177 protein-coding genes and 4 pseudogenes (1 of these 181 running past the window's edge) are annotated in these 230686 nt (G+C 61.8%); 82 read left to right on the top strand and 99 right to left on the bottom strand.

Annotated features, from left to right (window positions below):
* Positions 1–580, bottom strand: partial view of a LysE family translocator gene (locus E8E68_RS19275; RefSeq protein WP_280343824.1) — the 5' portion only. Its footprint begins 35 nt before the window's first position; the window shows 580 of its 615 coding nt (coding positions 1–580); its start codon is at positions 578–580; its stop codon lies off the left edge, out of view.
* 111 nt (positions 581–691) lie between these two features.
* Between E8E68_RS19275 and E8E68_RS19270 the strand changes: the two genes are divergently transcribed.
* Positions 692–1144 carry an Lrp/AsnC family transcriptional regulator gene (locus tag E8E68_RS19270; RefSeq protein WP_133972560.1) on the top strand — a complete coding sequence of 151 codons (453 nt, stop codon included), beginning with the start codon at positions 692–694 and terminating at the stop codon, positions 1142–1144.
* 653 nt (positions 1145–1797) lie between these two features.
* Positions 1798–3210: a cytosine permease gene (locus E8E68_RS19265; protein WP_110743166.1), complete on the top strand. Its 1413-nt coding sequence runs from the start codon at positions 1798–1800 to the stop codon at positions 3208–3210.
* A 64-nt stretch (positions 3211–3274) separates the two neighbouring features.
* On the opposite strand, the gene E8E68_RS19260 is transcribed toward E8E68_RS19265, so the two are convergent.
* From E8E68_RS19260 to glnT, 5 genes are all read right to left on the bottom strand, one after another.
* Positions 3275–4576: an ammonium transporter gene (locus E8E68_RS19260; protein ID WP_266031912.1), complete on the bottom strand. Its 1302-nt coding sequence runs from the start codon at positions 4574–4576 to the stop codon at positions 3275–3277.
* A gap of 52 nt (positions 4577–4628) precedes the next feature.
* A complete protein-coding gene (locus tag E8E68_RS19255; RefSeq protein WP_016715698.1) occupies positions 4629–5954 on the bottom strand; it encodes an FMN-binding glutamate synthase family protein in 1326 nt (441 codons plus the stop codon).
* Positions 5955–5969: 15 nt separating this feature from the next.
* The gene (locus E8E68_RS19250; protein ID WP_110743169.1) at positions 5970–6644 is read right to left on the bottom strand and encodes a protein glxC; all 675 of its coding nucleotides are present in this window, start codon (positions 6642–6644) and stop codon (positions 5970–5972) included.
* A gap of 27 nt (positions 6645–6671) precedes the next feature.
* Positions 6672–7577 carry a glutamine amidotransferase family protein gene (locus E8E68_RS19245; RefSeq protein WP_110743170.1) on the bottom strand — a complete coding sequence of 302 codons (906 nt, stop codon included), beginning with the start codon at positions 7575–7577 and terminating at the stop codon, positions 6672–6674.
* A gap of 66 nt (positions 7578–7643) precedes the next feature.
* Positions 7644–8978, bottom strand: coding sequence for a type III glutamate--ammonia ligase (gene glnT / locus E8E68_RS19240; RefSeq protein ID WP_110743171.1), 1335 nt, complete (start codon positions 8976–8978; stop codon positions 7644–7646).
* Between the two features lie 346 nt (positions 8979–9324).
* Between glnT and E8E68_RS19235 the strand changes: the two genes are divergently transcribed.
* Both E8E68_RS19235 and E8E68_RS19230 read left to right on the top strand, forming a co-directional pair.
* The gene (locus E8E68_RS19235; RefSeq protein WP_110743172.1) at positions 9325–9918 is read left to right on the top strand and encodes a helix-turn-helix domain-containing protein; all 594 of its coding nucleotides are present in this window, start codon (positions 9325–9327) and stop codon (positions 9916–9918) included.
* Positions 9919–10211: 293 nt separating this feature from the next.
* The gene (locus tag E8E68_RS19230) at positions 10212–11141 is read left to right on the top strand and encodes a DMT family transporter (protein ID WP_266031911.1); all 930 of its coding nucleotides are present in this window, start codon (positions 10212–10214) and stop codon (positions 11139–11141) included.
* A gap of 570 nt (positions 11142–11711) precedes the next feature.
* Here the strand turns inward: E8E68_RS19230 and E8E68_RS19225 are convergent.
* On the bottom strand, positions 11712–14120 hold the full coding sequence (locus tag E8E68_RS19225; protein WP_280343812.1) for a membrane-bound PQQ-dependent dehydrogenase, glucose/quinate/shikimate family: 2409 nt from the start codon (positions 14118–14120) through the stop codon (positions 11712–11714).
* A 340-nt stretch (positions 14121–14460) separates the two neighbouring features.
* Complete coding sequence (locus tag E8E68_RS19220) at positions 14461–15465, bottom strand: LacI family DNA-binding transcriptional regulator (RefSeq protein WP_266031909.1); 1005 nt, start codon at positions 15463–15465, stop codon at positions 14461–14463.
* Between the two features lie 234 nt (positions 15466–15699).
* On the opposite strand from E8E68_RS19220, the gene E8E68_RS19215 reads away from it, so the two are divergent.
* The gene (locus E8E68_RS19215; RefSeq protein WP_266031908.1) at positions 15700–16572 is read left to right on the top strand and encodes a sugar phosphate isomerase/epimerase family protein; all 873 of its coding nucleotides are present in this window, start codon (positions 15700–15702) and stop codon (positions 16570–16572) included.
* Between the two features lie 84 nt (positions 16573–16656).
* On the opposite strand, the gene mmsB is transcribed toward E8E68_RS19215, so the two are convergent.
* From mmsB to E8E68_RS19185, 6 genes are all read right to left on the bottom strand, one after another.
* Positions 16657–17847: a multiple monosaccharide ABC transporter permease gene (gene mmsB, locus E8E68_RS19210; protein WP_266031907.1), complete on the bottom strand. Its 1191-nt coding sequence runs from the start codon at positions 17845–17847 to the stop codon at positions 16657–16659.
* Positions 17844–19379, bottom strand: a complete 1536-nt coding sequence (gene mmsA, locus E8E68_RS19205) for a multiple monosaccharide ABC transporter ATP-binding protein (RefSeq protein ID WP_280343807.1) — start codon at positions 19377–19379, stop codon at positions 17844–17846. The genes mmsB and mmsA overlap by 4 nt, the downstream gene beginning before the upstream one ends.
* A 55-nt stretch (positions 19380–19434) precedes the next feature.
* Positions 19435–20502, bottom strand: coding sequence for a multiple monosaccharide ABC transporter substrate-binding protein (gene chvE / locus E8E68_RS19200; RefSeq protein WP_280343804.1), 1068 nt, complete (start codon positions 20500–20502; stop codon positions 19435–19437).
* A gap of 93 nt (positions 20503–20595) precedes the next feature.
* Positions 20596–21681, bottom strand: coding sequence for a Gfo/Idh/MocA family oxidoreductase (locus E8E68_RS19195; protein ID WP_280343802.1), 1086 nt, complete (start codon positions 21679–21681; stop codon positions 20596–20598).
* Between the two features lie 51 nt (positions 21682–21732).
* A complete protein-coding gene (gene iolG, locus E8E68_RS19190; RefSeq protein ID WP_004576112.1) occupies positions 21733–22728 on the bottom strand; it encodes an inositol 2-dehydrogenase in 996 nt (331 codons plus the stop codon).
* A 43-nt stretch (positions 22729–22771) separates the two neighbouring features.
* Entirely contained in the window at positions 22772–23638 is an 867-nt protein-coding gene (locus E8E68_RS19185) for a sugar phosphate isomerase/epimerase family protein (protein WP_280343799.1), read from the bottom strand.
* 318 nt (positions 23639–23956) lie between these two features.
* Between E8E68_RS19185 and E8E68_RS19180 the strand changes: the two genes are divergently transcribed.
* The 3 genes from E8E68_RS19180 (at position 23957) to E8E68_RS19170 (ending at position 26500) form a co-directional block, all read left to right on the top strand.
* A complete protein-coding gene (locus E8E68_RS19180) occupies positions 23957–24871 on the top strand; it encodes a LysR family transcriptional regulator (RefSeq protein WP_266031902.1) in 915 nt (304 codons plus the stop codon).
* 105 nt (positions 24872–24976) lie between these two features.
* Positions 24977–25360 carry a nuclear transport factor 2 family protein gene (locus E8E68_RS19175; RefSeq protein WP_197898951.1) on the top strand — a complete coding sequence of 128 codons (384 nt, stop codon included), beginning with the start codon at positions 24977–24979 and terminating at the stop codon, positions 25358–25360.
* Positions 25361–25429: 69 nt separating this feature from the next.
* A complete protein-coding gene (locus tag E8E68_RS19170) occupies positions 25430–26500 on the top strand; it encodes a maleylacetate reductase (protein ID WP_266031901.1) in 1071 nt (356 codons plus the stop codon).
* A 57-nt stretch (positions 26501–26557) separates the two neighbouring features.
* Here the strand turns inward: E8E68_RS19170 and E8E68_RS19165 are convergent, their stop codons facing one another.
* Entirely contained in the window at positions 26558–27472 is a 915-nt protein-coding gene (locus E8E68_RS19165) for a LysR family transcriptional regulator (RefSeq protein WP_266031900.1), read from the bottom strand.
* A 156-nt stretch (positions 27473–27628) separates the two neighbouring features.
* Between E8E68_RS19165 and E8E68_RS19160 the strand changes: the two genes are divergently transcribed.
* The gene (locus E8E68_RS19160) at positions 27629–28501 is read left to right on the top strand and encodes an intradiol ring-cleavage dioxygenase (RefSeq protein WP_266031899.1); all 873 of its coding nucleotides are present in this window, start codon (positions 27629–27631) and stop codon (positions 28499–28501) included.
* Positions 28502–28561: 60 nt separating this feature from the next.
* Positions 28562–28867, top strand: a complete 306-nt coding sequence (locus tag E8E68_RS19155) for a Dabb family protein (RefSeq protein WP_004576104.1) — start codon at positions 28562–28564, stop codon at positions 28865–28867.
* Positions 28868–29010: 143 nt separating this feature from the next.
* Here the strand turns inward: E8E68_RS19155 and E8E68_RS19150 are convergent, their stop codons facing one another.
* The 4 genes and pseudogenes from E8E68_RS19150 to E8E68_RS19135 all read right to left on the bottom strand — a co-directional run bounded on the left by E8E68_RS19150 (position 29011) and on the right by E8E68_RS19135 (position 33448).
* Complete coding sequence (locus E8E68_RS19150; protein ID WP_266031898.1) at positions 29011–30369, bottom strand: carbohydrate porin; 1359 nt, start codon at positions 30367–30369, stop codon at positions 29011–29013.
* A gap of 216 nt (positions 30370–30585) precedes the next feature.
* Entirely contained in the window at positions 30586–32049 is a 1464-nt protein-coding gene (locus E8E68_RS19145; RefSeq protein ID WP_266031897.1) for a sugar porter family MFS transporter, read from the bottom strand.
* A gap of 267 nt (positions 32050–32316) precedes the next feature.
* Positions 32317–32444, bottom strand: a pseudogene (locus E8E68_RS19140) (OprD family outer membrane porin); the annotation flags it as partial.
* A gap of 113 nt (positions 32445–32557) precedes the next feature.
* A pseudogene (locus tag E8E68_RS19135) lies at positions 32558–33448 on the bottom strand (LysR family transcriptional regulator).
* 102 nt (positions 33449–33550) lie between these two features.
* On the opposite strand from E8E68_RS19135, the gene E8E68_RS19130 reads away from it, so the two are divergent.
* A complete protein-coding gene (locus E8E68_RS19130; protein ID WP_110743175.1) occupies positions 33551–33994 on the top strand; it encodes a cupin domain-containing protein in 444 nt (147 codons plus the stop codon).
* 41 nt (positions 33995–34035) lie between these two features.
* On the opposite strand, the gene E8E68_RS19125 is transcribed toward E8E68_RS19130, so the two are convergent.
* Both E8E68_RS19125 and E8E68_RS19120 read right to left on the bottom strand, forming a co-directional pair.
* Positions 34036–34341, bottom strand: coding sequence for a winged helix-turn-helix domain-containing protein (locus E8E68_RS19125; RefSeq protein ID WP_266031896.1), 306 nt, complete (start codon positions 34339–34341; stop codon positions 34036–34038).
* 241 nt (positions 34342–34582) lie between these two features.
* Positions 34583–34948, bottom strand: a complete 366-nt coding sequence (locus E8E68_RS19120) for a LysR family transcriptional regulator (protein WP_266031895.1) — start codon at positions 34946–34948, stop codon at positions 34583–34585.
* Positions 34949–35098: 150 nt separating this feature from the next.
* On the opposite strand from E8E68_RS19120, the gene E8E68_RS19115 reads away from it, so the two are divergent.
* A complete protein-coding gene (locus E8E68_RS19115; RefSeq protein ID WP_280343784.1) occupies positions 35099–36199 on the top strand; it encodes an alkene reductase in 1101 nt (366 codons plus the stop codon).
* A 130-nt stretch (positions 36200–36329) separates the two neighbouring features.
* Here the strand turns inward: E8E68_RS19115 and E8E68_RS19110 are convergent, their stop codons facing one another.
* From E8E68_RS19110 to E8E68_RS19055, 12 genes are all read right to left on the bottom strand, one after another.
* Positions 36330–37253, bottom strand: coding sequence for a LysR family transcriptional regulator (locus E8E68_RS19110; protein WP_108078684.1), 924 nt, complete (start codon positions 37251–37253; stop codon positions 36330–36332).
* Between the two features lie 161 nt (positions 37254–37414).
* Positions 37415–38629, bottom strand: a complete 1215-nt coding sequence (locus E8E68_RS19105; RefSeq protein WP_280343779.1) for an MFS transporter — start codon at positions 38627–38629, stop codon at positions 37415–37417.
* A 214-nt stretch (positions 38630–38843) separates the two neighbouring features.
* A complete protein-coding gene (locus tag E8E68_RS19100; protein ID WP_280343777.1) occupies positions 38844–40268 on the bottom strand; it encodes an efflux transporter outer membrane subunit in 1425 nt (474 codons plus the stop codon).
* A complete protein-coding gene (locus E8E68_RS19095; RefSeq protein ID WP_280343774.1) occupies positions 40258–43410 on the bottom strand; it encodes an efflux RND transporter permease subunit in 3153 nt (1050 codons plus the stop codon). Before E8E68_RS19095 ends, E8E68_RS19100 begins: the two co-directional genes overlap by 11 nt.
* 10 nt (positions 43411–43420) lie before the next feature.
* Positions 43421–44551, bottom strand: a complete 1131-nt coding sequence (locus E8E68_RS19090) for an efflux RND transporter periplasmic adaptor subunit (RefSeq protein ID WP_110743182.1) — start codon at positions 44549–44551, stop codon at positions 43421–43423.
* 509 nt (positions 44552–45060) lie between these two features.
* Positions 45061–45789, bottom strand: coding sequence for a hypothetical protein (locus tag E8E68_RS19085; RefSeq protein WP_280343770.1), 729 nt, complete (start codon positions 45787–45789; stop codon positions 45061–45063).
* Entirely contained in the window at positions 45779–46852 is a 1074-nt protein-coding gene (locus tag E8E68_RS19080) for an MsnO8 family LLM class oxidoreductase (protein WP_280343768.1), read from the bottom strand. Before E8E68_RS19080 ends, E8E68_RS19085 begins: the two co-directional genes overlap by 11 nt.
* Positions 46853–46854: 2 nt before the next feature.
* The gene (locus E8E68_RS19075) at positions 46855–47331 is read right to left on the bottom strand and encodes a nuclear transport factor 2 family protein (protein WP_110743184.1); all 477 of its coding nucleotides are present in this window, start codon (positions 47329–47331) and stop codon (positions 46855–46857) included.
* Positions 47332–47649: 318 nt separating this feature from the next.
* On the bottom strand, positions 47650–50037 hold the full coding sequence (locus tag E8E68_RS19070) for a membrane-bound PQQ-dependent dehydrogenase, glucose/quinate/shikimate family (RefSeq protein WP_280343765.1): 2388 nt from the start codon (positions 50035–50037) through the stop codon (positions 47650–47652).
* A gap of 135 nt (positions 50038–50172) precedes the next feature.
* Positions 50173–51687 (bottom strand): aldehyde dehydrogenase family protein, encoded by a 1515-nt coding sequence (locus tag E8E68_RS19065; RefSeq protein ID WP_110743186.1) that lies wholly within the window; start codon positions 51685–51687, stop codon positions 50173–50175.
* Positions 51688–51933: 246 nt separating this feature from the next.
* The gene (locus E8E68_RS19060) at positions 51934–53031 is read right to left on the bottom strand and encodes an alkene reductase (protein ID WP_280343761.1); all 1098 of its coding nucleotides are present in this window, start codon (positions 53029–53031) and stop codon (positions 51934–51936) included.
* 39 nt (positions 53032–53070) lie between these two features.
* Positions 53071–53577, bottom strand: coding sequence for a nuclear transport factor 2 family protein (locus E8E68_RS19055; protein ID WP_110743187.1), 507 nt, complete (start codon positions 53575–53577; stop codon positions 53071–53073).
* Between the two features lie 186 nt (positions 53578–53763).
* On the opposite strand from E8E68_RS19055, the gene E8E68_RS19050 reads away from it, so the two are divergent.
* The gene (locus E8E68_RS19050; protein WP_218278940.1) at positions 53764–54723 is read left to right on the top strand and encodes a LysR substrate-binding domain-containing protein; all 960 of its coding nucleotides are present in this window, start codon (positions 53764–53766) and stop codon (positions 54721–54723) included.
* Positions 54724–54795: 72 nt separating this feature from the next.
* Here E8E68_RS19050 and E8E68_RS19045 read toward each other — a convergent pair whose 3' ends face one another.
* The 4 genes from E8E68_RS19045 to E8E68_RS19030 form a co-directional block, all read right to left on the bottom strand.
* On the bottom strand, positions 54796–56145 hold the full coding sequence (locus E8E68_RS19045; protein ID WP_280343752.1) for a carbohydrate porin: 1350 nt from the start codon (positions 56143–56145) through the stop codon (positions 54796–54798).
* 121 nt (positions 56146–56266) lie between these two features.
* Positions 56267–57121: an acyl-CoA thioesterase II gene (locus tag E8E68_RS19040; protein ID WP_110743189.1), complete on the bottom strand. Its 855-nt coding sequence runs from the start codon at positions 57119–57121 to the stop codon at positions 56267–56269.
* Positions 57122–57217: 96 nt separating this feature from the next.
* Positions 57218–57994: an enoyl-CoA hydratase-related protein gene (locus E8E68_RS19035; protein WP_266030234.1), complete on the bottom strand. Its 777-nt coding sequence runs from the start codon at positions 57992–57994 to the stop codon at positions 57218–57220.
* 8 nt (positions 57995–58002) lie between these two features.
* Positions 58003–59523: an AMP-binding protein gene (locus tag E8E68_RS19030; protein WP_177410702.1), complete on the bottom strand. Its 1521-nt coding sequence runs from the start codon at positions 59521–59523 to the stop codon at positions 58003–58005.
* A gap of 266 nt (positions 59524–59789) precedes the next feature.
* On the opposite strand from E8E68_RS19030, the gene E8E68_RS19025 reads away from it, so the two are divergent.
* Together E8E68_RS19025 and E8E68_RS19020 are read left to right on the top strand one after the other, a co-directional pair.
* Complete coding sequence (locus E8E68_RS19025; RefSeq protein ID WP_110743192.1) at positions 59790–60557, top strand: SDR family oxidoreductase; 768 nt, start codon at positions 59790–59792, stop codon at positions 60555–60557.
* A 70-nt stretch (positions 60558–60627) separates the two neighbouring features.
* Positions 60628–61188: a TetR/AcrR family transcriptional regulator gene (locus tag E8E68_RS19020; protein WP_280343744.1), complete on the top strand. Its 561-nt coding sequence runs from the start codon at positions 60628–60630 to the stop codon at positions 61186–61188.
* Positions 61189–61234: 46 nt separating this feature from the next.
* Here E8E68_RS19020 and E8E68_RS19015 read toward each other — a convergent pair whose 3' ends face one another.
* From E8E68_RS19015 to E8E68_RS19005, 3 genes are read right to left on the bottom strand one after another with little or no spacing between them, the layout of a single operon-like run.
* Positions 61235–62182, bottom strand: coding sequence for a hydroxymethylglutaryl-CoA lyase (locus E8E68_RS19015; RefSeq protein ID WP_110743193.1), 948 nt, complete (start codon positions 62180–62182; stop codon positions 61235–61237).
* A gap of 4 nt (positions 62183–62186) precedes the next feature.
* Positions 62187–62588, bottom strand: coding sequence for a cupin domain-containing protein (locus tag E8E68_RS19010; protein ID WP_266030228.1), 402 nt, complete (start codon positions 62586–62588; stop codon positions 62187–62189).
* A gap of 12 nt (positions 62589–62600) precedes the next feature.
* On the bottom strand, positions 62601–63989 hold the full coding sequence (locus tag E8E68_RS19005; RefSeq protein ID WP_110743304.1) for a biotin carboxylase N-terminal domain-containing protein: 1389 nt from the start codon (positions 63987–63989) through the stop codon (positions 62601–62603).
* A gap of 186 nt (positions 63990–64175) precedes the next feature.
* On the opposite strand from E8E68_RS19005, the gene E8E68_RS19000 reads away from it, so the two are divergent.
* From E8E68_RS19000 to E8E68_RS18970, 7 genes are all read left to right on the top strand, one after another.
* Positions 64176–64952: an enoyl-CoA hydratase/isomerase family protein gene (locus E8E68_RS19000; protein ID WP_110743195.1), complete on the top strand. Its 777-nt coding sequence runs from the start codon at positions 64176–64178 to the stop codon at positions 64950–64952.
* Complete coding sequence (locus E8E68_RS18995) at positions 64949–66481, top strand: acyl-CoA carboxylase subunit beta (protein WP_110743196.1); 1533 nt, start codon at positions 64949–64951, stop codon at positions 66479–66481. Before E8E68_RS19000 ends, E8E68_RS18995 begins: the two co-directional genes overlap by 4 nt.
* A gap of 28 nt (positions 66482–66509) precedes the next feature.
* On the top strand, positions 66510–66722 hold the full coding sequence (locus tag E8E68_RS18990) for a biotin/lipoyl-containing protein (RefSeq protein WP_047602697.1): 213 nt from the start codon (positions 66510–66512) through the stop codon (positions 66720–66722).
* 18 nt (positions 66723–66740) lie between these two features.
* Positions 66741–67586, top strand: coding sequence for a fumarylacetoacetate hydrolase family protein (locus E8E68_RS18985; RefSeq protein WP_266030225.1), 846 nt, complete (start codon positions 66741–66743; stop codon positions 67584–67586).
* 72 nt (positions 67587–67658) lie between these two features.
* Positions 67659–69008, top strand: a complete 1350-nt coding sequence (locus E8E68_RS18980; RefSeq protein WP_266030224.1) for an MFS transporter — start codon at positions 67659–67661, stop codon at positions 69006–69008.
* Between the two features lie 74 nt (positions 69009–69082).
* Complete coding sequence (locus E8E68_RS18975; protein WP_266030222.1) at positions 69083–70237, top strand: acyl-CoA dehydrogenase family protein; 1155 nt, start codon at positions 69083–69085, stop codon at positions 70235–70237.
* Positions 70238–70430: 193 nt separating this feature from the next.
* Positions 70431–71783, top strand: a complete 1353-nt coding sequence (locus tag E8E68_RS18970) for an OprD family porin (RefSeq protein WP_280343735.1) — start codon at positions 70431–70433, stop codon at positions 71781–71783.
* A 116-nt stretch (positions 71784–71899) separates the two neighbouring features.
* On the opposite strand, the gene E8E68_RS18965 is transcribed toward E8E68_RS18970, so the two are convergent.
* Positions 71900–72787, bottom strand: a complete 888-nt coding sequence (locus E8E68_RS18965; protein WP_266030219.1) for a LysR family transcriptional regulator — start codon at positions 72785–72787, stop codon at positions 71900–71902.
* A 111-nt stretch (positions 72788–72898) separates the two neighbouring features.
* On the opposite strand from E8E68_RS18965, the gene E8E68_RS18960 reads away from it, so the two are divergent.
* Positions 72899–73960, top strand: a complete 1062-nt coding sequence (locus E8E68_RS18960) for a YeiH family protein (protein ID WP_266030218.1) — start codon at positions 72899–72901, stop codon at positions 73958–73960.
* A gap of 100 nt (positions 73961–74060) precedes the next feature.
* Positions 74061–75434, top strand: a complete 1374-nt coding sequence (ppnN, locus tag E8E68_RS18955; protein WP_266030217.1) for a nucleotide 5'-monophosphate nucleosidase PpnN — start codon at positions 74061–74063, stop codon at positions 75432–75434.
* A 150-nt stretch (positions 75435–75584) separates the two neighbouring features.
* Here ppnN and E8E68_RS18950 read toward each other — a convergent pair whose 3' ends face one another.
* The 5 genes from E8E68_RS18950 to E8E68_RS18930 form a co-directional block, all read right to left on the bottom strand.
* Positions 75585–77120 carry a DHA2 family efflux MFS transporter permease subunit gene (locus E8E68_RS18950; protein WP_266030216.1) on the bottom strand — a complete coding sequence of 512 codons (1536 nt, stop codon included), beginning with the start codon at positions 77118–77120 and terminating at the stop codon, positions 75585–75587.
* Entirely contained in the window at positions 77117–78310 is a 1194-nt protein-coding gene (locus E8E68_RS18945; protein WP_266030215.1) for an HlyD family efflux transporter periplasmic adaptor subunit, read from the bottom strand. The genes E8E68_RS18950 and E8E68_RS18945 overlap by 4 nt, the downstream gene beginning before the upstream one ends.
* A gap of 30 nt (positions 78311–78340) precedes the next feature.
* A complete protein-coding gene (locus tag E8E68_RS18940) occupies positions 78341–78814 on the bottom strand; it encodes a MarR family transcriptional regulator (protein ID WP_110744100.1) in 474 nt (157 codons plus the stop codon).
* 145 nt (positions 78815–78959) lie between these two features.
* Positions 78960–79589 carry a response regulator gene (locus tag E8E68_RS18935; RefSeq protein ID WP_280343725.1) on the bottom strand — a complete coding sequence of 210 codons (630 nt, stop codon included), beginning with the start codon at positions 79587–79589 and terminating at the stop codon, positions 78960–78962.
* 16 nt (positions 79590–79605) lie between these two features.
* A complete protein-coding gene (locus E8E68_RS18930) occupies positions 79606–81012 on the bottom strand; it encodes an ATP-binding protein (RefSeq protein ID WP_280343723.1) in 1407 nt (468 codons plus the stop codon).
* A 193-nt stretch (positions 81013–81205) separates the two neighbouring features.
* Between E8E68_RS18930 and E8E68_RS18925 the strand changes: the two genes are divergently transcribed.
* The 3 genes from E8E68_RS18925 to E8E68_RS18915 all read left to right on the top strand — a co-directional run bounded on the left by E8E68_RS18925 (position 81206) and on the right by E8E68_RS18915 (position 85846).
* On the top strand, positions 81206–82828 hold the full coding sequence (locus E8E68_RS18925) for an acyl-CoA synthetase (RefSeq protein ID WP_280343721.1): 1623 nt from the start codon (positions 81206–81208) through the stop codon (positions 82826–82828).
* A 38-nt stretch (positions 82829–82866) separates the two neighbouring features.
* Positions 82867–84636 carry an acyl-CoA dehydrogenase C-terminal domain-containing protein gene (locus tag E8E68_RS18920; RefSeq protein ID WP_280343718.1) on the top strand — a complete coding sequence of 590 codons (1770 nt, stop codon included), beginning with the start codon at positions 82867–82869 and terminating at the stop codon, positions 84634–84636.
* A gap of 202 nt (positions 84637–84838) precedes the next feature.
* Entirely contained in the window at positions 84839–85846 is a 1008-nt protein-coding gene (locus E8E68_RS18915) for a FecR family protein (RefSeq protein ID WP_266030209.1), read from the top strand.
* 13 nt (positions 85847–85859) lie between these two features.
* Here E8E68_RS18915 and E8E68_RS18910 read toward each other — a convergent pair whose 3' ends face one another.
* Entirely contained in the window at positions 85860–87179 is a 1320-nt protein-coding gene (locus E8E68_RS18910; RefSeq protein ID WP_266030207.1) for a Na+/H+ antiporter NhaC family protein, read from the bottom strand.
* Positions 87180–87384: 205 nt separating this feature from the next.
* Between E8E68_RS18910 and E8E68_RS18905 the strand changes: the two genes are divergently transcribed.
* The 6 genes from E8E68_RS18905 to E8E68_RS18880 all read left to right on the top strand — a co-directional run bounded on the left by E8E68_RS18905 (position 87385) and on the right by E8E68_RS18880 (position 94204).
* Positions 87385–89529 carry a methyl-accepting chemotaxis protein gene (locus E8E68_RS18905; protein ID WP_280343713.1) on the top strand — a complete coding sequence of 715 codons (2145 nt, stop codon included), beginning with the start codon at positions 87385–87387 and terminating at the stop codon, positions 89527–89529.
* 83 nt (positions 89530–89612) lie between these two features.
* Positions 89613–90629: an ABC transporter substrate-binding protein gene (locus E8E68_RS18900; protein WP_280343710.1), complete on the top strand. Its 1017-nt coding sequence runs from the start codon at positions 89613–89615 to the stop codon at positions 90627–90629.
* Positions 90626–91474, top strand: a complete 849-nt coding sequence (locus E8E68_RS18895) for an ABC transporter permease subunit (protein WP_110744109.1) — start codon at positions 90626–90628, stop codon at positions 91472–91474. Before E8E68_RS18900 ends, E8E68_RS18895 begins: the two co-directional genes overlap by 4 nt.
* Before the next feature lie 36 nt (positions 91475–91510).
* Positions 91511–92428, top strand: a complete 918-nt coding sequence (locus E8E68_RS18890; protein WP_280343707.1) for an AEC family transporter — start codon at positions 91511–91513, stop codon at positions 92426–92428.
* Positions 92429–92462: 34 nt separating this feature from the next.
* A complete protein-coding gene (locus E8E68_RS18885) occupies positions 92463–93074 on the top strand; it encodes a cell wall hydrolase (protein WP_266030202.1) in 612 nt (203 codons plus the stop codon).
* Positions 93075–93352: 278 nt separating this feature from the next.
* The gene (locus tag E8E68_RS18880) at positions 93353–94204 is read left to right on the top strand and encodes a CAP domain-containing protein (protein ID WP_266030201.1); all 852 of its coding nucleotides are present in this window, start codon (positions 93353–93355) and stop codon (positions 94202–94204) included.
* Positions 94205–94251: 47 nt separating this feature from the next.
* Here the strand turns inward: E8E68_RS18880 and E8E68_RS18875 are convergent, their stop codons facing one another.
* Positions 94252–95226, bottom strand: coding sequence for a helix-turn-helix domain-containing protein (locus tag E8E68_RS18875; RefSeq protein WP_110744113.1), 975 nt, complete (start codon positions 95224–95226; stop codon positions 94252–94254).
* 102 nt (positions 95227–95328) lie between these two features.
* Here E8E68_RS18875 and E8E68_RS18870 point away from each other — a divergent pair, with 102 nt between their 5' ends.
* A complete protein-coding gene (locus E8E68_RS18870) occupies positions 95329–95940 on the top strand; it encodes a LysE family transporter (protein WP_280343703.1) in 612 nt (203 codons plus the stop codon).
* Between the two features lie 56 nt (positions 95941–95996).
* Here E8E68_RS18870 and E8E68_RS18865 read toward each other — a convergent pair whose 3' ends face one another.
* Both E8E68_RS18865 and E8E68_RS18860 read right to left on the bottom strand, forming a co-directional pair.
* Positions 95997–97196: an MFS transporter gene (locus E8E68_RS18865; protein ID WP_280343701.1), complete on the bottom strand. Its 1200-nt coding sequence runs from the start codon at positions 97194–97196 to the stop codon at positions 95997–95999.
* 114 nt (positions 97197–97310) lie between these two features.
* Entirely contained in the window at positions 97311–98207 is an 897-nt protein-coding gene (locus tag E8E68_RS18860) for a LysR family transcriptional regulator (RefSeq protein ID WP_266030198.1), read from the bottom strand.
* A gap of 117 nt (positions 98208–98324) precedes the next feature.
* Between E8E68_RS18860 and E8E68_RS18855 the strand changes: the two genes are divergently transcribed.
* The 3 genes from E8E68_RS18855 (at position 98325) to E8E68_RS18845 (ending at position 102714) form a co-directional block, all read left to right on the top strand.
* Entirely contained in the window at positions 98325–98675 is a 351-nt protein-coding gene (locus E8E68_RS18855) for a cupin (RefSeq protein WP_280343698.1), read from the top strand.
* A 243-nt stretch (positions 98676–98918) separates the two neighbouring features.
* The gene (locus tag E8E68_RS18850) at positions 98919–101336 is read left to right on the top strand and encodes a glucose/quinate/shikimate family membrane-bound PQQ-dependent dehydrogenase (protein ID WP_266030194.1); all 2418 of its coding nucleotides are present in this window, start codon (positions 98919–98921) and stop codon (positions 101334–101336) included.
* 109 nt (positions 101337–101445) lie between these two features.
* Complete coding sequence (locus E8E68_RS18845) at positions 101446–102714, top strand: carbohydrate porin (RefSeq protein WP_280343696.1); 1269 nt, start codon at positions 101446–101448, stop codon at positions 102712–102714.
* A 26-nt stretch (positions 102715–102740) separates the two neighbouring features.
* On the opposite strand, the gene argE is transcribed toward E8E68_RS18845, so the two are convergent.
* Both argE and E8E68_RS18835 read right to left on the bottom strand, forming a co-directional pair.
* A complete protein-coding gene (gene argE, locus E8E68_RS18840) occupies positions 102741–103901 on the bottom strand; it encodes an acetylornithine deacetylase (RefSeq protein WP_110744119.1) in 1161 nt (386 codons plus the stop codon).
* Complete coding sequence (locus E8E68_RS18835; RefSeq protein WP_280343690.1) at positions 103894–104571, bottom strand: DUF1028 domain-containing protein; 678 nt, start codon at positions 104569–104571, stop codon at positions 103894–103896. The genes argE and E8E68_RS18835 overlap by 8 nt, the downstream gene beginning before the upstream one ends.
* Positions 104572–104911: 340 nt before the next feature.
* Here E8E68_RS18835 and E8E68_RS18830 point away from each other — a divergent pair, with 340 nt between their 5' ends.
* Together E8E68_RS18830 and E8E68_RS18825 are read left to right on the top strand one after the other, a co-directional pair.
* Positions 104912–106231: an NAD(P)/FAD-dependent oxidoreductase gene (locus E8E68_RS18830; RefSeq protein ID WP_280343687.1), complete on the top strand. Its 1320-nt coding sequence runs from the start codon at positions 104912–104914 to the stop codon at positions 106229–106231.
* A complete protein-coding gene (locus tag E8E68_RS18825; protein ID WP_016713864.1) occupies positions 106231–106647 on the top strand; it encodes a RidA family protein in 417 nt (138 codons plus the stop codon). Before E8E68_RS18830 ends, E8E68_RS18825 begins: the two co-directional genes overlap by 1 nt.
* On the opposite strand, the gene E8E68_RS18820 is transcribed toward E8E68_RS18825, so the two are convergent.
* From E8E68_RS18820 to E8E68_RS18805, 4 genes are all read right to left on the bottom strand, one after another.
* Positions 106638–107468 carry a TIM barrel protein gene (locus E8E68_RS18820; RefSeq protein WP_266030189.1) on the bottom strand — a complete coding sequence of 277 codons (831 nt, stop codon included), beginning with the start codon at positions 107466–107468 and terminating at the stop codon, positions 106638–106640. The two genes, E8E68_RS18825 and E8E68_RS18820, sit on opposite strands and share 10 nt — an antisense overlap.
* A complete protein-coding gene (locus E8E68_RS18815; RefSeq protein WP_280343680.1) occupies positions 107465–108205 on the bottom strand; it encodes an SDR family NAD(P)-dependent oxidoreductase in 741 nt (246 codons plus the stop codon). Before E8E68_RS18815 ends, E8E68_RS18820 begins: the two co-directional genes overlap by 4 nt.
* A complete protein-coding gene (locus E8E68_RS18810; RefSeq protein WP_280343677.1) occupies positions 108202–109551 on the bottom strand; it encodes an MFS transporter in 1350 nt (449 codons plus the stop codon). The genes E8E68_RS18815 and E8E68_RS18810 overlap by 4 nt, the downstream gene beginning before the upstream one ends.
* Positions 109552–109642: 91 nt before the next feature.
* Positions 109643–110470 carry an amidohydrolase family protein gene (locus tag E8E68_RS18805; RefSeq protein WP_266030186.1) on the bottom strand — a complete coding sequence of 276 codons (828 nt, stop codon included), beginning with the start codon at positions 110468–110470 and terminating at the stop codon, positions 109643–109645.
* Between the two features lie 147 nt (positions 110471–110617).
* Between E8E68_RS18805 and E8E68_RS18800 the strand changes: the two genes are divergently transcribed.
* The gene (locus E8E68_RS18800; protein WP_266030184.1) at positions 110618–111553 is read left to right on the top strand and encodes a LysR substrate-binding domain-containing protein; all 936 of its coding nucleotides are present in this window, start codon (positions 110618–110620) and stop codon (positions 111551–111553) included.
* A gap of 39 nt (positions 111554–111592) precedes the next feature.
* Here E8E68_RS18800 and E8E68_RS18795 read toward each other — a convergent pair whose 3' ends face one another.
* From E8E68_RS18795 to pgm, 4 genes are all read right to left on the bottom strand, one after another.
* Positions 111593–113998, bottom strand: coding sequence for a TonB-dependent receptor (locus tag E8E68_RS18795; protein WP_280343673.1), 2406 nt, complete (start codon positions 113996–113998; stop codon positions 111593–111595).
* Positions 113999–114064: 66 nt separating this feature from the next.
* The gene (locus tag E8E68_RS18790) at positions 114065–115009 is read right to left on the bottom strand and encodes a FecR domain-containing protein (protein WP_280343671.1); all 945 of its coding nucleotides are present in this window, start codon (positions 115007–115009) and stop codon (positions 114065–114067) included.
* Complete coding sequence (locus tag E8E68_RS18785) at positions 115006–115518, bottom strand: sigma-70 family RNA polymerase sigma factor (RefSeq protein ID WP_280343668.1); 513 nt, start codon at positions 115516–115518, stop codon at positions 115006–115008. The genes E8E68_RS18790 and E8E68_RS18785 overlap by 4 nt, the downstream gene beginning before the upstream one ends.
* 78 nt (positions 115519–115596) lie before the next feature.
* On the bottom strand, positions 115597–117234 hold the full coding sequence (gene pgm, locus E8E68_RS18780; RefSeq protein ID WP_266030180.1) for a phosphoglucomutase (alpha-D-glucose-1,6-bisphosphate-dependent): 1638 nt from the start codon (positions 117232–117234) through the stop codon (positions 115597–115599).
* A 231-nt stretch (positions 117235–117465) separates the two neighbouring features.
* On the opposite strand from pgm, the gene E8E68_RS18775 reads away from it, so the two are divergent.
* Together E8E68_RS18775 and E8E68_RS18770 are read left to right on the top strand one after the other, a co-directional pair.
* A complete protein-coding gene (locus E8E68_RS18775) occupies positions 117466–118113 on the top strand; it encodes a DUF1345 domain-containing protein (protein WP_110744131.1) in 648 nt (215 codons plus the stop codon).
* Between the two features lie 275 nt (positions 118114–118388).
* Entirely contained in the window at positions 118389–118649 is a 261-nt protein-coding gene (locus E8E68_RS18770) for a DUF1652 domain-containing protein (protein WP_266030176.1), read from the top strand.
* On the opposite strand, the gene E8E68_RS18765 is transcribed toward E8E68_RS18770, so the two are convergent.
* The 6 genes from E8E68_RS18765 to tpx all read right to left on the bottom strand — a co-directional run bounded on the left by E8E68_RS18765 (position 118646) and on the right by tpx (position 130779).
* Positions 118646–120736 (bottom strand): EAL domain-containing protein, encoded by a 2091-nt coding sequence (locus E8E68_RS18765; protein WP_266030174.1) that lies wholly within the window; start codon positions 120734–120736, stop codon positions 118646–118648. The genes E8E68_RS18770 and E8E68_RS18765 overlap by 4 nt on opposite strands.
* A gap of 257 nt (positions 120737–120993) precedes the next feature.
* Positions 120994–122487 (bottom strand): efflux transporter outer membrane subunit, encoded by a 1494-nt coding sequence (locus tag E8E68_RS18760; protein WP_110744134.1) that lies wholly within the window; start codon positions 122485–122487, stop codon positions 120994–120996.
* Positions 122484–125591, bottom strand: a complete 3108-nt coding sequence (locus E8E68_RS18755; RefSeq protein ID WP_280343663.1) for an efflux RND transporter permease subunit — start codon at positions 125589–125591, stop codon at positions 122484–122486. The genes E8E68_RS18760 and E8E68_RS18755 overlap by 4 nt, the downstream gene beginning before the upstream one ends.
* Positions 125588–128686, bottom strand: a complete 3099-nt coding sequence (locus E8E68_RS18750; RefSeq protein ID WP_280343660.1) for an MdtB/MuxB family multidrug efflux RND transporter permease subunit — start codon at positions 128684–128686, stop codon at positions 125588–125590. The genes E8E68_RS18755 and E8E68_RS18750 overlap by 4 nt, the downstream gene beginning before the upstream one ends.
* Positions 128683–129993 (bottom strand): MdtA/MuxA family multidrug efflux RND transporter periplasmic adaptor subunit, encoded by a 1311-nt coding sequence (locus tag E8E68_RS18745; protein WP_266030167.1) that lies wholly within the window; start codon positions 129991–129993, stop codon positions 128683–128685. Before E8E68_RS18745 ends, E8E68_RS18750 begins: the two co-directional genes overlap by 4 nt.
* 285 nt (positions 129994–130278) lie before the next feature.
* On the bottom strand, positions 130279–130779 hold the full coding sequence (tpx, locus tag E8E68_RS18740; protein ID WP_280343657.1) for a thiol peroxidase: 501 nt from the start codon (positions 130777–130779) through the stop codon (positions 130279–130281).
* A 425-nt stretch (positions 130780–131204) separates the two neighbouring features.
* On the opposite strand from tpx, the pseudogene E8E68_RS18735 reads away from it, so the two are divergent.
* Positions 131205–132391 (top strand): annotated as a pseudogene (locus tag E8E68_RS18735) (MFS transporter).
* A 70-nt stretch (positions 132392–132461) separates the two neighbouring features.
* On the opposite strand, the gene E8E68_RS18730 reads toward E8E68_RS18735, so the two are convergent.
* The 3 genes from E8E68_RS18730 to E8E68_RS18720 all read right to left on the bottom strand — a co-directional run bounded on the left by E8E68_RS18730 (position 132462) and on the right by E8E68_RS18720 (position 136594).
* Complete coding sequence (locus E8E68_RS18730; protein ID WP_280343654.1) at positions 132462–133742, bottom strand: serine/threonine transporter; 1281 nt, start codon at positions 133740–133742, stop codon at positions 132462–132464.
* 383 nt (positions 133743–134125) lie between these two features.
* A complete protein-coding gene (locus tag E8E68_RS18725; protein WP_266030160.1) occupies positions 134126–135322 on the bottom strand; it encodes an amino acid aminotransferase in 1197 nt (398 codons plus the stop codon).
* A gap of 246 nt (positions 135323–135568) precedes the next feature.
* Positions 135569–136594 (bottom strand): Ldh family oxidoreductase, encoded by a 1026-nt coding sequence (locus tag E8E68_RS18720; RefSeq protein ID WP_266030159.1) that lies wholly within the window; start codon positions 136592–136594, stop codon positions 135569–135571.
* A 143-nt stretch (positions 136595–136737) separates the two neighbouring features.
* On the opposite strand from E8E68_RS18720, the gene E8E68_RS18715 reads away from it, so the two are divergent.
* The 11 genes from E8E68_RS18715 (at position 136738) to E8E68_RS18665 (ending at position 149373) form a co-directional block, all read left to right on the top strand.
* On the top strand, positions 136738–137610 hold the full coding sequence (locus E8E68_RS18715; protein WP_110744143.1) for a MurR/RpiR family transcriptional regulator: 873 nt from the start codon (positions 136738–136740) through the stop codon (positions 137608–137610).
* 22 nt (positions 137611–137632) lie between these two features.
* Positions 137633–138385, top strand: coding sequence for a transporter substrate-binding domain-containing protein (locus E8E68_RS18710; RefSeq protein WP_110744144.1), 753 nt, complete (start codon positions 137633–137635; stop codon positions 138383–138385).
* Positions 138386–138490: 105 nt separating this feature from the next.
* A complete protein-coding gene (locus E8E68_RS18705) occupies positions 138491–139210 on the top strand; it encodes an ABC transporter permease subunit (RefSeq protein ID WP_280343648.1) in 720 nt (239 codons plus the stop codon).
* A complete protein-coding gene (locus tag E8E68_RS18700) occupies positions 139207–139917 on the top strand; it encodes an ABC transporter permease subunit (RefSeq protein ID WP_110744146.1) in 711 nt (236 codons plus the stop codon). Before E8E68_RS18705 ends, E8E68_RS18700 begins: the two co-directional genes overlap by 4 nt.
* 16 nt (positions 139918–139933) lie before the next feature.
* Positions 139934–141178 carry an FAD-binding oxidoreductase gene (locus E8E68_RS18695; RefSeq protein WP_280343645.1) on the top strand — a complete coding sequence of 415 codons (1245 nt, stop codon included), beginning with the start codon at positions 139934–139936 and terminating at the stop codon, positions 141176–141178.
* A 22-nt stretch (positions 141179–141200) separates the two neighbouring features.
* Positions 141201–141983, top strand: a complete 783-nt coding sequence (locus E8E68_RS18690; protein ID WP_280343643.1) for an amino acid ABC transporter ATP-binding protein — start codon at positions 141201–141203, stop codon at positions 141981–141983.
* Between the two features lie 354 nt (positions 141984–142337).
* Positions 142338–143141: a type 1 glutamine amidotransferase gene (locus E8E68_RS18685; protein WP_110744149.1), complete on the top strand. Its 804-nt coding sequence runs from the start codon at positions 142338–142340 to the stop codon at positions 143139–143141.
* Between the two features lie 583 nt (positions 143142–143724).
* A complete protein-coding gene (gene kdgD / locus E8E68_RS18680; protein ID WP_110744150.1) occupies positions 143725–144636 on the top strand; it encodes a 5-dehydro-4-deoxyglucarate dehydratase in 912 nt (303 codons plus the stop codon).
* A 102-nt stretch (positions 144637–144738) separates the two neighbouring features.
* The gene (locus E8E68_RS18675) at positions 144739–146103 is read left to right on the top strand and encodes an MFS transporter (RefSeq protein ID WP_266030152.1); all 1365 of its coding nucleotides are present in this window, start codon (positions 144739–144741) and stop codon (positions 146101–146103) included.
* A 79-nt stretch (positions 146104–146182) separates the two neighbouring features.
* A complete protein-coding gene (garD, locus tag E8E68_RS18670; RefSeq protein WP_266030150.1) occupies positions 146183–147736 on the top strand; it encodes a galactarate dehydratase in 1554 nt (517 codons plus the stop codon).
* Positions 147737–147792: 56 nt separating this feature from the next.
* Positions 147793–149373 (top strand): aldehyde dehydrogenase (NADP(+)), encoded by a 1581-nt coding sequence (locus tag E8E68_RS18665; protein ID WP_280343638.1) that lies wholly within the window; start codon positions 147793–147795, stop codon positions 149371–149373.
* Between the two features lie 67 nt (positions 149374–149440).
* On the opposite strand, the gene E8E68_RS18660 is transcribed toward E8E68_RS18665, so the two are convergent.
* Positions 149441–150190, bottom strand: a complete 750-nt coding sequence (locus E8E68_RS18660) for a FadR/GntR family transcriptional regulator (protein WP_110744154.1) — start codon at positions 150188–150190, stop codon at positions 149441–149443.
* 198 nt (positions 150191–150388) lie between these two features.
* On the opposite strand from E8E68_RS18660, the gene E8E68_RS18655 reads away from it, so the two are divergent.
* The gene (locus E8E68_RS18655; RefSeq protein ID WP_266030148.1) at positions 150389–151039 is read left to right on the top strand and encodes a DUF998 domain-containing protein; all 651 of its coding nucleotides are present in this window, start codon (positions 150389–150391) and stop codon (positions 151037–151039) included.
* Between the two features lie 74 nt (positions 151040–151113).
* Complete coding sequence (locus tag E8E68_RS18650) at positions 151114–151443, top strand: hypothetical protein (protein ID WP_266030147.1); 330 nt, start codon at positions 151114–151116, stop codon at positions 151441–151443.
* Positions 151444–151532: 89 nt separating this feature from the next.
* On the opposite strand, the gene E8E68_RS18645 is transcribed toward E8E68_RS18650, so the two are convergent.
* Complete coding sequence (locus E8E68_RS18645) at positions 151533–152747, bottom strand: YeeE/YedE family protein (protein WP_280343634.1); 1215 nt, start codon at positions 152745–152747, stop codon at positions 151533–151535.
* Positions 152748–152888: 141 nt separating this feature from the next.
* Between E8E68_RS18645 and E8E68_RS18640 the strand changes: the two genes are divergently transcribed.
* The gene (locus E8E68_RS18640) at positions 152889–153797 is read left to right on the top strand and encodes a LysR family transcriptional regulator (protein ID WP_280343631.1); all 909 of its coding nucleotides are present in this window, start codon (positions 152889–152891) and stop codon (positions 153795–153797) included.
* Here E8E68_RS18640 and E8E68_RS18635 read toward each other — a convergent pair whose 3' ends face one another.
* The 4 genes from E8E68_RS18635 to E8E68_RS18620 form a co-directional block, all read right to left on the bottom strand.
* Positions 153798–154316: a DMT family transporter gene (locus E8E68_RS18635; RefSeq protein ID WP_280343628.1), complete on the bottom strand. Its 519-nt coding sequence runs from the start codon at positions 154314–154316 to the stop codon at positions 153798–153800.
* 146 nt (positions 154317–154462) lie between these two features.
* Positions 154463–155044 carry a hypothetical protein gene (locus E8E68_RS18630; RefSeq protein WP_266030141.1) on the bottom strand — a complete coding sequence of 194 codons (582 nt, stop codon included), beginning with the start codon at positions 155042–155044 and terminating at the stop codon, positions 154463–154465.
* Positions 155045–155141: 97 nt separating this feature from the next.
* Positions 155142–156434 (bottom strand): sorbosone dehydrogenase family protein, encoded by a 1293-nt coding sequence (locus E8E68_RS18625; protein WP_280343626.1) that lies wholly within the window; start codon positions 156432–156434, stop codon positions 155142–155144.
* The gene (locus E8E68_RS18620) at positions 156431–156859 is read right to left on the bottom strand and encodes a DUF2231 domain-containing protein (RefSeq protein WP_110744162.1); all 429 of its coding nucleotides are present in this window, start codon (positions 156857–156859) and stop codon (positions 156431–156433) included. The genes E8E68_RS18625 and E8E68_RS18620 overlap by 4 nt, the downstream gene beginning before the upstream one ends.
* A gap of 249 nt (positions 156860–157108) precedes the next feature.
* Between E8E68_RS18620 and E8E68_RS18615 the strand changes: the two genes are divergently transcribed.
* The gene (locus tag E8E68_RS18615; RefSeq protein WP_280343623.1) at positions 157109–157399 is read left to right on the top strand and encodes a hypothetical protein; all 291 of its coding nucleotides are present in this window, start codon (positions 157109–157111) and stop codon (positions 157397–157399) included.
* Between the two features lie 15 nt (positions 157400–157414).
* On the opposite strand, the gene E8E68_RS18610 is transcribed toward E8E68_RS18615, so the two are convergent.
* Together E8E68_RS18610 and E8E68_RS18605 are read right to left on the bottom strand one after the other, a co-directional pair.
* Positions 157415–158227 carry a methyltransferase domain-containing protein gene (locus E8E68_RS18610; RefSeq protein WP_266030137.1) on the bottom strand — a complete coding sequence of 271 codons (813 nt, stop codon included), beginning with the start codon at positions 158225–158227 and terminating at the stop codon, positions 157415–157417.
* A gap of 284 nt (positions 158228–158511) precedes the next feature.
* Positions 158512–160698, bottom strand: a complete 2187-nt coding sequence (locus E8E68_RS18605; RefSeq protein ID WP_280343619.1) for an OsmC domain/YcaO domain-containing protein — start codon at positions 160696–160698, stop codon at positions 158512–158514.
* A gap of 243 nt (positions 160699–160941) precedes the next feature.
* Between E8E68_RS18605 and E8E68_RS18600 the strand changes: the two genes are divergently transcribed.
* The 4 genes from E8E68_RS18600 to E8E68_RS18585 are packed head-to-tail and all read left to right on the top strand — an operon-like array spanning position 160942 to position 166076.
* Entirely contained in the window at positions 160942–161397 is a 456-nt protein-coding gene (locus tag E8E68_RS18600) for a (2Fe-2S)-binding protein (protein WP_012271943.1), read from the top strand.
* Complete coding sequence (locus tag E8E68_RS18595; RefSeq protein ID WP_280343615.1) at positions 161397–163646, top strand: molybdopterin cofactor-binding domain-containing protein; 2250 nt, start codon at positions 161397–161399, stop codon at positions 163644–163646. Before E8E68_RS18600 ends, E8E68_RS18595 begins: the two co-directional genes overlap by 1 nt.
* Before the next feature lie 17 nt (positions 163647–163663).
* Positions 163664–165007, top strand: a complete 1344-nt coding sequence (locus E8E68_RS18590; RefSeq protein WP_266030135.1) for a cytochrome c — start codon at positions 163664–163666, stop codon at positions 165005–165007.
* 49 nt (positions 165008–165056) lie between these two features.
* A complete protein-coding gene (locus E8E68_RS18585) occupies positions 165057–166076 on the top strand; it encodes an XdhC family protein (protein ID WP_280343612.1) in 1020 nt (339 codons plus the stop codon).
* Between the two features lie 16 nt (positions 166077–166092).
* Here the strand turns inward: E8E68_RS18585 and E8E68_RS18580 are convergent, their stop codons facing one another.
* From E8E68_RS18580 to E8E68_RS18570, 3 genes are all read right to left on the bottom strand, one after another.
* Positions 166093–166881: a transporter substrate-binding domain-containing protein gene (locus tag E8E68_RS18580; RefSeq protein ID WP_280343609.1), complete on the bottom strand. Its 789-nt coding sequence runs from the start codon at positions 166879–166881 to the stop codon at positions 166093–166095.
* A gap of 185 nt (positions 166882–167066) precedes the next feature.
* The gene (locus tag E8E68_RS18575) at positions 167067–167267 is read right to left on the bottom strand and encodes a DUF1289 domain-containing protein (RefSeq protein WP_280343606.1); all 201 of its coding nucleotides are present in this window, start codon (positions 167265–167267) and stop codon (positions 167067–167069) included.
* 8 nt (positions 167268–167275) lie between these two features.
* The gene (locus E8E68_RS18570) at positions 167276–167593 is read right to left on the bottom strand and encodes a hypothetical protein (protein ID WP_266030129.1); all 318 of its coding nucleotides are present in this window, start codon (positions 167591–167593) and stop codon (positions 167276–167278) included.
* A gap of 316 nt (positions 167594–167909) precedes the next feature.
* Here E8E68_RS18570 and E8E68_RS18565 point away from each other — a divergent pair, with 316 nt between their 5' ends.
* Positions 167910–169655, top strand: a complete 1746-nt coding sequence (locus E8E68_RS18565) for a BCCT family transporter (protein WP_266030128.1) — start codon at positions 167910–167912, stop codon at positions 169653–169655.
* A 51-nt stretch (positions 169656–169706) separates the two neighbouring features.
* Here the strand turns inward: E8E68_RS18565 and E8E68_RS18560 are convergent, their stop codons facing one another.
* Together E8E68_RS18560 and E8E68_RS18555 are read right to left on the bottom strand one after the other, a co-directional pair.
* A complete protein-coding gene (locus E8E68_RS18560; protein ID WP_280343603.1) occupies positions 169707–170369 on the bottom strand; it encodes a response regulator in 663 nt (220 codons plus the stop codon).
* A complete protein-coding gene (locus E8E68_RS18555) occupies positions 170366–171760 on the bottom strand; it encodes an ATP-binding protein (protein WP_280343600.1) in 1395 nt (464 codons plus the stop codon). The genes E8E68_RS18560 and E8E68_RS18555 overlap by 4 nt, the downstream gene beginning before the upstream one ends.
* A 150-nt stretch (positions 171761–171910) precedes the next feature.
* On the opposite strand from E8E68_RS18555, the gene E8E68_RS18550 reads away from it, so the two are divergent.
* From E8E68_RS18550 to E8E68_RS18540, 3 genes are read left to right on the top strand one after another with little or no spacing between them, the layout of a single operon-like run.
* Entirely contained in the window at positions 171911–173110 is a 1200-nt protein-coding gene (locus E8E68_RS18550; RefSeq protein WP_280343597.1) for an efflux RND transporter periplasmic adaptor subunit, read from the top strand.
* A gap of 1 nt (position 173111) precedes the next feature.
* Positions 173112–176246 (top strand): efflux RND transporter permease subunit, encoded by a 3135-nt coding sequence (locus E8E68_RS18545; protein WP_280343594.1) that lies wholly within the window; start codon positions 173112–173114, stop codon positions 176244–176246.
* Positions 176246–177622, top strand: a complete 1377-nt coding sequence (locus E8E68_RS18540; RefSeq protein ID WP_280343591.1) for an efflux transporter outer membrane subunit — start codon at positions 176246–176248, stop codon at positions 177620–177622. The genes E8E68_RS18545 and E8E68_RS18540 overlap by 1 nt, the downstream gene beginning before the upstream one ends.
* A gap of 58 nt (positions 177623–177680) precedes the next feature.
* On the opposite strand, the gene E8E68_RS18535 is transcribed toward E8E68_RS18540, so the two are convergent.
* Entirely contained in the window at positions 177681–178160 is a 480-nt protein-coding gene (locus tag E8E68_RS18535; RefSeq protein ID WP_266030121.1) for a VOC family protein, read from the bottom strand.
* A 253-nt stretch (positions 178161–178413) separates the two neighbouring features.
* Here E8E68_RS18535 and E8E68_RS18530 point away from each other — a divergent pair, with 253 nt between their 5' ends.
* Positions 178414–179064, top strand: coding sequence for a TIGR04211 family SH3 domain-containing protein (locus E8E68_RS18530; protein WP_266030120.1), 651 nt, complete (start codon positions 178414–178416; stop codon positions 179062–179064).
* Between the two features lie 45 nt (positions 179065–179109).
* Here the strand turns inward: E8E68_RS18530 and E8E68_RS18525 are convergent, their stop codons facing one another.
* Both E8E68_RS18525 and E8E68_RS18520 read right to left on the bottom strand, forming a co-directional pair.
* Positions 179110–180015, bottom strand: coding sequence for a LysR family transcriptional regulator (locus tag E8E68_RS18525; RefSeq protein WP_110744181.1), 906 nt, complete (start codon positions 180013–180015; stop codon positions 179110–179112).
* A gap of 150 nt (positions 180016–180165) precedes the next feature.
* A complete protein-coding gene (locus tag E8E68_RS18520) occupies positions 180166–180351 on the bottom strand; it encodes a hypothetical protein (protein WP_266030119.1) in 186 nt (61 codons plus the stop codon).
* Between the two features lie 162 nt (positions 180352–180513).
* Between E8E68_RS18520 and E8E68_RS18515 the strand changes: the two genes are divergently transcribed.
* Positions 180514–180900 (top strand): VOC family protein, encoded by a 387-nt coding sequence (locus E8E68_RS18515; RefSeq protein ID WP_266030117.1) that lies wholly within the window; start codon positions 180514–180516, stop codon positions 180898–180900.
* A 44-nt stretch (positions 180901–180944) separates the two neighbouring features.
* The gene (locus tag E8E68_RS18510) at positions 180945–181514 is read left to right on the top strand and encodes a hypothetical protein (protein ID WP_266030116.1); all 570 of its coding nucleotides are present in this window, start codon (positions 180945–180947) and stop codon (positions 181512–181514) included.
* Positions 181515–181865: 351 nt separating this feature from the next.
* Here the strand turns inward: E8E68_RS18510 and E8E68_RS18505 are convergent, their stop codons facing one another.
* From E8E68_RS18505 to E8E68_RS18495, 3 genes are all read right to left on the bottom strand, one after another.
* Positions 181866–183545, bottom strand: coding sequence for an MFS transporter (locus E8E68_RS18505; protein WP_266030115.1), 1680 nt, complete (start codon positions 183543–183545; stop codon positions 181866–181868).
* Positions 183546–183824: 279 nt separating this feature from the next.
* Positions 183825–184259, bottom strand: coding sequence for a VOC family protein (locus E8E68_RS18500; RefSeq protein ID WP_266030114.1), 435 nt, complete (start codon positions 184257–184259; stop codon positions 183825–183827).
* Between the two features lie 74 nt (positions 184260–184333).
* Entirely contained in the window at positions 184334–185260 is a 927-nt protein-coding gene (locus E8E68_RS18495; protein ID WP_266030112.1) for an alpha/beta hydrolase, read from the bottom strand.
* Positions 185261–185456: 196 nt separating this feature from the next.
* Here E8E68_RS18495 and E8E68_RS18490 point away from each other — a divergent pair, with 196 nt between their 5' ends.
* Entirely contained in the window at positions 185457–190244 is a 4788-nt protein-coding gene (locus E8E68_RS18490) for an NEL-type E3 ubiquitin ligase domain-containing protein (RefSeq protein ID WP_280343581.1), read from the top strand.
* Between the two features lie 6 nt (positions 190245–190250).
* Here E8E68_RS18490 and E8E68_RS18485 read toward each other — a convergent pair whose 3' ends face one another.
* On the bottom strand, positions 190251–192767 hold the full coding sequence (locus E8E68_RS18485) for a UvrD-helicase domain-containing protein (RefSeq protein ID WP_280343578.1): 2517 nt from the start codon (positions 192765–192767) through the stop codon (positions 190251–190253).
* Positions 192768–192942: 175 nt separating this feature from the next.
* On the opposite strand from E8E68_RS18485, the gene E8E68_RS18480 reads away from it, so the two are divergent.
* Both E8E68_RS18480 and E8E68_RS18475 read left to right on the top strand, forming a co-directional pair.
* On the top strand, positions 192943–193641 hold the full coding sequence (locus E8E68_RS18480; RefSeq protein ID WP_266030108.1) for a pirin family protein: 699 nt from the start codon (positions 192943–192945) through the stop codon (positions 193639–193641).
* 291 nt (positions 193642–193932) lie between these two features.
* A complete protein-coding gene (locus E8E68_RS18475) occupies positions 193933–196698 on the top strand; it encodes an amino acid adenylation domain-containing protein (RefSeq protein WP_280343575.1) in 2766 nt (921 codons plus the stop codon).
* A 17-nt stretch (positions 196699–196715) separates the two neighbouring features.
* Here the strand turns inward: E8E68_RS18475 and E8E68_RS18470 are convergent, their stop codons facing one another.
* Both E8E68_RS18470 and E8E68_RS18465 read right to left on the bottom strand, forming a co-directional pair.
* Positions 196716–197201 carry an isochorismatase family cysteine hydrolase gene (locus tag E8E68_RS18470; RefSeq protein ID WP_110744192.1) on the bottom strand — a complete coding sequence of 162 codons (486 nt, stop codon included), beginning with the start codon at positions 197199–197201 and terminating at the stop codon, positions 196716–196718.
* 160 nt (positions 197202–197361) lie between these two features.
* Positions 197362–208188, bottom strand: coding sequence for a peroxidase family protein (locus E8E68_RS18465; protein WP_280343571.1), 10827 nt, complete (start codon positions 208186–208188; stop codon positions 197362–197364).
* Positions 208189–208734: 546 nt separating this feature from the next.
* On the opposite strand from E8E68_RS18465, the gene E8E68_RS18460 reads away from it, so the two are divergent.
* From E8E68_RS18460 to E8E68_RS18440, 5 genes are all read left to right on the top strand, one after another.
* Positions 208735–210471, top strand: coding sequence for a type I secretion system permease/ATPase (locus E8E68_RS18460; RefSeq protein WP_266030105.1), 1737 nt, complete (start codon positions 208735–208737; stop codon positions 210469–210471).
* A gap of 6 nt (positions 210472–210477) precedes the next feature.
* Positions 210478–211818, top strand: coding sequence for an HlyD family type I secretion periplasmic adaptor subunit (locus E8E68_RS18455; RefSeq protein WP_266030104.1), 1341 nt, complete (start codon positions 210478–210480; stop codon positions 211816–211818).
* Between the two features lies 1 nt (position 211819).
* Positions 211820–213148: a TolC family outer membrane protein gene (locus tag E8E68_RS18450; protein ID WP_110744196.1), complete on the top strand. Its 1329-nt coding sequence runs from the start codon at positions 211820–211822 to the stop codon at positions 213146–213148.
* Between the two features lie 128 nt (positions 213149–213276).
* Positions 213277–214140: a GGDEF domain-containing protein gene (locus E8E68_RS18445; protein WP_266030103.1), complete on the top strand. Its 864-nt coding sequence runs from the start codon at positions 213277–213279 to the stop codon at positions 214138–214140.
* Between the two features lie 12 nt (positions 214141–214152).
* Positions 214153–214821, top strand: a complete 669-nt coding sequence (locus tag E8E68_RS18440; protein ID WP_266030102.1) for a class I SAM-dependent methyltransferase — start codon at positions 214153–214155, stop codon at positions 214819–214821.
* 10 nt (positions 214822–214831) lie between these two features.
* On the opposite strand, the gene quiC is transcribed toward E8E68_RS18440, so the two are convergent.
* A complete protein-coding gene (gene quiC / locus E8E68_RS18435; protein ID WP_110744199.1) occupies positions 214832–216739 on the bottom strand; it encodes a 3-dehydroshikimate dehydratase QuiC in 1908 nt (635 codons plus the stop codon).
* A gap of 290 nt (positions 216740–217029) precedes the next feature.
* On the opposite strand from quiC, the gene E8E68_RS18430 reads away from it, so the two are divergent.
* On the top strand, positions 217030–218403 hold the full coding sequence (locus tag E8E68_RS18430; protein WP_266030100.1) for an MFS transporter: 1374 nt from the start codon (positions 217030–217032) through the stop codon (positions 218401–218403).
* 35 nt (positions 218404–218438) lie between these two features.
* On the opposite strand, the gene E8E68_RS18425 is transcribed toward E8E68_RS18430, so the two are convergent.
* The 5 genes and pseudogenes from E8E68_RS18425 to E8E68_RS18405 all read right to left on the bottom strand — a co-directional run.
* Positions 218439–219851, bottom strand: a complete 1413-nt coding sequence (locus E8E68_RS18425; RefSeq protein ID WP_280343565.1) for a DOPA decarboxylase — start codon at positions 219849–219851, stop codon at positions 218439–218441.
* Positions 219852–219931: 80 nt separating this feature from the next.
* A complete protein-coding gene (locus E8E68_RS18420) occupies positions 219932–220876 on the bottom strand; it encodes a LysR family transcriptional regulator (protein ID WP_110744202.1) in 945 nt (314 codons plus the stop codon).
* Between the two features lie 138 nt (positions 220877–221014).
* Positions 221015–221725, bottom strand: a complete 711-nt coding sequence (locus E8E68_RS18415; RefSeq protein WP_051097568.1) for a YebC/PmpR family DNA-binding transcriptional regulator — start codon at positions 221723–221725, stop codon at positions 221015–221017.
* A gap of 98 nt (positions 221726–221823) precedes the next feature.
* Positions 221824–223215, bottom strand: a complete 1392-nt coding sequence (locus E8E68_RS18410; RefSeq protein ID WP_266030094.1) for an FAD-dependent oxidoreductase — start codon at positions 223213–223215, stop codon at positions 221824–221826.
* A gap of 82 nt (positions 223216–223297) precedes the next feature.
* Positions 223298–224545: pseudogene (locus E8E68_RS18405) on the bottom strand (MFS transporter); the annotation flags it as partial.
* Between the two features lie 243 nt (positions 224546–224788).
* Here E8E68_RS18405 and E8E68_RS18400 point away from each other — a divergent pair.
* The gene (locus tag E8E68_RS18400; RefSeq protein ID WP_064490792.1) at positions 224789–225658 is read left to right on the top strand and encodes a LysR substrate-binding domain-containing protein; all 870 of its coding nucleotides are present in this window, start codon (positions 224789–224791) and stop codon (positions 225656–225658) included.
* Between the two features lie 57 nt (positions 225659–225715).
* Positions 225716–226087: a DUF2784 domain-containing protein gene (locus E8E68_RS18395; RefSeq protein ID WP_266030091.1), complete on the top strand. Its 372-nt coding sequence runs from the start codon at positions 225716–225718 to the stop codon at positions 226085–226087.
* Here E8E68_RS18395 and tam read toward each other — a convergent pair.
* The gene (gene tam / locus E8E68_RS18390) at positions 226077–226853 is read right to left on the bottom strand and encodes a trans-aconitate 2-methyltransferase (protein WP_280343550.1); all 777 of its coding nucleotides are present in this window, start codon (positions 226851–226853) and stop codon (positions 226077–226079) included. The genes E8E68_RS18395 and tam overlap by 11 nt on opposite strands.
* A 114-nt stretch (positions 226854–226967) precedes the next feature.
* Here tam and E8E68_RS18385 point away from each other — a divergent pair, with 114 nt between their 5' ends.
* Positions 226968–227147 (top strand): hypothetical protein, encoded by a 180-nt coding sequence (locus E8E68_RS18385; RefSeq protein WP_280343547.1) that lies wholly within the window; start codon positions 226968–226970, stop codon positions 227145–227147.
* A gap of 3 nt (positions 227148–227150) precedes the next feature.
* On the opposite strand, the gene E8E68_RS18380 is transcribed toward E8E68_RS18385, so the two are convergent.
* A complete protein-coding gene (locus E8E68_RS18380; protein ID WP_004575400.1) occupies positions 227151–228563 on the bottom strand; it encodes an amino acid permease in 1413 nt (470 codons plus the stop codon).
* 325 nt (positions 228564–228888) lie between these two features.
* On the opposite strand from E8E68_RS18380, the gene E8E68_RS18375 reads away from it, so the two are divergent.
* Positions 228889–230313 (top strand): PLP-dependent aminotransferase family protein, encoded by a 1425-nt coding sequence (locus tag E8E68_RS18375; protein ID WP_266030089.1) that lies wholly within the window; start codon positions 228889–228891, stop codon positions 230311–230313.
* The last annotated feature ends 373 nt before the right edge of the window (positions 230314–230686 follow it).

Below are 230686 nucleotides of genomic sequence, written 5' to 3'. Positions count from 1 at the left end.
CGGTAATCATCGCCACGCCCGACACCCGCCCTACCAGCTTTGCCGCGCCCGGCCGAGTGCTCAGCACGGCCTTGGCGCCATAACCCACCAGCGAGTAGATCACCAGTGAGCTGCACAGGTGCACCAGCCCCAGCAGCAAGATCTGCACCGGTACCGGCCAACTGGACTGGGGGTCGGTGAACTGCGGCAGCAGGGCCAGGAACAGCAGGAAAACCTTGGGGTTCAGGCCACTGACGCAGAATCCCTTCAACGCCCAGCGCGAACCCGACTCCCCGGCCCCGCCCTGCCCGGCTGACGGCAATACCGGGCTCAGCAACAGGTTGCCACCCAGCCACAGCAGGTAGCTACAGCCAGCCAGGGTAAGCAAGGTGAGCGCCAACGGGTGGCCCGCCAGCAGGCTACCGACCCCAGCCGCCACCACAAGGGTGGCGAGAAAGTGCCCCGACAACATCCCCGCCACCGCGGGCATCACCCAACGCCCGCGCATGCCTGCCGAGATGGCATAGGCCCAGTCTGCACCAGGGGTAATCACGAATAGCATCGACACAGCCCAGAACGCCGTCAGCACACTGATAGCCACTTGAATCTTCCTTATCTACTGCTTGGGGATGAGGAAAGATTACGGATTCCGCCTGGGGATTTTCTTTCGTATATTCCCCGCCAACATTCATTTACTGGAAGATTCTTGCCAATGGACAGAACTGACCGAAAAATCCTTGCCGAGCTGCAAAAAGACGGTCGGCTGTCGGTGACCGAACTGGCCGACCGCGTGGGGCTCAGCCTGTCCCCCTGCCATCGGCGCCTGAGGGCACTGGAAGAGTCCGGGGCGATTCTGGGCTATCACGCTCGCCTGGCACCGAGCGCCCTGGGGCTGAACTTTGCCGCGTTGGTGTTCGTCACCCTGCGCGAAGTCACCCGCCAGCCGGTGGCTGACTTTGAAGCGGCGTTGGCTGAGATCCCGCAGATTGTCGAAGCGCAGCGGTTGTTCGGTGACCCGGACTACCTGCTGCATGTGGTGGCCAAGGACCTGCCGGCGTTTCAGAAGCTGTACGACGAGCAACTGACCAGCATTCCCAATGTGAAGCGCTTGAGTTCCACCCTGGTGATGAAAGAGGTGATTCAAGACCGGCTACTGCCGATGTAGTTGTTTCCTCTCGGCCGGCCCCTTAGCGGCTAAATCCACCCCGATACACCACAGGTTCATGCTTGTAGGCGCAACTGTCTTGCTCAATTTCCAGGATCTCGCCCAATCCCTGTGGGAGCGGGCTTGTCCCGCGAACACGGGCAAAGCCCGTGCCAGGCACCGTGTTGAATTCTTCGCGGGCAAGCCCGCTCCCACAGGTACCCCGCAGGCCTGAGGCTGATGCAGTACTTGGAGAAACAACTGGCTTGCTCAACACCTGAAAACCGGCGCGATCATGGTGGAAGCAACTGATTTGCTCAATTTCCAGGATCTAGCCCAATCCTTGTGCGGCTTCAGCCGCGAAGGGGCCGCTACAGGCAACCTTTTCACCTGCACTGTAAACGTGCACACCGCACCACCCCAGCCCACCACAAACCTGCACGCCCCCAAGCAAACCCTTCTACCCCAAGCCTCCCGACCAGCTGGCACCCTCCTTGCTACCGTCAACCGCTTAAGCTTTTGTCAGCCTTAGGTTTTTTAACGCTTATGGGTACATATTTACTAATTTCCCCTTACCCCAGCGCCCCGCATCATCGCTCCAACAAGAACGCGTCGCCCTTCGCCGGCACGCCCCCGGGCAGCTCCCTATGCCCTACCTTGCCTTGGAGTCAGTCATGACCAGTGCAGCCAATTCGGCACCCTTGATAGAAAAACACACCATCGGCTATGTGCCGCCGGAAGACCGCCATGGAAAGGTAAGGGATCTATTCACACTGTGGTTCGGCGGCAATATCGCGCCACTGCCCATCGTCACCGGCGCGCTGGGGGTGCAGTTGTTTCACCTGAACCTGGTATGGGGCATCGTCGCCATCCTCGTCGGTCACCTGGTCGGTGGCGTGCTGATGGCCTTGCACTCGGCCCAGGGCCCGCAGATGGGCATCCCGCAGATGATCCAGAGCCGCGCCCAGTTCGGCACCCTTGGTGCGCTGCTGGTGGTGGTGATCGCCGGGGTCATGTACATCGGCTTCTTCGCCTCCAACATCGTGCTTGCCGGCAAGTCGCTGCATGGCGTGGTCGACGCCGTACCCGTCCCGGTCGGCATCGTCATCGGTGCGCTGGGTTCGGGCATCATCGGCATCATCGGCTACCGCTTCATCCACGTACTCAACCGCATCGGCACCTGGGTGCTGGGCATCGGTATCGTGGTCGGGTTCGGCTACATCTTCACCCATGTGCAAAGCGACGACTTCCTCACCCGCGGCGGCTTCAACCTGGCCGGCTGGCTGGCCACCGTGTCGCTGGCGGCGCTGTGGCAAATCGCCTTTGCACCCTATGTGTCGGACTACTCGCGCTACCTGCCGGCAGACGTGAAAGTCAGCTCGACCTTCTGGACTACCTACCTGGGTTCAGCCCTGGGTTCAAGCCTGTCGTTCATCTTCGGCGCCGTGGCGGTGCTGGCAATCCCGGCCGGTATGGACACCATGGACGCGGTCAAGCTGGCCACCGGCACCCTCGGCCCGATCATGCTGGTGCTGTTCCTGCTCAGCGTCATCAGCCACAACGCCCTCAACCTGTATGGCGCAGTGCTTTCGATCATCACCCTGGTGCAGACCTTCGCTTACCGCTGGATTCCGACCGCCAAGAGCCGCGCGGTGCTGTCGCTGATCGTGCTGTCGGCCTGCTGCGTAGTGGCGGTGTTCGCCTCTGCAGACTTCATCGGCCATTTCGTCGACATGGTGCTGGTGCTGCTGGTGGTGCTGGTGCCATGGACGGCAATCAACCTGATCGACTTCTATGCCATTCACAAGGGCGACTATGACATTCAGTCGATCTTCCAGGTGGATGGCGGCGTCTACGGGCGTTACAACCCGCAGGCATTGATCGCCTATGCGATCGGCATCGTGGTGCAGATCCCGTTCATGAACACACCGCTGTACGTCGGGCCGATTTCCGAGCACATCAACGGGGCTGACCTGTCGTGGCTGGTGGGCCTGGCAGTGACCTCGCCGCTGTACTGGTGGCTGGCCAGCCGTGACAGCGCCTACCGCCGTCGGCAGACCAGTGCGAAGTTGGCCATGGGGCACTGATCGAATCGGTGCCGGCCTTTTCGCGGGTCAAGCCGCGAAAAGGCCGGCACAGGCACCGCATCAATCAGAGGTTGTACGCCCGCTCATTGTGCTCCGCCAGGTCCAGCCCCTGCTCTTCCTCTTCTCGGCTGGCCCGCAGCCCCACGGTCAGCTTGATGGCCCCGAGAATCGCCCAGCTCACCACGAAGCAATAGACAAAGGTAAACGCCACGCCCTTGAGCTGTATCAGCGCCTGCCCGAGCGGCGAGGCCCCTTCCACATATCCGCCCAGCGACGGCGCGGCAAACACACCGGTCAACACGGCCCCGATCATCCCGCCAACACCATGCAGCCCGAATACATCGAGGCTGTCGTCATACCCCAGCGCCTGCTTGAGCCGGGTCACGGCAAAGAAGCAGATCGCCCCAGTCAACAAGCCGATTACCATCGCGCCCAACGGCCCGACAAAAGCACAGGCTGGTGTGATTCCGACCAGTCCGGCCAGCGCGCCGGAAGCCGCACCCAGCGCTGTCGGTCGACCATGCATCACCTTTTCGGTCAACAACCAGCCGACAATCCCGGCACAGGCCGCCACCATGGTCGCCAGCATCACCACCCCTGCCCCTTGGTTGGCCGCAAGCCCTGAACCGACGTTGAAGCCGAACCAGCCCACCCACAACAACCCTGCCCCTACCAGGGTGAAACCGAGGTTGTGCGGCGGCATCGCCACCTGCGGGTAACCCTTGCGCTTACCCAGCATCAACGCCGCCGCCAGGGCTGCCACACCAGAGTTGATGTGCACCGCCGTACCGCCAGCAAAGTCCAGGACACCCCAGTTGACCATCAATGCCCCCGGCCCGCCCCATACCATGTGGGCGATTGGCGCATACACCAGCACGAACCACGCCGCCATGAACAGCAGCGAAGCGCTGAACTTCATGCGTTCGGCAAACCCACCGGCAATCAGCGCCGGCGTGATGATCGCGAAGGTCAGCTGGAACACCGCGAACACGCCTTCGGGGATGGTGCCGACCAGGCTGTCATGGCCGATGTCCAGCATCAGGGCCTTGTCCAGCCCGCCGATGAAGCTGTTGACGGTGATCTGCCCTTCGACCATGCCGCTGGTATCGACCACTAGGCTGTAGCCGAACAGCACCCAGAGAATGCCGATGACACCGGCCACAGCGAACAGCTGGGTGAATACAGACAGAAAGTTCTTCGCCCGCACCATGCCGCCATAGAACAGCGCAAGGCCAGGGATGCACATCATCAACACGAACATCGCGGCGCAGATCATCCACGCGGTATTGCCGGTGTCCAGAGTGGGTTCGGCGGCGTGGGCCAATGGCGTCAACGCGAGCAGCACAACAGCAAGGGCATGCTTCATGGGTCACTCCTGTGCGAATGGGGGGCTGCTTCGCAGCCCCCCGAGGGTCAACTCAATACTGCGCCTGGCCCGGCACCCACGCGGTCCCTGCCAACGGCACCCGGGCCATGGCCGCCGCCTCGACGGTCAACGCCACCAAGTCCTCCGGATCAAGGTTGTGCAGATGCGACTTGCCACACGCCCGCGCCATGGTCTGCGCCTCCAGCACCAGTACCCGCAAGTAGTTGGCCAGCCGCCGCCCGGCTTCCTCCGGGTTCAACCGCTTGGCCAGCTCCGGGTCCTGAGTGGTAATCCCGGCCGGGTCGCGACCGTTCTGCCAGTCGTCATAGAACCCTGCCGCCGAACCGATCTTCTTCAGCTCGCTGTCCAGCCGCGGGTGGTTGTCGCCCAGGGCAATCAGCGCCGCCGTGCCAATCGCCACCGCATCCGCCCCCAAGGCCATGGCCTTGGCCACATCGGCACCGTTGCGGATACCCCCCGAGACGATCAGCTGCACCTTGCGGTGCATACCCATTTCCTGCAGCGCCTGCACCGCCTGGGGAATAGCCGGCAAGATCGGGATGCCAACGTGCTCGATGAACACTTCCTGGGTTGCAGCCGTACCACCTTGCATGCCATCGAGCACGATCACATCGGCCCCCGCCTTCACTGCCAGCTTGACGTCGTAGTACGGGCGGCTGGCACCGATCTTCACGTAGATCGGTTTTTCCCAGTCGGTGATCTCGCGGATCTCGGCAATCTTGATGGCCAAGTCATCCGGGCCGGTCCAGTCCGGGTGGCGGCAGGCACTGCGCTGGTCTACGCCGATCGGCAAGGTACGCATGCCGGCCACCCGCTCGGTCACTTTCATGCCCAGCAGCATGCCGCCACCGCCCGGCTTGGCACCCTGGCCAAGGACGATCTCGATGGCGTCGGCCTTGCGCAAGTCGTCGGGGTTCATGCCGTAGCGTGACGGCAGGTACTGGTACACCAGGTGCTGCGACTGGCCGCGCTCCTCCGGCGTCATGCCGCCGTCGCCGGTGGTGGTACTGGTACCAGCGATCGTCGCGCCACGGCCCAGGGCCTCCTTGGCGTTGGCCGACAGCGCGCCGAAGCTCATGCCGGCGATGGTCACCGGGATCTTCAGGTGGATCGGCTTTTTGGCAAAGCGGTTACCCAGCACCACGTCGGTACCGCACTTCTCGCGGTAGCCTTCCAGCGGGTAGCGCGACACGCTGGCACCGAGCAGCAGCAGGTCGTCAAAGTGCGGCACGCGGCGCTTGGTGCCGCCGCCGCGGATGTCATAGATGCCGGTTTCGGCGGCACGCTGGATTTCCTGGATGGTCAGGCGGTCGAAGGTGGCCGACTCACGCAGTACCGGGGGGAATTGCTCGCTCATGGGAATGCTCCTGGATCAGTACGCGCTGGCGTTGTCGACTTTGAAGTTGTACAGCTGGCGGGCCGAGCCGTAGCGTTTGAAATCGGCGGCCTTGTGCGTCAGGCCGGCCTTGTCCAATAGCGCCTGCAACTCTTGCAGGTGCTCGGCGCGCATCTCTTTCTCGATGCAGTCCGAACCCAGCGACTGCACTGAGCCCTTGACGTAGATACGCACCTCGTACAGCGAATCGCCCAGCGCATCGCCGGCATCACCGCAGACCACCAGGCGCCCGGCCTGGCCCATGAAGCAGCTCATATGGCCGATGCTGCCGCCCACCACAATATCCACGCCCTTCATCGAGATGCCACAGCGCGCACCGGCATCACCCTCGATCACCAGCAGCCCGCCATGGGCAGTCGCGCCAGCGGCCTGCGAAGCGCTGCCCTTGACCCGTACCGAACCGGACATCATGTTCTCGGCCACGCCGACACCCACGTTGCCATGCACCGTGACGCTGGCCTGCTGGTTCATGCCGGCACAGTAGTAGCCAGCGTGGCCTTCGATATCCACGGCCACCTCAGCATTAATGCCCACGGCCAGGTTGTGCTTGCCGTCAGGGTGAGTCACCCGCCATTCGTGATCTTGCACCTCGCCGTGCAAAGACTCGTTCAGGACACGCACCGAAGTGCTGGAAAGGTCAATCGTCTTCATAAGGTTCTCCAGGGGTTCGGTGGGAAGTCAGGCGCTTTCGCGCTCCCAGACGTACAAGGTGGCCGGCGCCGGCTCCCAGACCTTGGCGTGCTCGATGCCCGGCAGGCCGGCCAGGGCCTGGTACTCCGAGGCCATCGCCACATAGTCGTCGGTCTCGGCCAGCACGGCCGGCTTGCAGGCAATCGGGTCGCGAATCACGGCAAAGCCATTGCGAGTGCCGATGGCGAAAGTGAAGAAGCCGTCCAGGTCCTCCAGCGCGCCGTCCAGGGCCTGGGCCAGGCTGTCGCCCTGCTGCAGGCGCCAGGTCAGGTAGCCGGCGGCCACTTCAGTGTCGTTGTCGGTTTCGAAACTGATGCCTTCGCGCTTGAGCACCTGGCGCAGGCGGAAGTGGTTGGACAGCGACCCGTTGTGCACCAGGCACAGGTCGGCGCCGGTGGAAAACGGGTGGCTGCCTTCCATGGTCACGGCACTTTCGGTGGCCATGCGGGTATGGCCGATGATGTGGCTACCCTTCATGCTCGCCAGGCCGAAGCGGCTGGAAATTTCTGCCGGCAGGCCCATGCCCTTGAGAATTTCGATGCTCTGGCCGGCGCTCATGATGCGTACGTCCGGCGCCAGTTCGCTCAAGGCCTGGCGCGCTGCGGCCTCGCCGGTATGTACTTTCAGCACCGCGGCGCTGGCATTCTGGAACCAGTCCAGCGAGCAGCCCAGGCGCCCTTCCAACTGGCCCATCAAGCGGGTCCAGGGGTAGTCGGGATCCGTGGCTTGCAGGGTCAGCTTGACCCAGCCATCGGCCACTTCATCGCCGTAGATGGCAAAACCGGCGCTGTCCGGGCCTCGGTCGGTCATGGCTTCGAGCATGGGTTCGAAGAGCTTGCCAAGCTGGGCTTCCAGCTCAGGCTTCTTCAGGTAAAGACCTACGATTCCACACATGGTGATGCTCCTTCTAGGCAGTGGGTGGCCGCCGCGTACGCGGCTACCCAGGGATAGGGTTGGCGGTCAGAAGAACTCGGTGTAGCGCTGGATCTCCCAGTCGGAGACATGGCGGCAGTACTCCACCCACTCCATGCGCTTGAGCTTGATGAACTCGTCGACGATCTCGGCGCCGAGGACCTCGCGGAACAGCGGGTCCGCCTCCAGGGCATCGGCGGCTTCCTTCAACGACTGCGGCAGGGTCTTGATCCCGCGCGCGGCGATCTCCTCCAGGCTCAGGTTGTAGAGGTTCTCGTTGCACATCTCGCCCGGCTCCAGCTGGCGGTCGATACCATCCAGGCCGGCTGCGATGATCGCGGCGGTGACCAGATACGGGTTGCAGCCGGCGTCCGGCAGGCGGAACTCCAGGCGGCCATAGGGAATGCGCACCATCGCCGAGCGGTTGTTGGCACCGTAGGCGACGAACGCCGGAGCCCAGGTGGCTCCAGACAGCGAGCGGCCAACCACCAGGCGTTTGTAGGAGTTCACCGTCGGTGCAGCGAAGGCGCACAGCGCCGGCCCATGGGCCAACAGGCCTGCGGCAAAGTGATAGGCCAGTTTTGACAGGCCCATGCCACTGCTGTCCGACGGGTCGTGGAACAGGTTCTTGTTGCTACTGCTGGCCAGTGACAGGTGGAAGTGCATGCCATTGCCGGCGCGCTTGGGGTCGGGCTTGGGCATGAACGAGCAGATCATCCCCAGGTCATTGGCGATCTCGCCGGCGGCCATGCGGAAGAATGTGAAGCGGTCGGCCGACTCCATGGCGTCGCTGTAGGTGTAGTTGATTTCGAACTGGCCGTTGGCGTCTTCGTGGTCGATCTGGTAGATGTCGAAGCCCACTGGTTGCAACGCTTCGGTCAGGCGTTCCAGGAACAGGCGCGAGCGTGAAAGGCCTTTGTAGTCGTAGCAAGGCTTGTCGAGGTTGTCGGAAGCGTCTACCAGCTGCAGCTTGCCGCCCTCGTCGCGGCGGAACAGGCTGAACTCGGGCTCGAGGCCGGTGTTCAGGGTCCACCCCTTGTCAGCCAGGCGCTGCACCTGCTGCTGCAACACAAAGCGGCTGTCGTAGGGCCAAGGCTGGCCGTTGACGTGGCCCACGCAAACCACCCGGCCATAACCGGGTTGCCATGGCACCGGAATCAAGGTCGACAGGTCGCCGCGTGCCATGAAGTCCGGGCCGTGCGGCTCCATGCCCATGCCGCAGATGGCGAACCCGGCAAAACCGGCGCCCTCCTCGGCGACCATTTTCAGGCCCGAGACCGGCACCGACTTGGTCTTCGCCGAGCCATGGATATCGACGAACTGTGCCAGCACGTACTTGATACCGTGCTGGTCGAGGGTGCGCTGGGTGTCTGCTGGCAACATGGGGTGAACACTCCTGGGTGAGGGGCAATGATTCCGCTTGGGAAACTTACTTTCCTCACAGGAATGCAATGCGCTTGCCAACTTCGTCCTGGGTGCGCGTTCGGTGCTGCCTGGCCTGGGCTCTTTGCGGTTGAACCAGCGCCCCCGCAGGCAGTGCAGGCCCCTGCAGGGGCGGGTTTACCCGCGATGAGTCCAGCCTGGGTAACACAAAATCCAGACAGGTTTTTATGCTCGGGTTATGGGAAACTTGTTTTCGTGCGAGGAAAGCCACAGCAGATGCCAATGCATTGCGCACTTTCCCAGTGCGAAATCTTTATTCTTGAACTGAAACCGTGCAGGACCTTCGATGTCGACCGAAACCGAACCGCGCCTTCGCCTGGAGCAATACCTGGGCCTGCAGATCAAGCGCCAGCGCCAGGCCCAATCCCTCAAGCTGGCTGATGTAGCCCGCATTGCCGGCATCAGCCAAGGCATGTTGAGCAAGATCGAGAATGCGCAGGTATCCACCAGCCTCGAAACCCTGAGCCGCCTGTGCGATGTGCTCGGCATGCCGATGGCCAAGCTGTTCAGCCAGTACGACCAGCCCGATGGCAATGCCCTGCTGGTAAAAGCAGGTGAAGGCCTGGAAGTGGTCCGCCGCGGCACCGAGAAAGGCCACACCTACCATTTGCTCAATCACGCCAGGGGGCCGAAGAAGAATTTCGAGGCTTATATGGTGAGCATGGACGACGCCAGTGAGGAGTTTCCAACCTTCGCCCACCCGGGCACCGAGTTCCTCCATTTGCTGGAGGGTGAACTGGTGTACCGGCACGGCAACCAGCTCTACCACATGCACGCCGGCGACAGCCTGACCTTCGATGGCGAAACCCCGCACGGCCCTGAGCGGCTGGTGCAGGTGCCGATCCGCCTGCTGTCGATCATGAACTACGGCGACGAGTGACGCGGCGCTGCAAGGCAACATCCGATGTCGTGAACAGACAAGCACACGGCGCCCGCAATCGGCTTTGAACCCTGTATACAAAGATAATACACACATCGACCAGCCCCGCGCCGTGGGCTGATCGGTGTGGTATTCGCGAGTAAAACAGCCTCGCTTCACAATTCCAACGCTGTGGCGCCCTTTTGCACCGGGCAATTCGTCCGGGCTCATAACGATAAAACTCCCAGTATTAGAGACCTGCGTAGCGCAACCGGGAGTGTATGCGCGCGCCACCTTGTGAAGACTTGACTGCCATGATCGCGACTTCAATCCCTGTAGCCGGTGCTGCCACCGGCCACCGTAACGCCCTGTGCGTTGCCCACATCGCCGCTGTACTGTTCGGCCTGACCGGTATTCTCGGTCACCTGATCGAGGCCGACGCCAGCATCATCACCTTCGGCCGCGCCACTTTCGCTTTCATCGCCCTGGGCTTCGTTGCCGGGCTCAAAGGCACGCGCCTGCTCGACGCACTGACCCTGCGCAACCTCCCGGTTCTGGGGTTGACCGGCGCCCTGCTGGCTACCCATTGGGTAACGTTCTTCATTGCGGTGAAAGTTGGCGGCGTTGCCGTGGCAACCTTGGGCTTTGCCAGCTTCCCGGCATTCATCGCCATGATTGAGCGCGGCGTGTTTGGCCAGCGCATCGGTGCCGTGCAAGGTTTGCTGTTGCTGATGGTCACCGCAGGCCTGGTGCTGGTGGTGCCAACCTTCGACCTGCTCGACAAGGGCACCATCGGCCTGCTCTGGGGGCTGGGTTCGGGCCTGGCGTTCGCCCTGCTGACTGTGGCAAACCGCCGTAACGGGTCGAGCATGAATGCCATGCAGGTAGCGTTCTGGCAGAACGTGGTGGTGGCTGTGCTGGTGGCGCCGTTTGCCTTTACGCACCTGGGTAATACCAGCCTGGGCGGCAGTGACTGGGTCAACCTGGCATTGCTGGGGGTGTTCTGCACCGGGCTTTCGCAGTTCCTGTTCGTGAAAAGCCTGGAGGGGCTGGAGGCGCGTACTGCCGGTATGATCATTGCGCTGGAGCCGGTGTACGCGATCATCGGGGCGTGGTGGTTGTTTGGTGACCAGCCAAGCCTGCGCATGGCTGCGGGTGCAGCGCTGATCGTGCTGGCGACCATTCTGGCGGCGGCGCGCAAGGCACCTGCCGAGCAAGGGGATACGAGCCGCTGCGCGCATTGATGCGCTTCGCTCTCGGGCAGGATCCGGTTTTTTGGTCTTGGCGCGTGTGACTGGAAACGGCGCAGACCTTCACTGACGCGGGGGCGCGAGGTACCTTTGCGCCCTACGACGGGTTACTTTGGTCTTGGCCAAAGTAAGTGATTGATAGCGTTCATGCGCTGAATCCATTTTAAGGCGGGTTACTGCTGTCCATGTAAGCTGAGACCGATACCACGATACGTATGAATCCGTAGGCTACAGCCCAGGGCGATGAGAACCTTGCGTAGATAGCTTAGCTGTACTTCCAGCACCTTAGTCCCAGGGTCGAAATGGATACCCCAGACCGCCTCGAACAGGGCGGATCTCGACACGATTTTCTCAGGATTTGCTATGAGAGCTTCCAATAGCCTGCATGAAGTCGCTTTGAGGATGATCCGCCTACCGCCGCAGCTAACCTCACGACGAGTAGGATCCAGATGGAGGTCTGAAAAGGCTACGTGAGCTACGTGACCTGCAGGAGCGGCAATTCTGTTCAAGATTCGCAATGTCTCGGAGGGTTGCAGGTCATTGACCTGCAACCAGGGAGGGATATTACTTGCCTGCGCCCGGCAAAGCATAAGCGATCACATAGTCGCCACGGTTTTCGTTGGAACCTGTACGGGTTGCCCCGCCCACGGTAACAACGATGTACTGCTTGCCGTCACGACCAATGTAGGACATTGGAGCGCCTTGACCACCAACCGGTAGACGACCGCGCCACAGTTCTTCACCCGTGTCGTTATCCAGGGCTCGGATGTAGTAATCCAGGGTGCCGTGGAAGAAGGTCAAACCGCCTTTAGTAACCAGCGGCCCGCCCATGGTGGGCATGCCAAGCGGCATGTAGACACCAGGCACGATGCCGTGCACGGGTGCATCCTGAATACTGCCCATCGGCACCTGCCATTTGGTTTCACCCGAGGTGAGGTCGATGGCAGTCATGGTGCCGAATGGGGGCTTGAAGCATGGCACGCCCAGCGGCGACACAAACATCGAACGTTCTACACCCCACGGCGTGCCCAGCTGCTCGGAGTATTCGCCTTCGGTAGTGGGTACCAAGCCAATGCGCTTGGCCTCATCCTGTTTGATGAAACGACCCCACTGAGCCATACGGATATCGTTGACGATCAGGGTACCGGTGGATGCATCAATTGCACCGCCGCCCCAGTTGAAGCCCCCATAGTAACCTGGGTATATCAGTGTGGCCTGGCCTTCAACCAGCGGCGTAAACTCCCCTTCCCAACGCATGCCTTTGAAATCGATTCGGCACATCAGCTGATCAAAGATCGTACCGCCCCACATGTCCGACTCTTTGAGGCGATCCGCTCCAACGGACAGCTGGGAGTAAGGCTGGGTCGGCGAAATCCGCATACCTGGGACGCCATCGGTTGCCACCTTGCGCTGCTCCACCGGGAACACCGGGGTGCCATCGCGTCGATCGAGAACGAAGATCTGCCCACGTTTGGTCATCGCAATCACAACCGGAGTCGTGTCACCCTTTTTGTTCGGGAGGTCGTACAGAATCGGTTGGGCGGACACGTCGTAGTCGAACATGTCGTTGTTAGCAGTTCGGAAGTGCCATTTATCGACACCGGTCTTCACGTCGATTGCAACGATCGAATCGTTGTATTCATCCGAGCCAGGCTTGCGATCACCGTTCCAGAAGTCCGGGGTCTGATTGCCTGTAGGAATGTAGGCCAACCCCAGCTTTGCATCATACGAGGCAGTACCCCAGAAGTTGGGCGACTCTGCAGGATAGTTTTCACCCGCAGGTAATGGCACGCCCCGCTTTGGGTTCAACGCCTCCCAAGCCCAGAGCAATTCGCCGGTGCGAACATTAAAGCCGCGCGTCACACCTGACGGTTCACCGGTCTTCAGGTTGTCGTTGATCTTACCACCGACAATGATCACGTCCCCGGCCACAAGCGGAGCCGAAGTCAGATAGTATGAGCCGTCGGTGTTCGGGCCAATGCCTTTGAGCAAATCAACGGTACCGTGATCACCAAAGCTATCGCAGGTCTTACCAGTATTCGCATCGAGCTCAATCAGGCGAGCATCCACTGTCGTCATGACGATACGGCGACGACATTCAGCAGGCTGAGCAGCTACCGATGGGTCATCTACCGTATCCCCGTTCGCTACGACAGCTTGAGCTTTGTCTACGTCGTAGTAGGCAAGTCCACGACACCGTTTCCAGGTACGGTTAGACGGTGTTTCCTGAATCACCGGGTCGTACTTCCACTTTTCAGCACCAGTGACAGGATCAAGTGCAAAGACTTTGTTGAGTGGCGTGCACAGGTAAACCGTGTCATCAACCTTGAGCGGTGTGCCCTGATACTCGGCGCCGTTAATTGCCATGTCGCCGGTACGGAAAGTCCACGCCACCTGCAGATCTTTGACGTTGGATTTGTTGATCTGGTCGAACTGAGCGAAACGCTCACCATGGGTATTGCGGCCATACGCTGTCCAATCATTACCGTCTGATTGACCTGCATCCGGCACGACCACTGGGGAGGTGTCGCCCTTCTTCGCCACTACAGTTGCATGTGGCTGGAACATACCGTAGCCAAAGCCAACCAGGCTGATGATGAGGAGCGAGCTGATAGCGGCGCGTGCCGGATTGCCCATCAGTCGACGATTACCCTCAAGCAGCGGCACGATCAGCACCAGTACCAATGCAATCACGATGAAGGTGATCAAGCGCGGTACAAGCTGCCAGAAATCAAAGCCAACTTCCCAGAATGCCCAGCACGCGGTAGCCACCAGCAACGCCAAGGAAATCCAGGTCGCAACGATCTTCTTTTTGACCAGGGTGAGACCAGTAGCCGCCATGGCTAGGCCAGCCAAGAGGTAGTACCAGCTGCCGCCCAGCGATATCAGTTTTGCTCCCCCAAAGGCGAGCCCTGCGCCAAGCAACGTCAACACGACACCGATGGCTATCGGTAAGACGCTCTTAAATCTCATGCGTTTTCCTACATTCACGCGAGGGGCCAGGCCCCTCAATCAAAAACCGTCCAAAGCGCTGCGCCAGACCCTCTCCCGAGGCTCCTTCCAAGCGTCCCTAAACCAGACTTTCGAACATCCATGCTCTATGAGAGCGCTCTCATCTGCACGCCGAACGACCCGCAGACTAGAGCACGTCACCGCAAATGAGAGCGCTCTCATTCGACGATCAAAAAACGGCGCTCTCCGAGCGCCGCCTACGAAACGGGCGCATGGTATGTCCTGTAACAAAGTGAGTCAATGTGACGCACATCAAAAGATGAGAATTATTTGCATCTCGGACAGTCACGGGGCTACCCGCTTAGCCTGAGCTTGGCCCAGTTGACTTTCGAGTTATGAGAGTGACCGGCATGTCCACACGGCGGGGATGGGTAGCATTGCCCGCCAACATCGCCTGCAAGGCCACAACAGCTGCCTGGGCCTGGGCATCTGTATCCTGCTTTAAAGTCGTCAGCGAGAAGAGGCTGTTTTCCGCATCAGGAATGTCATCAAAACCGACAACCGATACGTCAGATGGGACGCTTAACCCCATGCCCTTCAACCTGTCCAGAACACCCAAAGCGATGAAGTCGTTCGAGGCGAAGATGGCGCTTGGACGCTCATCCCGGGCAAACAGCGCATCCACTCCTCGCCTACCGAACGCGGCATTGTGCTCGCCTCTGATCAGGATCGGATTCAAACCAGCAGCCTTCATGATTTCACAGTAGAACCTTGCCCGGTCTTTGGAGGAAGGCTCGCGCCCCCCTGCCAGGTGAGCAATTCTTCGGTGCCCCAATGCGAACAGATGATCCATCGCAAGGCGCACTCCCGTCTGGTCATCGACCGCGATTGAGATGACTTTTTTGTGAGCGACCCGTTTGCTTCCAATAAAAACGCAAGGGAGCTTATCGGCGATCTCGCCAATGACCTTGGGATGATGCGGAGTACCCAGGAGGATCACCCCGGCTGCTCGAAGCGTCAGCAACCTTTCTATCTCGAAAGCTGCTGAATTACCTTCAACCGGCCGTAGGGAAGTGACAGGTTCGAAGCCCGCAGCCAGCAATCTCTTGTCGACCGACTGGGCCAACTGGATATGGAAAGCGTTGTTGGGGTCTCCGATCACCAACCCAACGATGGATGATCGGGCGGAGACTAAACTCCGAGCAGCCAGGTTCGGACGATACTCGAGCTCAGAAGCAATCTGATCGATCCGCTCACGCGTTTCAGGCCGAACACCAGGATCCCCTCGAAGCGCCCTCGACACCTGAGCACGTGACATCCCAGCAGCTTTAGCTACGTCATCAAGGGTAGTGAAGGGCTTTGCCATGATCTACAGACAGCTCCGAGCATGATGCCCGCAGGCTTCGTCGGTAGACGCGCAAGCCGAGAACTAGGCATGAAAGTGTTCGAGCCGAGGATAACACACACCCTAAGCAAGGACTTCGCTGCGCATAGCCAGGCGGGTTGTTCCATGCCGTTTGTGGAAAATTGTTTTCCAAATCCAGCCCTTACATCCCCTGAACCGCGCGAATACATTGGGGTTTTATGTTGAGATGCGCGGATGACGCACAGAGAAGAAGACCTGAAGCCCGGCCTGACATTCACCATGCCGTTTTCTAATGTCCTCCACCTGCCCTTCCCGGACAAGGTAAGAGCTACTCGGTTGGCGGGTTTCCACGAACTTGCTATCCAACCACAGGAGGTGGCCAGGATCGCGGCATCCGGTCTTTCCATTCAGAACATGCGACTGATCGCTGAGGATAACGGGATCAAGATCAGCCGCCTGGATCCTCTCTGCACATGGAATCCTAATTGGCACCCCAATAACATGGATGACAGCTTCATCTCGGATCACTCGACTACTACCCTGGAATTTTTCGAGATCGCGAGCGAGCTTGGCTGCACCCATATGAGCTTGAACGCTACATTCACAGCCAATGCCTATGCACTGGATGAACTGGTCTCGCACTACGCCGAGATCTGCCGTCTGGCCCACGAGGAAGGCATAGTTTGCGACCTTGAACCTATCCCTATGTGGGGAGTGACGTCTCTTGAACAGGGCTGGGAGATCGTCGAGCGTGCCGGTGCCCCTAACGGCGGCCTTGTGCTCGATACGCTCCATTTCGTTCGCAGTGAATCCAAGCTCGAGACTCTGGCAACGATTCCAGGCAGCTCGATTCACTGCGTGCAGATCTGCGATGGCATCCATCCGTTGAAATCCGGCGTGACCCTGGAGGCCGATTGCTTTGAACGCATGTGGCCTGGCACCGGTAACTTCCCACTGGCAGACATTGTCTCCGGTCTGCACAAGATCGGTGGCCTGAATGATGTCGGGCCAGAGGTTTTCTCTGTGCTGAACCAAAATATGGCGACAGAGGACGTTGCCAGACTCTGCAAGCAGTCGCTTTTGGCGTATCCGGAGCTCAGGGCCTAACCACGGCTACTAGCTTTTCCGCCACTACACAGCAGAAAAAAATCCCGGCTCAATAGCCGGGATTTTTCCATCAGATTTGAGCCTCTACGCCCTGTTCTTCTGGTACACGTCTACGAACACGGCGGCCAGCAATACTGCCCCCTTAATCATTTGCTGGTAGTCAACGCCGATGCCCATGATCGACATGCCGTTGTTCAGCACCCCCATGATGAAGGCACCGATCACCACGCCCATTACCTTCCCTACCCCACCGGATGCCGAGGCTCCCCCGATGAATACGGCAGCAATGACGTCCAGCTCGAAACCGCTGCCGGCACGGGGCGTTGCGCTGTTCAGGCGTGCCGCGAAGATCAGGCCCGCCACAGCAGCCAGTACGCCCATGTTCACAAAGGTGAAGAAGGTCACTCGGGCGGTGTTGATACCGGAAAGCTTCGAGGCCTTCAGGTTACCGCCCACTGCGTAGATCCAACGCCCGATCACCGTCCGATTCATGATGAACGTGTACAGGCCGATGAGTGCACACATGATGACCAGTACGGTAGGAAGCCCTCGGTAAGTCGCCAACATGAAGCAGAAGGCGATGATGGCGCCACCCAGGATTCCATGTTTGAGCGCAAACAAAGACAGGGGCATAACCTCCCCACCAGCTTTGCTGACCCTCCTACGAGCACGCCATTCAATCCAAAGGAAGCACGCAACTACCAATACACCGAGCACCAGAGAGGTGACTTTGAGACCTTGGCCTTGGAAGGGGTCAGGCAGGAAGCCCGCGCTGAGGGCGACGAACTCTGCTGGGAATGGCCCAATCGATTGCCCTTCACCAATGGCGATGGTGGCCCCACGGAAGATCAGCATGCCGCCCAGTGTCACGATGAATGAGGGCATTCCCCAGAACGCCACCCAGTAGCCTTGCGCAGCACCTATGAGGCCGCCGATGAACAAGCAAAGCAGTGATACCGTGATGAAGTCGAACTGGTACTGCACCATCAACACAGCTGCTATCGAACCGATTACCCCAACGATGGAGCCAACTGATAAATCGATGTGACCGCAGACTATGACCATGAGCATGCCCAAGGCCATGACCACGATGTAGCTGTTCTGCAAGATCAGGTTGGTCAGGTTGAGAGGCTGGAGCAATGCGCCGCCCGTGGCGATTTGGAAGAATACGATGATGACGAGCAAAGAGCTCAACAACCCGTACTCGCGGGCGCCTCGTTTGATAGCAGGAAGCAAGCTCGGTTTTGCCGCCACAGGGGCGATGACATCAGTCATTGGATCACCTCATTTTTCATGATGGCGTGCATGATTCGCTCCTGAGACGCCTCTTTGATTGGGAACTCCCCGACGAACCGTCCCTCGTTCATCACATAGATCCGGTCGCAGGTGCCGAGCAGTTCGGGCATCTCCGAAGAGATCATGATCACAGTCTTGCCTTTCGCCACTACCTGGTTAACCACCCCATAGATCTCGTACTTGGCACCCACGTCGATACCCCTGGTGGGTTCATCCAAGATCAGGACTTCGGGGTCGGAGAACAGCCATTTCGCGAGCACCACCTTCTGTTGGTTGCCCCCAGAGAGACGCTCTACAGGCTGGCGAAGATCGGGGCTTCGAATGCGCAGGGTCTTCTTGTAGCCATCACCAACACCGAGCTCCTCGGTTTCGTTGATGATCCACCGGCGTGCCAGGGATTTCAGACTGGCCAGGCTTACGTTCCGACCGATGCCATCGGCCAGCAATAGCCCAGCGCCCTTGCGATCTTCGGTGGCGTAGGCGATGCCGTTATCAATGGCTTCACGCACACTGCGCACGCGAAGCTCCTGCCCATTCAGGCGAACGGTTCCTCGAATGTTCTTGCCGAAAGAACCACCAAAAATGCTCATTGCGAGTTCTGTACGACCAGAGCCCATGAGGCCTGCGATACCCACCACCTCACCTTTGCGAGCATAGAAACTCACGTTGCGAATGAAGTCCTCGCCCGGGCGCTCCGGATGCTCTACCGACCAGTTTTCCACCTCAAGCTGCTTCTCGCCGAGGTTTGGCTCTCTGCTCGGGTAACGGTCAGCCAGCTCACGACCAACCATTGCCTGGACGACTCGGTTTTCGCTCAACGGCGACTCACGACAGTCAATGACGTCGACCGTCGTCCCGTCCCGGATGACCGTAACCCCGTCCGCTACACGTGATATTTCGTTGAGCTTGTGGGAGATGATGATTGACGTGATGTCCTTCGCTTTCAGCTCGAGCATGAGCTCCAGAAGCCGCTCGCTATCCTTCTCATTGAGGCTGGCGGTAGGCTCATCAAGGATCAAAAGGCGAACGTCCTTGCCGAGCGCTTTTGCAATCTCGACGAGTTGCTGCTGTCCGATGCCCAGTTGGTTTACACGGGTCTGGGGCGAAACCTCCAGGCCTACTTTCTCCAGCAAAACCTTCGCTTTGCGATGTGCAAGCGACCAGTCGATAACTCCCCTGGTAGCAACTTCGTGGCCAAGGAAAAGGTTTTCAGTGATCGAGAGCATCGGCACAAGCGCAAGCTCCTGGTGGATGATGCAGATCCCCAAGGCCTCGCTGTCACGCAGGTCGCTGAACTGGCGTACCTCACCGTCAAAACTTATCGCCCCATCGTAACTTCCGGCAGGATAGACACCACTCAGGATCTTCATCAGGGTGGATTTCCCAGCGCCGTTCTCACCGCAAATGGCGTGGATTTCACCCTTGCCCACCTGAAGATTCACACTGGTGAGGGCTTTAACCTGGCCAAAACTTTTTTGAATGCCGCGCATGTCAAGAAGATGAGGTGACATGGCTCTCCTCCTATCTCAAAAGCGGCCCGGAGACCGAGCCGCTGACATTGGGCAATTACTGCAGACGGTCTTTGGTGTAGTAGCCGGAATCGACCAGAACCTTCTGCACATCCTTGGCTTCTACGGAAACTGGAGAGAGAAGCTGGGTAGGAACGACCATGGAGCCGTTGTTATACGAGGTGGTGTCGTTTACCAGCACATCCTTGCCTTGAAGAGAGCTGTCCATCATCACGGCTGCAGCTTCAGCCAAGGCGCGAGTGTCCTTGAACACGGTCGAATGCTGGTCACCCCGGATGATCGCCTTCACGCTAGGAATTTCCGCATCCTGGCCCGTCACGACAGGCATCGGGTTGCCGCCGCTACCGTAGCCGACCCCCCTCAGCGAAGAGACCACACCCACCGCGAGCTGGTCGTTCATCGCAAGCACGGCATCGAGATGAGATTTGCCGTAGAAGGCGCTGAGAATGTTGTCCATCCGGGACTGGGCAAGTGCCCCATCCCAGTTCAGCGTGGCGACCTGGTCGAGCTTGACCTGCCCGCTACGGATCACGAGCTTGCCGCTATCGATGTAAGGCTGCAGAACGGACATCACCCCGGCGTAGACGACATGAGCGTTGTTGTCGTCAGTGGAGCCCGCGAAGATTTCGAAATTGAATGGCCCGGTACCTTCGTTCAACTTCAAGGCACTGACAATGGACTCCCCCTGGAGCACGCCAGTTTTATAGTTGTCGAAAGTAGCGTAGTAGTCGAAGTCTTTGGAGTTTCGGATAAGACGGTCATAGGAAATGACCGTGATGCCCTTTTCCTTGGCCTGGCGAAGCAAGTCCGTCATCGTGGTACCATCGATAGGAGCGATGATCAATCCCTTGACACCTTTTACCAACAGGTTTTCCAGCTGGGACAACTGAGTGGAAACTTCGTACTGGGCATATTGAATATCGGTTTTGTAGCCAAGCTTGGTAAGCGCATCCACCATGCTTTGGCCATCGGAAGTCCAACGCGCCTCAGCTTTAGAGGGCATTGAAATACCGATCAAACCTTTAGTGCTTTCTTCTTTCTTCGAGCAGCCGACAACCGCAATCGCCACGCACAGAGTCGCAGCAAGCCTCATGAACTTGTTCATAACTTTCACCTATTACTGTAGCCATTATTTTTCTTTTTACTCAGAACCGCCCCCATTGCGGGGGCGGTACAGCAAGGTGGCGCGACTAACTACTTAGCCGAGCTTAACTTCCTGACCTGCTTTATCGGAGGACTCGAAAATTGCCTCCAGCAGGATGTTGATGTTGTGAGCCTGGCTAGCTGGCACTTGCGACGGTGTACCGTTCTGCAAGGCCTGGACGAACGCCGCAGCTTCACGGTCGAAGTACACCGGATTACCGATTTCAGCGATCTCGGGGGAGTACACGGTTTTGCGCACAGCCCAGATTTCAGGGAAGCTGGTTTCGTTCCAGTGAGTCCAACCTTGCGGATGGCCGTTTTTGCCGTCGTGGTACAGCTTGTAGGACGCCGGCATTGGAGTGGAATGCATCACGCCATGGGTACCGTAGGCCGTGATGTCCCAGGTTTCAGTCCACGGCATCGGATCCCACGACATGAAGTCGATGGTGACCATCTTGTCGTCGTAGTTCAGAACAGCAGCAGCCGCATCTTCACGAGCAGAATCGCTCATCTGGCCAGCGAACTTGCTAATGCGGGCGTTAACGGAGCGCGGCATGCCGAAGTGCAGGAGGATCCGGTCGATGGTGTGGCAACCAATCACATAGAACGCACCGCCACGGTCACCTGGCTGCTTCATGTGGTTGGTATCAGCTTCATCATGGGAGCAGCCGGCGTGGGCACGTACTTGAAGTACCTTGCCGATCTCTCCGTTGTCGAGAACCTTCTGCATTTTTTCCACCGAAGGAGCGAACCTCCAGCAGTAGCCGACCTGGAACAGACCACCGGTACGCTCAACGGCCTCGACGATGCGCTGGGTGTCCTGCGGCCCACGACCGGCTGGTTTCTCACACAGCACAGCCTTACCTGCTTCCAGGGCTTCAATTGCCCAATCGGCCATCAGGTAGCTCTTCGGGTGAACCAGCACTACGTGAACATCAGGGTCGGCCAGGATTTCGTCCTTGGTGCGAGCCTCGAGCTCAAGCGCATCAACGAACGGCTGCAACAGCGGGCTATCGTCATAAGCGCCGAGGAAGCGAACGCCTGGGATACGCTTGAAGGCTTTGACGCGTCCCGAAGTATGCGGGTGGGTGATGCCCAGGCAAGCGACGCCCAGTGGTTTGCCATTCAGATTCAGCGACATTGTTGTTCTCCTATCTCACGAAATCGGGCGCCCGAAGGCGCCCGTCGTCAATCAAAGCTTTACAGCGCGACCAGTGCTTACGGACTCGACACAAGCATCAGCCAGGCGCAGGGCCTGGAGGCCGTCAAACGGGGTAACCGGCAGCGGCTTCTCTTGCACCAGAGCTGCAACAAAAGCGTCCAGTTCGGATTTGTAGGCCTGCTGGTAGCGCTCCAGGAAGAAGTTCAGCAGCGGCTCACGGGAGTCAGTTGCTTCCTGAGTCCAGCGGCGCATGGTAGTTGGGCGCAGGTTGTCTTGGAGCAGCATGCCTTTGGAGCCGAAGACTTCGATACGCTGGTCGTAGCCGTAGACGGCCTGACGGCAGTTGTTGATGTGGCACTGCTTACCGCTGGCGGTCTTCATGTGCACCATCGCGGTGTCGTAGTCGTCGTACTTTTCCATCAGGGGGGAGTCGACCAAACGGCTACCCATGGCGGTGATTTCCACCGGCTCTTCACCCAGCAGCCAGCGACCGATATCCAAGTCATGGATGGTCATGTCGCGGAAGATACCGCCGCTGTGTTGAATGTAATCTTCTGGAGCGAGGCCAGGGTCGCGGCTGGAGATGATGACCTGGCGCACTTCACCGATTTCACCGGCGATGATCGCTTCACGCATCGCTGCGAAGGTGGTTTCGAAACGGCGGTTGAAGGCCAGCATAACGCGACCGTTCAGGCCTTCGATTTCTTCGACGGCTGCCTGGCTTTTCAGCAGATCCAGATCAATCGGCTTTTCGCACAAAACAGCTTTACCCTGGCGAACCGCACGCATCATCAGCTGGATGTGGGTATTGGTTGGGGTACCGATGACGATGGCGTCAACGTCATTGCGGTCGATTGCGGCTTCGCAATCGGTCATCGCGTCAGCACCCAGAGCGCCGGCCAGGGACTGAGCTGCGGAAGCATAGGGATCGGCCACAGCGATCAGACGAGCATTTGGGTTTGCGGCAACGTTGGCTGCGTGAATTTTACCGATACGGCCTGCGCCCAGAACTGCAATTCCAACCATGATGAATTCCTCGTTGTTCTTAAAGTGATGGTTAAACGCGGGCTCAGAAGCGCGCCTGTACGAATTGGGCCATCGTCGAGTCGAAGGCACGCTTGGCCACGACATCCAAGGGCAGCTTGCGCAGCTCAGCCGAGATGAGCTCCACACCCCATGGGCCGCGATAGCCGGTGTCGAGAATTGCCTGAACGAAGTGCGGGAGATCCAGCTGCCCCTCACCGCAGCATTTACGGTGGTGGGTGGAGTCGTTGAACACATCACCGACCAAGGCCAGGTCAGCGTCATCGATCTCGACGCCTTTGATCAGCTCAAGAGGAATCTTGCTGATCTCATCAAAGCCCATTCCACCACGAGCGATGTGCCAGCTATCGACCATCAGGCCACCGTTAGGGCGAACGCCCTCGGATACAGCCAGCGCCTTATCGATGGTGTTAACGCTGGAGAACGGCAGAAACTCGATAGCTACGTTGACGTTGTACTCAGCAGCCTTGTCGCACAGGATTGCGAACGAGTCACGCATCAGAGGCACATCTACATCGCCCTCTTCAAAGAGCCCTGCCGCACATTTCAGGCGAGTGGCGCCGACATCTGCAGCGATGTCAAGCAGCTCTTTGCACATACGATCCGACACCGAACGACGCTCGCAAGCCAGGTGCCAGTCGATCAGAAACTCGACCTCCAGGTGCTTCATGCCGTTGTCCTGGAAAATCTGGCGAACGGTTGGCAGCCCAAGTTTTTCGATGGAGTGAACGATGTCGGAGTACACCAACCCCATGCCCCGCCAGCCGGCTTTGGAAGCTGCTTCGGCGCGTTCCTGCAAGGTGTAAGGACTGATTTCACTCTGCGCACCTGGGTAGGTGTCACCTGCGATAGTCCAGTAGGAGGCGATCAGATCAACTTGATTACTAGGCATGTCGAATCACTCAAATTACGAGGGAAAAGCGAACGGTGTTCGCGAAGCACGAAGCTCCATCCAGGTGAATACCGCCCACGGGAAGCTGGGTAAGGCGTTCAGGAAGATGAGAGTTGTTGAGGTCGAGCAACAAGAAGGACGAGCGGAAGCCTCGGAACGGCTGACCGCGAAAATATGAAGTGCACGAAGCTTGGGCTTGGCGTCTCATGGTTTGTACCAATTCTTGTTTTTGTGACGTTGAGGTGAGTCTAATTTCTCCCATGGAAGGAAAAAACCCGTAAGATCGGGATACAGCTTCCCACCTAGCGGGAGAATCGCGTGGATCCGTTCAAAGAAGTCGAGTTTTTTATCCAAGTGGCCGAGGCAGGCAGCATCAGCAAGGCAGCCGAGCGACTTGGATTGTCTGTCTCTGCGGCAAGCCGGCACCTAATCGCTTTGGAAACGAGGTTGGGTGTTCGCCTTGTGCAGCGCACAACAAGGCAACTGTCACTCACCGAGGTGGGAGAGGAGTTCTACAGGCGCACCAGGTCTGTGATGGCAGACCTGAAAGAAGCCGAGAGCGTGGCCAGGGACGCGGTAGTGCAGCCACGTGGTGTGCTCCGGGTTACTGCCTCCCTTTCATTCTGCCTGCTTCACATCGAACCGCTGCTTCCTGAGTTCACTCGGCGCTACCCCGAGATCAGTGTCGACGTGATCGCTGCCAACCGATACCTGGACGTGATGGAAAACAACGTAGACGTCGCCATCCGCACCAGGCAGTTCGAAGCAGATAACAACCTCACGATCAGGCGCCTGGCAGAAACCCGTAGGATCCTCGCCGCCTCCCCCGCTTACCTCGAGAAGAACGGCACTCCCAAGCATCCGATGGATCTTATCCGCCACAAAATGCTGGTCTACGACTATGCGATCAACCCGACCGAGCTGCCATTCAAGCGGCGTGATGAAAACGCGACAGTGAATGTGAGATCTTTCATTTCTGCCAATGACGGCCAGTTTGTATTGAAGGCAGCACTCGATGATCTCGGGATTTTGATCCAGCCGAAATACATCGTGCAGGATCACCTGGAGCGTGGAGAACTCGTCTCGGTGTTGGACGACTGGGATCTTCCACGCCTCACCATGAACATCGCCTTTCAGACACGCCGGCACATGCCTGCAAAAGTGCGGCTGTTCATTGAAGCCTTGGCGGAACGGTTCCGGAAAAACGACTACGAGCGCCTTTGGACTAAGTAGGCAGTTTTTCACAGGTGAAATAAAGATTTCCCGGAAATCGGTTTTTAACCGATAACGGTAAATATACGCTGACCCGACCACGCACAGGATTCAGGTCAGCCCAGCATGATCCACATCACCGAAGAGATCAGATCTCACATTCATGATCTGGAAGGTCGTCGATATCGCGCCATGCTTGAGGGCGATATCGATACCTTTATCGCCCTCTCCCACCCGGGCCTCACCTATACCCACTCCACAGGTGTCGTCGACTCGCTGTCGAGCTACGTGGCCAAGTGCAGGGACGGCTACTACCAGTACCTCAACCTCGACGTCCCAATCGACAACATTCAAGTCCTCGGCAACGTTGCGATTGTGCATGGTCGAATGGCCGGTGAGATCGTAGCCGGCGGCACACACAAAACGCTGAATAACCGGACCCTTTCCATATGGGCGTCATTGGGTGGCGAGTGGAAGTTCCTGGCCTACCAGCCCACCCCGATCAAGTAGCGCACCGTAATTCATCTGCAGCGCTCAGCCTGCTGCCATTTGCAGTCAACAACAATAGGACTAGAACCCGTGGCTATCGCGAATTTCACCTACACCGGTCTTCCTTCCCGCGTCATCTTCGGAAAAGGCTCTCTTCAGCAACTCGAAGCTGAAATTGATCACCTGGGATCGCGCCGTGCGTTGGTACTCTCGACTCCAGAACAGCGTAGCCAGGCAGAACGCATCGCCGACATCTTGGGCTCTCGCGCTGCCGGCATCTTCGACAAAGCCGTCATGCACGTCCCAATTGAAACTGCTCGAGAGGCCCGCCAGGTCGCTCAAGAACTAGGGGCTGACTGCGCAGTGGCCATCGGCGGCGGCTCTACCACCGGCCTGGGTAAAGCGATTGCCCTGGAATCCGGCCTGCCAATTCTTGCTATCCCGACCACCTACGCCGGTTCGGAGATGACCTCGGTTTATGGCCTGACTGAAAACGGCATCAAGCGGACGGGCAAAGATGTGCGCGTTCTGCCGAAGACCGTCATCTATGACCCTGAGCTGTCGGCGACTTTGCCAGTCGAACTGTCCGTAACCAGTGGTATGAACGCCATCGCGCACGCAGCAGAAGGTCTGTACGCACAGGACGGTAACCCTGTGATGTCGCTCATCGCTGAAGAAGGCATCCGCGCAATGGCCGAAGGCCTGAAGCTGATTCTCGAGAATCCGGAAGATCTGGATGCTCGCTCGGACTGTCTGTACGGCGCCTGGCTGTGCAGCACCGTCCTGGGCAACGTCGGGATGGCGCTTCACCACAAGCTCTGCCACACCCTGGGCGGCAGCTTCAACCTGCCTCACGCACCAACGCACACTATCGTGCTGCCGCACGCTATTTCCTACAACTCAGAAGCAGCACCTGATGCGGCTGCCCGCATCGTTCGGGCCCTGGGTGGGAAATCTGCCTCGGCAGGCCAAGCGCTGTACGACCTGTCCAAGTCCTTGGGTGCGCCCCTGGCGTTGAAATCCTTGGGCGTCAACGAAGCCGACATGGATCGCGCTACTGAAATTGCGCTGGCCAACCCTTACTGGAACCCTCGCCCAATCGAACGTGGTGCGATCCGCGAGCTGCTTCAGAACGCTTATGAAGGTAACCGCCCAGTTTAAGTTGCGGATTTGCCTTAACCCACTCAATCCTCGTGCGGGGGGTTGAGTGGGTCTTTTTTACCTCGTCCAATACCGCTCGTAGCCTTCCTTCTTGAAATGCTCTAGCAGGAAATCGATGAACAGTCGGGTCTTCGCAGGCATGTAGCGACGATCCTGGAAGGCAAGGTTGATCGTCAATCGCGGCAAATCCCAGTCATCAAGAACAGGGAGCAATCTGCCGGCAACCAAGTCGTCGTAGATGATGTACTTGGGCTGCACCAAAATTCCTGCACCGGCAAGCGCCGCAGCTCTAACTATCTGCCCGTCGTTCGACTCCATTGAAGGCTGAATCTTGACCGAAGCCCTCTCCTCCCCCTTGGTGAACTCCATCGAGTTGGGATGATTGGCGTGGCTGTAAATAAGCAGGTCGTGATTCTCGAGGTCGGCCACTGTTTTTGGATACCCACGTTGGGCCAGGTATGACGGTGATGCTGCAAGCACTCTCCGTGTTTCCGCCAAGCGCCGAATCGTGATGTTGGAGTCAGCCTCAAATTCTCGGGTACGAATAGCGAGGTCAATCTCGGTATCCATGATGTCGTAGTACCGGTTGGCACCGATGATCTTCACCTTGATACCTGGGTACAGACGCTTAAATGCCGGCACCAGAGGCGCTAGGTGGAGCATGGAGAAGGAAATCGTCGCCGTGATAGTCAGGGTACCGGTGGGCTCGACCAACGCCGCATTCACCGATGCTTCGGCCTCAGCCCATTCAGCAAGCAAGGCCTTACAACGCCCGTAAAAATCATGCCCCGCGTTGGTCAACGCTAAGCGCCGAGTATTTCGGTCGACCAGACGCACTCGAAGCCGACTCTCGAGCGCTGCCAGGTGTCGGCTCGCTGCAGCATTGGAGATGTCCAATTTTTCAGCGGCCTTGCTCAGCGTTCCCAGCTCTGCTGTTTGAACGAAGAGCTCTATCTCGGTGTAGCGATCCACGGGATGCCTCTCAGTTTTTCACAGGTGAAACAAAGAATTTCATTGTCAGTATTTTATTCCACTGGGAAGCACTTTAGCGTAGTTACACCAATTCGAAAATGCTGGGGAACCCCCCGACATCGCCGATTACAAGAAAGAAGGAACCAGGGGCAACCAATGAGAAATCTGGACGAACACACTATTACCCAGGCCGTTTTGACTCGAAACGCCAACGCTGATGACGCGCGCCTGCGCGAGATCATGACCAGCCTGGTTCAGCACCTTCACGCTTTCGCTCGTGAGACAAAACTCACCGAGCCCGAGTGGGAGAAAGGCATAGAATTCCTGACCGCAGTGGGCCAGATCTGTTCTCCGACGCGCCAGGAATTCATCCTTCTCTCGGACACGCTGGGCCTGTCCACCCTCGTGACGGCACAGAATCACAAGAAGCCAGACGGCTGCACTGAAGCCACCGTGTTCGGCCCATTCCACGTGCAGAATGCCCCGCAGTACGATCTCGGCGCCGACATCAGCGATGGTTTGCCGGGCGTGCCGTGGTATGTGCGTGGCTCGATTAAGGACATCGATGGGAACCCAGTGCCTCACGCAGTCATCGAGGTATGGCAAGCTGACGACGCCGGCTTCTACGATGTCCAGAAACCCGAGCTCGGCCAGGAGACCTATCAGGGCCGCGCGGTGCTGCAGGCCGACAGCCAAGGCCTCTACCACTTCAAAACCATCGTTCCTGAGTGCTATCCGATTCCCCACGATGGCCCGGTAGGCAAAATGCTGCAGGCGCTAGACCGCCACCCGTGGAGACCGGCGCACCTGCACTTCATGATCATCTCGCCGAACCATGAGCGCCTAGTAACCCACGTCTTCCGTGAGCAGGGTGAGTACCTAGACTCCGACGCCGTATTCGGTGTCCGCTCTTCGCTCATCGCGGACTGGGTGGAGCATCAGCCTGGCCTCGACCCCTACGGCCAACAAGTAGATTCCCCGTACTACACCCTCGACTTTGACTTCGTTCTGAACCCAGTCACCCGATAAGAAATTCCACTACAGCCCGAGCACGACTGCTCGGGCTTTGCCCTTCTCTGGAGCACCAACATGCAACCTGTAAAACACATTGTCATGTGGAATTTACGCGGTGACAGCGAACAAGAACGCACCGATAACATTCACAAAGTGAAGAGCGAGTTCGAGTCGATCCGACACGAGATCCCAGGCCTCAAGCTTCTCGAAATCGGTGTCGACTTCAGCAAAATCGACTACGCATGCCATGTCGTGCTGTATTCGGAGTTCGAGTCGGTTCAGGCGCTCCAGGACTACGCAACCCACCCCGCCCACATCCGCGTGAAAGAGGCCCTGGGCAACCTGCGTACCCATCGGTACCAGGTCGACTACGTAGGCTAAACCCACGTGACAGGAGCCCGTCCAATCAACGGGCTTTTTATTGCCTGTTGGTTCTCTACATGCAGCCTCATGTGACACTGCTCACAACTCGTAGCCCAAAAAAAGCCCGACATTGATGTCGGGCTTGGCGCTCTTGAATCGGCTTAGAACTTAACCGCCATCTTCAAGCCTGCAACCACTGCACTGTCGACCTCATCCACACCACCCGGGTGACGGATGTATTGAAGGTTCGGCCTGAGGGTGAGCCAAGGCGTTACGGCAAAACCGTAGTAGATCTCGGCATCGTATTCGGTATCACGGACGGGCATGAACGCCGGGTTTTCGAAGTTATTGATGCCCGCGAGCTGGTTAGTGAGGCTGGCGTGCTTGGCGACCGCTGGGTTGACGTGGATACGTGCGACGCCGAAACCGAAGTCGTCCTTCGGACGTGAGTCGAACGGGCCCTTATACGAAACACCTGCCTGAACGAAATTGTCGACCAAGTTGGTTTCCTTATCGTGCATTGTGGCATTGAAGAAGACAGACAGACCGCGATCAGTGGAGCCACCGCGAGACGTCAGCTGTTGCTGGATGACTATCCATGAGCCGTGCTTGCTGCCGTGGCTCTGGAATGCTCCGCCTGAGACCGGCTGTGGCTGGCCGTCGGCGCCGTCGAAGACATCGTCAGCCTTCGCATTGCTGTAGTAATACCCGGCTCGATATTCGCCTGGCAGGCCATTTACCTTCGGTGTCCAGACCAGCTCTACAGGGAACAAGGCCCCCTCAGCACCACTGCCGCTTAGCTTGAAGCCATTGCCGGTCTCAAGGTAGGAAGAGTTGACCTCAAAGGCCCCCACCTGCGCATAGACCTCTGGCGTGATCTTGTATTTCACACGCGCAGCCCACTGGCTTACAGGCCAGTTGTACCAAACGGAGCCCGCCCAGTTCGCCACCTGGGCACCGCAGAAGGCGTTGTTCTGGAAATCGCAGGGGAAGGTGTTGAAGTCCTCACCTTCGCCGAAGCGCCCGAATTTCACATCGAGGTCACCGTCCAGAAGCTCCTGGCTCAACCACATTTGCGTAAGGCGCCAGGTCTGACCTCGACCATAAACCTCTTGGGTAGAGCTGAGCATGCCGGCACGAGGATCTCCGATGCGGTCGCCTGCGAGATTACGGCCACTGCGCTCGGTGACCATCAACTGGAATTTGGCGCCCTGCCATCCAGCGAGCTTGTTCAAGTCCAGCGTTGTGCCCAGAGCAACCTGGTCGGTGTAACGCGCTGTCTTGTCCTTATTGTACCCACCATGCAGATTTGCTGCTGCCTCCCCCACATACTCAACGGTGAAGTCTGCCCCTTTGTCATGGAGCTCAGAACGCAGACCTCCCCAATCACCAGTCATATAGTTTGAGGCATCAAATTTTTCATCTGCCCTAACATGATCCGATATCAAGCCGATCAAACCCAAAACTGAGACGCCAAGCAGAACACGTGGATTTACGGGATGAAGATAAACGACTGACATACACTCTCCTACTTTTATTATTTTAACAAAGTGCAAGCTTATTAAGCAGAAGCTTCACTGCTTCAATCGCACGCGGACGAGCGTACCTCCATGCACTAGGCATCGAAGCGCGCAATTAGAATTAGGTTTTTAGATATTGGAATGAGACCAACTGGGGCTTAATCAAGTGATGCTACCGTCCTGGTAGCATCACTGTGAATCAACTACCTGATCAGATCACCACGAAGCACCGGCAGTGGCCTTCACTCTGGCCTGTTCTCCCAGGCTGGCCTTGCCCCCAAAGCGGCGCTCCATGAGTCGCTCAATCTCTTCCAGGGAAAGACCCTTCGTTTCTGGAACGAAACGCATACAGAAAATGATCGAGAAGACGTTCACCACAGCGAATAAAAAGAAGGTCATGCCGCCGAAGTAGTTCAGTGCAATTGGGAACACGAACGCAACGATGGCGTTGAAAATCCAGAACAGTCCGACCGCAATACCATTCATGACACCGCGAGAGTGAGTCGGGAAGATTTCAGACATCAGAACCCAGTACACCGGGCCAATGCACATTTGCATGAAGAAGAGGAAGACAAGAATACCAGACAGCGCCAGGTAGCTCTGAGTGAGAGAGCCCGGCATGAAGTTGATAACGACGCCCAGGAAGATCTGAGTCAGAACTACGACAGCGAGCCCCAAGAGCAGCATCGGGCGACGGCCCATCCGGTTAATGGCCCACATGCCGATCATGCATGCAACGACAGAGATCACGCCGTTACCGATGGTTGCCACCAGAGCAGCGCTGGTGCCCATACCAGTAGCCTTGAGGATGCTTGGCGTGTAGTACATGAAGGCGTTGACACCGGTAGCCTGAATCACGAAGCCCAGACCGCTACCTACCAGGAGCAGCTTGATCAGCCATGGCTCACTCAGCTTGCTAACGATGCTGGTATGAGTACGCTCATAGCTGCACTGCTCGACGATTTCTTTAACTTCTTGGTCAGTCTCTTTCTCGGTGTCACGCAGACCGAGAAGCACTTTTCGGGCCTCATCCACGCGGCCTTTGGTAACCAACCAGCGAGGAGAAGTCGGAACGAAGTTGGTGCCCATGTACAGCAGCGCTGCTGGTATCAAGGCAATCGCCAGCATGTAGCGCCAAATGGCAGGGTTTTCGAAAAGGTGGGCCAGGATGGCACTGGAGATATAGGCCAGACATTGACCAGAAACGATCATCAGCTCACTCTGGCAGACTAGGCGGCCTCGATGCTTCGGGCCTGCGAGCTCTGCAATGAAGACTGGAACAATCGAAGATGCACCACCGACAGCGATGCCCAGGGCGAAGCGAATCATGATCATGGCCCAGATGCTTGGGGCCAGGGCGCTACCAATTGCACCGAAAGCGAACAGCAGCGCCAAGAGCTTGAGAACAAGCAGACGACCATAACGATCAGCTAGCTGACCAGCAGCGAACGCACCTACTGCACCACCGAAAATCAGAGAAGATGCAACCGCACCTTCAGTGACTGGTGTCAGACCGAGTCCACCTTCACTCGGATCTAGGGTCATGAATGGGAGGGCACCCGAGATCACACCCGTGTCGTAACCGAAGGCGAGAGAACCCATGGTTGCGATGGCCGCTACGCGCCAGAGGATCTTGGATTTTTGGCTAGGCAAGGCATGGTCGCCAGGTTGCATGAGCATCTACCTTTTTTAGATTTATGGAGTTGGTAGTGGCAGGCTATCCGCGCTACATGCAAAAAAAAACAGGCGAAAGGGAAATGTGTTTTTCTGGCATGAAATTCTGGGGGAAGATGCGCGGTCATTATTTCACTAACCCCCGATCTCAACCGAGTACAAGGTGATGCGATTTAGCGCTTGGGTGCACCGTACCGGAGCTACATTCACATGCTGCATTGGCTGAGCAGGCCCCATCAAAGTCCGCTTGAAGACGCCCGCTTGGAGGAGCGTTTACAGCAAAGACAAAGGGTAGGAGATGCTCAATCGATTCTCATCAAAGCTGGAGTTGGTGCCCCAGTTTCGCCGGAGGGGGAGTTGCGCCATTTGACGCTGCGAACCTTCAACGACCCTGACTGAATCGGCAAGATCAAAAAACCCATTGGTCTGGCTCAAGTGCTCGAGGACGGCGAAGTCCGGATGAAGTTTTTCGGACGCTGATGAGCTGTCGGAAATGCAGACGTCACGGCCGCAACTATTCCCTGCGCAGCGCGTCCAGGACTACCCTGAACGCCGCCGTTTGCTGTCGGCGTGTGGGGTAATAGAGGTGATAGCCAGGGAACATTTCTGACCAGTCCGCCAATACCTCTTCAAGCGCGCCGCTGTTGAGGTATTCCTGCGCGTGCGCATCGGTAACCTGGGCCAGCCCGACCCCAGCCAGACAGGCATCGAGTATCTGCAGCGAGCTGTTCATGATCAGGGGCCCTTGCACGCGAACACGAAACTCGCTGCCATCGCGGGTGAACTCCCATGGATAGACGCCGCCGTGCGTAGGCAAGCGCAAGTTGATGCAACGATGGGTTATCAGCTCTTCAGGTCGCCGGGGTGCGCCGTAACGCTTCAGGTAGTCGGGTGAGGCTAGTGTAACCATGCGCATGGGCGGCCCAATGGGCACAGCCACCATGTCGGCATCAATGATCCCGCCCAAACGTACACCCGCGTCAAATCGGGCGGCAACGATGTCAGTCAGACCATAATCCGTCATCAATTCAATCGCGATATCTGGGTAGGACTCAATCACGGGTCGCAGCTTTGGCCAAAGCACGTGCCGGACGGCGTACTCGTCGGCAGTAATGCGCACCGTCCCTGACGGGTGTTGCCCGAACGCTGACAGCGCACCAAGGTGACCATTGATTTGATCCAACAGTGGCGCGATATCGCGTAGTAATCGGTCCCCCGCCTCCGTTCACGTGACGCTCCGGGTGCTGCGGGTGAGGAGCCGAACGCCGAGACGCTCCTCCAGGCCCCGTATCGTCTGGCTAACGGCTGAGGGTGACACACCCAACCATGCCGCCGCCCGGGTGAAATTGCGCTCCCTGGCCACCGCCACGAAGACCACTAGATCGCTCAGATTGCCTGTCTTCATTGTTAAGCTCAGCTTCAAACCGACTTCTGGATTTTGCTAATTATCGAATTAAACCGCGCTCGGTACAGTTCCCTCAATCCGTTTTCGAGAGATTTGACCACCATGACAGATAACAGGCTTCCCAACGCCGACATGCAAATTCACCGTGCTGGCTCGACCAAGGCGATCCAAGGGCCTGCTGAGTGGTTCACCGGACGCGTGCGCATTGACTGCGTCTTCACCGCTCCAGCCCCTGCGCGCATTGGTATTGCAGTGGTCAACTTTGAGCCGGGCGCTCGTACTCACTGGCACAGCCACCCTCTCGGCCAAGCCTTGCTGGTCACCGATGGCGTAGGTTGGACGCAATGCGAAGATGGGCCTAAGACCGAGATCCGAACCGGCGATCTTATCTGGTGCAATTGTGGCCGACGTCATTGGCACGGTGCGACCGACACCACGGCATTGCAGCACATCGCGATCAATGAGTTGCTGGAGGGGAAGGCAGTGGATTGGCTGGAGCCGGTAAGTGATGACGTCTTCCTGGGCAGCGCTGCGAAAAAGGACTGAGCCAAAACAAGGCGTTGCTTATTCCGGCCTGGAGAAACAGATCATGAATGCTCGACCAGCCTGAGGCCTTTACCACGGTGCGTTTCGATGACAGCAGTGGAACCCAATAGTCGCAACGTTTTACGCAGGTAGTTGAGCTGCACTTCTATGCGCTTGGTTCCCGGGTCGAAATTAAAACCCCACACATCCTTGAAGATACTTTGGCGGCTGACAATATGATTGGCGTTAATGACGAGAAGCGAGAGCAACCTAAAGGAGGTACCCTTGACTACAACACGCTTGTTTTTACAGATCGCTTCCCGTTTAAGGGCGTTCAGGTTCAGGTCAGCGTAGGCAAGATCATTCATGGTAGGAGGTATGGCTCTCATGCAATCCCATCACCGGCAGTTACGCCAAATACTCACCACCTACAAGCCTTCATCGAAACGAACCGCTTGTTAACATTCGCTGACCCGCAGATGCACAAGCCCAGGTGTGATGCAGCCGACAATACCCCCGATCAGCCCTGTGCAACTATTGCAAAAATGCGCCTGACCGATTCATTTTATGAATCGATCAGGGCGTTTAGGGGCGACGCTGGGTGTGCACTCAGCGAGGCGAGGCTGAGAACTTACCAAGTGCTTCACCCAACAGGCTCAACGAGCGCTCGAGGTGCCCGGCAATCGCGTTAGCGTGCGAAGTGGCGTGCAATTGCCTGCCTCGTCGGACAAAAAGTTCATCACCAAAAAACGTTCTTAGATCCCTGAGCGTATTGCTAATAGCAGGCTGAGTGACACCGAGCATAAGCGCTGCACAGCTCGCACTTTTCGAGCGGTGAACAACCATGAAAACGACCAACTTATTAAGATCAAGGCAACGCAGGCGGATGGGGTCAAAATCGGTACGCACAGTAGACAATCGAACTTCCCTCAGCAGGCGGCGGTTCTCATCAGGACGGCTGGATATACACCGCATTTCAGGCTACAGGCGGTGAACCCGCAGGACAACGCCTTATTCTGGAAGCTGAGTCCATAATGCCTGGAATCGGGGAGCAGTTATCAGCAGCGATATCCCGCGTATATTTCCCTGATCAGCGCATCGGAGCGCTCCCTAGAGAGGATCCTAATGAGCATGCTTTTCACGCCCTATACCTTGTCAGGCCTCAGCTTGAAAAACCGCGTGGTCATGGCCCCCATGACGCGCGCACGCGCCGAAACGACAGTTCCCGATGACCTGACTGTGCTGTACTACCAGCAGCGCGCTGGTGCCGGACTGATCATCACCGAAGGTGTACCCGTTTCGGTGCAAGGGCGGGGATACCTGTTCAACCCTGGGTTGTATACGCAAGAACAAGTCGAAGGATGGAAAAGGGTCAACGCAGCCGTTCACCAGAAACAGGGCTGCATTTTCGCCCAGTTGTGGCATGTGGGCCGTGTATCACACACCACCTTGCAACCAAACGGTGAAGCGCCTGTCTCGTCGAGTGCGAAGCTGGCAGCTAACTCCAACGCATACGCCTACGATGAAAATCATCAGCCTGGCCCGATCCAGGCCAGTAAGCCGCGGGCCCTGACGGTCCCTGAAATTGCTGACATCAAAGGCGATTTCGTCCGTGCTGCATGCAGGGCGATGGAAGCCGGATTCGACGGTATTGAAATCCATGGCGCCAATGGATACTTATTCGAGCAGTTCATCAATCCAACTGTGAACGACCGTACTGATGAGTATGGAGGCTCGATCCAAAATCGAATCAGGCTTCTCCTCGAAACCATCGATGCAGTCGCGGCAGAAATTGGCCGAGAGAAAGTGGGCGTACGTATCTCCCCATTCGGACGGCTTTTTGACATGGCGCCATTTGAAGATGAAGCCGAGACATGGGTAACGGTTGCGGCCGAGCTGCAAAAGCGAAACATCGCGTATGTGCATTTGAGCGACCAACTGACCATCGGTGCGGAACGGATGCCTGAAGGATTCGCCAAGCAATTCAGAGCATCGTACCGAGGCACGCTCATTGCGGCGGGAGGGTTTGATCGCGAATCCGCTGAAGCCGCTCTGGAGGCGGGCGAGCTCGATTTAATCGCCTTTGGCCGCCCCTTCATCGCCAACCCTGATCTAGTTGAGCGCATGAAGAATGGCTGGCCCCTTGCCACTCCTGACCGTGAGACGTTCTACGGCAACAGTGGCGAAAAAGGATATGTCGATTATCCATTCTACAACCCAGCCTGAAGAGCATCTGCGCGCTGAACCTGCCTGAGCCCAGTCCCTGGCCGTGGTGGCATGCGTCGGCCAACACGCACGCTGCGAACAAAAAGGCGACCTCAACGTGGGTCGCCTTTTTCATATAGAAAGTCACGCATCATCTGTCAGGACGGAAAATTTTCGAGTCCCGTTGAGCAAGTTCGAGGAGCGCATCGACGATCATCCGCACCTTGGGCTGAATGTAGCGCGTACGCGGCCAGATGACATGGATTGGCATTTCAGCCCCCTCATACTGCTGAAGGACGGGAATCAAGAGGCCTTGCTCGATCTGATCATGAACGAGCCACGTTGGAAGTTGCGCCAGCCCTCCCCCCGCAAGTGTCATCTCCAACAACATCTCTCCATCACCCATCTCGTGCTTCACGCATACCTCTTGCTCGCTGACATGCCCTTTGTCATCCAGCAGCATCCAGGTTTTTCGAGTGCCGTTTCGCCAACCGACTATACAGTCGTGAGACAGTAAATCTTCTCGGGTCTGCGGGACACCGCGCCGCTCAAGGTAACTGGGTGTGGCGCAAATCAGCAAGCTCTGGCTACCGAGCTTTCGCGCGACAATCTCCCCGTCATCTTTGAGCGTTCCAATCCTTACCACCAAGTCGACCCCCTCATTGATGATATCGACAAGCCGCTCACTAAAGCTCACTGACAGATCAAGCTTGTGGTATCGAACCGAAAGATCAATCAGTGTCGGCAAGATGTGCCGGCGGCCAAACGCAGCGGGTAGATCGACACGCAGCCGACCAACGGGCTCCTGCTGGCCGGTGGTAAGGAAACTTTCCGATTCTGCCAGCTCGTCAATTGCCCGAAGGCAACTGGCGAGAAATGCCTCTCCTTCACTCGTCAATATAAGACGCCGAGTCGTGCGATGCAGAAGCTTCACACCGAGTCGGGCCTCCAGGCGAGTAACACTTTTACCCACTGCAGAGCTGGTCACTCCCAGTTCCAGCGCTGCTGCAGTAAAGCTGAGCGTTTGAGCTGAGGTGACAAACTCCCTGATTCCGTCAAACGTGTTAACCGCCATTATGGAGCCCCGAGCTGAAAGGGGTGGAATTTACGCACCCTAATGGTGAAATTGTACCGAAATACACAGCCCTTGCTGCTGCCTTGCAAGCGCCCGGACACCGAATTTTCGGGGTGAGGTTTACCTGCCTCAGCGGCATTGCCTTGGCGGGCCGCAGCGCGCTACTTCTTAGGCACACCCACCCTGTCCTTGCCCACTAGCAGATACCCCAGCGACATCGCGACTACCCCCAACATTACCGCTGAGGCGTTCTCCATACCTAAGGCATCCACCAACGCGCCCATACCGATGATGCCGATCGCACTCCCCAAATATCCTGCGAGATAGAAAAGCGATCCCAAAGCAGCTCTGTGAGTACCTGGAGCAAGCGATGTGAAAACACCCATTGCGCCCACGAACGTCGCGCCATATCCCACCCCTGCGAGGACAGTAAAGAGTACGAAGATTGATGGCTGATGTACGTACAAGGCGACCAGGCACCCCACCCAGGCCGCGCATATCAACGCCCCACCACTGCCCATGGCGAGTTCAGGCCTGACGCGTCGGCAGAAGAACTGCGTTATCCCCGCTGTCGCCTGGAACGCGGTAACAAGTAAACCCGCCGAGGCATGACTGTGCGCTGAGACCTCCCTCAGCGTGCTGATGATCATCGAAGGCCCTAATGCGACGAAAACCGATCCAACTGACCATGCGACCACCAGGATCAATGAGATCCGAGTGAACGCCCGCCAGCTACCTCGCATTTGTTCGTCGAGGGTCAAGCGCTCACTGCCGTCACTTGCTTTGGGAATGTGATGCACAACCTCCCCGCTCCACTGCACGCGACACAACCCAATTGCAGTCAATATGGCCAGGCAAGCGTTAAGTACAAAGGGACTGAGCGTAGGGTAAAAATCAACGGCGATGGCAGCTGAGCTCAGCACCGGCCCCAAGGCTGCGCCGGACGTGAAGGACACGGTGGCCAATACCGCTGCATGCCGCTTGCGGTCTTGAGCATCAAAACCAACCAGCGCCGCATTGGCGCTGCCCGTAAGTGCACCCGTACCTACCCCGGCCAAAAAGCGTCCCAGGAAGAGCCCATCAAGCTCCGTCGAAAATGCGAATACCCATGACCCTGCCGCCACAGCAAACAGTGCCGGTACCAAGACACAGCGGCGATCCTCCAAGCGGTCGGAAAGCCTTCCCAGGACTGCCAATGCCAACAAGACGCCGATGGCGTAAACGGCAAAAAGCGAGGTCAGGGTTGTCGACGAGAAATGCAGGTTCGCTTGATAAAGACCGTACAAGGGGGATGGGGCTGTACTGCCTACGAGCGCGCTCAAAATGGCCAGGGAAACAAGCAAGCGAGCTTTAGCCAAAGAGTGATGTGCAGACACGAGTTAACCACTTCGCTAATCGGGGATGCGCTGACTATACCGATGCTTAGCCTGCTAAGCATTAGCCTGAAGGTTAATTCTGCTCGCTCGAATCGCACTGAACCCTTCCCCGGGGTGGGCGTTGTATGGACGGACTACCCTGGCGAAAGCGCGCAAAAAAGAAGGCGCCCCTTAGGCGCCTTAAAGAGACTCCCACCAAAGGAGATCGGGAGTTTTACTGCTGTGCTACAGGTGGTTTCTGGGAGACCTCAGACCACCCTCCCCCCAGCGCTTTGTACAGCTGGACTTGGGACGTAAGTTGAGCAAGGTGGTCGGTCAACAGCTGTTGCCGTGCAGACAAGAGTTGACGTTGGGCATCAAGTAGAGCCAGGTAGCTATCCACCCCCTCGTCATAGCGCTGCTGCGCCATCTGGTTGTATTCCTCGAAGGTGCGCACCAGGTCACGCTGGCTCTCTATCTGCTCCCCCCAGGTTCCCAACGCAGCCAGGCCATCCGCCACTTCGCGGAAGGCGGTCTGGATTACCGACTCATAGTTTGCAATGCCAAGATCCTTCTGGATTTTCGCGTAGTCCAGACTCGCCTTGAGTCGCCCGCCATTGAAAATGGGCAGATTGATTTGAGGGGCAAAGCTCCAGCTTTCCGAACCTGCATCAAACAGGCCGCTAAGTCGGCTGCTGGCGGTCCCTGCGGCCCCGGTCAACGTGATGCTCGGGAAAAACGCCGCACGAGCAGCGCCAATATTTGCATTGGCCGCAAGCAGCTGATGCTCGGCAGCACGGATGTCCGGGCGCTGCTGTATCAGCTCCGCGGGTAGACCTGCTGGTATGTCTGCGAGCAAGGGTTTGTCCAGATCTACGCCGCTCAGGTTTGCCGGCAGATCGGTCCCTAGCAACAGCCGCAAAGCATTCGCGTCCTGGGCAACCTGGCGGGTGAATGCTTGAACCTGCCCGCGTGCGCTGTCTACGAGCGTCCTTGCCTGTCGCACATCGAGATCCGACGCAGTACCTGCCTCGCTACTGGCTTGTACCAGATCCAGGTTGTGCCTGTAGTTTTGCAGTGTCGACTGGGTAACCTCCAGAAGCTGCTGATCCGTGCGCCATGTGAAATAAGCGATCGCAACGTTGGCGACCAAGCCCAACTGCACGCTCCGTTGCGTTTCTTCGCTCGCGAGATACGTTTCCAGCGCACTCTGATCAAGGCTACGTACTCGGCCCCAAACGTCCAGCTCGTAGCTCGTCAGCCCTACCTGAAGACTGTTATCTCCCGAGGTGATGTGTTGACCCGTTGTTGAAAGGTCCCCCGGGGTTCGGGAGCGCCCAGTGCGCCCGTCAACGCCAATCTCAGGCAGCAGCGCCGCCCCTTGGATGCGGTACTGGGCGCGGTATGCGTCCACATTCAGTGCCGCTTTGCGCAGGTCGCGGTTGTTGGACAGAGCCAAATCCACCAGCTCATGCAAGGCGGGGTCTTTGAAGAAGGTTTTCCAACCGATCCTCGCGACGCCTCCTGAAGATGGGGCCGCATAAGCGGCGCCCTCAGGAAAGGTGCTGGGAACCGGGGCCTCGGGCCGTTGATAATCGGGGATCAGGCTGCAGCCACCCAATGTCATCGCCAATACCAACAGCAGGGGTTTATGCGTCATGATGAGCGCCCTCGTGGATAGCTACGCGCACAGCCCCACGCTGCCTTGACTTGAACACTTTCGTCACAGCCACGTAGAACAACGGCACAAAGAAAATGGCCAGGAATGTTGCTGCGAGCGTACCTCCGACCACCGCAGTACCAATCGAATGCTGACTGCCACTGCCCGGCCCGTAAGCGCGTGCAAGAGGCAACGTACCCATCACGAACGCGATGGAAGTCATGATGATTGGACGCAGCCGCAGACGCGCTGCCTCAGTTGCAGCCTGCACCAGAGTGCGGCCCTGGTTTTCGTAGAGGTCTTTTGCGAACTCGACGATCAGGATGGCGTTTTTCGCTGCAAGCCCCATGGTCGTCAACATGCCGACCTGGAAGAACACATCATTGGAAAGGCCTCGCCCGAGGGTTGCGGCGACCGCACCAAGCACCCCGAGCGGCACAACGAGCATGATCGATACGGGCACCGACCAGCTTTCATAAAGAGCTGCAAGGCAGAGGAACACGATCATCAGTGAAAGCACATACAGTGTGATCGCTTGAGAACCTGCCGCTCGTTCTTCATAAGAAAGCCCAGTCCAGGACACTCCAAAGCCATTTGGCAGCTGCGAAGCGACCCGTTCAATCGCTGCCATGGCATCCCCTGTGCTGTAGCCCGGTGCTGGCTGTCCCAGCAACTCAACGGAAGGAATGCCGTTATAGCGCTCCAGCTTGGGCGAGCCATAGACCCACTGACCACTGGCGAACGAGGAGAATGGCACCATCTGCCCAGCCGCATTTCGCACGTACCATTTGTCAAAGTCTTCCGGCGAAATCCGAGCGTCCATTTCACCTTGGACATACACCTTTTTCACACGCCCCTTGTCGACGAAGTCGTTGACGTAGGTGGAACCCCAAGCAACAGACATCGTGTCATCGATCGACTCGATCGAAACCTGCAGTGCCCGCGCCTTCTCATCATCAATGGTCACCTGGTACTGAGCCTCATCAGCGAGCCCGTTAGGCCTGACGATGGCCAGCGCAGGCTCTTTGGCCACCAGCTTGAGCAACTGATCACGCGCCTCCATCAGCGCAGCATGGCCTCGAGCACCGTTGTCCTGGAGGAAAAGGTCAAAGCCCGTCGCGTTACCCATTTCCATGATGGCAGGGGGGACGATTGAAACGACATTCGCATCTCGGACAGTGCTGGCAAAGCGCGTTATCCGCTGAGCAATGGCAAAGGCTGAGTTTTCACTGTCAGTACGCGCCTCGAACGGCTTGAGTCGCACCCAGATCACGGCAGAGTTCTGCCCGCGACCCGCGAAGTTGAAACCACTGATATTGAACGCGGAGACGACACCGTCTTTCTCCTCTTCCAACAGATACGTTCGAACTTTATCGATGACCGTCTGGGTGCGTTCAGCACTGCTGTTGGGCGGTGTCTGAATCTGCACAATCAGCAATCCTTGGTCTTCATCCGGTAGGAAGGCAGACGGCAGATTTCTGAACATGGCGACGACGCCAAGCAGCAGCAATGCATAAATCACGAAGGTTCGTTTGGGGTTGCGCAAGATCCTGGAAATCGAGGACGCATAGCGATCAGTGTTTCGTTCGAAGACGCGGTTGGACCACGCGAAGAAACCGGTTTGCTTCTTCTGACCACCGGCATGCGCCTTGAGCATGGTTGCGCAGAGTGCCGGGGTGAAAACCAACGCGACCAGTACGGAGAGCCCCATCGCGGTGATGATCGTAATGGAGAACTGCCGGTAGATGATCCCTGCGGAGCCGCCAAAGAAAGCCATCGGCATGAACACGGCACTAATCACCAAGCCGATGCCTACTAGCGCTCCGGAGATTTGCTGCATCGATTTGTAGGTGGCGTCACGTGGCGACAGATGCTCTTCTTCCATCAGTCGCTCGACGTTTTCCACGACCACGATGGCATCGTCCACAAGCAGCCCGATCGCCAGCACCATGGCGAACATCGTCATCACGTTGATAGTGAACCCACAGGCGTACAGCACGCCAAAGGTACCGAGCAGCACCACCGGCACCGCCAGGGTTGGAATCAAGGTCGCACGCATGTTCTGCAAGAACAGCAGCATGACCAGAAACACCAGAACGACTGCCTCGAACAGGGTATGCACCACCGAGTCGATCGAGGCTTTCACCGAGGGGCTGGTGTCGTAGGGGTAAACGACTTCTACGCCGGGCGGCAGGTAAGGTTTAAGCTGGTCGACAGTATTTTTGACGCGTTCGACGGTCTCCAGCATGTTCGCGCCGGTGGCCAAGCGCAACGCAATACCGGCTGCAGGTTTACCGTTGTAGTTGACGTCGTAGGAGTAGGTTTCATTGCCCAGCACCACTTCGCCCAGATCCTTCAAGCGAATCTGAGAACCGTCCGGCTGCACCTTGACCAAAATTTCCTTGAACTCATCAGCGGTTTTCAACCGGGTTTTACCGATCACCGTCGCGCTCAGCTCAACACCTTTACGCGTCGGCAGTCCGCCAATAGCTCCGGACGAGACTTGGACGTTCTGCGCCGAGATAGCGGCGGTGACATCGCTGGGCATCAACTGGTAGCTATTGAGCTTGGCGGGATCAAGCCAAATGCGCATCGCATTCTGGAAGCCAAACACGAAGAAGTCGCCCACCCCTTGGGTACGGGACAGCGGATCCTGGAAGCTCGACACGATGATGTTGCCCAAGTCACCGTAGCTCAGCTTTCCATCCTTCGAGTAAATGCTGACCAGCAGCATGAAGTTCACCTGGAACTTCACCACGCGGATCCCTTGCCGCTGCACTTCCGCCGGCAGGTTAGGCGTCGCAAGCTGAAGTTTGTTCTGAACTTGAACCTGCGCGATATCAGGATTGACGCCCTGGTCGAAAGTCACTGTGATTTCAACGCTACCGTCACTGTTTGCTGCCGAACTGATGTAACGCAGGCCATCCAGGCCGTTCAGCTGCTGCTCGATGACTTGCACCACCGTATCTTGAACGGTCTGCGCAGAGGCACCTGGGTAGGTGACGGTTATCTGCACAGCCGGCGCCGCGATATTGGGATATTGATTGACAGGAAGGCTGTGGATCGCCAGTGCTCCACCGAGCATGATCGCGAGCGCGATCACCCAGGCAAAAATTGGCCGATCAATGAAGAAACGAGACATTGTCGACCTCTCAGTTTGCCGTCAAAGCGGTGTTCACGTGGACGTTCGATGCAGGCTGCCCTTCGACGACCGAGTCCGCCTGGACGAACTGCAGCCCCTCGGTGATAACCCGCTCACCTGGCCTGACACCACTGTCTACCAGCCAGGCGTTCCCTACCGTGCGCACAGTCTCGAGATCGCGCTGCTCTACATGATTGTCAGCAGTGATCACCCATACAGTCGCAACACCCCGGCTGTCCCTGACGATGGCCTGCTGAGGCACCAGAATGGCGTTTTCGCGGACCCCCTCTTTCACTTGGGCATGTACAAACATCCCAGGCAGCAGAGCACGTTCAGGATTGGGAAAAACAGCGCGCAAAGTGACCGAGCCGGTGCCTTGGTCAACGCTCACTTCGGAGAATTTCAAGGTACCGGCAAGCGGGTAGGCACTGCCGTCATCCAAGGTCAGACTGACCTCAGCCTGGTCAGTGCCCGAGGTTTTCAAATCACCCGACTTCAGTGCGCGCTTGAGGGCAAGGATACGGGTGATGGGTTGAGTGACATCGACATAAATCGGATCGAGCTGATTCACCGTTGCCATAGCGGCGGCCTGACCGTCAGTCACAAGCGCACCTTCAGTAACAGCGGATCTGCCAATGCGACCCGTGATAGGTGCAAGCACTTTGGTGTATTGGACATTGATGTCGGCCACACGCTTGTCGGCTTCAGCCTGCTTCCACGCAGCCACGGCATCATCATGTTGCTGCTGACTCACCGCGCGCGCTTTCAGCAAACGCTCATAACGCTCGGCCAGATTGCGCGCGCTGCGCAGATTGGCCTCAGCCCTGGCTTGCTGAGCCACGTACGTGCGCGGGTCGATTTGATACAGCTGCTGGCCTTGTTTGACCTCAGTGCCTTCCGTGAACAATCGGCGCTCCAGAATGCCCGCAACTTGCGGACGAACTTCAGCGACGCGAAATGCGGAGGTTCGCCCAGGGAGGTCGGTACTCAAAGTCAGCGGAGCTTCCCGGACTGCGTAGTACCCCACTTTAAGCGCTGCAGGACTCGCCGCTTGATCCTGCGCAGAATCACAGCCCGTCAGCAGTAATGCAGCAGAAAGGGGCAAGACCCCTAACGCGGCCCGAGAAAACGATTTGTTCATAGAAACTCCGGTACGTAACCGCTTGCGCACACGCGTGCAAGCAAGAGCCTGAAGGCCCAAGCTCGCCTGGACGGTCATGTAGAAATTTGGCGCGAATGATGATGTCGACCGGAACAGAGCCCGGGCGCCATCGCTTGGAGGGAATTCTAATGCTCGTCCTGATTTTGATTAATCAGCTGGAATTCCAGTCATTTCATCCCTGTATTCCAATATAAAAATCAGACAAGACGCCGTGCGCGTGAATACGCCTGCGCGTAGCGCTGTAGCCGTTGAGAGGCAGGTTGCAAAGAAACGGAGACTACGGGCGCTTGGCATGTTCCGAATCCTTTGAAGGAGTCCGGATGTTTGGCAAGGCGGTGAAGGAAGGATCAGCTTGAAGCGCAGGACAGCCTTGTGAAGACCACAATCGATGAGCTGTAAAAATTGGAATGTGGCTGCTGTTCACCTTAGAGCATAGTGGGGCGCATACCACTGCTGACCTGTAGCTGCGCCCCCGAACCGGACTGTTTTCAAAGAGGCGTATCACCAAAGTCGATGACCCGAGCGTCCTCGATGGACGGCATTGAGCGCGCGACATCGTCCGTAAGACGAAGCTTTACCACACGCACTCCAGCTGGCTCACCCATAACTGCGGTCACTACCGCATCGTATGCAGGGCTTCCTTCCGAGGCGACGACTTGGGCGGAAAGGTGACGCACCTCATTTCCGAGGGCACGCCGGACTGAATCACTCACTCCATTTAGTCCTCCCAGCTCTGCATGAACGCGCGCGAGGACACGATTGGTCGACCATGAGGTTTCATAGCTTGACCTTTTGTTCGAGAGGATCGGCGTTTTGTCGAGGGAGATAAAGCGCGGCGCCCCCGGCGAGAACTCGATTCGCGTTTCATAACTGATGATCGAGCCTTGCATACCCGCCTTCCCTGGCGCTTGGTAAGCGACAACCATATTCAACAGACCATCGCCATTTTCTGCAGTCGAGTAATTTGAGTGGATGATGTGATGGGCGCTGATTTTATCCGGTATCGATGCGAACCAAGCCACAAGTGACTGATGATCCTGGGCGAACACATGGTGCATCCGGTGACCGGATAGAAGAACGTTCGGATGGAACATTTTCAGGTGTTCATTGAGGTCACCTCCAGGTGCTTCCAGGAAGGCGAACCAACGATGGGCCAAATGCAGCGCTATGTGATTTGACGGTGAGAGGGCTTCAATCGGAAGGCTATCAGGCGTCATGCGCCCTCTCCTTGCATCCCTCTGCCTGAGCGAGCGAATGACTCACAACCCCACTTTTCCTCAGCGAATGGGCAATGCTGGTCAATGCATTCAGCCGGGCGGTCTCACCTGGCATCATGAGGTTGATCATGACCTCATCAGTACCATAAGCATCTGCCAGCTCACGTAGTTGGACCACGACATGATCAGCTGTCCCGTAGATGAGCCGCCCTTTGTTGCGCTCGCGAATCGCCAACTCATCCGATGACCAGTGATGGGCACGGGTACTCTCGATTGATGGCACCCGATCGAACGGGCTGGCACTCTCTGCGTAGGTAAGCCAGAGGTGAAAGGCCGCCGCATAATCCTTGGCTTCTTCAGGCGTATCTCCGACTGCTACAAATACGGCTACGACCACCGAAGGTGATTGTGAAAAATCAGTCGGTTTGAAAGCCTGGCGATACGCGCTAGCTGCATGCGGCCCATCGCCACGAGGATTGATGAAATGGGCAAAGGTGAACCCCAGGCCTGCCTGCGCGGCGACTTCCGCCGTCGCCCCCGAAGCACCTAGAACATAGGGCTGAGGTTTGTTGCGGGTCTCTGGATGCGCGCGCATGCCCTCATAGCGCGAGTTGGGCATATGGTTCCCGGTCACGAACCCGAGCAAGTCGGCAACTTTGCGGCCATAGGGGATCGACTCGCCTTTTTCATCATTGAGCGCCATGCTCGTGCGCCTGTCAGCCCCAGGGGCTCTACCGAAACCAAGGTCGATGCGCCCAGGGAACAGCGCTTCAAGCAATTGGTAATTCTCGGCAATCTTCAAACTGCTGTAGTTAGGTAGCAGCACCCCACCGGAACCCACCCTGATCGCCTTGGTTGCCGATGCGATACGCGACATGAGTATCTCAGGGGAATTGCTGGCAGTCGCTGGAGCACCATGGTGTTCCGAGACCCAGAACCTGTGGAATCCGCTTTCCTCCGCAAGCTGAGCCAGGCGCACGCTAGCCGCCAGCGCATCGACAGGAAGCAGTCCCTCATCCACCGGAGAGTAGTCAAGAATGCTCAGCTTCAATGGCGTGTGCATATTCACGCTCCTTCCGTTTGGCCGGATACTTGCTCAGGGTTGCTGCGATCAGGCCAGACAACCTCCAATCGAGTACGCGTGATGCGCCACTCGCCATTGATTCGCTTGTACTCATCGGCGTACAGCCCTAGCAGCAGTAACGGGTTTGGATCAGGCTTTGAAGCAGTCTCGAAGTCGATGAGGTAGCAGCGCCCCTCGGCAGTATCAGGCCCGGTCAACTTGATCCAGTGATTGGTGATTGCGTGCATGAACGGGAAGCTGCGCCGGTTATCCCGGTCGTAGAGTGCAAAGGCCTCCTGCAAACCGGATTTGATCGCCTCAATCCCCTCCATTTTTCCGACAGTCACCTCAACCACAGCGTCCGCCGCGAAGACCTCGCTTAGGGCCTGGATGTTGTTACCGTCCAGGTGATGGGCGTAAAGCGTTCTGAGATCGCGAATGGCTTCACGATCGATAAGCTGTTGAATAGCGTTTTCCACGAAATGTCCTCCAATGAGAGTGGGAGACCAGGGCTATGCAAGCGCTTGCGCAAACGGCGAAGGCCTTCTGACCACCTGCCTGAAGGCCGGTGAGTTTCAGCCAGCTGCTGCGCCCAGTCATCAGAGCTCTACTCTAAAAGGGATCGCGGAAAAGATAATCGGGCTCCGATTCCAAACATTCAGGAATGACAGGACAGAATGAGTGGGCATCGGCGGGGGGCGCTGATCAATGTCGATGCAACGCTTCGTGAAGGCGGGGATGGAGCGGCGTCGGGTCCGCCGAGGCCACCTCAGGGTTGAGGTGACCTCGACGGCTTGTTACTGCTGTTTAGGCAACGCGTAGGCGATCAACAGATCGCTTCGATCCGTTGAGCTACGTGCACCGCCGGCACTGACAACCACGAATTGCCGATTGCTAGACGGTGAAACAAAGGTCATAGGTGTCGCTTGCGAACCCACTGGCATGCGAGCTTTCCAGAGCTCTTCGCCGGTGGATTGATCGTACGCCCGCAGGAAATAGTCCTGAGTGCCTGCAAAGAAGACCAGGCCTGAACGCGTCGAAACGGTACCGCCGATGGTTGGCATGCCAATCGGGAAAGGCGCCCGGACTTTGACACCCGCGATTGCAGTATCCTGGACGGTGCCTGCAGGACGCTGCCAGATGACCTCCCGCGTCTTGAGATCAATACCGGTCACAGTCCCATAAGGAGGGGCTTGGCACGGAACGTCTATCGGGGAGACAAAGGACGAGTTGGTCACAACGAATGGCGTGCCACGCATAGGAGCGAACTCCGAGTGGGGCTTACCGTTGCCATTGGTCTCATGATGTTCGCTCGGGATCAGCTGCACGCGAAGCGGTATCCGGATGTCGTTGACGACCATCACGCCAGTATCTTCGTTGATAGAGACACTACCCCAGTTCATGCCGCCAAAATTACCAGGGTGCTGAAGGCTCGCAGTGGTGCCTGGTGGTGTGAAGGCACCCTCGTATCGCAACGATCTGAACTGGATGCGGCAGAGCAACTGATCGTAGATTGTGGCGCCCCACATGTCCTGCTCAGTCAGTTTTTCCTGACCGATGTAAGGCATGCCCACCGAGAACGGCTGGGTCGGCGCCGTTTTGTCGCCAGCCAGTTCTTGTTGCGGGACGCTTCGCTCGACCACTTCAGTGATTGGTTTACCCGTCTCCCGATTGAGCATGAAAATGTTGCCGGTCTTGGTCGTTTGGATCAACGCCGGTTGGTTGCCGCCATTGCCATCCGGGACATCATACAGAGCGGGTTGCGAAGGGATGTCATAGTCCCAGATGTCGTGATGAACAGTCTGGTAAGCCCAGCGCTCTCGCCCAGTCTTGTAGTCCAGCGCGACAACTGAGGACGCGTAGCGATTGGCCGCCTCAGAGCGATGCCCGCCCCAGAAATCGGGGGTAGAGTTGCCTAACGGTACATAGACAAGTCCCAGCTTGGAATCGTAGGCAGCAGTCGACCACATGTTGGGCGTTCCGCGGGTGTACGTTTCACCCGGTGGTGGATACTTGGTGATCGATGGGTTCCCCAAATCCCATGCCCACTCCAGCTCACCCGTGGCAGCGTTGAACGCGCGGATGACGCCAGACGGTTCCTTGGTTTCCAGGTTGTCGTAGACCCAGCCACCGACAATCAAGAGGTTGCCAGCGACAGTGACGGGAGAAGTGCCCATGTAGTAGGTGGGTTTAACCTCGCCCATGCCCTGCTTGAGGCTAACCTGGCCATTCATACCGAAGCTTTGGCACTCTTGGCCTGTCTTGGCATCAAGAGCGATCAGCCGCGAATCGAGCGTGGAGAGAATGACCCGTTGCGGGCAATCCTGAACCGCGGTCGAGGCACTGCGCACAGCATCAGAGACCTCAGTGGCGTCGTAATAGCTGACACCGCGGCAACGGTTCCAGACCTTTTGGTTTTGCACTTTGGCATCGTAGCGCCAGATTTCCTTACCGGTGTTCGCATCCACCGCGAAGACCTTGTTCAAAGGGGTGCAGATGTAAAGCGTGTCGCCCACTTGAACCGGAGTATTCTGGTTTTCAGAACCTGCATCAGCAATCTCTCCGGTACGGAACGTCCAGGCTACCTCAAGGTTGGAAACGTTCTCTGGGGTGATCTGCTCAAGCGGTGCGAACCGCGTTCCAGTCGGCGTACGTCCATAATGTTGCCAGTTGCCGTTTACAGCTTTATCGGCCGCGCCACTAGCGACCGCAGGACGAGCCGGGCCCTGGATAACGCCATGTGGGAAGAACATCGCGATGAAGCCGGCGACCAGCAGCACTGACGTGACCCCTGCACCTCCCACCCACACTTTCCGACGCTGCGTGAAGCCCACTTTCGAGGCCAGCAGCAGAACAGGAATCAGAAGAAGCAGGAACCCTGCGAGGCGTGGCACCATCGGCCAAAACTGGAGCCCGACTTCGTAGAGCGACCATGCGATGGCAGTTGCAGTGAGACCCAGATAAACCCAGACACCCAGCTTTTTACGCTGAAAGAATCCGTAGGCCGATACAACGAGCAATACTCCGGTGAGCAGATAGAACAAGGATCCGCCAAGCCAGGCAAGGTATACCCCACCTACGAGTAACGGAGCGGCGAGCACCAAGAGTAAACCGCCAAACCAGAGAGGTAGCTTAGACAGAACAAGTGTGCTCACTTGATCGGTGACGTCTTTTTGGAATTGCATGTGCGCACCTATTGTTTTTTTCGCGCTTTGGGATCGTACACAGAGCAGCTCTCAGCCCCCATACGCGGGGAATCTGAGAGCCTATTGCGACGCAGTCTTAATGAGGTTCGTGTGGCCCGTTGGGCGGGCAAATGATTAGCTCTTCAGCAGCACTGCGACTGATTTGGTCTCGGTGTAATGCTCAAGCCCGCTAAGGCCCATTTCCCGGCCAATGCCAGACTCCTTGAAACCGCCAAAGGGCAGAGAGGGGTCTATCTGGTTGTGACTGTTGACCCAGATGATCCCTGCCCGGATGCGCGCGGCGAGCGCATGCGCTTGGGTGACGTTCTGTGTCCAGATACTGGCGGCCAGTCCGTACTCCGTGTTGTTGGCTTCACGCGCCAGATCGTCGAGGCTCTGGTTGGAGATCTTCATCGCGGAGATCACCGGGCCAAAGATCTCTTCTCGATAAACCGTCATTCGATGATCGACGTTGGCCAGCAGAGTAGGTTTGTAGAAGAACCCCTCCCCGTCCATCTCACTGGCACCGCAGATCACCTTCGCACCTTCACTGACACCGGTGCGGACGAGTTCACTGACGCGACCAAGCTGGCGCTGGGAGATCAAAGGGCCGATCTGCGTCGCCCTATTCAGCCCATGCCCGAGCTTCATCTCGGAAATGAATTCAGCGACACCGTTGATGACATCGTCGTATACATCTTCGTGGATATAAAGTCGGGAACCCGCAGTACAGGCCTGACCACTGTTCAGCATGACGGCTTGAGCAACACCAGGAATGGCGGTAGACAGGTCAGCATCCGGGAAGACGATGACAGGGCTCTTGCCACCCAGCTCAAGCGTTACTCGCTTGAGCGTCTTGGCTGCTGCCGATGCGATTGCTTTGCCGGTTGCGGTACTACCAGTGAACGCGATCTTGTCCACCAAAGGACTGTTAACCAACGCGGCGCCGCACCGGCCATCCCCCGTCACTACGTTCAGCGTGCCAGGCGGAAGCCCTGCTTCCTCACAAATGGCCGCCAGACGCAACGCGGTGAGAGGCGTGTCCTCCGCAGGCTTGAGCACAATGGAGCAACCCGCAGCCAGCGCAGGAGCCAGTTTCCAGGCAGCCATAAGCAGAGGGACATTCCAAGGGATGATCTGCCCAACAACGCCGACTGGTTCATGGGTCGTGTAGGCATGCCACTCGCCGGCCAAGCCTACAGGCACGGACAGCCCATTGAGCTTGGTGCACCACCCGGAATAGTAGCGGAAATGCTCGGCTGAGTTCCGCACATAGGCGTCTTTGACAATGCCGTAGGGCGACCCCTCATCGAGAACTTCAAGCTCTGCCAGCTCTTGCGAGTATTTGTCGATCAGTTCGCCAATCCGCCAGAGCACCTTGCTTTTTTCAGAGCCCGAAAGTTTGCGCCAGGCACCAGAGTCGAATGACTTACGAGCAGCGCTGACAGCTTTGTCGACGTCGGCTTGATCACCGTCCGCAACCTCAGCGATGACTTTTCCCGTAGCCGGGTCGAATACTTTTCTTCGTGCCCCGCTCTGGGCGTCTTGCCACTGACCCTCGATGAACAGCTTGTGAGATTTACCGAGGAAGCTGGCTGCTTCACTCGAGATGGCAGGGTAAGAGAGATCGATCACATCATGCGCAGGCATAGCATCTTGCTCCGGCTCTGGAGGGTTCGAACGAACCTCATGTTGTATTTTGGTTGCCGATACCGAACCTAACCAATTCTGCGATTCATGACCAATGGAAAAAATGCGGATTTAGATACGAAAACCGTATCGCGCCAAGCGCGTAGCCCACCCCCCGGCCGAATCTCGCCTTAAAAAAGAAAAGGCAGTGGGCACGGATACCCACTGCCCCTTCATCAAGGCGACATTCAGGCTCAGGTGGACACGTCAGGAATGGCCGCCATAGGGCGGATAGTCAATGTATCCTTCATCCCCTCCTCCATAGAAAGTCGCACGGTCAAACGGGCTGAGCGGCAAGCTGCGCTTGAATCGATCTACCAGATCGGGGTTGGAGATATAGGGGCGACCGAAAGCAGCAAGGTCGACAAGCCCATCATCCAGCATGGCCTGGGCAGTTTCTTGTGTCAGCGATCCCGCGAACATCAATGTGCCGCGGTAGACCTCCCGGAACTCGCGCACAAATTCACGGTTCATGAGGTTTCCGCAGAGTGAATCCTGATCACTCAAATGCACATAAGCCAGGTCTCGCGAACTCAATGCTGCCGCCGCCGCCAGCCACGTTTCACGCTCATCCGCAAACGCTGGCATGGCTGACAAACGCCCGAAAGGCGCCACCCGCAGACCTACTCGGTGACTGCCAATCGCTGCTGAAATCATATCTACCGTTTCCAACAAGAAACGCAGCCTGTTCTCAATGCTGCCGCCGTACGCGTCAGTGCGCGTATTCAATCCGCCATTGATGAATTGCTCAAAGATATAGCCGTTCGCGCCGTGAATCTCGACACCATCAAACCCTGCAAGGATTGCATTTTCAGCTGCCTTGACGAAGTCTTGCGACACCCTGGCGACCTCAGCGGCAGGCAACGCCCGCGGGCGCGTTACCTGAACCTGACCCGGCTCACCATCGGCGGTATAGCCGTAGCACGTAGTGTTTTCGGCCAAGGTATCGACTGACGAAACTGGAGCGTTGCCATTGGGCTGCAAGGACGTATGAGAGATACGACCAACGTGCCAGAGCTGAATGAAAATCTTACCGCCCGCTTCGTGAACCTGGTCGGTAACTCGCCTCCAGCCAGCGACCTGTTCTGGAGAGAAAATGCCAGGTGTGAAGAGATAGCCTTGACCCTCCTGGGTTATCTGCGCCCCTTCTGTGATGAGCAAACCTGCACCGGCGCGTTGGCGATAATAGGCCGCGGTGCTGGCATTGGGCACAGTGTCCTTGGCTCTCGACCTGGTCATAGGCGCCATTACGACGCGCGAGGTTAATTGAGTGCCCGATAGATCGTAGGGAGTCAACAACGTCATTTTTTGCCTCTGCGAATGCATGCCACAATAGGGTTCGTCTTACCAAGACTCTTTTTTGAAAGGGGCTTCAACCCAGCCCTTTGCCCAAGGGGATGACTGCTCGATGGTTCCGGTCATGGATTGGAACAACCACGCCCCATTTATTTTCACTAAATGGTCGGTGTAGTTTCCAGCGAGCAGAAATGCTTCGCCTTTGGCGTCCGCACCGTCAGTGCGCATTGTCAACAAGCAGACGAGATTGAAGTGGGCAACCGCACGATCGCCCTGATCACTGATTTCAATGCGCGGCGCAAATATGTCGTGCTGGCTCCACAAAATGCCTTTGCTCAAATTTTTACAGTGTGCTCGGATTGCACCTTGACCGCGGACATCACCCCCCACACCTTTGATGATCCATTCCCCGTCTTCGGAGAACAAGGCGGCAATGCTATCAGGGTCATAACCATTGTCTAAATGAAAGGCGTATCGGTATTTAAGTTCTTTGATTTTTTCCCGATCCTCCAGTTGCTCAAGACGCTGTTCGATGGAGCGAGGCTGTGGCGACATAGGTGGCTTTTCCTTGTTGTTATTAGCAATCCAGCAATGTGCATCGGTGAATAATGCAGTCGGCCCTTGGCATGACCAAACTGCCGCACACACTTACAACGTAGCGATCGCAGCGATGTTTGACTAATAGAGTTTTTTGCTTTATTGATACAAAAACCGAATCACAAAATAAAATAGCCAAATGCCATGAATCCTTCCCTTGCCAGCCCCAGCGCCAAAACTTATAGCCTTTTCAAGCGGTTAAAGTACCGACACCTTTTCATGTTGGCGACTTTGGGCAACTGCCAGAATCTGCATCGGGCCGCCGAGACACTCAACATGTCCCAGCCCACCCTTACCCGGATGCTTCAGGAAGTAGAAGATGCTTTTGGGTGCGCACTGTTCGAACGCCAACCTCGCGGCGTCGTGCCCACCCCGGTGGGCGAAGAACTCTTGAAATTCGCCCATTCAGCGCTCAATAGCCTTGATCGCTGCGTAGAAGACCTGACCGCCAGGGCGGAGGGTGGCTACGGCCATCTAGCCGTAGGTGTCGTCATGGGTAGCGCACTCGATCGGGTGGTCTCGACTATCGCGACCATGAAAAGCGCCTCACCTCATCTGGGAATCCGGATGATGAGTGACACCAGCGACGTGCTGATAGAGATGCTGGAGCAGGAGCGGCTGGATGTGGCGATTGCACGTCTCGGCACCCCAGGCGATCGGTCCAGATTTGAATTCGAACCCCTCGGTAACGATCGTCTGGTCATGGCGGTGCGAAGTGGACACCCACTGGCAACGCACGCCCCTGCGAAGATGGAGGACATTCTTCAGAAATGGACGTGGCTCCTTCAACCAGCGGCGAGCCCAGGGCGAAAAGCCGTGGAGCGCTGGTGGGCGGACAGGGATCTACTCCCTCCCTCCAAAACGATCGAGTGCTCGTCCATTTGGGCGATGCTGCAGCTCGTGCAATTAACGGATGCGGTCATGGTGTTAAGCGAAGCAGTGATCAATGATCACGTCCGTACAGGGCTGATCACTGTCCTCACAGGGTACGTTATCGAAGGTTTACCGCCCTATGGAATCATTTTGCGCAAAGGCATGGGAAGGAGCCGAGAGCTTCAGAACTTCTTGAGCCATCTGCAACAATCTGCACCTGTTGAAGGCTAATGATCCTGCAAGCATCAGGGGCCCTGCGCGAACTGCACGTGGCCCCTGGGCAACCCAGCCAGACGCTACAGGCTAGAAACTCGCTCTGACCATGAGGCCCAGCAAGAACGCGTTATCGACCTCATCCACTGCGCCAGGGTGAACGATGTACTGCACGTTGGGACGCACGGTCAACCAGTCCGTGATCTTCACGCCGTAGTAGATCTCGCTACTGTATTCGTCCGTCTGGACGGGGGTAAAACGCGGGTCATCGTAGCGGGTGACCTGATTGTAGATGTTTACATGGCGCTGGTGTGCCGTCACATTCGAGGCAACGCTCAACCCCCCGATCGCGACTCCGATCGAGTCGTCGGGACGAGAGACAAACGGGCCATTGATGATAAGACCGATGTTGTAATGCCTGGCGACGAATCCAGTATCGCGATCATTCCAGAACCCTTCCGAAAAGACCTCGATCTTGCGGTGCTGATCTCCGCCAACATGGCCCACCGTCTGGCGCGCGACATACCACCAACCTTTGCGCCCCCGATGCGACTGGTAGCGAGTGTCGGGCTCGAACGCATGCTCATGGCCATCCGCGTTGTAGCGCAGGTCATCGGCGTCAGTGGTGTTATAGAAAGCGCCAAGCCTGAACTCCGCGGGCTGGCCAAATAACGCGCGTTTAGGCGTCCAAATGACCTCAGCGGGTATGAGAGCACCTTCCGCGCCACGGGTACTCACTTTGAAGGCATTGTCATTTTCTAAAAGGGTCGGGTTCTGCTCGAAGACTCCAGCCTGGAGAGCGACATCATCAAGAAACTGATATTTGACTGCGGTCGCCCACTGACCGATCGGGAAGTTATACCAGTCATCCCCATGCCAGTTCCCGCCTGAATTACCGCAAAAAATCAGGTTTTGAAAATCGCAATCAAACTGACCGAATTCCTCTGGTCCGAATCGACCCATTCTGAAATACGAGTTAGGTTTTCCCAAGCGGGTTTCGAGGTAGAGCTGAGACAGCCGCGTAACACTACCGCGCCCATACACGTTCTGCGTCTGGGTCAATGAACCTGATCGCGGGTCAGTCAACCGCGCCTTGGCCAACTCCTCGCCATTACGATTAATTAGCGTCATGACAAACTTTGAAGAAGATGCGCCTAGCAGTTTGTCCAAGTCAGCACTGACCGAAAACATGTACTGATCGGCGTAGGCGAGTTTCTTGTCCTTGTCGTAGCCACCGTGCGCATTGTACGCACTGTCACTTCTGTAATTGAGGTCGAAGTCGACACCTTTCTGGTGTAGCTCGTCTCTCAGGCCACCCCAGGTACCCAACATCCATGGCATTGAAGTAGAGGTTGTCTCTGCGATACAGGTTGCAGGCACACTTAAAAACAGGGCGAACGCAGTGCTCGCGCACTTAATCTCAGGCGCAGAAAATCTCATATTTTTTGTTTCCCTTCTTGAATGGTACCCTCTAGGCACCAATTGTTATTTTTGAGTCAGAAGAGCGTTTTGAGCATGCAAAAAAATAGCGACCCCAAACGTGAGGCCGCTGATAGAGAAATCAGAGTTTCCGAATAAGTCCTTCTTGTGCAACAGAGGCAATAAGCCGCCCTTGCTGGTCAAAAATCGAGCCGCGCGAAAGGCCTCGGCCCGCCCCACTCCAAGGGCTGTCATTGACATACAGGAGCCACTCGTCCACGACGCAATCGCCGTGGAACCAAATCGAATGATCCAGACTGGCAACCCGCATGTCTCGCTGCATATCGGAAACGCCATGCGGAAGCAAAGACGTAATCAGCAGGGCCGTATCACTGGCATAAGCCAGCAAGCTTCGATGAACGTCAGTATCGCGAGTGGTGAGCTGCGCAAACCTGAACCAGAAACTCTTTTGCGGCGCACGAGCCTTGGGAGCGCTAGGATCAATAGGCTCTACCGGTCGGATCTCCAGCGCATTGGCGGCTTCGTGGCGACGTTTGATCTCTTCGATCAAATCAGCATCCCCGGCCAGGAGTTCCAGCTCCGTCGGCAAGGCCGACGGAACGGCGACCTCAGGCGCGCAGTGCTGGTGGTGAAACCCCTCTTCAACAGTATGAAATGAACCATCTCCAACGAAAATGACTTTCGAATCCTGCCAGGCTGTGAGCCGCCTGCGGCTGAAGCTTCGACCGTCCTGAACGGTCTCGACCTCATACATCACGGGCGCGTCCGCACGCCCTGGACGCACGAAGTACCCGTGCAGGGAATGCAGTTTTTTATCTGCCAGCACCGTACGCGTCATCGCCATCGCTGCCTGGCCTAATACCTGCCCACCAAAAAGCTGAGGTAATCTCAGGTCCTGGCTCTCACCTTTGAATACATTGGCCTCCACCTCCTCCAAAGCGAAGATGGCGGCTAACTTCTCTGCCGGCGTACTCATCTAGACTCGCCTCGCTGGCGCGCGCATGGACAGGCAAAAGGCGGGAGACAACCTACCCACCCTCACGCCCATGCAGCGCTCGTTATGTCCAGTGCTTCACCGCCCCTTGTAAGCGGGCTCGCGTTTATCGGTGAACGCTGCAATACCTTCTTTGAAGTCTTCGCTCAGAAGGATTCGACGGAAAGCCGTGCGCTCCAATTCCAACGCAGCGTCAAGACCGCAGTCAGCGCCGCGTCGAATCACTTGCAACGACGCCCGCACAGCCAGAGGGCCATTTTTGGTGATGCTGTGAGCAATTTCCAAAGCACGCGGCAGAAGGTTATCCGAGGTAGTGAGCTCACTCACCAATCCTTCTGCGAGCGCTCGCTCGGCGCCAATAGGCTCGCCGGTCAGCACCATTTGAGTCGCCAGGGCGCTGGAGACCACTCGGGACAATCGAGTGACGCCACCGGCACCGGCGATGACACCCCACCGCGGCTCCGGAAGCGCGAACTTGGCATAATCCACAGCAATGCGCAGGTCGCAGGCCAACGCGATTTCAAGCCCTCCGGCATAGGCAAGACCGTTAATGGCGGCAATGATCGGTTTGGTCGTCGGCGAACCGCGGTTGATACCGCAAAAGTCACCATCGTCCAGTTCCTTGACCGCCCTCTCACGCAGATAGGGCAAGAAGGTGCCGATGTCGGCGCCTGAACAGAAGGCCTTGGTGCCGGCCCCCGTCAATACCACAACCTGGATCTCGTCATCGGTATTGATCCGCGACCAGATCTCCTGGAAGGCCAGATGCGTGTTCAGGTCAATGGCGTTCATGGCCTGAGGACGATTGATCGTCACCAGGGCGACAGGACCTTGTTTTTCGAAGTCGATAGCCATGATTATCCTCAGCCCTGCGGCTCAAAACGTTGACGGAGTTCGCGCTTGAGAATCTTGCCGTTGTGGTTGAACGGCATATCCGCGTAGGTGATGAATTCGACACGCTTCGGCAGCTGGTAACTAGCCAGATGCTCCCGGGCATGCGCGACGAGCAGCTCAGGATCACCGACCACCCCATCGTGCAGCACGATGATCGCGGTAACCTCTTCACCCCAGCGCTCGTTGTTCAGACCGATCACTGCAACTTCGCGAACGTGATCATGTTTTGCCAGCACGGCCTCGACTTCCTGGGAATAGACATTCAGCCCGCCGGTTTTGATCATGTCCTTCAGACGGTCGTAGAAGTACACAAAACCGTTGGCATCCATGTGCGCAAGGTCGCCAGTGTGTAGCCAACCATCCTGGTCAATCGCATCAGCCGTCGCATCGGGGCGGTTGTGGTAGCCCAACATGATGGTAGGACCCCGCAGGACGATCTCGCCAATCTCGCCTGGAGGTGCAATGTTGCCCTTGTCGTCAACGATAGCCACCTCGATGTTCTGGAAGGCCCGGCCAATCGATCCACGAGCGCGGTCGTAATCCTCCTCCTTGAGCACCGTCGCAATCGGGCCAGCTTCAGTGAGGCCATACTGGTAGTAAATCTTCACGCCAGGGATGCATGCTTTCATGGCGCTGCGGTCGTTTGCGGTAAGAATGCCACTGCCTACGTACCACCGGGTCATGGAACTCACATCCAGCTCCTTGGCGAGCGGGTGCAAGACGAACTCGCGTGCCAGCGAGGGCGGCATGAAGGTGTTGGTAACGCGCTCTTTATCGATGACGCACAGCACCTCTTCAGTGGCATATTTCTCAAGCAGCGTAGCGGTAGCCCCGAGGTACAAGTGGGGGAGCAACCAGCAATTGAGCGCTGCAGAATGGTGCAACGGCGTAGCGATCAACGTGTTATCGCCCTCCACCATGTCTGTGTCGATGATTTCGTTGAGCGAGTTCCAGAAGAGATTGGAATGGCTCAGCAGCACGCCTTTGGATCGCCCGGTCGTGCCTCCGGTGTAGAGAATCACGGCAGGATCATGTTCGCTCAGGCGGTCTGTCGGGTGGGGAGCGTCTGCATAATCTGCTTTGAACGCATCCAGCGACTCCAGATTCACCACGGGAAATCGCAGCGTTTCCAGCAACCCACCAAAGGCTTCAACATGTTGCTCGGATACGAACAGCACCTTTGAGCCACTGTCCTCGAGCATCATGGAAATCTGCTCAGGCGTTTCCCGATAGTTCAGTGGCACGGCTACGGCACCGATCTTGACGACCCCGTAGAACGCCTCGACCCATTGGCGGCTCGAGCTGGCAAGGAACGCGACCTTGTCTCCATGTGAAACACCCTGCGCCAGGAGCGCGTGGCCTACTCGGTTGGCACCGGACTCGAACTCTGCGTAGGTCGTGCGTCCGACCTTATCGATCAGGGCCACTTTGCTGGGGAAACGCTTGGCATTGTGGGTGATGTGACCACCCAGCAGCATACGGCTAGACATGAAAAATCCTCTTGTAATTGTTTTGAGGCTCCTCAGCGCGCAGATGTTCACGCAGCGTCCGAGCCGTCTGGACGCCCAGAATAACTAACCCACGTTAGTTTGCAATAGGGGAAACGCCGGATTTTTAGAACAAGAATGCCTACAGACAGCCGGGATCCAGCGGAAAAACAGGCCACGCAAGGCCTGAATACCTTGTAATTCAAGCGAAAGGAGATAAAAATAACGCTTGTTAGTTTCCTATACCAAAAACAAGATGAGGACTCACCATGCTAGACCTTTCACTACGCCTCGATGATGCAATCGTGCTGATCACGGGAGGCGGCCGAGGGAATGGCGCATCCCTCGCCCATGGTTTTGCCATCGCCGGCGCGACCGTCATCGTGACCGACATTGACATGAACACCGCATCAGGGACAGCCAAAGCCATATGCGACGAAGGTGGTAAGGCTCATGCATTTGCCCTCGATATCTGTGACGAGGCCGCTTGTATCAATCTCGCAGATCTCATAAGGCGTGAAATCGGCAGTATCACGGCGCTGATCAACAATGCGGGCCTGCTCTTCCGTGCCCCATTCGCCAGCGAAAAGAGCCCGGAGCAGTGGCGTCGAACCCTGGCAGTGAATGTAACTGGCATGTTCAATGTCACCCATGCCTTCCTTGCGCACTTGAAAGAAACGAAAGGCTCAGTTCTCAACATCGGCTCCATCCACAGCTACACATCCGGCTTGGCCTCACTGTCCAGCTACGTGACGTCCAAAGGGGCGGTCTTGCAATTTACCAAGGCACTGGCGTCCGAATTGGCCGCTGACGGTATCCGTGTAAATGGACTCGCGCCAGGCTCGTTCCCGACGGCTATGTCGCAAGAAACACGGCAAGATCCTGGCAAGCTTGAGGCCTTTCTCAGTCACGTGCCCATGGGGCGTACGGGGGAACCGCACGAGCTGGTAGGGCCGGCAGTGTTCTTGACCTCGCACCTGGCAAGCTATATTACTGGCGCGATGGTTCCTGTGGATGGTGGCTATCTGACCCGCTAAGCCGCCCTCCCATTCTTGAAGAGACATTTACCTGATGCGACCTGTAGGCGCGAAACGAGAAGTCACCGAATTGGCCATTCACACCGCTGGCGTGGACTTGATTGCCAAGTACGGCTACGAGGCGATGACCCTGAGAACCCTTGCGGAGCAGGTCGGCATCAAAGCTGCCTCCCTCTACAACTACTTCAGCAACAAGCAAGAGTTCCTAGCCACAGTCCTCAAGGCCGTGATGCGCGATCTGCTGATGGAATTCACCGAAAAGGTGGACCTTCAGCCATCCACATATCAGCGTTTTGAGGCCATGGTAGGCGTGCATCTGCATTTCCATACTGAGCGCCGCAAGGAGGTCTTCATCGGCAATATGGAGCTTCGCAGCCTGGATGAGGACAATTACCGCATGGTTACCCGCTTGCGCTCAGAGTACGAGCGTCGGGTTCGTCAAATCATCGAGGATGGCGTGCAGGAAGGAATCTTCAATGTCTCTGACTGCAACCTCACAACCAAAGCACTGATCTCCATGCTGACCGGTATCTGCACCTGGTATCAGCCGGGGGGGAAGCTCGGGCTGGAGGAGCTGGAGCGGCAACACATCGAACTGTCGCTCAGAATGGTAGGATTTAAATCCACTTGAACCCAAAACCCCACCTCGAAGGTGGGGTTTTCACTGCCAGCTTGCGTCAAGCCTTTTTGTAACGCTCCAAGCTACCACCATGCATGACCTTGCCGGGTAGCTGTCGACCGAAGATATCCTCTGCAAGTTTTGCGACTTCGATCAAGGCGTCGAGATTGACGCCAGTTTCAATACCCATCTCCTCACACATGAATACGAGGTCTTCGGTGCAGATGTTCCCTGCAGCACCGCGATGGCCTGCGAATGGGCAGCCACCCAGCCCCGCACAGGAACTGTCGTATTTCGCAACGCCCAGCTTCAGCGCGGCGTACACATTCGCCAAACCTGTCCCCCGAGTGTCGTGAAGGTGGAGACCTAACGCCAGGTCGGGCCACTTCTCGCGAATGGCGCCAATCGTCCTTTCCATCATCAAAGGATTTGCCCAGCCAACGGTGTCAGCAAGGTACACACCCTTGAGCTGTACATCGGCTTCGGTCGCCAGATCCAGCACCTCTCCCACCATTCGGACAACCTGGGGGATGGGCATATAGCCTTCGTAGTTGCACCCGAAAGCAGTCATGACGTAGCCCCACTCAACTGGAACACCATGCTCTGCGTACGACTTCAGCCAAGCGCGCTGCTCATCGAGCGTCTGCTCGATGTTCTTGTTGGTGTTGTTGACTGAAAACGCTTCGGACGCAGTTACCCGGATCGCGCCGATGATATCGAGCTGAGATTTGTAAGCACGCTCTAGCCCTTGCTGGTTCAGCCAGAGACCGGTGTAGCGCACGCCAGGCTTCTTGTTGATGGCAGCCGCCAGCTCATCAGCGTCCGCCATCCCTGGAACGCGCTTCGGATTGACGAAAGAAACGCAGTCAATCTGCTTCAGGCCCGTCTCAGCGAGCGCTTCAATCAGCTCAGTCTTCCGATGCAGTGGGATAGGATTGGCTTCGATCTGGAACCCTTCACGGGGCCCCTCTTCGTTGATCAAGATTTTCTTTGGCAGGTCGCTCATTTGTTTACTCCAGATTCTGACCAGCGTGTACGCCTTCCAGGAACTTGTTCGGGCGAAGGAAGAAGGAAAGCACCAGCGCCCCATTGGGCGATCGCGCCAGATGCTGATTACCGCGAGGACGCCAAACGAAGTCGCCTGCGACCACCTCACCCTCGTCATCTACGATGCTGCCTTCCAGCACGTAGGTCTGCTCCACCTCGACATGCTCATGCAAAGGAAGCTTGGTGCCAGGCGCCCAACGGAATAATGCAGTGAGCAGGCCGCTTTCCTTATCCTGCAATAGAATTTTCATGTCGATGCCAGGTGTTGGCGTAGGCTTCCAAGGGAGTGATTCAACGTTGATATAGCGCGACGCCAGTTCAGCGAGACCTTCAATGCCCGGCACGTTGGGTGTGGTAACAGCCATGACGATCTCCTCTTAAGCTTGTTGTTCTGCGGCGACAGCGAACAGGCTTTCGCTGTGCTCATCAATGAAGCGAGTGTGAACCTTTGCTTCGAGATACGCAGGTTCAGCCAACACGCGGAGCAGGAACTGACGATTGGTTTTCAGGCCGGAAATCTTGAGCTCGGAAAGTGCTTTTTTGAGGCGAGAAACTGCCTCTGCACGGTCTTTCCCATGAGCAATTATTTTCATGATCATCGGGTCGTAGAAAGGCGTGATTCGATCACCGGCTACGAACCCGCCATCAATCCGAACGCCCTCGACCTGAGGCATCTCGAGCGCTTCGATCAGGCCTGGAGCAGGCATGAATTTCTTCTCAGGAGACTCCGCGTAGAGACGGGCCTCAATGGCGTGCCCATTGCGCTGGATCGATTGCTGCGTCAACTCAGCCTCCACGCCCTCCCCCAGCGCATGACGAATTTGAGCTTCAACCAGGTCTACCCCAGTCACAGCCTCCGTGACAGGGTGCTCTACTTGAATACGCGTATTCATCTCAAGGAAGAAATACGATTTCGATTTGTCGTCGTAGAGAAACTCTACGGTACCGGCACCATCGTATCGGCAGAGTTTGGCGAGGTTTACGGCAGCTTCCGCCATGTGCGCCAGGACATCCGACGGCACGTTCGGCGCGGGAGACTCTTCAAGCACCTTTTGGTAGCGGCGCTGGATCGAGCAATCGCGCTCAAAGAGGTGCACAGCCTCACCATTGCCAAAGCCAAACACCTGCACTTCGATGTGGCGAGCACTTTCAATCAGCTTTTCCAGGAAGACAGTCCCATCGCCGAAAGCACGCTCGGCCATACGCTGTGTTGCAGCGACCGCCTCAACCAGGTCAGCAGGCGAATGAACAGGCTTGAGCCCGATACCGCCACCACCCGCTGAAGCTTTGACCAAGAGTGGGTAACCCACCACTCTGGCGGCATTGATCAGCGCCTCAGGATCTTCGGCAGTAACGTTTTCCGCGGCGGGTTGCACAGGAACACCCGCTTTGATGGCCAGGTGACGGGAGCGCTGCTTGTCCCCCATTGCCTTGATCACCTCAGCGGTGGGGCCAATGAAGGTAATGCCGGCAGCAGCGCAAGCGTCGGAGAAGTCGGTGTTTTCAGACAAGAAGCCATAGCCGGGGTGTACCAGTGTTACACCGTTCTCTTTGGCAACTCGCAACACCTTCTCCGCATCTAGATAGCTTTCCGCCGCTTTGGACGGGCCAATCAGAAACGCCTCATCAGCAGCCTTCACGTGCTGAGATTCGGCATCTGCTTCGGAATACACCGCAACGGTAGGAATTCCGAGAGCCTTGGCGGAGCGAATCACCCGGCATGCGATCTCGCCGCGATTCGCGATCAGTAGTTTTTGTTCTGTCACGATCATCTCCTAAAACTAACAGTTGTAAGTCACTAGCATCGATACGTTCGCCTCTGCTTGTGCGCCGCTATCTCTAGGCAATGCGACCATAAGCTGAAAAACGACGACCAGGCTTGTGCTGGAAACAAAGCCTAGCTATATTCTCGAAAACTAACAACGGTTAGTAAAACAAAAAAGGAGAATCCCTTGAGCACAACGCAGCTCCTGGTCGAGCGCCAAGGCCCCCGCGCCACCATCATCCTGAGCAATCCTGCCAAGCGAAATGCGATCGCCACCGCAACTGCCAGGAACCTGGTCGACACGTTGATACAGCTGGATGGTGAGCAGGACATCCGAGTCATTGTCATCACGGGTGAAGGCGAGTGCTTCTCCTCTGGCGGTGACCTCGACGAATTTCTTTCGACTGTCGATGCAGGTGGTACCCAGCTGTGGGAAACCGGCGAACCTTGGCAGCGCCTTTTCAGCGTAATTCCGACCCTGAGTAAGCCGGTGATTGCCCGCGTCGTTGGCCCAGCCATGGCTGGAGCGTGCGGCCTGGTCGCTGCGTGCGACTTTGCGTATTGCACCGAAGGCGCCAAGTTCGGCTCTCCGGAAGTGAAGATTGGCCTCTTCCCGCTTTTCATCCTTCCGGCGCTTCTAGGTCGGCTGGGAGAGCGCCACGCCCTGGATCTGGCCCTCACCGGCCGCACCATTGATGCCCAGGAGGCCTACCGCATGGGCCTCGTCAATCACGTTGCGACGGCTGATGAAATCGACACGCTGGTAGACCAGCTGGTGAAAACCTTCACACATCTGGAGCCCGCCACTGTCCGTCGGGGCAAGCACGCGTTCAACAAGATCTCGTCCGTCGGCCTGATTGAAGGCTTGGAACTGGCCCGCGGCCTGCGTCCTGCCTTCATGTGCTCCGAAGAGCTTCGTCGCGGTATCGAGAAATTTTTTGCCAAGAAAGAGGTGAAGGCATGAGCGGCTACGAAAACGTAAAAGAACTGCAACGTCGCGTCGAAATTGCACGCGCCGGCGGTTCAGACAAAGCAAAAGAAAAACACCAGGCTCAAGGTAAGATCCTGGTCCGCGACCGTCTCAACATGCTCTTCGACAACGGTGAGTACCTTGAGGACGGTTTGCTGGTCGGCGCATCTCGCGGAATGCCTGGCGACGCCGTGGTAACTGCAATTGGCAAGATCAACGGCCAAGAAGTCGCTGTCATTGCAAACGACATGACTGTCAAAGCGGGCACTTGGGGCTACCACACCTTCCGTAAAATCGTTCGCATGCAAGAAATTGCTGTGGATGCCAAGATGCCAATCATCTACCTCGTGGACAGTGCTGGCGCTCGTATCGACAGCCAGTTCGATTGCTACCTGGGAAGGATCGCATGGGGCAACATTTTCTACACGCAAGTGCAAATCTCGGGTGTAGTACCCCAGGTCTGCGTCATGTTCGGCCCCTCTCCCGCGGGTTCTGCCTATGTACCAGCGTTGTGCGACCTGGTCATCATGGTCGACAAACAGGCAACTGCTTACCTGGGTTCTCCGCGGCTGGCTGAAGCGGCAATCGGCGAGAAGGTAACTGAAGAGCAAATGGGCGGTGCTCGCATGCACTGCGCCATGAGCGGGCTCGGCGACTACCTGGCGCAAAATGAAGAAGAAGCACTCAAGGCAGCTGCTGACTACCTTCGCTTCTTCCCAAGCCACAACAGCCAGCTTCCTCCTCTGCGTGAGCCGAAACAGCCCGCGTCCAAACGTTCGATCACCGAAATCGTCCCCGCAGACCAGAACCGTCCGTTTGAGGTGAGGGAGCTCGTTGAATCGCTTGTGGACGAAGACTCGATCTTTGAAGTGAAGGCGCTCTTTGCCAAAGAGATCTACACCGCGTTCGCTTACCTGGGCGGCCGCCCTGTCGGGATTATCGCGAACAACTCGAAGAACAAAGGCGGTGTTCTGTTCAACGACAGCGCAGACAAAGCTACCCGTTTCATCTGGGCGTGCAACGCCTTCAACATTCCACTGCTTTTCCTGCAGGACATCAGTGGCTACATGATCGGTAGCGCCGTGGAAAAAGCGGGGATCATCCGTCACGGCGCCAAGCTGCTGCATGCCGTGTGCGAGGCGAAGGTGCCGCGCATCTCCGTCATGGTTCGCAAAGGTTACGGCGGTGGCTACCTGGGTATGTCAGGTGGTCCGACCATGCCTGACGCACAGCTCGCCTTGCCGGGTGCAATGCCGGCTCTGATGGGCCCAGAGGCTGCCATCAACGCCATCCACTACAACGAGATCCAGGCCCTGGAAGGTGAAGCGCGAGCTGCGTTCATCGATGAGAAGCAGAAGGCCTACGCCAAGGACATCAACGCGTTCGATCCTGCGGATCAATTCTCCTTCGAAGCGGTTATCGATCCAGACGATCTGCGTGACGAGCTGATCAAGCGCTTTGCCTTGTACAGCCGCCGTGAAATTCCTCGCATCGATCGCCGCAACGGCATCTACCCGGTTTAACCCCTGACAATTAGAAAGGATTTAGCTGATGAGCGAAATCAAAGCACCCATGGCCGGCAACATTTGGAAGATCAACGTTCAGGTGGGGCAGGAGATCAACTTCGGCGATGAAGTCATCATCATGGAATCCATGAAGATGGAGATCCCGGTAGAGGCCGATGACTCGGGCGTCGTTAAAGAAATCAAGGTCGTAGAAAACGACACCGTCGACGACGGGCACGTTCTCATTGTCCTGGGTTAATCCTGAGAGATTTTGTCCATGAAAATTGCATCCTTCATCTATGACGGGCGCAGTTCGTACGGTGTCGTTGATGGCGACACCGTTTCGGACGCCGGCGCAGTGCTCGGTCAACGTTATTCCGATTTGCGCTCCGTTCTAGCGTCCAGCAACGGTCTGGATGAACTCGCTGCGCTGCGCGATGCGCCGACGCTGAGCGTAGACCAGGTCCAATGGCTGCCAGTCATCCCAAACCCCGACAAGGTGCTGTGTGTCGGCCTGAACTACCTGAAGCATATAGTCGAGACTGGCCGCGAAGTACCAAAGCACCCCACCCTGTTCACTCGATTCGCGAGTGCTCAGGTTGGTCATGATCAGCCACTCATCCAACCCAAGGCCTCTGCTGCTTTCGACTTTGAGGGCGAGCTGGCGATCGTCATAGGCAAATCGGGTCGGCACATCTCAAAAGAAAATGCGCTTCAGCACGTAGCCGGTTACAGCCTTTTCAACGACGGATCCATTCGTGATTGGCAGCGACACACCCTGCAGTTCACTGCAGGTAAGAATTTCGTCGGGAGCGGTAGCTTTGGCCCTTGGCTCGTCACCCAGGACGAAATCACCGATATCGACAGCCTCGTCCTGGAGACGCGCCTGAACGGTGAGGTGGTTCAGCGTGAAGGCCTTGATGATCTGCTGTTCAAGATCCCTGAGTTGATTGAATACATCTCAACCTTCACCGAGCTTCTGCCGGGAGATGTGATCGCAACTGGAACCCCCGGTGGCGTAGGTGCATTCCGTACCCCGCCATTGTGGATGAAACCTGGTGATGTTGTTGAAGTTGAAGTGGAGGGAATCGGAACACTCAAAAATACCGTAAATGCTGAGTAATACTTAAATGGTGGAAGGCGTCCACGCGCGCCTTTCATTCGAAGTCCGCACAATAACAACACTGGACTCACCATGAAATCGACGATCGACGCCTCCAGCTGGCGCCTTGCTGAAGCTACCGCAATCAATCGTGTGCTGTTTCGAAAAATAGCACTGCGGGTTATCCCTCTGATCTTTGTCGCCTACATCTTCGCCTTCCTTGATCGGGTGAACATCGGCTATGCGAAGCTTCAGATGCTCCCCGACCTAGGCTTGACCGAAAGCCAATACGGCTTCGCGGCGGGCATCTTTTTTATTGGCTACGCGCTGTTCGAGATCCCAAGCAATCTACTGCTAGACAAGATAGGCGCCCGCAAAACCATGACGAGAATCATGGTGCTCTGGGGGCTTGCATCGGCCGCTACCATGCTTGTCACGACCGCACAGCAGCTCTATCTCTTGCGTTTGCTGCTTGGCATCTTTGAAGCTGGATTCTTCCCCGGCGTGATTCTCTATCTGAGCTACTGGTTCCCAAGCTATATGCGCGGTCGAGTCACCGGCACGCTTCTGCTTGCCACACTTGTTGCGCCGATCCTGGGGGGCCCAATCTCCGGCATCATCATGGAGTCAATGAATGGTGTTTCTGGCTTGGCGGGATGGCGGTGGCTGTTCTTGCTTGAAGCCGTACCCATCATCTTCATCGGGATCGCCTGCTTCCTGTTGCTTTGCGATAAGCCCGAACAGGCGCGCTGGCTCAGCACCGATGAGAAGGCTCTGCATCAAGAGCTGATGGCTCATGACAAGGCAACGCTCGACCCGGATGCGGTCAACCCACACAGTGGCCAGGCGATATTCAGCGCGCTCATCGACCCGAAAGTCTATGTGCTGGCGTTCCTCTATTTCAGCTCCGCTCTCGGTACCTACGCGTTCAATTTCTGGCTGCCGACCACGATCCAAAAGCTCGGTGTTTCCAGCATCACCCACATTTCGCTCTACGCAATGCTCCCCTTCACCTGCGCCGCCCTTGGGATGATTTTGATCGGTCGCAGCTCTGACCTGCGACGCGAGCGACGCATGCATTACTGCATCAGTATCTTGTTCGGGGCAGCAATGCTGTCCCTCTCTACCTTCTCTACTTCCCTCCCCCTGTCCCTCGCCTTGTTGGGTGGAGCAGCGTTCGGGTTCAGTGGGGCAATCATCGTCTGCTGGGCAATTCCAGCGACCTACCTCAAAGGCAAAAGTGCGCCGGCAGGGATTGCATTGGTCAGCTCGTTGGGCTCGCTCTGCGGTTTCGCTGCACCTTCGATCATTGGTCTTGCGCGCGAATTGACGGGTAAGGATCACGCGGGCATGTATGCGATCAGCCTGATCATGGTGATCGCAGCGCTCTGCATGCTCACGCTCATGCCTAAGCATGCCCTTGCTGTCGGTAAACCTGACTGACTGATTTCCTCTCCAGTGGCCGGGAAGGCACATGGCCCCGGCTTCTTCGCAATCAATAAGCCCAGGAGACTAGGATGTTCTTGAACCTATCCGAAGAAGAGCAGCTGTACTGCGATGCAGTGGAAGGCACGATCAACAGGGTGGCTCCCGTTGAGCATGTACAGAAGCTGGATAATGCCAAGAAATTTGATTTCGACCTGCATAAAGCACTGGCTGAGCTTGGCGTCTGGGGCGTGGGTATCGACGAAGACTTCGGGGGATCCGGGGGAACGCCCAAGCTGCAGGTTCTGACCCTGGAGGCGCTAGGCCGCAGGGCCACCTCCATGGCAGTCTTCGGCGTCGTTCAGTTCATGGCTACGCGACTGCTCAGCCAATACGGGACGCCACAGCAGCAAGATCAATACCTGGCTAGACTTTGCGCTGGCGAGATCAAAGCATCGTTCTGCCTGACTGAAGAAAGTGGTGGCACTGACATCCTGCAGGCGATGCGCACCAAGGCCAAGCGAGTTGATGACGGTTGGCGACTCACCGGTGGCAAATATTGGATCAGTGGCGCGATCCACGCTGACCTGCTCATTGTCCTCGCTCGCACCGGCGACCACCGCTCGCGCGGCGTAACCATGTTCCTCGTCGATAAGTCAGCACCTGGCGTTTCGGCCTCAGAGATCAATACCTTCGCTATCAACAGCTACGACACCTGCTCTGTTGCCTTCGACGACGTAAAGCTCTCGGATGACGCAGTGCTGGGCGAAGTCGATCAGGGTTTTATCCAAGTGTTGAGCACGCTCAACGCTGAGCGGCTGAACGCCGCTGCAGTTGCCGTTGGGATTGGTCGAGGCGCTCAGCAGCTGGCAGTTGAGTACGCCAAGGATCGCAAAGCGTTCGGGCGACCTATCGGTCAGTTCCAGGCGCTACAGCATCGCCTGGTATATGCCGGCGTCGCGCTGGAGCAGGCGTGGCTCACGACCCAAATGGCTGCGATTGCAGAGGAGCAAGGCCATCAGAATATCGAAGTTTCCAGCGCCGTCGCCAAGCTTGCCGCCAGTAAAGCTGCCAACGAAGCGGTCAGGGTTGGCATGGAGTCAATGGGGGGAGCTGGCTTTGATCTGGAATATCCGATGCAACGCTACTATCGCGATATTCGCCTCTACTCTTTTGCACCACTGACCGACGACATGCTTGCAAACCTGCTGGGTGAGCGCTGGCTTGAGTTGCCTCGATCATTTTGAAATCAAAACCTCGCGATGGGTACTAGAGCGCCGTTATTACAGCTTCAATGCCGCAGGCATGCGTGCATGCCTGCGTAATAGTACACACGCGCACACGAATGAATGAGCAACCTCAAACGACAATTCGTGGCCCTAAAACGCTCATAAACATGCGTTACCTCCCCAAACAACAACAATAAGGAAGGTACATAAGATGTCACGCCATTGCGCAATGCTGATGGGCGCTCTCTGCATCTCCTCATTTCAGGCAAATGCAGCGGAAAACCCATTCTTAGATGACGCAAGACTCCGGCTTACCCATAAGAATTTTTTCTTCCACCGAGATTTCCGTAACGGCAGTTCAAGTGCAACCGGCACAAACGCCTTCAAGCCCGTTAACGAAAGAAATGGTTACGCACAGGAGTGGGCCCAAGGCTTTCTTCTGGATTATCAGTCCGGCTTTACACCCGGAGCAATCGGTCTTGGGGTAGATGCCAATGCCATCTTAGGCCTCAAGCTGAGTGCAGGAGGCGGTACGGCAGGCTTGCGACTGCTACCCATCGACGGCGATGGCAAGCCTGGCGATGAATATTCCAGGGTGGGTGGCGCGCTAAAGCTTCGTGCATCAAAAAGCACGCTGAAGTATGGCGAACAGATGCCAATGACACCTGTACTGGCGGTGAATACTGTTCGGCTATTCCCCAGCGCCGCCACGGGCCTTCAGTTAAACGTTAACGAATTTGACAACTTCACTGTGGAGGCAGGCCACTACACGAGACAGACCGGCGTTGACGCCTCCAACAGCGACGACAAATTCACGACTGACTACGCCCTCAAGCGTGGAGGGACTGCCATCACCTACGACTCGGCTAGTTTTATTGGCGGGCGATATCAGCAAGATAATTTATCGTTCGCTCTCTATGCAGGTCAGTTGGAAGAGGCTTGGCACCAATACTACGGCAACAGTAAGTACGCTTACGCCATTGATGAAGGCCAAAGGGTCGCTTTCGACTTCAACATTTACCGTACCTTAAACTATGGCAAAAGCATCGCGGGCCCCATCAACAACACGTCCTGGTCATTTTCCAGTGCCTACACTACCGGCGGCCATACATTCTCAGTCATTCACCAGCGGGTCAACGGTGACGAACCCTTGGACTGGATCGGCTTTGGCACCATGGGCGGAACCATTACCATCGGGAATGCTGTCCAGTACGCGACGTTCACCGAGGCCAATGAGCGATCCTGGCAACTGAGATACGACTTCGACTTCGCAGCCCTAGGCATACCAGGGCTTAGCTTCATGACGAGATATGTCAGGGGGGATGGTATGAACAACGCGCACAGTCATAACCCCTTCTACACCGCTCGCCACGTGTACGACAACGACAAGGATAACAAGCATTGGGAGAGAAATTTCGATATCAAGTACGTGATCCAGTCTGGGCCGGCGCGCGATTTATCATTTCGTCTCAGGCAATCCACTCACCGGGCTACCAGCGGTTACAGGTACCTCGACATCGATGAGGTCAGGCTGATTACCGAATTTCCATTGAATATTTTCTAAGCTCGGGCGCCGTAGGCGCCCAGGCCATAAGGGATCTCAAAAGCACGTCTTCAAGTTGAATTCATGGCGCCTGTGACCCCTTAGCGGGTGAACCCGCGCCCACCGGGCCGGCCTGTTCACCCCTCGTCCCGCATACTCACACACAACTCCAGAAACCGCGCCGCCGCCCGCGACGGCGTGGCCGCATGCGGCATCAGGATGGAAAACCGCCTGACCAACCCGTGCGGCAATACCTGCAAACGGTGCAGCGCCCCATCCTCATGGCGGATCGACATCGCCGAGACAAAACCGATTCCCATCCCGGCCCGCACCGCCTCCTTCACGCCTTCCACCCCGGCGATCTCCAAGGCCACCCGCATCGCCACGCCATCACGGGCAAACGCGCGCTCGACGATTTGCCGCACCCCCGAACCGCTCTCGCGCAGCACCAATGGGTAGGCCCCCAGCGATGCCAGTGTGTGCTGGTCCTTATCAGCCAGTGGATGGCCGCGCGGCACAATCGCCACGATCTCGTCCTCGCGCCACGCCGTCAACGCCGTACCCAACGGCAGCTCCTGGCCAGGCGGGCCTTCGATCAGGGCAATATCGACACCGTCCAGGGCAGCGACTATCTCCGCCGTGTTGCCATGCGTGGTGGTGACCAGCACGTCCGGATAACGCCCATGAAAATCGGCGATCAGGTAAGGCAACAGGTAGCTGGCCGGGGTGGTACTGGCGCCGATGCGCAAAGTGCCACGCTCCAGCCCCTGCATGGCCTCGCGCAGCGCCTGCGCCTGGCGGAAGGTTTCACGCAGGCGTTCGGCATGCGCCAGCAGCTGCTCGCCAGCCGCCGTCAGCCGCACGCCGCGGCCGGCACGTTGGTAAAGGGGCTCGCCAAACGCTTCCTGCAGCAGCTTGAGCTGGCCGGACACTGCCGGCTGCGACAGGTGCAGGGCCTGAGCTGCATGGCTGATGTTGCCGTGCTCGGCAACCGTGGCGAAAGTTATCAGCTGTTCAGGGGTCATGATTAGAAAATATCAGCTATTCGGATATTTGCCATTTTAAATTACGATTTTTTATAAGCTTATAACCGTATTAACGTAGCCCTTGTCGAAACACCTTTCCGGAGGACTCACATGGCCACGGTTCCGTCCAACCCTGCTTACGCCCCTACCCTTTCTACCAAAGGGCGGCTCAATGGCATTCTGTTCGTCGCGCTGTTCGCGCTGGCGGTCACGCAACTGGCGGCCATGCCCGCTATCGCCAACCTCGGCATCAGCCCGCTGATCGTCGGTATCGTCGCTGGGGCGCTGTATGGCAACGCGCTGCGTGACGGCGTACCGGCAAGCTGGGCGGCAGGTATCAACTTTTCGGCTCGCGGCCTGTTGCGCATCGCCGTGGCGTTCTTTGGCCTGCGGGTAAGCCTGCAGGAAATTGCCGAAGTCGGCTGGTCGGGGCTGATCGTGTCGCTGCTGGTGGTTGGCAGCACCCTGCTGATCGGCCTGTGGTGCGGCATGAAAGTGTTCAAACTGGACCGCGACACCGCCTTGCTGACTGCCGCCGGCAGCGCCATCTGTGGTGCCGCCGCCGTCCTGGCCTTCGAATCGGCGCTGCGCAGCGCCCCGCACAAAAGCGCCATGGCAGTGGGTAGCGTGGTGTTGTTCGGCACCTTGTCGATGTTCCTCTACCCCCTGGCGATCAACGCCGGCTGGCTGCACCTGGACACCATGGGCGCCGGGCTGCTGCTGGGCGGCACCCTTCATGAAGTCGCACAGGTGGTTGGCGCCGCCAGCAACGTCAGCCCCGAGGCCACGCATATCGCCACCATCGTCAAGATGACCCGGGTCATGCTGCTGGTGCCGGTGTTGCTGCTGGTGGGCCTGTGGATCAGCCGTTCGCGCCAGGCCGGCCAGGCGCAGGGCAACGGGCGCATCGCCATGCCCTGGTTCGCCTTCGGCTTCCTCGCCCTGGTGCTGGTGAATTCGCTGCAGGTATTGCCTGGCAGCGTGACCCAGGCGGTCAACAGCCTGGACACCTTTGCCCTGACCATGGCCATGACGGCCCTGGGCATGGAGACCCGTTTCAGCCAGATCCGCCAGGCCGGGCCACGGGCGCTGGCTACCGGGGCGCTCCTCAACCTGTGGCTGGTGGGGGGTGGCCTGGCGATTACCCTGGGGGTACAGAAGCTGTTGGGCTGAGCCAATCCCAAGGTTTTTCGCAGCCCCCCTCGTGGGAGTCCAATTTTCTAGGTATGGTGGTGTCAAAGAAGGATGTTTTACCCGCACAGGAAAGACTTAGATGCCTCAACGCCATGTCATCAATGCATCCGTCAGCCCCAAAGGCAGCCTGGAGACGCTGTCACAACGTGAAGTGCAGCAATTGAGTGAAGTCGGTACCGGTAGCCTTTACACCCTGTTCCGCCAGTGCGCCCTGGCCATCCTCAACACCGGCGCCCATGTCGACAATGCCAAGACCATTCTCGAGGCCTACAAGGACTTCGAGGTGCGTATCCACCAACAGGACCGAGGCGTACGCCTGGAGCTGCTGAATGCCCCGGCTGACGCGTTTGTCGATGGCGAGATGATCGCCAGCACCCGCGAGATGCTGTTCAGCGCCCTGCGCGACATCGTCTACACCGAAAGCGAACTGGCCAGCCAGCGCATCGACCTGGAAAGCTCCCAGGGCATCACCGACTACGTATTCCACCTGCTGCGCAACGCCCGCACCCTGCGCCCCGGTGTGGAGCCGAAGATGGTGGTGTGCTGGGGCGGCCACTCGATCAGCAGCGAGGAGTACCAATACACCAAGAAGGTCGGCCACGAGCTGGGCCTGCGCAAGCTGGACGTGTGCACAGGCTGCGGCCCGGGTGTGATGAAGGGCCCGATGAAGGGCGCCACCATCGCCCATGCCAAGCAGCGCATGCACGGCAGCCGCTACCTGGGCCTGACCGAGCCGGGCATCATCGCTGCCGAGGCACCCAACCCGATCGTCAACGAACTGGTGATCCTGCCGGACATCGAGAAGCGCCTGGAAGCCTTCGTACGTGTCGGCCACGGCATCATCATCTTCCCCGGCGGTGCCGGTACGGCAGAGGAGTTCCTCTACCTGCTGGGCATCCTCATGCACCCGGACAACCGCGACGTGCCGTTCCCGGTGGTGCTCACCGGCCCGCGCAGTGCCGAGCCTTACCTGCAACAGCTGCACGCTTTCGTCGGCGCCACCCTGGGTGAGGCGGCGCACCGCCTGTACGAGATCATCATCGACGACCCGACGGAAGTCGCCCGGCGCATGGTCGAAGGGCTGAAGGCGGTGAAGCAGTTCCGCCGCGAGCGCAATGATGCCTTCCACTTCAACTGGCTGCTGAAGATCGAGGAGAGCTTCCAGCGCCCCTTCGACCCGACCCACCAGGCCATGGCCGAGCTGGACCTGCGCCGAGAGCTGCCTGCGCATGAGCTGGCGGCCAACCTGCGCCGGGCCTTTTCCGGCATTGTTGCCGGCAACGTCAAGGACAAGGGTATCCGCCTGATCGAGGAGCACGGCCCCTATCAAATTCACGGCGACAGTGCCGTGCTCGACCCGCTGGGCCGGCTGCTGCAGGCGTTCGTCGACCAGCACAGGATGAAGTTGCCTGGCGGCGCGGCCTATGTACCCTGTTATCAAGTTGCAACCTGACCCATCTCGATCTGGCTTTTGATCTTGATGTTCGCGACTTTCAGGAGGCCGGACGCAGGCCTCCTGAAGCCGCAATCTGCGGCACCTCTGCTACCGCGCGCTTAGAAGCAAATCAACGCGAGCGCGACGGGATCTTGCCTTGTGTCTGGCTCAATGTCCCGCCGACGCCGGCCCCGCCTTGGCGGTAAACGGTGGCTTGGCAAACCACACCAACAGGATCAACCCGGCAAACACCCAGGTCATCAAGGTGAAGTAGTCCACCGTCGACATCATGTAGGCCTGCCCGTTAAGTATCTGCTCCAGCTGCGCATAACTCTGCGGGGTGGCACCACCCAGTTGTTCAAGGGTATGCCGCGTTGCCGGGTCGAACTGGCTGATGTTCTCGCTCAGGTAGGCATGATGCTGGTCCGCCCGACGAATCCAGATCCACGTCGTCAACGAAGCGGCAAAGCTCCCGCCCAGAGTACGAAGGAAGGTCGCCAGCCCCGAGCCATCGGCAATCTGGTGCGGTGGCAGGTCGGACAGCAGGATGCTCAAGGTCGGCATGAAGAACAGCGCCACCCCTATCCCCATGAACAACTGCACCAACGCCACATGTTGGAAATCCACCTCGCTGGTGAACCCCGCACGCATGTAGCAACTGGTACCGATCGCCAGGAACGCCAGCCCCGCCAACACCCGCAGGTCGAACCGGTGGGCATACTTGCCCACGAACGGCGACATGATCACCGGCAGCAGGCCGATAGGCGCCACCGCCAGGCCCGCCCAGGTCGCGGTATAACCCATCTGCGTCTGCAACCACTGCGGCAGGATCAGGTTGATCCCGAAGAACCCGGCATAACCACCGACCAGCACAATCGTGCCAACGCGGAAGTTACGGTGCACGAACAGGCGCAGGTTGACCACCGGGTGCCGGTCGGTCAGCTCCCAGATCACGAACACCGCCAGGAACACTACCGAGATCAGGCTGCCGACAATGATGAACGACGACTCGAACCAGTCCAGGTCGTTGCCTTTGTCCAGCACCACCTGCAAGGCCCCCACGCCGATGATCAACGTCATCAGCCCGATGTAGTCCATCGGCTGGCGGCTGGTGACCACTGGCCGCGCGCGCATCTGCTGGCGCACCACAGCGGCGGCGAACAGGCCGATCGGCACGTTGATGAAGAAGATCCACGGCCAGCTGTAACTGTCGGTGATCCACCCCCCCAGAATCGGCCCGGCGATGGGCGCCACCACCGTGACCATCGCCAGCAGTGCCAACGCCATCCCCCGTTTTGCCGGGGGGTAGACGGCAATCAGCAACGTCTGGGTCATCGGGTAAAGCGGCCCGGCGACCACACCTTGCAGCACACGAAAGCCGACCAGTTCGGGCATCGACTGCGCGATACCGCACAGGAACGACGCCAGCACGAACAGCAGCGTGGCCCAGATGAACAGTTTCACCTCCCCAAAGCGCCGGCTCAGCCAGCCCGTCAATGGCAAGGCGATGGCGTTGCTCACCGCGAACGAAGTGATGACCCAGGTGCCCTGCTCGTAGCTCACCCCCAGGTTGCCGGAAATGGTCGGCAAGGCGACGTTGGCAATGGTGGTGTCCAGCACCTGCATGAACGTCGCCAGCGACAGGCCGATGGTGGTCAGCAGCAGGCTTGGCGGCGTGAACTGCGCAGCGGCATTGTTGCTCATCGCTGCGCCGTCTTGCCCGGAGCGCTGTTTTCATGAATCAGCTGGGCGATCAGGTGGTCGGCTTCGACCAGCTGGCGGTCATAGACCTGGGTGGTGTAGCTGGCTTGCTGGGGTGGCTGCTGGGCTAGGGTCGGGCCGCTCTGGTCGTGCAAGTCGACCTCCACCACGGTGGACAGGCCAATACGCAGCGGGTGGTCCTTGAGCTGGTCCGGGCTCAGGTGAATTCGCACGGGTACGCGCTGGACGATCTTGATCCAGTTGCCGGTGGCGTTCTGCGCCGGCAACAGGGCGAAAGCGCTGCCGGTACCAGCGCCGAGGCTGTCGACCGTGCCGCTGTACTTGACGTCGCTGCCATACAGGTCGGCACTGATTTCCACCGGTTGGCCGATGCGCATGTCACGCAGCTGGGTTTCCTTGAAGTTGGCGTCGATCCACACCTGGTCGAGCGGGATTACCGCCATGGTCGCAGTGCCCGGCTGCAGGCGCTGGCCCAACTGCACGGTACGTTTGGCGACGTAGCCGGTGACCGGCGCCACCAAGGTAGTGCGGGCGTGGTCGAGGTAGGCTTGACGCAGGTCGGCTGCGGCCGCCATGACCTCGGGGTGCGAGGACACCACGGTGTCGTCGACCAGCGCGCTGCTGGTGCTCAGCTGCTGGCGAGCACTGTTGACCGCAGCCTGGGCCACGCTCAGGTCATCGCGGGCGTGGGACAGTTCTTCTGCGGCTATCGCCCCGCTGTCGGCCAGCACTTTGCGCCGGTTGAAGTCCTGCTGCGCCTTGCGCAGTTCGGCCTGGCGCGTTTCCAGCTGGGCCTTGAGCGAGTCGACGTTGCTGTACAACCCGCGCACTTGCCGCACAGTACGTGCCAGCTTGGCTTCTGCGGACTGCAGGGCCACTTCGCTGTCGGCCGGGTCGAACTGCAGCAACACCTGGCCGGCATGCACCAGGTCGCCGTCATCGGCGCCAATGCTGGTGACCGTACCGGTGACCAGCGGGGTGATCTCCACCACGTTGCCATTGACGTAGGCATCGTCGGTGCTTTCGTGCCAGCGACCGACCAGGCTGTACCAGGCCCAGGTGCCGATACCGGCAAGGATCACCAGTAACAACAGGCCAAGCAGCCAGGCTTTACGCTTGCGCGAAGGCTCGGGCGCGGCGGAGGGAGTCGGGGTGTCTGCGGGAGTAGCCATGACAATACCTTGGATAATTCGTGACAGGGTTCAACGGTCGCCAAAGCGGCGGATCGTCAACGGGTCGCCAGCAGCGAGCAGGACTTTGGCCAGCAGGCCTTCCAGGGCCTTCAACTCCTCTGGGGCCAACGCACCGCACAATTCGTTCATGGCGCCAGCGCCGATTTCCGGCAGGCGGTCGGCCAGGCGCTGACCGTCGGCAGTCAGCGCCAGGCGCACCAGTCGGCGGTCATCGGCACAGCGGGTGCGCACGATCAGGCCCTTCTGCTCGAGGCGGTCGAGCATGCGGGTCATCGAACCGCTGTCCAGACCCAGGTAGCGGCAGAGCTCCGCTGGGGTATCCACCTGGTACTGGGTGACGATGATCAGCACCTTGAACTGCGCGGCAGTGACGCCCTCAGATTCAAGATGCCAGTCGAGGATGCGGTCCTTGAGGATCGCCGCCCGGCCAAGCAGCATGCCGATGGCGCAGGTCTGGAAGTTTTCGGGAGAAAAATGGGCCATCAGGGACTGCTCGGGTAATTGTGTAAAAATATTACTGCCTAGGCAGTGAATGTCAAAGCTTTGATTAGCCTGCTATGGAAAATTCATGATTTTGCTTCGATCGGCTCAACACGAACCGTGAGGCACAAGAGAACCCGAGTCGCAGTTACAACGCTCGCAGGCCCAACGCTTCGACCGCCCCGCAGGCAATGGCCATGCCCACCAACTCTGCCAGGCTGGTGGCCTGCAGGCGCTTCATCACCCGACCGCGGTACAGGTCGACGGTTTTCACGCTGATGCCCAGTTGCTCGGCGATCTCACGGTTGTTCAAGCCTTGGGCCAACGGCACGAACACATCCCGCTCACGTGGGGTCAGGCTGTCTATACGCGCTTGCACCAGTGCTTGCGCCTGGTCGCCCTGCCGCGCCCGCCCGGCGTGCTCCAACGCCGCCTGCACACTATCGAGCAGCAACTGGTCGTTGTAAGGTTTTTCAATGAAGTCGCAGGCTCCGGCCTTGAACGCCCGCACCACGATCGGCACATCGGCATGGCCGCTGACAAAGATTACCGGCAGCGCCAGACCACGCTCGCGCATCACCTGCTGCACGGCCAAACCGCCCAGCCCCGGCATACGTACATCCAGCAACACACAGGTGGGGCCATCATCGACGCAAGCATCGAGAAACGCCTGCCCGCTGGCGAACGGCAGGGCCTGCAAGCCCACCGACTGCAGCAGCCAGACTGTCGAGTCACGCATCCCCTGGTCATCATCGACCACATACACTTTCGCTTGCACCGCCACACTCCCCCCCTTATCCCCTGCTGACCGCCAGCCGGCAGCACAGTACCAGACCACCGCCGTCACCCGCCCGCGCCCACAGGCTGCCGCCGAAGCCTTCGATCAGGCTGCGGCTCATGCTCAAGCCAAGGCCCAGGCCGTCCGCCTTGCTGGTGGTGAACGGCGTGAAGATTTCATCCAGCCGTTCAGGTGCAACGCCCCGGCCTTGGTCGGCGACCTCGATCTGCACGCCGTCGCCCTCGCGCGCAGCACCGAGCAGGATACGTGACGGCCGCTCGCCATGCTGCTCGCGGTTGGCATCGATGGCATTGCGCAGCAGGTTGAGCAGTACCTGCTCCAGGAGCACCCGGTCGGCATAGACCAAGGGCAACTGCCCCTCCATGCGCAATTCCACCTGCACCTGGTCACGCGCCGCTTCCCACGCACACAGGCGCATGGCTTCACCGGCCACCTCGGCCACATCCAGGGCCTGCAGGCGCCGTGGCCCTTTGCGCAAGAAGGCGCGCAGGCGGCGAATCACCTCGGCCGCATGAGTAGCCTGCTGGCTGATGCGCAGCAGGCCTTCCCCTACCCGTTCGCGGGCCAGGGGATCGTGCTCCAGGCTTTGCAAGTAGCGCTGACTGGCGTTTGCATAGTTGACCACCGCGGCCAGTGGCTGATTGATCTCGTGGGCAATGCCCGAGGCCAGCTCACCCAGGGTGGCCAGGCGCGCACTATGGGCAAGGCTTTCCTGCGCTTCGATGCGCAAGGTGATGTCGCGAGACACACTGACTACCTCCACTACCGCGCCGGTGTAGGTCTCGCGGATCGCCCGGCTGGCGATTTCAAACCACCGGTAGCCGCCGCTCGCCTGGCGTACCCGGCAGGTCATGGTGTGGTAGCCGTCCTGGTCCAGAGCCGCGGCCGCCTGGCGCAGCACCTGGCGGCGCTCCCGCGGGTGCAGCAGGCTGTGCACGCGCAGGCCACGCAGTTGCTCGGGCCACAGCCCCAACAGGCGGTAGGCGGCCGGTGAAGCATCGAGAAAGCGGCCATCGGGGCTGTGCCGCGAGATCAGGTCGGTGGTGTTTTCGATGATCAGCCGGTACAGGCGCCGTGCGCGGCTGGCTTCGCGTGCACCTTGGCGCTCTTCGCTGGCGTCACGGCAGCGGCCCAGCACGCGCTGGCCCTGATCGTCCGGCATGAAGGTCCACAGCACGACGCGCTCGCCAACCTGCACCTCGACGTCACTGATTGCCCGGTGCTGCCGCAGGCAGGCACGTACCAGCGCCGCGCAGTTTGCCGGCAGCCAACTGTGCAGCGCCGGCCCTTCGGCGACCCACGCCTGCAATGCCGGGTTTAGCGCCAGTGGGCTGGCATCGCCGGCCAGCAGCAGGCTGGGTTGGGGGTCGTTGGCGAGCAAGGGGGAAACAGTGTTATCCAAAGTGGCCGGCTCTTTTTATAGTAGTTTTACTATATTGCTATAGTCGATATTCCTACTACCATAGCGAATCGCGTAAAACTGCGACAGAGGGAGCGGCCCACCGTCCGGTTCCCTGCACCCTGAACAGAGCTAACAATCAGCCACCGGGGGCCAGGCAGCACAGCTGCGCCTGCCTCCCTTACAGGACTACCGCATGTCGATCTATGCCCAGGGCCTGATGCCCGCTGCCGTCAACCATATCGCCTTGACCCCGCTGAGCTTCATCGAGCGCACCGCTGCCGTGTACGGCAGCTACCCCGCAGTGATCCACGGCGCCATCCGCCGCAACTGGCAGGAAACCTACCAGCGCTGCCGGCGCCTGGCCAGCGCCCTGGCCGGCCGCGGTATTGGTCGAGGCGACACCGTGGCGGTCATGCTGCCCAACACCCCCGCCATGCTCGAAGCCCACTTCGGCGTGCCCATGACCGGTGCCGTGCTCAATACCCTGAACGTTCGCCTGGACGCCGAAGCCATCGCCTTCATGCTGCAGCATGGCGAGGCCAAGGTACTGATCACCGACCGCGAGTTCCACACCGTCATCGAGGCTGCCCTGGCGCTGCTGCAGCACCCGCCGCTGGTAGTCGATGTGGATGATCCGGAGTACGGCGAAGGCCGTGCGGTCAGCCCGCTGGACTATGAAGCCTTGCTCGCCGAAGGCGACCCGGAATTTGCCTGGGAATGGCCGGATGACGAGTGGCAGGCGATTTCGCTGAACTACACCTCCGGCACCACGGGCAACCCCAAGGGCGTGGTCTACCACCACCGTGGCGCCTACCTGAACGCCCTGGGCAACCAGATGACCTGGGCCATGGGCCACCGCCCGGTGTACCTGTGGACCTTGCCGATGTTCCACTGCAACGGCTGGTGCTACCCCTGGACCATCACTGCCCTGGCCGGTACCCACGTGTTCCTGCGGCGGGTGGACCCGCAGAAGATCCTGACCCTGATCCGTGAACACCGGGTCAGCCACTTGTGCGGCGCGCCGATCGTGCTCAACGCGCTGGTCAACATGCCCGAAGCGGCCAAGGCTGCCATCGAGCACCCGGTACAGGCCATGGTCGCCGGCGCCGCACCACCTGCCAAGGTCATTGGCGCAGTGGAGGAAATGGGCATCAAGGTGACCCACACCTATGGCCTGACCGAAGTCTACGGCCCGGTCACCGTGTGCGCCTGGCACGACGAATGGGACGAACTGCCGCTGGAGGCGCGCGCACGGATCAAGTCGCGCCAGGGCGTGCGTTACCCGACCCTCGACGGCCTGATGGTCGCCGACCCGCAAACCCTCGAACCGGTGCCGCGCGACGGCGATACCCTGGGCGAGATCTTCATGCGGGGTAACACGGTGATGAAGGGCTACCTGAAAAACCCCGAGGCCACCGCTGAAGCTTTCCGGGGTGGCTGGTTCCACACCGGTGACCTGGCGGTGTGGCACGCCGACGGCTACGTCGAGATCAAGGACCGGCTCAAGGACATCATCATTTCGGGTGGCGAGAACATTTCCACCATCGAGGTCGAAGACGCGCTGTACAAGCACCCAGCAGTGCTCGAGGCCGCCGTGGTAGCCCGCCCGGACGAAAAATGGGGCGAAACACCGTGCGCCTTCGTTGCCCTCAAGCCAGGCCGAGAAGACACCCGTGAGGCCGACCTCACCACCTGGTGCCGCGAGCACCTGGCCGGGTTCAAGGTGCCGAAGACCGTGGTGTTTGGCGAGTTGCCCAAGACCTCCACCGGCAAGATCCAGAAGTACCTGCTGCGCGACCGGGCCAAAGCACTCTGACGCCCGCGCGGTCAACCTCACTTTTTCAAGAGCAACCGATGACCACCTATTCCGCCCCCCTGCGCGATATGCGCTTCGTCCTGCACGACGTGTTCAACGCCCCGGCCCTCTGGGCCCGCCTGCCTGCCCTGGCCGAGCGCATCGACGCCGACACCGCAGACGCCATCCTCGAAGAAGCCGCCAAGGTCACCAGCCAGCTCATCGCACCGCTCAGCCGCAACGGTGACGAGCAAGGCGTACGCTTCGATGCCGGTACGGTTACCACCCCCGATGGTTTCCCTGAAGCCTGGAACATCTACCGCGCGGGCGGCTGGGTGGGCCTGGGCGGCAACCCAGAGCACGGCGGCATGGGCATGCCCAAGATGCTCGGGGTGCTGTTCGAAGAAATGCTCTATGCCGCTGACTGCAGCTTCAGCCTGTATTCGGCGTTGAGCGCCGGCAGTTGCCTGGCAATCGACGCCCACGCCAGCGAGGCACTCAAGGCCACCTACCTGCCGCCACTGTACGAAGGCCGCTGGGCTGGCACCATGTGCTTGACCGAACCCCATGCCGGCACCGACTTGGGGCTGATCCGCAGCCGCGCCGAACCCCAGGCCGATGGTAGCTACCGTATCAGTGGCAGCAAGATTTTCATCACCGGTGGCGAACAGGACCTGACCGAGAACATCGTCCATCTGGTCCTGGCCAAGCTGCCGGATGCGCCTGTCGGCGCCAAAGGTATCTCGCTGTTCCTGGTGCCCAAGTACCTGGTCGAGGCCAATGGCGGGTTGGGCGAGCGCAACGCTGCCCATTGCGGTTCAATCGAGCACAAGATGGGCATCAAGGCGTCGGCCACCTGCGTGATGAATTTCGACGGTGCCACCGGCTACCTGGTCGGCGAGCCGAACAAGGGCTTGGCAGCGATGTTCACCATGATGAATTACGAGCGCCTGTCCATCGGCATCCAGGGTATCGGCTGCGCCGAAGCCTCCTACCAGAGCGCCGCCCGTTACGCCAACGAGCGCCTGCAAAGCCGTGCGGCCACAGGCCCGCAGGTGCAAGACAAGGTCGCCGACCCGATCATCCACCACGGCGATGTGCGGCGCATGCTGCTGACCATGCGCACCCTTACCGAAGGCGGCCGGGCGTTCGCCGCCTACGTTGGCCAGCAGCTTGACCTGGCGCGCTACGCCGAGGATGCCGGTGAGCGCGAGCATGCCCAGGGCCTGGTGGCACTGCTGACCCCGGTCGCCAAGGCATTTTTCACCGACAACGGCCTGGAAAGCTGCGTACTCGGCCAGCAGGTGTACGGCGGCCATGGCTATATTCGCGAATGGGGCCAGGAGCAACGCGTGCGTGATGTGCGCATTGCGCAGATCTATGAAGGCACCAACGGCATCCAGGCCCTCGACCTGCTCGGGCGCAAGGTGCTGGCTGATGGCGGGCAGGCACTGGCCAGCTTTGCCGCGGAGGTGCGGGCGTTCAGCGTGAGCGCACCCCTGCACCGTGAGGCTTTGCAGGCCAGCCTGGCGCGGCTGGAGGCGACCAGCGCCTGGCTACGGGCACAGGCCGTTGAAGATGCCAACCTGGTCAGCGCGGTGGCGGTGGAGTATCTGCACCTGTTCGGGCTGACCGCCTATGCCTATATGTGGGCGCGGATGGCGGCAGTGGCGCTGGCCAGGCGCGAGCAAGACAGCGCTTTTTACGGGGCCAAGCTGGCGTGTGCGGCGTTCTTCTTCCAGCGGGTATTGCCGCGGGGGTTAGGGTTGGAGGCCAGTATTCGGGCAGGCAGCGCCAGCCTTTACGGGCTGGAGGCAACGCAGTTCTGATGAACCGCCGGGGGCGCATTGCGCCCCCTTCCCGACCTGATGCCGCTCTCCCACCTCAGGCACAGGCGCGCGAAGGGTTCTCAAACACTGGAAAACCGTTGCAAATCCGACGAAAAACCGTCACAACTGATAGTCATTCGCCATTACGCCGGTTCTCGGGGGCCCTTCAGCAAGGGTAGAATGCGCAAAACCCGGAGCCGCAATGAACCACGACCGCCTCAATCCCAGCCCAGACGATGCCATCACCGACGCCGCCGCGCATTGGTGCATGCGCCTGCATGCCGAAGATTGCACAGCGGCCGAGCGTGAGGCATTCGCCCGCTGGCAGGGGGCTGACCCGCGGCATGCCGAGGAATACCAGGCGATGCTGGAAATCTGGCAAACCGCCGATCTGCTGCCGCGCACGGCCACCGTCATCGACTTCAATCCGCCCGTCAGGCCAGCCGCGCGCCCGCGCAGCTGGCGGCCGCTGGCATCGGCCGCCGCCATCGCCCTGGCGGTGCTGCCGCTGGCCGGCTGGATGGGGTGGGAGCAGGGCTGGCTCCCCAACCACTACCAGCACTTCGAAGCCGGCGATCGCATGCAGACCGTAGAGCTGAGCGACGGCAGCACGGTGCAACTCAACCTCAATACCGAGCTTACCTACCTCAACTACAAGGATCAGCGCCAGGTCACGCTCAAGCGTGGCGAGGCGTTCTTCAAGGTACAGCACGACAGCAGTCACCCGTTCGTCGTACGTGCAGGGCGCGGCCAGACGCGCGTCACCGGCACCCAGTTCAACGTGTGGAAGTATCAGGACCAGGTCAAGGTGACGCTGGTGGAAGGTTCGGTGCTGGTTTCCAGCGACGGCAGCGCCGGCGGCTATCGCCTCGGCCCTGGCATGCAGGCCAGCTATCACAAGGGTGATTTCGAGCCGCAACTGGAACAGAGCGACGACTACAGCAATAGCCTGGCCTGGCGCAACGGCAAGCTGGTACTCGACAACCTGAGCCTTGAACAGGCACTGCCGATGATAAACCGCTACCTCGATGCGCCGCTGCTGCTGGCCGATGCCAGCACCGGGCGCATTCGCATCAGCGGCGTCTACAACACCCGTGAAGTGGGGCGCCTGGTCAATAACCTGCCCAAAGTGCTGCCGGTCTACCTGACCCGCAGCAAGGACGGCAGCACCGTGCTCAACCGCATCTCGCCGCCGCCCGACAAGGGCTGACGCCCTCCCCGCCTTACAAGGTCATCGCCGCCAGCCAGCCGAACACCAGCAGTGGCAGGTTGTAGTGGATGAAGGTAGGCACCACGGTGTCCCAGATGTGGTGGTGCTGGCCATCTACGTTCAACCCCGAGGTCGGGCCCAGGGTCGAGTCCGAGGCCGGCGACCCCGCATCGCCCAGGGCACCGGCAGTGCCGACGATGCACACGGTGGCCAGCGGGTCGAAGCCCAATTGCACGCACAGCGGCACAAAGATCGCGGCCAGGATCGGCACGGTGGAAAACGACGAACCGATGCCCATGGTCACCAGCAGGCCCACCAGCAACATCAACAACGCGCCGACACCCTTGCTGTGGTCTATCCACTGCGCCGAGGTTTCCACCAGGCTTTGCACCTCACCCGTGGCTTTCATCACGTCGGCAAAACCGGACGCGGCAATCATGATGAAGCCGATCATGGCCATCATCTTCATGCCTTCGGTGAACAGGCCGTCGGTATCCTTCCACTTGACGATGCCCGACAGCGAGAAGATCAGGAAGCCGACCATGGCGCCGATGATCATCGAATCCAGCAACAACTGGACAATGAACGCGGCGGCGATTGCCAACCCGGCCACCAACAAGGTGAGCGGGTTGTACTGCACACTGACCTGCTCCACCTGCTCGATGCGCGCCAGGTCGTAGTCACGCTTGCGGCGGTAGCTGACGAACACCGCCAGCAACAGGCCGACGAGCATGCCGGCGGCCGGAATGGCCATGGCATGGGTGACATTGACGCCACTCACATCGATACCGGCCCGGGCGACGTTGGCCAGCAGGATTTCATTGAGGAAGATGTTGCCGAAACCCACCGGCAGGAACATGTACGGGGTGATCAGGCCGAAGGTGATCACGCAGGCGATCAGGCGGCGGTCGATGCGCAGACGGGTCAGCACGTACAGCAGCGGTGGTACCAGCAGCGGGATGAAAGCGATGTGGATGGGCAGGATGTTCTGCGATGAAACCGCGACCACCAGCATCAGGCCGATCATCAACCATTTGACCTTGCCGCCATGGGTGTGGCCCTGGCGGTCGATCATGGCCAGGGCACGGTCGGCCAGGGCATGCGCCAGGCCGGACTTGGCAATCGCCACGGCAAAGGCGCCGAGCAGCGCGTAAGACAAGGCCACCGTGGCGCCGCCACCCAGGCCGCCGTTGAAGGCCTTGAGCGTGCCTTCGATACCCAGGCCCCCGACCAGCCCACCGACCAGGGCCCCAATGATCAGGGCGATGACCACGTGCACGCGGGACAGGCTGAGTATCAGCATGATGCCGACCGCGGCGATCACTGCATTCATGGTTGGCTTACCTCATTGCGACAGAAAAAAGCGCGAACTCTGAAGCAGTGGGCGGCAGATGTCAAAAATGCCATGTTGCGGCGGATTACCAATGCCTGGCGCGAGGACCGCATCGGCAGAAATTAAATTGAACGTTTGAATAAAGAAAAATGCACGCGCGCCGACACAGTCGCTAGCCACACTCTTATTACAAGGGATCCGCCCCATGCCTTTGCGACAACTTTCCATCCAGTGGAAGATCACCCTGCTCGCCGGTCTCTGCCTGGCCGGCATCGTTACCCTGCTCGTCGGCCTGTCGCTGTACCGCATGGACCACAGCTCGGACCTGGTCAAGGCCAGCAGCATGCAGATGCTGACCGAAGCGGCGCAGTCACGCATCGAGTCGCAAGGTGAAGTGCAGGCGTTGAACATCCGCCGCCAGTTCATGGACGCCTACCAGTACGGCGCAGGATTTGCCCGCCAGGTGCTGTTCCTGCGCGAGCAGGCAGAAAAACGCTTTCTCGATGCGTTCGACCTGCGCGAGGACATGACCCGCCAGGTACGCGCCGCCCTGCAGGCCAACCCCGACCTGCTCGGCCTGTCGCTGGTGTTCGAGCCTGACGCGCTGGACAACAAGGACAGCCTGTTCGCCGGCAAGGCGGAACTGGGCAGCAACGAAACCGGGCGCTTTGCGCTGTATTGGTCGCAACCGCGCGCCGGCCAGTTGACCTCGATGGCCCTGCCTGAACATGACATGGCCGACACCAAAATCGGCCCCAGCGGCCAGCCGGCCAACACCTGGTGGGTATGCCCGCGTTCGTCCGGCAAGGTCTGCGTGGTCGAACCCTATTTCTACAACATCGATGGCCAACAGGTGCTGATGACCAGCATCGTCTTCCCGCTGGCGGTCGATGGCAAGATCATTGCCACCCTGTCCATCGACATCAACCTCGACAGCCTGCAGGCCCTGAGCCAGGAGGCCAGCCGCAGCCTCTACGAAGGCCGCACCACGGTCGGCATCCTCAGCCCGGTCGGTTTGCTGGCCGGCTACAGTGCCGACGCCAGCAAGCTGGCCCAGCGCTTCGACCAGGTCGACCCGGCCAAGGGCGCCGAACTGGTACGCAAGATGGCCGATGGCAAGCTGAGCATCCTGCACGACCAGCAGCGCCTGAAGGTGCTGGCGGCATTCCGGCCGATCCCCGACGCTCAGCCTTGGGGCGTGTTGCTGGATGTACCGGAAAACGCCCTGACCGGGCCAGCCGAAACCCTGAAGCAGGAACTGGACGCGCTGAACACCAGCGGCACCCTGCTGGAGCTGGGCCTGGGGCTGGCCGCCGCAGTCATCGGCCTGCTGCTGGTCTGGCTGATGGCCCGTGGCGTTACCCGGCCGATCCTGGGCGTGGCCGCCATGCTCAAGGACATCGCCAGCGGCGAAGGCGACCTGACCCGTCGCCTGACTTACCAGAAGCATGACGAATTGGGTGAACTGGCCGGCTGGTTCAACCGCTTCCTCGACAAGCTGCAGCCGACCATCGCCGAGGTCAAGCGCTCGGTGCAGGCCGCCCGCGGCACTGCCGACCAGTCCTCGGCGATTGCCACGCAAACCAGCGCCGGCATGGAGCAGCAGTACCGCCAGGTCGACCAGGTAGCCACGGCCTCGCACGAAATGAGCGCCACCGCCCAAGACGTCGCTCGCAGCGCCGCCCAGGCCGCGCAGGCCGCGCGCGAGGCTGACCAGGCGACCCGTGAGGGCCTGGCAGTGATCGACCGTACCACCACCAGCATCGATACCCTGGCCGCCAACATGAGCGACGCCATGGCCGAAGTCGAAGGCCTGGCACAGAACAGCGAGAAGATCGGCTCGGTGCTGGAGGTGATCCGCTCGATCGCCGAACAGACCAACCTGTTGGCGCTCAACGCCGCCATCGAGGCAGCCCGCGCCGGTGAGGCCGGCCGTGGATTTGCGGTCGTCGCTGATGAAGTGCGTAACCTGGCCCAACGCACCCAGGAATCGGTGGAAGAAACCCGCCAGGTCATCGAAGCGCTGCAGAACGGCACCCGTGAAGTGGTCGGTGCCATGGACCACAGCCACCGCCAGGCACAAGGCGGCGTGGAACAGGTCGGCCAGGCGGTCACCGCACTGCAGCGCATCGGCCAGGCGGTCACGGTGATCACCGACATGAACCTGCAGATCGCCTCGGCCGCCGAGGAACAAAGCGCGGTGGCCGAGGAAATCAACAGCAACGTGGCAACCATCCGCGATGTGACCGAGTCGCTGTCGGGCCAGGCCAACGAGTCGGCGCGGGTCAGCCAGTCGCTGAACAGCCTGGCCAACCAGCAGCAGGCACTGATGGACCAGTTCCGCGTTTGAGGCAAAGGGGCTACGCCTGTGGCCCCGCAGCTGGCTTCACCTCGTCGTCTACACTTGCCTCCACTGTCGACGACGAGGTATGCATGAAAAGAATTCCAGCACTGCTGGCCGGGCTGCTGATGACAGTGGGCCTGGCCAGCACCGATAGCGCCGCATCCGCAGAAAAGCCAGCCCCCATCCATTTTGGTGCCATCACCTGGGAAAGCGGCGCACTGACCACCGAAATCCTGCGGGTCATTGTCGAGCGTGGCTACGGCTACCCCACCGACACCCTCCCAGGCAGCACCGTCAGCATGGAAGTGGCTTTGGCGCGCAACGACATCCAGGTAATCGCCGAGGAATGGGCCGGGCGCAGCCCTGCCTGGGTCAAGGCCGAACAGGCCGGCCAGGTGATCGCAGTGGGCGACACGGTGAAAAATGCCGAGGAAGGCTGGTGGGTGCCCGCCTATGTGATCGAGGGCGATGTTGAACGCAAGCTGAAACCCGTGGCCCCCGAGCTGCGAAATGTCGAAGACCTGAAACGTTACCCGCAGGTGTTCCGCGACCCCGAATCACCCGACAAAGGGCGTTTTCTCAACAGCCCCAGCGGCTGGACCTCAGAGATCGTCAACACCCAGAAGCTCAAGGCCTATGGGCTGAATGATCTGTATAGCAACTTCCGCAGTGGCTCCGGCGCTGCCATGGATGCCGAGATCGCCTCGGCCATCCGCCGCGGCCAACCGGTGTTGTTCTACTACTGGAACCCGACGCCGCTGATGGGCCGTTACAAGCTCATCCGGCTGGAAGAACCACCATTCGACGCCCAAGCCTGGGCTACGCTCACCGACGCCAGCAACCCCAACCCCAAGGGCAGCCGCTCCCTGCCGGCGAAACTGTCAATCGGCGTGTCCAAGGCCTTTCATGAACAATACCCACAACTGGTAAGCGTGTTCGAACAGGTCGACCTGCCCATCGACAAGCTGAACAAGGCCTTGGCTGAGATGAGCGAGCAACGCACGCCGGCGCGCGAGGCTGCCCTGGACTTCCTGCGTGATAATCGCGAGGTGTGGAAACCCTGGCTGCCGACGGACGTTGCCGCCAAGGTCGAGGGCAGCCTGTGAGCGGGGGCTTTCCGCAATCCCTGCAGTTCTCGTTTGCCGACATCGTCAACCGCCTGGTCGACTGGCTGGTGCTGAACTACGGCGACCACCTGCGCAGCGTCTCTGACCAACTGCTGCAAGTGCTGGTCGGCCTGGAAAACCTGCTGCGTCTGATTCCCTGGTGGCTCCTGTTGCTGCTGGTCGGGTTGCTGGCCTGGCATGCCAGCCGCAGCCTGCTGCGCAGCGCCGTGCTGGTGGTACTGCTGGCACTGATCGGTATGCTCGGGTTGTGGGACAAACTGCTGCAGACCTTGGCCCTGGTGCTGGTGAGCACCGGCTTGTGCGTGCTGGTAGGGGTGCCGCTGGGTATCCTGCTGGCTTACCGGCCAATGGCCAGGCGGTTGCTGTTGCCGGTACTGGATGTGATGCAGACGCTGCCGGCTTTCGTCTACCTGATTCCGGTGCTGATGCTGTTCGGCCTGGGCAAGGTGCCCGCCGTGTTCGCCACCCTGATCTATGCCCTGCCGCCGCTGGTGCGCCTGACCGAACTGGGTTTGAGCCAGATCGACCCGTCGTTGCTGCAGGCCGCGCACGGCCTGGGCGCCAGCCGCTGGCAGCGGTTGCGACGCATTGCCCTGCCGCTGGCGTTGCCGAGCATCATGGCCGGCCTGAACCAGTCAGTGATGATGGCCTTGTCGATGGTGGTGGTGGCGTCGATGATTGGCGCCCGCGGGTTGGGTGAAGATGTACTGGCCGGGATCCAGACCCTGAATGTCGGCCAGGGTGTAGAGGCAGGCCTGGCCATTGTTGCCCTGGCCATGGTGATCGACCGGATCAGCCAAGCCTATGGGCGCAGTACACGCTAAGCGGTGTTGACCGCAACCGACCACGGAACACTGACCATGCTGCACCTGCTGCTGACCACCTTGCTACCGATCATCCTGCTGATTGCCCTGGGCACTTTCCTGCGCCTGAGGGGGTTTCTGGCAGAACACTTCTGGCCCGGCGCCGAGCGCCTGAGCTACTACGTGCTGCTGCCGTCACTGTTCCTGCACGGCTTGGCCACCGCCAACCTCGATGGCGTACCCGTGCTGGGCATGGTCGGCGCACTGATGCTCTCGACCTTGGCCGGTGCAGCATTGCTGGTGCTGTACCAGGGAATGGTGAGCCACGATGGCGCCGACTTCACCTCGGTGTTCCAGGGCGGTATCCGCTTCAACAACTACATCGGCGCCACCCTGGCCGCGGGCATCTACGGCAGTGCCGGGATTGCCCTGGCGGCGGTGGCCAACGCGGCCATCGTGCCCTTGGTCAACCTGCTTTGCGTGCTGGTGTTCGCCCGTTTCAGTGCCCGCCACAGCTCACCGGCCGACGTACTGCGGGCGATCTTCGCCAACCCGCTGATTGTCGGCTGCGCGGCCGGCCTGCTGCTGCGGGTTAGCGGCCTGGGTCTGCCGCCGGGCATCGAACCCACCGTCAAAGCCTTGGGCCAGGCCGCCCTGCCACTGGGCCTGCTGTGCGTGGGGGCGGCACTGGGTGGCGCCAGCCTCGGGCAGCAAGTGCGCCCGCTGATGGCGGCGTCGATGTTCAAGTTCATGGTCATGCCACTGACCACCTGGGGCCTGTGTCGTTTGCTCGGCCTGAGTGGCCAGGCGGCGGTGGTGGCCGTGCTGTTCCAGGCGCTACCTACCGCTTCGTCGTCCTATGTAATGGCCCGGCAGATGGGCGGCAATGCACCTCTGATGGCGACCATCATCGCCCTGCAGACCGTGGCGGCCGCCGCCACCCTGCCTTTGGTGTTAATGCTTACGCTTGACTAGACTGTGACTCATCCCACAGTTCGGAAACTTGCCCATGCGCTTTTCGTGGATGGTGATCGGTTTGATCTCGGCCCTGCTCGCAGGCCCATTGCATGCGGCCGATCCGGCCAAGGCCGCGGTTGCCGAGGACAAGGCCGAAGCGCTCGAGGAAAAGGTAGTCGAGGATGCACCACCGCCGCAAAAAGCAGAGAAGCTGACCCCAAGCGAAGCACAGGCGGTCGACCCGGCCGGCAAGGCACCGCTGGATGACAGCATCACCTGCCTGGCCCGCACCATCTACTGGGAAGCCAAAGGTGCCGACAAGGAAGATATGACGGCCGTGGCCAGCGTGGTGCTCAACCGACTGGGCCACGATGGCTTTCCGGATACCATCTGCGGTGTGGTCAAGCAGGGTGTGGAAAGCAAGGCCTGCCAGTTTTCGTGGTGGTGTGACGGGCGCTCGGACCAGGTCGAGGAAGCGCAACGCTACGACGTGGCCAAGGAGATCGCGCGCAAGGCGCTGAACCAGCAGTTACCGGACCCTACCGGGGGCGCGTTGTACTTCCATGACCGCACGGTGAGCCCGGATTGGGCCAAGGCTTATCGCCGCACGGCCAAGACCACGCATTTCCTGTTCTACAAACCCAACCAAGCGCTGGCCCGTTGAACAGGCAGATCAGAAGGCGATGCTGCAGGTTGACGTTGCCGTTCGCGCCGGCACTGGTCGGGCTGGGTCCGATAAGTTTCGGCATTGCTTCCAGCCGATGTTACGAATGATTACCAAGTAGTCGCACTTTTCCGCAGGCCAGTGGTCTACTCCCTCTTTTGCCGCCAGCAACGATTGCCGGCGTTTTCATTGCTTTGCACGAGCCCGGGCCAAAAGCCGCGGGCTTGTGTAGGATGAGCAGCGCATACCACGACGCTGCCAGTCATAGGGAGATCCACATGCGCGTCCTGTCATCCGTTGCCGCCTTGTCGCTGGGCCTGCTCGTTTCGAGCGGGGCACTGGCTGCCACCGGCGAAGAGGCGCAACTGATCGATTCGATCAATGTCTACCGCAGCCAGGCCCAGCCCTGCGGCGGCGAGGCATCGCTGGAACTGCCACCCCTCAACAGTGACACTCGCCTGGCACTGTCGCCAGAGGGTACCCGCGACCTGCAGCAGGCGATGACCCGCGCCGCCTACCCCATGGTCAACGTGCAGGCCATCAGCCTGTCAGGGCCGCGCGATGCGCGTGCGGCCATGCATGCCATCGAAGAAAGCTTTTGCCAGGTGGTACTTGACCCGCAGTTCGTCGATATCGGCGTCAGCCAGGAAGGCCGCGACTGGCGCATCGTGCTGGCCCGGCCACTGCTCAGCGGCCGCCTCGGCGACTGGCAGGCCGAAGGGCAAAAGCTGCTGCAGGAAATCAACGCTGCGCGCCAAGTACCGCGCCAGTGTGGCGGCCAGCCCTTCGCCGCTGCCCCGGCATTGAGCTGGAGCACGGTTCTGGCCGGGGTCGCCGCCAACCATACGCGGGCCATGGCCAACCAGAACTTCTTCGACCACATCGACAAGGATGGCCGCACCCCCGGTGACCGGGCAGAACTGGCCGGCTACCTGTACCAGCAGATCGGTGAGAACATCGCCGCCGGGCGTGATACTGCGCGCAAGGTGGTCGATGGCTGGCTAGACAGCCCAGGGCACTGTGCCACGCTGATGAACCCGGACTTCCGCGAGCTGGGAGCCGCCTATGCGGTAGACCCGAAGAGCGATGCCGGCATCTATTGGACAGGGTTGTTCGGCACGCCGCAGTAAGCCTGCCAGAGGGCGATCGATGCGGGTGTGAGGAATGGCGCAGCGCTTCAGACCGCTTGCCTGCCCTCACGCAGCCCCAAGGCGGTGCAGCCGAACCGCCGACGTATGCACTTGCCCAAATGGCTGGCATCCCCCAACCCCACTTCATCCGCAATCTGCGCCAGGCTGTGGCTGGAGTTGAGCAAGCGCCAGCGCGCCTGTTGCAGGCGTATTTCCAGCCACCAGGCCTTGGCGCTGACGCCGTGGCTGGCCTGAAACTGCCGGTCTAGCTGGCGCCGGCTGATGCCCAGCTCTGCGGCCAGTTGCTCCACGGCCAGCGGCGAACCCAGGTGATGACGCATCAGCGCCTGCGCCCGCTGCACCTGGCGCCCCTGCCCGGCATCCAGGTCCAGCGAGCGCAAGGCATGACGGCTGTCACGGGTTTCGTCCACCAGCATGTCGGCCAGCCCCTTGAGCGCGCGCGTTCGCCCACAAGCCCCTGACAGCAGCGCGACAGCGAGGTCGATGGCAGCAGTGCCGCCGGCACAGGTTATGCGATTACCGTCGATGCAGTACAACTGCTCACGCAGTACCTGCAAGTGCGGGAATGCAGCGCGAAACTCGGCTTCGTGGCGCCAATGCACCACCACCTTACGCCCCCGCATCAGGCCGCAGGCGGCCAGCAGGAAGGCGCCGTTATCAACCCCCACCAGCTTGACGCCGGCCTTGCCGGCCTGCCTGAGCAATGCCTGGTAGCGGGGGGCCAGTGCGGCCGTGGCCATGGCATTGCGCCCGCCAAATACTACCAGGTAGTCGAAACTGCCCAGGTCGAGCTGGCCGGCAACGGCCTCGACCTGCACTACCGCGCCGCTGCTCGATGTCACCGGGTCAAGGCTGAGCCCTGCCACCGTCCAGCTGCAGTAGCGTTGCTGGCTGTAGTCTTCGTCGTCGGCGCTGAAGCGCAATTTGTCGAGAAAGGCGCCAAATGGCAGCAGGGCAAAATCCGGTAACGGCACGATCAGCAAGCGGATGTCGGGTTGCACGGTTAACGTCCAGGAACGACCATTGAATGTCCAGATCATACTCTTGCAGGTAAAGGGGTGCGCCATAGACTGACGCCCTCCCTGTCTTCAGGTATTTCCGGCATGGCCCTCGACACTTGGCTCATCTACTTGCTGGCCAGCATTGGCCTGTCGCTGACCCCTGGCCCGAACAGCTTGCTGGCGCTGACCCACGGTGCCCTGTACGGCGCGCGGCGGACATTGTTCACCATCGTTGGCGGGGTGTTCGGCTTCAGTGCCTTGATTGCCCTGGCAATGTTCGGTCTCAGCGCATTGCTGCAGACCTCGGCCTCTGTGCTGGGTGTGCTGAAGTGGGTCGGGGGTGCTTACCTGGTCTGGTTGGGCGTTCAGCTGTGGCGCAGCCCAGCCCTGCACCTGGAGCTGACCGGCCGCAGCGCACAACTGGGTAACGCGGGGTTGTTTCGCCAAGGCCTGCTGTCGGCCATGGCCAACCCCAAAGTGCTGCTGTTCTATGGCGCTTTCCTGCCACAATTCATCGACCCGCAGCGCGGGCTGGTGGTGCAGTTCGTGGTAATGGCGGCGACCTTTGCCAGCATCGAGTTTCTGGTGGAATACCTGCTGGCGCGCCTGGCGTTTCGCATTCGGCCCTGGCTGGCCAAAGGGGGCAAGGGCTTCAACCGTTGTTGCGGCAGTTTGTTTGCGTTGATTGGCGTGGCATTGCCGCTAAGCCGATAGCCTCCGCAACAGGCTGCACCGCCCTTCTTGCCACGGCTGCCGTGCTGGCCTAGCGGTCACCCCTGACGTGCCTTGAGCAGAAACACCAGCAACGCCAGGCCCGGCAGCGCGGCCCCCACCAGTGCCACCCCCGTCCAGCCAAACTGGCTGAACAGCGCGCTGGCCACTGCAGAGCCCAAGGCCCCGCCCAGGAAGATGCTGGTCATGTAGACCGCATTCAGCCGACCACGGCTGGCCGGGTCCAGCGCGTACACTTCACGCTGGCCGATGACCATGTTCATCTGCACCGCAAAGTCCAGCAGCACACCGGTCAGGCCCAGGCCAATCACGCTGTAACCCGGAACCGCCAGCCCCAGCAACAAGGCCACCGGCGCCAGCAGCAGCGCCAGCAGCGAACCGGCGCGGGCATGTCCGGCATCGGCCAGGCGACCGGCCATCGGCGCGGCAACCGCACCCACCGCACCGACCAGGGCGAACACGGCGATCTGGCTCTGCGACAGGCCATGCGCACCCGCCAGGGCCATCGGCACCGCCGTCCAGTACAGGCTGAACGCAGCGAACATCAATGCCTGGTACAGCGAACGCTGGCGCAGCAGTGGATAACGGCGCAGCAAGGTCAGCAGCGACAGCATCAGCCCGGCATAACTGGCCTTGTGCTCAGGGCGCCGCTGCGGCAGGGTCAGCGCCAGCAACAGGATGATCGCCAGCATGACTGCAGCGGCGCCAATGAATACCGCGCGCCAGCCAAAGTGGTCGGCAACCAGGCTCGACAATGGCCGCGCCAGCAGGATACCCAGCAGCAGGCCACCCATGATGTTGCCGACCACCCGCCCCCGCTGCTGCTCCGGCGCCAGGTGCGCGGCCAGCGGGATCAGCATCTGTACCGCCACCGAACTGAAGCCGATCAGCAATGCATAGGCCAGGAATAATCGGCCCTGGCCGCTACTGCTGGTGCCCGCCAGCAGCAGGCTGATGCAGGCCAGCACCGCGGTAGCCACCATCAGGCGGCGGTTTTCCAGCAGGTCGGCCAGCGGCACAAGCAGCAGCAGGCCCAGGGCGTAACCCAACTGGGTGAGGGAAACGATCAGGCTGGCATGTTCGGTGGACAGCCCGAGGTCCGGGGCGATCAGGCCGACGATGGGCTGGGCATAGTAGATATTGGCGACGATTGCGCCGCAGCAGAACGTCAGCAGCACGATTAGCGCCCGGCTCAGGCCGGCGGCGGCCGGTTGCGCTGCGGCAAGTGAAGGGTTCATGGGTGGTTCCTCGACAAGCAGTGGAATATGTCGGCCACCTTACCCTTGCGCCATGGCGCCCGGAATCCAGGCCCGGCGCAATGCGCCTTTGCGTACTGCGCAACGCCGCACGCCCTAGTTCAGCAATTTTGCGCAAAACTCGATAAAGGCATTCACTCGCCGCGAGCCACGGTGGTTGGGCAGGTAAAGAGCACTGATACTGTCGCTGGCCGTGCCAGGGCTGGCTTGCCAATCGGTGAACACCCGCTGCAGGCGCCCGGCCTGCACATCATCACGCACCAGCCAGTCAGCCAGCAGCGCGATGCCGCTGCCCGCCAGCGCCGTTTCGCGCAACATGTCGGCATTGGCACTGCGCAACGGCCCGCTTACGTCCAGCTCCAGGCTGTCCTGGCCGCGCGCCAGGCGCCAAGGTCGCGCTTTCTGCCCATAGCGAAAGCGCAGGCAGGCATGGTCGAGCAACTGGCTAGGGTGTTGCAGCGGCTCGCGCCCGGCCAGGTAAGCCGGGCTGGCCACCAGCCAGCGCTGGAAGCGACCCAGCTGGCGGCATACCAGTTCGTCATCGGGCGCGGGGTCACCCAGGCGTATTGACAGGTCATAGCGCCCGTCGAGCAGGTCATCCAGGCGGTCGCTGAGGTCGATATCCAGTTCCAGGCCCGGGTAGCGTGCCAAAAACGGCCCCAGGTGCGGGGCAATGACCCGCCGGCCAAACTCCACCGGCAGGCACAGGCGCAAGACACCGACAGGCTCTTCGCCGCGATCGGCGACGCTGGCATCGGCCTCGTCCAGCGCCTCGAAGATACCCCGTGCACGTTCGTAGTAACGGGCACCGGCCTCGGTCAGGCTGACCTGACGCGTCGAGCGGTTGAGCAAGGTAGCGCCCAACGCCGCTTCCAGGGCATCGACCAGGCGCGTCACCGACGATGTCGCCAGCCCCAGCCGGCGTGCGGCAGCAGAAAAGCCTTGGGCATCGACGGTGGCCACGAACATCTTCATCGCCATGAGTTTGTCCATGTGCTGGCCGCCTTCCAAAACTCGGAAAGTTCTTACAAATCGCTGGGTAGGTCAAGCAGCGCGGAGCACGGCAATTGCGTCCATAGTGGACTTCTCTCCATCCAAACGAGGCATGCCATGACACCGACCAACCTGCTGACGCCACTGCCACCTTGCGACCCTTCCCGTGCCGAGCAGGTCGACGAACTGCTCAACCGCCCGGGTGTGCGCGTGGAGCGTATCGTCTCCAGCGGCCAGGCCAGCCCGCCTGGCTTCTGGTACGACCAGGCCGAAGGTGAATGGATCGTGCTGGTCAGCGGCGCGGCCGGCTTGCGGTTCGAGCACGAGACCCACACCCGCCTGCTGGCCCCGGGCGATTGCCTGGATATCCCGCCCCACTGCCGCCACCGGGTCGAATGGACCGCACCCGGCACGTCCACCGTCTGGCTGGCGGTGTTCTACAGCAGCGCGCCCCCTTGGCCAGTTTGAGATGGCTGCTGCCACGGCGGGAGGAGGATGCAGCACGCCGTACCCGACCAAAGTATGAATCGCATTGCATTGCATATATGAACACCTCGTTTAATGCATTTTTCGCCGCCTGATCTAGACTTTTCACCACAAACCAGCAAGTTCAGCCCTGCGACAATCAGCCTCACAAAATTATGTACCAACTTGTTAATTAGCAAGCTAAGGGCTTAAACTGCGCGCATTCCACCTGCTGAGATCCCTGGCATGAACGAAACTCCGCGCGCCTCTGGCGCCACAAACATCATCCTGATCGGCCTGGGCGTAATCATCGCCCTGCTCGGTCTCCTCCTGGCTGCGGGTGGCGTCAAGCTCGCTGGCCTGGGTGGCTCCTGGTACTTCCTGATCGGCGGCCTGGCCATGGCCATCGCCGGTGTGCTCATTGCTCGCCGCAAGAAGGCAGGCGCCTGGCTGTACGCCCTGTTCCTGGTGGGCACTGCCATCTGGGCGCTGATCGACGCCGGCCTGGTGTTCTGGCCACTGTTCTCGCGCCTGTTCATGTTCGGCGCGATCGGCATGGTGGTGGCATTGGTCTACCCGCTGCTGGCGCGCGCCAATGGCGCGAGCGCTGGCCGTGGTGCCTACGGCATCGCCGCAGTCATGGCAGTGGTGCTGGTGATCGCCGCAGGCAACATGTTCGTTGCCCACCCAAGCGTCGCCCCTAACGGCAAAGGCCCGGGCATGACCCCGGTCGAAGCCGGCAAGGAACAGAAGGACTGGGCCCACTACGGCAACACCGAGGGGGGCAGCCGCTTTGCCGCGCTGGACCAGATCAACCGTGACAACGTCAACAAGCTGAAAGTGGCCTGGACCTACCACACCGGCGACGTGGCGGTCAGCGACGGCAACGGTGCCGAAGACCAGCTGACCCCGCTGCAGATTGGCAACAAGGTGTTCATCTGCACCCCGCACAACAACCTGATCGCCCTCGATGCCGACACCGGCAAAGAGCTTTGGAAGAACGCGATCAACGCTCAGTCCAAGGTCTGGCAGCGCTGCCGTGGCATGGCGTACTTCGACGCCACCGCCGCCATCGCCCAACCAACCCAGCCGAACAGCTCGCCGGTCACCGGCGGTACCGTACCGGCTGGCGCCAACTGCCAGCGTCGCCTGCTGACCAACACCATCGATGGCCGCCTGATTGCCGTCGACGCCGACACCGGCGAGTTCTGCCAGGGCTTCGGCAACAACGGCCAGGTCAACCTGATGGCCGGCCTGGGTAACGTGCCAGACTCCTACTACCAGCTGTCTTCGGCACCGCTGATGGCCGGCACCACCGTGGTGGTTGGCGGCCGTGTTGCCGACAACGTCCAGACCGATATGCCAGGCGGCGTGATCCGCGGCTTTGACGTGATCACCGGTGAGATGCGCTGGGCTTTCGACCCGGGCAACCCGGAAGACCGCCAGGCTCCGCAGGGCGACAAGACCTACGTGCGCAGCACCCCGAACAGCTGGGCACCGATGTCCTACGACCCGGCGATGAACACCGTGTTCCTGCCGATGGGCTCGTCGTCCACCGACATCTACGGTGTTGAACGCAGCAAGCTGGACCACACCTACGGCGCTTCGGTGCTGGCCCTGGATGCCGCCACCGGCAACCAGAAGTGGGTGTTCCAGACGGTGCACAACGACCTGTGGGACTTCGACCTGCCGATGCAGCCGAGCCTGATCGACTTCACCAAGGACGACGGCCAGTCGGTACCTGCGGTGGTGATCGGCACCAAGGCCGGGCAGATCTACGTGCTCGACCGTGCCACCGGCAAGCCGCTGACCCAGGTCGACGAAGTACCGGTCAAGCCAAGCAACATCCCGAACGAGCCGTACTCGCCAACCCAGCCGAAGTCGGTGGGCATGCCACAGATCGGCGCGCAAACCCTGACCGAATCGGACATGTGGGGCGCTACCCCGTATGACCAGCTGCTGTGCCGTATCGATTTCAAGAAGATGCGTTACGACGGCCTGTACACCGCGCCAGGCACCGACCTGTCGCTGAGCTTCCCGGGTTCGCTGGGTGGCATGAACTGGGGCAGCCTCTCCACCGACCCGGTGCATGGCTTCATCTTCGTCAACGACATGCGCCTGGGCCTGTGGATCCAGATGATCCCGTCGCAGAACAAAGGTGGCGCGGCTTCCGGTGGCGAAGCACTGAACACCGGCATGGGCGCAGTGCCGCTCAAAGGCACCCCGTATGCGGTGAACAAGAACCGCTTCCTGTCGGTTGCCGGTATTCCATGCCAAGCGCCACCGTTCGGCACCCTGACCGCTATCGACATGAAAACCCGTCAGGTTGCCTGGCAGGTCCCGGTGGGCACCGTTGAAGACACCGGTCCGCTCGGTATCCGCATGCACCTGCCGATCAAGATCGGCCTGCCAACGCTGGGCGGCACCCTGTCCACCCAGGGCGGCCTGGTGTTCATCGCCGGTACCCAGGACTTCTACCTGCGTGCCTACGACAGCAGCAACGGTAACGAAATCTGGAAGGCTCGCCTGCCAGTCGGCAGCCAGGGCGGCCCGATGACCTACGTCTCGCCGAAGACCGGCAAGCAGTACGTGGTGATCACTGCTGGCGGTGCACGCCAGTCGACTGACCGCGGCGACTACGTGATTTCTTACGCCTTGCCGTAAGACCGCGTCGCCCCCTTCGCGGGTGAGCCCGCTCCCACAAGGCCAACGCTGGCCATGCGGGAGCGGGCTCATCCGTGAAGTGTCCTGAATAACAACCCGAGACACAGCAATGCCATCCGCACTCCGCATCACCCCTACCCTGCTGCTGGCCCTGGCCAGCACCACTGCCCTTGCCAACGACGACCTGCTGACCCGCAGCACCCTGACCGGTGACTGGGGTGGCCTGCGCCACCAGCTGGAAGAAGACGGTGTGAAGATCACCGGCGACTACAGCGGTGAAACCGCCTACAACGCCCACGGCGGCCTGCACCGCTCGGCGCGCTACTCGCAGAACGTCAAGCTTGGCGTGCAGTTCGACCTGTCGAAACTGTACGGCCTGGACAACGGCGGCAAGGTCCAGCTGACCATCAACGACCGCCGCGGCAACAGCGCCTCGGAAGACCTGGTCGGCAACCGCCTGCCAATCCAGGAAAACTACGGTGGCCTGTACACCCGCCTGACCGAGCTGAGCTACGAGCGCACCCTGTTCACCCCCGCGCTCAACGTCAAGCTGGGCTACATGGCCATGGGCAACGACCTCGGCGGCCTGGACAGCGGCATCCTGTGCAACTTCATGAACGCCGGTTTCTGCGGCCACCCGCTGAACATGTCCGGTGGCAGCGGCTGGACCAACTACCCCAATGCCCACCTCGGCGTGCGGGTGAAGTACGACCTGTCGCCAGCCTGGCAGCTGCGCGTGGCGGCGTTCAACGTCGACCCCGAGAGCAACGGCAACTCCAGCCGCGCCTGGCACCTGGGGCCCAAGCACACCACCGGCACCGTTGTACCCGTGGAACTGGTTTACAAGCTGCAAGGTGAGCTGCCGGGCGAGTACAAGCTGGGCTACTACTACGACAGCTCAGACGTGAAACGCATCGGCAGCGACGACGAAGTGTCTGGCCGCGGTGGCCACTACCTGCTGGTCGACCAGGCGGTGTGGAACGATCAGGCCTCGCCTGGCCGCAGCCTGCACGCGTTCGGCCAGTACTCGGCTTCCAGCAAGGCCGCCTCGCCGTTCACCAAGTGGTATGGCGCCGGCGTGGTGTTGTACAAGCCATTCGAAGGCCGCCCGAAAGATACCGTGGCACTGGGTTACGGCCGCGCGGTGCCCAACCCGCGTAGCCGCGATGTGCTGGAAGATGCCGCGTTCGATGCAGGCCAGCAGTTCCCGGATATCGACAGTGCCGAGCAGTTGATCGAGCTGAGCTACGGCTACCAGGCCACGCCATGGCTGAACCTGCGCCCGGATGTGCAATACATCATCGAGCCGGGGGCGTTCTCCGGTAAGGATATCGACAACGCGCTGGTGGTAGGCCTGCAGGTCAAGGCTACCTTCTGAATCGCCAGGGCCGCGCTGCGGCCCATTCACCCCTGCCTGAGGTAATCCGCCAGCCGCAGCAGCATGGCATCACAGCCCTGCAACTGCTCGACGCTGACAAACTCATCCGGCTTGTGCCCCTGGTCCATGCTCCCAGGCCCGCAGACCACGGTCGGAATGCCCGCCTGGTCGAACAAACCACCTTCGGTACCAAACGCTACGGTGCCGAATTCATCCGAACCACTGAGCAACGCTATCCAGCGCGCGGCCTCGCTGTCTTCCGGCGTGGCCAGCCCCGGGTAGGCACTGAGCGGTTCAAGGCGGATGTCGCTGTCGGCGTGAACCTGTCGCATACGCGGCAGCAACTCGGCCTCGGCGTATGTCTGCAACTGGTCGGCCACCGCCTGCGCCTCGAACCCCGGCAAAGCGCGGACTTCGAAATCGAACGAGCACTCGGCCGGCACGATGTTCAGTGCCCTGCCCCCTTTGATTACTCCAGTCTGTACCGTGGAGAAGGGTGGGTCGAAACGCGTGTCGTGATGCGCCGGCAAGGCCAGCGCATCGCCAATATCGCCCAGCTTGCCGATCAGCCTGGCCGCATACTCGATGGCGTTCACCCCGTATGGCGCATACGCAGAGTGGCAAGCCGCGCCCTGCACCTGGCAGCGCATGGCAAGCTTGCCCTTGTGCCCCAGCACCGGCTTGAGCTCGGTGGGTTCGCCAATCAGGCACAGGCGCGGCTTGTGCGGGCGCTGCTCCAGCGCTGCGAGCATGGAGCGTACGCCCAGGCAGCCCACCTCTTCGTCATAGGAAAACGCCAGGTGCACCGGCATGCGCAACGGCTGGGCAAGAAACGCGGGCACAGCGGCAAGTACCGAGGCAATGAAGCCTTTCATGTCGGCTGTGCCACGGCCATACAAACGGCCATCGCGCTCGCTGAGGGCGAACGGCTCCACGGTCCAGGCCTGGCCGTCCACCGGTACCACATCGGTATGCCCGGACAGTACAACGCCGCCAACATCTTTTGGCCCAATGGTAGCGAACAGGTTGGCCTTGGTGCCTTCCGGGTTGTGGAACAGCTCGCACACCACGCCCTGCTCTGCCAGGTAGTCACGGATGAAACCGATCAGCGCCAGGTTGGAGTCGCGGCTGACCGTGGCAAAGCCGATCAGCCGGGCCAGCAGCGCGCGGCTGGGGAACTCACTCATCGCCCGGCACCCCGTAGCTTGGTGCGGCGGTCGGGTTGAGCGCGCGGGTGACATAATCCTGCATCTGTGGGCGATAGGCTTGCCACAGGCCATCGAGCACCCCGATCGGGTCGCTATCGGCCCAGTCGACGCGCAGGTCCACCAGCGGCCAGGTCAACTCACCGGCGATTTTCAACGCAGCCGAGTGCACCGGCCCCGCCTCACCGCCAGCAGCCATCGCTGCGTGCATGGCAGCCAGAAGGCGGTCGGCCAGGTGCCCGCCGGCCTGCTCGAAGGCCTGCACCATCGCTTCGATCACCTGGGTCGAGGACAGCAGGTTGCCCGCCGCCGCGCATTGCTCGCCGGCCACGGCATTGTGCGTACCCAGCGCCTCGCGCCCCGTGAACAAGGCTACCTGGCCATGACTGTCGATCACCGTCACCTGGCGAAATTCGCTCCAGCCATTGGCGCTCAGCACGCGGTCCAGCGCTGCTGCGGGCGGTAACTGAGCCTGCTCCATGGCGTCGAGAATCTGCGGGCCCAGCGCCGGCAGGGTGATGTTCTGAGTAGAGACTGCGCCTACGCCTGCACGCACCCACGGGCAACGGGCCCCCACGGCGATACTCGACGAGCTGATGGCGATACCGACCTGGCCGGTTTCCTGGCAACGACCGATGATGGAGAACGTCATGTCTTGGTTCCTGTTGTGCTGTGCGATACAGGGCATTCTGGGCGCAACGTTCTTCACCACGAAACCAACATTTTCCTAGGGGTTAGGCAGGAAAAAGCTAGGTTCTGCCAGCGTTCGAGCGCCGCCCGAGGGGTGTTCGAACCCTGCGCCATTTCAAAAACCACGACGTGCACTGGGTCGCCCTCACCGCAAGCCACAAAATCCAAGGCCTTCGCCGTTTTATCGGCAAGCAGCAGCTAAATACTATTTTCGCCATTTCCACAGCATCCCTAGTCTGGCCCCAGGCAACGGCGGTCCTCCAAACCGACCTGACAAAAACCGCCTGAACAAGGGCTCGGACATGACACTGAACAATCTCGAAATCGATACCCTCGTGGTCGGCGCCGGCCAGGCCGGCGTGGCCATGAGCGAACACCTGAGCAAACTTGGCGTGCCGCACCTGGTGCTGGAGCGCAACCGCATCGCCGAAGCATGGCGCACCGGCCGCTGGGACTCGCTGGTGGCCAACGGCCCGGTATGGCACGACCGCTTCCCGGGGCTGGAATTCAACCTCGACGCCGACGCCTTCGCCGGCAAGGACCAGGTGGCCGACTACTTCGAACAGTACGTACGCAAGTACAACCTGCCGGTTCGCACCGGTATCGAAGTGAAGAAAGTGCTGCGCAACAGCGACCGCCCCGGCTTCACCATTGAAACCAATGAAGGCGTGATCCGCGCCAACCGCGTGGTCGCCGCAACCGGCCCGTTCCAGAAACCGGTCATCCCGGCCATTGCGCCAAAAGACCCCAACCTGCACCAGATCCACTCCGCTGCCTACTTCAACCCCGAGCAACTGCCTGAAGGCGCTGTGCTGGTGGTGGGGGCCGGCTCTTCCGGTGTGCAGATCGCCGAGGAGCTGATGCGTGCAGGCCGCCAGGTGTACCTGTCGGTCGGCGCCCACGATCGCCCGCCCCGCGCCTACCGCAATCGTGACTTCTGCTGGTGGCTGGGCGTGCTGGGTGAGTGGGACGCGGAAATCGCCAAGCCCGGCCGCGAGCACGTGACCATCGCCGTGAGTGGCGCGCGTGGCGGCCACACCGTGGACTTCCGTGCCCTCGCCCACCAGGGCATGACCCTTGTCGGCCTGACCCAGTCGTTCGAAAACGGCGTGGCGCGCTTCCAGGACAACCTGGTCGACAACATCAACCGTGGCGACGAGAACTACCTGGCCCTATTGGATGCCGCCGATGCCTACATCGAGCGCAACGGCCTGGACCTGCCGGAAGAGCCCGAAGCGCGCCAGCGCCTGGCCGACCCAGCGTGCATGGTCAACCCGTTGCAGCAACTGGACCTCGCCAAGGCCGGTGTCAGCAGCATCATCTGGGCCACCGGCTACGGCGTGGATTTCAGCTGGCTGCAGGTCGATACCTTCGATGCCAACGGCAAGCCCCAGCACCAGCGCGGCGTGGCCCGCGAGCCGGGTGTTTACTTCCTCGGCCTGCCATGGCTGTCACGCCGTGGCTCGTCATTCATCTGGGGCGTGTGGCACGACGCCAAGCACGTCGCTGGCCATATCGCCACGCAGCGTACCTACACCGCCTACCGCGACCGCGATCAGCGCGCAGCGGATGAGCAACAACCCGCCAAGTTCAGCAACGTCAGCACCCTCGGAGCCCACTGATGCCTACCCATACTCGCATCCGCATGTTCAACACCAAGGAAACCTACCCCAACCAGACCCTGGACAACGACCTTTGCCAGGCGGTGCGTGCCGGTAACACCATCTATGTGCGTGGCCAGGTCGGTACCGACTTCGAAGGCAAGCTGGTGGGCCTGGGTGACCCGCGGGCGCAGACCGAACAGGCGATGAAGAACGTCAAGCAACTGCTTGAGGAAGCCGGCTCGGACCTGTCGCACATCGTCAAGACCACCACCTACATCACCGACCCGCGCTTCCGCGAGCCGGTGTACAAGGAAGTCGGCAAATGGCTCAAAGGGGTATTCCCGATTTCCACCGGGCTGGTGGTGGCGGGCCTGGCCCAAGCCGAGTGGCTGATGGAGATCGATGTGATCGCCGTGGTACCCGATCAGGCTTGACCGGCAGCCGGCGTGGCGGGTGGCGACGGCCGCCCGTCACGCAACCACGCCTGGGTTACCTGCCCCGCCGCTTGCAGGCGCTGTTCAGCGTGCACGCCGGCACCAGGCACTTCCACGCTGATACACAGGTCCTCAGGCAAGGCCGCGAGCAACTGCGCCAGCGGCAGTTGCCCTTGCCCCGGCAGCAGGCGCCCCTCACGGGCTTCCGGAATGATCAGGCTGTCGGCAGGTGCCTGCAAAGGCGCATCGCACAACTGCACCGCTTGCAGCAAACGCGGGTCTACTGCCGCGATATCCGCCACCTGGCCACCAGAACGGAACAGGTGCAAGGCATCCACCAGCACGCCAGCGTTGCCCTGCGCCGCCCCTGCAACCACCGCGCAAGCCTGGTGCAGGTTTGCCACCGGGCGCCAGCGCATGAATTCCAGGTCCACGCGCAAACCGTGGCCTCGCGCCATTTCACACAACGCGGCAAAGTTGCCGGTCAGCCGCGCAAAGTCGTCATCGTCCCCGGATACCGTCAGGCTGTGCGCGCCAAGTTCGGCGCCTGCTGCCAACAGCGCCTCGTAGTCGGCGACCTGTGTCTGTGCCGTCAACGAAACGAACTCGATGTCGGCAACACGCACACCTTCACCCGCCAGTACCGCGCGCAGTTCACGCATCACCGGGCTACCGGCTGCCACCGGGTAGGCCAAGGCCCCCGGCAGCACCGGGTGCAGGCGCAGGCCGACCGCGCTGAAGCCGGCACGCCGCGCCTCACGCACCAGCCTGGCCGGCGCCAGCTGCAACGCCGTCAGGTGTGCGACACCCAGCCCTCTCAATAGGTCGCCCTCCCGCCACTGAGGTCGAACACGAAGCCGGTGGTAAAGCTGCATTCCGGGCCGGCAATCCAGCTGACCATGTTGGCGATCTCCTCGGCCTTGAGAAAGCGCCCCATGGGGATCTTGGCCTTGCTCGCAGCGATGTGTTCTGCGGTCATCTCGGCCATCAGCGGCGTCTCGACCATGGCCGGTGCCACGCAGTTGAGCAGCACCCCGTCCTGTGCCAGCTCCTTGGCCGCCGCCTTGGTGAAGGCGATGACCCCGGCCTTGGCGGCGGAGTATGCCGAGATGTACTGCACGCCATCCTTGCCGGCCATGGAGGCGATGTTGACGATGCGCCCGTAGCGGTTCTGGCGCATGTGCGGGATGGCGGTACGGCAGCAATAGAACACACCGTTCAGGTCGATGGCGATGACCTTGTCCCACGCTTCTGGCGGGTATTCCCACGAGGCTACCACTGGGCCGTTGATGCCGGCGTTGTTGATCAGGACATGCACCTGGCCAAGGCGCGCCAGCGTCTCGGCGAAAGCCGCCTCTACCGAGGCCAGCGAGGCAACATCCACCGCTTGGCGCAACACCGGCTCGAAGCCGTTTTCGGCGTGGCTCCAGCCATCGACGGCGAGGTCCCAGATCACCACCTGGGCGCCGGCAGCATGCAGGCGCTGGGCGATTGCCAGGCCGATGCCGCGCATGCCACCGGTCACGATTGCGGTCTGGCCTTGCAGGTACTGGCTCATTGTCTTGCTCCATTTTCAGCAGAAGGAATATCCGGCAAGCGACGCAGGTCGCTGACCATGAACAGGTAGCACAGCGCCCCGAGCACGGTGATCGACGCCACGAACGCCAGGGCCCAGACGAACGAGCCGGTCAGCGAAACGATGATGCCGATGGTCAATGGCGTGACGATGCCGGCCGCGTTGGCGAACAGGTTGAACAGGCCGCCGCTGAGGCCCAGCAGGCCTTTGGGAGCGATGTCGGAAACGATCATCCAGGCCAGCGCCGACATGCCTTGGGCGAAGTAGGCAACGCACAGGATGGCGATCACCAAGGCATCGGACTCGACATAGTTGGCCAGCACGATCACCGAAGCGGTCAGCAACCCGGCGATCACGGGCAGCTTGCGCGCCACGTTCAGCGAGTAGCCCCGGCGCAGCAGGGCATCGGAAAGCCAGCCGCCGACCAGCGTGCCCAGCGAAGCGGCAATGAACGGTAGCACCGCCACCCAGCCGACCTTGAGCCAAGGCATGTGCCGCTCGGTCACCAGGTAGGTGGGGAACCACGTGAGGAAGAACACGTTGGTCGAGTTACAGGCGAACTGGCCAAGGCAAATGCCGAGCATGTTGCGGTGTTTGAGCAGCGCCGGTATCTGCGACCAGCTGAACGACGTGGCTTTCTGCCCGCCATCGACGACCCCGCCGCCCGCGGCGATGAAGTCCAGCTCAGCCTGGTTGGCCGTGGTCGACTGGTACGGCTCGTGGTATTTGCGCCACCACACCAGGCCATAGAGGATGCCCAGCAGGCCCACGGCCATTAGCAAAAAGCGCCAGCCATAAGTGTGCAGCACCCAGAACAGAAGCGGCGTCAGGAACGCCAGGCCGGTGTATTCAGCGAAGGTGTAGATGCCGGTTGCCCTGGCGCGCTCGCTCTGCGGGAACCAGGTGGCCACCACCCGGCTGTTGGTGGGAAAGCACGGGGCTTCGGTCGCGCCCACCAGAAAGCGCATGCCCAGCAGGGACAAAAAGCCCTGTGCCAGCCCCTGCAGGCCGGTGAACAGCGACCACAGGGTCAGTGCCAGCCAGTAGGTCAGCTTGGTACCCAGCCGGTCGATGAGGATGCCACCCGGGATCTGCGCGGCGGCGTAGGTCCACGAAAAGGCGGAAAAGATCACCCCCATCATCGCTGCGTTCAGGCCAAGGTCGGCACTGATGCTGGGTGCGGCAATGCCCATCACGCTGCGGTCGAGGTAGTTGATCATGGTGCCGCCGGAAATCAGCGCCAGGATCATGAAACGGGTGCGTGTGCGCTGCTGGGCGCGCGCCGGCGTGTCGAACACCCCGAGGCTGGCGTTCTGTTCAGTGTTCATGACGAATGCTCTCTTGTTATTGGAATGGCAAAATCGCGCGCTTGCAAGCGTGGGGTCCGTGGGGCTGCCATTGGCTGACAGACATCAGTCTTCAGCCGAACCCGAACAACCGACAGGGGGTATCCCACATCACCGCGCGGCGCTGGCGGGCATCGGGCATCAGGTGTTCGGCAAGCTTCAGCAACGGGCCGTAGTCCACCCGCGAGCGCTGGCGAATGAAGGGCCAGTCCGAGCCCCACACGCAGGCCTCGGCGCCAAACGCTTCGAGCAGGGCCTGCACATAGGCGCGGCTCTCTTCCAGCAAGGCATCGGCCGCAGCGAACTTCTGCATGCCCGACAGCTTCACGCACGCGCGGCCACTGTCGGCCAGCCGCAACAACGCTTGAAAACCGGCTTGCTGCACCCCGGCCGCTACCTCGGGGCGGCCGCAGTGGTCGATCAGCAGAGGTGCCTTGGCGTTTTGCAGCAAGCCATGCAGGGCCAGCAGCTGGTCTTCGCACACTTGTACCTGGGCGAACATGCCAAGCTCGGCCAACTTGCCGAACAACGGGTCAACGCCCTGCAGGCTGGAGACGCCGTACAGCGCAGGGTTGAAGGCGATGCCGACCACGCCTTGCGCCTGCAATGCCGCCAGCGCGTCGAGGGTGATATCCGCCTCGACCACCGCCACGCCCTTGAACCGCCCCTGGCCGGTGGCCAGGGCGTGCAACAGGCAGCGGTTGTCGGTGTGGTAGCCACTGTTGGGGCCCACGAGCAAGGCGTGCTGCACCCCGTAGGCGTCCATCACCCGGGTGAACTGCGCCTGGGTGGCGACTTCCTGGCCGGAGGGTGCATAGGGCGCGTCTGGGTGGTAAGGGAAACGCTCAGGGTCAAACAGATGGTTATGGCAATCGATCTTCGCTTCATCAAAGATGTTCACGCAGCACTCCCTTCAAGCGCCACTGCGCTTGCTTGCAGATCTTGTTATTGTGCGCCGCAAGGGCGATCAGGACGGGTTCACGATACTGTGTGGCGGGGTTTGGCGCTCATACCCAGATGGCGAAAACCATAACCAAAGGTAATACACATGCTGCTTGGCAACGAAGGCGCAGATACCAGCCCTATGGTGTTCAAACTGCGGCACATGGAGGTGTTCCGGGCGGTGATGCTGACCGGCTCGATCAGCGCTGCGGCCAAGTTGCTCTACGTGTCGCAACCCGCGGTAAGCAAGCTTATCCAGTACATCGAAGGGCGCCTGACCTACCCGTTGTTCGAGCGGATCAACAACCGCCTGGTGCCCACGGCCGAGGCGCAGGTGCTGTTCCGCGAAGTGGAGCGGGTGTACCAGGCAGCGCTGGAGGTCAACGAGTGCGCCCTTGCCCTGGGCGCTGGCGGCCAGCGCAAACTGCGTATCTCGTGCAGTGCATCGTTGTCGACGGTGGTAATTCCTATCGCCCTGGCCCAGCTCAAGCGTGAATCACCGTCGCTCAACATCGAATGGCAGACCTCGCTGATGGGCGAAATGCCCAACCAGATCCTGTCGAAGAAGGTCGACTTGTCGATTGCCGCCCTGCCGGTGGTACACGACCACCTGCATTCACAGGCGTTCATGCGCGGGCGGATGGTGGTGGTGATGCCACCCGACCACCCGCTGGCCGGGCAGCCCGCGCTGACCCTGCAGCAGCTGGAAGGCCATGCCCTGCTGCTGTTCCGGCCCGACATGCCGTTTGGCAAACTGCTGGCCGGGCATATCGAGCGGCGCGGTTTGCAACTGAAATCGCTGTTGTCGTTTACCAACGCCAACGAGGCTGTAGCGCTGGTCAGGCAAGGCATGGGCATCAGCGTGATCGACGAGTTCGTGGCACAGGACAGCGGGCTGGCGGTGGTGCCACTGGCCGATGAGATTCACTTTGATATCAGCTTCGTCCACTCGCGCTTCGAGCCCCCGTCGCATGCAGCGCTGCATTTGATGAGGGTGCTGCAGGGGCAGGCGCAGAAGCTGGGGCGGGCCATCTCAGATTGAGGTCATTAGGGGGCCGCACAACGGCCCCGGGCGTTTGAGCTAGAAGCCGACTGTCGCCGACAGCAGATAGGTGCGCGGCGTGGACAAGGTCAACCCCGGCTCGCTGTCATCCGATGCCCCCGCCGAGCTCCAGTAGCGGTCATCCAGCACGTTCTCGACACTGGCGCGCAAGGTCACCTCGGTTGCATCCACCTTGAACGCATAACGCGCGCCCACGTCATAGCGTTCCCAGCCATCGATCTGCTTGCTGTTGTTCTGGTCCAGGTACTGCGAGCTGGAATGAATGCCGCGCGCCGTCAGGGTCAGGCCGTTCACCCCGGGCACGTCCCACTCGGCACCGAGGTTGACGTTGTACTCAGGCGTGGCCGGCGCGCGGTTGCCATCGTAGGCCCCGCCGACGGTGTCGGTCAGTTCGCTGTCGATGTACATCACCCCACCCAGTACTCGCACGCCCTGCACGGGCTCACCGAACACACTCAGCTCGATGCCACGGTTGTCACGCTTGCCATTGGCGCCGAACACCCGCGTGGTGGGGTTGGTCTCGTAGGCCGGCTGGCGAATGCGGAAGGCACTGGCAGTGAATGCCAGCCGGCCAAAGTCGTACTTGGCCCCTACTTCGACCTGCCGACTGATGAACGGCGGGAAGATCTGGTCTTCGTTGATCGAGGTCGACGGGGCGATCTTGCCTTGGCTCAGGCCTTCCATGTAGTTGGCGTACACCGACAGCTGGTCGGTGACCTTGAGCAGCACACCGCCCGAGGGCGACACCTTTTCTTCGTCGTAGGCCGTGGCCCCCTTGATCCCGTCACTCCAGTCATCCACCTGTACCCGCTGCCAGCGCGCGCCCAGGGTCAGCAGCAAACGGTCGTCGAAAAAGCCCAGCGTGTCGGCCAGGGCTACACCCGAGAAACGGTTTTCCGTGTACACCTCGGGGTCGATGCGGGTGGGCGTGCCCGGCGTCGGTGTGGCGACCGGGTTGTACAGGTTGCTGGGCGCCGAGGCATAGCGCGCGCCGCCATTGGTGAAGTCCATGTAGAAGTAGCTGGCAGCCAGGTTCAGTTCGTGGCTGACCGGCCCGGTATGGAACCAGTTGCGCAGGCCGGCCATGGCGGTGCGTACCGACTCGTCCCGCGTGAAGTCGCGTGGCTGCACGGTGAAGTCGCCAGCATCATTGGTGATCGACACGTTGTGGCGCAGGAAGTCATGGTTGCTCTTGCGCGCGCCGACCGCGCCATAGGCCAGCAACGACTCGCTGATGTCGTACTCGGCATGCAGCGCGCCAAAGGTGTCGTTGGTGCGTGCCTTGCTCCAGGCCTGGGCATAGTTCCGGCGTACCTCGCTGGCATCCGGTACCCGGGCATTGGCGCCGACCAGCACGCGCTCCTGCGGCGCATCGGTATTGCGCTCGGTGTGCCCCAGGTCTGCCGACAGGCGCAGGCGCTCGCCGCGAAAATCCAGGCCCAGCACGGCCATTTCACGCTCGACGCTTTGATGATCCCATTCGGTATCACCTGACTGCTTCACGCCGTTGAAGCGCACGCCGAACTGGTCGCCCTCGCCAAAGCGGCGCCCGATATCCACGGCGCCGCCGGCCTGGCTGCCGGAGGCATAACTGCCGGTGAACTCGGTAAGCGGCGTGTCGCCTGCGCGCTTGGGCTGCACATTGATGCCACCGCCCACGCTGCCACGCGGCGAAATACCGTTGATCAACTGGCTGGGGCCTTTGATGATGTCGACCCGATCGGCCATTTCCATGTCGATGGAATAGGTCGGCAAGATGCCGTACAGGCCGTTGTAGGCCACATCGCTGTTGAACAGGCTGAAGCCGCGGATGGTGAATTGCTCGAAACGCCCGCCGGCCGGGTTGGTGGCGCGTACCGACGGGTCACTGGCAATCAGCTCGCCCAAGGTGCGCGCCTGCTGATTCTTTACCAGCTCGCTGGTATAGCTGGTGATGCTGAATGGCGTTTCCATGAAGTCACGAGAGCCGAGCAGACCTTGCGCCCCTTGGCGCGCGACCTGCCCGCCCGCATAAGGTTGCGCCTCGCCGCCAGTCGCCAGGCCGCCAACAATGCTGGTCGGAGCGATTTCCAGCGCCTCGCCCGCCTGGGGCGCAGGCACCAATGTGAAGGCGCGCTCACTCACCGGCAGCAACTGCAGGCCGCTGCCGCGCAGCAGTTGGGCGAAGCCTTCGTCGATACTGTAGTTGCCAGACAGGCCGTTGCTTTGCCGGCCTTGCACCAGTGCCGGGTCCAGTGAAAGGCTCACGCCCGCCTGATCGGCGAAGTGGGTCAGTACGGCCCCAAGGCTGGCTGGCGCTACCTGATAGGTGCGGCGGACGGGTTCATCGGCCCAGGCCGGTGAACACATCAACAGGCTCATGGCGAACAACGGATGCGCGGCACGCGCCAGTGGGCGCAGGCGGCAAGACTTTACTGCAGGCATTGAACAAGGCTCCCCTTTATTTTCTCCTACCGGTAATGACCGGCGAGTGAAAAAAAGGGGACAGCCTTACGCACGATTTTCTCGCGCAGACAGGGTGACCCAATAACGTGTGCGTGACTGCACCTGCAACGGCAGGCTGGCAGCAAGCAAGGCCAGCACCCGGTCGGTATCGTCCAGGCGGAAGGTGCCGGTCACGCGCAGGCGCTCAAGCGCTGGCGCCCAGCGCAAAAGCCCGGGGCGGTATCTGCGCAGTTCCTGCAGCAACTCGCCCAGCGGGCGGTCGTCCAGCCGCAGCACGCCTTCGCGCCAGCCCAGCGGCCAGGTGTCAAACGGTCTCGCAGGGCCGACGCCCACCGCCTGCAGGCTGGCCTGCTGCCCGGCCTGCAGCAGCACCGTCGAGGCCCGCAACGGCTGCAGGCGGGCCGCACCGTTGAGCACCGACACCTGGCAGGCATCATCGATCAGACGCAGACAGGCCTCACCGTCACTGAGCATCACCTGGCCGTAAGGCACCTGCAAGGCCAGGCTCAAGTCGGCGGGCACCTTGACCGCCACTTCGCCCCGCAGCAGTGTCAGGCGGCGGGCGCCCAGGTCAATATTCACGGCACTGTCGGTGTTCAACTGCACGAAAGTACCGTCGCTCAGCAGCACCTGCCGTCGCTCCCCTACCGACGTGCGCAGGTCGGCAGCCCAGGCATCCAGCGGCAGTTCCCGGCTCACCAGCCATGCTGCGGGCAATAGCGCCGCCACGCCCAGGGCCTGTTTGAGCAACGCACGGCGGCCAGCATCCGGGCGGTCCAGGGTGGCCATCGCCAACGTCCCGGGCAACCCGGAGAACCGCGCACGCAACGCCGCCGCCTTTTGCCAGGCGTCTTCGTGCAGGCTGTTGCTGGCACGCCATTGCGCCAGGCGCCGCAAGTCTGTTTCACTGGCGCCGCCAGAATCCAGCAACGCCAGCCAACGGGCGGCAGCACGCACCGCCTCGCGGGTTTCGGGAGCATGCTGGGTCACTGCAGGTCGGCCAGCAGGCAATGCTCGTAGGCCTGCGCCATGTAGCGCTTGACCGAGCGCTCGCAAACGCCCAGGCGCTTGCCGATTTCGGCGTAGCCCAGGCCTTCCAGCTGGCTCCAGAGAAAGGCCTTGCGTACCGGCGCCTTCAGGCCGTCGAGCAGTTCATCCAGTGCTTGCAGGGTTTCCAGCACTATCCAGCGTTGCTCTGGCGAGGGCACATGCTGTCGGGGCAGTTGCACGATGGCATCTAGGTAGGCCTGCTCAAGGCTGCGGCGCTGATGGAAGTTGCTGAGCAGGCGCTTACCCACGGTCAGCAGGTAGGCGCGTGGTTCGCGAATGTCTGCCAGCGGCTGGGCACTGGCCAGCACGCGCAGGAACGTATCCTGGCTGAGGTCGGCGGCATCCCAGGCATTGCCCATGCGCCGGCGCAGCCAGCTCTCCAGCCAGCTACGATGCTCCCGGTACAGGGCAGGCAGGCTAGGCTCCGGTGGCGGCGCGGCGTCGATCATGGGGAAGGCCCTGCGGCGGCGTAAATAGGATTAATTCTAATTTACATCGCGCCACAGAACCAAGCGGTTTGTTACCGGTCAGGCAATTGCCGCGTCCACCAACACCTGGGCTTCCTGCACCAGGCGCTGCAAGTGCGCCTCGTCGATGAAGCTTTCGGCGTAGATCTTGTAGATGTCTTCGGTGCCCGACGGGCGCGCAGCGAACCAGCCGTTGGCGGTCATCACTTTCAGGCCGCCAATGGCCTGCCCGTTGCCTGGGGCGTGGCTGAGAATCTGCACGATCGGCTCACCGGCCAGTTCGGTCGATTTCACCTGCTCCGGCGCCAGCTTGCTCAACAGGGCCTTTTGCCGGGCGTCGGCCTTGGCCTCGACACGGGTGGCGAATGGCTTGCCCAGGGCTTCGGTCAGGTCGGCGTAGGCCTGGCTCGGGTTGCGCCCGGTGCGGGCGGTCATTTCGGCGGCAAGCAAGGCCGGGATCAGCCCGTCCTTGTCGGTGGCCCACACCGAGCCATCGCGGCGCAAGAACGAAGCACCCGCACTCTCCTCGCCACCAAAGCCCAGCGAACCATCGAACAGGCCCTGGGCGAAGAACTTGAAGCCAACCGGCACTTCGTACAACTTGCGGCCCAGGCGCTGGGTAACGCGGTCGATCAGGCCACTGGAAACCACGGTCTTGCCAACGGCGGCGTCGCTGCGCCATTGCGGGCGGTGGCGATACAGGTAGTCGATGGCAACGGCCAGGTAGTTGTTCGGCTGCAACAGGCCGTCGGCGGTCACGATGCCATGGCGGTCGTGGTCAGGGTCGCAGGCAAAGGCCACGTCGAAGCGCTCGCGCAGGCCGATCAGGCCCTGCATGGCGTACGGCGAGGACGGGTCCATGCGGATCTGGCCGTCCCAGTCGACGGTCATGAAGCGGAAGGTTGGGTCGACCTCGGTGTTCACCACTTCCAGGTCGAGCTGGTAGTGCTGGGCAATCGCCGACCAGTAGCGCACCCCTGCCCCACCCAGCGGGTCAACGCCCAGGCGCAACTTGGCATTACGGATGACGTCGAAGTCGATGACGTTCTCCAGGTCGGCCACATAGTTGCTCAGGTAGTCATGGCGCTGGGTGGTGGCTGCCTGCAGCGCCTGGGCATGGTCCATGCGCTTCACGCCCGCCAGGTTTGCCGCCAGCAGCTCGTTGGCCTTGGCCTCGATCCACTTGGTGACGTCGCTGTCGGCCGGGCCGCCATTGGGCGGGTTGTACTTGAAACCACCGCTTTGCGGCGGGTTGTGCGACGGGGTGATGACGATACCGTCGGCCAGGCCTTGGGCGCGGTCACGGTTGTGGCAGAGGATGGCGTGCGACACGGCCGGCGTTGGCGTGTACTCGTCATCTTTGGACAGCATCACCTGCACGCCGTTGGCGGCCAACACTTCCAGGGCGCTGGCAGTGGCCGGTGCCGACAGGGCATGGGTGTCGGCGCCAATGAACAGCGGGCCATCGATGCCCTTTTCCTGGCGGTACAGGCAAATGGCCTGGGTAATGGCCAGGACGTGGTACTCGTTGAAGCTCAACTCAAGTGAAGTGCCCCGGTGCCCCGAGGTGCCGAAGGCCACCCGCTGGGCCGCCACGGCAGCGTCGGGGCGGCCGGTGTAGTAGGCGGTGAGCAGCCGGGGAATATCGACCAGCACGCTGGCCGGAGCCGGCTTGCCTGCCAAAGGACTGAGCGTCATGCAAAAACCTCGAGTTCAACGGATGTTGGTATTTGAGCATGCAGTGTACTGAGAGTTGCAATGCCGTGCGATGGGCGACCTCAAAGAAAACAGCAGGTAACGCGCCCCTTTCCTGGGAGCGGACTGCCGTCGCCCAAGGGCCGCAAGGGCGACCCCACAAACACCCTGTGAAGCAGTACCCAGGCCGCAACGGTCTAGAGTAGAAGCCACACCCACAGTAAATGAGGCCCCATGGCTTTCCACCGCCTGACCCGAACCCACCCCCGCCTTAGCCTGGCCGCCGCCGTTGGCCTTCTCGGCGCCTGGCTGATCCCCGCCGGTGACACCGTGCAGCACATCCTCGCTGGCTGGAACCTTGGCGTGTGGCTGTACCTGCTGCTGGTACTCTACCTGACCTGTACCGCCAGGCCGGAAAAGGTCCGCAAGGTTGCCCGCGTCGAAGACGAAAACGCAGGCATCGTCCTGCTCACCGTGTGCATCGCCGCCATCGCCAGCCTCGCTGCAGTCACCCTGCAGCTGGTGTCGAGCCGTGGCCTGCAAGGCAGCGCGCTGGCACTGCATTACCTCTACACCGGCCTGACCGTGGCTGGCTCGTGGCTGCTGATCGGCTGCATTTTCAGCCTGCACTACGCCCGGCTGTTCTACACCGGGCAAAACCACGAACCACCGCTGCGCTTCGCCGATGGCCAACGCAACCCGGATTACTGGGACTTCCACTATTTCTCGTTCACCATCAGCGTGGCCGTGCAAACGTCCGATGTGGGGGTTGCCGGGCGGGGGTTGCGGCGCGTGGTGCTGGCGCATTCACTGGTGGGGTTTGTGTTCAACACGGCGATTTTGGGTTTTACCATCAATATCGCCGCTGGCTTGCTGGGCTAAGCGCACCGTTCGTCTGAAAGCGCTGGGCGTGCAGCGTCGGTGAAATCGGTAAAAACCACCGGAACCAAGGGGGCATTCCGGCCGGGAAAACGTTTGCCATGCGGCCCCTTGAAAACCTGCAGCCGAGACAATGATGTGACGCTAGTCATGCATTAGCACATTTGTCGTATTTGCAGCCGAGAATCGCGCGTGCCAAGTGCTATGTTTACCTTCCCGGCGGCCGCATCGATGTGGCCACCCGCTCACCACGTCCAGGCACGGACAAGGAGGCAGGCATGAACAAGATGACGTTCCCAAACGCCTGCCAGGTGATGCGCTGGCATTTCCACCCGCTGGGGTTCGAGGCCAGCATGGATGCGCCACGCAGCATGATCGCGCGGCTGTTCGACCGCGCCACCGGTGAAACCGTGCTGGCGATAGCCGGCATCCCCTGCGCGGCAATCATGGCCGCCGCCGATGTAGAGCGTATCATCGAGGCCGTCGAGGCGGAGATGGATGCGTTCATCCCCGCCTTCACCTTGCGTGACGCTGTTTAACCCGTAGCCCTGCTTTCCTGGCCAATGGCCTGCAACTTGCCCATGAACTGCTCGGGCGGTACTGGCTGGCCCAACAGGTAGCCCTGCAGCGAATCACAGCCCAGTCGGGTCAGGAAATCTTGCTGCCGGTCGGTCTCTACCCCTTCGGCAACGATGCGCAGGCCCAGCGCCTGGCCCAGCGCGACAATCGCCGAGACGATCGCCGCATCGTCGCTGTCGTGCTCCAGGTCGCGCACGAAGCCACGGTCGATCTTCAATTCGTTGGCCGGCAGCCGCTTGAGGTACATCAGGCTGGAATAGCCGGTACCAAAGTCATCGATGGACAGGTCCACACCCATGTCGGACAAGCGCTGCAACACGGTCAGGCTGGCATCCGCGTCGTGCATGGCGGTGGTTTCGGTGATTTCCAGGGTCAGGCAGTTGGCTGGCAGGCCGTTCTGCTGCAGGGCCCGGGCGACGCTCTCGACCAGCCCGGCGTGGCAGAACTGGATAGCCGACAAATTCACCGCCATGCGCCAGCCATGATGCCCCTGGTCCAGCCACTGGCGCATTTGCCGGCAGGCTTCATCGAGCACCCACTCACCGATAGGGATGATCAGGCCGGTCTTTTCTGCCAAACCGATAAAGCGGTCAGGCAGCAGCAGGCCCTGCTGCGGGTGCTCCCAGCGCAGCAGCGCCTCGGCCCCGATCGGCTGGCAGGCCTGGGCGTCGAACTTGGGCTGGTAGTGCAGGCGGAACTGGCGCTGCTCCAGGGCCTGACGCAAATCCTGCAAGAGTTGCAATTGCTGGCGGGCGTTGCTGTTCATCGACACGTCGAAGAAGCTGTAGCCGTTCTTGCCGGCGCTCTTGGCGTGGTACATGGCGGCGTCGGCATTGCGCAGCAGTTCATGCTGGTCCTGGCCATTGCCCGGGTACAGGACGATGCCCAGGCTCGCCGACAGTTGCAGGTCATGCTCGGCCACGCGGAATGGGCGCGACACCAGGTTGACCTGCTTGACCGCCACGTCCATGGCATCGTCCGGTTCCTGCAGCTCTACCAGCAGCACGAACTCGTCGCCACCGATGCGCGCCAGGGTGTCCTGGCTGTGCAGGTGGCCGCGCAGGCGCGCCGCCACGGCCTTCAGCAGCAAATCGCCGATGTGGTGGCCAAAGGCATCGTTGACCGGCTTGAAGCCGTCCAGGTCGATGAACATCAGGGCAAAGCAGCCGCCCTGCTCCGCCACCTTGGCAATCGCCTGCTCGATGCGGTCGGCCAGCAGGGTACGGTTGGGCAGGTCGGTGAGGGTATCGTGCAGGGCCAGCTGGGTGAGTTCCTGGTTGGCCAGGGTCAGCGAGCGGGCCAGCTCGGCAGTACGCGCTTCCAGGCGGGCATCCAGCACCGAGGTCAGCAAGGCCGCCGCCAATACCGCCAGGGTGGTGATCAGCACCAGGTAAACCAGGCCGTCGCCTTGCAAGCCGCCACCCGCCAGCGCACCACAGAAGCTGCCATCAGGGAAGTTCGCTGCCGCCATGCCGGTGTAATGCATGCCAACGATCGCAAAGCCCATCACCACCGCCGCCAGGCCCCGAATCTGCCGCACATAGGGGGTGTGCGCACGCAGGCGAAAGGCGATCCACAACGCCGCTGCCGAGGCCCCCACGGCGATCAGCAGCGAGGCGCCAAACAGCGTCGGGTCATAGTCGATGCCCGGCAGCATGCGCAGCGCAGCCATGCCGGTGTAATGCATGCACGCGATACCGGCGCCCATGATCAGCGCGCCAAACGCCAGCTGCAGCCCCGGCATGCTCGGCTGGCTGACCAGCCACAAGGCAAAGCCCGAAGACAACACGGCAATCAGCAACGAGAACGCGGTCAGGGCCAAGTCGTAGCCCAGGTCGATGGGCAGGCTGAAGGCGAGCATGCCGATGAAATGCATCGACCACACACCGATGCCCATGGCCAGCGCCCCGCCGCCCATCCACAGGTAGGCAGCGCGGCCCTTGGCCGTGGCGATGCGGCCGGTCAGGTCAAGGGCGGTGTAGGACGCCAGGATCGCCACGCACAGCGAGATCAACACCAGCGAAGAGGAGTAGCTACCGGTCAGCATTGGGAGTACCAGCATCGGGACAAGGGGGCCCGGAAAAGGCTGACGATTGTACTCAAGCGTTGGCGAAACGCACGGGGTTTTTGCGAATGGGAATGGATCCAAAGGAAGAACCCGATACGCTCCGCCAAACACCGATGTGTAGCCCATCGCTGGCAAACCCACTGCCACTGCCAGTGCGCCGCTGCAAAGGCCTGCGCCTGAGCGGCTGGAGCTGGTTTGCCGGCGCTGCGGCCTGCACGGTCAATACGAGGACCAGATTACCGGCCCTGCTCGGCAAATGCCTGCCCTGCATCCCAGCCACCGCCCAGCGCGGCCACCAGTTGCACGCTGGCCACCAGCCGCCCTTGCAGCAGGTTCAGCACGCTGCGCTCGTTGCTCAGCGCCGTGGTCTGCACGTTGACCACATCCAGGTAGCCGATCAGGCCCGCGCGGTATTGGTTCTCGGTCAGGCGCAACGACTCGCGGGCAGCGTCCAGTGCCTCCTGGCGCACCACCGCTTCATCGCCGTACACCTTCAACTGCACCAGCAGGTTCTCCACTTCCTTGAAACCGTCCAGCACGGTCTGCCGGTACTGCGCCACGGTCTGGTCATACACCGCCACCGTGCGGTCCACCTCGGCGCTGCGCTTGCCGGCGTCGAACAGCGTCAGCGCCAGCTGCGGGCCTACCGACCAATAGCGGTTGGGCAACTCGATCCAGTTGCTGAAGCTGCTGCTGGAGTATCCGCCGCTCATGCTCAGGCTGAGGTCCGGGAAGTACGCCGCCCGCGAGACACCGATGTTGGCGTTGGCGGCCATGACGTTACGTTCCGCAGCGGCAATGTCCGGGCGCCGCTCCAGCAATTGCGAAGGCAGCGCAACCGGTATCTGCGGCAGCGCCGGAATATCCTTGCTGTCGGCCAGGGCGAAGTCGGCCGGGGTCTTGCCCAGCAACACGGCAATGGCGTTCTCGAACTGCGCGCGCTGCCAGATCAGGTCGATCAGGTCAGCCTGGGTACTTTTCAGCTGGGTACGCGCCTGGGCCACCGCATCCGGGCCGGCAACACCGGCGCGGTACTGGTTTTCGTTCATCCGCAACGAGCGCTCATAGGCCGCCACGGTGGCTTCCAGCAAGCGTTTCTGCTCGTCGATGACGCGCAATTGCAGGTAGTTCTGCACCAGTTCCGACTGCTGGCTCAAGCGGATCGACGCCAGGTCGGCGAAACTGGCTTCGGCACTGGCCTCGTTGGCATTCAAGGTTTCCCGCAGCTTGCCCCACAGGTCGATTTCCCAACTTACGCCCAACTGCGCGTTGTAGGTATTGCGAATGCCACTGCTGTTGTTGGAAAGGCTGGAGCTGGAGCTGCCGGTACCCTGCGCCGAGCGGTTCTTGCTGGCGCTCAGGTCAAGGCTTGGGAACAAGGCCGCACGGCTGCTGCGTACCAACGCCTGGGCCTGGCGATACTGGGCTTCCGATTGGGCCACGGTCTGGTTGCTGCGGTTGAGCTCCTCGACCAGCGCATTGAGCCCGGCATCGCCATAGATTTCCCACCAGGCGCCACGGGCGATGGCATCGGAAGGCGTAGCCTGGGTCCAGCCTTCGGCGTGCTTGAACTGCGCCGCCGTGCTGTTCAGCTCGGGGCGGTGGTAGTCCGGGCTCAGGGTGCAGGCACTGAGCAGGGCCACGCACAACCCGGCGCCGAGCAGGCGCGAGCCACGCCCACGGGTCAGCGCTTGCAGGGCACGGTGAAGTGGGGTCTGGGCAAAAGTCATAGCGGGGTTTCCAGGGCGGCGTCGGTGCGCACGCCGCGCCAACGGTTGAAACGGTGACGCAGGCGGTCGAGGTACAAGTAGACCACCGGTGTCGTGTAAAGGGTGAGGATCTGGCTGAAGACCAGGCCGCCGATGATGGTCAGGCCCAGCGGCTGGCGCATTTCTGCGCCTTCGGCCTGGCTCAGCAGCAGCGGCAAGGCGCCAAGGATGGCCGCCAGGGTGGTCATCAGGATCGGCCGCAGGCGCAGCAGGCAGGCGCGGCGGATCGACTCCTCCGGCGATAGCCCTTGGTGGCGCTCAAGCTGCAGGGCCAGGTCGATCATCAGGATGGCGTTCTTCTTCACCACGCCAATCAGCAGGAACAGCCCCAGCAACGAGATCAGGCTGAACTCGCCACCGGTGACATACAGCGCCAGCAAGGCACCGACGCCGGCCGAAGGCAGCGTCGAGAGGATGGTCAGCGGGTGGATGTAGCTTTCATACAGAATGCCCAGCACCAGGTACACCAGCAGCAACGCCCCCAGGATCATGAACGGCTGGCCCTGCTGCGTCTTGGCAAAGGCATCGGCGGTGCCACCCAGCTTGGCAATCACCTCCTCGGGCAGGCCAAGGGTGGCCACTGCCCGCTCCACAGCAGCCATGGCCTGGTCGGGGCTATAGCCTTCGGCAACGTCGAAGGCGATGTCCTCGGCGGCGAACTGGCCTTCGTGGCTGACCCGATCGTTGGCCAGGCTGTTCTCGTAGTGGGCAATGGTCGACAGCGGCACGCGCGCGCCGTCGGCGGTAATCACCTGCACTTGCTCCAGGGTACTCGGGTCCCAGGCATATTTCGGGTTGATCTCCAGCACCACCTGGTACTGGTTGAGGCTGTCGTAGATGGTGGAGATCTGCCGCTGGCTGTAAGCGTTGTTCAGCACGCTGCTGACCATGTCCATGTCGATACCCAGGCGCTTGGCCTGGTCACGGTCGACCACCAGCGTCACCTGCTGGGTGCCGGCACCGTCGCGGGCGTCAATGGCGGTCAATTGCGGCAGGGCGCGCAGGGCCGCAACCACCTTGGGGAACCACTCGCGCAAGGCCGTCAGGTCCCCACTTTGCAGGGTGTACAGGTATTGCGACGAGGTCTGGTCACGGCCACCGCCGCCCAGTTGCAGGTCCTGGTCGGCCATCAGGAACAGCCGCCCGCCCGGCACCTTGGGCATTTCCTTGCGCAGGCGCTCGATCACTTTCTGGGCGTCCAGCTTGCGCTCGCTGATCGGTTTCAGGCGCACCAGCACCATGGCATTGTTGGTGCCGCTGTTGCCGCCGATGAAGCCGGCAACGCTCTGCACCGCGGGGTCGGCAAGCAAGGCGCGGCGGTAGATTTCCATCTTCGGCTGCATCACGCCGAACGACAGGCCATCGTCCCCCCGGATAAAGCCCATCAGCTGACCGGTGTCCTGCTGTGGCATCAGCGTCTTGGGTACCACCACATACAGGGCGATATTGAGGCCAATGGTGGCCAGCAGGCTGAACAGGGTCAGACGCCTGTGGCGCAGCGCCCAGCCCAGGCTGCGGTCATAGGCGTCGACCATGCGTTGGTGGAGCTTGTCGCTCCACCGCTGCAGGCGGGTCTGCTCGGCCTGGTGGGCCTTCAGCCAGCGTGCGCAGAGCATTGGCGTGAGGGTCAGCGACACCACCAGCGAGACGATGATCGCCGCGGCCAGGGTAATGGAGAACTCCTGGAACAGGTTGCGCACGATGCCACCCATGAACAGGATGGAGACGAACACCGCCACCAGCGACACGTTCATCGACAGCAAGGTGAAGCCCACTTCCCTGGCGCCGAGGAAGGCCGCCTTCATCGGCGGCTGGCCGTCCTCGATATGCCGGGAGATGTTCTCCAGCACCACGATGGCGTCGTCCACCACCAGGCCGGTGGCGAGGATGAGCGCCATCAGCGACAGGTTGTTGAGCGAAAAGCCACACAGGTACATGACCGCGAAGGTACCCACCAGCGACACCGGCACCGCCAGGCTGGGAATCAGCGAGGCGCGCAGGCTGCCGAGGAACAGGTAGACCACCAGGATCACCAGGACCACCGCGATCAACAGGGTATGCTCGGCTTCCTTGAGGCTTGCCTTGATCACCGGCGAGCGGTCCATGGCCACGTTCAGTTGCACACTGGCTGGCAGCAGCGACTGCAAGGCTGGCAGCTGCGCCTTGATCTGGTCGACCGTCTCGATGATGTTGGCACCCGTCTGGCGGTTGACCACCAGCAATACCGCAGCCTGGTCGTTGAAGAAGCCACTGTTGTAGCGATTCTCGACCCCATCGGTGATGGTTGCCACGTCGGTCAAGCGCAAGATGGTGCCGTTCTGCTGGCGGATCACCACCGGCTCGTAGTCCCTGGCCGTTTCCAGCTGGTCATTGGCCCGCACCTGCCAGTTGCGCTCGGCATCCTCGACAAAGCCCATGGGCCGGCGCTGGTTGGCGTTGGACACGGCAGTGCGCACTTCATCCAGCGACAGGCCGTACTGGTTGAGCAGCTGGGGCTCGACGGCAATGCGCACCGCCGGCAACGAACTGCCACCGATTTGCACCTCCCCTACCCCAGACACCTGCGCCAGGCTCTGCGACAGGATGGTGTCGGCCAGGTCATACAACTGGCCTTTCTGCAGCACGTCCGAGGTCAGCGACAGCACCATGATCGGCGCTTGCGACGGGTTGATCTTCTTGTAGGTGGGCATGCTGCGCATGCCACTGGGCAGCAGGTTGCGGGTGGCGTTGATTGCCGCCTGCACCTCGCGCGCCGCCCCGTCGATATCACGCCCCATCTCGAAGCCGATGATCACGCGGGTCGAGCCCTGGTTGGAGCTACTGGTCAGCGTGGTCACCCCGGCGATACTGCCCAGCTTGCGCTCCAGGGGCGTGGCCACGGTAGAGGCCATCACCTCGGGGCTGGCGCCGGACAGGTTGGCCGACACCACAATCACCGGGAAGTCCATTTCCGGCAGCGGTGCAACCGGCAGCAGCTTGAAGCTGACACCGCCCAGCAACATGATTGCCAGGCTCAACAGCATGGTCGCCACCGGGCGACGAATGAAGGGTCCCGACAGGTTCATGCCTCGGCCTGCTTCGCGTCAGTGGCCGGGCGCCAGCGGCGTGCCAGGCGGTCGAAGTACAGGTAGATGACCGGGGTGGTGAACAGCGTCAGCACCTGGCTGACCAGCAACCCGCCCACCATCACCAGGCCCAGCGGCTGACGCAACTCGGCGCCGGAACCGGTGGCGAGCATCAACGGCACGGCCCCGAACAGCGCCGCCAGGGTGGTCATCAGAATGGGCCGGAAGCGCAGCAACGCGGCCTGGTAGATGGCATCGCGCGGGGTCATGCCCTGATGGCGTTCGGCCTCGAGGGCGAAGTCGATCATCATGATCGCGTTCTTCTTGACGATACCGATCAGCAGGATGATGCCGATAATGGCGATCATGCCCAGGTCGTTGCCGCTGATGAGCAAGGCCAACAAGGCACCCACCGCTGCCGAGGGCAGGGTCGAGAGGATGGTCACCGGGTGGATGTAGCTCTCGTACAGCACCCCCAGCACGATGTACATGGTCACCACCGCCGCCAGGATCAGCAGCAAGGTGCTCGACAGCGACGCCTGGAAGGCTTCTGCCGCGCCCTGGAAGCGGGTTTGCACCCCTAGCGGCATGCCGATGTCCTTCTGCACCTGCTCGATCACCTGCACCGCCTCGCCCAGCGAAGCACCGTGCGCCAGGTTGAAGGACATGGTCACCGCCGGGAACTGGCCAATATGGGAAATGGCCAGTTGCGCCTGGCGTTGTTCCACCCGCGCCAGGGCCGACAGGCGCACTTGGCCGCCATCGGCGGCCTTGACGTGGATCGACTCCAGCGCCTGTGGGCCGATGACTGCTGCATCTCTGGACTGCAGCACCACCCGGTACTGACTGGCCTGAGTGTAAATGGTCGAGATCTGGCGCTGGCCAAAGGCGTCGTACAGGGCGTTGGTGATCTGCGACACGCTGATGCCCAGGCGGCTGGCCATGTCACGGTCGATCAACAGGTAAACCTGCAGGCCCTTGTCTTGCAGGTCGCTGGCCACGTCGGCCAGTTCCGGGCGCTGCTGCAGCGCCTGTACCAGCTTGCCGCTCCATTGCGCCAGCAGGTCGGCGTCGGGCGACGACAGGCTGAACTGATACTGGGTGCGGCTGACCCGGTCTTCGATGCTCAGGTCCTGTACCGGTTGCATGAACAGGCGGATACCGACCAGTTTGTCGACCTGTGGCTGCAAGCGGCTGATGACCTCGCCGGCAGTGACATCGCGCTCACCATGGGGCTTGAGGTTGATCAGCAAGCGGCCGCTGTTGAGGGTCGCGTTGTCGCCGTCGACGCCGATGTAGGACGACAGGCTCTGCACGGCCGGGTCCTGCAGAATCACCTTGCTCAGCGCCTGCTGGCGTTCGCTCATGGCGGCGAACGACACGGACTGCGGCGCTTCTGAAATCCCCTGGATCACGCCGGTGTCCTGCACCGGGAAGAAGCCCTTGGGCACCACCATGTACAGGAACACGGTCAGCGCCAGGCTCGCCACCGCGACCAACAGGGTCAGCGGCTGGTGCTTGAGCACCCACTGCAGGGCGCCGCCGTATTGCTTGATCAGCCAGTCAATCCAGGCGCCACTGGCGCGGTAGAAGCGGCCCTGCTCCTGTTCCTTGGGTTCGCGCTTGAGCAGCCGGGCGCACATCATCGGCGTCAGGGTCAGGGACACCACCAGGGAAATCAGGATGGCCACCGCCAGGGTGATGGCGAATTCGCGGAACAGGCGGCCGACCACGTCAGCCATGAACAGCAGCGGGATCAGTACCGCAATCAGCGAGAAGGTCAGCGAAATCAGGGTGAAGCCGATCTGCCGGGCGCCCTTGAGGGCGGCCTGCATCGGCGTCTCGCCTTCTTCTATATGACGAGAGATGTTCTCCAGCATGACGATCGCGTCATCCACCACGAAACCGGTGGCAATGGTCAGCGCCATCAGGGTCAGGTTATTGACCGAGAAACCCGCCAGGTACATCACACCGAAGGTGCCGATCAGCGACAGCGGCACGGCGATCGACGGAATCAGGGTGGCACTGAAGCGACGCAGGAAAACGAAGGTGACCATGACCACCAGGACGATCGCGATCAGCAGTTCATGCTGCACGTCCTTGACCGCGGCGCGGATGGTCTGGGTGCGGTCGGTCAGTACCGAAACGTCAAGGCCGGCCGGCAGGTTGTCAGTAATCGACGGCAACAGGTCCTTGATGCGGTCGACCACTTCGATCACGTTGGCACCCGGCTGGCGCTGGATGTTCAGCAAGACGGCGTGGTTCTCGTTGGCCCAGGCGGCCAGGCGCTCGTTCTCTGCGCCATCGACGATTTCTGCCACATCCTTCAGGCGCAGCGGCGCACCATTGGTGTACGCCAGGATCAGGTTGGCGTATTCCTCGGGGGAACGCAGCTGGTCGTTGGCATCGAGCATCGACACCCGGGTCGGGCCGTCGAAATTGCCCTTGGGCTGGTTGACGTTGGAAGCACCGATCAACGTGCGCACGTCATCCAGGTTCAAGCCGTTGGCCGCCAAGGCATCGACATTGACCTTGATCCGCACGGCCTGGCGCTGGCCGCCAGCGATGCTGACCATGCCCACGCCACTGATCTGCGCCAGCTTCTGCGCCACGCGGGTATCGACCAGGTCGTTGAGCTTGGGCAGCGGCATGGTCTTGCTGGAAATGGCCAGGGTCAGCACAGGCGTATCGGCCGGGTTGACCTTGTTGTACACCGGCGGTGCCGGCAGGTCGCTGGGCAGCAGGTTGCTGGCAGCGTTGATCGCGGCCTGCACCTGTTGCTCGGCCACATCCATGTTCATGTCGAGGTTGAAGCGCAGGGTCAGCACCGAGGCCCCGCCGGAGCTGGTCGACGCCATTTGCTCCAGGCCCGGCATCTGGCCGAACTGACGCTCCAGTGGCGCAGTGACGGCACTGGTCATCACTTGCGGGCTGGCCCCGGGGTACAGGGTCATGACGCGGATGGTAGGGTAGTCGACCTGCGGCAAGGCCGACACCGGCAGCAGCTTGTAGGCGATCAGGCCGGCCAGGACGATCGCCAGCATGCTCAGCGTGGTGGCGACCGGCCGCAGGATGAACAGGCGCGAAAGGTTCATGCGCCCGCCTTGCCTGCTGCTTTACCAGGGTGCGCTTCACCGCCCTGCGCCGAGCCATTGGCATCCTGCCCCTGCAGGTGCTGCCCAGGCGTGGTGGGCACTTGCGAGCTGTCTTCGACCACCTCCACCTTGGTGCCTTCACGCAGGCGGTCGGTGCCTTCCAGTACCAGACGGTCGCCGGCCTTGAGGCCGTCGAGGATGACGCTGTTTTCGCCATCGCTGGCGCCAACCTTGAGCTTGCGCACGTTCACGGTATTGTCGGCGTTGACCACGTAGGCGAAGGTGCCGTCGTTGCCGAACTGGATGGCTGCTGCCGGAGCCAGGACCACCTGTTTGAGGGTATCGGCCAGCAAGCGAACGTTGACGAACTGGTTGGGGAACAGGGCCAGGTCCTTGTTCTCGAAGCGGCCCTTGAACTTCAAGGTGCCGGTAGTGGTGTCGATCTGGTTGTCGATGCTACCAAGCACACCCGTGGACTGCAGCTTGCTGTCGCTGCGGTCCCAGGCCTCGACGGGCAGGCTGGCACCGCTGCGGTAGCGCTCGAGCACGGTGCTCAGCTCGGTTTCCGGCAGGGTAAAGGCGACGCTGATTGGCTCGGTCTGGGTAATCACCACCAGCGCGGTAGTGTCGTTGGCGGCTACCAGGTTGCCCAGGTCGAGCTGGCGCAGGCCTACACGGCCGTTGATCGGTGCGCGGATCTGGGTGAAATCGAGGTTCAGGCGAGCATCGTTGACCTGCGCCTGGTTGGTCTTGACCAAGCCGAGGAACTGCGCGACCTGGGCTTCGGCGGTATCGAGGGTTTGCTTGGCGATGCTGTCTTCGGCATACAGGCCTTTATAGCGGGCCAGGTCGACCTGGGCGTTCTTCAACTGAGCCTGATTCTGCGCCAGCGTGCCTTCGGCCTGTTGCAGGGCAATACGGTACGGGCGCGGGTCGATTTCGGCGAGCAGGTCGCCGGCCTTGACCTGTTGGCCTTCCTTGAAGTGAATCTTCACCAACTCACCCGCCACACGGCTACGCACGTTGACGGTGTTGGTCGCGGTGACCGTACCCAAGGCCTTGTAGTACAGCGGGAAATCCCCCACCTTCACCGGCTCGACGCGCACGGGCACCGGATCGGTGGAGCCGCCAAAACCTGGGCGGCCGCCCATGCCCATGCCCACGCCTTTGCCACCGCGCCCGCCACCGGCTTCTTTATGCACAGGCGCCGCTGCGGGCCACAACCACCAGGCGAGGGCCGCCACCAGCAGCAGGATCAGCAGGCCGACGAGCCAGCGACGAGGGGAACGGGAATTGGACGCTTGCATGGGTTGAACGAACCTTGTTCGGAATGACGACTTGGGGAGGATGAACCATAAGCACTGGCATTGTTTTAGCAAAGGGCCTTTACCAGAGGTTTACCTTTGGCTGACGTAGCCAAGATGCGGAATTTTAAATGAAAACGGCCCGGAACGTGTTCCGGGCCGTTACAGGTTGTTGCTTGGAGCGGTGGCGGGCTTAAAGGTTTCCATAGGCCTTACCGGCCTTGAAGCAGGCAAGCCCGCGCCAACGCCGGAACAGGCAACAAGTGCCCGCCCTGCCCCCCACAACCCTTACTTCAGTACAGCCAGCGCGGCGTCGTAGTTCGGCTCATCGGCAATTTCGCCAACCAGCTCGCTGTGCAGCACCTTGTCGTTCTCGTCCAGCACCACCACGGCACGGGCGGCCAGGCCGGCCAGCGGGCCGTCGGCGATGGCTACGCCGTAGTTTTCGAGGAACTCGCGGCCACGCAGGGTCGACAGGTTCTTCACGTTTTCCAGGCCTTCGGCGCCGCAGAAGCGTGCCTGGGCGAACGGCAGGTCAGCCGAGATGCACAGCACCACGGTATTGCCCACTTCGTTGGCCTGGGCGTTGAACTTGCGCACCGAGGTGGCGCAGGTCGGGGTGTCCACGCTTGGGAAAATGTTCAGCACCTTGCGCTTGCCGGCGTAGTCTTTCAGCGACTTTTCAGCCAGGCCTTCACCTACCAGGGAGAAAGCCGGTGCCTGGGCGCCGGCCTGTGGCAGGTTGCCGTTGACCTGGACCGGGTTGCCTTTGAGAGTCACTTGAGCCATGACGAAATCCTTATGCGGGGTTTGAAAAGGACACTGAGTTAAGCATGAAGGCGGCCGGGTGCCTATGGGGGGATGTGAAATTGTTCCAATTCCGGACTATTTTTGTGGACAAACCATGCCGCAATCAGCCGTCACGCCCCTGTTACTTTTCAGTTCGCGAGCGCCTGTCCAGAGCTCCAGGTATGGGCCCGCTACAACGCGGGATATCTAATTGCTCAGGGCTGTACAAGCCTGCCATCACTCTTGAAGTAAAGATTCCTACAGCCCTATCGGAACTTTCGCCAACAAGTTCACCTTGTGCATCTTCAAGATGACGCTACCATCAGGTGCGCGGCAAAAACAACACTTAATTGGGGATACCTAGATGAAATGAAAAGGTCCTATTTTTTGCTTTTCAAAACTCGGCCGTCGGCGGGATTAGTCGTATGAGCCGCCATCCGGCTTCCCTACAATGCCATTTGAATTCTGTGTTGCTAATTCTGATGTGTCTTTTAGGCGTATTTCCGTTAGATGTGATCCTGCCATCATTCCCAGCGCTCGCAGACACATTTCGGGTCGACCCCAAGCAAATAGCGTATTCGGTGAGTGCTTTCGCTATTGGTGTCGCCATGGCGCAAATAGTGATTGGCCCTCTTTCAGATCGCATCGGGCGCAAGCGTTTGCTGCTTGCCGGATTGGGCGTATCCATTGCGGGGGCGCTCGGTTGCGTATTTTCAACCCGCTATGAAACGTTCATGGTCTTTCGTCTGGTGCAGGCCCTGGGTTGCGGCAGCCTCGTGCTAGGCCAGGCGCTTGTGCAGGACCTCTACAGCGGTACGCAACGCAATGCCATGCGCATCCTGTTAACAAGCGCTAGTGGGTTGTTCATCTCCCTGTCACCGCTGGCAGGCGCTTTTCTTCAACAGTCTTTTGGCTGGAAGGCAAGCTTTACGGTATTCGTGGTAATCGCTGTAATCGTTTCACTTTTATCGTGTGTGCTGCTTCATGACACACCTGCGTCGCATGACCGGGCGCCAAGTATATCCAGTTATCGGGTGATGCTGCGAGACACCAACTATCTCGCGCACTCCATACTGTCCAGCCTCGCCTTTGCCTGCCATTTTTCCTTCATCGTCATAGCGCCATTGCTGCTGATGGATAGGCTGGAGCTCACGACTTATCAATTTCTATTGTACTTATCGGCTATGGGTTGGCCTACATCGCTGGCGGCATGGCTGCGACCTACCTGAACAGTCGCGTAAGCACGCAAGCTCAAATAAAAGCAGGCCTGCTGCTTATAAGTACTGCCGGCATTACCCTTTTGACGTGGGAATGGGTGGCAGGTTTATCTGTGCTAGGGGTTCTACTGCCGATGATTGTCTGTACCACCGGCACAACCCTGGTACGCCCCGCTGCAACGACCCAGGCTTTGGCGCGCTATCCGCGTCAGGCAGGTGCGGCAGCGTCGCTCAATACGACACTGCTGTTTGCTGGCGGCGGTTTGACGAGCAGTCTGGTCACAGGCTTCGAAAGCGCGCTGCCGGCGGGCCTGGCTGTGCTGTTCGTGATGGCCAGCCTGTGCGGAGGGTGGCTGCTTGCGTGCACCAAGGACGATGCAATGCAACGCTGCTGAAACCTTGATGAGGCAAAAAAATGCCCGGGTGGCGACAAGCGACCCGGGCATTCTTGAATGAAACGGTGAATCAGCTTACAAGGCCGTACACCACCGAAGTCAGCGCAACAAGGCCCACCACCACAACGAACACGTTGGAGGCCGCACCGCTGTACTTGCGCATCGATGGCACCCGGCGGATGGCATACATCGGCATCAGGAACAACAGCACCGCGAGAATCGGGCCGCCGAGCGACTCGATCATGCCGAGAATGCTCGGGTTGAGGGTGGCGACTATCCAGCACACCACCAGCATCAGTGCGGCAACCACGCGGTCCAGGGCCTTGGCGCCTGGGCGCGCACCGGTCTTGGCGATGATGCCCTTCAGGCCTTCGCTGGCGCCGATGTAGTGGCCGAGGAACGACTTGGCGATAGCCACGAAGGCGATCAGCGGCGCAGCGAACGCGATGGTCGGGTTGCTGAAATGGTTGGCCAGGTACGACAGGATCGACAGGTTCTGCGCCTTGGCTTCGGCCAGCTGGGCGCTGCTCAGGGTGAGCACGCAGCTGAACACGAAGAACAGCACCATCACCACCATCAGCAGGTGGGCACGACGCAGGATCTGGCCGCTGCGCTCATCGGCGTGTTCACCGTAACGGCGCTTCTGGTCGACGGCAAAGGCCGAGATGATCGGCGAATGGTTGAATGAAAACACCATCACCGGAATGGCCAGCCACAGGGTGTGCAGGAAGGCCGAGGCCGGCGGCACCTGAGTGGCGCTGTCGAGAATGCCACCGGTCCAGTGCGGCACCAGGTACAGGCCCAGCAACGCCAGGGCGACGATGAACGGGTAGACCAGCAGGCTCATGACCTTGACCGTGGCCTGCTCCCCGCAGCGCACGATGGCCAGCAGGCCGAGGATCAGCACGAATGACAGGATTGCCCGTGGTGGCGGCTGCATGTGCAGCTGGTGTTCCATGAAGCTGGACACGGTGTTGGTCAGCGCCACGCTGTAGATCAGCAGGATCGGGAAGATGGCGAAGAAGTACAGCACGGTGATCGAGGCACCGGCGTGACTGCCGAAATGCTCCTTGACCACTTCGGTGATGTCGCCGCCATCACGCCCGGAAAGGACGAAACGGGTCAGCCCGCGATGGGCGAAATAGGTCATCGGGAAGGCCAGCACGGCCAGGATCAGCAGCGGCCAGAAGCCGCCAAGGCCGGCGTTGATCGGCAGGAACAGTGTCCCGGCGCCGATGGCTGTGCCGAACAGGCCCAGCATCCAGGTGGTGTCGTGACGCGCCCAAGTGCCGAGGGCGGCGGGGGTCGATTCTGCAAAGCGTTGTTCAACGCTTGGGGCCTGCTCATTCATTCCGGGTGAAGCTCCACTCGCAAGACTGCAACAGGCTGAGAATGGCGAAATAGACCTTTCGCCCAACTCAACCGGAAAAGAGGGGCGCGATTGTGCACGGAAAGGTTGCACTTGCGAAGCCCTTTTCCGAGGAGCGGTTGCACTTGTCTTTACAAGTGGAAGGCATGGCTGGAGTCGTTCGATGGAATGTAGCGGCCTGCGGGCCTGTGGGGGCGGCCTGTGGGAGCGGCCTTGCGTCGCGATAGGGCCGCAAAGCGGCCCCAGCAATGTCAGCGGCAAAGCTACAATCGTGGGGGCGCTCCGCCCCCTTTCGCGACGCAAGGCCGCTCCCACAAAGTCCAACCGCGCCCCACAGGAGGGGCCGCAGCTGGCCCCTTGGCGAGTTACTTCTGAACGGCAGCGAACGCTTCGGCAACCCGTTGCAGGTTGGCCGGGCGCAGGCCGGACATGCACACACGGCCGCTGTCGATCAGGTACACGCCGAACTCGTCACGCAGGCGGCGCACCTGCTCGACGCTGAAGCCGGTGTAGCTGAACATGCCGCGCTGGCGCAGGAAGAACTGGAAGTCCTTGCCTGGCAGCAGCACGGCCAAGGCATCGACCAGCGCCTGGCGCATGTCGAGGATACGCTTGCGCATCACTTCGACTTCTTCGGCCCACTGGGCATTCAGGCCGGCATCGCTGAGTACGCCAGCTACCAGCTGTGCACCGAAGTTGGGCGGGCTGGAGTAGTTGCGGCGCACGGTAGCCTTCAGCTGGCCAAGCACGCTTTGGGCAGTGGCCTCGTCGTCGCAGACCACCGACAGGCCGCCAACCCGTTCGCCGTACAGCGAGAAAATTTTCGAGAACGAGTTGCTGACCAGGCAGGGCACGCCAGCGCGGGCCATTTCGCGGATGGCGTAGGCGTCCTCCACCAGGCCTTCGGCGAAGCCTTGGTAGGCAATGTCCAGGAACGGGATCAGCTGGCGCGCCTTGACCACTTCGACCACTTGCTGCCACTGATGTTGATCCAGGTCGGCACCGGTGGGGTTGTGGCAGCACGGGTGCAGCAGCACCACGCTGTTGGCCGGCAGGGACTGCAGGGTGGCCAGCATGCCGTCGAAGTCCACACCGCGGGTGGCCTGGTCGAAGTACGGGTAGGTGTGCACCTTGAACCCGGCACCCTCGAAGATGGCACGGTGGTTGTCCCAGGTCGGGTTGCTGACCCAGACTTCCGACTGCGGGAAGTAGCGCTTGAGGAAGTCGGCACCGACTTTCAGTGCGCCGGAGCCGCCCACGGTCTGCACGGTGGCTACGCGGCCGCCGGTCACGGCGGGGTGATCGGCACCGAACAGCAGCGCCTGGATCGCCTGGCGGTAGCTGGCCAGGCCTTCCATCGGCAGGTACAGGGAGGCTTCGTGGTCCTGGCCGGCGATGCGTTTTTCCACCGCATCCACAGCCGCCAGCTGCGGCACCACGCCGGCCTCATCGTAGTACAGGCCGATGCTCAGGTTGACCTTGTCGGCGCGCGGGTCGGCCTTGAAGGTTTCCATCAACGAGAGGATCGGGTCGCCGGCATAGGCATCGACATGTTTGAACACAGCGTGCAGCTCCTTGGATCAGGACAGTACGAAAAGTCAGCCCTGAGCATACCCGGAGTGCGGGCTCAGGAACATCCACTAATGTGCAAGGTTGTCTATGCAACATTGCATGACTGGGAAATTGCTGCGCTGTCACGCAGAGAACACTGGTCATTGTGGGAGCGGGCTTGTCCCGCGAAGGGAAGCGCGCGGTGCATGGCACCGGCCTTGCCGGTGTTCGCGGGGCAAGCCCGCTCCCACAGCGGATCAGCCCAGCAACTCTTTCAGGCCCTGCAACTCTTGCTCGGTCACCGCCACGCCCTCTTCCTCGGCCACCTCACGCTCACGATACCGCCGCTCGCCCGGCATCCGCGTCAGCCCCGCAGCCTGCATCTGCTCGACCAGCTCGCGACTGCGCTGGGCAAACCGCTCGCCTTCGGCCTTGCCCGGATCGATGACAATGATCAACTGCCCCGTCCATGGTGTTTTTGCCCCCGGGTGCCCGGACCAATCGAACTCCCAGGAGAAATTACCGCCGGTCAGTGCCGCTGCCAGCAGCTCGACCATCATCGACAGTGCCGAGCCCTTATGCTCGCCAAATGGCAGCAAGGCGCCGCCTTCGAGAATCGCCTTCGGCTCGGTGGTGGGCTCGCCATTGGCGTCCACGCCCATGCCCTCAGGCAACTGCTGGCCCGCACGCGCGGCAATCTGCACATCGCCGTGTGCCATGGCGCTGGTGGCCATGTCGAAGACGATCGGGTCATGTTCGGCACAAGGTGCCGCAAAGGCGATGGGGTTGGTACCGAACAGTGGCTTGCGCGCGCCATGTGGCACCACGCACGTCATGCTGTTGACCACACTCAGGGCCACCAAGCCCTCTTCGGCAAACGGCTCCACATCTGGCCACAGCGCGGCAAAGTGGTGCGAATTGTGAATCGCCAGTACGGCAATGCCCGCATTACGCGCCTTGGCCACCAGGAGGCCGCGGGCCGCTGCCAGCGCCGGTTGGGCAAAGCCGCCGGCGGCATCGACGCTGACATAGCCGGCAGCTATGTCACTCACCTTCGGCCGGGCCTGGCCATTGACCCAGCCACTGTTCAGCGTGGAGACATAGCCAGGCATGCGGAACACCCCATGGCTGTGGGCGCCATCGCGCTGGGCGCTGGCGCAGTTATAGGCCAGCACCTGGGCCACGCTGTCGCTGCAGCCGTGGCGCTGGAAAATGGCCTGCAACAGATCCTGCAGCTCGGTAAAAGGCACGCGCACGACGGTGCTGGTGGACGGTGCGGACATCTGAAGCTCCTTGTTGATTTTGGAATGGCTACAGCGTTGCAACGACAAAAACTTTCCTGCATGTGACAGCAATCTGTCAAATGTTGACTTGATGACAGAAAACATTCATTTTCTTCCCAAGCCTTACCCTCTGGAGCCGCAGCATGAGCCAACCGATCAAGCAACGCCTGGAAAACAGCCTCGAAGGGGCTGCTGCCTCAGGCCGCAAGATCGCCACCTACATGCTCGCCAACCTGCACGAGTTGCCGTTCCAGACGTCGGCCAGCATCGCCGCCAAGCTAGGCGTCAGCGAATCCAGTGTCGGGCGCTTCTGCCGCTCATTGGGTTATGCCCATCTCAAGGCACTTAAGCAAGACCTGCAGAACGACCTGGGCGATGGCCCGTGGCTGGTGGGTGACCGCTTGCAGGATTACCGCCAGAGCCAGGACGCCAGCGACAACGGCGGCAGCCTGGAGCTGGAAATCGCCGCCTTGGTACGCGTACACGAGTACCGCCAGAGCCCGGCCTGGCACAGTGTGGCGCAACGCCTGGCGAGCAAACCGCGGGTATTCGTCGCCGGCTTCCAGACCGAGCGTGGCGTCGCCATGTGCATGAGCCACTTGCTGCAATACCTGCGCGACGGCGTGCAACTGGTCGACCTTGGCGCCGGCCACTTCGGCGAAGTGCTGCTAGGCCGCGCCGAAGACAGCGCCCTGGTGGTGTTCGAGGCGCGCCGCTATTCGCGCCACGCCTTGCTGCTGTGCCAGAAGGCGCGCGAGGCTGGCATTGCGGTCACCCTGGTGACCGACACCTTTTGCGACTGGGCCGATGCCAACGCCGACGAGGTGTTCCGTATCCCCACCGAGTTCAATCTGTTCTGGGAATCCACCTCGGCGATGCTGTCGTGGGTGCACCTGATGGTCAACGAGGTCTGCAAGAAGCTCGGACCGGATGTTGAAAAACGCTTGGAAGCAACTGCCGCTCTACATAACGCATTCGTCGGCTACACCTCGTGGTCGGCGGGAAAACAACAATAGCAAGAGTGCAATGAGGTGCGAGATGAACAAGTCCATGGCCTTGGTGGGTGCGTGCGCCCTGCTGCTGGCGGGTGCCGCCAGCGCTGAAACCCTGCGGTTCGCCACCGAGGGTGCCTACCCGCCCTTCAACTATGTAGACGCCGATAACAAGCTGCATGGCTTCGATATCGACATCACCCATGCCCTGTGCGAGCAGATGAAAGTCGAATGCACGCTGGTGGCCCAGGACTGGGAAGGCATCATCCCCGCCCTGATGGCGCGCAAGTACGATGCGGTGGTGGCGTCGATGATCGACACCCAAGAGCGACGCAAGAAGATCGCCTTCACCGACCACTACTACCGCACGCCACTGACCGTGGCGGTCGCCAAGGACAGCAAGATCGACAGCGCCCAGACCGACTTTGTCGGCTACACCGTCGGTGCGCAGTCATCGTCGACCCAGGCCATCTACGCCGAAGACGTTTATGGCAAGGCCGGTGCCGACGTGAAACTGTACCCGACCATGGACGAAGCCAACGCAGACCTGGCGGCAGGCCGCCTGGACGGCGTGATTGCCGACAAATTCCCGTTGCACGAGTGGATGAGCAAGAACGGCGGGGATTGCTGCAAGATCCTTGGCGACGTGGCCGACACCAAGGCCGATGCCGCTATCGCTGTGCGCAAGGACGACGAAGCCTTGCGCCAGCGCCTGAATACCGCGCTGCAACAGATCGTGGCCAACGGTACGTATCAGAAGATCGCCAGCAAGTACTTCGCTTTCGATATCTACAACTGATCTTCAGGAAGTTGTGCGAACTCCCTGTAGGAGCGGCCTTGCGCAGCCCTTTCGCGACGCAAGGCCGCCCCCACAAGGCCGCATAACCTGCCCAAGAGGTTCGTCATGCTCGATCAATTGTCCTTGCTGTCTTTCGCCAGCGGAGGCTGGGGCCAGGCGTTGCTGGCCGGTGCGCTGGTTACCGTTTCCCTGGCCCTGGCCTGCCTGCCCATCGGCCTGCCCCTGGGCCTGGTAGTCGCGCTGGCGGCGCGCTCACGCAAACGCCTGCCACGGGCCTGGGCCACCACCTTTTCTACCGTGTTCCGCGGCCTGCCCGAGCTGCTGACGCTGCTGATCATCTATTACGGCTGCCAGATTGGCGCGCAGAAGATCCTCGCTGCCATGGGCTACCAAGGTGAGTTCATCATCAACACCTTCCTCGCCGCCATGATCGCTTTCAGCCTGGTGTTCGCTGCGTTTTCCAGCGAGATCTGGCTGGCCGCCTTCAAGACCCTGCCCAAGGGCCAGCTGGAAGCCTGCTCGGCGCTTGGCCTGAGCAAGCGCACCGGGTTCTTCAAGGTGGTGCTGCCACAACTGACCCGCATCGCCCTGCCCGGCTTGTCAAACAACTGGCTGTCGCTGCTCAAGGACACCTCGCTGGTGTCGACCATCTCGCTGGTCGACCTGATGCGCCAGACCAACCTGGCGGTGAGCGTGACCAAGGAGCCGATGTTCTTCTATGGCGTCGCCTGCCTGGGCTACCTGCTGTTCGCGGCACTGTCCGGGCGGGTGTTCGCCTTCATCGAAAGGCGCAGCAACCGCCACCTGCAAGGAGCACGCGCATGAGCCTTGATCAACTGCTGGCACTGGTGCTCGACCCCGACTTGCTGGAGCGCTATGGCCCGCGCTTCCTCGACGGCCTGCTGGTGACCGCCAAGCTGGTGGCCATTTCCTTCAGCCTGGGCGCCGTGCTCGGCCTGCTGCTGGCCCTGGCGCGCATGTCGCGCAGCCTGCTGCTGCAGCGCATGGCCGCAGGCTATGTGTACTTCTTCCGTGGCTCGCCACTGCTGGCCCAGCTGTTCCTGCTGTACTACGGCCTGGGCTCGCTCAAGGGCTTCTGGCAAGACGTCGGCCTGTGGTGGTTCTTCCGCGAGGCGTGGTTCTGCACCTTGCTGGCATTCACCCTGAACACAGCCGCCTACCAGGCCGAGATCTTCCGCGGCAGCCTGATGGCCGTCGCCCCTGGCCAGCATGAGGCTGCACGCGCACTGAACCTCAAGCGCTCGACCACCTTCTTCAAGGTGATCTTGCCGCAGTCGCTGCTGGTGGCGATCGGCCCGCTGGGCAACGAACTGATCCTGATGATCAAGGCCAGCGCGATTGCTTCGCTGGTGACCATCTACGACCTCATGGGCGTGACCAAACTGGCCTTCTCGCGCAGCTTCGACTTCCAGATCTACCTGTGGGCTGCCGTGCTCTACCTGGTGATCGTCGAACTGGTGCGGCGCCTGCTGAAACACTTGGAAGCCCGCCTGGGCCGCCACCTGAACTGACCGAAGGATACGTTCCATGCATTGCCAGACCCTTGTCCTCGGCGCCGGCATCGTCGGCGTCAGCACCGCCCTGCACTTGCAGGCCCGCGGGCGCCAGGTGATCCTGATCGACCGCGACGAACCGGGCAGCGGCACCAGCCACGGCAACGCCGGGCTGATCGAACGCTCCAGCGTCATTCCCTATGCGTTCCCACGGCAACTGGGTGCGCTGCTGCGCTACGGCCTGAACCGCCAGCCCGATGTGCGCTACAGCCTGATGCACCTGCCCAAGGCCGCACCGTGGCTGTGGCGCTACTGGCGCCAGTCCGCCCCCGGGCGTTTGGCGGGGGCTGCCGCCGACATGCTGCCGCTCGTGCAACGCTGCGTTGAAGAACACGATGCGCTGATTGCAGCTGCCGGCCTTGAGGGCCTGGTGCACGCCAAAGGCTGGATCGAGGTATTCCGCGACCCGGCGTTGTTCGAGCAAGCCAAGGCCGATGCCAAGGGCCTGAGCCGTTATGGCCTGCAGTTTGAAATTCTCGAATGCGCCCAGTTGCAAGCCCGCGAGCACCAACTGGACGCCACCGTGGTCGGCGGCATCCACTGGCTCGACCCGAAGACCGTGAACGACCCCGGCGCCCTCACCCGTGGCTATGCCGCGCTGTTCAAGCAACGCGGCGGGGAGTTCCTGCATGGCGATGCGCGCAGCCTGCGCCAGGCAGGCGACAAATGGCAGATCGACAGCCGCCGCGGCCCGATCATCGCCGACGAGGTGGTAGCCTGCCTTGGCCCGCAGTCGGCCGACGTGTTCAGCGGCCTGGGCTACCAGATCCCGCTGGCGATCAAACGTGGCTACCACATGCACTACGGCACCCGTGATGGCGCGCAGCTGGAGCACTCGATCTGCGATACCCAGGGTGGCTACGTGCTGGCGCCGATGGCGCGCGGTGTGCGCCTGACCACCGGCATCGAGTTCGACGCCGCCAGTGCGCCTGGCAATGAGATTCAGCTGGGGCGCTGTGAGGCCCTGGCGCGCAAGTTATTCCCGGCCCTGGGCGAACGCCTGGATGACACACCGTGGCTGGGGCGCCGCCCCTGCCTGCCCGACATGCGCCCGGTGATCGGCCCGGCGCCGCGCCACCCGGGGCTGTGGTTCAACTTCGGCCACGCCCACCACGGCCTCACCCTGGGCCCGGTCAGCGGCCGCCTGCTGGCCGAGCTGGTCACCGGCGAGCGCCCCTTCACCGACCCCGCGCCGTACAGCGCGACCCGTTTCGACTGAACCCACGCGGGAGAACAACAAGATGACCGCACCCTTGAGCCTTGCCAACCTTGCCCCCGAACCCGACCCGCGCCAGGTGCTGATCCGCATCGAAGGCCTGAACAAGCACTACGGGGCGTTCCACGTGCTGCGTGACATCGACTTGCAGGTGCGCGAAGGCGAACGCATCGTGCTGTGCGGGCCGTCGGGCTCGGGCAAGTCGACACTGATCCGCTGCATCAACCGCCTCGAAGTGGCCCAGCAGGGCAGCATCCAGGTAGACGGCATCGACCTCGCGTCCACCGGCCGGGAGGCAGCGCAGGTGCGCAGCGACATCGGCATGGTGTTCCAGCATTTCAACCTGTTCCCGCACATGAGCGTACTCGACAACTGCCTGCTGGCGCCTACCAGCGTGCGCGGGCTATCGCGCAAGGACGCCGAGGAACGGGCGCGCATGTACCTGAGCAAAGTCGGCATCGAAAGCCAGGCGCACAAGTACCCCAGCCAGTTGTCTGGCGGGCAGCAGCAGCGCGTGGCGATTGCCCGGGCGCTGTGCATGAAACCGCGGATCATGCTGTTCGACGAACCGACTTCGGCGCTGGACCCGGAGATGGTGGCAGAGGTGCTGGATGTGCTCGTGCAACTGGCCGGCACCGGCATGACCATGCTTTGCGTGACCCATGAAATGGGCTTCGCCAGGCAGGTGGCCGAGCGGGTGCTGTTCCTCGAGGGCGGGCAGATCATCGAGGACAGCCCGCCGCAGGTGTTCTTCAACCAGCCGCGCACCGAGCGGGCCAAGGGGTTTCTGGCGCAGATACTGCACTGATCGAAGGCCTGTCACCCCGGCCCCACAAGGGCCGAGGTGACTTCAAGCGACCTAAACATTGCACGGCTGCAAAGACCCAACTGCATCGTTAAATATTATTGACCTTACCCCCCGCCAAACCCACGCCACGACAGGCCCGCATCGGTTTCAGCCCCCGAAAACCGGCGCCTCCCCTGCGGTAAAGCCCGCGTCCGTCGTTTGACATATCGAACGGCTCTGGCAAGCTATCTACAGGCCCCGACCGGAATCGTCACCACGACGAGCCGGCAGTGCTCGGGGCTACAGGCAGCACTCAGAGCCCCGCGCCGTGCGCCTGCACAACAACGACAGGCTGAACCTGTCCCAAGGTGACATATGTCCAACAGCAACATTGGCAACAAGCAACCTTCCCTGCGCAAACCCGTCGTCCTGATGACCATGGGCAGCCAAGAGCGCAAAGGCCATGACTATCAGGTCATGACCCACAAATACATTACCCCGCTGGTCGAATTCTCCGATTGCGTCCCGGTGCTGGTCCCAACCTGCTGCGGCACCGAAGACCTCGACACCTACCTGGACATGGCCGACGGCGTGTACCTGACCGGCGCTGGCAGCAACATCGACCCGGCCCTGTACGGCCAGGAAAACCAGACCCCCGGTAAAGGCCAGGACCAGAATCGCGACCTGTTCGATATTCCGCTGGTCAAGGCAGCGCTCAAGCGTGGCCTGCCCATCTTCGGCATCTGCCGTGGCATGCAGGAAATCAACGTGGCGCTGGGTGGCGACATCTACCAGAAGGTGTACGCAGAGCCTGGCTTCAACGACCACCGGGAAAACCCCGAAGACCCAGTCGAGGTGCAGTACGCCCAGGTACACAGCGTGAAGATCAAGCCGGGCAGCTGGCTTCGTGACACCCTGGGTACTGACGAGATCCGCGTCAACTCGCTGCATGGCCAGGGCCTGCACAAGCTCGGCGCTGGCATTGAGGCCATCGCCCACGCCGAAGACGGCCTGGTCGAAGCCATTCATGCCCCGAGCATCTCGCCGTTCCTGTTCGCCGTGCAGTGGCACCCGGAGTGGCAAGCGGCGAAGAACCCTGATTCGATCAAGATTTTCCAGGCGTTCGGTGATGCCTGCCGGGCCCAGGTACGCAAGGCGCAGATCAAGCGCGCAGCCTGACCTTCAGTTTCCTCTGCTTTGATCGCGGGGCGGCGCAAGGTCGCCCCCGTTTCCCCGGTCACCCTCTGCTGGTCCCAGAACGCTTCCCGTGGAATCGGGCGGTAGGCTTGTGCCTGTCTCCGCGATCGTTTTTTCTCCCCACCTCAAGAGATACGATGACTCCCATGTGGTTGTCGTCATATCTGCTGCGCCGGTGAGATCGCGCGCCGCCCGCGCGGCGCATCGCGAGCTGCGCTCGCTCCTACGTTTGTTTCGGGCCAATCATTCCTGGGGGATTTGCGCGCGTACGCCTTGGCGCATGGCGCGAAATCGCGTCGTACAAACCAAGCGGTCGCGCGCGCCTGTCACAGGCGTAACTGGCCCGAAACAAACGTAGGAGCGAGCGCAGCTCGCGATGCGCCGCGCGGGCGGCGCTGGATATCCGCGCCACCGCCATTCTCGAACTGAACACCTCGACACCTGAACACCTGAACACCAAAACAAAAAATTCCGAAAAGGGACTAGTCATCTTTGAGGTTGTACGATAACTTACCTCCAACGCAAAACAACACCTTCACCCAAGCGCCACAGGATGCCAACAACAATGAACCCTCAAGAACTCAAATCCATCCTTTCCCACGGCCTGCTGTCTTTCCCGGTCACCGACTTCACAGCCCAGGGCGACTTCAACCAGGCCGGTTACATCAAGCGCCTGGAATGGCTTGCCCCGTACGGCGCCAGCGCCCTGTTCGCCGCCGGTGGTACCGGTGAGTTCTTCTCCCTGGCGGCCAGCGAATACAGCCAGGTGATCAAGACTGCCGTCGACACCTGCGCCACCTCGGTACCGATCCTTGCCGGTGTCGGTGGTTCCACCCGCCAAGCCATCGAATATGCGCAGGAAGCCGAGCGCCTGGGCGCCAAGGGCCTGCTGCTGCTGCCGCACTACCTGACCGAAGCCAGCCAGGACGGCGTCGCCGCCCACGTTGAAGCCGTGTGCAAATCGGTGAAGATCGGCGTGGTGGTCTACAACCGCAACGTCTGCCGCCTGAACGCCGACCTGCTGGAAAAACTGGCCGAGCGTTGCCCCAACCTTATCGGCTACAAGGACGGCCTGGGTGATATCGAGTTGATGGTGTCGATCCGTCGCCGCATGGGCGATCGCTTCAGCTACCTGGGTGGCCTGCCGACCGCCGAAGTGTATGCTGCCGCGTACAAGGCGCTGGGCGTACCGGTCTATTCCTCGGCGGTGTTCAACTTCGTGCCGAAGACTGCCATGGACTTCTACAACGCCATCGCCCGCGACGACCACGCCACCGTGGCCAAGCTGATCGACGATTTCTTCCTGCCGTACCTGGACATCCGTAACCGCAAGGCCGGCTACGCCGTGAGCATCGTCAAGGCCGGCGCCAAAATTGCCGGTTACGACGCCGGCCCGGTACGTACCCCGCTGACCGACCTCACCGCCGAAGAGTACGAAATGCTCGCCGCGCTGATGGACAAGATGGGCCCGCAGTAAGCCGCCTGCGGCCTGCCAGATGCCGCGCCCGGAGTGGGCTAGCCCCACTCCGGTTACAATTCGTGAGCCCGCACAAAAATAACTAGTGGGAGTATTACCAGCATGCAAGCGACTAAGAAGACGCATGTGCGCTACCTGATCCTGTTCATGCTGTTCCTGGTGACCACGATCAACTATGCCGACCGCGCTACCATTGCAATCGCAGGCTCCAGCCTGCAAAAAGACCTCGGCATTGACGCCGTAACCCTCGGTTATATCTTCTCCGCCTTCGGATGGGCTTACGTGGCTGGCCAGATTCCTGGTGGCTGGCTGCTCGACCGCTTCGGTTCCAAGAACGTCTACGCCTTCAGCATCTTCACCTGGTCGCTGTTCACCCTGTTGCAGGGTTTTGTCGGCGGCCTGCCAGTGGCCTGGGCGGTGGTGACCCTGTTCACCCTGCGCTTCCTCGTCGGTTTCGCCGAAGCCCCGTCGTTCCCGGGCAACGCCCGTATCGTCGCGGCCTGGTTCCCAACCCAGGAACGTGGCACTGCCTCGGCCATCTTCAACTCGGCGCAGTACTTTGCCACCGCCCTGTTCGCACCGATCATGGGCTGGATCGTGTTCAGCTTCGGCTGGGAGCACGTGTTCGTGGTGATGGGGGCACTGGGCATCATCTTCTCGATGGTATGGCTGAAGACCATCTACAACCCGCGCCAACATCCACGCATCAGCCAGGATGAGCTCGAACATATCGAGCAGAATGGCGGGCTGGTCGACATGGACCAGAAGCGCGGCAACGATGGCCCGAAATGGGGCTACATCAAGCAACTGCTGACCAGCCGCATGCTGCTGGGCGTGTACCTGGGCCAGTACTGCATCAACGCCATCACCTACTTCTTCCTTACCTGGTTCCCGGTGTACCTGGTGCAGGAGCGGGGCATGACCATCCTCAAAGCTGGCTTCATTGCCTCGCTGCCGGCGGTATGCGGCTTTATCGGCGGCGTGCTGGGTGGGGTGATCTCGGACTGGCTGCTGCGCCGTGGCAACTCGCTGACCTTCTCGCGCAAGCTGCCGATCGTCTGTGGCCTGCTGTTGTCGACCACCATGGTGTTCTGCAACTACGTCGACGCCGAGTGGATGGTGGTCGGCTTCATGACCCTGGCCTTCTTTGGCAAAGGCATCGGCGCGCTGGGCTGGGCGGTAGTGGCAGACACCTCGCCGAAGCAGATCGCCGGTTTGTCGGGCGGCCTGTTCAACACCTTCGGCAATATCGCCTCGATCACGACGCCGATCGTCATCGGCTACATCATCAGCGCTACCGGCTCGTTCAAATGGGCCCTGGTGTATGTAGGCGCCAACGCCCTGGTGGCCGTGTTCAGCTACCTAGTGATTGTCGGCCCGATCAAGCGTATCGAGTTGCGCGACGATGCCCCGAAGCCACAGGCTGAGCCTGCTGCCAACGGCGAACTGGCCAGCTCGCGTCACTGAGTGAACACGCCCGCGCCGGCTGGTCCGGTGCGGGCGGATGTACAAAAAAGCCTGAGAACCTGACAAGTAGGGCCCAAACATGCAGTTGATCGAACATTCCGACTCGCCCCGCTACGTCCGCCTGCACGACGACGATAACGTTGTGGTTGTGGTCAACGACGGCGGCCTGGGCGAAGGCGCCCGCTTCGCCGACGGCTTGACCCTGGTCGAAGGCGTGCCACAAAGCCACAAGGTTGCCACCGTGGCCATCGCCAAGGGCGAGCCCGTGCGCCGCTACGGGCAAATCATCGGTTATGCGCTGGAAGACCTGCGCCAGGGCAGCTGGGTGCAAGAAAGCCAGCTGGCCATGCCCGCTGCCCCGGAGCTGGACAGCCTGCCGCGCTGCGATGCCGTGCCACCGCCACTGCCGCCGCTGGAAGGCTTTACCTTCGAAGGCTACCGCAACGCCGACGGCACTGTCGGCACGCGCAATATCCTTGGCATCACCACCACCGTGCAATGCGTAACCGGCGTGTTGGAGCACGCGGTCCAGCGCATCCGCAGCGAACTGCTGCCCAAATACCCCAACGTCGATGACGTGGTGGCCATCACCCACAGCTACGGCTGCGGCGTGGCAATCAACGCCCGCGACGCCTATATCCCGATCCGCACCGTGCGCAATCTGGCGCGCAACCCCAACCTGGGCGGCGAAGCACTGGTCATCAGCCTGGGCTGCGAAAAACTGCAGGCCGGGCAGGTCATGCACGACAACGACCCTTCGGTGGACCTCAGCGACCCGTGGCTGTACCGCCTGCAGGACGCCAGCCTGGGCTTCGTGGAAATGATCGAGCAGATCATGGCACTGGCCGAAACCCGGCTGAAGAAGCTCGACCAGCGCCGCCGCGTCAGCGTGCCGGCCAGCGAACTGATCCTCGGCATGCAGTGTGGCGGCAGCGACGCATTCTCGGGCATCACCGCCAACCCGGCGCTGGGCTATGCCGCCGACCTGTTGGTCCGTGCCGGCGCCACCGTACTGTTCTCGGAAGTGACCGAGGTGCGCGACGCCATCTACATGCTGACTTCGCGCGCCGAGAACCAGGACGTCGCCGACGCGCTGGTACGCGAGATGGACTGGTACGACCGTTACCTGCAGCAAGGCGCCGCTGACCGCAGCGCCAACACCACCCCGGGCAACAAGAAAGGCGGCCTGTCGAATATTGTCGAAAAATCACTGGGCTCGATCGTCAAGTCTGGCAGCGGTGCCATTCAGGGCGTACTCGGCCCGGGCGAGCGCGTCAACCGCAAGGGCCTGATCTTCTGCGCCACCCCTGCCAGCGATTTTGTCTGTGGCACCCTGCAACTGGCTGCCGGCATGAACCTGCACGTCTTCACCACTGGCCGCGGCACCCCCTATGGGCTGGCCATGGCACCGGTCGTCAAGGTGTGTACCCGCAGCGAGCTGGCCCAGCGCTGGCCCGACCTGATCGACATCGACGCCGGGCGCATCGCCAGTGGCCGCTCGTCCATCGAGGAACTGGGTTGGGAGCTGTTCCACTACTACCTGGACGTGGCCAGCGGTCGCAAGCAGACCTGGGCCGAACAGCACCGCCTGCACAACGACATTACGCTGTTCAACCCGGCGCCGATCACCTGATGAGTCAGGATGCCTGAATAGCCCTTTTCCTTAAGCGACTTCTACAGGAGCACCCCATGCCTGAAATCCTCGGCCACAACTTTATCGCCGGCCAGCGCAGCGCCGCTGGCGCCCAGCGCCTGCAAAGCCTGGACGCAAGCACTGGCGAAGCCCTGCCTTACAGCTTCGCCCAGGCCACCGAACATGAAGTGGACCAGGCCGCCAAGGCCGCTGCCGCCGCCTTCGCCGAATTCCGTCAACTGGCCCCGGTCCGTCGCGCCGAATTCCTCGACGCCATCGCCGCTGAACTCGACGAACTGGACGACGCCTTCGTCGCCATCGTCTGCCGCGAAACCGCCCTGCCTGCCGCCCGTATCCAGGGCGAGCGCGGTCGCACCAGCGGCCAGATGCGCCTGTTCGCCCAGGTGTTGCGCCGTGGCGACTACCTCGGTGCACGCATCGACCTCGCCCTGCCCGAGCGCCAGCCGCTGCCACGCGTAGACCTGCGCCAGATGCGCATTGGCGTCGGCCCGGTCGCGGTGTTCGGTGCCAGCAACTTCCCCCTGGCCTTCTCCACCGCAGGCGGCGATACGGCCGCAGCACTGGCCGCCGGTTGCCCTGTGGTGTTCAAGGCCCACAGCGGCCACATGGCCACCGCCGACCTGGTCGGCTGCGCCATCGTGCGTGCCGCGCAGCGTACCGGCATGCCCAAGGGTGTGTTCAATATGGTGTTCGGTGGCGGTGTGGGCGAGTGGCTGGTCAAACACCCGGCCATCCAGGCCGTTGGCTTCACCGGCTCGCTGAAGGGCGGCGATGCCCTGTGTCGCATGGCCGCCGAGCGCCCACAGCCGATTCCGGTGTTCGCCGAAATGTCCAGCATCAACCCGGTGATCATCCTGCCGGGCGCCCTGGCCAAGCGTGGCGAAGCCATTGCCAAGGAGTTGGCCGGCTCCGTGTGCATGGGGGCCGGGCAGTTCTGCACCAACCCGGGCCTGGTGATCGGCCTGCAATCGCCACAGTACAGCCAGCTGCTGGCCGACCTGGGCCAGCACTTGGGCCAGCAGGCCGGGCAAACCATGCTCAACGCCGGTGGCCTGCGCAGCTACGTCGCTGGCCTGGCGCACCTGCACGCCCATGCCGGTATCGACCACTTGGCCGGCCAGGCACAAGAAGGCAGCCAGGCCCGTGCCCAGCTGTTCAAGGCCGATGCCCGTTTGCTGGTCGAGTCTGATCCGCTGCTGCAGGAAGAAGTCTTCGGCCCCACTACAGTGGCCGTGGAAGCACAGGACAACGACCAGTTGCGCGCCTCCCTGCTCGGCCTGCGTGGCCAACTGACCGCTACCCTGATCGGCGAGCCAGAGGACCTTGAGACCTTTGCCTGGCTGGTGCCGCTGCTGGAAGAAAAAGTCGGGCGGATCCTGATCAATGGTTACCCGACCGGTGTCGAGGTGTGCGATGCCATGGTCCACGGTGGCCCCTACCCGGCCACCTCCGACGCGCGTGGCACCTCGGTCGGCACCCTGGCCATCGACCGCTTCCTGCGCCCAGTGTGCTACCAGAACTACCCTCAGGCGCTACTGCCTGAGGCACTGCGCGACGGCAACCCGCTGGGGCTGCGGCGGTTGGTGAATGGGCAGTGGACTGACGAAGCGATCTGAATTCACCCCACTTGAAAACAGAAAAGCCCCGTATCAACGGGGCTTTTTCATGTGCCTGTACCGGGCTTCAGGCGCCTTGCGCCTCTGCCTCCTCATGCGCCTGGCGCAAGCGCTCGCGGCTGTTGCTCAAGTGCATGCGCATGGCCATCTTCGCCCCTTCGCTGTCACGTCTGGCAATGGCTTCGTAGATGGCTTCATGCTCATGCCTCAAGCGGCTCATGTAATGCGCCTGGTCATCATGCGCCAACCGCGCCGAATTCAGCCGGGTGCGCGGGATGATGCTGGTACCCAGGTGGTTGATGATGTCGGCGAAATAATGGTTGCCGCTGGCTTGGGCGATGCGCAGGTGGAACTGGAAGTCCGCCGACACTGCATCGGTGGCGTGCGCTGCCCCTTCGTTCAACTCGTCCAGCGCCGCACGCATGCCGGCCAGCTCTTCATCGCTGCGCCGTTGTGCCGCCAGGCCAGCCGATTCGATTTCCAGGGCTATGCGCAATTCCAGCACCGCGAGCACTTCACGCAGGGTGACCACAGTCGCCGGGTCGATGCGAAAGCCCCCGGTAGCCGGGGCATCCAGCACGAATGTGCCGATGCCATGACGCGTCTCGACCTGCCCGGCGGCCTGCAGCCGCGAGATCGCCTCGCGCACCACTGTGCGGCTGACGCCCTCTTCGGCCATGATCTGCGACTCGGTCGGCAGCTTGTCGCCGCGCTTGAGCTGGCCGCTGCGAATGCGCTCGGTCAGCACCGTGACCAGTTCCTGGGCCAGACTGCGCGGCTTGCGCCGGGTCCTTGCCTGTACCTGCTGCTCTGTCATTGCCCTGTATTTCACCTTGAAAGACAGCGCTCATCATAGCGCAAGCGGTTGTACGATCACATACACCCGGTGCGGTATTTATCACCCAGTTTTCCCGCGGGGTACCCCGAAAAAAGCGGCGGAAATACTGGCCTGGAGCCTGCGCAAGCCTGTACCGTGCAGGTTCACGCTCACCTATCCATGGAAGGAAACCGCAGCATGAAAACCCTCGACCGTCTGTTGCTCGGCAGCGGCTTGCTGATTCCCCTCTGGCTGCTGGCGGGGGTATGGCTCACCGCCCAGGCCTACCCGGGCTACGACCACCTGCAACAGGCGATGAGCCAGCTCGGCGCTGTAGGTTCGCCAACTCACGACTGGTCCCCACGGGTCAACAACTTCCCCCTCGCGGCGTTGTTCATCCTGTTTGCCTGGGGCCTGGCGCGACGCTGGCAGGGTTCCAAGCTGGCGTTGCTCAGCGCAGGCCTGGTGTTGCTGCATGGCCTTGGCAGCCTGGGCGCAGGCTGGTTTTCTTGCGACCAAGGTTGCGCCCCGGCCCAGCCGTCCACCTCACAGCAACTGCACAACCTGTCAGGCTTGCTGATGTTCCTCTCGCTGACACTGGCTAGCGCCCTGTGGGCCTGGCTGGGCAACCGTATCGCCGGCAGCCGGCCACTGGCGCTGTTTTCCCTCGCCTGCGTGATCCTGGCCATCGTCACCGTCGCGCTCATGGGCCAGGCGGCCCAAAGCGGGCAGCTGTTCGGCCTGTACCAGCGCCTTAACTATGGGGTAGCGGTACTGTGGGTCGCCGGCCTGGCCTGGGCCAGCCTGCGCAGGCCAGCGGTCAGCCCGCTGCGCATGGCCGCGATCTGAGGGCAAATTGCTGGCCCCCAGCCTGTCAAAGCGAAGGCAAACTTCGTTCTCCTTCAGATGCTTAGGACAGCAACATGCGAGTACTTCTAGCAACGATGGCCGGCTGCCTGCTGGCCACGCTCGCCTTCGGCGCCCAGGCACGGGCGCTAAGCCAGAATGATCGCCACACGTGCAGCTGGGGCGCACAGATAGCGGGTGAAGCCCAACAGGCCAAACTAGCCGGGGTAACCTTGTATGCCACGCGCAAGAAGCTTCAGGTGCGTAAATTCCCCAAGCCTTGGATGCGCATGACAGCATTCGGCATTACCGAGCAAACCTACAACAGCCGTTCAAGGCTGAAACCTGCGGCGATAAAGCAGACGTATTACGAGCAGTGTGTGCAGCATGCTGTAGCAAAACGATAACGTATTATTTTCATAGTGTTACGAATGAAAGTTAACGCTCTGCAACAGCACCGCTTGCAGCAGTTTCACAGCCATGCTGCGATACCGTCTCAGCAGCCGTTCAGCACCGCCGGGCGGCGTTCACCGGCAAAGAACAGCGGGCGCAAGCGCACGCCGATCAGGTTGCCCGTGTACGCCGCCACCAGCCACAGCCAGCCGTGCACGCTGCCCGAGGCAATGCCGCTGAAGTACGCACCGATGTTGCAGCCATAGGCCAGGCGCGAGCCGTAGCCCAGCAACAGGCCGCCAATCACCGCAGCCACCAGCGACGGCAGCGGGATTTTCAGGCTGGGTGCAAAGCGCCCGGCCAGCCCCGCCGCCAGCAGCGCCCCCAGCACGATGCCAAGGTCCATGACGGTGGTGATGTCTTGCCACAGTGGCGAAGCCAATGCCTTGGCATTGGCCGGCGCCTGCCAGAACACCCAGCTACCGACATCCACACCCAGGCCGCTGAGGGTTTTGGCACCCCACAAGGCGAAGGCCGAGGTAATACCCCACGGCCGCCCTGCCAGCGCCAGCGTTGCGTAATTGAGCAAGGCCAGGGCGACCGCGCCCCACAGCAGCGGCCATGGGCCCCGCAGGAAGCGGCGCAGGCCTTGGTGCTCGCTGGCGCCCGGCGCTTCAAGCCCGCCATGGCGGCGCTTTTCCAGCACCACCGTGGCCCAGGCGATCAACCCGAACACTGCCAGGCTCACCAGCAGCGCCGGCGCTACGCCCCAGGCTTGCACGATCGAGGTGGCCGGGAACGACGGCAAGGCGAACCACCAGTCGGCATGGTGGGTGGCCGTGACCGACCCGATGATGAAGAACAACAGGGTCACCAGCATGCGCGCATTACCGCCGCCCACGGTGAACAGTGTTCCCGATGCGCAACCGCCTCCCAGTTGCATGCCGATGCCGAAAATGAACGCACCGAACACTACCGAAACACCTGCCGGGGCCACCAGACCGGTGACCGGATTGCCGAACAGGCTGCCCGCCGACAGCGCCGGGAAGAACAGCAGCACAGCCAGGGCCAGCATGACCATTTGCGCACGCAGGCCCGCCCCCCGGCGTTCGTTGATGAACACCCGCCAGGCCGAGGTGAAGCCAAAGGCGGCGTGGTACAGCGTCAGGCCCAGCGCGGCGCCGACCAGCAGCAGCAAGACCTGCTTGAAGCCGGCATTGAGGTTGAGGAACCAGGCACCGGCCAGCAGCAGGCCCAAGGCGATCAGAGGGGCGCCAAGGCGACGCGGTTCGGGTGTGGCAGTTGCGGAAAGACCCATCGGATTACTCGGATAACAATGAAACGGATGGGGAGTATACCCCCAACAGCTGACGCGGTCCTTGTAGGGGGGGGCCTCGAGAGGTCAAGGTATTTGTTAAGCTAATCGGCAGTGCCAAAACTGACCAAGAGCATTCACCCCATGGATGAACTGCGCAAGATCGACCTCAACCTGCTACTCGCCCTGCACGCCCTGCTCAGCGAAAAGCACGTGACCCGTGCCGCCCTGCGTCTGCACCGCAGTCAGCCGGCGGTCAGCCACGCCCTGGCACAGCTGCGCAAGCACTTCGACGACCCCTTGCTGGTCCGCCAAGGTGGCAGCATGACCCTGACCGCCCGGGCCCAGGCGCTGGCGCAGCCGCTGCAGGACGCACTGGGCAATCTGAACGGCCTGCTGGCCACGCCGCAGTTCGAGCCGGCCAGCGCCCGGCGTCGGTTCCGGCTGTCGCTGTCCGACTACTCTTCGCGCATCGTCCTGCCACCGCTGATGCGTCACCTGCGCCAAGTCGCCCCTGGGATAGACCTGGCGATCAGCCAGGCCAGCCGTGAAACCATGCTGGCCCAGTTGCTCGACGGCGAACTGGACCTGGCCCTGGGGCTGTTCCCCGACCTGCCCCACGACATTACTGCCCAGCCGTTGTTCGCCGACAGCTTCGTCAGCGTGGCCGATCGCCAGGTGCTGCCCGCCAGCGGCGTCCTGGCCCTGGAGGACTGGCTGGCACGCCCACATGTATTGATGGCCATGCGCCCTGATGCTTTCGATGAGATAGAACGTGCGCTGGCTGCCCAAGGTTTGCAGCGCCGTATAGCCCTGGCCCTGCCACACTGGAGCGCAGCCCTGGAGGTGCTGGCCGGTACCGACCTGATCCTGACCGTGGCCAGCCGCGCTGTAGGCTCGTTGCGCCAGCACAAGACGTTGCGTCAGTTCACCCCGCCGCTGGTCATCCCCGCGTTCGATTACCAGCAAGCCTGGCACAGCCGCAAGGACCGCGACCCCGGGCACCGCTGGTTGCGCGAGACCGTGTGGGCCTGTAGCCAGCCAGGGCGCTGATCACCCTTCAGGGTGTTTCACGGCAGCTGTGCTGCTGGTTGCAGGCCCAGCGCCCCAGTTGCCCTGTACCAACAGCATGCCGCACAGGATCAGCACAACGCCCGCCAGCCTGGCCAGGCTGAGCGGCTTGCCGCCCAGCCCCATTACCCCGAAGTGGTCGGCGAGCACTGCCGTGATGATCTGCCCCGCCACTACCAGCACCAGAAACCCGGCTGCACCCAACTTATGGGTAAGCGCCGCCGCGGCGGCTACGTACATCGCCCCCAGCACACCACCGATCCATAGCCACCAGGGCCCCTGCAGCGCCTTGCCCATGTCCGGCGCCGGCACCCTCAGGACCAGTAACGCGGCAATCACCACCAGAGAACTCACCGTCAACGATGCGAACGCCCCCCATAACCAGTGGCCCAGCGCCCGGCCCACGGCAGCGTTGGCCGCAGCCTGAAATGGCAACACGGCACCGGCAAGCAGCGCCATGGCCACCGGTAGAACCAGTACAAGCATTGTCTTACTGAACATGGCTAACGGCTTCCCACCTGTCGATGCCGCTCATGATCGCCAATCAGCTTTGCTGATGGAAATCAAAACCCTGCACCCAGAGCATTCGCAACATGCATGATTGAGCAGCTTCACAGGTGGCCAGCTGCTCGCTTGCCCTTCAACCCTCAGCGCGAGGTTTCGATGCGCAGCACTTCGGTATAGATCGCGTCCACTGTCTGGCCTACCTTGAGATTCTTCATGCGCGCCTGCAGGTCAGGGTTCTCGACCTTGACTACCTGCAGCTTGCCTTCCGGGGGCAGCAGGCTTACCTCATGCTTGTCGAGGTCGATCTTCTTGATCTGCGAGGTCACCCTGACCTGGCGGAATGCCTCGCCGCCAGGGTTGGGGTTTGCCGCTGTAGCACGAATGGTTCCGGACTCTTCAGTTGCCTTGGGTGCCCCGCCCACCTCGGTGTTCAGCACGTACGCAACCGCGCGCGTCACATAGATGTCGACTTGGTCACCCACCTTGAGGTTGGGCAGCGCCTTGGCCTTCTCGGTCAGCTGGAACGTTACATCCTGCTTGTCATCCGGGCCCTTCACCGTGACCTGGCGGTTGGCCAGGTCAATGGCGGTGACTTGGGTGGTGACATGGCTTTCCAGCGCCTCGCTACCGATGGGGACATCGGCAGCCTGCACTGCGAAGCTGGCAACAGAGGCCAGGGTGGCAAGGGCTACAGCACGAGCAAGAGTGCGAATCGGGTTCATAGGCCTGCTTCCGTGTAATCAAGTCCAAGGGCGCGTGAAACGTTCACGCGCCAACAAGCATAGCCATCCCCGGCAAGGTTGCCGGGGATGGCCTGGCTCAGCGGTTACGCGTGACTCGCCACAGGGTGTTGGCCAAATCATCGGCAATGATCAACGCCCCACGCGGGTCCACCGTCACCCCCACCGGCCGGCCACGGGTCTTACCGTCCTCACCGCGAAAGCCTGTCGCAAAATCGATCGGGTCACCCGCCGGCTTGCCATTGCTGAATGGCACGAACACCACCTTGTAGCCCACCGGGTTGGGCCGGTTCCAGCTGCCGTGCTCACCCACGAACACACCGTCGGCGAAGCGCTCGCCCATGGCCGGGATCGAGAAGTCGACACCCAATGCCGCCACATGCGAACCCAGGCTATAGTCCGGCTTGATCGCTGCCGCTACCTTGTCCGGATTCTGCGGCCGCACCCGCTCGTCCACATGCTGCCCCCAGTAGCTATAGGGCCAACCATAGAAACCACCTTCGCGTACCGAAGTCAGGTAATCAGGCACCAGGTCGGGGCCCAATTCATCCCGCTCGTTGACCACCGTCCACAACTGCCCGGTCTGCGGCTGGATGGTCAATGCCGTCGGGTTGCGCAGGCCAGTGGCGTAAGGGCGGTGCGCGCCGGTTTCGGCATCCACCTGCCAGACCATGGCGCGGTCGATCTCCACTTCCAGGCCACGCTCGGTGATGTTGCTGTTCGAGCCGATACCCACGTACAGATAGCGACCACCCGGGCTGACTGTCAGCGCCTTGGTCCAGTGGTGGTTGATCTCGGCCGGCAGGTCGGTGACCTTGGTTGGCGGGCCGTCGGCCTGGGTCTGGCCTGCCTGGTAATCAAAGCGTACCAGCGCGTCCTGGTTGGCGACATACAGCTTGCCATTGGCGTAAGCCAAGCCGTACGGTGCGTTGAGGTTCTGCGCGAATACCGTCTGCATCTCGTAGCTGCCATCACCATCGGCATCGCGCAGCAGCGTCAGGCGGTTACCGCCCTTGACCTGGGTATTGCCCTTGGCCTTGATCTGGCTGGCGATCACATCTTTGGGCTTGAGCTTGGCCGCGCTACCGCCCCGGCCTTCGGCCACCAGGATGTCGCCATTGGGCAACACCAGGCTCTGCCGCGGGATTTTCAGGTCGGTGGCGATGGCCGTTACGCTGAAGCCCTCAGGCACGGTCGGTTTCTGTTCACCCCAGGAAACCGGCTGGGCAATCTTCATGCTCGGCAGCAAGCCGCGTTGCGGCTCCGGTAACTTCGGGTCGGGGCCATGTGCCTGGGTCGGCTCGCCGTCGCCACCACAGGCAGTCAGCAAGACCGCCACGCCCAATAGGCCAAGTGCGTGAACAGGCTTCATGCCACACCTCCCGAACGCAGGTTGCTCAAACCGGTCCACGCGGCCACCACCGCGAGCACGGTCACGATCACCGACAACACCAGCCCGGCAGGCATCACCGCCCAGGCGTCCTTGGCATGTTCAAACGCATTGATCAGCCCAAGCACCCAGGTCACCAGCAGCAGCACGAAGTACAGCGTAGGGCGCCCGCCCTTGGGCTGGGCACGGATCAGGTTGGCCAGCGCGAACAACAGTGCCAGCCCACAGAACACCAGGCCACCGGCAATCAGCCAGGCGGCGAAGTTACTCCACTGGATCTGGTAGCTGTTGTAGTAGGCGACATCGCTCAGCAGCGCGCCCAGGAACAACGGCACACTGCCTGCCAACAGCAGGGCGTGCAGCGGGCTGGGCGTACAGCGGTAGAGGGTTTGGTCAGATACGGTCACGGTGCCTCCCTTTCATTCAGTGACCCAGGGCTGATGGGCTTGTGCCATCAGGCGAGCGCAACGTGCGCTTAGCAAGGGAGCACCTTGACGACGCGATAGTTCACCGCTTCGCTCAAATGGAATAGGGTGGAGGGGCGGGTTCACCCGTAAAGGTCGCAACACGGAGCATGGCACCGCCGTTGCCATTGACCGCGAGTGAACACACGCCGGCAGATGACAGCGGCCCTGCTGACACCGAGGAGACAACGCATGAGCAGCAAACCGATAGGCCCATGCACACCCTGGGTGCTGACCACCCTGCTCGCCCTCAGCCTGGCGCTCACGGCTGGATGCTCCAGCAAAGCCCGCTATGCCACACCTGCGGTGGGCTCCAACTGCTTCGCCAAAGCCGTGCCCACGACCGGTGAAGGGGGGCTGGCCTGGGGCAATACACTGAGCATTGCCCGGCAGAAATCTATGAACAATTGCATACGCTATGCCAGCCGCTCGGGGGGCGCGCCGAGGACTTGCCAGGTGGTGATGGCCAAGTGCAAGAACTGAACAGCCGGCCAACTGCTACCTCCGGGTGAGCACCACCTCAAGGTATTCACTCGGTACTACCAACGACGAAGGGCCGGCGATGTTGCGTTCATCCAGCAACTGGGTCAGGTCCCTCTCCAACTCCCTGGCCGCCTCCTGCTCCAGCGAAGCGAACGCCTTGTGCACCGGCCCATACCAGGTGCGGAACACCTCGATGAAATGCGCTGGCGAGCGGTAACGGAAGTTGAACTGCTGACGGCTGACCTGCACGTCACCCAACGCCCCTTCGAACAGCACCCGCAACTGCTCCTCATCGCCCCAGCGTGACGGCGGTAGCGCGCCGGCTGGCGGCGGCACGTGCCGCCCGAGGACCTTGAACATCTGCCCGACGAAGCCTTGTGGGGTCCAGTTGGCCAAGCCTATGCGCCCACCAGGCCGACATACTCGCGCCAACTCACGGGCGGCCTGCGCCTGGTCTGGGGCGAACATCACCCCGAAGGTGGAAAGCACTGCATCGAAGGCCCCATCGGCAAACGGAAGCGCTTCGGCATCGGCAACCTGGAACAGTACATTCAGGTGTTCGGCCCGGGCCCGCTCCTCACCACGCTTGAGCAATTCGGGCACATAGTCGGTGGAGGTAACGCGGCAACCGCGACGGGCAGCGGCCAGGGTGGCATTGCCATTACCGGCGGCAACATCCAGCACCTGCTCGTCCCAGCGCAGGTCACAGGCTTCGGCCAAGCGTTCGCCGACCAGTTGCAGAGTGGTGCCGATAACCGCGTAATCGCCGCTGGCCCAGGCGGTTTGCTGGCGGGCTTTGAGGGCATTGGTATCCAAAGGGGTGCTCATGGTCTGCGCCTTCTAGTCGTGCGCGGCCGAGGTCCTTCTGGCGGTGTACGCGCCGTGGATCGAGGAGTGGGGGCAAAAACAGTACGCGCTTGGCAGGCGAAGCAGCAAGACCAAATGGGGATAAAGGCAAGATTGAAGCGATCTATGAAGGCGGCTGCCTGTATCGCCGGCAGGCCAGCGCCCGCAGAATTGCAACAGGGCTGAGGCCTGCGCGACACCTGTGGGTGCTGGCTTGCTGGGGATGAGGCCGGTAACACCGGCCCCTACCGAGCGAACAGCGGTCGTCAGGCGAGCTTGGCCCGGGCGGCATGCAGTTTCTTGTAACTCTCGATCAGGCGCAGGTGGCGATCGAGGCCTTCGAGTTTCATGCTGGTCGGGGTCAGGCCATGGAAACGCACGCTGCCATCCACCGAGCCCAACACCGCGTCCATGCGCGCATTGCCGAACATGCGGCGGAAGTTGGCTTCGTAATCTTCCAGCGCCAGTTCGTCATCCAGCTGCACTTCCAGCACCACGTTCAACGCCTGGTAGAACAGGCCGCGCTCGACGGTGTTGTCGTTGAACTGCAGGAACGCTTCGACCAGTTCCTTGGCATCTTCAAAGCGCTGGACTGCCAGGCAGATCAGCAGCTTCAGTTCAAGAATGGTCAACTGGCCCCATACCGTGTTCTCGTCGAACTCCACGCCAATCAACGTGGTGATGGTGGTGTAATCGTCCACATCGCAGTTGTCCAGGCGCTTGAGCAACAGTTTCAGCGAGCGGTTGTCGAGGCTGTGCAGGTTGAGGATGTCGGCGCGGAACGACAAGGCGCGGTTGGTGTTGTCCCAGATCAGGTCCTCGACCGGGTAGATTTCCGAGTAGCCCGGTACCAGGATGCGGCAAGCGGTGGCGCCAAGGTTGTCATACACCGCCATGTACACTTCCTTGCCCAGGTCTTCGAGGATGCCGAACAGGGTCGCGGCCTCCTGCTGATTGGAATCCTCACCGTGCCCGGAGAAGTCCCACTCGACGAATTCGAAATCCGCCTTGGCGCTGAAGAAGCGCCACGACACCACGCCGCTCGAGTCGATAAAGTGCTCGACGAAGTTGTTCGGCTCGGTCAGTGCGTGGCTTTCGAACGTGGGTTGCGGCAGGTCGTTCAGGCCTTCGAAGCTGCGGCCCTGCAGCAGTTCGGTGAGGCTGCGCTCCAAGGCCACTTCCAGGCTCGGGTGGGCACCGAACGAGGCGAACACGCCGCCGGTGCGCGGGTTCATCAGGGTCACGCACATCACCGGGAACTCACCACCCAGCGAGGCGTCCTTGACCAGCACCGGGAAACCCTGTTCTTCCAGGCCCTGAATGCCGGCGACGATCGCCGGGTACTTGGCCAGGACTTCGTGTGGCACATCCGGCAGGCACAGCTCACCTTCGAGGATTTCGCGTTTCACCGCACGCTCGAAAATTTCCGACAGGCACTGCACCTGTGCCTCTGCCAGGGTGTTGCCGGCGCTCATGCCGTTGCTCAGGAACAGGTTCTCGATCAGGTTGGACGGGAAGTACACCACCTGCTGGTCGGACTGGCGCACGAACGGCAGCGAGCAAATACCGCGCGCGGTGTTGCCCGAGTTGGTGTCGTACAGGTGCGAGCCACGCAGCTCGCCGTCCGGGTTGTAGATCTCCAGGCAGTGCTCGTCGAGGATCTCGGCCGGCAGCGCGTCGCGCGGGCCCGGTTTGAACCACTGCTCGTTCGGGTAATGCACGAACGGCGCATTGGCCAGGTCCTCGCCCCAGAACTGGTCGTTATAGAAGAAGTTGCAGTTGAGGCGCTCGATGAACTCGCCCAGCGCCGAGGCCAGCGCGGCTTCCTTGGTGGCGCCCTTGCCGTTGGTGAAGCACATCGGCGACTGCGCGTCACGCACGTGCAGCGACCACACGTTAGGCACAATGTTGCGCCACGAGGCGATCTCGATCTTCATCCCCAGCCCGGCGAGGATGCCCGACATGTTGGCGATGGTCTGCTCCAGCGGCAGGTCCTTGCCGGGGATGTAGGTGCTGGTGTCCGACACCGGCATCAGCAGGCCCCGGGCATCGGCGTCGAGGTTGTCGACCACTTCGATGACGAACTCGGGGCCGGTCTGCACCACTTTCTTGACAGTACAGCGGTCGATGGAACGCAGGATGCCCTGGCGGTCTTTATCGGAAATGTCCTCGGGCAACTCGACCTGGATCTTGAAGATCTGGTTGTAGCGGTTTTCCGGGTCGACGATGTTGTTCTGCGAGAGGCGGATGTTTTCCGTAGGGATATCGCGGGTCTGGCAGTACAGCTTGACGAAGTAAGCCGCGCACAAGGCCGAAGACGCCAGGAAATAGTCGAATGGGCCTGGGGCCGAACCATCGCCTTTGTAGCGGATGGGTTGGTCGGCGATCACCGTGAAGTCGTCGAATTTGGCTTCGAGACGGAGATTGTCGAGAAAGTTGACCTTGATTTCCATGCGGGATTACCGTGATTTAAGCGTGCAAAACGAAATTGCCGGCATTATCCGGGTTTTCACAGCGGAAGTCCTGTTTGACTGCCACGCTTGCGCATTCCACCGGATTGCTTGCCCGATCCTCTGAACCTGCATGCGCGACCAGACCAGCGGTCACCCCCCTGTGCTAGCGTTTGCAAGTTGGGAACAACGTATTCCCACTCGAAAATTACACAGCGACAACAACCGATGACTGGCAGGTGAACCATGGAACTACGCATCAACCAGAAGACCTACCAGGTCGAGGCAGACGCCGACACGCCCCTGCTGTGGGTGATTCGCGATGATCTGGGGCTGACCGGTACCAAGTATGGCTGCGGCCTGGCCCAATGCGGCGCCTGTTCGGTACTGGTCGACGGCAACGTGGTACGCGCCTGCGTCACCCCGGTGGCCGGCGTGGTCGGCCGCGAGGTCACCACCATCGAGGCTATCGAGGCTGATGCCGTCGGCAAACGGGTGGTCGCGGCCTGGGTCGAGCACCAGGTGGCGCAGTGCGGCTACTGCCAGTCCGGCCAGGTGATGGCGGCCACGGCGCTGCTCAAGCACACGCCCAAGCCGAGTGATGCGCAGATCGACGCCGCCATGGTCAACCTGTGCCGCTGCGGTACCTACAACGCCATCCATGCCGCCGTGCATGACCTGGCCCAAGGGGAGCAGGCCTGATGAACACGCCCGTCGATACCCCCGCCGAACTGCTCAGGCTGCAGCTCGGCGAAACGGTCAACCTCTCACGCCGGCGCTTTCTGGCCGGCACTGCGGTCGGCGCCCTGGTGCTGGGTTTTGGCCTGCCCATGGGCGCGGCGCGCGTGCAGGCAGCAGCTGCGTCAACTGCAGAACGCGGTACCCAGGTGCCGGCGTTTCTGGAAATTCGCCCGGATGGCACGGTGCGCCTGCTCAGCCCGTTCGTGGAGGGCGGGCAAGGTCCGTTCACTGCCATGGCGCAGATCGTCGGTGAAGAACTGGACGTCGACCCGGCCCAATTCGTGGTCGACAGCGCGCCCCCCGGCGAAGCCTATGTGGTGATGGAAAACGGCATGCGCATCACCGGTGGCAGTATGTCGGTACGCATGAGCTACCCGACCATGCGCCGCCTCGGCGCCCTCGCCCGGGCCATGCTGTTGCAGGCAGGCGCCGAGCAACTGGGCGTACCGATCGAGGAGCTCTCCACCACCCCGGGTAACGTGGTACATACCACGACTGGCCGTTCGCTGCCCTATGGTGAACTCGCTGGGCGCGCCATGGACCTGCCGGTGCCCGACCCGTCCAGCGTCAAGCTGCGTGACCCTAGCCAGTTCCGCTGGATCGGCAAGCCCGTGCGCCGCCTGGATGCCTACGACAAGTCTACCGGCAAGGCCCAGTACTGCATCGACATCAAGGTTGATGACATGCTCCACGCCGCCGTGCAGCATGCACCGCGCCTGGGCATGACCGTGGGCAGCCTGCGCAACGAAGCACAGGTCAAGGCCATGACAGGCGTGCATTCGGTGCATCAATTGCCAGGCGCCGTGGCGGTGGTCGCCGAACGCTGGTGGCACGCCAAGCGTGCCGTAGAAGCCCTCCAGGTGGACTGGAAAGAGCCAGCCGCCGACAGCAAGCTACGGCCGATGCCGGCCGACTTCTCCAGCGACGGCTGGCGCGAGCACCTGGCCTCGGTCGACGGCCCCGCCCGGGATGAAGAGAACGAGGGTGATATCGCCGGCGCCCTGGCCAATGCCAAGACCAAGGTCGAGGCCAGCTACCACAACCAGTACCTCAACCATGCCCAGCTGGAACCACCGTCCGCCCTCGCCCGCTTCAACGCCGATGGCACCCTCGACGTGTGGTTGCCCAATCAGGCACCGGATATGTTCCGTGACGACATTGCCAAACGCACCGGCCTGGAAACCGGGCAGATCAACCTGCATTCGCCATTGCTGGGCGGCTTCTTCGGCCGCCACTTCCTGTACGACTCGGCCAATCCCTACCCGCAGGCCATAACCTTGGCCAAGGCGGTGGGCCGGCCGGTGAAACTGATCTGGAGCCGCGAAGAGGAGTTCCTGCGCGATGTGCTGCGCCCGGTCGCCGTGGTGAAATTCCGCGCCGGGCTGGATGCCGATGGCATGCCGGTGGCGATCGAAGCGGTAAGCGCCACCGAAGGCCCGACGGAGGCCCTCGCTGGCAAGCAAGGTGACAAGATCGACCCGACCGCGCTTGAAGGGCTGTCGGGCAAGGCCTACGCCATTGCCAACAAACGCATCGCCCAGATCTACGTCAAAGGCCCGGCCATGCTCGGTTACTGGCGCTCGGTCGGTAACTCGCTGAACGACTTCTTCTACGAATCATTCCTGGACGAACTGGCTGACAAAGGCGGCAAGGACCCATTTGAACTGCGCCTGCACCTGCTGCGCGACAACCCGCGCCTGACCAACCTGTTGAATGCAGTGGCCGACTTGTCCGGTGGCTGGAAGCGCGGGCCTTTCACTGCCGAAGATGGCAGCAAGCGGGCACGTGGCGTGGCCATGGCCTCACCGTTCGGCTCGGAGGCAGCAGTCATCGCGGAGGTGTCGATAGAGAACGGCCAGGTCAGGGTGCACGATATCTGGCAAGCCATCGACCCGGGCAGCATCGTCAACCCGGCGATCATCGAGCACCAGGTCAACGGCGCTGTCGCCCTGGGCCTTTCGCAGACGCTGGTGGAAGAAGCGGTGTATGTCGACGGCAAGCCGCGCGCGCGCAATTATGACCTGTACCCGATCCTGCCACCTTCGCGCATGGCCCGGGTGCATGTACGCATTGTCGAAAGCGGGGCGAAGATGGGCGGTATCGGTGAGCCACCGCTGCCCGCAGTGGCGCCAGCGGTAGCCAATGCGGTCGCGCAGCTTACCGGCCAGCGCGTACGCAGCCTGCCAATGAGCCGTCACACCTTCAGCTAGCGCACAAGGAATGCCCCATGACCCACCGTTTCGCAAGAACCGCTGGCTGGCTGGCGCTGCCGTGCCTGGTCGCGGCAGGCCTGCTGGCCTGGTATGTCACCCGCGAGCCCGCCTCGCCGTTTACCGATGCACAGGCCAGCACTGCCGACCCGGCGCTGGTCAGCCGGGGCGAGTATGTAGCCCGGCTGAGCGATTGCGTGGCCTGCCACAGCGTGCCAGGCGGCAAGCCGTTTGCAGGCGGGCTGCAAATGGCCACGCCGCTGGGGGCCATTCATGCCACCAACATCACCCCCGACCAGGGCACGGGTATCGGCAACTACAGCCTGGCCGACTTCGACCGCGCCGTGCGCCATGGTGTCGCCCCCGCAGGTCGGCGGCTTTACCCGGCCATGCCCTATCCGTCCTATGCCAAGCTCAGCGATGACGATGTGAAGGCGCTTTACGCGTTCTTCATGCACGGCGTACAGCCAGTGAAGCAGGCCAACCTGGCCAGCGACATCCCCTGGCCGCTGAACCTGCGCTGGCCCATCGCACTGTGGAATGGGCTGTACGCCGCCAACACGCCGTACGCCGCCAAGGCCGGTCAGGACGCACAATGGAACCGTGGCGCCTATCTCGTCCAGGGGCCCGGCCACTGCGGCAGTTGCCACACCCCACGCGGCCTGGCCTTCAACGAAAAAGCCCTGGATGGCAGCGGCGAATCGTTCCTCGCCGGCGCATTGCTCGATGGCTGGTACGCACCCAGCCTGCGCACTGACCACAACACCGGGCTGGGGCGCTGGAGCGAGGCGGAAATCGCCCAGTTCCTGAAAACCGGCCGCAACCGGCATGCGGTGGTGTTCGGTTCGATGACCGAGGCGTTCAACAACTCCACGCAGTTCATGACTGACGGCGACCTGGCTGCCATTGCCCACTACCTGAAGTCGCTGCCGGGCGACCCGCAGCGTGATGGCCCACCGTGGCAGTATCAGGCAGAATCGGCAGCCGTGCGGCTCGACACGCCGGGGGCGCACACCTACGTGACCCGCTGCGCCTCGTGCCACGGCCTGGATGGCAAAGGCCAGGCCGAATGGATGCCGCCGTTGGCCGGGGCCACGTCGGCACTGGCGCAGGAGGACGCCTCGGCGATCAATATCACCCTGAACGGGTCGCAGCGGGTGGTGACTGCCGGGGTGCCGGATGCCTACCGCATGCCGGCTTTCCGCGAACAGCTGGGGGATCAGGAGATTGCCGAGGTGCTGAGCTTTGTGCGTTCAGCCTGGGGTAACCATGGTGGCGCGGTGAATGCGCAGGCGGTGGGCAAACTGCGCGGGCATACCGACCCGGCCAGCAGCAGTCCCATCATCTTGCATATGCGCTGACGCCGGGTGCCTGTGCCGGCCTTTGAATATCCGGGTTAATGGAGCCCCAATGGAAAGCATCGACCTGCTGGTCCTACGCACCACCCGTGACTGGCTCGCCGCCGGCCACCGCGCCCTGCTCGCCACCGTTGCCCGCACCTGGGGCTCCTCGCCCCGCCCGGTCGGCTCGATGATGGCCTTGCGCAGCGATGGCCGGGTGGTGGGCAGTGTTTCCGGCGGCTGCATCGAGGACGATCTCATCCATCGCTACACCCGTGCCTACGGCGGCCCGGGCATGCCCACCAGCCTGCCCCAGGTGGTGCGCTATGGCGTCAGCGCCGATGAAGCCCATCGCTTCGGGCTGCCCTGCGGCGGCACTCTCGAACTGGTGCTGGAGTTCGCCCCTTCATTACCGCACCTGGAGCAGCTGCTGGCCTGCCTGGATAGCGGGAGCCTGGTACGCCGCGACCTCGACCTGCACAGCGGCGCAGCCAACCTCACTGCCACTGCCACACCTGAACTGTTCAGTTTCGATGGCCAGCGCCTGCTCAGCACCCTCGGCCCCGGTTACCGCCTGCTGCTGATCGGTGCCGGGGCACTGGCCGAGTATCTGGCCACCATGGCCTTGTTCAATGGCTTCAGCGTTTCGTTGTGCGACCCGCGCCCGGAGTACACGGCGGGTTGGAGCATCGCCGGGGTCACCTTGCTGCCCGGCATGCCGGACGATGTGGTCCGCGCCTTCAGCGCAGATGTGCGCAGTGCCATCGTCGCCGTCAGCCACGACCCCAAGCTGGACGACCTGGCGCTGCTCGAGGCCTTGCACAGCCCGGCGTTCTATATCGGCGCCATTGGCTCGCGACGCAACAGCCAGCTGCGCCGGGAGCGGCTGATCGAGCACTTTGGGGAAAGCGAAGCATCGCTGCAGCGCCTGCACGGTCCAATCGGCATCTATATCGGCAGCAAGACCCCGGCGGAAATCGCCGTCAGCGTCATGGCCGAGATTCTTGCGGCCAAGAACGATGTCAGTTTGCCCAGCGCCGTCGACGTGACCAAGGCCAAGGAAGCCAAACAGCTGGCGCAGTCCCTGTAAAAGCGCGCACAGGCAGTTATTGCCAGCGCTCCAGGTTCTGCTTCACCAGTTGCTCGGGCAAATCTCCACTCACGATCTTCGCCATCTCGCGCGCCAGTGCCTCGCGCAACTGCGGCCGGTTGCAGGGCGAATCGTGCGAAATTGCCAGGTACAACCCTTCGCTGGACACAGGGGGCTGCAGCACCTGCACAGTGCCTGCAATACCCAAGGTCCGCGCCAGCGCCATGCCGGGGTACTGCTCGTACACCACGTAATCGCTGCGCTTGTGCATCAATTTCTCGAACGCCTGCCGGGCGCCGGGCACCGCTTCGAGGGTGAGGTTGGCATGGGCGTAGTCATCGAACTGCTGCCCGTGGCTGTTATTGACCAAAGTACCGCCCTTGCGCCCCTTGAGGTCGGACCATTGCCGGTAGGCGAAGGCATTGTCCTGACGCACCCAGATCACGCTGGGGGTGTACAGGAAAGGCGGGGCAATGAAGTCCATCTGCTGGCGGCGCGCGTCGGTCTGGAAATAACCGGCGAGCAAGTCGATACGCCCGGTGCGAACTTCTTCCTGGGCACGCGACCACGGCCCTCCGTAGACCACCTCGACTTCGAGCCCCAATTGCTTGCCCAGGTACTTGAGCAGGTCGGCATTGGCACCAATCAATTGCTGAGGGTTTAGCGGGTCACGCCACAGGTAGGGCGGGTATTCAGGGTTACCAGTAGCGGTCAGCCGTCGGCAGGCATCGTCCGCTACCGCCGCCACGGGCAGCAGCGACAGGCACAACAGGAGCAGGGCGTGGCGAAAGCAACGCTCGATCATCTACGACCCTCGGCACATGTAACATCCGGCGACCCCGCGCGGTGGCGAAAGGCTGCCACCTCCTGTGGTCGACTGCAGCAATCATCGATGCGTGCCAGAGACAGTCTGGACCATCAGCGGCGAGGAGGACAGCCTTTCATCGGCCAGAAGCACTGTGTGGGGGGGGCGTTCGCGGGCCTGCGCGCTCAGTCGGCACTCTGCCGCTTGGCCGCTTTCTTGGTGATGGCCTTCATACGCGTCGCCGCGCGTTGCACGGTGGCCATCTTCTCGGGGCGCTTCATGCCCCGCCATTTGCGGATTTCTTCTCGGGTACGGCCGCAGCTCACGCACAGCTCGCTATTGAGCTGGCATAACGAAACACAGGGGTTGTCGATGCCTTTGGCCATGCCACCACTCAGCCAGTCAATTCTGCCCGTGCACGCTCGCCGGCGTTATTGAATACCTGGCGCACTTCCTCGGCCTTGCCCTTGCTCACCGAGTGGGCAGCCACGAGTTCATCGACCACGCGCAGCCCCTGATCCACTGCAGTGGCCAGTTGCTCGGCATCGGAGGCGTCAGCGATATCACCCAGATAAGGAGCGATGAGGTACACGTAACGGTCCTGCAGCTTGAGTGTTTCCAGCGCGTCGAGGGCTTTCTGGAACCGATCGGCAGCGGCAGGGCTCATGCTCAATTTATCGAAATGAATCAGGCTCACACGGTCAGTGGCCATGTTGACGAATCTCCGTTTCCTGGTACGGCCAAGCCCACAGGCAGCAGCGCTTCTACGCGGCTCGAATGTGCGGGCCGGGGTAATGCCCATCAGGGTACCAGAAGCCGAGGCAGAATGGGCCACTGCCCCCAGAACTAAAAGTATTTGCCAAGTCGCGCAATGGACGCCCCAGGGCGTTATCGGGACAGGTGCCGCCGTTTACCGCGCAGGATAATCGCGCCAGCACCTCACCCCGCCGAGGCCATCAGCGCCCTCGGTAGCCCACACAACAACAAGCCTGCCCGCGCAGGTAAGCCACTCAGGGGCCTCATCATTCATGGCAAAGGAACACATCAACGAAACACTCGACCTTGGCGTGACCGACCCCTCGAAAACCGCAGAAGCCCGCCAAGACCGGCATTTCGAGGGCAAGCTGGACTGGATCGTCTTCGGTTTCACCAGCCTTTTGGCCATCGCCTTCGTGCTCTGGGGCCTGTTCAACCAGGCCAGCCTGGCCAACAGCGCCTCAGGTGCACAATCCTGGGTCATTCTGAATTTCGGCTGGTTCTTCGTGCTCACCTCCACGCTGTTCGTGGTGTTCGTGCTGTGGCTGGCGGCCAGCCGCTATGGCCGGGTACCGCTGGGCCGTGATGGCGAACAGCCAGAATTTCGTACGGTGTCGTGGGTGGCAATGATGTTCAGCGCCGGCATGGGCATTGGCCTGATGTTCTTCGGCGTGGCCGAGCCCCTGTCGCACTACGTGTCACCACCGCCAGGTTCGGCCAGCGGGCAGACCAGCGAAGCGATGCAGGTGGCGATGGCCACGACACTGTTCCACTGGACCCTGCACCCTTGGGCGATGTACGCCATCGTCGGCCTGGTGATTGCCTATGGCACCTACCGCCGGGGCCGCTCACAGTTGATTTCTGCCGCGTTCCGGCCATTGATCGGCAAGCACGCCAACGGCCCGCTCGGCCGCCTGATCGACATGATGGCGATCTTCGCCACGCTGTTCGGTTCAGCCGCCTCGCTGGGCCTGGGTGCCCTGCAGATTGCCGGTGGCCTGGAGTACAACGGCTGGGTCGAAAGCCCCGGCAAGCTGTTCTACATCTCGATCATCACCCTGCTGACCGTTGCCTTTGTGTCCTCGGCGGTGTCGGGCATCGGCAAGGGCATCCAGTGGCTGTCCAACATCAACATGGTGCTGGCGCTGGTGCTGGCGGTGTTCGTGTTCATGGTCGGGCCGACCCTGCTGATGCTCAACCTGCTGCCGACCTCGCTCGGCATCTATATCAAGATGCTCCCGGAAATGATGGCCCGCACCAACGCCAGCGGCGGTGAACAGATGGACAGCTGGCTGGCCGGCTGGACCGTGTTCTACTGGGCCTGGTGGATATCCTGGACGCCATTCGTGGGTATGTTCATCGCCCGCATCAGCCGCGGCCGCACCATCCGCCAGTTCGTTACCGGGGTACTGCTGGTACCGAGCCTGGTCAGCCTGGTGTGGTTCACCGTGTTCGGCGGCGCCGCCATCGATGCACTGCGCGAAGGCGCGTTCCAGCTGGCCAACGGCGCGGTCAACAGCAACCATGCGCTGTACCAGTTGCTTGACAGCTACCCGCTGGCTTCGGCGACCTCGGTGCTGGTAATGGTGCTGGTGGGTATCTTCTTCGTCTCCGGTGCCGACGCGGCCTCGCTGGTGATGGGCACGCTGTCGGAACATGGCACCACCACGCCCTCCCGGCGCACGGTGATTTTCTGGGGCGCGCTGACCGGCACGGTGGCGGCGATCATGCTGGCGATCGGCGACCCGCGTGACCCCGGCAAGGCGCTGACCGGGCTGCAGAACCTGACCATCGTCGTGGCCCTGCCGTTCGTGGTGGTGATGGTGCTGCTGTGCCTGGCGCTGTACCGCGACCTGCGCAAGGACCCGATGATGCTGCGTCACCTGCGTGGCAACGAACTGATCGAAAAGGCCGTGCTGTACGGCGCCGTGAAACATGGCGAGGAGTTCTACATCGTGGTGCAGGAAAAGAAGGCTTCGCTGAAACCGGCGGCAGCAAGCGAAATGTCCGAAACCTGACCCTTGAGGCCTGCGCGGTCCCCTGCAGGACCGCGCAAGCTTTCACACGGGTTATTCGAACTCCAGGCTATACCCCACCCCATACACCGAGCGGATCGGGTCATGCGCCGGGGTAATCGCGGTCAACTTGCGCCGCAGGTTCTTCACATGGCTGTCCACCGTGCGGTCAGCCACCACCCGGTGGTCCTGGTAGATGTGGTTCATCAACTGGTCGCGCGACAGCACCTGCCCCGGGCGCACCGCCAGCGCCGCCAGCATGCGGAACTCCACGGGCGTGAGTTCCAGTGCCACACCCCGATAGCGTGCCTGGAACGCCCGAGCATCCAGCTCCAGGCCGAGGCTGCCAGGCTGCTCGCCACTGCGGCGCAGCACCGCCTTGACCCGCGCCACCAGCTCACGCGGCGAAAACGGCTTGCAGATATAGTCGTCCGCGCCCAGCTCCAGGCCCAGCAGGCGGTCGATCTCGTCGACACGGGCAGTCATCATGATCAACGGCACGCGGCTGAAACCGCGGAGCTCGCGGCAAATATCCAGGCCGTCACGGCCCGGCAGCATCAGATCGAGCAACACCAGCGCGTACTGGCCCTGGCGAATGGCCGGAATCACCGCCAGGCCGTCGGCCAGGTGCTCGACGCTATAGCCGCCCGCGCGCAGGTAATCGCCCACCAATGCCGCAAGCTTGGGCTCATCTTCCACCAGCAGAATCCGGCTCATGCCTGCTCTCCCGCGACCGGCAAGGTCAACGCCAGCAACAGCCCACCCATGGCCGAGGCTTTGGCCGTCAACCGGCCGCCATGCACCTCGGCGATACCACGGCAGATCGCCAGGCCCAGCCCGGTGCCGCCACTGGCGCGGTTACGCGAGCGCTCAGCCCGGTAAAAACGCTCGAACAGGCGCGCCAGCGAGGCGCTGTCCACGCCGGGGGCGGTATCTTCACACTGCACCAGCACCTGATCCCCTTCCTGGAGTGCCCGCAACACCGTGTGGCCACCGGCATCGGTGTAGCGGCGACTGTTCTCCAGCAAATTGTGCAACAACTGGCCCAGGCGTGCCTCGTCGCCCAGTACCCACAACGGTTCGCCGGGTATTTCCACACGCAGTTCCAGGCCACGCTCGGTGAAACCGGCCTGAAAGGCTTCGGCAACAACCGACAACAGCACGCACAGGTCGATGCGTTCACGGCGATAGGTGGGGCCACCCACCTCGGCCAGTGACAGCTCGAACAGGTCGTCGACCAGCTTGCTCAGGGCCCCCACTTCGCCTTGCAGCGAACGCAAAGCATTGCCATCGAGCGGGCGAATGCCGTCTTCCATGGCCTCCAGTTCGGCGCGCATCACCGCCAGCGGCGTGCGCAGTTCGTGGGAAATATCGGCCATGAAGTCGCGCCGCAGGCGCTCGTTGCTGGCCAGCGTGGCGGCCATGCGGTTGAAGTCCTCGGCCAACTGCCCGGCTTCGTCCGCCGAGCGCACCGGCAGCTGGATGGCGTAATCACCCGCCGCCAGGCGATGGGTGGCGCTGGCCACTTCCCGAATCGGCCGCAGCAAGGCGCGGCTCAACCACCAGGCGATCACCGCCGTGGCCAGCAGGCAGGCCAGGCCGATCAGCAGGCTTGAGCGCAGTTGGTTGAGCTGGAAGCGCTGGTCGCCAATGCTGGTCACCGACTGCAGCGGCGCCAGGGCCATCCAGCCGACCACCTGGCCCTGATGGCGAATGGGCCGCAGCAGCATGTCGGCGGGCGCCGCCTGGTAGCCAATGATCGGCTGGCGCTGGGCGTCGAGCAAGGCAAAGCGCACGAATGCCCCGGTCAGGTCCGAGACGGTCAGCTGGCTGGGGTCGAAGACCTTGTCTGGCTGGGCGTCGTCTGGGCGCAGCAGCTCGAACCACTGGTCCTTGTCGCGGCGGATGAAATCCCAGCTGCCATGGCGCGCATAGGCCTGCTCGACCCGCGGCACGATGCGCTCCATGCGTTCTTCCGCCTGCTGGTTGAGGTAGCCGAGAAAACCGTATTTCAGGCTCAGGTAGGCGGCAAACACCATGCCCAGCACGGCGAATGCGCACACCGCGAGCATGGCGAAGAAGAACTTGCGCGATAGGCTGACTTTCATGGCACCGCCGGCACATTGGAATGGCCCGTATTGAAGCGCGCAGGCCGGGGTGCCGCAAGGTATGCCGGGCAATCTCCTTGCTTTCTGCACATTGCCTGCACAATTGCCGCGCACGCTGGCGGCATCGAAACCCCTGGCTCGGAGCCTGCGATGCCTACGTTATTCCACTCCTTGATGTTCGCCCGTTCGCCGCTGGCGCGTGCCCTGCTGCTGGGGGCCGGTCTGCTGGTCATCGGCGGTTGCCGCGAGGCCGAAAGCCCTGCCGCGCAACCACCGCTGCAAGAGGTCGCGGTGTATGAAGTGACCAGCGCCGCCCAGGCCCTGACCACTACCCTGCCCGGCCGCGCCAGCGCCCACCTGATTGCCGAGATCCGTCCGCAAGTCGGCGGCATCATCCAGAAACGCCTGTTCAACGAAGGCGACAGGGTCAAGGCCGGCCAGGCGCTGTACCAGATCGACCCGCAAACCTACCAGGCAGCCCTGGCCCAGGCTGAAGCCACTGTCAGCTCCGCGCGTGCCACGCTCAAGGCTGCTCAGCTCAAGGCCAGACGCGATGCACAGCTGGTGAAGCTCGACGCCATCAGCGCCGAAGACAACGAAAGCGCACAGGCCGCCCTGCTAGAAGCCCGCGCCAGCCTGCAATCGGCCCAGGCTGCGCAGCGCACCGCGCGGATCAACCTCGACTACACCCGCATCAATGCGCCGATCGAAGGCCGCACCGGCACCTCGTCGGTCACCCCTGGCGCACTGGTCACCGCCGAACAGACCACGGCGCTGACCACCGTGCAGCAGCTGGACCCGATCTACGTCGATTTCACTCAGCCCAGCAGCACCCTGCTGCGCCTGAAACGCGAGCTGGCCGAGGGCAAGCTGGCACCGAGCCCACAGCAGGACGCCACGCGCATCAGCCTGGAACTGGAGGACGGCAGCACCTACGCCCATGCCGGCACCCTCACCTTCAACGGCGTGAGCGTGGATGAAAGCACTGGCAGCGTAACCTTTCGCGCCGTGGTGCCGAACCCCGACGGCCTGCTCATGCCCGGCATGTACCTGAAAGCCACGGTGCAAGAAGGCGTGCAGGCCGATGCGGTCCTGGTGCCGCAGCAGGGCGTGAGCCGCGATGAGCGTGGCGGCGCTACCGCACTGGTGGTGGTCGACGGCAAGGTGCAGCAACGCGAGCTGACCCTGGCCCGCGCCGTTGGCAACCGCTGGTGGGTCAGCCAGGGCCTGGCGCCGGGTGACCAGTTGATCGTACAGGGCCTGCAGAAGGTCCGCGTCGGCCAGCAAGTGCAGGTGCAAGTGCAGGACAGCAGCCTGACGGCCCGCAACGACAGCCAGCGAGGCGAATGACATGGCACGATTCTTCATTGACCGGCCGATCTTCGCCTGGGTCATCGCCATTCTGGTGATGCTCGGTGGCGGCCTGGCGATCTTCCAGCTGCCGCTCGCCCAGTACCCCAACATCGCTCCGCCACAGATCAGCCTTAAGGCCAGCTATACCGGTGCATCGGCCAAGACGATGGAAGATTCGGTAACCCAGGTGATCGAGCAACAGATGACCGGCCTCGACGGCCTCACCTACATGTCCTCCAGCAGCAGCTCGGCGGGCAGTGCCTCGATCACCCTCACCTTCGAGGCCGGCACCGACATCAACACCGCGCAAATGCTGGTGCAGACCAAGCTGGAGCAGGCCAAGGCGCGGCTGCCCGAAGCCGTGCAGCAGCAAGGCATCGAAATCCACAACTCGGCCAGCGACTTCCTGATCATCCTGTCGCTGGTGTCGGACAACCCGGACGTCAGCGCCACCGATATCAGCGACTTCATTTCCAGCACCTTGTACGACCAGATCAGCCGGGTCAGCGGCGTCGGGCAGGTAACCACGCTGGGGTCGAGCTACGCCATGCGCATCTGGCTCGACCCGGACAAGCTCAAGCAGTATGCGCTGATGCCGTCGGACGTGAGCAGTGCCCTGGAGGCGCAGAACGTCGACACCTCCGCAGGCCAGTTGGGTGCCCTGCCCGCGCGTGCCGGCCAGCAACTGAATGCCACCATCAACGCCCGCAGCAAACTGCAGACCGCTGCACAATTCCGCGAACTGGTGCTCAAGCACAACAGCGCCGGTGCCGTGGTGACCCTGGCCGACGTGGCCCGGGTAGAGTTGGGCAGTGAAAGCTATGACGTGGTCGCCGAACACAATGGGCGGCCCTCCGGCGGCCTGGCGGTAAGCCTGGCTACGGGCGCCAATGCCCTGGACGTATCCGAAGCGGTGCAGGCGAAGCTGGCCGAGCTTGAGCAGTTCTTCCCCGGCAAGCTGCAATTGCGTAGCGAGGTGGCCTACAACACCGCGCCGTTCGTGAAGATTTCCATCGAGGAAGTGGTCAAGACCCTGTTCGAGGCCATCGCTTTGGTAGTGCTGATCATGTACTTGTTCATGCAGAACCTGCGCGCCACGCTGATCCCCGCCATCGCCGTGCCGGTGGTGCTGCTGGGTACCTTCGGCGTACTGGCCATCCTTGGCTACTCGATCAACACCCTGACCATGTTCGGTATGGTGCTGGCCATCGGCCTGCTGGTCGACGATGCCATCGTGGTGGTGGAGAACGTCGAGCGCATCATGGCGGAAAAAGGCCTGTCGCCGCGCGAAGCAACGCGCCAGTCGATGAGCGAGATCAGCGCCGCATTGGTCGGCATTGCCGTGGTGCTGTCGGCCGTGTTCGTGCCAATGGCGTTCTTCGGCGGCTCAACCGGGGTGATCTACCGGCAGTTCTCGGTCACCCTGGTGGCAGCCATGGCGCTGTCGGTGCTGGTGGCCATGACCCTGACCCCGGCCTTGTGCGCCACCCTGCTCAAGCCAGTAACCGCCCACGGCGAGCCGCGCCAGGGCTTTTTCGGCTGGTTCAACCGCACCTTCGAGCGCAATGCCCTGCGCTACCAGCAGGGGGTTGCCAAGGTGCTGGCGCGGCCGCTGCGGGGCCTGATGGTCTACGCCTTGGTGCTCGGTGGCGTGGTGCTGATGTTGCAGAAGCTGCCCACCGCGTTCCTGCCCGAGGAAGACCAAGGCATGCTGATGATGCAGATGACCCTGCCTGTGGGCGGCACCGACCAGCGGCTGCAGGAAGTCAGCCGCCAGGTGCAGGACTACATGCTGCAGCAACCTGAAGTGGCTTCACTGCTGACCGTGCGCGGCCTGGGTAATGGCGGCAACGCACAGAACTCCGGGCGTGGCTTCATCAAGCTGAAGGACTGGAGCGAACGCCAGGGCGAACAGCACAGTGCTGCCGCCGTGGCGCAGCGGGCCAACAGGGCGCTGTCGAAGATCCTCGACGCCAATGTCTTCGTCATCGCCCCGCCGGCCATCCAGGGCCTGGGCCAGAGTGCCGGCTTCGACGTGCAACTGCAGGACCTGGCCGGCCTCGGCCACGCCGAGCTGCTCAAGGCGCGTGACCAGTTCATCGCCTTGGCTGCCAAGGACCCCCGCCTGGCCAATGTGCGCGCCCAGGGCCTGGAAGACACGCCGCAACTGAACGTCAGCATCGATGACCGCAAGGCCGGCGCCATGGGTGTGGCGGCCAGCGACATCAACGACACCCTGAGCACGGTCATGGGTGGCAGCTACGTCAACGACTTCGTTGATGCCGGCCGGGTGAAAAAAGTCTACCTGCAGGGCGAAGCCGACAAGCGCATGCTGGCCGAAGACATCGGTGCCTGGTACGTGCGCAACGACAGCGATGCCATGGTGCCGCTGTCGGCGTTCACCCGCACCTCGTGGAGCACGGCTTCGCCGCTGCTGGAGCGCTTCAATGGCTTTGGTTCGTACGAACTGGTTGGCGAGCCGGCCCCGGGCGTCAGCTCTGGCGACGCCATGGCGGCAGTCGGAGAGATCATGGCACAGCTGCCTGAAGGTATCGGCTATGCCTGGGCCGGCCAGTCATACCAGGAACGCCTGGCCGGCAACCAGGCCCCGCTGCTGTATGCGATTTCGATCCTGTTCGTGTTCCTGTGCCTGGCGGCATTGTACGAAAGCTGGTCGGTGCCGTTCGCGGTGATGCTGGTGGTGCCAGTGGGCATCCTAGGCGCGGTGTTGCTGACCGGGGTGCGCGGGCTGGCTAATGACGTGTACTTCCAGGTCGGGCTACTGACCACGGTGGGCCTGGCGGCGAAGAACGCGATCCTGATCGTGGAGTTCGCCAAGGAACGCTACGAGCGTGGCCAGGACCTGTTGACCGCCACCCTGGAAGCCGTGCGTGTTCGCCTGCGACCGGTGCTGATGACCTCGCTGGCGTTCATCCTTGGCGTGTTGCCACTGGCCCTGAGCAGCGGCGCCGGGGCCGGCGGGCGCCAGGCCATCGGTACCGGCGTACTCGGTGGCATGCTCGCCGCCACCTTGCTCGGCCTGTTCTTCATCCCCTTGTTTTATGTGCAGGTGCAGCGCCTGGCCACACGCAGCAACGCCCCACGCCGCAACGTTGTCGCAGGAGAAGCCTGATGCGCATGCCCCCTCTGTTGATGTTGGTGCTGGCCCTTGGCGGCTGCGTCAACCTGGCCCCTGACTACCAGCGCCCGGCGGCGCCCGTGGCCGAGCAGTGGCCAACCCCCACCGCCAGTAGCAGCACCAGTGCCGAGATCGGCTGGCAGTCGTTGTTCGTCGATACGCGCCTGCGCGACACCGTCGCCCTGGCCTTGGCCAACAACCGCGACCTGCGGGTAGCGGCGCTCAATGTCGAGTACCAGCGCGCGCAGTATCGCATCCAGCGGGCGGCCCTATTCCCGGCGGTGTCCGCTACCGCTGACGGCACCCGCCAGCGTAGCGTCAGTAATGGCAGCAACGCGGTCAGCAGCCAGTACAGCGTTGGCCTGGGGGTGAGCAGTTACGAGCTGGACCTATTCGGCCGCCTGGGCAATCTCAAGGACGCCGCGCTGGAGGACTACCTGGCGCTGGAACAGACCCGGCGCAGTACGCGGATCAGCCTGGTGGCGGAAGTCGCCAGCGCCTGGATGACCTTGGCCGCCGACCAGCAGTTGCTGGCGCTGGCCCGCGAGACCTATGCCAGCCAGCAGAAGACCCTCGATCTGGTGCAGCAGAGCCACGCGCTGGGTGGCGAGTCCGGCCTCAGCCTGGCACAGGCATTGAGTACCGTGGAGTCGGCGCGGGCGGACGTCGCCAACTACCAAAGCCTGGTTGAACAGGACCGCAATGCCCTGGAACTGCTGGCAGGGTGCCGCGTGGATGACACGCTGTTGCCCCGGGGTGCCCGCCTCGATGCAGCGCTGCTGGTCGGCGTACCGGCGGGCCTGCCTTCGAGCCTGCTGCAACAGCGCCCGGACGTGCTGGCCGCCGAGCACACATTGAAGGCAGCCAATGCTGACATTGGCGCGGCGCGAGCGGCGTTCTTCCCCAGCGTCACCCTGACCGCCAGCGGTGGTACTGCCAGCAGCGAGCTGTCGGGGTTGTTCGCTGGCGGCAGCCGTGCCTGGAGCTTTGCGCCGTCGATCAATCTGCCGATCTTCAATGCCGGCAGCAACAGTGCAGCGCTGGATGCGGCCAAGGTCAGCCGGGATATCGAGCTTGCCACTTATGAAAAGACCTTGCAGACCGCGTTCAGTGAGGTGGCGGATGCCTTGGCCGTGCGCGGGCATGTCAATGAACGGCTGGACGCCCAGCGCAGCCTGACCAGCGCTACCGAGAAGAGCTACGACCTGTCGCTGGCGCTGTACAAACAAGGGTCGGAAAGTTTTCTGGAGGTGCTGGATGCGCAGCGTTCATTGTATTCGGCACAGCAGACGCTGATCAGCCTGGAACTGGTCGAACAACAGAACCGGGTGACTTTGTACAAGGTATTGGGGGGTGGCTGGCAGGGTTGAGCGAAAACCTGCCAGAGCCGCGAGCTGGAGTAGCGTAGGCGCATCATTGGCGCCTGCGTCAGCCCGCCAGCGCCGCCTGGATAGCAGCCACATCAATCTTGCCCATCTGCAGCATGGCGTCGAACGCGCGCTTGGCCGCCGCAGGGTCGGGGTGGGCGAAGGCCTCGATGAGGACCCGCGGCGTGATCTGCCACGAAATCCCCCACCTGTCCTTGCACCAGCCGCACACGCTGGCCTCGCCACCGTTGTTGACGATGGCATCCCACAAGCGGTCGGTCTCGGCCTGATCCTCGGTACACACCTGGAACGAAAACGCTTCGCAGTGGCTGAACGCCTTGCCGCCATTGAGCCCTATGCAGGGAATCCCCATTACGGTGAACGCCACGGTAATCACATCACCTTGCTTGCCCGAGGGGTAGTCACCCGGTGCCTTGTGCACCGCACCCACCTGGCTATCGGGGAAAACGCTGGCGTAGAAATGTGCCGCTTGCTCTGCGTCGTGGTCATACCAGAGGCAGATGGTGTTCTTGGCAGTCATGGCCCTGCTCCATGAACGTGTATGAGCGTTTGAGTCTAGCCCTGCCATTGGCCATAGGGGCTTACGGCCATCCGGTATTGCGGGATACCCAGGGGGCTATAGGGCGGGTGCTGCAACATTCTGCAGACATTTCCGACCTCCGGTGATGAACCTGCTGACAAAAATACGGTCTTTCGCTGACGGTCAACCCACCGACCGGTTCACCGGCCCAGTCACCGGGCCTACTTTTGTCCTGTTTCAGCGAAGACCCAACATGCCCGATTCCCGCCCAACTGCCTCCGCCCTCACTGCACTGCGCGGCGGCCTGATCGCCACACTCGTGGCCCTGGCCGCACCGGTACACGCCGAAGAGCCTGCCAGCGATGCACGCTGGGTCAGCGATAGCCTGAGCACTTACGTGCGCAGCGGCCCGACCGACGGCCACCGCATCGTCGGCACGCTCAAGTCCGGCCAGAAGCTCACCTTGATCGGCAGCCAGGGCAACTACAGCCAGGTACGCGGGCAGAATGGCGACGTGGTATGGATCCTCAGCAATGACTTGCAGGCGGTGCCTGGGCAGAACGAGCGGCTGCCGGAGCTCGAAGCCAAGGTCGCGGAACTCACCGGACAGTTGAATACCATCGACGACAGCTGGAAGCGCCGCGTGCAAGGCACGCAGGAAACGCTCGACTCGCGCAAACAGCTGATCGACGAACTGGAGACACGCAACAAAGCCCTGAACGAGCAGCTCGACCAAAGCCAGTCGGCGTTGCGCGATACCCAGGCGCGCCTGGGGGACGAGAACAAGCAGGTGATGATGCGCTACATGGTCTATGGCGGCAGCATCGCCGGCGCGGGCTTGCTCGCGGGGCTGATCCTGCCGGCGCTCACCCGCGGGCGCAAAAAGAACGATCGCTGGTTCTGAGCCACCGGCTTGCGTAAACCTGCCGGGGGCGATGCAGAGCGGGCCTTAGAACTTCGCCAGCTCTTCCCGGCAGAACTCCACGAACAACTGCGCTGGTTTGGTCAACTGCACCCGCTTCAACCACGCAGCGGCCAGCCCCGACAGCGCTACCGGTTCGGTGATATCCAGCATGACCAGGCGTTGGCCGTCGTAGGTGTATTCCGAATGCGGGCGAGTCACCAGCAGCGAAAACCCGAAGCCTTGCCCCACCATGCCACGCACCATCTCGATCGAGGGTGAGCTGAAGACAATGTTCGGTGTCAGCCCTAATTCGTTGAACAAGCTGACGAAGTAGGTGCGACTGGGAGCAACGTCCAGCAGGATCATCGGCTCGGGGCACAGGTCGCGCAGCGATACCTGGGCCTGGCCGGCAAAACGGTGGTGCTCCGGCAGCAGCACGTAGGGTTTCTGCGGCGGCATCAAGGGCTCGGCCTCGATGGTGCCGTCCAGGTCGTGGTCATAGAGAAATGCCAGGTCGAATGTGCCGGCGGTCAGGCCCTGGATCAAGTCCTGCTGTTCACCGTCGCGCAGGCGAATGTCCACGCCTGGGTAGCGCTGGCGAAAGCCGGCGATCAGGCGCGGCAGGTACAGCGGGGCCACGGTTTCGAAACAGCCAATGTCGATTTGCCCGGCGACGGTATCGTTGTCGGCCAGGGCGTTCTGTTCGAACTCATGGGCCATCTGCAACAGGGACTTGGTCTTGGCATAGAAACGTTTGCCGCTGGGCGTCAATGACACGCCCTGGGCGTGGTGGCGGATGAACAGCTGTACACCGAAACTTTCCTCCAGGCTTTTGATGGCCGTGGAAATGGACGGCTGAGCGATGTACAGCTGGCGTGACGCTTCGGCCACACTACCCGCTTCCACGGTGGTGACGAAGTACTTCAGTTGTCGCAAGGTATAGGCAGCCACAGGGGACCTCTCCGACGCTGGTCTGGGCAGACTGGGATCATGCCTCACACTGTACCCCCGACTCGCGGTGGGTGGGCGCTGGGAGCTGAAGGATTTACCTATGCCTTGAGCAGGTTTTTTGTAAGGGCCGGGTTGCCCCGGCCCAGTGCATCACTCAAACCCGGGGTTCGCCCGAATGCAGTCGTCCCCAATCTGCTTGTACCCCGACTCACAGGGCATTCCGACAACCGGAGCCGCACCGCGCTTGCGTCGGGACAGCGTTGCAGACGGCGCGGTGGTTTCCGCTTGATCCTCATCATGGGCGTCCGGCAGGTCTTTCATCGATTCTTCTTGCATGCATTTCACTCCTTGGTGGGTTGGTAACGCCAGGCCAACGATAGGACGCGCCTCTGCTGCCACCCAGCTGGAAACAAGCCCAAGGAGCGATGCAGCCACTGGTCAAAAACGCCTGAACGTCTTTACTGAGAGTCATCGGCCCCAGGTAAACGGTGTGCGCTTATGAAGATTGTGGTCACCAGCATCCTCGTCGACGACCAGGCCAAGGCCCTGGCTTTCTACCACTACGTACTCGGTTTCGAGCCCAAACATGACATCCCGATGGGCCGGCATCGCTGGCTGACACTGACCTCGCCCAACGACCCCAATGGGGTCGAACTGCTGCTCGAACCCGACGCGCACCCGGCGGCCAAGGTATACAAGGCCGCGCTCAAACAGGATGGCATCCCCGCCAGCTCGTTCGGCGTGCGTAACATCGAGGCCGAATACACCCGGCTGTGCGCTGCGGGCGTGCAGTTCACCCAGCCGCCTACCCGTATGGGGCCGGTCACCGTAGCGGTGTTCGACGACACGTGCGGCAACCTGATCCAGATTGCCCAGAAGCACTGAACGCCCATTGTCCCTCCCCCAATGCGCACCAATAAGGAAAACAGATGCGCCACGAATTCAGCGAAGTGCTCAACGACCTGGTCGACTACTTTCTGCTCGGCGATATCCAGTTGCTCGAGCGCTTCAAGCAAGACCATCAACTGCCCGACGACCTGGCTCATGCGTTCACCCACGGTGACAGCGGCGACCAGGCGGTGCGCGAAGGCGTCGTGCTACCGCTGGCCGGTGTCGACAACCTGCCCTACCGCATCCTGTTCACCCTCGACAACCACACCCCGGCCTTGCGCGAGGCCGGCAGCCGCCTGAAACACCGGCGCAACGGTTATGTACTGCGGGTCGAGCACGGTGCCCTGATGCTGTACACCTGGCGCATCCTGCAGCATTTCACGCCCAAGACCCTGGGCGACCTGATGGCGCGTTACCAGGTGCCGGGGCGGCCGATCATCGAACTGGAAAATGGCTGGTACGACGTCGAGGTGCTGGCGGGAGCAGTGGTGCGCGACGGGTTGTACGAGCCGGCGTTCGAGTTCGTGCTGAAGAAGCGCTGGAGCCGCGGTGAGGCGACCGCTGTGGACACCGGGTATGCGTTCGGGCTGCGCGGTTACTTTGATTGATGGGTTGCCTGTACCGGCCTCTTCGCGGGCAAGCTTGTCCCGCGAACGCGGGCGCAGCCCATGCCATGCACCCTGTTGGATGCTTCGCGGGACAAGCCCGCTCCCACAGGTACCCCGCAGGCTTGAGGCTGATGCAGTACCTGGGGAAGAACTGGCTTGCTCAATTTCCCCCGCGAACATGGGCGAAGCCCGTGCCATCCACCATGCTGGATTCTTCGCGGGCCCGCTCCCACAGGTACAGCACAGGCCTCTAAAGCTTTGCAGTCCAGGGACTGCACAGGCCTCGAAACCAGTGCAGTTCCTGTGGGAGCGGGCTTGCCCGCGAAGGGGCCAGCACAGGCAAGCTCACCTTCAGGTGTGAGTGATGTCCCGGTCCTTGGTTTCCGGCAGGAAGAAGATCCCCAGCACCGCCGTCATCACGGCAATCACGATCGGGTACCACAACCCGTAATAGATATCCCCGGTCGCGGCCACCATGGCAAATGCCACGGTCGGCAGAAAGCCGCCGAACCAGCCGTTGCCGATGTGGTAAGGCAGCGACATCGAGGTGTAGCGGATGCGCGCCGGGAACAGTTCCACCAGCCATGCGGCGATCGGCCCGTAGACCATGGTCACGTAGATGACCAGGATGGTCAGCAGCAACAGTACCATCGGGTAGTGGATCTTCGCCGGGTCGGCTTTTTCCGGGTAGCCCGCCTCTTTCAATGCCCCACTCAAGGTTGCGGTAAACGCGTCGCTCTGCCCCTTGAAGTCCGCCGCCGCCAGGCTGCTGCCCTCAAAGCTCGGCAACACCCGTTCGCCAATGCGGATCTGTGCCACGCTGCCGGGCGCCGCCGCTTCATTGGTATACGGAATGGCGCGCTTGGCCAGCAGGCTCTTGGCGATGTCGCAGGAACTGGTGAATTTGGCCTTGCCTACCGGGTCGAACTGGAATGCGCATTGGCCTGGGTCGGCCACCACCACCACCGGGTTCTGCTCCTGGGCAACGAATACATCCGGGTTGCCGTATTCGGTCAGCGCCTTGAAGATCGGGAAGTAGGTCAGCGCGGCGATGATGCAGCCGGCCATGATGATCTTCTTGCGGCCGATGCGGTCAGACAGGCTGCCGAAGAAAATGAAGAAAGGTGTGCCGATCAACAGCGACCCGGCAATCAGCAGGTTGGCGGTTTGCGGTTCGATCTTGAGCATCTGCAACAGGAAGAACAACGCATAGAACTGCCCGGTGTACCACACCACGGCCTGGCCGGCGGTACCACCGAGCAGCGACATGATGACCACCTTGAGGTTGTCCCAGCGGGCGAACGATTCGGTCAGTGGCGCCTTGGATGCCTTGCCCTCGGCCTTCATCTTCATGAACACCGGCGACTCGTTGAGCTGCATGCGGATGTACACCGAAATCACCAGCAGCAGGATCGACAGCAGGAACGGTATCCGCCAGCCCCAGGCCTCGAACACCTCCGTCCCCATGGCCGTACGACAGGCCATGATCACCAGCAGTGACAGGAATAGCCCCAGGGTGGCGGTGGTCTGGATCCAGGCGGTGAAAAAGCCGCGTCGGCCCTTGGGCGCATGCTCGGCCACATAGGTGGCAGCACCCCCATACTCGCCGCCCAGCGCCAGCCCCTGCAGCAAGCGCAAGGTGACCAGGATGATCGGCGCGGCCACGCCGATGGTGGCGTAGCCCGGTAGCAGGCCCACCACCGCAGTGGACAGGCCCATGATGACAATGGTGATGAGGAAGGTGTACTTGCGCCCGATCATGTCGCCCAGGCGGCCGAACACGATGGCGCCGAACGGGCGCACGGCAAAGCCTGCGGCAAAGGCCAGCAAGGCGAAGATGAACGAGGTGGTTTCATTCACCCCGGCGAAGAAGTGCTTGGCGATGATCGCCGCCAGGGAGCCGTACAGGTAGAAGTCGTACCATTCGAATACCGTGCCCAGGGACGAGGCGAAGATGACCTTGCGCTCCTCCTTGGTGATACCGCGTTGGGGCGCGCTACTGCCCGTGGATGCGCTGTCGAGAACCGCCATGGGTTGCCTCCGTCATGTCATCATGCAGGCCGGAGCACCTCATACCCATTTCACCGTCGCACCCAGGCCCTAGGGCTTGCTTTGGTTGCGCGAAGCACGACGAGGCTGGCCGCCTCGGATCGCAGCAAGGTATCTGAAGCATAATCGGCTTTGGCGGGATATCCACCCCGCCTGGCCAGGCACAGGAGCGCGGCATGAGCGACAAGCAGGGCTGGCGGACGATCACTGCCTGTTACTGGCTACGCTGGGCAAACCCGACAGCCACGTGCATTACGCGCATCAGGTACTGATCAGCCTCGGCGAGGATGTCGAGGGGCCTTTCAGCTCGACCTGGTTGCCATCCGGGTCATAGCAGTACAGCGACAACCCCTCGCCTTCGGCACCATAGCGTTCTTCCGCGGGTTCCACCTTAACCCCCGCAGCCTGCAGGTAGGCGGTCAACGCCGCTTCATCGAAGGGGTCTATGCGCAAGCAAAAATGATGCAGGTTGCGCCCTTGCGCACCAGGAGCGGCACCACCTGGCTGCCCCAGCGGGCCGTCCAGGGTCACCAGGTCGATCATTGCCGTCCCCGTGGCGAGGTGGATCATCCCCAGGTCGTCCCGTACCCGGCTGACGCTGCAGCCAAGCAGTTCGGTGTAAAAGGCCACGCTGCGTGGCAAGTCGCTGACCCGCAAAACAAGGTGGTCGATGTGCTTGATGACGAAAGGTCGCATGCCGGGCTCCTTGTGGCTTTGCGCTAGAACAGTAGCCACCATAGCCCAGCTGATCCCGGCATGACCATCATCAGCTACTCGTTGACCAGCCGTTGCAACACCCCTGCTTCGTGACGCGCGAGGATACGCAGCAGCTGGTCGACCAGTGCGCGGTCTGGCGCCTCCAGGTGGAAGTGATGCCCGCCCGGGTGCCACGAAACTTTCGCCTGGCCGGGCAGCGCCGCCTGGCGCCGGCTGAAGGCTTCGCCGGCAAATGCGCCCTGGCGGCCGAACATCAGGTATAACGGGCAGCGGATCTGGCTGAGCAGGTCGCACGCTTCGCGCTCGGTCAGCGGCATGGGCTCGGGCAGCACCAGGCGCGGGTCGTGACGCCAGCAGTAACCATCCCCCAGCTGCAGCAAGTCACGCAGCGCCAGTACACGTGCGGCACTTTCCGACAGCTCGGTGTCGAGGCGCTCACGCCGTTGCTCCAGCGCTGTTTCCAGGTCATCGAAACGGCCAGCATCCGGCCTGCCAAAGCCCTGCAACTGGCTGCGCTGGACCATGCGTTTCAGGCGGTAAGCACGGGCCAGGTGCTGCACTCGGTCATCGTCGGCAACCGTGAACGGTGCGCCCATGCCGTCAAGGAAGGTCATGCTGGCGATCCCGCTGGTCATGGCTGCCAGCAACGACGCCACACCAGTGCCCATGCCATGCGCCAGCACATGGAATTGCGCCAGCCCCAGGCTCTCGGTCACGGCCAGCATGTCCTCGGCATGCTCCCACAGGTAATAGCCACTGTCATGCCGGCGGTGGTCGGAACGGCCATGGCCAATCAGGTCTGGGGCGATGACGAAACAACCGTCCAGCAATGGCCCCAAGCGCTCGAATGAAGCAGCGTTGTCCAGCCAGCCGTGCAATGCCAGGACCGGGATACCGTCCTCCGGCCCCCAGGTGCGCACGGCGATCTCGATGCCATCGAAGTCCAACAGGTGGTCCTTGGGACTGTGCAGCGAACGCATGAAGTGTCTCCTTGTCCAGGGGGCTGTTCCATGGCCAGCCCGGCTTGCAGTAACCCACCCTCGCGCACAACGCCGTTGCGCATAAGCCCCTGACCGACACCTGCATGCAAACAACCGACATCCAACAATTATCTACCCCAGCGGCGTACCCCTGGCTGGGTCTACTACGGCCTTCCTGAACCAACGGGCAACGCCAATGACCACCTCGACACCTTTGCACCAGGCCCAGATCGTGCGCAGCTTGCCAGGCTGGAGCCAAGGCCTGCACCCAGACCATACCGAAGCGCTTCTGGACGCCGTCCGCAGGGCCTACATTGACCCGGAGGGGAACACCTACTCCTGGTACGCCACTGCCCTGACCGAAGAGCGCCAACGGCTGCAAGCACTGTACACGCAGCGCGACCGCTATCATGCCCAGCTGAGCGAAGCACTGGCTGGCTTCAAAGGCATCACCGACTTCTGCAAACCGCTGCTGGAACAGCGCCTGGGCCTGAGCACCCCGGTCGACAAGGCACAATATGTGTTCCAGCCCGCAGAGCAGATCAGCAACCCATGGCAACCGCCTCCCGACCTGGAGGTACCGCTGCCGGTACCTGGGCAGCACGATGTCACCACACGCCCAGTGGACAACCCGCAATACCGCAGCCTGCTCGAAGCTGCGCTGCACAATTTCGACATCATTGATGACACAGGCCCATATGACCGGCTGGTTCAGGGTGTGCACGACACCACGGAGCTGCCACACCTGACCCCGGTCAACTTTGTGCGCATCTGCCGGCAGCTGGACCTCGGGCAGCAGTATCAGGAGCACATACAGTCGATTTACCAAGGCCCACGCCAGCAGGATATCCAGCGCTTGTCCATTGCCTTGAGCCAGCAAACCTTGCTGGTCGAGGCGCAAATCGCCTGGATGAAGGGCTTGTTGAGCAGTTCCGGTCGTGACGCACTGACACAACTGTGCACCCCCGCAGTTCAGCCACGCTACGCAGGCGAAGCGCTTCAAGTCTGGCGGTTGAGCCTGTTCGCTACCGCTATCCACGAGGTGTTACTGATCGGGCCGGACCGCGACGACCAGCTGAACCCCTGCATCGTGTTCATCCCGGGCCACCCCGAGCACCCGATACGCGAGTACGGCTCGGCGAAAGCGGCCCGCGACTTCATGGCCAGCCGCCTGCTCAAGCGTGAATTCCGCCAATCGATCATTGGTTTCACCGCTAAGCATGACCAGGCCGCATTGGCGCGTCGGCTCGATGCTGCGTTGTTTGAACTACTTGACGATGGGGGCCGCAGGCCTCGCAAAGAGCCCAAACTGGGCTTTGCCCGCCACCCACTGCAGCGCGGGGCCGTCTGGTCGCTGCTTTACCAAAACCAACTACAGCGCCTTGAAGCGGATGCCAGGGCTGTAGCCGTGCCCACCGCCGATGCCAATGCCAAGGCACTGCAGGAGCGTATTCAATACTGGCTGGACCTTGGCATGAGTGTCCTCAACGTTGCCGCATTCTGCGTGCCGGCGTTGAACACGGTCATGCTTGGGGTATTTGCCTACGACATCGTCAAGTCGGTGTTCACGGGCGTAGAAGCCTGGGCCGAAGGCGATACTGCCCAGGCGCTGGAACAGCTGAAATCCCTGGCGATCAATGCCACTGTCATCGCTGGCTTCGCGGTCGGCGCGCGAGCGGTCAAGGCATCCGGGTTCGTCGATGCGCTGCAATCGGTATGGCATGAAGGTCGCGAAGTATTGTGGCATGCCGAAATGGCGGAATACGCCAGCACGGTCAAGCGCCCGGCGCACATCGAGACCGATGACATGGGGCTGTATCGCACGGCAGGCAAGCAGTACCTGGAGCTGGACGGTACCAGCTACGAAGTCTTCCAGGACGCCGACAACCAATGGCGCATTCGTCACCCCGCCAAGCCCGAGGCCTATGCGCCAAAGCTTCAACACCAAGGTGAGGGGCGCTGGAAGCTTGACCACGAGCACCCCTTGGAATGGGACGCCCCGCAAGCGTTACGACGCTTGGGGAAGGTAGCTGCCGGACTGGACGATGCAGCGCTGGAGACCGCCCTGCGCTGTTGCGGTGAAAACGGCGATGTTCTGCGCCACACCCACTCCAGCGGGCAGAAGGCGCCCTCCTTGCTGGTTGACACGATGTTGCGCATCCGGGCGGACAACGAAGCCCAGCTGATTATCGACAGCGTGCGCGAAGGTCGGTCACTGGCGGCTCATAAAAATTATGCGCTACCCGGATTGTTATCACTGCCGGGGTGGCCGGCTGACTGCATCCTTAAAGTATTCAACGGCCCGGAGCCCTGGGGCGACGCCCTCTACTATGGCGAGCGAGAAGGCCTGGGTAAGGTCGAAATCGAAATCACCCGGACAGACCTGGAAAACGGGCATCTCAGCCAGACCGTACTGGCGCAGATGAATGACCAGGCCATTCGCGCGCTGGTCGGTGATATCGAACCAGCACAGCGCGCCGCAACGCTGGATAGCACGTTGGCGCGAAGCCTTGAGACCCAGCGCGAAGCACTGTTTCAAAGCCTTTTGCACAGCCATGACCCAGTGCCGGGCACAGAGGCGCAAACACTCGGGCGCCAGTTTCCCGGGTTACCGAAACTGGCGCTGGAAGCGATCGAGGCACGGGTCAGCAGCAAAGAGCGCAAACAACTTGCAGCCGGCAGGGTCCCGTTGCGTGTGGCTGAGGAAGCACGTGCCTTGCAGGCCCAGGCTCGGCTCAACCGCGCCCTGCTCGGGCTCGCTCGGCCGACCCTGGCGACCCCCGACAGCCAGCTGCTCGACCAGGTTTTGCAAGCCGAATACCCTCGCGCCAGTGCGGAAAAACGCTTGGCGGCTGCCTTGGCCAATCGTCAGGGATGTGCAGCACGGCTTGGCCAGCAACCGATCAAACCCGGGTTCCGCTCGCCCCTGCGCCTTGCCGACGGTCGAGTCGGGTATCCACTGAGCGGTCGTGGCCTGACGGGTGCAGCCAGGCGGCTCAGTGTGCTCTACCCTGGCTTGGATATCGATGAAGTTCATGCGCTCAGAGCCCGCCTGGCTCAGGCAGGTGACCTGGGCACGCAGATCAAGCGCCTGGAGGCGGACCTGCGTTTACTCAAGACCGAACTGCAAGCCTGGGCCAGCGGCCCGGAGGCCTTTGACCGCAGCCTTTTCCAGAACCGGCTGATTGAAGCGTGGCAACAATCGCAAAGTGCAATCAGCACGCTCGAGCTGACTGGCATGCAGGTGAGCCGGCTGCCCGAGTTGACGGTCACCCTGCCGCATATCACAACGCTCAAGATGAATTGGCTTGACCTGGAGCGCATCGAGCCAAGCTTTCTTGCCTGCTTCCCGAATGTCGAAACCCTGGAAATCATCAACAACCCGCGGATTGACCAGGCTTCGCTATTCGAGGCCGTACAGGCGCTTGGCCCAAGGTCGCGGCTTCGCTGCCTGCGGCTGCAGGGTAATAACCTGCAGCTCGACGATGCGCGCTTGAGGGCACTCGCCAGCCTGCCTCTGGATGAACTGGACCTCAGTGGCAACCGCATCACACTGACCCCTGACCTGGCCAGCACGTTCACAACCGTCATCCACCCTCACACACTGCGAATGGCCGGCAACCCCTTGGGCCAAGCCCCCAACGTGACCTTCATGGCTCGTCTGCGAGTGCTCGACCTCAGCCATTGCGAATTGACCACATGGCCAGAGGGCCTGACCGCGTTGATGCAGCAGCCGCAGTACCAGTTGCGCACACTCGAACTGTCATTCAACAGGATTCGCACCCTGCCGAACCTGGATCAGGTATTGCGCAGCCCCTTCGCCCGGGACGTCGCGGCCCAGGTGCCCGAACGTCGGTGGTTGCACAACCGCAATACGCTGGAGGCTACAACCAGAGACCGCTTGCGTGCCAGTCGCGTAAATGTCGCCGAGGCATCGTCTGCACCATCAGCAGAGCTGGGGTTCTTCCAGGTGGGAGCCGACGACGCTCAGTTGAGGCTTTGGGATGAATTGTTCGACCAGGGCGACAACCGCTACCTGCTCGGCGCGCTCGAAAGGCTGGCGGACTCGGCAGAGGCACGCAACCATCCCAAAGGGGTACGCCAACGGGTCTGGGCGTTGTTGAGCGAGGCCAGCCAGAACACTTCCCTGCGCGAGCACCTGGAGTACGTAGCGCAGCATTTCCCGGCCACCTGCGGCGATGCAGGTACCGACGCATTCAGCGAGCTGGAAATCCAGGTCATCGTGCACAAGACCAGCCTGCAGTCCACCAACCCGGCCAAACAGCTGTTGGCGTTGCAACGCAAATTGTTCCGGCGCGACACCGTCAACACGCTGGCTGAACGCATCAATGCAAGACGAAGCGAGCGTCAAGCAGCACTGCAGCACGACGTGGACGATGATAGTTTGCCCGCCCTTGACCCGCTGGACGAGCCCGAGGCCTTCCCGGACACTGAACTGCGCACTGGCCTGGTCGACGAAATTGAAGTGCGCCTGGCGTTGCGCCAGTCATTGGCCACCGAGCTGGACTTCCCCGAACCCAGCCGCGGCATGCGTTACCGGGCAACCGCCAATGTCAGCCAGCAGATCATCGACAACGTAGCGGCCGAGGTACGCCGACTCACCCCGGCTGAACAGGCCAGCAACGCATGGCTACTGCGCCAGTCGAGCTGGACCGGCTTCCTTAAACAGCAGAACCTCAAGGCATTCAACGCCATCACCGAGTTCTGGCGCCCGGGGTTGGACTACCTGGACTGGTGCAACGATGACCAAGCCAAAGCCGTAACCCAGCTACCTGCTTCGATCGTGAAAAGCCTGACCACGGTGCTGCGTGCCTCCCCCGTGGAAGCCGGCAAAGTGCAGCGAATCCCGATCAATGACCAGACCTACATCGATGGCATGTTGGCGTTGCGAGCGGAACAAGCGCTGAGTGAGGAAGGGCTTCTGCTCAGCCTCACTCGCGAAGTAGAGACGCTAGGCAGCTGACCGGCTTCACTGGCCGCGCAGGTCTTCGAAGAAGCCCTGCCGGCCATCCACCTGGGCCGAGGCCCGAGGCACAGCAGCAGCCTCGCCGTTGGCCGCCTCCACATGCCAGTAGCAATGCCTGACCGCGCGCGTCACCGCCACATAAGCCAGGCGCTGCACCTCCTCCTTCTGCGCGGTATCGAACGGCTGGGCATCGCCAGCCTTGCCCAGCCCGGCCTGGCGATACACCTGGTTCTTGTAGGGCGAACAGGTCAGATACTGGCAGTCGCCCAGCATGAACACCGCATCGGCCTGCAAACCCTTGGCGCTGTGGTAGGTCAACTGGCGCAACCTGCGCTGCTCAGCCGGCAAACCCGCCTCGGCGTGCAGCACACCTTGCAGGTGCTCGTTCATCAGTGCCCTGTCGCTGCCCTTGCGGTACAGCATCATCACCGTCTCGCCACGCTGGTAGTGCTCGATCAGGGTTTCCCCCAACGCGGCTTCGTCCCGGTCGAATACCTTCACCGGCGTACCTGGCAATTCGGCGGCAGGGCCGCTGGCGCGGGCTTTTTTGCCGGCGATCGCCGGTGTGCCCTTGACCAGGTGCTCGGCCGCGTCGATCACTTGCTGCTGGCAGCGATAGTTGTCAACCAGCATCACCCGCGTGCTGGCCGGCGACGGGAAGGCTTTGGTGAACTCCATGAAGTACTTGGGCGAACTGCCACGCCAGCCATAGATCGATTGCCAGTCGTCGCCCACGCACATCAGCGACGAATGCTGAGCATGGCGACCGGTGTGCATGGCCGGGCCACGTCGGCGGATTTCAGCAAGGCTGGCACGCAACCAGCTGACAATCTGCGGCGACACATCCTGGAATTCGTCGATCATCAGGTGCGCCAAAGGCCGCAACAACGGGTCGGGCAGCAGTTGCAGGTTTTCCGGGTTGTTCTCGCCGAACAGGGCAAACATGCGGTTGTAGCTCATGACCGGCGGGGACTGGTCCAGCAGGTGCGCCTCCAGCGCTTTCCAGTACAGGGCCAGGGCTTCGAAGAACAGCGCGTCGCTGTCGCCGGTCGGGAAGCTCATCGCCGCCACCGCCGTGTTCACATCCAGGCCGAGGTTTTCGATGAAACTGGCCGCGGCGACGAATGCATCCAGCAGCGGCGCAGCCGCCAGCTCGCCCTTGACCTTGTATTCGAAACCCGGCCCCGCCACCGCATCACCCGCCAGCGAGGCCGCCAGCCGCCTGGCCATGGCGTAGTTGTCGAGCCAGATCAGCGGCCTGTCGCAAAACGCCTGTAGCAAGGTGCGCTTGACCGCCCACTCGCCGCGTACCGCCAGCTTGGCGCCAGGGCGCTGATACTGCGCGCTTTCTGCCGGGTCGAAACCCAACACCACCCATGGCCCACCATTGGCCAGGCGCCCGTGCACATGGAAGCGGCTGCCACGGATCTCGACAGTTTCGCGGCACGGCTCGATACCCTTGATCGGCCAGGCGCCAGCGGCAAACCACAGGTCCTCGATCACGTCGCACAGTTCTTCGTCGCGCTGGGCGGCAAGCTGGGTTACCTGGGCGCGTTTTTGCACATCAGGGTTGTTCGGGTCCAGTGGCTTGAGTTGCAAAGCTTCACTGCGCAACAGACCGATCAGCTCGGCAAACCGCGGGCTCTCGCCCAACACCTGGCTGTAGCACTGGTTCAGCTGCTGACGCTGGGCATCGTTCAGGCGCAGGTCGAACGGGTTGCTGTCGGCCTCGGCCTCGCGCCCGGCGGGCATTTCGGCGCCCAGCGTCTCGAAGGCGCGCACTTGGTCGAAACCCGGCAGGCTGCGTACCAGTGGCAGAATGCGCGAATGAAAGGTACGTACCAGCTCGCGGGCTTGCGGCGGTTGCAGGTTGATCTGCCACAGGGCGAATACCTGGAGCAGGCGCTTGATGAAATCCTTGCGCGATTCGCGGGTGAAGGTGACCACGGTCATCGCATCCAGCTCGTAGCCCAGATAATGACGCAGCAGCAGGATCCGCAGCACCAGCGAGGTGGACTTGCCCGCCCCGGCCCCGGCCACCACGCAGGTGGACGGCGTGTCGCTGAAAATCAGTTTCCATTGCGCGGCGCTGGGCTGCGCCTCGGCGGGCAGGCGCTGGGCGACATCGGCCTTGAAGCGCTTTTTTAGCTCGGCAGTCAGCGGCAGGCGCCAGTCATCGAACAGCTTGTCATCCTGGCCCGGTACAGCGGCAATGTCGGGGCGGGTATCGCGAATCACCAGCACCTGGCGCCCGGCCTCGTACCCCTCCTCCCGCCCACGCTCGAAGCCGTCACGCAAACCTTCGGCGTGACCATTGCGCTGGCCGGTCGCGTGGCCAAGAAACCAGGATTCGCGGTGCTGCGCTTGCAGGCGGGTCAAGCCACGCCCCAGCAAGCGGGCGACCAGGCGGCGAAACCAGGGCAACTGGGCAGGTGGGGTAAGGTTGGCGGGGGCCTGGGGTTGCTCGTGGGCCACGGTCACTCCGTTGTAAAACCAAATCAGCGGGCATGTTCGCCGCATCGAGAAAAAATCGCCAGCGAATGCTTGCAGATCAGTGGATTAGGCGATGAAACGGGTAAAAACCCGCAGCAAAACACATCGATAGCATAGATAGTTTTGAGCCGATATTTACGCTTATTTTCGATCTATCGTTGGCGCATCATGGCGTCATTCCACTGATTGAAGGAGCACGACCATGCTGCAACTGCGACCGTTCGACAGCCTCGGCCACGCCAACCACGGCTGGCTCGACGCCCACCACCATTTTTCGTTCGCCGAGTACCACGACCCGGCGCGCATGCACTGGGGCAACCTGCGGGTCTGGAACGATGACCTGATCGCGGCCGGCAGCGGTTTCCCGCCGCACCCGCACCGCGACATGGAAATCATCACCTATGTACGGGAAGGTGCCATCAGTCACCAGGACAGCCTGGGCAACAAAGGCCGTACCGAGGCCGGTGATGTGCAGGTCATGAGTGCCGGTACCGGCATCGTGCACAGCGAGTACAACCTGGAAGACGTCGATACCCGCATCTTCCAGATCTGGATCGTGCCGGAGCGCACCGGTGAGGCGCCGCAGTGGGGTAGCCGGCCGTTTCCCAAAGGTGAGCGTGGCGAAGGCTTCGTGACCCTGGCCAGCGGCCGTGCCGGCGACCAGGACAGCTTGCAGATTCGCACCGATGCGCGCCTGGTGGCTGCCACCCTGAAGGCGGGTGAAACTGCCGAGTACCGCTTCGATACCGCACGCCGCGGTTACCTGGTGCCGGCCAAGGGCCTGGTGGACGTCAACGGGCTGCGGGCCAATGCACGTGATGGTGTGGCGATCGAACAGGAGGAAGTGCTGCGGGTGACCGCCCTTGAAGACAGCGAGATCGTGCTGGTGGATGTGGCCTGATCGATCGGCCAACGCAGGCTACCTCGTCCAGCCTGCACCGGCCTCATCGCCGGCAGGCCAGCGCCCACAGTGTCCCGTGCAGGCCAAGATCCACATACGCCTGCGCGGCCCCTGTGGGGGCCGCATTGCCGGCGATGGGCTGCACAGCAGCCCCATTCTGCACCCGCCTGAGAAATCAGGTGCGTACCCCGGCCATCGCACGGCAAGCATTCTTGTTGGCGCCTGCGCGCTCCCTGCACTAGCGTTGTGCTACCAGCCAGCCCAAACGTTCATGCGGAGCCCCCACCCATCATGCCGGACCTGCGCCCGAACCCCACGCTGTGCCTGGAATACCGTACCGGGCAACCGATCTACCAGGCCTTTCTGGAACACGCCAGCCGCTGCCCCGATGGCACCGCGATCATTGCCACGCACACCACTTGCAGCTACGCCCAGTTAGAGCAGGTAAGCCGGGGTATTGCCGCCTTCCTGCTCCAGACTATAGATAACACCTCCGATCGCGTGTTGATCGTCGCCGACCGTTGCGCCGCCCTGGTCTACGCCATGCTGGGTTGCCTGCGCGCCGGGCTGGCGTTCAGCGTGGCAGACGCAGCCTACCCTGTCACCCGCATCCAGCAACTCGTCAACACCCTGGCGCCTGCCGTCATCCTGCGCTGCGGCAAGGCCACCGTCGACGCCGCGCAGCGCCTCGTCGTACCGGTGCCGGAAGCCCCCGCCGAGGCACTGCACGCGTTCCCCCAAGCTATCGCACTGCCAGCTGTCAGCCCCGAACAACCGGCCTACATCACCTTCACCTCGGGCAGCACCGGCGAACCCAAGGGCATCATCACTCACCATGCGCCGTTGGTGCACTTTATCGACTGGCATGTGCAGCAGCATGGTTTCACCCAGGCCGACACCTTCTCGCTGCTTTCCGGCCTGGGCCATGACCCGGTGTACCGCGACGTGTTCACACCCCTCTCGCTAGGCGCAACCATCGCCTGCCCGGCCCAGTCGACCCTGACCGATCCGGCGCAGCTGGCCAACTGGATTCACCAACATGCCGTTAGCGTGATTCATCTCACGCCGCCACTGGGCAAGCTGATCCAAACCGGTGCGCAAGTGAATGGCCAGGTATTCGAACAACTGCGCTACCTGTTCTGGGGTGGCGATGCGCTCAACCCGGCGCTTTACCAGCAGATCAGGACCATCGCGCCGAATGCCGTCAACGTCAATTTCTACGGCACCACCGAAACCCCGCAAGCCATGGCTTTCCATACCCTCGACCCGGCCATGGACACTGCCCGGGTGCCGTTGGGCAAAGGCATAGCCGAGGCACAGTTGCTGGTGGTCAACCCAGCCAATCAGCTGGTCAGCACGGGCGAAACCGGCGAAATCCTGATTCGCAGCCCGTACCTGTCGCTGGGCTACTGGGGCGACCCGGCGCTGACCGAGGCCAAGTTCATCGCCAACCCGTTCACCGGCCTGGCTAGCGACCGTTGCTACCGCACTGGCGACCTGGGCACCTACCTGGCCGATGGCAGCGCCAGCTTCCTGGGCCGTGCGGACAGCCAGGTAAAAATCCGTGGCCATCGGATCGAACTGGCGGAAATCGAGAACACGCTGAACCGCCACCCGCATATCGAGCAATGTGTAGTGCTGGCCAATCACGACAGTGCATCGACCCGCCTGGTGGCCTATTGCGTCGCTCGTCAGGCCACCTCCGCTGATGAACTGCGCCAGGCCCTCGCCGGGCAACTGCCGGACTACATGGTGCCGGCGCTGTTCATAATGCTCGATGCCCTGCCACTTACACCTAATGGCAAGCTCGACAAACGCGCCCTTCCCGCGCCATTTGACGACAGCACGGGCCAAACCTTGTCACCGCTGGCGGAAAAACTGAGCTCAGCCTGGGCACGCATCCTTCAGGTACCGCACCTGGATGCAAGGTTGAGTTTTGTCGAGCTTGGCGGCGACTCTTTGTCGTTCGTCCAGGCTTCGCGCGTGCTGGAGGAGCTGATCGGCCACCTTCCGGGCCGTTGGGAAACCCTGCCGGTGTACCAGCTGGCCGAGCTGAGCGCGCCAGCCAAGAGCGCCTGGCGGGTGATGGAAATGCCGGTGTTCATCCGCATGCTCGCCATCATCCTGATCGTGGTCGGCCACCTGAGCGAGCTCGACCACTGGCTGATCGTCGGCGAAACCTCGGTACTGTTCCTGGTCTCTGGCATCAGCCTGGCGCGCTTCCAGCTCAAGGCCATCGAAGAACGCGGCGATGCACGTACGCTGCTTAGGTCACTGGCAGCGATCGTCGTGCCAACGCTGTTGTACACCGCGCTGCTGCAACTGGTGTTCGACCAGCTGCACTGGCAATCACTGCTGCTGGTGTCCAACTGGTTCCCGGCCAACCAGGTCGGCCTGTTCAACTACTGGTACATCGAAGTGCTGGTGCAGATGATCGTGATCATTGGCCTGGTACTGTCGATCAGGCGCGTGCGCCAGCGCGTCAGCGCCGACCCGTTCCGTTGCCTGACCATCGCCGCCTGTGCATTGGTGGCGCTGGATGTGCTGCTCAACCGCTTCGTGTTCGATGCCGGCCCCCTGCTCAACCGGGTACCGCAACACTTTCTGGCGGTAATGGTACTGGGGATGGCCGTTCACCACGCCGATACCACGGCGCGCAAATGGATAGCCAGTGCGGTGGCCGTGCTGGTGGTGGGCGAGCTGGACCTGATGGCGGTAGCCGGTGTTGGCTGGGAGGCCTTCACGCGCTATGTCGACATTGCCTTGCCGGCGATGCTGGCGCTTATCTGGTTCCGTTCGCTACCCGTACCCGCGCTGGTGGCCCGGGCGGGTGCGGTGATCGCGTCGTCGACCCTGTATATCTACCTGACACACTTCCAGTTCCAGTCGCTGGCGGACCATTTTTTCCATCACCCGCTGTTCGAGGTGGCCGTGGCCATAACCGGTGGCGTGGCCGTCAGCTATGCCTGGACCACAGCGACGCGCTGGCTGCTTGCACGCATCACTACCGGCAACAAGCCACGCGGCGGAGATGATCCGGTGCAGCGTGCGGCCTGAACCTACGCGTACCGCCGCTAGGAGCGCCCGGCCAATTCAGCCAGCACTTCCGCCGAGGTGGTGACCTGGCGGAAATGGTGCTGCCACAGCTGAATGCCCAATTTGCCCGAGCGGTCCAGCGAAGAACCAACCGTCATATCGGTGACCAGGGTCGGTGTCAGCCCGGCATCGAACAGGGCGAAGCCGGCGGCCAGCACGCAGGTTTCCGTCTGCAGGCCACACACCAGCACGCGCTCGACACCCAGCTGGCGGATGTACTCGAGCGCTTCGGCGCTCTGCCCGTAGCCATGCTTGACGAACACCTGGTCAGCCTCGACCAGGCTCTCGTCCTCGGCTGCCGGGTGCCAGCCGAGCTGCCGATCGAACGGCGTGGCCTGCTCGTCGTGCAACTCGACCGAGGCGATGGTGGGGATGTTCGCCGATAACCGGCGCAGGCCATCGACCAGCCACTCGGGAGGGCTGAAGGTGGATTGGACATCGACGATGAGCAAAACCTGGCGCATGGGCGGATTCCGGCACGGGCAAAAAGCGCGGAGTATAGCGCGCAGCCGCTGCGCGGGTCGCTAGGCACGCCAGGGTAGAATTTCGGCGACTCCTTTCGCGGCAAAAGGGGCTGCTGCGCAGCCCCCCTGCAGTACCCGCAACAGCTAACCCCTGCGCCCCTCAACCGGCCAGGATGAAGTCTGCGGCAGTCACCGTGGTTGCATCCGCCACCCCCACCAAGCGTATGGAGTCGGCAGCACCGATGCTTACCAAGGTGTCCGCCCCCACATCGGCGATGGTCACGCTGGCGCCAAAGGTGGCTGCGGTGATGTTGAGGGCGGTGATATCCAGCCGGTCCTGGCCACCCGCGGCAATGGCATCGAAGTTGATGATCAGGTCGTTGCCAAAGCCTGCAGCGAACTGGAACACATCGTTGCCATCGATGGCCATCATGGTGTCGTTACCGGCACCGCCCACCACCGTATCGTTACCCGCCGCACCGTTGAGGAAGTCACTGCCGGCTCCCCCGATCAGGGTGTCGGTACCCACGTCGCCGAACAGGGTGTCGTTACCATCGCCGCCCTGCAGGGTGTCATTGCCGTTGCCGCCATCCAGGCTGTCATCGCCAGTACCCCCCGCCAGGTTATCGTTACCGGCCTCCCCGAGCACCGTGTCGTTGCCGTCACCGGCATCGAGGCTGTCGTCACCCCCGCCTCCGCTCAGTCGGTCAGCACCCAGGCCACCGAACAGCTGGTCGTTCCCGGCATCGCCATTGAGCGTATCGTTGCCGGCATTGCCGTTGAGCACATCGTTACCGCCATCACCGCTGAGCGTGTCATTACCTGCCCCGCCGCTGATGATGTTGGCCAGCCCGTTACCCGTGCCGGCGAAGTTGCTCACCCCGGTATAGGTCAGGTTGTCGACGTTGGCGGCCATGGTGTGGCTGGCCAGCGTGGTAAGTACAAGGTCCGTACCGGCCCCCGTAGCCTCGACCACCACATCCCCGGCGTCATCCACCACATAGGTGTCGTTGCCCACGCCACCCACCAAGCGGTCGGCACCCACACCGCCGTTCAGCAGGTCGTTGCCCGCACCACCCGTGAGGGTGTTGGCCAGCGCGTTGCCGGTACCGGTAAAGGCACTGCTGCCGGTATAGGTCAGGTTCTCGACGTTGGCGCCGAGGGTGTAGCTGGCCAGGCTGGTCTGCACCTGGTCCGTGCCGCCGTTGAGTGCCTCGGTGACCGTATCCCCGGCGTTGTCGACCACGAAGGTATCGTTGCCGGCACCGCCGTTCATGGCATCTGCGCCAAGCCCGCCGCTGAGGGTGTCGTTGCCATCCTCGCCATTGAGGAAGTCGGGGTCGTCACCGCCATTGAGGATGTCGTTGCCAATACCACCGAACAGCTGGTCGCTGCCGCCCAGGCCGTTGAGCGTATCGTTGCCGCCCAAGCCCGAGATCACGTCATTGCCTGCACCACCGGTCAGGGTGTTGGCCGCATTGGTACCGACCAGTACTACACCCGGTGGCACGGTGACTGCAGCGGTCGCCGCCGAGGTCAGCGACTCCAGAGTGCCGAAGCCGTCGGTGTAACGCACGATCACCCGCAGCTGCTGGTTACCCTGGGCGAAGCCGGGGGTGAAGGTGGCCGCCGTAGCCCCGGCAATATCGGCGAAGGTGCCGCCGGTGCCTTGCTGCCACTGGAAGCTGAAGGCCCCCAGGCCGTCGATGTCGGCAATTGCGCCGGTGAGCGCGGTCAGCGTCTGGCCTTGGTCGGGCGTGGTGTCGCTGATCAGCAACGCACCGGTCGGCGCATCGTTGACGTTGGCCACCGGGTCGAGAATGTCGGAGGCGACGCTTTCCTGCACGCCAAAGTCATCCACGTAGCTGACCACCACCCGCATGTTCTGCCCCACTTGCGCCTGGGTCAGGACGAACGTGCTGCTGATGGCGCCGGCGATGTTGACCCAACCGACACCCCGGTTGGACTGCCACTGGAAGGTGAACTGAGGGTTGCTCAGGCCGTCGGCATCGACGATGGTTGCCGGGTTGGCGGTGAGCGTTTGATTCTGCACCAGCAGCCCGGTCACGGTCGGCCCGGCGCTCGGCGCGCTGTTCGGCGTCGAATCGACGATTTCCAGCGTACCCTTGGCATCCTGGTACACCGCACGCACGCGGATGTTCAGGCCGGCGACGTCGTCCGTGACGCGGTAGGTCGTACCGGTGACCCGTGTCGCTTCACCAGCGGCCACTACCGTGATGTCTTCATAAACCCCGGAACCCGGCAGCGCCTCCACCTGCCAGTAGTAGGCCACAGGGCCGTTCACCGCACCGGTCGCGTTGGTTGCACTGACATTGTCCGCGTCATGCACGGCGAGGTTGCTTACCCTCAGCAGCTGGCCACTGACCGGTGTATCGTCGCGTAGCCCGGTGCTAGCGTCGAGAATCGCCAGGTGGCCGGTGGGGCCGGCGTTGACTGCCGTACCCACGCCGGAGGCCTGCGAACTGTCAGAGAACTGCAGGCGCTCGATGCCGGTCAGGTGGTCGACGCCATCACGCCCGGCCACCAGGTCGGTGACGGTCACCGAGTTGCCATCGACCACCACGCTGTAGTCAGTGGACACCCCAGAGTAAACCGCTGTGTCGTAGTGGTCGGTGCCGCTGAGGATCTCCCGCACGATCACCAGCTGGCCCGGCTTGTAGGTGCCATTGAGCATATACGGCACCATCGGCTCCATGCTGTTGAAGCTGGCGATTTCCGGGCCGGTGCCATCAGGGTTGGCGCGTACGCTGATGCGCACGTTCAGCCACTTGTCGCCGTCGAGGATATCGTCGCCACCCCGGCCTTCGAGCAGATCGCTGCCGCTGCCGCCGAGGATGATGTTGCCGCCGTCATAGAAGGTCGCCCCGGCCGCCAGCAGGCCGGCCAGCCCGTCGATCAGGCTGATGTTGGTCAGCACGCTGCCGTTAGCACCTGCAGTAGGCAGCGAGGTGGCGTCTTCGCTGTCGCCGCGCAGGAAGTCGCCATGCGCCGAGCCCGACAAGCCTTCCATGATGTCGAAGCGCACCAGCGTCGAAGCGCCCGAACCCGGTACCAGTGGCACATCGAAGAAGCGGTCGCTCATGTCGATGGACACGCCTTGGGCCAGGTCCTTGAAGGTTGCCCAGTCGTAGCCTGAGCCACCAATGTAGCGGTCACCAAACCCCAGGCTGCCGACCATGATGTCGTCGCCGCCTTCACCGTTGAACTTGTCGTTCTCGTTGCCGCCGACGAAGACGTCGTTGCCGATGATCGGGTCGTTGCCGAGCGGGTCGAAGTTGTCGCCAGGCGCGCCGTCCGAGGTGCCCTTCTCGATCCAGTCGTCACCTTCGTTGCCCATGTCCTGCTCGTTGGCCTTGCTGCCGAGGATGAAGTCATTGCCCTGGCCGCCAATGGCTTCGGAGGCATCCTCACCGGTGACGATGAAGTCATTGCCGAAACCGCCGATGATCAGGTTGATGCCATTACCGCCGTGCAACACATCGTTGCCGTCGCCGCCCTGGATGTTGTCGTCACCGCCCATGTCGCTGATGATGTCGTCCCCGGCGCCACCGCGCAGCTGGTCGTTACCGTCACCCCCCTCGATGCGGTCGTTGCCGGCATCACCCCAGACCGTGTCGTCGCCTTCGCTGGAGACCAGAATATCGTCCCCGTTGGTGCCGCCCAGCACGATGTGCTCGGCACCGGCATAGCGGATGTAGTTAGTGTCTGGCCCAGCCGTCAGCGGGCTGTCGCGGAACACCACCTGCTCGCCGTTTTCGCCCAGCGGGTCGGCGCTGCCAAGGCCCTCGTTGTACTGCTTGGTCTGGTCCAGTTCCAGGTAGAAGCCAGGGTCGGAGAACACCAGGCCTGGCAGGTGGGTGGCTGAGCTGTTGGCCATGATCAGCTTGGCGAACGAGTTGCTTTCCAGCTCGGCGTTCATCGACAGGCCCGCGGTGCGCTCCAAATAGTAGAAGCGGTCGCCGTCCTGCAGTTTCTCCATCTGGTTCTCGAACACGAAGTTGAAGGTGCTGCCAAGCATGCCGCCAAACGGTGCTTTTGCTTCCGCCAGGCCGCCGATCCACAGGTCGATGGCATCGACCCCGGTCACGGTGACTGCCTTCAGGTCATCGGCAGTACCCGGTACACCGTCCTTGCCGGGCAGGGTCACGTTGGCCCAGGCGCCGCTGCTGTTGAGGAAGTCCATGCGATCGGCGGGTGCGCCATCGCCGCCGAACACCAAGGCCATGGCGGCGGCGCGTTTTTCCAGCAGGCTGGTGGCAGCGGTAATGGTGCTGTGGGTGCCGTAGGCCGCGATGAAGTTGATCAGCGACTCTGGATGTTTCAGGTGTTGCACCAGGTCGACCCAGCTGCTGTACGGTTTAAGCTGGGTATCGCCGGTTTGCCCGTAGATTTCCCGGCGCACAGCGTTCAGCGAAGGGATGCCGACGTCGCGGCCACGGGCGATGTTGATCGCTGGCAAGTCCAGTGGCAGGCCGAGCAGGTTGTTGCGCAGCGCCTCGGTGACGAACTCGTCGATTTCGTTACCGGCCTGGCGAGTGACCCCGCGCACGATGGCGCTGGTGGCGTCCTCGGGGGTTACGCCACTGGCGGCATAAGCCAGCGGGTTGAGGAAGGCCGCGATCAGCCCCAGTTGCTGGTCGGGGTTGGCGCTGGCCGGGTCCTGGATGACGTTGAAGTCGATGTCGAAGCGGTCGACAGTCTCGGTCAGCATCGAGTGGCCGAAGCGGTACACGGTGTGGGCGAACTCGGCCACGATCGAGGCATCGAGGTCAACGTCGTACACCTGGGTCGGGGCAAAGAACAGGTCGACCCGAGGTTGCACGGTGCGGGCGAACTCCTCGAACACCAGGTGCTGGTACTGCATTTCGGTGCCGAACTTGGCCGCCTGGAACAGTCGCTCGCCATTCCACACCAGGGCACCGATCTCGGCCGGGGTGACCGGCAAGGTGCTGACCGGGTTGAGCAGCCACTCGTTGAGGAAGGCCAGGTCACCCGAGTCGAGCACGGTGTCCATGGTCTGCGCCACCAGCCGGTTGTGCTCGGAGTGGAAGATCGCATGCACGGCGGTCAGGCCGATGTTCTCGTTGACCCGGCCGTCACCGGCGATGTAGTGCGCGTCCAGCAGCTCGTTGTCGTAGGCCAGGTTGGCACCGGTCTGCGGGTTGACCGGCACGGCATTGCCGGCAACGTTGTCGGCATCCGGCGCCAGCACGCCGCCACTGAACACCGGCACGGCATTGTGGGCGATGTCGGCAAGGAACTGGTGCCCGGTACGCACGGCGTTGGTCAGGTCGAGCGGTGCCAGCGGGTTGCCTTCCACCTCCTGGTCATCAGCGGTGCCGGCAATACCGTCGAGCCCCTTCATCACCACCATCGGGTAGCCGTTGGGCCCTTTGATGAAGTTGCCGTAGGCGTCGGTGGCCAGCAGCGGCACGTTGTCGACGTCGGCATCGGTCAGGTTGATGCCGAGCAGGTCGCGGGCCTGGGCCTTGACCACCTTCCAGGTGGCCATGCCGCCGATCTCGGTGTCGTCGGCCGTGCCGAACCTGCCATCAGCGCCCAGGTCGCGATTGGTGATCAACCGGCCCGTGGCGACCGGGCCGTCGTCAGTCATTACATACGCGCGCAGGAACACCTGGTGCGAGGGATGCGAGCTGTAGGTCTGGTTCTGGTCGACGAACGGCGTGGTGGTGTTGGTGTGTTCGCGGATGTCGTCGGCGTTGCCAAGGATGCCGTCCGGCCCAGGCAGGTTGGTGGCACGGGTTACCACCATGAAGTTGGTGAAGCCACCCTCCACGTACAGCGGGTCATCCGGTTGCAACGGGATGTAGATGGTACCGGAGCCGCCTTTGGTGACCAGGTCCAGGCCATGGTCGAAGAACTGCCCGAAGAAGGTCATCCACGCGTTGAACGGCGCAGACAGCCCGGCATCGGCAGCGGTGTTCTCGAACAGGTACACGTCATGGTCGTCGGTGGTGCCGAACTGGCCGTCCATACCTGGGCTGGCGACGATGCGCACGCCATCCTTGAGCACGTCGTCGTTGCCTGCGGCGCCGAAGTTGAGCACGCCATCGGCACCCGGGTCATACGCGGTGGCGTAGGCTGCTGGGTTGTTGGAGGTCTGGTCGACAATCAGGTTGCTGATGGTACGTGGCTGCGAATCGAACACCGGCCCGCTGGTCTGCTGGTACGACGAGCCCGGGATCGCCGGGGAACCTGGGCCGAAGAAACCGGCTGGCGCACCTTCGGCCGGGTTGAATACCGGGTCGGTCACGCGCGGGAAGACGTTGTCGGCGGCACCGTATTGGGTGTTGTTGTTGCCGTTCAGGTTCATCAGGTTGTTGTTCGAGCCATCCACCGCACGCAGGCCCATGGCTGCGCGGACGTTGGGGATCAGCGAGAGGATGTCCTGCCCGGCGGCATCGGCCTCGGCAATCTTGATTTGCGCGAGGATAAAGTTCAGGTCGGAGCGCACCATGTGCAGGCCGGCACCGCCGTCACTGGCATCCACCACCGGGGTGGCCACTGTCGGCACCACGGGCGCGCCAGGTTGCACCACGGTGGTAGGCTGCGAGTACAGCACTTCGGTAGTGCCATGGGCATCCTGATAGATCGCCTTGACCCGCAGGCTCAGCCCGGCCAGGTCTGGCGACACCTTGAACGAAGTGCCATCGGCGCTCTGGAAGGCCAGGTCACCGGCCGGCAGCAGGATGATGTCCTGGAACACACCGCTGCCCGGGTCGGCCTCGAACTGCCAGTAGTAAGACACCGACCGGTCGGCGAGCGAGCCAGTCGGGTTGCCCGCACTGATATTGTCGGCGTCGAGCACAGCGGCCACGCTCACCGTCAGCATGTCACCCACGGTAATCGCACCGCCGTTGCCGTCGAGCAGGGTCGGGCTGCCGGTGGGTTGTGCGTTCACCCCCTCCACCAGTACACGCTGGCTATCGGCAAACTGCAGACGCTCGATGTGCAACAGGGTATCGACGCCATCGCGGCCGGCCACGGTGTCGGTGACAGTCCAGACGTCATCGGCAACATCGGCGGTGCCCTTGGTGTTCTGGGTCACCACGTACTCGTTCTGTAGCCCAGAGAATATCGCCGTGTCGAAGGCGGCCCCGCCGGTCGAAGTCCCGGGCAGGATTTCGCGCACAGCCTTGAGTTGGCCGGGGTTGTAAGTGCGGTCAAGCATGAACGGAATCATGTCGGCCATGCTGTCGAAGCTGGCGATTTCCGGGCCGGTGTGGTCGACGTCGCCAGGGGCATACACGGCGATGCGCACGTTGAGCCACTTGTCACCATCGATCAGGTCATCGCCACCCCGGCCTTCGATCAGGTCACTGCCATTGCCGCCGAGCATGATGTTGCCGGTGGCAAAGCCGGTGGTGGGCAGGCCGGCATCGGCCAGGAACTGCTGCAGCCCCCGTATCAGCGCCACGTTGGTCAGCGCACTGCCGGTGGCGCCGCCATGGTTGAGAATGGTCACGGCATCGACGTCGTCACCCTTGAGGACATCGGCGTAGGCCGAACCGGACACCCCTTCGACCTCGGCGAACCGGTCCAGAATCGATGCAGGCGAAGCGCCCACCGGGTTGAACACGCCAGCGTTCTGGTTAGGTGCGTTGCCATGGGGCTGAGCCAAGGCGGCCAGGCTGAGGTCCACGGTGACACCTACGCGGTCATTCTTGTTGGTGACCCAGTCGAAACCGGACATACCGTCCATTTTGTCTTGGGCATCGCTGCCGACGAAGATATCGTCGCCGCCCTCACCGATCATTTCGTCGAAGCCGCCGCCCCCGACGAAAATGTCGTTGCCAATGACTTCGTCACCCAGCAAGGGCGCGAAGTTGTCGCCAGGTGCGCCGTCCTGGGTACCCTTCTCGATCCAGTCGTCACCTTCGTTCCCGGTAGGTGGCAGGTTGGTCTTGGCGCCGAGGATGAAGTCGTCGCCCAGGCCGCCGAAGGTGGTGCTGATGTCCTCGGTGGTGATGATGAAGTCCTGGCCATCGCCACCCAGGATCAGGTTACCGGCAACCCCCATGCTGCCGGCGACGATCACATCGTTGCCGGCGTTGCCTTCCAGGCGGTTGTCGCCGAACGAATCGGTGATGATGTCGTCGCCCGCGCCACCCAGTACCGCGTCGTTGCCGGCGCCGCCTTCGAGCAGGTCATCACCGGCATCGCCATAGAGGGTGTCGTCGCCTTCGCTGGAGATGATGATGTCGTTGCCCGCGGTGCCACCCAGCACCACATGGTCTTCACCGGTGTAATGCAGGAAGTTGCCGTCTGGCCCGACAGTATCGGGGTTATCGCGGATCACCAACGGAACGATTACAACCCCGTTGATCTCGATGCCGCCAGTGGGGTCGGCCTTGCCGTCGGCGCCCAGCCCGGTGAACTGGTTGGCCTGGTTCACCTCCAGCGTGAACGTGGGAGTGAGGAACACGGTGTTGGACAGGTGGGTGACGTCGGAGTTGGCCATGATCAGCTTGGCGAAGGAGTTGTTTTCCAGCTCCGTACCAAAATTCATGCCCGCCGTGCGCGACAGGTAATAGAAGCGGTCACCGTTCTGCAGTGCTTCCAGCTGGGTTTCGAAGACGAAGTTGAAGCTGGAACCGAGCATGCCGCCAAACGGCATTTTCTTCTCGGCCAGGCCGCCGACCCAGAAGTCGATGGCGTCGACCCCAGTCACGGTCACCCCGGCAATGTCGTCGGCGGTGCCGGCGATACCGTCCGCGCCCGCCAGCGTCACGTTGGCATAGGCACCGGTGCCGTTGAGGAAGTCGAGGCGGTCGAGGGGTGCGCCGTCACCGCCAAGTACCAGTGCCACGGCGGCGGCGCGCTTGGCGGCCTCGGTGGTGGCCCCGGTAATACTGCTGTGGGTGCCATAGGCGGCAATGAAGTTGATCAGCGACGCCGGGTGCTTGAGGTGGTCGGCAAAGTCGACCCAACTGATGTAGGGCTTGAGCTGGCTGTCGCCGGTGGCGGCATAGAACTCGCGGCGGGCCTCGTTCAGGCTGGGGATGCCGGTATCACGACCGCGGGCGATGTTCAGCGCAGGCAGGTCAAGTGGCAGGCCGAGCAGGTTGTTGCGCAGGGCTTCGGTGACGAACTCGTCGATCTCGTTGCCCACCTGGCGGGTAACGCCGCGGATGATTGCGCCCGCCGCTTCATCGGCCGTGGCGCCGCTACCGGCGAACGCCAGCGGGTTGAGAAACGCGGCAATCAGGCCCAACTGCTGGTCGGGGTTGGCCGGGTCGGCAGAAACCGGGTTGAACGCCGGGTCGTAGCGGTCGACGGTTTCGGTCAGCATCGAGTGGCCGAAGCGGTACACCACATGGGCGAACTCGGCGAGGATGGCCGGGTTGATCGAGGTGTCGTAGCCGTTGGGGGCGAGGAACTCATCGATCTGCGGTTGGATGGTGCGGGCGAACTCTTCGAACACCAGGTGCTGGTACTGCATCTCGGTGCCGAACTTGGCGGCCTGGAACAGCCGCTCGCCATCCCACACCAGCGCGGCGATGCCGGCAGGCGTGGTGGGGATGGCGGTGACGTCGTCGATCAACCACTCATTGAGGAACGCCAGGTCGCCCGCGGCCAGCAGGGTATCCTTGGTCTGCTGCACCAGGCGGTTGTGCTCGGAGTGGAACACATGGTGCACGGCAGTCAGGCCGATGTTCTCGTTCACCCGGCCGTCACCGGCGATGTAGTGCGCATCGAGCAATTCGTTGTCGTAGGTCAGGTTGTTGCCTCCCTGCCCGACCGGCTGTGCGTTGCCCACCAGGGTGTCGGCGTCAGCCTGCAGCACACCCCCAACCACCACGGGCGCGGCATTGTGGGCGATGTCGTCAAGGAAACCATGCCCGGTGCTCACGGCATTGGCCAGGCTGATCGGCGCATTGCGGTTGCCCTCGACCAGCTGGGTGACGTCATCGGCGGTGCCAGCGATGCCATCGGCGCCGTTGTTCACGCGCATGACCACCTGCGGCATGCCGTTGGGTCCGCGCAGGAAGTTGCCGTAGGCATCGGTCGCCAGCAGCGGCACGCTATGCACGTCGGCATCGGTCAGGTTGATACCCAGCAGGTCACGGGCCTGGGCCTTGACCACTGCCCAGGTGGCCATGCCACCGCTTTCGCCGTTGCCATCGTCGGCGGTACCGAACTTGCCGTCGGCGCCCAGATCACGGTTGGTGATCAGCCGCCCGGTAGCCACCGGCTCACCTGCCGCGTTGACCATGTATTCGCGCAGGAACACCTGGTGCGAGGGGTGCGAGCTGTAGGTCTGGCTCTGGTCGACGAAGGGCGAGGTGGTGTTGGGCTGGCTATCGTCGGCGGTACCCACCACGCCATCGGCGCCAGCGGTGCGCACGGCGCGGGACAGCACCATGAAGTTGGTCGGGCTGCCGGCCACGAACAGGGGGTCGTCCGGGCGCAGCGGGATGAACACGATGTCGGTGCTGCTCTTGCTGACCAGGTCCAGGCCGTGGTCGAAGAACTGGCCAAAGAAGGTCATCCAGGCGTTGAAGCCGGCGGTCAGCCCGGCGTCTGGCGACACGTTGGGCATAAAGAACACAGGCTTGTCGTCAGCGGTGCCGAACACGCCGTCGATACCAGGGCTCATGACCGGCGCGGCACCGCCGTTGGCCTCGACTGCGGCCGGGTTGTTGGCTGTCTGGTCGACGATCAGGTTGCTGATGGTGCGCGGTTGCGAATCGACGACATTGCCGGTGCCAACATAGTTGGCGCGGTAAGAAGCTTCGAGCAGCCGCAGGAACGAGTTGTCGGCTGCGCCGAACTCGCTCTGTCCGGCGACCAGGTTGTTGTAGCTGCCGTCGACCGTGCGCAGGCCAAAGGGCACCTGGCTGTTGGGCAACAGGTCGCTCAGGCTGGCGCCATCGGCGTGCGCCTCAGCGATGAAGATCTGTTTGAGGATGAATTCAAGGTCCGACTTGCTGAAATTGGCCATTGCAGTTGCCCTCGATCTGTCCGGAGATGACACAGGGCAACAGGGTCCTTCCCGCGCCCAGTCAGTGTTGACGTGCGCAGAATCTGGTTGGGTGTACCGGGCTCAGTAGCCCAGCACTCGTGTGCTGAAACCTCTGGCCTCTTCTTGGCAAGCTGGCACCCCCGTTGCGGGAGGGGCCCTGTAAACCGTGCGCAACAGGTGTAACGCACGTGCATCGATCCCAGCTCGCACAGGGCCCGAATACTTCAGACTAAAGTCGTAGGCCAAAAGCTTGTCAATATTTCGTCAAAAAAATCTCGGCCGATGATAATGCGATGCAACTCACTGTTTTCCTGTGACTTATAAAAAGTTCAAAGTATTTATAGAGCAAAATGATATTACCGAATGTTTCGTTGCAACCTACGCTGCTGCATGTGGGAGCAACGCAGCGTTTTGGCCAATATCGCCATCAGAGCGACCCGCCTGCGAGCCGACCAAGAAGCCACAACTACCGTTTTACGGGGCGCCGCAAGGGCTTCCCGCTTTGTGATGAAGGGAGGCCCCCCGATGGCTAAGCCACCACGCACCCGCTCCGAGCTGGCCGACGTGCTGTTTCGCTTGCGCCGCAGCTTCTACGCCCTAGCCGCCTTCAGCGGCGTGATAAACGTCATGATGTTGACGCCAGCCATCTATATGTTGCAGGTGTACGACCGCGCCCTGGTCAGCCGCAACGTCACGACGTTGGGCATGCTCACCTTGCTGGTGGTCGGGCTGTTCCTGCTGATGTCGGCGCTGGAGATGGTTCGCACCCGGGTGTTGATAAGGGTGGGCAACGGCCTGGACATGAGCCTGAACCGGCGCCTCTTCAGCGCTGCCTTCGAACGCAACCTGAGCCGTGCCGGCGGTAACCCGGCCCAGGCCCTGCAGGACTTGGCGCAGGTTCGGCAGTTTCTCACCGGCAACGGCCTGTTCGCGTTCTTCGACGCTCCTTGGACACCGATCTACCTGCTGGTTTGTTACCTGATCCACCCCTGGCTCGGGCTGGTCACCACGATTGGCTCGCTGATCCTCGTCGGGCTGGCCTACCTCACTGAAAAGGCTACGCAAAAGCCCTTGGCCGAAGCCAACCAGGCAGCCATGTCGTCAGCCAGCTACGCCAACAACAACCTGCGCAACGCCGAAGTGATCGAAGCCATGGGCATGCTGCCGTCAATCGGCAAGCGCTGGTACCAGGGCCACTTGCGCATCCTGCAGATGCAGACCCTGGCCTCCGACCGCGCGGCGCTGATCAGCAGCACCGGGCGCTTCGTGCGCATCACCCTGCAGTCGCTGATCCTCGGCACCGGCGCGCTGCTGGCGATCGAGGGCACGATCACCCCCGGCATGATGATCGCCTGCTCGATCCTGACCGGCCGAGCCCTGGGCCCGGTGGAACAGGTAATCGCCGCGTGGAAGCAACTGCTGGGCTGCCGCCTGGCCTGGGGCAGGCTCAATGACCTGCTGCAGGACTACCCGCAACGGCCGCCGAGCATGTCGCTGCAGCGGCCAATGGGCATGCTGGCCGTGGAGAACGTGATCGCCGGCGCCCCTGGCAGCAGCACCAGCATCGTACGCGGGGTGAGCTTCAGCCTGGCCCCGGGTGACAGCCTGGGTGTCATCGGCCCTTCGGCCTCGGGCAAGTCCACCCTCGCCCGCCTGCTGGTAGGTGTGTGGCCGGCCCAGGCCGGCAAGGTGCGCCTGGACGGCGCCGATATCTTCACCTGGAACAAGGCCGAACTGGGCCCGTGGCTGGGCTACCTGCCGCAGGACGTGGAGCTGTTCGAAGGCACCATCGCCGAAAACATCGCCCGCTTTGCCGAGGTGGACAGCGACAAGGTAATCCGTGCCGCCCGCAGCAGCGGTGTACACGACATGATCCTGCGCTTCCCGCAGGGTTACGACACCCGCCTGGCCGCCGATGGCAGCCCATTGTCTGGCGGCCAGAAGCAACGCATCGCGCTGGCCCGCGCCCTGTATGGCGAGCCCAACCTGGTGGTGCTGGACGAGCCCAACGCCAACCTCGATGACGTGGGTGAAAAAGCCCTGGTCGATGCCCTGGCCGAGCTCAAGGCACGCGGCGCCACGGTGGTGCTGATTTCCCACCGGCCCAATGTGCTGTGCGCAGTCGACCAGATACTGATGCTGCGCGACGGCGGTGTGCACATGCTTGGCAGCCGCGACGAAGTGTTCGCCGCCCTGCGCAAGGCCGCGGTGATTCCGGCAACGGCTGCGGCACCGCTGGCTTCGGTCAAGGTACGGGAGTAACCGATCATGCAGATGACTCAACATGCCGAACTGATCCCCGCCGAGACCAGCCACCTGATCGACCTGGACGCGGGCCGCCCGGTACGCTGGGGCGTATGGCTGGTCATCGCCGGCTTCGGCGGCTTCCTGCTGTGGTCCTGCCTGGCGCCACTGGACGCCGGCGTGGTCGCCACCGGTACGGTCAAGGTCACCAGCAACCGCAAGGCGGTCCAGCACCTGAGCGGTGGCACCGTTGAAGCGATCATGGTGCGCGAAGGTGATGTGGTGAAGAAAGGCCAGGAAGTGGTGCGCCTCGATGCCCTGCGCGCGGTGGCCGAACAAGGCGCTCTCAGCGCCCAGTACATCGTCAGCAAGACCGTGGAAAACCGCCTGGAAGCCGAACGCGATGGCCGCGATACCGTTACGTTCGACCCTGCCCTGCTGGAACACTACGCCAATGACCCACGCTTGCTGGCCGCCATGGACCTGCAACAGCGCCTGCTCGACACCCGCCGCGCGGGCCTGGCCGGCGAACTGAGCATCCTTGAAGAAAACCTCACGGCCTCGGCAGTGCAACTGAAAGGCCTGCAGCAGGTGTACGGCGCCCGCGCCTCGCAGATCGGCTTCCTCAACCAGGAACTGCAAGGCACCCGGGTACTGGCCGCCGAAGGTTATGTACCCCGCAACCGCCTGCTGGAGCTGGAGCGCAGCAATGCTGACCTGTCCGCCGGCCAGGCCGAAAACCTCAATAACATTGCCCGGGCGCGCAGCCAGGCGACCGAGATCAAGCTGCGCATCCTGCAGCGCCAGCACGATTACCTGAAGGAGGTGGAGTCGCAACTGACCGATACCGCCAAGGAAAACACCACCCTGGCCGATCGCTTGCGCGCACTGGACTATGAAGTGACCCACACGGTGATCCGCTCGCCGATCGACGGCATGGTCCAGGGCCTGAGCATCGCCACGGTCGGCGGCATCATCCAGCCCGGGGCCAAGATCATGGAAGTGGTGCCCCTCGACCAGCCGCTGCAGGTCGATGCGATGATCCCGGTGCAGGCGATCGACAAGATGGTCCCAGGCCTTGACGTGGACATCGCCTTCCCGGCCTTCAACCATGCGCAGACGCCGAACATTCCCGGCCGGGTAAAAACCATTTCTGCCGACCGGCTGCTCGACGAAGAAAGCAAGCAGCCGTTCTACCTGGCCCAGGTGGAAGTGACGCCGGCCGGCATGGGTTTGCTGGGCAGCAACCACATCCGCCCCGGCATGCCTGCCACCGTCACCATCAAGACCGGCGAGCGCAACCTGCTCAGCTACCTGCTCAAACCAATGCTCGAACGCGTGGACGCCGCGTTCAAGGAGCAATGACATGAAACGCCCGTGCCTGCTGTTGTGCCTGCTGGGAGTTGCCGTACAGGCCAGTGCCATGGACCTGAAGCAAGCCTGGGACCTGTTGCAGTACCAAGGCCCGATCTACCGCGCTGCCGTGCATGAAAAACAAGCCGGTGGCGAAAACCGCGCCATCGGCGAGGCCGGCCTGCTGCCGCAGATCAACGCCGCCGCCTACTTCAACCGGGTCGATGGCAGCCAGCGCCAGAATGGCCAGGACAACGACCTCGACTATGACTCCAAGGGCGCCAACGTGCGCCTGCGCCAGCCGCTGTTCAACAAGCAGAAGATGGCCGAGTACCGCCAGGGCCAGCAACGCGCCGACTACAGCGTGGCAGTGTTCGACGCCAAGAGCCAGGACGCTGCGGTGCGCTTGGCCGACGCGTACTTCGACGTGCTGCTGGCCAGCGAAACCATCACCCTGGCCAAGGCCAAGCTGAACGCTTTCGAGGAACAGCTGGCATCGGCGAAGCGGCGCAAGGAACTGGGCGCCGGTACCATCACCGATGTCGACGAATCGGTGGCCCGCCGCGACCTGGCCGAGGCCGACCTGATCGATGCCCAGGACAACCTGGTCAACGCCCGGCGCAAGCTGGAGGAATACATTGGTGAAACGCCGCAGGCGTTGACCACCCTGCAGCCTGGGTTCACCACCCCGCCGCTGATGCCGGGCAACCTGCAGGAGTGGCTGGTCAAGGCCCAGGCCGACAGCCCACTGATTCATGCGCGCCGGCACAGCTACGCGCTGGCCGAGGAAGAAGTCAAGCGCGCCCGCGCCGGGCACTACCCCACGCTGGACTTCGTGGCGGGCTACACCGCTGGCAGCAGCCAGTCGATTTCCGAGCTGAACCAGCGCAACCACTACAGCTCGATCGGGCTGGAGCTGAACATCCCGCTGTACAGCGGTGGCAGCACCAGTGCCCTGACCCGCCAGGCCAGCGCCAACAGCTCCAAGGCCCTGGATGAACTGGACGCCACCCGTCAGGAGGTGATTTCCGACACTACCCGCGAGTACCGTGGCGTGCAAAGTGGCGCCCTGCGCATTCAGGCACTGGAAAAGGCGGTGGCCTCCAACGAGCGTTCGCTGACCTCGACCCGCAAGGGCTTCAAGGAAGGTGGCACCAGCACCAACTCGGATGTGCTCAATGCCGAGGAGCTGCTGTATGACGCCCGCCATGACCTGTTCGAGGCCAAGCTCAACTACCTGATGTCGCGCCTGCGGCTGGCCTCGTCGGTGGGCAGCCTGGGGGATGATGATATCGAGCAGATCAATGGTTACCTGGGGCCGGAGCTGGTCGTGAGCAACTGATACCTCGCGGGAGGAAGATTGCTCCATACTTCACTGGCTGACGCAGCCGCTGTGGGCTTGCGGCGTCTGCCCCATTTTGTCCTGTTTCAGGCTATGATCGGTCACCCCGCCGCGGACACCCATGCACCATGCCCGTAGACCTCCACGCGCTGTACCCAAGGCTGATCCACCTGATGCTGGACACGGTATTCGTGGTCGACAGGGACAACCAGATCGTCTTCGTCAGTGATGCCTGCGAAGCATTGCTGGGCTACCAGGCCAGCGAACTGGTCGGCACGCCGATCACCGACTACATGCACCCCGACGACCTCGCCGCCACCCGCGCCTCGATCGTGCGAGTGATGAATGGTCAGCCGCACTACGACTTCCGCAACCGCTACATCCGCAAGGATGGCGGCGTGGTGCATATCCTCTGGGCAGCCGGCTGGTCCGATGAGGCCGACGCGCGTATCGGCGTGGCGCGCGATGTCACCGCCCAATACCACGCCGAGGAAGAACTGCGCTTCCTCGCCCATCACGACCCGCTGACCCGGCTGGCCAACCGGGCCATGTTCCATCAGCGGCTGGATACAGCCCTGGCCTCGGCGCGGCGCCACAACCACGCGCTGGCGTTGCTGTTCCTCGATATCAATGACTTCAAGCAGATCAACGACAACTACGGGCACAGCGTGGGTGACCAGGTGCTGTGCACACTGGCCCGGCGCCTGGAAAACTGCATCGGCGCAGCCGGCACGGTGGCACGGATGGGTGGCGACGAGTTCACCGTGTTGCTGCCCGACTGCCCGTCGCCGGACGCCATCGCCATGCAGGTGCAGCACATTCTGGCGGTCATGGCCGAGCCGCTCGACGCCGACTTTTCCGGTATCGATGCGCCGACCTGCAGCATTGGCGTAGCGCGCTTCCCTGAAGACGGCAACGATGCCGACACGCTGCTGCGCCACGCGGACGGGCACATGTACCGGGTCAAGAAGCAGCGCGCTGTGGCAGGCTGAAAGGAGAGGTGCATGCGCAACCCTGAAGACGCTTTGCTCGACAGCTGGCAGCACAACGCCCAAGCCTGGATTGACGCCGTGCGCAGCGGTGCGATCGAGAGCCGGCGGCAAGTTACCGACCAGGCCATCCTGCTGGCGGTCCTTGGCCGCCAGCCTGAACGGGTGCTGGATCTTGGTTGTGGTGAGGGCTGGTTGCTGCGCGCGCTGGGCGCACGGGGAATCGAGGCGGTTGGCGTAGATGGTGACCGCGCATTGGTGGAGGCCGCCCGTGCTGCCGGGTCCGGCAAGGTGTACCTGGCCAGTTATGCGCAATTGGCGGATGCGCAGGTTGATGTCGAAACAGGCTATGACCTGATCTGCGCCAACTTTGCCCTGTTGCAGCAAGACATCATTGCCCTGCTGGCGGCAATGAATGCGTTGCTGGTGCCGGGTGGCGCGCTGGTGATCCAGACCCTGCACCCGTGGTGTGTCGCTGACGGGGATTACCAGGATGGCTGGCGGGAGGAGTCATTTGCCGGGCTGGCCGGGGACTGGCAGGTGATGCCGTGGTACTTCCGCACGTTGAGCAGTTGGCTGACCGCGCTGGACATGGCGGGTTTTCGGTTGGCTGGCTTGCAAGAACCGCAGCACCCCCAGAGTGGGGTGCCGCAGTCGTTGTTACTGGTGGCCGAACGCCCTTGAGCTTAGGCAGTCAGAGGACTGGCTTGCGCGCCGCACCACTGCGGGCCTTGGCCATGGCCGCCAGGCGCACCGCGACGTTGGCCGCGCCGTAGCCGGCATAGCCGCCCTTGCGCTGGATGATCTCGAAGAAGAAACGCTCCTCGAACGGCTCGGTGTACACGTGGAACAGCTCGCCACCTTGGGCATCGCGGTCATAAAGCACGTTGTAGTAAGCCAGCTCGCTGAGGAACTCGTCGTCGAAGTCGAAGCGCGCCGCCAGGTCGTCGTAGTAGTTCAGCGGGATTTCCAGCAGCGGCACACCGGCCAGCTTGGCCCGTGCCACTTCACGGAAGATGTCGTCACAATCGAAGGCGATGTGGTGCACCCCTGAACCGCGATAGCTGGACAACGCATGGGCGATGGCGGTGTTGCGGTTTTCCGAGATATTCAGCGGCAAGCGCAAGGTGCCGCACTGGCTGCGCAAAGCGCGGCTCTTGACCAGGCCATACGGGTCGGGCAGCACCACTTCGTCGTCGGCGGCGAAGTCGAACAGACTCTTGTAGAACAGTACCCAGCTGTCCAGCGATTCGGCAGGCAGCGCCAGGGCCATGTGGTCGATGCGGCGCAGGCCGCCAGTGGCGGTGGCGTTCGAGTCCAGGCTGAAGTCGGTGTCGTACAGGGTATGGCCAGCAGTGCCCTGCTCCACCAGATACAGCAGGCTGCCATCCGGTGCACGTACCGCCGGAACTTCGCACTCGTTAGGGCCAACCAGGCCACGGAATGGTTGGCCACGGTAGGCAGTGGCACGCTTCAGGGCCGCCTGCTGGTCCTTGACCCGCAGGGCGGTGGCGCACAGAGACGGGCCGTGGGCCTCGAAGAAGTTGTGGCCAAACGAGTACGGCTCGGCGTTCAGTACGATGTTGATGTCGCCCTGGCGCAGCAGTTGCACTTCTTTGCTGCGGTGTTTCCCCGCTTCGGCAAAGCCCAGGCGCTTCAACCAGCTGCCCAGACGGGCGCCGACGGCCTCGTCGACGGCAAATTCAAGGAACTCGACGCCATCATAGGTGCTGGCCGGTGGCGGAGTGAACAGCACGCCAGGTTCGATCGGGGTGTTTTCCTGTTCCAGACGCAGGCGAGTTTGTTCCTCAAGGTACAGCAGCGAACGCAGGCCATCGGCGGCGTTCTGCCGCGGCGGCGCGGCGCGGAAGCCGTCGTTGAAGATTTCCAGCGACAGCGGGCCACGGTAGCCGGTGGCGAGGATCGGCGCGAGGAAACCGGCCATGTCCATTTCGCCCTGGCCCGGGAAGCAGCGGAAGTGGCGGCTCCACTCCAGCACATCCATGGCCAGGATCGGCGCGTCGGCCATTTGCACGAAGAAGATCTTGTCGCCGGGGATGTCGCGGATCGCGCTCGGGTCACCCTTCAACGACAGGGTATGGAAACTGTCGAGAATCACCCCGAGCGCCGGGTGGTCGGCCTGGCGCACCAGGTTCCACACTTGCTGGTAGGTGTTGACGTGGCGGCCCCAGGCCAGCGCTTCATAACCAATGCGCAGCCCGCGCTTGCCTGCATGCTCGCCGAGCAGGCGCAGGTCGTCGACCAGCAGCTGTTCATCGCCAAGGGCATCGGCCTGGACGTTGCTGCACACCAGCACCAGGTCGGTACCCAGTTCCTGCATCAGGTCGAACTTGCGCTCGGCGCGGTCGAGGTTTTTCTGCAAGCGGTCGCGGCGGCAGCCTTCAAAGTCGCGGAACGGCTGGAACAGGGTGATGGCAATGCCCAAATCGGCGCACATCTGGCGGACCTGGCGCGGGCTGCCCGCGTAGTAAAGCAGATCGTTTTCGAAGATCTCGACGCCGTCAAAACCGGCGGCGGCGATGGCTTCGAGCTTTTCCGGCAGTGTGCCGCTCAAGGACACGGTAGCGATCGAACGCTGCATGGCGGGAGTTCCTTGTTGTTAGTGAAATACGGTGCCTGACAAGTAAAAACACCTGTCACAGTTTATGGCATGATCGATTATTGGCAGGTAAAGTCGTCGCTTCAATCTCTTTGTACGGAATGGTTAGTTTTGCGTTCGATTATCGCACAAAACCCGTTTTAGTGAATTGCCAGTCTACTGGCCCGTGGTCAACATGAACCACAGACGCAGGCACACCGACCGCTGCCTCCTGCCTTGGCAAATACCCCCTGGCGGAACCTGCGCAAACAACAATAACAACGGAGACAACGATGGCTCACTCCAGCTCGCAAGCGAAAAAAGCGACCGCCAGTGGATGGATAGGCTCGGCACTCGAGTACTACGACTTCTTCATCTACGCCCAGGCCGCTGCACTTATTTTCCCGCAGATCTTCTTCCCCAATACCGACCCGAAAATGGCCATCATCGCCTCGCTGGCCACCTATGGGGTGGGCTACCTGGCGCGGCCGGTTGGCGCTTTCGTGCTGGGCCACTGGGGTGACACCCGCGGCCGCAAGAACGTGCTGCTGCTTTGCATGTTCCTGATGGGCCTGTCGACCATGGCCGTCGGCCTGCTGCCGACCTACCACGACATCGGCTTCCTCGCACCGGCCTTGCTGGTGGTGCTGCGCCTGATCCAGGGCTTTGCCGTGGCCGGTGAAATTTCCGGTGCCAGCTCGATGATCATGGAGCATGCGCCATTCGGCCGCAGAGGCTACTACGCCAGCTTTACCCTGCAGGGCGTACAGGCCGGCCAGGTGATGGCAGCCGCGGTATTCCTGCCACTGGCCTACTTCATGCCAACCGAAGCCTTCAACGACTGGGGCTGGCGCATTCCCTTCCTGATGAGCGCCATCGTGCTGATTGCCGGTTTCATCATCCGCAAGGAAGTGCACGAAACCCCGGCGTTCGTGAAGGAAGAGAAACAGGACAAAGTCGCCAAGTCGCCAATCAGCGAAGCCTTCCGCCACAGCTGGAAGCACATGGTGCTGGTGATGTTCATGGCACTGATGAACGTGATCCCGGTCGTGGCCACCATATTCGGTGCGGCCTACGCGGTGCAGCCTGCCTACGGCATCGGCTTCGACAAGAGCGTGTACCTGTGGATCCCAGTGGTCGGCAACATCGTCGCGGTGCTGGTGATTCCGTTTGTCGGCAACCTGTCGGACAAGATCGGCCGTCGCCCGACCATGATCGCCGGTTGCCTGGGCTCGGGCCTGCTGGCCTTCGTCTACCTGTATGCGATCAGCATCCAGAACGTACCGCTGGCGTTCACCGCCTCGATCGTGATGTGGGGCATGGTCTACCAGGGCTATAACGCGGTGTTCCCAAGCTTCTACCCAGAGCTGTTCCAAACCCGCTACCGGGTTTCGGCCATGGCCATTGCACAGAACATCGGCACCATGCTGACTGCCATGCTGCCGGCGCTGTTCGCCCTGGTTGCACCACCTGGCTCGGAAAACATCCCGCTGGTGGTCGGTGGGCTGGCGTTCTTCATCACCTGCGTGTGCGCCTTGGCGGCCTACATTGCTCCGGAAACCCACCGCCTGGCGATGGAAGACCTGGGTAACCCGCAGGCCAAGCCGATGGACAAGGAAGCGTATGAGGCTAACCGTAAAGGCAGCTTTCAGACGGTGAGTCACTGATAGATCGCTGGGGCTGCGCTGCAGCCCCAGCAATTTCAGCCTTTGACCACGCCCTGCAGACGCGCCCACAACCGCTCGACATCCCCCCGCTCAGTCAGCAAGGCCCCGATCGACACCCGCACCATCCACCTCCCATCCAGCGTCGCCGGTGTCACATAGGCATCCCCGGACGCATTCAGCCGCTCAGCCCAACCCTTGGTATGCGCATCCAGCGCCTCCCCTGCCAGCCCCGCCGGCCGATGGCGAATGCACAGGGTCTGCAACGGTACCGGCGCCAACACCTCCCACTCCGCCGCAGCCCCCACCTGCTCCGCCAGCCATTGGGCATTCTCCAGGTCACGCCGCAGCCGCGCCTGCAACGCCTCGACGCCCTCGCTACGCAACATGAACCAGAGCTTCAAGGCACGGAACCGGCGCCCCAGCGGGATACCCCAGTCACGCAGGTTCTTCACCTCGCCATCCACCGCCGACTGCAGGTAGCTGGGGTTGGTGCTCATCACCCGGATCAAATGCTGCGGGTCACGCACGTAGTAGATCGAGCAGTCGAAGGCCACGCCCAGCCACTTGTGCGCGTTGACCACCACCGAATCGGCCAGTTCGATGCCCTCCCACATCCAGCGGCACTCGGGCAGGATCATTGCCGAACCGGCCATGGCCGAGTCCACATGCAGCCACAGGCCATGGGCCTGGGCGATTTCGCCGATCGGGCGCAGCGGGTCCAGGGCGGTGGTGGTGGTAGTGCCGGTGGTCGCCACCACGGCACATGGCTGATTGCCAGCAGCCAGGTCTTGCTCGATCGCCGCCTGCAAGGCTTCAGGGCGCAGCGCGTAGCGTTCATCGGTTGCAATCAGGCGAATGTTGTCACGACCAAAACCGGCCAGCAGCGCGGCCTTGTCCACCGAGCTATGGGCGTGGGCGCTGACATACACAATCAACGGTTTGGCTTCGGCCTGCAGGCCGCCGCGCACCAAGGCATAGCCGGTGGCGCGCTCACGGGCGCTGATCAGCGCTACCAAGGTGCTGGTCGAGGCGGTGTCCTGGATCACCCCGCTCCATTGGCCAGACAAGCCCAGCAGCTGGCGCAGCCAGTCGAGCGTGGTTTCTTCCAGTTCGCTCAGGGCCGGGCTGGACTGCCACGACAGGCCCAGCACACCCAGGCCTGTGCTGAGGAAGTCCCCTAGCACCGAGGACAGGGTGCCGTTGGAGGGGAAGTAGCCGTAGAAGTCCGGGTGCTGCCAATGGGACAGGCCGGGCATGACCAGGTTGTTGACGTCGTCGAGAATAGCCGCGAAGGGTTCGCCTTGTTGAGGCGCGGTTGCAGGCAAGGCGGCCTTGAGATAGCCAGGTTCGACCTGGGCCATGACCGGGCGTTCGCCCACGGTCTGTCGGTAGTCGGCGATCAGGTCGATCAGCTGGTGGCCATACTGGCGGAATTGTTCGGGGGTCACGCTCGCTCTCCTGTGGGGTACGCATCGCCCCAGTCTAGGCACCTATCCCCAACCGAATAACCCCGCTTCCCGCATAGCTGCTATGGCAAACCCGCATGCCCGCCCTGCACACCAAACTGCGACTGGCGCCACAACTCGAATACCCGGTTCCGCAACCAGCGGTGCTCGGCCGAGGCCTGCAGGCGCTGGTGCCACACAACCCAGTACCGCTGGCTGTGGTCGATGAAGCCCAGTGGTCGCCAGGCCAGGTCATGCAAACGGCTCAGCTGCCGGGCGATGTGCTCGGGGACCGTGGCCACGGCCTGAGTGCTGGCAATCACGTTGACCGTGGCAGAGAAAAACGGCACTTCCAGGCTGACCCGCCGCTGCAGGCCCTGCGCGCGCAGATGGCGGTCGATGAAGCTGTCCTTGTCCCCGCCGCCGGAGATACGCACGTGCTTGTGCGCCAGGTAGTCGGCCTGGCTGAGCGCGGCATGTGCAGTCAGCGGGTGATCGCGGCGCATCAGGCACACGGCGCGGTCCTCGCCCAGCAGGCGCCCGTGCAGGTTGGGCGGTGACTCGTCGAACAACGTGGTCGCCAGGTCGATTTCGCCACTGGCCAGCAAGGCATACTGGCCGGCCTGCCAGGTGCGGTACTCCAGCGATACGCCGGGCGCTTCGTGCTCCAGCGCAGCGACCAGCAACGGCAGCATGTGCTCGGCCACATAGTCCGAGGCCGCCAGGCAGAAGCGCCGCTCGCAGCGGGCCGGGTCGAATACGGCAGGTTGGCGCAGCGCGTGCAGTTCTTCGAGCACTTGCCGCAGCGGCTCGACCAAGGCTTCGGCATGTTCGCTGAGCACGTAACCACGGCCTTGGCGCACCAGCAAGGGGTCGTCGAAGGCTTCACGCAAGTGCGCCAGCTGGCGGCTCAGGGCCGACTGGCTTACGCCCAGGCGTTCGGCGGCGTGGCTGAGGTTTTTCAGCTGCAGCAGGTGGTCGAGGGTGCGCAGGTGGGCAAGGCTGAGGGAGGCGAAGGTGGGGTTCATGCAGGCTCCCTGCGGTGGAGTTCAAGGGCCTATTCGCGGGCAAGCCCGCTCCCACAGGGTTTTCACATATTTCAGCATCGTGAATAACCTGTGGGAGCGGGCTTGCCCGCAAATGGGCCGCCAGGCGGCCCCAGCTTTTTAGGCGGTCAGACCCACGTAGACGTTCTGCACGTCATCGTTCTCGTCGATCGCTTCGAGGAACGCTTCCACCTCAGCCAGTGCTTCAGCACTCAGGCTGGCCGCGCTCACCGGATTTTTCGGGGTGTAGCCGATCTTCGCCGAGGTCACGGTGAAGCCGTGCTCCGGCAGGGCCTTCTGCACTGCGTCGAGGTCGGTGGTGTCGGTGATGAACAGGGTCGAGCCCTCTTCTTCACCTTCTTCGAAGTCCTGGGCACCGGCTTCGATGGCAGCCATTTCCGGGTCGGCGTCGCCTTCCGGGGTGGCTTCGATCAGGCCGACATGGTTGAAGTCCCAGGTCACCGAGCCGCTGGCACCCAGCTGGCCCTTGCGGAACAGCACGCGGATTTGCGCGACGGTGCGGTTGACGTTGTCGGTCAGGCACTCGACGATCAGCGGCACTTGGTGCGGAGCGAAGCCTTCATAGCTGACGGCATGGTACTGCACGGCCTCGCCGTCCAGGCCCGCGCCTTTCTTGATCGCACGCTCCAGGGTTTCACGGGTCATCGACGCTTTCTTGGCCTGGACGATGGCCAGGCGCAGGCGCGGGTTCATGTCCGGGTCGGCGCCCGACTTGGCAGCAATCTGAATTTCCTTGGCCAGCTTGCCCATGATCTTGCCCTTGGCGTTGGCAGCTGTTTCTCTATGCTTGGCTTTCCACTGTGCGCCCATGTCGACTCTCTTTGTTTCAGCGGCCGGTTCAGGAAGCGACCGGCCAAAAGTGGGTGCAGTTTATACGCCCTCGGGCATGGGATCGACAAGAAATCTCATCAGCCTTTATCGGCTTTGCCTGCCGCCGCAGCGAAGCGTGCCAAGCGCACATCCAGCCGGCGCGGGCGCAACCCGTGGTCCTCGGCGCGCTCCTTGCGGCGGATGGCATTGCGCACCATCAGCGACCCCAGGTAGCGGATCGGCTCAGGCGGGAACAGCCCCAGCGGCCCCTTGACCAGCGGCGAGCGGGTCCACGGGTTGTCCAGCCCCAGTGCCAGCGACGAGAGAATCTGCCCGCCCATGTGGCACGGCCCGACACCGCTGCCGGAGTAGCCAAAGCCGTAGAACACGTTGCCCTGCCCGTCCAGCCGGCCAAAAAAAGGCAGGCCGGTCACCGAGCGGTCCGACGGCCCGTTCCAGCTGGCCGCCAGCGGCACCTCGGCCAGCGCCGGGAAGAACTCGCCCAGGGTTTCGCGCAGCAATGGCCGGTACGGCGAGGGCTGGTCGAATACCGGCAGCATGCGCCCGCCATAGGCAAAGGTGTTGCCGCCCTTGCCCAGCATCAGCCGGCCATCGGAGGTGTTGTGGTAGTAATGCACGAAAATCCGCGAGTCGAGCACGCTGACCCCGCTGTCCAGGCCGATCTCACGCAGCAGTTCGGGGCACGGTTCGGTGATCACCATGTCGCTGGAAACAATCGCCACGCTGCGCTCGAACTGCGGGAAGGCCCGCGCCATCCAGGCATTGAGGCCCAGCACCACGCGGTCGGCGCGCACGCTACCATTGGCCGTGCGTACCTGCACCGGGGCGCCATGCTCCAGCCCGGTCATGGTGGTGCCCTCGAAGATGCGCACGCCGCGCTGCAAGGCCACCCGGCGCAGACCGCGCACCAGCTTGCCGGGTTGCACGGTGGCAGCGGCCGGCGAGAACCAGCCTTCCAGGTGCCGCGCCGAACCGGCCAGGCGCTGCACCTGCTCCAGCGGCAGGCGGCGGAACGAGTTGATGCCCTTTTGCTCCAGCGCGGCGATCACCGCGTCGGTGCCACCGACCTGGGCGGCATTGGTGGCGGTGTACAACGTGCCGTCCAGGCGGTAATCGCAGTCGATGTCGTTGGCCGCACAGAACGCGCCGATTTCGCCGATGCTACGCTCCGACTCGCGTACCAAGCGCACCGCCTCGGCTGCCCCGAACAGCCGTTCGAGGGTGAAGTACTTGGCCGACCAGGACAATGCACAACCACCATTGCGGCCGCTGGCACCGGCACCGCAGATATCGGCCTCGATCAGCACGACATCCAGCGCCGGTACCGCCTCCTTGAGCATCAACGCCGTCCACAGGCCGGTATACCCACCGCCGACGATGCACACATCGCAACGGGCATCGCCCTGCAGCGGCGGGCACACCGCGTCCTCGGTCGATTCCAGGGCCTGTTGTAGCCAGAAGGGTCTCATTCGCTCGCTTTCCTCAGGTACGCAGTGGCTTGATTGCCATGCTGGTGTTCGGCGCCACATCGGTGCTCTGCGGGCTGCTGGCCGGGCGGCTGTTCCAGTGCGGCAGCAGCACCAACGCCGAGAACAGCGCGCAGCCGGCAAACACGATGAACACTGTGACGCCATCGAAATAACCCGGCAGCAGCCCGCCCAGCACCGCCCCCACCGAGCCGCAACCGTTGACGAACCCGGCCGCGGTAGCACCGGCCTTGGCGGTGCCGAAGTCGATGGCGGCGGCGCCGCTGATCATCGAGTCCGGCCCGTAGAGGGTCAGGCCCATGACGAACAGCAGGCATACCACCAGCATGACACTGCCGGTGTGCATGGCCGCCATGAACGCCGCCAGCGTCACGGTCAGCAACACCAGGCTGATCACGCAGGCCGGCATGCGCCGCGCGCCGAACAATTTGTCGGAGGCCAGGCCGATCATGATCGGGCCCAGCAGCCCGGCCAGTTCGAAGGCGGTCGGGATGATCGCGGCGCCCACCTTGCCCACCGAGGGCATCTGCTCGAAAACGATCACCGGGCCCCACAGCAGAATGGCGTAGCGCGCAGGCTTGAGCAGGAAGTACGCCAGGCCCAGGGTCAGGACGGTGCGGTTGCGCAAGATTTCCTTCAACGGCGCCCAAACACTGCACAGGCTGTCGGCCGGTGCCATGCTCTGCGGCTCAGGCTCTACCGCCGGCAGGCCGACATCTTCAGGCTTGTTGCGCTGCAGGAAGAAGAACAGCACCGCCACCAGCGCAACCACGGCCGCACTGGAGAAGAACGCGGCATGCCAGCTGCCCACCAGGGTGTAGGCCCACCAGCCAGCAAACGGCGAGGCCACCAGGCCGCCGAAGGCATAGCAGGAGCTCCACAGGCCCAGCACCCGCCCACGCTGCGAAGCCGGGAAGAAGCTGCCGATGTTCTTGCACAACCCGGCCCAGCCTGTGGATTGCGCCAGCCCCTGCACCAGCATGCAGGTAGCGAAGATCGGGAAGGTGGCGTAGCTGCCCATCACCACCGCCGCCACCGCGGAAATCAGCAACCCGCCCAGCACCACCACACGCGGGCCGAAACGGTCGGCCAGCATGCCCCAGGTGAACTGGCCCACCGCGTAGGCAGCCAGGTAGATGGCGTCGAGGTTGGCCATGGCGGCCTTGTCGAGCATGAAACCGGGGTCTTCGGCGATGCCCAGTTTGGCCACCGAGAAGGCCTTGCGGGTGAAGTAGAAGGCGGCGTAGGCCAGCCAGGTGATGGCGAAAATCTGCATGCGCCAACGCTTGATCGTGGCTAGGGAATGGTTCATGTAAGTCTGACCTCTTGCTTGAGTGTGCCGGCAGAATGTGAAGAAACGCCTGTCTTGTTCTTGTGTTACGCACAGCGATGACGAGGCTGTCATCGGGTCAGGTGGCGCCGGGTGAGCGCCATGGCCCTGGCGGCACTCGTGGTGCCAGCGTCGGGCTGAAATACATGGAAACAGCTGCTGCAAGATAAATAAAATCGATTTATCGTATTTCACACATAAGCCCAGCTTGTTACTGAGGTCGACATGTCGGTTTCCCACGCTCAACTCAAGGCTTTCCACGCCGTGGCTGTGCACGGCAGCTTTACCCGCGCCGCAGAAAAGCTGTTTCTTACCCAACCTGCGGTGTCCGACCAGGTGCGCAAACTGGAGGAGCGCTTCGGGGTATTGCTGTTCCACCGCAACAAGCGCTCGGTGCAGCTCACCGATCTCGGCGAGCGGCTGCTGGGCATCAGCCAGCGCCTGTTCGCCTGCGAGGCCGAGGCACAGGAGCTGCTGCACGACTCGCGGGCGCTGCACACCGGCAGCCTGGTGCTGGCAGTGGATGCGCCGGTGCATGTGCTGCCGCAGATCGCCCGGTTTTGCCAGCGCTACCCGGGCATCCAGGTGAAGATCGAAACCGGTAACACCGATGAATCACTGGCCCGGCTGTTCAGCTACCAGGCCGACCTGGCCCTGCTGGGGCGGGATGTCGACGATGAGCGCCTGCATTGCCTGCCACTGCGTCGTGACCCGATGGTGGCATTCGTTTCCCACCACCACCCATGGGCCAGCCGCGGCTCGATCAGCCTGGCCGACTTGGACGACACGCCACTGGTGCTGCGCGAGCCCGGCTCGGTCACGCGGCAAACGCTGGAAGAAGAGATGCAACGTGCCGGCCTGCGGATCCGCGCAGCCATCCAGGTGGAGGGCCGCGAAGCAGCGCGAGAAGCGGTGGTGGTAGGGATTGGCGTGGGCGTGGTGTCGGCGGCCGAGTTCGGTGCCGATGCGCGGGTGTGTGCGTTGCCGATCGTCGATTGCCAGCGGCACTTGACCGAGACCCTGGTGTGCCTGAGTGAGCAGCGTACGCGGCGGGTGGTGGCGACTTTCCTGCAGATGGTCGAGGAAGGGGTGTAGGCCCGATCAAACACCCAACTATGCTGGGATAATCCCAGTCCCCCCGGCACCCAAACCATGCTGTACCGCCTTCTTGCCGACACCCTGGTGCTGTTGCACCTGGCCTTCATCCTACTGGTGCTGTTCGGCGGCCTGCTGGTGCTGCGCTGGCGCCCTGCCCTGTGGCTGCACCTGCCGGCCCTGGCCTGGGGCCTGGCGGTAGAGTGCCTGCACCTGGGCTGCCCACTGACCACGTGGGAAAATCGCATGCGCGGCGCCGCCGGGGATGCGGGCTACGACGGCGGCTTCGTCGAGCACTACATCTGGCCGTTGATCTACCCCGCCGGCCTGACACCGCCTATCCAGCTCCTGCTGGGCAGCTTCGTGCTCGTGCTCAACCTGGCCATCTACAGCTACGTGGTTTGGCGCTGGCGCCGTCCTAGCGGGTAGCGATCACGAACAGGCGCGGGAACGGCAACAGCACCTTGCCATCGGTGGCCGGCGGGTAGTCGCGCTGCATCGCCTGCAGGTACATCTGCAGGAAGTCGGCCTGCTCCTGCGCGTCCAGCCGGCCCAGGTAAGGGCGCAACGCCGAGCCCTTGAACCATTCCACCACCGCTTCGGCGCCACCCGGCAATGGGTGGTGATAGGTGGTGCGCCACACATCGACCCGGGCACACAGTGGGCTGAGCAGGTCGTAATAGAATGCTGCACCGTGCCGGGGCGGCAGCTGGAAGTCGGCGAATTTCGCCGCCCAAGGCCCTTGGCTGGCAATCTCGCGCAACTGCTGGTGGGCGGGTTCGTCGAGGTTGTCCGGGGTCTGCACGGCCAGGCTGGCGCCTTCGCTGAGCTGGCGCACCAGGTGCGGGTACAGCGAGGCATGGTCAGGTACCCATTGCAGCGAGGCATTGGCCAGGATCAGGTCCTGCGACTCGGGCGCGGACCAGCCGCCGATGTCGCCAATGACCGTGCGTACCCGGGGGATGCACAGGCGTTTGCGTTCGCGGGCTTTGGCGATCATGTCGGGGTCGCTGTCCAGCGCTGTTACCTGGGCATCGGGATAACGTTGCAGCAGCACCTCGGTTGAATTGCCGGGGCCGCAACCCAGGTCGGTGGCGTGGCGTACCGGCCGTGGCGGGATGGCGGCAATCAGGTCGCGTACGGCGCGCGTGCGTTCGTCTTCGAACAGGGAATACTGGTTGGCGGACCAGGCCATGTGCGGCTCCTTTGGACGGGCTATGTGCCTAGCATATGCCATCTGTCGCCCGCTGGGAGGGCTGCGCAAGGGTTACGCCGGAACTGATCACCTCTGCTTGAAGTCAGTCCTTGCATGCGCACATCCATGAAAACCTACATCGCAATCGCCATCCTGGCCCTGATCGGCGCGGCCGCCCTGCTCGGTTCACCGTGGATGAACCAGCGTTTCCATATGCCCGCAGAAAAAGCCCAGGCCCAACAACGCGAAACGGCCGGGTCCCCGAGGGAGCCGGCCGTTTCCAGACGCGAATGACGCTTAGTGCTGCTTGCTACCAGAGCGAATCTGGTGCACCACACCCATCGCCACTACGACCGCCGCAGCGATGCCGGTGGAGATCACCAGGATCTGGTAGTCAGGCATGAAGGCCATGGTGACCAAGGCAGCCACGATGAACGCGATCACCAGGTAGGTCAGCCACGGGAACAGCCACATCTTCAGGCGCACTTCCTTGCCTTCGGCGATCAGCTTGCGGCGCATGCGCAGCTGCGAGAAGGCGATGACCAGGTACACCAGCAGGGCGATCATGCCGGTGGTGTTCATCAGGGTGTCCAGCACGTCTTTCGGGCGCAGGGTTTCGCTGAAGTTGATCAACGCACAGACCACGGCCACGGCGCACGAACCCATGATCGCGTACACCGGTACACCGGTGCCGGCGCGGGTGATCTTGAAGAACGACGGCGCATCGCCACGCTGGGCCAGCGAGAACAGCATGCGCGAGGCAGTGTAGTGGCCGGAGATCAGGCAGCTGCTCACCGAGGTCAGCACCACGAAGTTCATCAGCAGCTCGGCATACGGCACGCCCAGCAGTTCCAGGGTACGGCGGTAGGCGCCATAGCCAGAGACGCCCAGGTGCGGGTCGTTCCACGGTACCAGGCAGACGATCAGGAAGATCGAACCGACGTAGAACAGGCACACACGCCAGACCACCGAGTTGGTCGCCTTGACGATCTGCGCGGCCGGGTCCTTGGCTTCGGAAGCAGCGATGGTCACGATTTCCGCGCCGAGGAAGGCGAACATCACCCCGAGCAAGGCACCGATCACCGTGGTGATGCCATTGGGCATGAAGCCTTCGGCGGTGAGGTGGCTGATGCCACGCACTTCACCGAACTGCCAGATGTTCATGACGGCAGCAGTACACACGATCAGGAAGCAGACGATCGCGATCACCTTGATCAAGGCGAACCAGAACTCGAACTCACCGTAGTGCTTGACGTTGAAGAAGTTGACGGTGATCAGCAACAGGGTCGTGGCCAGCACGAACACGTTGACGCTAACGTCGGGGAAGAAACCATGCAGGATCTTGCCCGCCACATAGGCTTCCCAGGCCATGAGAATGACCCAGTACCACCAGTACAGCCAGCCGATGGTAAAACCGGCCCAACGGCCAATGGCGCGGTCGGCGTAGGTTGAGAACGAGCCGGTGTCAGGCGAGGAAGTCGCCATTTCACCCAGCATGCGCATGATCAGCACCACCAGGATGCCGCCCGCCAGGTAGGCCAGGACAGCGGCTGGGCCGGCACTGTGAATCACGCTGCCGGAACCGACGAACAAGGCGCCGCCAATAACCCCGGCGATCGACATCATCGTCAGGTGGCGCGACTTCAGCGAGGCACTGAGCTTGCTCTCGTGCCCGCTTTTCGCGGTGGTGGTTGTGGATGTTGCGTCCATCAGTTGTGTACCCCGTGCTTCTTTTTATCCAAGGAAAACCGTGAAACCCCGATGGCTGGCGATTTCACCTGTACATCAGTGCTAATGCGGGCAGGATGGTGTGAACTTACACACGCAGGCCTTCCATGGCGGCCTGCTGACGCGCCCCAGGGCGGCTGCCTGAGGCGAACTGAACATGCTTTATGTGGCGATATCCGACACCTAATGTAAAAATGTCCGACGCAGAGAGCCATGCACAGTGGCATGAAACTCGCACTGCACTGTACAGGTCGCCCATGCAGTACACCCTGCAAACGCCAGGCGATACGCACCCTGAAGGCCCCGAATGTTCGAATTACACCCAGACTCCTCGACCCCGTTGGTGAACCAGATCATCGACGGGTTGCGCGAGGCCATCGACAACCAGACCCTCAAGCCAGGCGCCAAGGTTCCGTCGATCCGCGCCTTTGCCGCGAGCTATTCGGTAAGTACTTTCACCGTGGTCGAGGCCTACGACCGCCTGGTCGCTCAGGGCCTGTTGGTGAGCCGTGGCAATGCCGGGTTCTTCGTCAACCGCGCGGCGGGCGAACTGCTGGAACAGCACAACGCCGAGGCCGACACCACTCGACCAACGTTCAACTCCGAGTGGTACCTGCAACAGATCTTCGAAATCCGCCAGTTGCCCTTCAAACCCGGGTGCGGCTGGCTGCCCAACGACTGGATGTACGAAGACGGCCTGCGCCGCGGCCTGCGCCAGGTGGCTGGCAGCCCGCTGGAACTGTCTGGCTATGGCGACCCCATGGGCCTGCCTGAGCTGCGTGCGCTGACCGCGCAGAACCTGCAGCAGGAACTGTCGATCGTCGCCAACCCGGCGCAGTTGATGCTGACCCACGGCGCCAGCCAGGCGCTGGACCTGGCCGCACGCACGCTGGTACGCCCGGGCGACGTAGTGCTGGTGGACGACCCCGGCTACCCCAACCTGATGAGCATTCTGCGTACCCAGGGCGCGACCTTGGTCGGCGTGCCGCGCACCCCGGCCGGCTACGACCTGAACCAGCTGGAACAGCTGCTGACACACCACCGCCCGACCGCGTTTTTCACCCAGCCACACCTGCACAGCCCGACCTGCTCGCGCACCCCGCTGCCGCAGTTGCACCGCTTGCTGCAACTGGCCAGCCAGCACGGCTTCCGCCTGGTAGAGAACAACCTGTACGCCGACATGGTTGCCGAGCCGCAACCGTGCCTGGCCAGCCTCGATCACCTGCAGCAGGTGGTGTACGTGGGCAGCTACTCGAAGAGCATCTCGCCCAACGTGCGGGTCGGCTACATGCTGGCCAACCCTGAATTGATGCAGAAACTGCTGCACCTGAAAATGCGTTCGGGCCTGACCACTTCACAGGTGATGGAGCGTGTGGTGTACGCCGCGATCATCGACGGCCGCTGGCGTAAGCACCTCAAGCGCCTGCGCCAGCGGCTGGCCGAGGCGCACCAGGAAGTTGGCCGGCATCTGCATCGATTAGGCTTCGAACTGTTTACCGAATCGGATGAAGGCATGTACATCTGGACCCGCCACCCGGCCATTCCGGACAGTGCCGCGTTGCTGGACGATGCGCTGGAGAAAGGCATCATGCTTGGGCCTGGGCAGTTGTTCATGGTCGACGCCAAAGCGACCGGGTGGATGCGCTTCAACGTGGCCTTCAGCACCGACCCGGCGATGTGGGAGTTGCTGGAGAAGGTGCTGGTGAAGCATGTGCGACGCGCCGCTCCTTGATGCCAGCCAGTTGATGCACTGATAGAACAAAACAACACTTATTGATTTGGCAGGGACACTGCAAGAGCAACTGCCTTGCTCAATTTCTAGAATCTAGCGCGATCCCTGTGGGCTTGAGGCTGATGCAGTACCTGAGGAAACAACTGGCTTGCTCAATTTCCAGAATCTAGCGCAATCCCTGTGGGAGCGGGCTTGTCCCGCGAACACGGGCGAAGCCCGTGCCATAAACCGTGTTGGATGCTTCGCGGGGCAAGCCCGCTCCCACAGGTACCCCGCAGGGTTGCGGCTGATGCAGTACCTGGGGAATCAGCTGGCTTGCTCAATTTCCAGAATCTAGCGCAATCCCTGTGGGAGCGGGCTTGTCCCGCGAACA

The sequence above is a fragment of the Pseudomonas sp. BN607 genome (genome assembly GCF_029871175.1).
GTDB lineage: Bacteria > Pseudomonadota > Gammaproteobacteria > Pseudomonadales > Pseudomonadaceae > Aquipseudomonas.
This window is presented reverse-complemented; position numbering and strand designations above follow the sequence as displayed.

What these genes read in the sequence shown, in the direction of transcription:
- E8E68_RS19145 (WP_266031897.1), bottom strand. Translation starts at nt 32,049, where the DNA reads ATGCTCATGCAACCTGGCGACCATGCCTTGCCTAGCCAAAAATCCAAG.
- E8E68_RS18595 (WP_280343615.1), top strand. Translation starts at nt 161,397, where the DNA reads ATGAACACGCCCGTCGATACCCCCGCCGAACTGCTCAGGCTGCAGCTC.
- E8E68_RS18760 (WP_110744134.1), bottom strand. Translation starts at nt 122,487, where the DNA reads ATGACTTTTGCCCAGACCCCACTTCACCGTGCCCTGCAAGCGCTGACC.
- E8E68_RS18585 (WP_280343612.1), top strand. Translation starts at nt 165,057, where the DNA reads ATGGAAAGCATCGACCTGCTGGTCCTACGCACCACCCGTGACTGGCTC.
- E8E68_RS18515 (WP_266030117.1), top strand. Translation starts at nt 180,514, where the DNA reads ATGAAGATTGTGGTCACCAGCATCCTCGTCGACGACCAGGCCAAGGCC.
- E8E68_RS18410 (WP_266030094.1), bottom strand. Translation starts at nt 223,215, where the DNA reads ATGAGACCCTTCTGGCTACAACAGGCCCTGGAATCGACCGAGGACGCG.
- E8E68_RS19045 (WP_280343752.1), bottom strand. Translation starts at nt 56,145, where the DNA reads ATGAGATTTTCTGCGCCTGAGATTAAGTGCGCGAGCACTGCGTTCGCC.
- E8E68_RS18465 (WP_280343571.1), bottom strand. Translation starts at nt 208,188, where the DNA reads ATGGCCAATTTCAGCAAGTCGGACCTTGAATTCATCCTCAAACAGATC.
- iolG (WP_004576112.1), bottom strand. Translation starts at nt 22,728, where the DNA reads ATGGTTGGAATTGCAGTTCTGGGCGCAGGCCGTATCGGTAAAATTCAC.
- E8E68_RS18830 (WP_280343687.1), top strand. Translation starts at nt 104,912, where the DNA reads ATGACACTGAACAATCTCGAAATCGATACCCTCGTGGTCGGCGCCGGC.
- tpx (WP_280343657.1), bottom strand. Translation starts at nt 130,779, where the DNA reads ATGGCTCAAGTGACTCTCAAAGGCAACCCGGTCCAGGTCAACGGCAAC.
- E8E68_RS19225 (WP_280343812.1), bottom strand. Translation starts at nt 14,120, where the DNA reads ATGAGATTTAAGAGCGTCTTACCGATAGCCATCGGTGTCGTGTTGACG.
- E8E68_RS19040 (WP_110743189.1), bottom strand. Translation starts at nt 57,121, where the DNA reads ATGAGTACGCCGGCAGAGAAGTTAGCCGCCATCTTCGCTTTGGAGGAG.
- E8E68_RS18495 (WP_266030112.1), bottom strand. Translation starts at nt 185,260, where the DNA reads ATGCGTTCGCTGCACAGTCCCAAGGACCACCTGTTGGACTTCGATGGC.
- E8E68_RS18710 (WP_110744144.1), top strand. Translation starts at nt 137,633, where the DNA reads ATGAACAAGTCCATGGCCTTGGTGGGTGCGTGCGCCCTGCTGCTGGCG.
- E8E68_RS18485 (WP_280343578.1), bottom strand. Translation starts at nt 192,767, where the DNA reads ATGCGGCGAACATGCCCGCTGATTTGGTTTTACAACGGAGTGACCGTG.
- E8E68_RS19090 (WP_110743182.1), bottom strand. Translation starts at nt 44,551, where the DNA reads ATGAACAAATCGTTTTCTCGGGCCGCGTTAGGGGTCTTGCCCCTTTCT.
- E8E68_RS19015 (WP_110743193.1), bottom strand. Translation starts at nt 62,182, where the DNA reads ATGAGCGACCTGCCAAAGAAAATCTTGATCAACGAAGAGGGGCCCCGT.
- E8E68_RS18990 (WP_047602697.1), top strand. Translation starts at nt 66,510, where the DNA reads ATGAGCGAAATCAAAGCACCCATGGCCGGCAACATTTGGAAGATCAAC.
- E8E68_RS19110 (WP_108078684.1), bottom strand. Translation starts at nt 37,253, where the DNA reads ATGGCGGTTAACACGTTTGACGGAATCAGGGAGTTTGTCACCTCAGCT.
- E8E68_RS18865 (WP_280343701.1), bottom strand. Translation starts at nt 97,196, where the DNA reads ATGAACCCTTCACTTGCCGCAGCGCAACCGGCCGCCGCCGGCCTGAGC.
- E8E68_RS18890 (WP_280343707.1), top strand. Translation starts at nt 91,511, where the DNA reads ATGCTGCACCTGCTGCTGACCACCTTGCTACCGATCATCCTGCTGATT.
- E8E68_RS18730 (WP_280343654.1), bottom strand. Translation starts at nt 133,742, where the DNA reads ATGAATGAGCAGGCCCCAAGCGTTGAACAACGCTTTGCAGAATCGACC.
- E8E68_RS18845 (WP_280343696.1), top strand. Translation starts at nt 101,446, where the DNA reads ATGCCATCCGCACTCCGCATCACCCCTACCCTGCTGCTGGCCCTGGCC.
- quiC (WP_110744199.1), bottom strand. Translation starts at nt 216,739, where the DNA reads ATGCAGCGTTCGATCGCTACCGTGTCCTTGAGCGGCACACTGCCGGAA.
- ppnN (WP_266030217.1), top strand. Translation starts at nt 74,061, where the DNA reads ATGCCTCAACGCCATGTCATCAATGCATCCGTCAGCCCCAAAGGCAGC.
- E8E68_RS18910 (WP_266030207.1), bottom strand. Translation starts at nt 87,179, where the DNA reads ATGAATGCAGTGATCGCCGCGGTCGGCATCATGCTGATACTCAGCCTG.
- E8E68_RS18520 (WP_266030119.1), bottom strand. Translation starts at nt 180,351, where the DNA reads ATGCAAGAAGAATCGATGAAAGACCTGCCGGACGCCCATGATGAGGAT.
- E8E68_RS18685 (WP_110744149.1), top strand. Translation starts at nt 142,338, where the DNA reads ATGTCCAACAGCAACATTGGCAACAAGCAACCTTCCCTGCGCAAACCC.
- E8E68_RS18700 (WP_110744146.1), top strand. Translation starts at nt 139,207, where the DNA reads ATGAGCCTTGATCAACTGCTGGCACTGGTGCTCGACCCCGACTTGCTG.
- E8E68_RS19125 (WP_266031896.1), bottom strand. Translation starts at nt 34,341, where the DNA reads ATGAATGATCTTGCCTACGCTGACCTGAACCTGAACGCCCTTAAACGG.
- E8E68_RS18625 (WP_280343626.1), bottom strand. Translation starts at nt 156,434, where the DNA reads ATGAAGCCTGTTCACGCACTTGGCCTATTGGGCGTGGCGGTCTTGCTG.
- E8E68_RS18560 (WP_280343603.1), bottom strand. Translation starts at nt 170,369, where the DNA reads ATGAGCCGGATTCTGCTGGTGGAAGATGAGCCCAAGCTTGCGGCATTG.
- E8E68_RS18965 (WP_266030219.1), bottom strand. Translation starts at nt 72,787, where the DNA reads ATGACCCCTGAACAGCTGATAACTTTCGCCACGGTTGCCGAGCACGGC.
- E8E68_RS18380 (WP_004575400.1), bottom strand. Translation starts at nt 228,563, where the DNA reads ATGGACGCAACATCCACAACCACCACCGCGAAAAGCGGGCACGAGAGC.
- E8E68_RS18480 (WP_266030108.1), top strand. Translation starts at nt 192,943, where the DNA reads ATGCTGCAACTGCGACCGTTCGACAGCCTCGGCCACGCCAACCACGGC.
- E8E68_RS18420 (WP_110744202.1), bottom strand. Translation starts at nt 220,876, where the DNA reads ATGAACCCCACCTTCGCCTCCCTCAGCCTTGCCCACCTGCGCACCCTC.
- E8E68_RS18505 (WP_266030115.1), bottom strand. Translation starts at nt 183,545, where the DNA reads ATGGCGGTTCTCGACAGCGCATCCACGGGCAGTAGCGCGCCCCAACGC.
- E8E68_RS18470 (WP_110744192.1), bottom strand. Translation starts at nt 197,201, where the DNA reads ATGCGCCAGGTTTTGCTCATCGTCGATGTCCAATCCACCTTCAGCCCT.
- E8E68_RS19260 (WP_266031912.1), bottom strand. Translation starts at nt 4,576, where the DNA reads ATGAAGCATGCCCTTGCTGTTGTGCTGCTCGCGTTGACGCCATTGGCC.
- E8E68_RS18510 (WP_266030116.1), top strand. Translation starts at nt 180,945, where the DNA reads ATGCGCCACGAATTCAGCGAAGTGCTCAACGACCTGGTCGACTACTTT.
- E8E68_RS18705 (WP_280343648.1), top strand. Translation starts at nt 138,491, where the DNA reads ATGCTCGATCAATTGTCCTTGCTGTCTTTCGCCAGCGGAGGCTGGGGC.
- E8E68_RS18535 (WP_266030121.1), bottom strand. Translation starts at nt 178,160, where the DNA reads ATGACTGCCAAGAACACCATCTGCCTCTGGTATGACCACGACGCAGAG.
- E8E68_RS18645 (WP_280343634.1), bottom strand. Translation starts at nt 152,747, where the DNA reads ATGGGTCTTTCCGCAACTGCCACACCCGAACCGCGTCGCCTTGGCGCC.
- E8E68_RS18765 (WP_266030174.1), bottom strand. Translation starts at nt 120,736, where the DNA reads ATGCTGACCGGTAGCTACTCCTCTTCGCTGGTGTTGATCTCGCTGTGC.
- E8E68_RS18960 (WP_266030218.1), top strand. Translation starts at nt 72,899, where the DNA reads ATGGCCACGGTTCCGTCCAACCCTGCTTACGCCCCTACCCTTTCTACC.
- E8E68_RS18455 (WP_266030104.1), top strand. Translation starts at nt 210,478, where the DNA reads ATGCAGATGACTCAACATGCCGAACTGATCCCCGCCGAGACCAGCCAC.
- E8E68_RS18635 (WP_280343628.1), bottom strand. Translation starts at nt 154,316, where the DNA reads ATGTTCAGTAAGACAATGCTTGTACTGGTTCTACCGGTGGCCATGGCG.
- E8E68_RS19270 (WP_133972560.1), top strand. Translation starts at nt 692, where the DNA reads ATGGACAGAACTGACCGAAAAATCCTTGCCGAGCTGCAAAAAGACGGT.
- E8E68_RS19175 (WP_197898951.1), top strand. Translation starts at nt 24,977, where the DNA reads ATGATCCACATCACCGAAGAGATCAGATCTCACATTCATGATCTGGAA.
- E8E68_RS19115 (WP_280343784.1), top strand. Translation starts at nt 35,099, where the DNA reads ATGAGCATGCTTTTCACGCCCTATACCTTGTCAGGCCTCAGCTTGAAA.
- kdgD (WP_110744150.1), top strand. Translation starts at nt 143,725, where the DNA reads ATGAACCCTCAAGAACTCAAATCCATCCTTTCCCACGGCCTGCTGTCT.
- E8E68_RS19035 (WP_266030234.1), bottom strand. Translation starts at nt 57,994, where the DNA reads ATGGCTATCGACTTCGAAAAACAAGGTCCTGTCGCCCTGGTGACGATC.
- E8E68_RS18555 (WP_280343600.1), bottom strand. Translation starts at nt 171,760, where the DNA reads ATGAAAGTCAGCCTATCGCGCAAGTTCTTCTTCGCCATGCTCGCGGTG.
- E8E68_RS19080 (WP_280343768.1), bottom strand. Translation starts at nt 46,852, where the DNA reads ATGCACACGCCATTGAAGCTGAGCATTCTTGACTACTCTCCGGTGGAT.
- E8E68_RS18770 (WP_266030176.1), top strand. Translation starts at nt 118,389, where the DNA reads ATGAACAAGATGACGTTCCCAAACGCCTGCCAGGTGATGCGCTGGCAT.
- E8E68_RS18690 (WP_280343643.1), top strand. Translation starts at nt 141,201, where the DNA reads ATGACCGCACCCTTGAGCCTTGCCAACCTTGCCCCCGAACCCGACCCG.
- E8E68_RS18695 (WP_280343645.1), top strand. Translation starts at nt 139,934, where the DNA reads ATGCATTGCCAGACCCTTGTCCTCGGCGCCGGCATCGTCGGCGTCAGC.
- E8E68_RS18900 (WP_280343710.1), top strand. Translation starts at nt 89,613, where the DNA reads ATGAAAAGAATTCCAGCACTGCTGGCCGGGCTGCTGATGACAGTGGGC.
- E8E68_RS18860 (WP_266030198.1), bottom strand. Translation starts at nt 98,207, where the DNA reads ATGGACAAACTCATGGCGATGAAGATGTTCGTGGCCACCGTCGATGCC.
- E8E68_RS18925 (WP_280343721.1), top strand. Translation starts at nt 81,206, where the DNA reads ATGTCGATCTATGCCCAGGGCCTGATGCCCGCTGCCGTCAACCATATC.
- E8E68_RS18980 (WP_266030224.1), top strand. Translation starts at nt 67,659, where the DNA reads ATGAAATCGACGATCGACGCCTCCAGCTGGCGCCTTGCTGAAGCTACC.
- E8E68_RS19230 (WP_266031911.1), top strand. Translation starts at nt 10,212, where the DNA reads ATGATCGCGACTTCAATCCCTGTAGCCGGTGCTGCCACCGGCCACCGT.
- E8E68_RS19195 (WP_280343802.1), bottom strand. Translation starts at nt 21,681, where the DNA reads ATGTCGCTGAATCTGAATGGCAAACCACTGGGCGTCGCTTGCCTGGGC.
- E8E68_RS19070 (WP_280343765.1), bottom strand. Translation starts at nt 50,037, where the DNA reads ATGCAATTCCAAAAAGACGTCACCGATCAAGTGAGCACACTTGTTCTG.
- E8E68_RS18640 (WP_280343631.1), top strand. Translation starts at nt 152,889, where the DNA reads ATGGATGAACTGCGCAAGATCGACCTCAACCTGCTACTCGCCCTGCAC.
- E8E68_RS19220 (WP_266031909.1), bottom strand. Translation starts at nt 15,465, where the DNA reads ATGGCAAAGCCCTTCACTACCCTTGATGACGTAGCTAAAGCTGCTGGG.
- E8E68_RS18500 (WP_266030114.1), bottom strand. Translation starts at nt 184,259, where the DNA reads ATGCGACCTTTCGTCATCAAGCACATCGACCACCTTGTTTTGCGGGTC.
- E8E68_RS18750 (WP_280343660.1), bottom strand. Translation starts at nt 128,686, where the DNA reads ATGAACCTTTCGCGCCTGTTCATCCTGCGGCCGGTCGCCACCACGCTG.
- E8E68_RS18855 (WP_280343698.1), top strand. Translation starts at nt 98,325, where the DNA reads ATGACACCGACCAACCTGCTGACGCCACTGCCACCTTGCGACCCTTCC.
- E8E68_RS18795 (WP_280343673.1), bottom strand. Translation starts at nt 113,998, where the DNA reads ATGCCTGCAGTAAAGTCTTGCCGCCTGCGCCCACTGGCGCGTGCCGCG.
- E8E68_RS18905 (WP_280343713.1), top strand. Translation starts at nt 87,385, where the DNA reads ATGCCTTTGCGACAACTTTCCATCCAGTGGAAGATCACCCTGCTCGCC.
- E8E68_RS18395 (WP_266030091.1), top strand. Translation starts at nt 225,716, where the DNA reads ATGCTGTACCGCCTTCTTGCCGACACCCTGGTGCTGTTGCACCTGGCC.
- E8E68_RS18590 (WP_266030135.1), top strand. Translation starts at nt 163,664, where the DNA reads ATGACCCACCGTTTCGCAAGAACCGCTGGCTGGCTGGCGCTGCCGTGC.
- E8E68_RS18945 (WP_266030215.1), bottom strand. Translation starts at nt 78,310, where the DNA reads ATGGCTACTCCCGCAGACACCCCGACTCCCTCCGCCGCGCCCGAGCCT.
- E8E68_RS18375 (WP_266030089.1), top strand. Translation starts at nt 228,889, where the DNA reads ATGTTCGAATTACACCCAGACTCCTCGACCCCGTTGGTGAACCAGATC.
- E8E68_RS18850 (WP_266030194.1), top strand. Translation starts at nt 98,919, where the DNA reads ATGAACGAAACTCCGCGCGCCTCTGGCGCCACAAACATCATCCTGATC.
- E8E68_RS18940 (WP_110744100.1), bottom strand. Translation starts at nt 78,814, where the DNA reads ATGGCCCATTTTTCTCCCGAAAACTTCCAGACCTGCGCCATCGGCATG.
- pgm (WP_266030180.1), bottom strand. Translation starts at nt 117,234, where the DNA reads ATGACGCTCAGTCCTTTGGCAGGCAAGCCGGCTCCGGCCAGCGTGCTG.
- E8E68_RS18815 (WP_280343680.1), bottom strand. Translation starts at nt 108,205, where the DNA reads ATGAGCCAGTACCTGCAAGGCCAGACCGCAATCGTGACCGGTGGCATG.
- E8E68_RS18415 (WP_051097568.1), bottom strand. Translation starts at nt 221,725, where the DNA reads ATGGGCGCACAGTGGAAAGCCAAGCATAGAGAAACAGCTGCCAACGCC.
- E8E68_RS19010 (WP_266030228.1), bottom strand. Translation starts at nt 62,588, where the DNA reads ATGGCTGTTACCACACCCAACGTGCCGGGCATTGAAGGTCTCGCTGAA.
- E8E68_RS18570 (WP_266030129.1), bottom strand. Translation starts at nt 167,593, where the DNA reads ATGGCCACTGACCGTGTGAGCCTGATTCATTTCGATAAATTGAGCATG.
- E8E68_RS18445 (WP_266030103.1), top strand. Translation starts at nt 213,277, where the DNA reads ATGCCCGTAGACCTCCACGCGCTGTACCCAAGGCTGATCCACCTGATG.
- E8E68_RS18580 (WP_280343609.1), bottom strand. Translation starts at nt 166,881, where the DNA reads ATGATCGAGCGTTGCTTTCGCCACGCCCTGCTCCTGTTGTGCCTGTCG.
- E8E68_RS18650 (WP_266030147.1), top strand. Translation starts at nt 151,114, where the DNA reads ATGCGAGTACTTCTAGCAACGATGGCCGGCTGCCTGCTGGCCACGCTC.
- tam (WP_280343550.1), bottom strand. Translation starts at nt 226,853, where the DNA reads ATGGCCTGGTCCGCCAACCAGTATTCCCTGTTCGAAGACGAACGCACG.
- E8E68_RS18615 (WP_280343623.1), top strand. Translation starts at nt 157,109, where the DNA reads ATGAGCAGCAAACCGATAGGCCCATGCACACCCTGGGTGCTGACCACC.
- E8E68_RS18610 (WP_266030137.1), bottom strand. Translation starts at nt 158,227, where the DNA reads ATGAGCACCCCTTTGGATACCAATGCCCTCAAAGCCCGCCAGCAAACC.
- E8E68_RS19060 (WP_280343761.1), bottom strand. Translation starts at nt 53,031, where the DNA reads ATGACGTTGTTGACTCCCTACGATCTATCGGGCACTCAATTAACCTCG.
- E8E68_RS19050 (WP_218278940.1), top strand. Translation starts at nt 53,764, where the DNA reads ATGAATCCTTCCCTTGCCAGCCCCAGCGCCAAAACTTATAGCCTTTTC.
- E8E68_RS18995 (WP_110743196.1), top strand. Translation starts at nt 64,949, where the DNA reads ATGAGCGGCTACGAAAACGTAAAAGAACTGCAACGTCGCGTCGAAATT.
- chvE (WP_280343804.1), bottom strand. Translation starts at nt 20,502, where the DNA reads ATGAACAAGTTCATGAGGCTTGCTGCGACTCTGTGCGTGGCGATTGCG.
- E8E68_RS18985 (WP_266030225.1), top strand. Translation starts at nt 66,741, where the DNA reads ATGAAAATTGCATCCTTCATCTATGACGGGCGCAGTTCGTACGGTGTC.
- E8E68_RS18715 (WP_110744143.1), top strand. Translation starts at nt 136,738, where the DNA reads ATGAGCCAACCGATCAAGCAACGCCTGGAAAACAGCCTCGAAGGGGCT.
- E8E68_RS18440 (WP_266030102.1), top strand. Translation starts at nt 214,153, where the DNA reads ATGCGCAACCCTGAAGACGCTTTGCTCGACAGCTGGCAGCACAACGCC.
- E8E68_RS19245 (WP_110743170.1), bottom strand. Translation starts at nt 7,577, where the DNA reads ATGTGTGGAATCGTAGGTCTTTACCTGAAGAAGCCTGAGCTGGAAGCC.
- E8E68_RS19155 (WP_004576104.1), top strand. Translation starts at nt 28,562, where the DNA reads ATGCAACCTGTAAAACACATTGTCATGTGGAATTTACGCGGTGACAGC.
- E8E68_RS18745 (WP_266030167.1), bottom strand. Translation starts at nt 129,993, where the DNA reads ATGCAAGCGTCCAATTCCCGTTCCCCTCGTCGCTGGCTCGTCGGCCTG.
- E8E68_RS19055 (WP_110743187.1), bottom strand. Translation starts at nt 53,577, where the DNA reads ATGTCGCCACAGCCTCGCTCCATCGAACAGCGTCTTGAGCAACTGGAG.
- E8E68_RS18600 (WP_012271943.1), top strand. Translation starts at nt 160,942, where the DNA reads ATGGAACTACGCATCAACCAGAAGACCTACCAGGTCGAGGCAGACGCC.
- E8E68_RS19095 (WP_280343774.1), bottom strand. Translation starts at nt 43,410, where the DNA reads ATGTCTCGTTTCTTCATTGATCGGCCAATTTTTGCCTGGGTGATCGCG.
- argE (WP_110744119.1), bottom strand. Translation starts at nt 103,901, where the DNA reads ATGAGTGAGTTCCCCAGCCGCGCGCTGCTGGCCCGGCTGATCGGCTTT.
- E8E68_RS18475 (WP_280343575.1), top strand. Translation starts at nt 193,933, where the DNA reads ATGCCGGACCTGCGCCCGAACCCCACGCTGTGCCTGGAATACCGTACC.
- E8E68_RS19130 (WP_110743175.1), top strand. Translation starts at nt 33,551, where the DNA reads ATGACAGATAACAGGCTTCCCAACGCCGACATGCAAATTCACCGTGCT.
- E8E68_RS18430 (WP_266030100.1), top strand. Translation starts at nt 217,030, where the DNA reads ATGGCTCACTCCAGCTCGCAAGCGAAAAAAGCGACCGCCAGTGGATGG.
- E8E68_RS19235 (WP_110743172.1), top strand. Translation starts at nt 9,325, where the DNA reads ATGTCGACCGAAACCGAACCGCGCCTTCGCCTGGAGCAATACCTGGGC.
- E8E68_RS19025 (WP_110743192.1), top strand. Translation starts at nt 59,790, where the DNA reads ATGCTAGACCTTTCACTACGCCTCGATGATGCAATCGTGCTGATCACG.
- E8E68_RS18575 (WP_280343606.1), bottom strand. Translation starts at nt 167,267, where the DNA reads ATGGCCAAAGGCATCGACAACCCCTGTGTTTCGTTATGCCAGCTCAAT.
- E8E68_RS18720 (WP_266030159.1), bottom strand. Translation starts at nt 136,594, where the DNA reads ATGTCCGCACCGTCCACCAGCACCGTCGTGCGCGTGCCTTTTACCGAG.
- E8E68_RS18785 (WP_280343668.1), bottom strand. Translation starts at nt 115,518, where the DNA reads ATGATCGACGCCGCGCCGCCACCGGAGCCTAGCCTGCCTGCCCTGTAC.
- E8E68_RS19085 (WP_280343770.1), bottom strand. Translation starts at nt 45,789, where the DNA reads ATGACGCCTGATAGCCTTCCGATTGAAGCCCTCTCACCGTCAAATCAC.
- E8E68_RS19065 (WP_110743186.1), bottom strand. Translation starts at nt 51,687, where the DNA reads ATGCCTGCGCATGATGTGATCGATCTCTCTTACCCTGCCATCTCGAGT.
- E8E68_RS18870 (WP_280343703.1), top strand. Translation starts at nt 95,329, where the DNA reads ATGGCCCTCGACACTTGGCTCATCTACTTGCTGGCCAGCATTGGCCTG.
- glnT (WP_110743171.1), bottom strand. Translation starts at nt 8,978, where the DNA reads ATGTTGCCAGCAGACACCCAGCGCACCCTCGACCAGCACGGTATCAAG.
- E8E68_RS18605 (WP_280343619.1), bottom strand. Translation starts at nt 160,698, where the DNA reads ATGGAAATCAAGGTCAACTTTCTCGACAATCTCCGTCTCGAAGCCAAA.
- E8E68_RS18810 (WP_280343677.1), bottom strand. Translation starts at nt 109,551, where the DNA reads ATGAACACTGAACAGAACGCCAGCCTCGGGGTGTTCGACACGCCGGCG.
- E8E68_RS18975 (WP_266030222.1), top strand. Translation starts at nt 69,083, where the DNA reads ATGTTCTTGAACCTATCCGAAGAAGAGCAGCTGTACTGCGATGCAGTG.
- E8E68_RS18660 (WP_110744154.1), bottom strand. Translation starts at nt 150,190, where the DNA reads ATGACAGAGCAGCAGGTACAGGCAAGGACCCGGCGCAAGCCGCGCAGT.
- E8E68_RS18920 (WP_280343718.1), top strand. Translation starts at nt 82,867, where the DNA reads ATGACCACCTATTCCGCCCCCCTGCGCGATATGCGCTTCGTCCTGCAC.
- garD (WP_266030150.1), top strand. Translation starts at nt 146,183, where the DNA reads ATGCAGTTGATCGAACATTCCGACTCGCCCCGCTACGTCCGCCTGCAC.
- E8E68_RS19255 (WP_016715698.1), bottom strand. Translation starts at nt 5,954, where the DNA reads ATGAGCGAGCAATTCCCCCCGGTACTGCGTGAGTCGGCCACCTTCGAC.
- E8E68_RS18385 (WP_280343547.1), top strand. Translation starts at nt 226,968, where the DNA reads ATGCGCACATCCATGAAAACCTACATCGCAATCGCCATCCTGGCCCTG.
- E8E68_RS18490 (WP_280343581.1), top strand. Translation starts at nt 185,457, where the DNA reads ATGACCACCTCGACACCTTTGCACCAGGCCCAGATCGTGCGCAGCTTG.
- E8E68_RS18800 (WP_266030184.1), top strand. Translation starts at nt 110,618, where the DNA reads ATGCTGCTTGGCAACGAAGGCGCAGATACCAGCCCTATGGTGTTCAAA.
- E8E68_RS19160 (WP_266031899.1), top strand. Translation starts at nt 27,629, where the DNA reads ATGAGAAATCTGGACGAACACACTATTACCCAGGCCGTTTTGACTCGA.
- E8E68_RS18835 (WP_280343690.1), bottom strand. Translation starts at nt 104,571, where the DNA reads ATGACGTTCTCCATCATCGGTCGTTGCCAGGAAACCGGCCAGGTCGGT.
- E8E68_RS18970 (WP_280343735.1), top strand. Translation starts at nt 70,431, where the DNA reads ATGTCACGCCATTGCGCAATGCTGATGGGCGCTCTCTGCATCTCCTCA.
- E8E68_RS18550 (WP_280343597.1), top strand. Translation starts at nt 171,911, where the DNA reads ATGCCTACGTTATTCCACTCCTTGATGTTCGCCCGTTCGCCGCTGGCG.
- E8E68_RS18880 (WP_266030201.1), top strand. Translation starts at nt 93,353, where the DNA reads ATGCGCGTCCTGTCATCCGTTGCCGCCTTGTCGCTGGGCCTGCTCGTT.
- E8E68_RS18915 (WP_266030209.1), top strand. Translation starts at nt 84,839, where the DNA reads ATGAACCACGACCGCCTCAATCCCAGCCCAGACGATGCCATCACCGAC.
- E8E68_RS18545 (WP_280343594.1), top strand. Translation starts at nt 173,112, where the DNA reads ATGGCACGATTCTTCATTGACCGGCCGATCTTCGCCTGGGTCATCGCC.
- E8E68_RS19150 (WP_266031898.1), bottom strand. Translation starts at nt 30,369, where the DNA reads ATGTCAGTCGTTTATCTTCATCCCGTAAATCCACGTGTTCTGCTTGGC.
- E8E68_RS19030 (WP_177410702.1), bottom strand. Translation starts at nt 59,523, where the DNA reads ATGTCTAGCCGTATGCTGCTGGGTGGTCACATCACCCACAATGCCAAG.
- E8E68_RS18540 (WP_280343591.1), top strand. Translation starts at nt 176,246, where the DNA reads ATGCGCATGCCCCCTCTGTTGATGTTGGTGCTGGCCCTTGGCGGCTGC.
- mmsB (WP_266031907.1), bottom strand. Translation starts at nt 17,847, where the DNA reads ATGACTGATGTCATCGCCCCTGTGGCGGCAAAACCGAGCTTGCTTCCT.
- E8E68_RS19120 (WP_266031895.1), bottom strand. Translation starts at nt 34,948, where the DNA reads ATGCGGTGTATATCCAGCCGTCCTGATGAGAACCGCCGCCTGCTGAGG.
- E8E68_RS19215 (WP_266031908.1), top strand. Translation starts at nt 15,700, where the DNA reads ATGACGCACAGAGAAGAAGACCTGAAGCCCGGCCTGACATTCACCATG.
- E8E68_RS19250 (WP_110743169.1), bottom strand. Translation starts at nt 6,644, where the DNA reads ATGAAGACGATTGACCTTTCCAGCACTTCGGTGCGTGTCCTGAACGAG.
- E8E68_RS18755 (WP_280343663.1), bottom strand. Translation starts at nt 125,591, where the DNA reads ATGAACCTGTCGGGACCCTTCATTCGTCGCCCGGTGGCGACCATGCTG.
- E8E68_RS19265 (WP_110743166.1), top strand. Translation starts at nt 1,798, where the DNA reads ATGACCAGTGCAGCCAATTCGGCACCCTTGATAGAAAAACACACCATC.
- E8E68_RS18675 (WP_266030152.1), top strand. Translation starts at nt 144,739, where the DNA reads ATGCAAGCGACTAAGAAGACGCATGTGCGCTACCTGATCCTGTTCATG.
- E8E68_RS19100 (WP_280343777.1), bottom strand. Translation starts at nt 40,268, where the DNA reads ATGACGCATAAACCCCTGCTGTTGGTATTGGCGATGACATTGGGTGGC.
- E8E68_RS18665 (WP_280343638.1), top strand. Translation starts at nt 147,793, where the DNA reads ATGCCTGAAATCCTCGGCCACAACTTTATCGCCGGCCAGCGCAGCGCC.
- E8E68_RS18630 (WP_266030141.1), bottom strand. Translation starts at nt 155,044, where the DNA reads ATGAACCCGATTCGCACTCTTGCTCGTGCTGTAGCCCTTGCCACCCTG.
- mmsA (WP_280343807.1), bottom strand. Translation starts at nt 19,379, where the DNA reads ATGTCACCTCATCTTCTTGACATGCGCGGCATTCAAAAAAGTTTTGGC.
- E8E68_RS18530 (WP_266030120.1), top strand. Translation starts at nt 178,414, where the DNA reads ATGCCCGATTCCCGCCCAACTGCCTCCGCCCTCACTGCACTGCGCGGC.
- E8E68_RS18450 (WP_110744196.1), top strand. Translation starts at nt 211,820, where the DNA reads ATGAAACGCCCGTGCCTGCTGTTGTGCCTGCTGGGAGTTGCCGTACAG.
- E8E68_RS18655 (WP_266030148.1), top strand. Translation starts at nt 150,389, where the DNA reads ATGAAAACCCTCGACCGTCTGTTGCTCGGCAGCGGCTTGCTGATTCCC.
- E8E68_RS18565 (WP_266030128.1), top strand. Translation starts at nt 167,910, where the DNA reads ATGGCAAAGGAACACATCAACGAAACACTCGACCTTGGCGTGACCGAC.
- E8E68_RS18825 (WP_016713864.1), top strand. Translation starts at nt 106,231, where the DNA reads ATGCCTACCCATACTCGCATCCGCATGTTCAACACCAAGGAAACCTAC.
- E8E68_RS18950 (WP_266030216.1), bottom strand. Translation starts at nt 77,120, where the DNA reads ATGAGCAACAATGCCGCTGCGCAGTTCACGCCGCCAAGCCTGCTGCTG.
- E8E68_RS19185 (WP_280343799.1), bottom strand. Translation starts at nt 23,638, where the DNA reads ATGCCTAGTAATCAAGTTGATCTGATCGCCTCCTACTGGACTATCGCA.
- E8E68_RS18400 (WP_064490792.1), top strand. Translation starts at nt 224,789, where the DNA reads ATGTCGGTTTCCCACGCTCAACTCAAGGCTTTCCACGCCGTGGCTGTG.
- E8E68_RS18775 (WP_110744131.1), top strand. Translation starts at nt 117,466, where the DNA reads ATGGCTTTCCACCGCCTGACCCGAACCCACCCCCGCCTTAGCCTGGCC.
- E8E68_RS18885 (WP_266030202.1), top strand. Translation starts at nt 92,463, where the DNA reads ATGCGCTTTTCGTGGATGGTGATCGGTTTGATCTCGGCCCTGCTCGCA.
- E8E68_RS18460 (WP_266030105.1), top strand. Translation starts at nt 208,735, where the DNA reads ATGGCTAAGCCACCACGCACCCGCTCCGAGCTGGCCGACGTGCTGTTT.